This window comes from Phenylobacterium sp. FG114 (assembly GCF_057809855.1).
Genome location: NZ_JBMDKU010000006.1, coordinates 1 through 222012, shown reverse-complemented (window position 1 = coordinate 222012; position 222012 = coordinate 1). Strand labels below are relative to the sequence as shown.

Below are 222012 nucleotides of genomic sequence, written 5' to 3'. Positions count from 1 at the left end.
CGTCCGCTCCGGCGGGGCCATGAAGGCCTTCGTTCTCACCACCAGGAAGCAGTTGATCATCGCCGGCGGTGTGGCGGGCGGCGCGCTCTGGATGGGCGTCTGCACGGCCGCCATGCTGGTCAACCTGCTCTCGGCATCCGCCGCCGACCGCGAGATCGCGAAGCTTAAGGCCCAGTCCGAACGCTATGTCGCCGACCGCCAGGCGCGGCTCGACAGCGCCATGGCGCGTCTCAACGCCGCCTCCGGCTCGGGCCAGGACGCCGCCGCCTCGATCGAGAAGCGCCATGCCGCCCTGGCCCTGCTGCTCACCGACATGAAGGGCGCCCCCGGCGCCGCCGAGGCCCTGACGCCGGCGATCAACCGCGCGCTGGCCAAGCAGGACGCCAGTCCCGTCCGCCGCGTCGAGATGGTGCGGATCGGCCAGGAGCAACTGCTGGAAGCCGCCGACAGCTTTGCCAAGGGCCGCGCCGACCGCCTGCGGCTCGCGTTCCGCATGGCCGGCCTGTCGCCCTCCTCGTTCGCCCAGGGCACGGGCGCGCTGGGCGGACCGCTGATCGAATCCAAGGATCCTCGCGCCCTCGCGGCCGTGCTGGACGTGGACGACGACTTCGCCGTGCGCATCCAGCGCGCGGCCCGCGACCTGTCCGAGGCGCAGTCGCTGGCGAGCGCGGCCAGCGAGCTTCCCCTGGCCCGGCCCACGGCCAACAGCCAGCAGACCAGCGGCTTCGGCGTCCGCTTCGACCCGTTCACCCGTCGGCCCGCCTACCACTCGGGCCTCGACTTCAACGGCGGTCACGCGACGCCGATCTATTCGACCGGTCCCGGCGTCGTGTCGTTCGTGGGCCAGCGCTCGGGTTACGGCAACGTCGTCGAGATCGACCACGGCCGCGGGCTGAAGACGCGCTACGCGCACCTCTCGGGCTTCGCCGTGCAGCGCGGACAGCGCGTGGCGGTGGGGCAGAGGATCGCGGCGATGGGCTCCACGGGCCGCTCCACTGGGACCCACCTTCACTATGAGGTATGGGTGAACGGTCGGGCCCAGAACCCGGGCCGCTTCCTGAAGGCCGGGCAATATGTTCTCCAAGCCGCAGACTAAGCCCGCCGCGCCCGGCGAGACCGCGCCGGCGCGGAAGCTGGCCATGGCGTCGCTGGTGGCCGAGGGCGTGATCGTGCGCGGCGACCTTTCCACCGAGGACGATCTTCACCTGGACGGCGCCGTCGAGGGCGACCTGAAGGCCGGACGCCTGACCATCGGCGAGCGCGGCGCGGTGACCGGCACGATCCAGGCCGAGAGCGTCGACATCCGCGGCCGGGTGACCGGCACGATCTCCGCGCGTCAGGTGCGCCTGTGGGCCTCGGCCCACGTCGACGGCGACATCAGCCACGCCGAACTGTCGATCGAGGCCGGCGCCCATTTCGAGGGCCGCAGCCTGGTGTTCGCCGCGGCCGAACCCGAGGCCACCGACACCCCGGCCCTCAGCGTCGTCGCCGCGGAGTAGTCCCTACGTCCGCGTCGCGCCCACGCGCTGGGCCAGGGACGCGCCCATGAAGCGGTCCAGGTCGCCGTTCAGTACGCCGTCGGTGTCGGACGTCTCCACCTCGGTCCGCAGGTCCTTCACCATCTGGTACGGCTGCAGCACGTAGCTGCGGATCTGGTGGCCCCAACCGATGTCGGTCTTCTGCTCCTCGATCGCCGCCTGGGCGGCCTCGCGCTTCTCCAGCTCGGCCTCGTAGAGGCGGGCGCGCAGCTGCTTCCAGGCCTGGTCGCGGTTCTGGTGCTGCGAACGCTGGTTCTGGCAGGCCACCACGATGCCGGTGGGGATGTGGGTCAGGCGCACGGCGGAGTCGGTCTTGTTGACGTGCTGACCGCCCGCGCCCGACGCGCGGTAGGTGTCGGTGCGCACGTCGGCCGGGTTGATCTCGATCTCGATGGTGTCGTCCACCACGGGATAGACCCACACCGAAGCGAAGCTGGTGTGGCGCTTGGCGGCCGCGTCGAAGGGCGAGATGCGCACCAGCCGGTGCACGCCCGCCTCGGTCTTCAGCCAGCCGTAGGCGTTGGTCCCCTTGACCTGCAGGGTCACCGACTTGATGCCGGCCTGCTCCCCGGCGGTCTCTTCCAGGAAGTCCACCTCCATGCCGTGGGCGTGGGCCCAGCGCGTGTACATGCGCAGCAGCATGCCGGCCCAGTCGTTCGACTCCGTGCCGCCGGCCCCGGAGTTGATCTCCACGAAGGCGTCGTTGCCGTCGGCCTCGCCCGAGAGCAGCGCCTCGAGCTCGGCGCGGTCGGCGCGCTCCTTGATGGCGCGCAGCTGGGCGATGGCTTCGGCGAAGCTGTCCTCGTCGCCCTCCTCGTCCGCCATCTCGGCGTAGCCGACGGCGTCGGTCAGGTCGCGCTCCAGCGACTTCACCGCCTCGACCTGCGCCGCGAGGCGCGAGCGGTCGCGGCTGACGGCCTGGGCCTCGGCCGGCTTTTCCCAGAGGCTCGGGTCCTCGACCCGGGCGTTCAGTTCATCGAGTTTGCGGAGGGCGGGTTCCCAGTCAAAGACGCCTCCTGAGCAGTTCGATCGACTGCTCGATGTCGGCCTTGGCGGCCTCGACATCCGCTCTCATGGAGAGACTCCTAAAATTCCAGAGCGTGACAGCCGAAAGTGGTAGCCGGTTTCGGCGACTGTCACGCTCCAACGAAAAATCTGAGCCTGACAAAGTCCTGCTCGGGGTCGCGGGCTCTAGCGCGCGCCGCCCATCAGAACAAGTCGGACAGGTCGTCCTTCTTCTTCGGAGGCGGCGCGGCCTGGGGCGCCACGGCGGCGGCGGCGTTCGGCGCTCCGGTCACCTGCCCGTTGCCGAACACCTGGCTGTAGGGCTGCGGACCCGAGGGCGCGCCGGCCGCGCCCAGCGTCTGGGTGGAGACCGACGGTTCGGTGCCAGGCCGGAAGGCCTCCCGGATCCCGCGGATCATCGCGTACTTGGCGTTGGCCGGCGCCTTGAAGGGCTCGGCCGGCTTGTCCTTCAGGGCCTGGCCCATGAAGTCGACGAAGATCGGCACGGCGGCCACGCTGCCGGTCTCGTTGTTGCCCAGGCTGCGGTTGTCGTCGAAGCCGATGTAGACGCCCACCACGATGTGCGGCGAGAAGCCCATGAACCAGGCCGAGCGATAGTCGTTGGTCGTACCGGTCTTGCCGCCCAGCGGCTTGCCCAGCGACGAGGCCTGAGTGGCGGTGCCCCGCTGCACCACGCCCTCGAGCATCGAGGTGATCTGGTAGGCCGTGATGGGGTCCATCACCTGGTCGCCGGTGCGCGGGATCCGCGGGCTCTCGGCGTCGCCGAAGAAGCCCGCGTCGCAGCGATCGCACTGCCGGCGGTCGGCCCGCCAGATCACCTTGCCGTTGCGGTCCTCGACCAGCTCGATCAGGTGCGGCTGCACCAGCTTGCCGCCGTTGACGAAGGTCGAGTAGGCGGCGGCCATCTTGTAGGTGGTGGTCTCGCCGGCGCCGAGCGCCATGGCCAGCACCTTGTCCATCTTCTTGGTCACGCCCAGCCGCTCGGCCAGGCCGGCGATCTTGGTCATGCCGACGCTCTGCGCCAGGCGCACGGTCATGGTGTTGCGCGACAGCTCCAGGCCTTTGCGCAGCGTCAGCGCGCCGTAGTAATCGCGGCTGTAGTTCTCGGGGCTCCAGTCCTGGCCGCCGTAGCCCTTGAGCGTGATCGGCGCGTCCAGCACCGTCGAGGCCGGCGTGTAGCCGCTCTCCAGCGCCGCGGCGTAGACGATCGGCTTGAACGACGAGCCGGGCTGGCGCAGCGCCTGCGTGGCGCGGTTGAAGCTGGAGAGCGAGAACGAATAGCCGCCCACCATCGCCAGCACGCGGCCGGAATAGGGCTCCATGGCCACCAGGGCGCCGTTCACCTTGGGCACCTGCTTCAGGCGGAAGCCCCCGCCGTCCTTGACCGGCTCCACGAAAACCAGGTCGCCGGTGCCGATCCCCTTCCCGGCCCGCGCCCAGGCGACGTCCTGGCCGGCGATGGCGCCCGTCGCCCCGTCGATGGTCCGCACCTCCACCGAGCCGCCGCCGACGCTGGTGACCACGGCGCGCTTCCAGTCCTGGCGCTCGCGCGGCTTCACGGTCTTGCGGGCGACCGCCTCCCAACCGGTCAGGGTGGTGACGTGGCCGAAGGCGCCCCGCCAGCCGTGGCGGCGGTCATAGGTCTCCAGGCCGTTCATCAGGGCCAGCTTGGCTGCGCTCTGCAGCTGGGGATCCAGCGTCGTGCGCATGTAGTAGCCGCCGGCGTTCAGCCGCTCGTCGCCCAGCTCGTTCATGTTGAGGGCGATGCGGCGCACCTCCTCCACGAAATAGTCGGCGTCGCGGTACTGCGAGCGGCTCGGCGCGGCCTGGACGACCAGATCCTCGGCCATCGCCTTGTCCGCCTCGGCGCGGGTGACCCAGCCCAGGTCGGCCATCTGGTCGATGACCCAGTTGCGCCGGGCGATCGCCTGCGCCTTGCGGCGGATCGGGTGATAGTTGTCGGGTCCCTTCGGCAGGGCCGCCAGGTAGGCGCTCTCCGCCAGGGTCAGCTCGCTGAGCGACTTGCCGAAATAGTTGTAGGCGGCCGCGCCGACTCCATATGAGCGATAGCCCAGCCAGATCTCATTCATGTACAGCTCGAGGATCCGCTCCTTCGAGAGCGTCTGCTCGAGCTGCGAGGCGAGGATCGCCTCCTTCAGCTTGCGGCCGATCGTCTGGTCGCTGGTCAGCAGGATGTTCTTGGCCACCTGCTGGGTGATGGTCGACCCGCCTTCCAGCCGCCGGCCCTGGGCCAGGTTGATGACGTTCTTGACCATGGCGCGGCCGAAGCCGCCCACGTCGACGCCGCCGTGCTTGAAGAAGCCGTGGTCCTCGGCCGCCAGGAACGCCTGCGCCGTCTGGGTCGGGATCGCCTCGTACGGCACGAAGATCCGCCGCTCGCGCGAGAACTCGCCGATCAGGGTGCCGTCCCAGGCGTAGGCGCGCGTCGCGGTCGGCGGGTGATAGTCCACCAGGTCGCCGGCGTCGGGCATGTCATGGAACAGCCAGGCCGCGTAGACGCCCACGGCCACGGCCGCCATGGCGACGAAGCTGAGCATCGCGATGCCCACGATCGCCAGCCCGCGCGAAGGCGGCTTGCCCGGCGCGAAGGGCGGATTCAACTGAGACTGGCCGGGCGGGCGCTCCACCCGGGCTCGTCTAAACTGTGTTGAGCCGGGCGCCAACGCCCGCGCGCGGCGCGCCGCCGACCCGACCGTGCGTCGCACCGATCCGACCGCCGGTCGCCTCTTGGGCAAACGCCCGATGCGTCTGCGGCGCCTTTCGACAAGGTTGCCCAGTGGGGACAATGCGAGCGCACGATGCTGGCGCGCTGCAGGTCGCCAGCTCGCTCGAGTTCAGGAGTCGCGTATTGGCCATCCTCACAACCGGCAACAACAACAAGCCCGTCGATTTCCGCAGCGGCCTCTTTCCGGAACTGATGCATCGCACCTCCGAAGGCGACGCCCTGATCCGATATGTCGACAACGACACCACGAAGCCCTTCGAGATCAGGGGGTCGTCGCTACTGTCCAGCGGAGGCACGGTGACCGAGTTCCGCCATACCATGGAGTATATCTTCACCGGCGGCGGCGGCCGCATCGTCTATGACGACTTCTACAAGTTCACGGACTTCACCGCGCCGGCCGACCGCTTCCTCGCCGCCTATGCACAGAAGGATCCGGTGGCCCTGACGACCCTGGTCCTCTCAGGCGCTGATTCCCTGACCGGCACAGGGCTCGGCGACTACATCTGGGGTCTGGGCGGCGACGACCGGATCGAGGGCGGTTATGGCGACGACACCCTGGGGGGCGACGATGGCCGCGACTGGGTGCGCGGCGGCCAAGGCAACGACTTCATTCATGGCGGCCGCGAATTCGACGACCTGCACGGGAACGAGGGTAACGACACCGTCGGCGGCCGAGAGGACGACGACTGGGTCGTGGGCGGCAAGGATCAGGACCTGCTGAGCGGCGACGCCGGCGACGACATCGTCTACGGCAACCTCGGCGACGACACCTGCGACGGCGGCCAGGGCGCCGACATCGTGCGCGGCGGCCAAGGGAACGACTCGGTCTCGGGCGGCGACGGCGCCGACTTCGTCGCCGGCGACCTCGGGTCCGACACAATCTCGGGCGGGGTCGGGGCGGACATCTTCCACACCCATGCGGACGCCGGCCTCGATCGGGTCCTGGACTTCAACGCCGCCGAGGGCGACCGCGTGAACGTTCTGCCCGGGACACAGTACAGCCTGTCTCAACAGGGCGCTGACACGGTCATAGACATGGGCTTCGGCAACCAGATGATCCTGGTTGACGTCACCCTGGCCAGCTTGCCGAACGGTTGGATCTTCGGCGCCTGAGCGAGCTGTCGGGCCGTGGGTTGGCGGCCGCGCCTCAGCGCGAGGCCAGCTTCATCTGCTCGCCGAAGTGGGCGTCGATCGCCCGGGTGACGGCGCCCATCAGGCGGATTCGGGCGGCCGGATCCCGCAGGCGGGACTCGTCCTCGGGGTTGTTGACGAAGCCCATCTCGAGCAGCACGGCCGGCACGTCGGGAGCCAGCAGCACCATGAAGCCCGCATCCCGGTGGCTGCGGCGCAGCATGGGGGCCTTGCCCTCGATGTTCGAAACCAGGGTCTGGGCGAACACGGCAGAGCTGTTGCGGGTGGCCCGCTGGGTCAGGTCGAACAGGATGTCCCGCACGCCCTGGTCGCCGGCCAGGCTGGCCTTCATGAACCAGTCGTCGCGGCTGACGAACTGGGTCGCCCGCGAGGAGGCCTTGTCCGACAGCGTATAGACGCTGGCACCCTTCAGGTTGGTCTCGGGGGCCGAGTCGGAGTGCAGCGAGATGAACAGGTCGGCCCGGGCGCGCTGGGCCACGCGGACGCGATCCTGCAAGGGCACATAGACGTCGGTCGAGCGGGTCAGCACCACCTTGTAGCGGCCGGTCTTGCCCAGCTGGTCGGCCAGCGTCAGGGCGGCCGCCAGGTTCACGTCCTTCTCCACGCCCGCGACGCCAGAGGCGCCGATGTCGCGGCCGCCGTGGCCGGCGTCGATCACGATCACCTTCTTCAGCGGCATGGCCGGCGGCGGCGGCGCGGCCGCCTTCTTGACCGGCAGGAACTGGTTGCGGATCTGGGCGGGCGCGGAGGCATTGGCCGCCTTGGTCATGGCGACCGGGTTGGCGGCCACGTCGATCACATAGCGGTAGTTGGTCACGCCGTCGGCGGGCGGCAGCAGGAAGCGGCGCTTGAGGCTGGCGTCGCCCGCCAGGTCGAGCTGCAGGCGCGCGCCGCCCTGCGCCTGGTCGATCATCCAGGCGCGCACCACGCCCTTGCCCGCGCCCTGCTGGGTCTGGCCGGCGATAACATTGGGCAGCATGACCACCACGCGGCGGTCGGCCGAGCCGTCCGAGACGATCTTGGCGCTGGTGGCGCCGTCCAGTTCGATGACCAGGCGGGTCGCGACGGAATCACCGCCCATGCGGACCTTGATCAGGCCGGCGGTCTCGGTTGCGGCGTGGCCGACGGCGAACGCGGTCAGGCCCACGGCGACGGCCACGGACGCGGCGATCGCCCGCCCCTTCCCGCTTCCGATCGCCCTCTTGAGCCGCCCCAGCATGCTAAAGCCCCGAAAACACGGAGATTCGCGCAACGCGAACCGATCACCCATATAGGCGGCGGCGTCGTAGACAAAGCGTTAACGAGGTCTTGCCGCCGGGCACGATAGCGTGAGCGCGCGCTTTCCTTTTGATGTCCGGTGTTGCAATGTCGCGCCGCGCGACGTCGGAGCGCCCGATTTGGGCCCGAACGCCACGCGACAAAACCAAGCCGGCGTCGGCTTCGACCGTGTATTCGGTGGCGACGCACCCTCCGATCCGCCTCCTCCGGGATGCGCCTAGGAACACACCCGATGAGCTGCGCAGCTCGAGCCACATCTGGCCCCATGGCCCTCCGAAACGCCGTTCCCGGCGTGTCGGGGGTCTACGCGCGCGCTCGTCCCATAAGCAGGCAGCGCCCGGGCCACGTAGCCCCCGCGCGCCGCGGAGAGACTAATGCCCAAGACTATGTTGATCGACGCAGCCCACGCGGAAGAGACGCGTGTGGTGGTCGTCGACGGGAACCGCGTTGAAGAGTTCGATTTCGAGAGCCAGAACCGAAAGCAGCTTCGAGGAAACATCTATCTCGCCAAAGTGACGCGCGTTGAGCCGTCCCTGCAGGCGGCCTTCGTCGAATATGGCGGCAACCGCCATGGCTTCCTGGCCTTCAACGAAATCCACCCCGACTACTACCAGATCCCGGTCGCCGACCGCGAAGCGCTGCTGCGCGAGGAAGCCGAGGACCACGAGGACGACGAGCGTCCTGTCCGCGGCCGTCGCGGCAACGGCTCCGACGCCGAGGCCAACGGCGACGACGAGGACGACGCCGAGGCCCTGGGCTCGGACGATGAAGACGACGTGATGGAAGAAGAGCTGGCGCGCCGGAAGCGCCGGCTGATGCGCCGCTACAAGATCCAGGAAGTGATCCGTCGCCGGCAGATCATGCTGGTCCAGGTCGTCAAGGAAGAGCGCGGCAACAAGGGTGCGGCGCTCACCACCTACCTGTCGCTGGCCGGCCGCTACGGCGTGCTGATGCCCAATACAGCGCGCGGCGGCGGCATTTCGCGCAAGATCACCACGGCCACCGACCGCAAGCGCCTGAAGAGCGTCGTCTCCAGCCTGGAAGTGCCGCAGGGCATGGGGCTGATCGTGCGCACGGCCGGCGCCAAGCGCACCAAGGCCGAGATCAAGCGCGACTACGACTACCTGCTGCGCCTCTGGGAGAACATCCGCGAGAAGACGCTGCACTCGATCGCACCGGCGCTGATCTACGAGGAAGAAGACCTCGTGAAGCGCACGATCCGCGACCTCTACGACAAGGACATCGACGAGGTCTGGGTCGAGGGCGAGGCGTCCTACAAGGAAGCCCGCGACTTCATGCGCATGCTGATGCCGTCGCAGGCCAAGAAGGTGCAGGCCTACCGCGAGCCGATGCCGCTGTTCGTGAAGCACCGGGTCGAGGACCACCTCAGCCAGATCTACACGCCCGTGGTCCCGCTGCGTTCGGGCGGCTACCTGGTGATCAACCAGACCGAGGCGCTGGTCGCCATCGACGTGAACTCGGGCCGCTCAACGCGTGAGCGCAACATCGAGGCCACGGCGCTGAAGACCAACCTGGAGGCCGCCGAGGAGGCCTGCCGCCAGCTGCGCCTGCGCGACCTGGCCGGCCTGATCGTCATCGACTTCATCGACATGGATGAGTCGAAGAACAACCGCGCCGTCGAAAAGAAGCTGAAGGACGCGCTGAAGGACGACCGCGCCCGCGTCCAGATGGGCAAGATCAGCCCGTTCGGCCTGATGGAGATCAGCCGCCAGCGCCGCCGCACCGGCGTGCTGGAGGGAACGACCCACGTCTGCGAGCACTGCCAGGGCACCGGCCGGGTGCGCTCGGTGGAATCCTCGGCCCTGGCGTCGCTGCGCGCGCTGGAGATCGAAGCCCTCAAGGGCGGCGGCGAGGCCACCCTGCGCGTGCCGCGCGCCGTCGGCCTCTACATCCTCAACGAGAAGCGCGCCCACCTGGCGCGGCTGCATCAGGCGTTCGGCCTGTTCGTCACCATCGTCATCGAGGACGAGATGGCGCACGCCGATCACGTGATCGAGCGCACGTCGATGGAGACCAGCCCCGAGCACGCCCAGGCCCTGCCCGTGGCGACCGCGGCCTATGCGCCGAGCGCCGAGGAAGAAGACGACTTCGACGACGAGGCGTTCGAGGACGAGGAAGAGGAAGAAGACGAAGAGGCCCTCGAGCGCGAGGACACCGACGACGACGCGGCCCACGCCCGCAACCGCGGTGAGGATCGCGAGCGCGACGACGAGGAAGGCGGCCGCCGTGGCCGCGGACGCCGCCGCCGCCGGGGGCGTCGGGGCGAGGAGCGCGGCGACCGGCCCGAGCACACCGAAGCCCGCGGGGAGCCGCGCGGCGACCGCGAGCCGCGCCCGGCTCGCGCCGAGAGCGACGAGGATCGCGACGGCCGCCGCCGCCGTCGGGGCCGCCGCGGCGGACGCCGGATGCGCGACGACTTCCGTCCGCAGGATTCGTTCTCGTGGGTCCGCCCCTGGGTGCCTTACGGCGACGATCCGTTCGTCTGGTACGACCCGGCGGAAGACCTGAAGATCGCACCGCAGGCGCCGGCCGCCGAGGCCGCCGCTCCCGCGCCGCAGGTCGAGCAGCCGTCTGCGGCCCCCGCCACGGCCCGCGTCGCGCGTGACAACGGCAGCGACGACGACATCTGGGTCGAGCTGCCCGAGGTCGAGGAAAAGCCGAAGCGCGCCCGCCGGGCCCGTGGCCGCGGTCGGGGTCGCGACGCCGATGCGGCGGTCGAGGCCGCGCCGTCTCCGGCCGAGGCGCAGGTCGAGGTCCCGGCTCCGCCGCCCGAACCCGAGCCCGAGCCGGTCGTCGTCGAAGCCGAGGCCGAGGCTGCCCCCGCCAAGCCCAAGCGTTCGCGCAGCCGCAAGGCCGCCCCGGTCGCCGCCGAGGCCGTTGCGCCGGAACCGGTCGTGGAGGCCGCCGCTCCGGCTCCGGAACCGGCGCCCGCCGCCGAGCCCGAGCCCGAGCCCGTGATGGCCGCCCCCGCGCCAGCCCCGGCCGAGCCCGATCCGAATGAAATCTCGGGTCCGGCCGCGAAACCGCGCCGAGGCTGGTGGCGCCGCGGCTAGAGCGTGTTGGCGAAAGTGGAAGCCGGTTTCGCCCCGGAGCGCGCTCCAAATAAAACTGAGCGAGCCTGTTTATCGGGTTCAGATGGTCCCATCTGAACCCGACAGGCTCGCGGCCGTGACCATGTGACTGTCCGCGTCCCGCCAAAGCCTTTTCAAGTTTGGCGGGACCGGGCTAGCATCCCATCGGCTGGGGGCGTCGGACTACGAACAGAGTGTCGAGCATGATCTCCCCCTTCCGCTCGGTTTCCCGTCTTGCGCTGACGGCCGCCGCCACGGCGGGACTGGCGCTGAGCGCGGCGCCCGCCTCGGCGCAGTCGCTGATCCGCGACACCGAGATCGAGGAGATCCTGCTCAAGGACTCCGAGCCGATCCTCAAGGCCGCCGGCGTCGATCCCAAGAACGTCGAGATCGTCATCGTCGGCGACAAGGAGCTCAACGCCTTCGCCGGCCCGCGGATCATGGGCTTCAACACCGGCCTGATCCTCGAATCCGACGACCCCAACGAGCTCCAGGGCGTCATCGCCCACGAAGTCGGCCACCTGGCCGCCGGCCACAGCGCCCGCTCGGGCGACATGCAGGCGGCCGGCATGCGGCCGTTCCTGCTGACCATGGGCCTGGGCGTGCTGGCCGCCATCGCCGGCGCCCCCGAGGCCGCCGCGGGCCTGGCCGGCAGCGCCAGCTATTTCGGCGCCCTGGGAGCCATGGGCTACAGCCGCGAGCAGGAGAGCCGCGCCGACCAGGCCGGGGCCACCCTGCTGGACAAGGCCGGCCTGTCGGGCAAGGGCCTCGCCGACTTCTTCGACAACTTCCGCTACCAGGAGGTCTTCGACGAGGCGCGTCGCTACGCCTATTTCCGCAGCCATCCCATCTCGTCCGACCGGATCGAGAGCCTGCGCCGCAAGGTCGAGACCCAGCCCAACTACAACAAGAAGGACAGCCCCGAGGCGATGGCCGAGCACGCGGTCATGAAGGCCAAGCTGGACGGCTTCCTCAATCCGCAGGTGGCGATCGCCAAGTACGACGAGAAGGCTACCGACTATCCGTCGCGCTACGCCCGCGCGATCGCCTACTACCAGCTCAAGGAGCCGGACAAGGCGCTGAAGCTGATCGACGCCCTGCTCGCCGAACAGCCGGAGAATCCCTACCTCTGGGAGCTCAAGGGCCAGATCCTCTTCGAGTTCGGCCGCACCGAGGAAGCCGAGGCGCCGCAGCGCCGCTCGGTCGAGCTGAAGCCCCAGGCGCCGCTCCTGCGCGTCAACCTGGGCCAGACCCTCATCGCGCTGGACGACAAGAAGAAGGTGGCCGAGGGCGTCACCGAGCTGAAGAAGGCCCTCACCCAGGAAGAAGACAACGCCGTCGCCTGGCGCATCCTGGCCGAGGCCTACGACAAGCTGGGCGAGGACGGCCTCGCGCGCCTCGCCACCGCCGAATACAACTTCAACGTCGGCGACAAGCGCCAGGCCCGCGTTTTCGCCATGCGGGCCCGCGAGATGCTGACCCGCGGCACGCCCGAGTGGCGCCGCGCCACCGACATCGTCCTGGTGGCCGAACCCACCCGCGAAGACCTGCGCGACCTGGCCCGCGAGGGCTCGATCGCCGGCAATACGCGTTGAGCCGTCAGGCGCCTTCACCTATCCGGACCCGATGAAGCCGATCCTCCCCCTCGCCGCCCTTTTGACGGCCGCCCTGGCGCTCTCCGCCTGCAACAACAACAAGCCCGCCCAGGCCGACCCAGCGTTCGGCGCCAAGGTGCGCGCCTATCTGCTCGAGCATCCCGAGGTGATCGAGGAGGCCGTGGTCAAGCTGCGCCAGAAGCAGATGCTGGAACAGGCCAAGTCCCAGGCCGGCACGGTCCAGAAGTACCGCCAGCAGCTGGAGCGCGACCCCCGCGACCTGGTGATCAACCCGAAGGGCGAGTTCACCGTCGTCGAGTTCTTCGACTACCGCTGCGGCTACTGCAAGGTGGTTGCCCCCGAGGTGATGAAGCTCATCCAGGAGAACCCGGACGTCCGCTTCGTCTTCAAGGAATTCCCGATCTTCGGCGAGGTCTCGGACACCGCCGCCAGGATGGCCCTGACCCCGCAGGGCAAGGCCAAGGGCATGCAGCTCTACAAGGCCTGGATGGAGGACAAGGGCCTGGACGAGGCCGCCCTCGACCGCCACCTCGCCGAGGCGGGTCTCGACCCGGCCGCCGTGCGCAAGGCCGCCGCCGATCCGGCCATCGCGCAGCAGATCCACGACATCCGCCTGCTGGCCGGCGCCCTGGGGCTGCAGGGCACCCCCGCCTTCGTGGTCGGCGACTATGTGATCCCCGGCGCCGACATCGGCGCCGTCCGCGCGGCGCTCGCCAAGGTCAAGGCCGGCGAGATGAAGCGGCCTTCGGGCTACCCGACGTAAAGATCGAGCTCTGTTATGCTGCCGCCCTCAATCTTGACGGGGAGCGGCATGGTCGAGCGGGTGGTGGTGATCGGCGCGGGGATGGCGGGCCTGTGGGCGGCCATGGCGCTGGCGGGGCCGGACCGCGAGGTCACCGTGCTGGACCGCGATCCGCCGCCGCCGCCCGGCGGTCCCGACACGGCCTTCGACGATTGGCAGCGCCGCGGCGTGGGCCACCTGCGCCACAGCCACGCCTTCCTGGCCCGGCTGCGCACCCTGGTCCGTGACCGCCACCCGGCCCTGCTGCACGCCCTGCATGAGGCCGGCGTGCGCGAGCTGGGCTTCGAGGGCTCCCTGACCCCGAAGCACAAGGAAAAGTACGTCCCCGCCCCCATCGATCAGGACCTCGCCATCCTGACCAGCCGGCGCACCACGCTGGAGCTGGTGATGCGCCGCTACGCCGAGGGCCTGCCCGGGGTGACCATGCGTCCGCAGACGTTCGTCAAGGGCCTGAAGACCGTCCTGGGGTCGCCGCCGCGGGTGTCGGGCGTCGTGCTCGAGGACGGGAGCGAACTCTCCGCCGACATCGTCGTCGACGCCCAGGGCCGCACGTCCCAGTCGCCCGAATGGCTGGCCGACGTGGGCGTGGCCATTCCGGAGACCTCGGAGCCCTGCGGCGTCGTCTACTTCACCCGCCACTACCGCCTGCGTCCGGGCCAGGAGGAGCCGCCGCGCGGCGCCGGCGCCACCACCGGCGACCTGGGCTTCCTCAAGTTCGGCGTCTTCCCCGGCGACAACGGCTGCTTCTCCATCACCCTCTGCGCCCCCGAGGTGGAGGAGGAGATGCGCAAGGCCATCGTCTCGCCCGAGGTCTTCGACGCCATCTGCCGCCAGCTGCCGGGCCTGGTCCCCTGGGTCGACCCCGAGCGCGCCGAGCCGACCAGCCGGGTCTTCGGCATGGGCCAACTGGAGAGCCGCTGGCGCGAGCTGACCCCCGACGGCCGGCCCGCGGTGCTGAATTTCTTCCCGGTGGGCGACTGCGTGGTCCGCACCAATCCGCTCTACGGCCGGGGCTGCTCGTTCGCCGCCGTCAGCGCGCATCTCTTGCTGGACGCCCTGGAGGCCACGCCGGATCCGGCCGCCCGCCTCATCCTCTACCGGGCGGGCCTGGAGCGCGAGCTGCGCCCCTACTACGACGTGATGCGCAAGGCCGACCAGTCCGCCATCCGCCGCGCCCGGGCCGCCCTGCTGCCGCCGAAGAAGCCGTCCCTGAAGGGCAAGCTGGCCAAGAGCTTCCTCGAGGACGGCGTGGCCATCGCCATCCGCGAGGACGTGGAGCTGCTGCGCGCCTTCCTGCGCGGCTTCCACATGCTGGAACATCCGCAGGCCTGGCTGAAGCGACCGAAGAACCTAGCGAAGATCATGCGCGTCTGGGCGCGAGGCAAGGCGGCCAACGCCGACCTCTATCCCGTGCTGGGGGCGCCCGACCGCCACAGGATGCTGCAGGCCGTCGGCGTCTCGCCCACCGCCGACGAGGAGCGGGTCCGGACCGCCGCTTGACCGCCCTTGGGTAAAGGGCGTTGCGTGCCTCCCCAGCATCCGCGGGAGGATCCCATGTCCGAATACAAGCTGCTCATCAACGGCGCCCTGGTCGATGGCGACGCCACCCTCGACGTCGTCAATCCCGCGACCGAGGAGGTGGTGGCCACCTGCGCCCGGGCCTCCAAGGCCCAGCTCGACAAGGCGGTCGAAGCGGCCAACGCCGCCTTCCCCGCCTGGAGCGCCAAGCCGATCGACGAGCGCCGCGCCGTCCTGGTCGCCATCGCCGACGCCATCCAGGCCAACATCGGCGAACTGGCCCGCCTCCTGGTGCAGGAACAGGGCAAGCCGCTGCAGGACGCCATGGGCGAGGTGTTCGGCGCCCAGGCCTTCTTCCGCTACTTCTCCACCCTCGACCTGTCGCCCAAGGTGGTCGCCAACGACGACAAGAGCCGCATCGAGGTGCGCCGCAAGCCGCTGGGTGTCGTGGGCTGCATCGTCCCGTGGAACTTCCCGGTCATGCTGATGGCCTTCAAGGTCCCGGCCGCCCTCCTGGCCGGCAACACCGTGATCGTGAAGCCCGCGCCCACCACCCCGCTCACCGCCCTGAAGCTGGGCGAGTTGATCAAGGACATCGTGCCGCCGGGCGTCGTCAACATCATCGCCGACGCCAACGACCTGGGCGGCGAGCTGACCAAGCACCCTGGCGTGCGCAAGATCAGCTTCACCGGCTCCACCGAGACCGGCAAGAAGGTCATGTCTAGCGCCGCCGACGCGCTCAAGCGCATCTCGCTGGAGCTGGGCGGCAACGACGCCCTGATCGTCATGGACGACGTGGACGTGGCGGCGACCGCGCCCAAGGTGTTCGGCGCGGCCATGCAGAACGCTGGCCAGGTCTGCATCGCGGCCAAGCGGATCTACGTCCACGAGAGCATCTACGACCAGATGTGCGACGAGTTCGCGGCGCTGGCGAAGAACATGGTCGTCGGCGACGGCCTGGAGCAGGGCGTCCAGATGGGCCCGCTGCAGAACAAGCAGCAGTTCGACAAGGTCATGGGCTTCCTCGAGAGCGCCAAGAAGGATGGCAAGGTCATCGCCGGCGGCGGCCGCAAGGGCGACAAGGGCTACTTCATCGAGCCCACCGTGGTCCGCGACATCGCCGAGGGCGCCAAGCTGGTCGACGAGGAGCAGTTCGGCCCGGTCATGCCGGTCATCAAATACTCCGACCCCAAGGACGCCGTGCGCCGCGCCAACGCCTCGGAATACGGCCTGGGCGGCTCGATCTGGGCCAAGGACTCGGAAAAGGCCTGGGCCCTGGCCGAAAGCATGGAGTCCGGCTCGGTCTGGGTGAACAAGCACGCCGACCTCCAGCCCCACCTTCCCTTCGGCGGCGCCAAGTTCTCCGGCATCGGCTCGGAACTGGGTGAGGAAGGCCTGAAGGAATTCACCCAGGTCCAGGTCCTCAACATGGCCCGCTGAGGCGGACCTCCTTCTCCCCTTGCGGGAGACGGTGACAGCCGAAGGCTGACGGATGAGGGGTCGCTCGGCGCTGCCGATGCGGCCCTTTTTCCTTGCGTGGGCCGCCACTGTGCGACCCCTCATCTTGCTCTCCCGCGATATTTCCAGAAAGCTCGACGAGAGCCGCTTCCGCAACGTCGCGGCGCTGCGGGCTCAGGGGCTCGATCCGGTGGCCTGTCCCTATGACGAGGCGCGCGAGGCCGAGGCGGCGACGACGCTGCGCACCTGCGAGGCCGCGCTCGTTTGGGTCAATCCGGTGCAGGACGGTCGTGACCGCCGCGGCCTCGACGCCTCGCTGCGGCGAGGGCCCCCGCCAACCCGCCTGAGGTCCACCACGATGGAGTGTTCCATGACCGACCTTTCAACCGACCGCCGCACCCTGTTCGGGCTCGGCCTCGGCGCAGCCCTGCTCGCGGGCGCCGCAGCCGACGCCGCGGCCGCCGCGCCATCGAAGCCGCAGCCCAAGCCGCTCGGCTTCGATCCCGCGACCATTCCGGGCCTGTCGGAGAAGCTGCTCCGCAGCCACTACGACAACAACTACACCGGGGCCGTGAACCGGCTGGGCGCCATCTCGTCCGAATTCGCCGCGCTCGATCCGGCCTCCGCGCCCGGCTACCGGGTCAACGGCCTGAAGCGCGAGGAACTGATCGCGTGGAATTCCATGCTGCTGCACGAAGTCTATTTCGCCGGCCTCGGATCGCCCGAACGTCCGGGCGCGGCCCTGTCCCAGGCGCTGGAGCGGGACTTCGGCAGCCATGACCGGTGGGCCGCCGAGTTCGCGGCCATGGGCAAGGCGCTGGGCGGCGGCTCCGGTTGGGTCCTGCTGACCTGGAGCCCGCGCGACGGCCGGCTGGTCAATACCTGGGCCGCGGACCACACCATGACCCTGGCGGGCGGCACGCCCCTGCTCGCGCTCGACATGTACGAGCATGCCTACGCCATGGACTATGGGGCCAAGGCCGGCGCCTACGTCGACGCGTTCATGAAGGCGTTCACCTGGAAGGGCGCGAACGCGGCGTTCGCGAAGGCCTGAGCGACGACGCCCCGCAAACCAAGAAGCGCCGGCGGTGAACCGGGGCTTCCAGGTGCTGGGCCGCGAGCCGCGTCAGGCGGCCGCCAGGCTCCGGCGGCGGCGAAGCATGGCGCCCGCCGCGCCGAAGCCCACGATCATCAGGGCCCAGGCGCTCGGCTCCGGCACGCCGGGCAGCGGGTTGTTGATGCAGGCCGCGCAGAAGGCGTCCTTCGCCGCGACGTTATAGGTCAGGCCCGTGCCCGCGTCGTAGATGTCCGCGGTGAACCACCAGCCGCCGTCGTTGGAGAAGAAGTGGTTCCCTGTCCCCAGCGGCAGTTGCAGCTTGCCGTTCGACGGATCCACATTGAAGTCGAGACCCGCGAAGGTCAGGCCCGCCTCGTCGTGAAGGTAGAACTCGAGCGGCCCGCCGATGCCGTTGGCGGCGCCGTTCTTCTCCACCCAGTGCCCCGGCACATAGGCGTAGTCCAGAACCTTGACCTTCTTGGTCGTCGTCTGCGTCTCGTAGATCGGCTTCGACTGGTCGTAGACCGGCTTGTTGTAGTTATAGATCGGCTTCGATTGGTCGTAGATCGGCTTCGACTTGTCGTAGACAGGCTGTCCATTCTTGTCGAGGACCGGCTTGCCGTTCTTGTCCAGCTTCACCGCATAGCCCGAGATCTCGTAGCCTTTGATCTCATAGCCGCTGACCTGATAGCCGACCACGACTTGCTTGGTGGTGGTCTCGTCCTCGAAGTGGAAGCCCGAAACGACGTTCTGGCCCTCCACCCAGTCGCCGCAGCAACCGATCTTGTTCGTGAACGTGCCGAAGGGCGTCGCTTCGAAGGCGCCCGGATTCGACCGCCCGCCGTCGAAGAAGTTCTGGCCCGCCGCATTGACGACGTCGACCGTCGTGGCGCCGACGACGTTGTAGAGGAACGGCTCGTGCGGCCCACCGGTGTTGATGAACAGCGACTTCGGGTTGGTCAGGGACACCGAGACCTTCACGGTCGTGCCGTGATTGATGCCGTCCTCGATCGTCACCACGCCGTAGGGGGTGGCCGACGCGCCATTGGTCCCTTGGTACTCCAAGTTCGAGATCCACACCGTCGCGGCGGCCGACGTAGCGGAGGCCAGCCCGACTGCCGCAACGCCGGCGGCCAAAAACATGCGATACATTGTACTTCCCAGCCTATTCTTGAGTAACTTCTCTGCGGTAGGGGCGGCGCGATCGCAATCTGGCCGGAAGATAGTAGCGGATCGCCTCTCGGGATGTAGAAATCCATGCGTCCCTCAACTTGCAGACGGTGAAGTATTCTTAATTCGTGGCGAACTACTCAAAATGGGGCGCACGGATCACCTCAACTGCTTCAACACGCCGCAGGGTTTTGTGAACCTCGCACGGGGCGGCGAGATGTGCGTCCGTTTCTGACGCACCTCCATGTTTGACTGGCTCCATGTCCATCGAAGGCGACATGCGCGAGCGGCACGGCCGCGTCCTCAGGGAGTTGGCCGAGGCCGGGATGGCCATCGTGCGCCGGCTGAGCGCGGCTATGCTCGCCACCGACGACCTGCAGACCCAGGCGCAGGTCGGCCTCGCCTTCCACCGGGTCTCGCGCGCCGTGCGCCAGACCATCGCGCTGGAGCTCCGCCTGACGCAGGAGCCGCGCCGCGCAGAGCCCGCGCCACGGGCTCCGCGCACGGCGGAGGCCCCGCCTGCTCCCTCGCGCCCACCTCCCGAACGGAAGGGCTGGAGCGAGTATGAACGCGACGATTCCGACGAACCTGATGAGGCGCTGGACGCGCTGGACCTGCTGCTGGACGCCGACGAGCTCGACGTCGAGGCGGTGCGCGAGGCGGTGGAGGCCTCGATGGCTTCCATCCGCAGCGACTTCGCGGCCGACCCGCTGCTGGTGAAGGCGGGTCTCCTCGCCGCCGACGCGGCGCCCGGCGGGCCGCGTCCGCGCCTTCCGGCGGCCGGCCCGGTGGTTCAGGGCCGACGATCCGGGCTCCTGACCTCAGGCGCCTTCGCGAGCCCCGACCTCGAGATATTCTCCGGGTCCGCGAAGGATCTCACCGTCCGGCGCAGCTCCGGCTGATTGCTGCCGTCCCGGACCGCAGCCTCAGATCAATCCGCTGAGCGGCGACGATGGATCCGCATACATCCGCTTGCCCATCCGGCCGGCGAGGTACGCCTCGCGGCCGGCGATCACCGCATGCTTCATCGCCCGCGCCATCCGGATCGGATCCTTGGCCTCGGCGATGGCGGTGTTCGTCATCACGGCGTCGCAGCCGAGCTCCATGGAGACCACCGCATCCGAGGCCGTGCCCACGCCCGCGTCCACCAGGACGGGAACCTTGGTCTGCTCGATGATCAGTCCGAGGTTGAGGAAGTTCTGGATGCCCCGGCCCGAGCCGATCGGCGCCGCCGCCGGCATGATGGCCGCCGCCCCGGCGTCCTCCAGCTTGCGCGCATAGACCGGGTCGTCCGAGCAATAGACCATCACGTGGAAGCCGTCGGCGACCAGCAGCTTCAGCGCCCGCAGGGTCTCTTCCATGTCGGGGAGCAGGTGGGCGGTCTGCGACAGCACCTCCAGCTTCACCAGGTCCCAGCCGCCCGCCTCGCGCGCCAGCCGCAGCGTGCGCACGGCATCCTCGCCCGTGAAGCAACCCGCGGTGTTCGGCAGGTAGGTGAACCGGTCCGGTTTCACATAGTCGGCCAGCATCGGCTGGTTCGGATCCGACAGGTTCACCCGGCGCAGCGCCACGGTGACGATCTCCGCGCCCGCCGCCTCGGCCGCCGCGGCGTTCTGGGCGTAGTCCTTGTACTTTCCGGTGCCGACGATCAGGCGCGACGTGAACGTCCGGCCCGCGACCGACCACGTGTCCCCAGTGTGCGCAGATCCGTCCATCTCAGCCGCCTCCGACAAAAGCCACGATCTCGATCCGGTCGCCGTCGGCGATCGGGGTCTTCCCATAGGCCGACCGGGGCACGATCTCCAGGTTGCGCTCCACCGCCACCTTGCGCGTGTCGAGGCCAAGCGCCGCCACCAGCCCCGCCACGTCGGCGACGCTCTGAAAGGCGCGGGTTTCTCCGTTGATGGTCAGCTGCAAACCGGATGCTCCTGTCGGCGTGCTTGTGACCCGCCCCCGCGCCCGGTACAAGGTCCCGGAATCGACGGCGGAGCTCGATGCCGAAACCGATCTATGTGCTCAGCGGCCCGAACCTCAACCTCCTGGGGTCCCGCGAGCCCGAGATTTATGGCCATCAGACCCTGGAAGACATCCACCGCCTCTGTGAGGCGCGTGCGAAGTCCCTGGGCTATGAGGTCGTGTGCCGGCAATCGAACCACGAGGGCCAGCTCATCGACTGGATCCAGGAGGCTCGCGAAGCCGCCTGCGCCGTGGTGCTGAACCCGGCCGCCTATGGCCATACCTCCATCGCCATCTTCGATGCGCTGAAGACGCTTTCCATCCCGGTCGTGGAATGCCACCTCTCGAACCCCGCCGCGCGCGAGGCGTTCCGCAAGGAGACCTATGTGTCGCTCGCCGCGACCGGAGCGGTCACCGGCTTCGGCGCGAAGAGCTACGAACTGGCCGTCGAGGCCGCCGCGGGCCTGGCCCGCTAGAACAAGACGAAAGATAAGGGCCGTTTCCATGCCGACCTCTCCGAAGGCGCCCGCCGATCCGTTCGACGCACGCCTGGTGCGCAAGCTGGCGGACATCCTCACCGAGACCGGACTTTCCGAGATCGAGGTCGAGCAGGGCGCCCTGAAGATCCGCGTCGCCAAGACCCTCACCGCCGCGGCCGCGCCGGTCCACTATGCGCCGGCACCGGCCCCCGTGGCGGCGCCTGCGGTCGCCGCGCCGGCGGCCTCCGCCGCCCCGGTGGTCTCCACGCCGGCTCGCGCCAGCGGCGACGAGGTGAAGTCGCCCATGGTGGGCACCATCTACCTGCAGCCCAACCCCGGCTCGCCGGCCTTCGTGAAGGTGGGCGACACGGTCGAGGTCGGCCAGACCCTGTTCATCGTCGAGGCCATGAAGACCATGAACCCGATCCCCGCGCCCCGCGCCGGCCGGATCGTGGAGATCCTGGTCGACGACGCCCAGCCCGTGGAGTTCGGCGAACCCCTGGCCATCATCGAGTAGGGCCATGTTCGACAAGATCCTGATCGCCAACCGGGGCGAGATCGCGCTGCGCGTCCACCGGGCGTGCAAGGAGATGGGCATCTCCACCGTCGCCGTGCACTCGGAAGCCGACTCCAGCGCCATGTGGGTGCGGCTCGCCGACGAGAGCGTCTGCATCGGTCCGCCCCCGGCTGCGAAGAGCTACCTGCACATCCCCGCGATCATCGCGGCCTGCGAGATCACCGGCGCCCAGGCGGTCCACCCCGGCTACGGCTTCCTCTCCGAGAACGCCCGTTTCGCCGAGATCGTCACCGCGCACGGCTTCACCTTCATCGGCCCCAAGGCCGAGCACATCCGCATGATGGGCGACAAGATCACCGCCAAGCAGGCGGTGAAGGCCGCCGGCATCCCCGTGGTGCCCGGCTCGGACGGCGCGGTGACGACCGAGGAAGAGGCTATCGCGGCGGCCAAGGAGATCGGCTTCCCCGTCCTCATCAAGGCGGCGGCCGGCGGCGGCGGCCGGGGCATGAAGGTGGCCAAGACCGAGGACGATCTGATCGAGGCGGTCCAGACCGCCCGCTCGGAAGCCAAGGCGGCCTTCGGCGACGACGCGGTCTACATGGAGCGCTACCTCCAGACCCCGCGCCACATCGAGCTGCAGGTGATCGCCGACAGCTTCGGCAACGTCTGCCACCTGGGCGAGCGCGACTGCTCGCTGCAGCGCCGCCACCAGAAGGTGCTGGAGGAAGCCCCCTCGCCCGTCATCGACGCGGCCGCCCGCGCCAAGATCGGCAAGGTAGTGGTCGATGCCGTGAAGGCCATCGGCTATCTCGGCGTCGGCACCATCGAGTTCCTGTACGAGAACGGCGAGTTCTTCTTCATCGAGATGAACACGCGCCTGCAGGTGGAACATCCGGTCACCGAGGCCATCACCGGCATCGACCTGGTGCGCGAGCAGATCCGCATCGCCGCCGGCCTGCCGCTGTCGTTCAAGCAGTCGGACGTGGTGTTCGAAGGCCACGCCATCGAATGCCGCGTGAACGCCGAGAACCCGAAGACCTTTGCCCCCTCGCCGGGCCTGGTCACGGACTACCACGCGCCGGGCGGCCTGGGCGTGCGGATGGATAGCGCGCTCTACGCCGGCTATTCGATCCCGCCCTATTATGACAGCCTGATCGGCAAGCTGATCGTCCACGGCCGCGACCGCGACGAATGCATCGCGCGGCTCAACCGCTGCCTGGGCGAAATCGTGGTCGGCGGCATCGACACCAACATCCCGCTGTTCCAGGAGCTGCTCCACCAGGAGGACATCCTGAAGGGCGACTACAACATCCACTGGCTGGAGCGCTGGATGGCGAGCCAGGCGGCCTAGTCAGCCGGCGCTCTTCAGCCGGCTGGGCAACAGCTCGCCGCCGGTGCGCAGGATCGGATAGGCGGCCGCCTCCACCAGGTGGGAGTTGATCCGCTTGAGGTCGCGCAGCGCGTCGAGATGCAGTGAGCTGGTCTCGACGGTCCGCGCGTTCCCTGACCGCAGGCGGTCGAAGTGCGCGGCGACGCCCTCGGCCTCGATCTGGCGGAACGCCTCCTTCTCCGCGACCAGCGTCCGCGCCGTCGCCGGATCGCGGGTCAGGAACAGCGAGGCGGCCAGCCGGACGTTGACGATCAGTCGGTCGACCAGGCGCACCAGTTCCGCCTCGCCTTCGGGCGAGAACGAGACGCCCCGGCTCTGCCGCCGCTCGGCCACGCTGAGCAGGTCGCGTGAGATCAGGTCGCCGGCGTGCTCCAGGTTGACCGCGAACATCAGCACCTCGGTCTGCCGCTCCGCGTCCGCCGGCTGCTGGCGCTCGGCCGGGATCGCGAGCACGTAGCCCTTGATGGCGCTGTTCAACCCGTCCAGCACGTCGTCGAGCTGTTGGGTCGCCGTGATCGGCGCCCGCTTGTCGGTCTGCAACGCCTCGCGCAGGCCCTTCAGCATCCCCTCGATCGTGTCGGCCATTCGCAATGCCTCCCGCGTGGCGAGCGACAGCGCCACGGTCGGCGTCTCCCGCGCCTGTGGGTCCAGGTAGATGGGCGATCCGGGCCGGGCCTCGGCGGCCGGGCTGGGCAGCATGCGCTTGATGAGGTCGGCATACGGCCGCAGGAACGGCAGGAAGGCCATCGCCAGCACCAGGTTGAACAGGGTGTGGAAGTTGGCCAGCGCCCGCGCGTGATCCGGTCCCAGGCGCGCCACATGGGGCGCTGCGTAGCCGAACGCCGCCAGGACGACCGAGAGGCCCACCAGCCGGTTCAGGAAGTTGCCCAGTGGCAGCCGCCGGCTGGCCGGATCGGCGCCCGTCCCGCCCTCTAGGAGCGGATTGATCGCTGAGCCCAGGTTGGCGCCCAGGACCAGCGCCACGCCGGTATCGATCCCCACCACGCCCTTGGCCGCGAGCGACATGGCGAGCAGCACCGTGACGACGCTTGAATGCGCCGCCCAGGTCAGCAGCGCGGCGCCGGCGACGACCAGCGGCGTGTAGTGGCCCAGCTCGCTCAGCACCTCGCCCACGCCTGGCCGGCTCACCAGCGGCTCCAGCAGCGCCAGGAACTGGTGCAGCGACATCAGCACGAGACCCAGGCCGATCAGCACGCGCCCGAAGTCGTGCGGCCGGTCCTCCCAGCGCCGGAACAGGGTGACGCCCGCCAGAACCAGGATCGGCGCCAGGATCGCCACGTCGAACGACAGGGCCTGAACCACCAGCGACGAGCCGACGTTGGCGCCCAGCATCACCGCCAGCGCCGGCGCCAGTTCGACGAGGCCGCCGGTCGAGAAGGCGGTCAGCATCAGCGCCGTGGCGGTGCTGCTCTGCAGAGCCACGGTGACCGCGGCGCCCGCGGCGAAAGCGCGGATGCGATTGCGCAGGGCTCCGGCCAGGAAGTGGCGCAGCTTTGGCCCGAAGGTCCGCTGCACGCCGGTCTGCACCATATGCACGCCCCACAGCAGCAGGGCGGCGAAGCCGGCAAGTTCGAGGATGACGACGGTGGTGTCGATGGCGCGCCTCCGGACCGCAGATAAGGCGGCGTCCGGGCGCCGACATCAAGTGCGGAAGCGGATCACCACCCGCAGCCCGGGCGAGGCGTCCTCCAGGCGCAGTTCCGCGCCGTGGCGCTCGGCCGCCGCGGCGACGAGGCTGAGACCCAGGCCGAACCCTGCCGCTTCGCCCCGCGAGCCGCGATAGAACCGCTCCAGCACCCGCGACCGCTCCTCGGGGGCCACGCCCGGCCCGGTGTCGGCTACCACCACCTCGACACCTCCCGTCACCGCGCGACCTTCCAGCGATATCTTCCCACCCTCGGGTGTGAACTTGATCGCGTTGTCCAGCAGGTTGCTGACCATCTGGAACACCAAGTCCCGGTCACCTTGGATCTGCAGTCCGGCCGCGATCCGCGTGGTCAGATCCAGCCGGCGATCCTCGGCCGCCGGGCGATGCAGCTCCACGGCGTCCTCCAGCAGCAGCGACAGGTCCACCGGGCGGTCCGTCTCCTGCGGGCCGCTCTGAAGCCGCGCGATCCGCAGCAGGGCCTCGAACATCGCCTGCAGCCGCTCGGCCTCGCCCAGCGCGGCCGCCGTGCGCGCCCTCGCCTCTTCCCGATCGTCGCCAGCCTCGGACAGTTCCTCCAGCTCGGCCCGCAGGCGGGCGAGCGGCGTGCGCAGCTCATGGGCGATGTTGTCCGACACCCGGCTGATCGAGGCGACGAGCCCTTCGATCCGGGCCAGCATCTCGTTCAGCGTGGCTGAGAGCTGGTCGAAGTCGTCGCCGCTGCCATGGAGCGCGACCCGGCCCGAGAGATCACCGGCGATCACCGCGCGCGCCGCTCGGTTGATGCGGTCGAGACGCTGCGAGACGGCGTAGGTCATCACCAGGCCGCCGATCAGCCCCAGGGCCAGGCTCATGCCAGCGCCCCAGGACAGCGCTTCCATGATCAGGTCCTCGCGCTCGTCCAGGTCCTCGGTGTCCAGCCCCACCAGTAGCCGGTAGCCGCCCGGCAGCACGACGTCGCGGACCACGGCCTCGTGCTCCTCCTCCGCGCCCGTGGCGTAGGTGCCGAACTCGTAGCGCAGCCACTCGCGGCCGGGCACGTCCGGCCAGTCGACCAGGTTTGCGGTCACCACCGCTCCGCCTGGCGCGATCAGGACATGGTAGGGCAACCGACCGCGGGCGTTCTGGATGCGAGCCTCCAGTGCGCGGATCAGCGCGTCGCGCCCCTGGGTGCGGTAGGTGGCGACCAGCGCGTCGCTCTGCGCGTGGATGGTGTCCTCGACCTCCTGCAGCGGTCGCCAGACGCCACCGACATAGGTCACGGCCAGCATCAGGCCGATCGACCCGCAGAACAGCGCCATGTAGACCAGCGTGAGCCGGAGCGTGAGGCTCCGCAGGACCTTGGGCCAGATCATGTGCGCAGGCTGTAGCCCATGCCCCGGATGGTCTGGAGCAGCGGCGGGTCGAAGTCCTTGTCGATCTTGGCGCGCAGGCGGCTGACGTGCTGGTCGATGATGTTGGTCTGCGGATCGAAGTTGTAGTCCCAGACCGCCTCGAGCAGCATGCTGCGGCTCACCACGCGTCCCGCGTTGCGCAGCAGGTACTCCAGCAGCGCGAACTCCCGCGTCGTCAGGTCGATGGATTGCCCGCGGCGGGTGACGGTGCGGGTCAGGAGGTTCATCTGCAGGTCGGCCAGGCCGAGCTCGGTGGTCTCCTGCACCACGCCCTTGCGCCGGCTGAGCGCCTCCACGCGGGCCAGCAGCTCGGAGAAGGCGAAGGGCTTGGCCAGATAGTCGTCGCCACCGGCCCGCAGGCCCTTCACCCGGTTGTCGACGTCGCCGAGCGCCGAGAGGATCAGCACCGGCGTACTGTCTCCCGACGCCCGCATGGTCTGGAGGATCTTCAACCCGTCGACGTTGGGCAGCATCCGGTCGAGGACCACGACGTCGTAGGTCTCGGCCGCCACCTGGAAGAGCGCTTGGCGGCCATCGGCCACGTGGTCGACCAGCCAGCCTTCGCCCTTCAGGCCCTTGACCACATGACCCGCGACCCGTTCGTCGTCCTCCACGACCAGCACATGCATGCAGGGCTCCGTCAGTCGCCGATCAGCGGCGTGATCGCGCCGGTACGGATGTCGACGAGCACGTCGCGATCCTGGGCGCCGACCAGTTCCACCTCGTAGTAATGGCGACCGCCGCGGCGCTCCAGCCCGATCTCGGCGACCTTGCCCTTGGTGGCCTCCTCGACCATGGCGATGGTCTGGGTCAGGGTGCGCGGCGCAGTCTGGGCGGCCTTCAGGTGCTCGCCGACGATGGGCAGCCGCGCCTTGATGGGCTTGGACTGGCGCACGACCTTGCCCGTGTTGGCGTCGATCAGGACCTCCATCGGCTTGCCGTTCTTCACGAGGCTCACCTCGTAGACCATGTCGCCCAGGTCCATGTCGAACTCGGCGTCGTAGGCGCGGGCGGCCAACTCGCTTTCCGCCGTGGCGACCGCCTGGGCGAGGCTGACCTTGGGCCGGACCACCTGGGCCGCGGCGGGAGCCGAAACGGCGGCCACCGCGGCGGCGGCGAGGAAGAGCGTGCGAATGTTCATGTCAGTACTCCGTGTTCGTCCCCCGCAGCCCATCACCTGGGCCACCGAGATGGCCGGAGCGTTCGGCCAGCATTTGGATTTCGTCATGTTGCGTCCGGGCGCTGGCGACGATGCCGCACAGTCGCGCCATCACCGCCTCGGCCTGAAATTCCCTTGCGCGGTCGCCGACCGGGATGCGGGTCTCGGGCCGCGCCTGGGCCAGGATCGCGCGCGCCAGGTCCCCTGGGCTTCGGGGGTCCGCCAGCACGCCGTATCGCCCGCCCGCCAGCACCTCTGCGGCGTTGCCGGCGGTCCGCGACGCCACGACCGGTGCGCCACAGGCCAGGGCCTCGAGCAGGCTGTTCGAAGCGCCCTCCCAAAGCGAAGGCAGCACAAAGGCGCTGGCCCGGGCCATGAACGGGAACGGGTTCGCCACCTCGCCCTCGAAGCGGACGGCCTCGTCCACGCCCGCCGCGCGCGCCCGAGCCTCGAGCACGGCGCGGCGCTCGGGCGGCGCGGCGCCCAGCACGAGGAGACGCAGCGTCGGATCCGCGGCCCTGGCGATGCCGAGCGCATCGATCAAGGTCTCGTAGTTCTTCTGTGCGTGCAGGCGCCCGACGGCGACGAGGAACGGTCGCCCGTCGTCCAGCCACGGATGTCTCACGTCGTCCTCGGCCAGGGCCCTGATCCGGCTCAGATCCACCCCGTTGGGCAGCACGTCGACCCGGCGATCCCGCCGCGCCCTGCGGAAGGGGTCGAGCCCCGCGATCGCGCTCGATACCGCCACCACGCGCGTGGCGTCAGCCGCAACCAGACGCAGGCCCAGTTCGCGCATCCGCCGCCGCAGGGGTTCCCGGCCCCCATGGTCGAGGTCGTTGCTGATCCGGTAGATCCGGGGGATGTCGGGCAAGCCGCGCAGGGCAGCCCAGACGGCCAAGTGCGCGTGGTTGCCCATCGAGACGACCACCGAGGGCTGAAGCGCTTTCAGGCGGCGGTGCAGGGCCGGCGCGGCGCTCGCGAGCGAGAGCGCGCGCGGCCCGCGCTCGCGTCCGAGGAAGGTGACTGTCGGACCCCGCAGCTCCGCGGCGAGCGCCCCGCTTTCGAGGCAGATCACCTCGACCGCCGCGTTACGGCGCCCCAGCGCATTGGCGAGGCTGACGGTGTTGCGCGCGACGCCATCTCCGGCGAGTCCGGCGGCGAACAGCACGACAGGTGTTGAGGTTGGCATCGGCGCAGCTACCGGCGTGCGCCTGACGTCCGCTTCGCCGGAACATTTGCTTTTGCCCATGTTCGTTGCTGAGGTGGACGAAAGACCGAGGGGAGAGACGACCATGGGTGGACGTGGCGTGGACCGTCGCGGCGTGCTGGGCGCTGCGGGGATCGGCGGGCTCGCCGTGGCTGCTGCTGGAGGCGCTCCCGCCTCGGCCAAGCCCGGCGGATCCGGCGGCGCGGCGCGGCTGGCCACCCCGCCCGACGCCATCGTCGAGACGAGGCACGGCAAGGTGCGCGGCGCTGTCCGCGACGGCGTGCTCACCTTCAAGGGCGTCCCGTACGGCGCAGACACCGGCGCCGCGGCGCGCTTCCTGCCGCCCCAGCCGCCCAGGTCCTGGACCGGCGTGAAGGCCGCCCTCGCCTACGGCCCGTGCTGCCCGCAGGTGGTGCGCGCGGGCTGGCAGAGCCCCGAGACCGCCTTCATCTACGACTGGGACGACGGCTTCCCGGGCGAGGACTGCCTGCGGCTGAACATCTGGACGCCGGGGCTCTCCGGCAAGGCGCGGCCGGTGATGTTCTGGATTCACGGGGGCGGCTACGAGGCCGGCTCGTCACAGGAGCTGCCAGCCTACGACGGCGAGCGCCTCGCGCGGCGCGGCGACGTGGTCTTCGTCTCCGTCAATCACCGCCTGGGCCCGTTTGGCTTTCTCGACCTCTCCGAGCTGGGCGGCGAGCGCTACGGCCTTTCGGCCAACGCCGGGATGCTTGACCTGGTGGCGGCCCTCGAATGGGTGAAGGCCAATATCGCGGCGTTCGGCGGCGATCCGGGCAACGTCACGATCTTCGGGCAGTCCGGCGGCGGGGCGAAGGTCTCGAACCTCATGGCCATGCCGTCCGCCACGGGCCTGTTCCACAAGGCGATCGTCCAGAGCGGCTCCCTGCTGGACCTGGCGGACGTCACCCGCTCGCGCCGGCTCGCGCAGGAGGTCTTGAAGGCGCTCGGCGTGACCGACTTCGGCAAGCTCGCAGACGTCTCGGCCGCCGCCCTGGTCGACGCCGGCGTCGCGGCCGTGAAGGCCATGCCCAAGGGGCCCAAGGACCGGATCAATCTCGGCTGGCAGCCCACCAGCGACGGCAAGGCGATTCCCCCCTCCACCTGGAGCCCCGGCGCGCCCCAGATCTCAGCCGACGTGCCGATGATCATCGGCGCTACGCTCAACGAATATGCGCCCAGCCTCGGCAATCCCGCCGCGGAGGACATGAACGAGGCCGTCGCCAAGGGCATGGCTCTGGGGATCTCGGGCGCGCCCCCCGCGGCCTGGGACGCCTACCGCGCCGCGCATCCCAAGGCGAAGCCCGTGGAGATCGCCTCCATGCTCGTCTCGGCCCGCTTTGGCGCCCCGGCCTTCGTCCAGGCCCAGCGCAAGGCGGCGCTGGGACGTGGCAGGGCCTGGCTCTACCGCTTCGACTACAATTCCGGCGTCCTCGATGGCCGGGCGCGCGCCTTCCACTGTTCGGAGATGGCCTACGCCTTCGACAACATCGACCGCTGCCTGAACGCGACGACGGGATCGGCTGAGGCCCGCACCCTGTCAGCGAAGATGGCCGACGCTTGGCTGGCGTTCGCACGGACCGGGGACCCCAACCACAGGGGCCTGCCCGCGTGGCCGGCCGCGAGCGCGACCTCGGCCCCAACGATGCTGTTCGACGCCCGCTGCCGGGTGGCCGATAACCCCGATGCGGCCGCTCGCGCAGCGCTGGGCGTCTAGGCGGGAGCGGCCCGGCCGCGCTAGACGTCGGCCATGTCCGCGTTCGACGCCCGCGACCTTCTCGACTGCTACGCCCGCGGCGTGTTCCCGATGGCCGACGCGCGCGAGGACGCCCGCGTCTTTCTGATCGATCCCGAGCGGCGCGGCGTGATCCCGCTGGACCGCTTCCATGTCGCACGGCGGCTGGCGCGGACGGTGCGCAGCGACGCCTTCGACGTGCGTTTCGACACCGCCTTTCACCGAGTGATCCTGGAGTGCGCCGCCTCGGGCCCGGGCCGCATGGAGACCTGGATCAACCGCCCGATCGAGCAGCTCTACCTGCAGCTCCACGAGATCGGTCACGCCCATAGCGTGGAGTGCTGGCAGGACGGCGAGCTGGTGGGCGGCCTCTACGGTGTCTCTCTGCAGGGCGCGTTCTTCGGGGAGAGCATGTTCTCTCGCCGCCGCGACGCCTCGAAGGTTGCGCTGGTGCACCTCGTGGCCCGGTTGATCGCCGGCGGGTTCATCCTGCTGGACGCGCAGTTCATGACCGACCATCTCAGCCAGTTCGGCGCTGAGGAAATCAGCCGCAAGACCTATCACCAGCGCCTGACCAAGGCGCTGGACGTCGAGGCCGATTTCTACGTCGGCGGCGCCGGGGGCGGCGTCTCGGCGGGGGGCGAAGGCGCGGCCTTTGGGGCCGGCGCGACCGCCTTGGGCTCCGGCGTCGTCGCAGGCGCGGCCTTCGGCGCGGGTGGCAGTTCAAGCAGCTTCGGCTGCTCCGGCTCAGGAGCCTTGGCGGCTGGGGGACGCGCCGCGGCGGCCACGGTCGGGGCCGGCGCATTGGCCCTGCAACTGATCGCCCAGGCGTCGTAGGTGGCGTGCTCCACCGGGTTCAGGCCCGGCGAGGCGGCGAACATCCAGCCCTTGAACGCTTGCCTGGGCGGAGGCGTCGGGCGGCCCGGCTGGGGTCGCGGCTGGGAGTCGATGGTCAGATAGACGATAGCGTCGTCGATCGCTTCGTCTGGCGCCGAGCGTTCGCAGGCGCGGACGGTGAAGACCAGGCCCTTCCAGCGCACCGGTTGCCCGACGGCCGCCTCGAAGCGCAACGTCTCGGCGGTCACTTTGTCCAACGCCTGCAGGACGGCGACGTTGTAGCGGGTGCGCCGGATCGGCGCCGCCACGGGTTTTTCGGCCACCTGCTCCTTGGGCGCGGCGGCCGGGGCGACCTCCTCGGCCTTCAGGGGCGGCGCGGCCGTGGGCTGAGGCGCGGTGACCGCAGAGGGCGGCGCCTCCTCCGGCGGTCCGACCGTGGGCGCGGGCGGCGCCTCGGCGGGGGTCGGAGCGGGCGGCGCGGTGGGCTGAGCCGCGACGATGCCGGTCAGCGCCGCACCGAGCGCGACGCCGAAACCGACGCGATGCAGAAGGTGACTCGAGGTGCGGCGCGGGCCCACGGCTATTCCGGCTTCCAGGCCTCGTAGTCGCCGGTCGCGCGCTGGCGGTCGCCGCCGCGCGAAATCGCACCCTGGGGCCGGCGGGCGTGGATGGTGCCCGTGAGGTTGGGGAGATGTTCCTTCTCCCACGGCTTGACCTTGAACGGCTCGACCGTCGGCGGCTCATCGAAGGTGTAGCGTAGCCAGCCGTGCCAATCGGGGGTCACCTTCGAGGCGTCGGCGTAACCCTTGTAGATCACCCAGCGGCGCTTGCGGCCCTTGTCGTAGGCGTCGTGGTCGTCGCGCGCCTCATAATATTTGTTGCCCAACTCGTCCTGGCCGACGAAACGGCCGCGGCGGGCGACGGTGAAGTGGATGCCGGTCGTGGCGCCGTTCCACCAGGTGAAGATCGTCTTCAGGACGGACAAATCAGGGCTCTCGAGGCTCGAAATTCGGCCGGACTATAGGCGGGCGCCCCCGTAGCGTCCAGCGAAGGACGCCGATGCTTTCGCCAGCAATATGTTGGGGATGAACGGACCTGCACACCCAACATCTATTGCTCGCGGGCCTCGGCGCCGCCTACGCTTACCTGTCAGGGAGTCGAGCCGCATCATGACCGAAACGTCGCGCGCGGGTATCGAGGGGCGAATCCTGGAGCTGGCCGACCGGCTGGTCGAGGTCGAGGCTCCCGCCCACTTCACCAATGCCCGCGTCGAAGCCTGGATCGAATGGGCCGGGGGCCGCACCGATCTCGCCGCCGCCATCGTGCAATACGCCTATACGCTGGCGGGCAAGGCCCAGGCCCGGGGGCTGACCAAGGACCTGAAGAGCCGCACGAAGTTCCGCGAGGCGGTCACCGAGGCGATGATGCTGGGCGTTATCGCCCTGAAGCCGCCGGCGGAATCTCTCGAATCGCTCGAGCCCATCCCCGGCGCGCTCGACCGGCTCACCGCCGCGCATCGCGGCCGCGAGGCGGCTCAGGCCGCGGCGGCCCTGCTGGGTTGTCGGCTACAGGCGGTGATGGATTCGGTCATGCGCTGCGAAGGCGACCCCGAGGCCTGCGCGGACCCTGCCCGCAACACCAGCCTGGCCCGCGCCGCCGACGCGGCCCGGACGGCAGGGGCGTCGGACGCCATGATCCTGGAGGCAGTCGCCCTCGCCCGCGCCGGCGACGCCGAATGGCTTTGCGACACCCCGTCGCCCCCGCTCGCGGCGCCCGTGGTCGCGGCGACCAGCGGCGATCCGAGCCTGGTCCGCGCGGCCTGGACCACCGGCCGGATAATCGCGGCGCCGGACGAGGGGGCCGCGGCCGCAATCGCGGAATCCGCCGCCCTGCCCGCCGCGGGCGTGGAACTCATGGCCTTCTGGCGCGAAGACGCCTTCGACGAGGCCAGCTTTGCCGAAACCGTCCGCCTGGCGACCGTCGCCGTGGCGGCCGAGGCGGAAGGCCCTGTCCGGCTCGCGCTGGGCGGCCTGGGCGAATGGCTGGCGGCGCACGGCTTCGACTACGACAGCGAAGAAGCGCGCCAGGCCGCTCGCAACCTCTACCAGGCCGTGCGCGATGCAACCGCGGACCTCGATGTCGATGTGCGGCTGACCCTGCTGTCCGACCCCGACCTCGCGCTGCGGCTGGGCGTGCGCCTCGACGCCGCGCCCTGGGCCGGGCCGGTCACCGTGGCCGAGACCGCGGACGGGGAGACGGTGCGCGTGCTGTCGGAGGCCGCCGTCTTGGCGATCGCCGCCACGGGAGCGGACTTGGCGGTCGCCCGAGACGCGGTCCTCGGTCACCGCAGCCTGGCCGACGCGCCGGGCGTCAGCGCGGTGGCGCTGGCGGCGCGGGGCTTCACCAGCCTGGAGATCGCCGCCGCCGAGGCCGAGCTGCCGTTCGTGGGCGGATTGGCTCGCGCCTTCGCACCCTCGGTCGTGGGCGAAGGCTTCCTGCGCGACGTGCTGGGCGCCAGCCCCACACAGCTCGCCGACCCGAACCTCGATGTCCTGGCGCTCGCCGGCTTCACGGCCGACGCCGTGGCCGAGGCCGAGGCCCATGTGCTGGGGCGCGCGAGCCTGTCGAACGCCCCCTTCCTGACCGAGGACCAACGGCGCGTCCTTCGCGGCCCCGCCGATATCCCGGCCAGCGCCGAGGCCGCCATGCTGGCCGCCCTGGCGCCCGTCCTGGACGTTCCGCCCGTGCTGGGCGTGACCCTGCCGTGGGACAGCGCCATCGCCGACGTGGCGGCGCTGATAGAGGTCTGCGAGGTGGCCGTGCATGTCCGGCGCGCGGCCGGCCCCGCGCTGCTCGACCTGGCTATCCCACCCGTAGCCGAACTGCCGGCCCGCGCCGCGGCGCCGCCCGAAGCCGAGGAACGGATCGTCGAGCGCATCGTCGAACGCGAGCGCACGCGTCAGAAGCTGCCCGACCGGCGCAAGGGCTACATCCAGAAGGCCAGCGTCGGCGGCCACAAGGTCTATCTTCACACCGGCGAATACGACGATGGACAGCTGGGCGAGATCTTCATCGACATGCACAAGGAAGGCGCGGCCTTCCGCTCGCTGATGAACAACTTCGCCATCGCGATCTCGATCGGCCTGCAATACGGCGTGCCGCTGGACGAGTTCGTCGACGCCTTCGTCTTCACCCGCTTCGAACCCGCCGGCGAGGTCACGGGCAACGACACGGTGAAGTCCGCCACCTCGATCCTGGACTACATCTTCCGCGAGCTGGGGATCAGCTACCTGGGCCGCGACGAACTCGCCAGCGCCGACCCGGCCGGACTCAACGCCGACGGCCTGGGCCGCGGCAAGGCGGATGCCGCCGACGCCACAGGGGCGGAGGACCCCCAGCCGCAGCCGGCCTCCCGCTTCATTTCCCGTGGCTTCGCGCGCGGCGCGGCGCCCGACAACCTGGTCTTCCTGCCCTCGGCCAACCGCGGCGCGGGGCCGGCCGCGTTCGCCTCGGCCGAGGTTTGCGCGGCCTGCGGCGACATCGCCGTGGTGCGCAAGGGCCAGGCCCTGATCTGCGAGACCTGCGGGACCCGCGCGGGCCGTCTGCCCGAGGACCAGACGGGTTAGAACGTCGCACCTAACCCGTTCGAAGTTACCGCGATTTAAGTGGCGCCCCCCAGGCTATGCAGGCAGATGTGGCAGCGAGACTGCAAGGAACTGCCCCACTGATGTCGCGTATTTCCCACCTCCTGGTCGCCACGGCCGCCCTCCTCGCGATCGCCCCGATCGCCGGGCGCGCGATGGCCGGCGAGAAGGAGGTCCGTCGCCTGGACTCGTTCGGCGGCTCCTGCATGAAATGCGAACTTTCCGGGCGGAACATGTCGGGCGCCCGGATCATCGGGGCCAATTTCTCGGGCGCGATGCTCGTCGGCGCGAACCTGCGGGACGCCAAGTTTCATGCCTCGGTCTTCGCCGGCGCCGATCTGACCAAGGCCGATCTCTCCGACGCCTCGATGACGGGCGCCAACTTCTCCAGCGCCAACCTCACCAGCGCCAGGATGCGGTCGACCGAGGCGAACGGCGTCATGTTCGGCGCCGCCAACCTGACCCGCGCAGACCTCAGCGACACCGAGGCGACCGGGGCCAACTTCCGCAAGGCGATCCTGATCAACGCGGTGCTGCGGTCGGCCACCCTGCGCGGCGCCGTGTTCGATAGCGCCGACCTGTCCCGCGCCACGCTGACCGACATCGAAGCGCAGGGCGCGAACTTCAACCGCGCGCGCCTCTCCGGGGCCGTGCTGCGCTCGGCCGACCTGCAGGGCGCCAACCTGACCCGCGTGGAAGCGCACGGCGCGGTGTTGCAGGACGCCGACCTGACCGGCGCGGTGCTGGCCTACGGCACGTTCAGCGGCGCGTCCTTCCGTTCCGCCGACCTGACCAACGCCAATCTGATGGGGGCGAATTTCGATGGCGCGGACTTCCGCGACACCGATCTCACCCGGGCCTCGCTGCATGGGGCGGATCTGGCGAACGCGCGGGGCCTGACCCAGGACCAGCTCGACGAAGCGTGCGGCGACAGCCGGACCAAGACGCCGCGCGGCCTGCAGATCCGCGGCTGCAACGGCGTTCGGCTCATCATGCGGCCCGAGGTCCCCCGGCCGGCGATGCGGATGGTCCCGGCGATGCCGGCAGCGCCGGCCCCGCCGTTGCCGCCGGAACCGCGCTACTTCACCTCGGTCGCGCGCTAAGCGCCGCCAATCAGCCCGCCTTGATCGGCGGGGCCAGGCGAATATGCAGTTCTTTGAGCTGCTTGTCGGCGACTTCTGAGGGCGCATTCATCATCAGGTCCTGTCCCTGCTGGTTCAGCGGGAAGGCGATGACTTCGCGGATCGCGACCTGATTGGCCAGGAGCATGACGATCCGGTCGATGCCGGGGGCCAGGCCGCCGTGCGGCGGAGCGCCATGGCGGAACGCGTTCAGCATGCCGCCGAACTGTTCCTCCACCACCTCGGGGCCGTAGCCCGCGATCGCGAACGCCTTGAGCATGATCTCGGGCAGGTGGTTCCGGATCGCGCCCGAGCACAGTTCGTAGCCGTTGCAGACGATGTCGTACTGGTAGGCCAGGATATCCAGCGGATCCTTGGTTTCCAGCGCTTCCAGTTCGCCCTGCGGCATCGAGAACGGGTTGTGCGAGAAGTCGACGCGGTTCGTCTCCTCGTTCATCTCGAACATCGGGAAGTCGACGATCCAGACGAATTCGAAGCGGTTCTCGTCGACTAGCTTCAAGTCGGTCCCCACCTTGGTCCGCGCCGAGCCGGCGAACTTGTAGAAGACCTTGGGGTCGCCGGCGACGAAGAAGGCGGCATCACCCTGCCCCAGGCCGAGCTGGCCCATGACGGCGTCGGTCTTCTCCTGACCGAGGTTCTTGGCGATCGGGCCGCCCCAGCCGCCCTGGTCGTCGGACCAGAAGATGTAGCCCAGGCCGGGCTGACCCTCGCCCTGTGCCCAGCTGTTCATCCGGTCGCAGAACGCGCGGCTGCCGCCGGTCTTGGCCGGAATGGCCCACACCGCGTTCTTGGCGTCTTCCAGGATGCGGGCGAACAGGCCGAAGCCGCCGCCGCGGAAGTGGTCCGAGACGTCCTGCATCTGGATCGGGTTGCGCAGGTCGGGCTTGTCGGTGCCGTACTTGGCGATGCTCTCCCGGTAGGGAATGCGCGGGAAGGGGTACGGCGTCACCGGCTTGCCCTCGGCGAACTCCTCGAAAACGCCATGCATCACCGGCTCGATGGCCGCGAACACGTCCTCCTGGGTGACGAAGCTCATCTCGACGTCGAGCTGGTAGAATTCCAGGCTGCGATCGGCGCGCAGGTCCTCGTCGCGGAAGCAGGGCGCGATCTGGAAGTAGCGGTCGAAGCCCGAGACCATCAGCAGCTGCTTGAACTGCTGCGGAGCCTGCGGCAGCGCGTAGAACTGAGAGGGGTGCAGCCGCGACGGCACCAGGAAGTCGCGCGCGCCTTCAGGCGAGCTGGCGGTCAGGATCGGGGTCTGGAACTCCAGGAAGCCCTGGCCGATCATCCGGTTGCGGATCGACTGGATCACCTTCGAGCGCAGCACGATGTTCTTGTGCAGCGTCTCGCGGCGCAGGTCGAGGTGGCGGTTCTTGAGCCGGATCTCTTCCGGATAGTCGGGCTCGCCGAAGACCGGCAGCGGAAGCTCGTCGGCCTTCGAGAGAACCGCGACCTCCTTCACCTTCAGCTCGATCTCGCCGGTCGGCAGGTTCGGGTTCACGGTGTCGCCGGAGCGGGCGACGACTTCGCCGTCCACGCGGATCACGCTTTCGGCGCGCAAGTGCTCGACCACGTCGAAGCCGGGCGTGCCGGGGCTCAGCACCAGCTGGGTCAGGCCGTAGTGGTCGCGCAGGTCGATGAAGATCAGCCCGCCATGGTCGCGCTTGCGGTGGACCCAGCCCGAGAGGCGGGCGGTCTTGCCGGTGTCGGCGGCGCGAAGCGCGCCGCAGGTGTGGGTGCGGTAGGCGTGCATTTGTCTCGGGAAATCGGGTGTTTTACGAGGCGCGGAAGGGCGCATGTACCCCCGCGAATGTCAAGGCGCAGGGCGCTTGACTCGTGGACCGACGAGCCCTCCCATCCCGCCTTCTGTTCGGGGATTTCCAGTGAACAAAGCCCTCGGCGCCGCGCTCGCGGTGCTCGCCAGCGCTAGCCTCGCCGCCTGCGCCACCACCTCATCCAAGCCCGCGCCCGGGAAGGAATCGTCGTCCGGCTCGCACCAGGCCGCGGCGCCGCTGCCCAGGGGTCTGGATCCGGCGGCCAACACGGACCCGTTCCCCTCGACCTACCGCCCCCTGCCCGGCCGCAACCTGGCCCTGGTGGGCGCCACCGTGCTGACCGGGACGGGCGCCCGGGTCGACAACGGCACCGTGCTGATCCAGGACGGCCGGATCGCCGGCGTGGGCGCGGCCCTCGCGGTTCCCGCCGGTTACGAGACCCTGGATGCGCGCGGCAAGTGGGTGACGCCCGGCCTGATCGACACACACTCGCACCTGGGCGTCTATCCCTCACCCGAGGTCCAGGCCCACTCCGACGGCAACGAGGCGACCGATCCCAACACCGCCCAGGTTTGGGCCGAGCACTCGGTGTGGCCGCAGGATCCGGGCTTCAACCTGGCCCGCGCCGGCGGGGTGACCACGCTGCTGGTCCTGCCCGGCTCGGCCAACCTGTTCGGCGGCCGGGGCGTCACCCTGCGCAACGTGCCCGGGCGCACCGTGCAGGACATGAAGTTTCCCGGCGCGCCCTACACGCTGAAGATGGCCTGCGGCGAGAATCCGAAGCGGGTCTACGGCGGCAAGAGCCGCGCCCCGTCCACGCGGATGGGCAATGTCGCCGGCTACCGCGCCGCCTGGATCAACGCCGCCGACTACATGCGCAAGTGGGACGACTACCGCGCCAAGGTGGCCAAGGGCGACAAGGCCGACCCGCCCAAGCGCGACCTGCAGCTCGACACCCTGGTGGGCGTGCTGAAGGGCGAGATCCTGGTCGAGAACCACTGCTACCGGGCCGACGAGATGGCCCAGATGATCGATGTCTCGAAGGAGTTCGGCTACCGGATCACCGCCTTCCACCACACGGTCGAGGCCTACAAGATCGCCGACCTGCTGGCCAAGAACGACATCTGCGCCGCCACCTGGACCAACTGGTGGGGGTCCAAGCTCGAGATGAACGACTCCGTCGAGGCGAATGTCCCGCTGGTGGAGGCCGCCGGCGGCTGTGCGATCATCAAGTCCGACGACCCCGACCTCATCCAGCGGCTGAACCAGGAGGCCGCCGAAGCCATGGCCGCCGGCCGCGCGCTCGGCATGCAGATCACCGAGGCCCAGGCCATCCGCTGGATCACCGCCAACCCTGCCAAGGCGCTCGGCATCTCGGCGGAGGTCGGCACGCTCGAGCCCGGCAAGCGCGGCGACGTCACGCTTTGGGACGGCAATCCCTTCTCGATCTACACCCGGGCCCAGCGGGTCTGGATCGACGGCGGCCTCGCCTACGATCGCACCGATCCGCGCTTCCAGGCCAAGTCCGATTTCGAACTCGGCCAGGAGAGCCGCCGATGATCCGCCGCCTCGCCGTCCTGCTGGCCGCCACGGCCCTCACCGCCGCGACGGGCGCGAGCGCCGCCACCGTCGCCATCATCAACGCCCGCATCCTCAATCCGGGCGCCGCCCAGCCCGTCGAGGGCTCCATCGTGGTGCGCGACGGCAAGATCGTCGCGGCCGGACCCAATGCCGCCACGCCGACCGGCGCCCAGGTCGTCGACGCCAAGGGCGGCATCGTCACGCCTGGCTTCGTCGCCGTGAACAGCATGCTGGGCGCCATCGAAGTCTCGTCCGTGGGCGACGACGTCGACGTCAAGACGCCAGACCTGGGCGCGGCCTTCGACGTGCAGTACGCGCTGAACCCGGACTCCGTGGTGATCCCGGTCGCGCGCCTTGGCGGCATCACCAGCGCCGTGGTGACCCCCCGGGCCGAGGGCGGCCAGGGCGGCGCCGGCGAGCACGACGACAGCGGGGCCGAGGCCACTTCGGGCGCGCCGTCCTCCGAGAACGCCCACCACCTGTTCGCCGGCCAAGCCGCAGTCATCCAGCTCGCCAGCGGAACCGACATGCTGCTGAAACCGAAGGTGGCCATGGTCAGCCCGTTCGGCGACGCCGGCGCCAAGGTGGCCGGCGGCGCCCGCGGCGCCGAGTTCGTGCTGCTGAAGGAAGCCCTGGAAGACGTCCGCGCCTACCAGCGCAACCGCGCCGCCTATGAACGCGCCGGTTACCGCGACCTGTCGCTGTCGCGCGCCGACCTCGAGGCGCTGATCCCCGTGGTCAACGGCCAGATGCCGCTCGTCGCGGTCGCCAATCGCGCCTCTGACATCCGCGCGGTGCTGAAGCTGGCGAAGGATGAGAGGCTGAAGCTGATCCTGTCGGGGGCGGCGGAAGCCTGGCGGCTGGCCCCGGAAATCGCCGCGGCCGGCGTGCCGGTGATCCTGAACCCGGTCCTCGATCGCCCCACCAGCTTCGAGACCCTGGGCGCCACGCTGGAGAATGCCGCTCGCCTGGAAGCGGCGGGCGTTACCGTCGCCATCGAAGGCAACAGCGGCGCCCACCGCGCCCACGAGATGCGCTACAACGCCGGCATCGCGGTCGCCAACGGCATGACCAAGGGCGGCGCGCTTGCGGCCGTCACCCTGAATCCGGCGAAGATCTTCGGCGTGGCGAACCGCGTGGGCTCGCTGGAGCCCGGAAAGGACGCCGACCTGGTGATCTGGTCGGGCGACCCCTTCGAGCCACTGTCCAAGCCGCAGCTCATCCTGGTCCGTGGCGAGGCCCAGCCGCTTCGCTCGCGGCAGCTCGACCTGCGCGACCGCTACAAGGACCTGAACCGGCCTATGCCGCCGGGGTACTCTCACTGAGGTCGACCCTGCGCGCCTGGGCGGCGAGCAAACCCGCGCCCAGCCAGAGCCCGACGACCGGGCTCATCGCCATGCCCGTGAGCGGAACGGGGAATGGGCCGAAGAGCGGCATCAGCGCGGTGAGCACAGCGTAGGCCCCCAGCGCGCGGGGTCCGCCCTGCGTGCCCCTGGTCGGAAACAGTGCGAACGCAGCGACGGCGGCGAGCAGCGTCGCCCAAGCCGCCACGGCCGCCATCGGCGAGAGCTCCCAGGCCAGGCGCAGGATCTCCTCGACCTCGGGGACCGGGCCGAGCGGGTCCGGCCGCAGCCAGCTCGCGGCCATCGCGAGGCCGACCGCGACCATCGCGCTGGCCCGCACCGGCCGGGAAAGCTGCGACGCGCCCAGCAGCGCAAATAGCGCACCGCCGAAGGCCGTAGCCTGCGACGCATCGGGCTGGGCGACCAGCAGGACCAGGATCACGGCCGCGATCCACACCCGCGCCCGCCCCAGCGCTGGAACGGCCAGCGCGACGATGGCGGGCGGCAGAAGCACCTGAGCGGCGTTGACGTGCAAGGGACCCAAGTCCAACCAGCGATGCACACTGAGCTGACCCGCGCCGGCGAGGCTGGCGACCAGTCCCAGCGGCGCGGCGATCAGGAAGCCGAAGGTCGTCCTCGGGCCGGCGAACCGCAGGATCAGCGCGGCACACAGCGCGCCGACCACCCAACTCGCCGGATTGCGAACCCAGACGCCCATGGAGACACCGCTCGCCGCCGCTACGAAGCAGCCGACCGCCACCGCGGCAAGCGACAGGCCGACGAAGATCGTGACGGCGGATCGGGGCGTATGGGACAACGGCAACGGACCGGGCGGCCGACGAGGGTGATGCCGCAGAGACGGCCTCACCCTGCGGCGATGGGGCCTACTTCGACGGGTCGATCAGCGCCTGGTACGTCAGCGTCCGGGCCATGGTCCCCAGGTCGTCGCCGCCGGTACCCCCCAGGCGCTGGACCATTCCGACGAAGATCACGTCGTTGGTGGGATCGACCCAGAACCAGGTGCCGGCCGCCCCGCCCCAGCTCATGGCGCCGTCGCCTTCCAGCGTGCCGGCCTCGCGCGCGTCCTTGATCACCATGAAGTCGAGCCCAAAGCCGACAGCCTCGTTGAAGCGGCTCACGCCGTTGCCGTTCGAAGCGACGATGGCGTCCTTGGAGATCACATTGGTGCCCATCAGCTCGACCGAGGCGGGCGACAGGAGGCGCACGCCGTCCAGTTCGCCCTTGTTGGCGATCATCTGGGCGAAGCGGGCGTAGTCCATGGTGGTGCCGACGAGACCGCCGCCGCCCGACTCCATGGCGGGCTGGGTGAGATAGGTCGGCATCGGGTTGCCGAAGAGGTTGATCGCTTCCTCGATCTTGCGGGTCTCACGGTTGCCGACGTAGACCGCCGCCAGCCGGCTCGCCTTGTCGGCGGGCACGAAGAACGCGGTGTCGTTCATCTTCAGCGGCTTGAAGATCCGCTGGTCCATGAACTGGCCCAGCGTCTGGCCCGACAGGCGTTCGACGATCGCGCCCTGGATGTCGACCGACGACGAATAGCGCCATGAGCTGCCCGGCTGGAACACCAGCGGGATCTGCGCCGTGCGATCGATCATATCCTTTAGGCCGTTGGCGCCCAGCACACCCTTCTCGCGATAGAGCTTATCCACCGGATGCTCGTCCTGCAGGCCGTAGCCGAAGCCCGCCGTATGGCTCATGACTTCGCGCATGGTCGGCGGACGCTTCATGTCCTCCAGCACCATCGTGCCGTCCGGATTGACCGTTTTCACCACCCTCAGATTCTTGAACTCGGGGATGTAGCGGGTGACAGGGTCGTCGAGGCGCCACTTGCCCTCCTCGAAGAGGATCATCATGGCGACGCCGGTGATCGGCTTGGTCATCGAGTAGATGCGGAAGATCGTGTCTTCCTTCATCGGGGCGCCGGTCGCCAGGCTTTGCTTTCCGTAGGTCTTGAACGCCACGATCTTGCCGTGACGCGCGAGCAGCGTGGTCGCGCCGGCCACGCGGCCTTGGGCCACGACGCCGGCCATGTACGCGTCCAGCTTGGACAGGCGGGCGCTGTCGAAGCCCACCGACTCCGGGCTCGCGGCCTTCGTCAACGAATGGGCCTTGGTGGCTGCGGCGGGCTTCTTGGACGTCTGGGCGAGAGTCGCCGTGGCCGGCGTCAGCGCGATCGAAGCGGCCGTCAGCGCGAGCGCCAGCCGGCGGGTGGTGCGAAGCATAGTGGGTCCCCTTCCCGAACAGTTGTTGGGCTTGACCTTAGGGGGCGCGGTTTTCGGCGCAAGCTCGGGTGCGTTTCAGTCCGGCAATCCGCTAGCCTGCGGCCATGAAGCGACTCCTCATCGTATGGCATTCGCGGACCGGCGCGGCGCGGGCGATGGCCGAGGCTGCGGCTGAGGGAGCGCGCGGCGAGCCTGACATCGAGGTTCGGGTCCTGCCCGCCGACGCCGCGCAGGCGGAGGACCTGCTGGCCGCCGACAGCTACCTTTTCGCCTGCCCGGAGAACCTGGCTTCGATGTCCGGGGCGATGAAAGAGTTCTTCGACCGCAGCTACTACCCGGTGCTGGAGCGGCTGAACGGCCGCCCCTACGCCGCGCTGATCGCCGCCGGCAGCGATGGGACGGGCGCGGCCCGGCAGATGGCGCGGATCTGCACCGGCTGGCGCCTCAAGCCCATCGCGGAGCCGCTGATCATCGTGACCCACGCTCAGTCGCCTGAAGCGATCCTGGCGGAGAAGACCCTTCGGGAGAGCGACCGAAACGCATGCGCCGACCTCGGCGCCAGCCTGGCCGCGGGCCTCGCGATGGGTGTGTTCTAGGCTTTCGTCCCACAGTCGGACCGGTCGGACGACACGTTCCGGAGTTGGTCGCGCCGCCCCCGGCCTTCATCGCACCTGCGCATCCCGCCACGGCCAAGCCTCGTAGTTAACCTCCGCGGGGCGGAACGTCGGACCGCAGCGGATGTTTAGAGGCGTGGAGGCTGGGCCATGGAGATCGGGCGGCGCGAATTCCTGACGGCGGGCGGCGTGGCGCTGGCGGCAGGATCGGCCGCGCCGGCCGTCGCCCAACAACCCGCCGCGCCGACGCGCACGCCGTTCGCGGCCAACGACTGGGCTCGGGTGCGGGCTCAGTTCGGGCTCAAGTCCGATCGGGTCGACATGTCGGCCATGCTGATCGCGGCCCATCCCAGGCCGGTGCGCGAGGCGATCGCGCGGCACCGCGACGCCCTGGACGAAACGCCCATCGAATACCTGGAGCAGAACAACCGCCGCCTGCAGAACGCGGCGCGCGAGAGGGTCGGCCGCTATTTCGGCGCGCCGGCCGCCGACGTGGCGCTGACGGACTCCACCACCATGGGCGCGGGCCTGGTCTACAACGGGTTGAAGCTGCGCCCCGGTCAGGAGGTGCTGACCACCTCCAGCGACTACTACGTCACCCACGAGTCCCTGCGGCTGGCCTCGATGCGCAATGGCGCCACGGTGCGTCGGATCCGCCTGCCCGACCCGGCCAAGGCCGGCGCCGGCGGGCTGGCGCAGGCGGTGGTGCGCGAGATCAAGCCGAACACCCGGGTCGTCGCCCTGACCTGGGTGCTGTCGTCCACGGGGCTGAAGATGCCGATTCCCGAGATCGCCCATGAGATCGCGCGTCTCAACGCCAGCCGCGCGGAAGGCGATCGCATCCTGCTGGCAGTCGACGGCGTGCATGGCTTCGGCAACCAGGACATGGGCCTCGCTGACCTCGGCTGCGACCTGTTCTTCGCCGGCTGCCACAAGTGGATCTTCGGGCCGCGCGGGACCGGGGTGGTGATAGGCTCGAAGGCCGGCTGGGCGGCGATGGCCCCGACGATTCCGACCTTCCTGGCCAGCGACGCCTACTCCGACTGGATCAGCGGCACGCCGGCCACCGACTGCACGGGCGCCCGTCTGACTCCGGGCGGCTTCAAGGCGTTCGAACACGTCTGGGCGCTGTCCGACGCCTTTGTGCTGCATGACTGGGTCGGCCGCAGGCAGATCGCCGAGCGCACGGCCGAGTTGGCCGAACAGCTCAAGGCGGGTCTGGCCGCCGCGCCGAACGTGACCCTGGCCACGCCCCGGTCGCGTGACCTCTCCGCGGGCATCGTCTCGTTCGAGGTGGCCGGCATGAGTCCGCGGCAGACCGTGGAGAAACTGCGCGAGTGGAAGATCATCGGCTCGGTAGCGCCCTACGCTCGGCCGCTGGTCCGTCTGACGCCGTCGATCCGCAACACGCCCGAGGAGGTGGAATTCGCCCTGAAGGCGATCCGCGCCATGGCCTGACGGCGGGCCTCCATCGTGCTAGTCTCATCGCGGGGAATTCGCCGCGGTTGGGGAGGCCGAGCGGTCAATGTTGGGGATCCAGCTTACGGCGCTGAGCGTGCCGGAACTGAGGCGTCTGCTGGGCGTGGCGCGCGACCGGGGACAGGAAACGCTCGTCCGCCAACTCGAAGAGGAGCTCGCCGCACGGCAGGGCCGCCTCACGGGCCAGGCCCTGCCGATCGCGGCGGCGCCCCTGCGGGCCGAGCCGACCACGTCCCGGCATGGCGCGCGCCGCAGCCGGGCTCCCGCGATCGCGATCGCCGGCGGCGCGGCCTTTGTCGGCGCGGCCGTCGCTTGGGGCCTGAGCCTCGCGCCGCCGCAAGACGTCCGCCCGCAACCCCGGTCCGTCACCCTCGCCGCCGGGGAAGCTCCGACGCGAGTGGCCGTCGCCCTCACCGAGGTCCGCCTGCCGGAGGAAGCGGCGGACCAGCCGATCGCACAGCCCGCGGCGCCCGGGCCGGACGACCCGCCGCCAACCTCTTCGCACTCAGCGTCGTCCGCACACAATCCCTGCTATGACCTGCCCACCGCGCGCGAACGGCTGGTGTGCGGCTATCCCAGCCTGGCGATCGAGGACCGGCGGATGAAGGCCGCCCTCGCGCGGGTGCGGGCCAGCGAGACGGACCCGGCGGCGGTCGACGACGAGCAGGCCGAATGGATGGCCGCCAGCGCCGAGATCTCGGACCGCCTGGTCCTGGCGCAACGCTACGCGCGCCGGGTCGCCGAACTGGAAGCCCGATAGGTGCGGGCCGCCGGCCCGCCAAAGGCGAACCGCGGCTAGTTCTTCGTCAGGTGCTCGGCCAGCGCCTCGTAGGCCGGGAGCGACACGCGATCCAGCGGACCATTGCCGTTGGCGGCCGTCGGGTGCGAGGCGAAGCGCGCGATCACCATCTCGGCCCCGGGGGCGACGTAGCAGACCTGGCCGTGGATCCCTCTGGCGCTGTAGGCGCCGAAGCGATTGTGACTCACCCACCACTGGTTGCGATAGCTCCACCCGGGCAGGGTGACGTAGCCGGCCTTGGCGAAGTCCTCCCGGCGCGCGCCGCCCGCGATGTCGGCGACCACGGCTTCGGGTACGATCTGCTGTCCGTTGAACGTTCCACCGCGCCGCATCATCTCGCCGAACCGCGCCAGGTCGCGGGTCGTCACGTTCAGGGCCGCCCCGCACATGGCGAAGCCCGTGCTGTCGACCATGACATAGCCGTCCTCCTCGGCCCCTAGCTTCTGCCAGATGCGCTCGGAGATCAGTTCGGCGAACGGCTGGCCCGCCACCCGCTGGATGATCCAGCCGAGGACCTCGGTGTTGCAGGTCTTGTAAGCGAACGCCTCGCCGTGCTCGCCCTGCTTCTTCAAGGTCTTCAGGAAGTCGAAGATGTTCGTGGGCCCTGCGTAGCCCTTCGGCGGCGGCGAGAAGCCCGCGGCGACGCCATAGAAGCGGACCTCCGCATCGGGGTCGACATAGTCCTCGCGGTAGCGGACGCCGGTGGTCATATCCATCACCTGGCGCACGGACGCATCGCCAAAGGCAGTGCCCGCAAGCTCCGGGACGTAGGCGGTCACCCCTGCGCCGGGGTCGAGCGCGCCCTCGTGGGCCATCATCGCCGCCAGCAGGCCGGCGAACGACTTGGTCACCGACATCGCCAGATGGGGAACGTGCGGCTGCAGGGCGCCGCGATAGGTCTCGTAGACGATCCGCCCCTGGTGCAGCACCACCAAACCGTCGGTGAAGTTCTCGTCGATCGACTCTGCCCAGGTCATGGGGCGGCCGTCCTGCGTGGTGAAGGTCACGGCGTCGAGGTCGTCACGTAGGGCGTAAGGCAGCGGCGCGGCGGCGGACGGCCCCCGGCGCACGACCGCAGAGGGACCAAGCTCGCGCTCGTGGCTGAAGCTCCAGCGAATATTCGGGAAGCGCCAGCTTGTCGTGTCGGCCGAGCGCACCAGCTTGTCTGCCGGCGGCGGGAAGCCTTGCATCACGCCGAGCTGGGCGGGATCCGTCGAGGCGGCAGTAGGCGCAGGCTGTGCGGAGTCGGGCATCGCGCGGTCCTCGAAGCAAGATGGGCCGTCATCCCACCCCCTTCCCGACGGAACCGCAAGGTTTGACGCCCCCACCCTGGGGTGGAGGCGTCGGACTCACCTCTAGCGGTAGTAGCGGTAGCCATAGTCGCGGTGCTGGCGCCAGTGGCGGTCGCGGCGGTTGTCGCGGCGGTCCCACTGATCCGGTCGGCCGTCGCGATCGCGGTCGCGACCCCACTCGGCGCGGTCGGGGATGCCGTCACGGTCGCTGTCACGGAAGCGGGCGTCGCGGTAGCGATAGGCGTCGCGATAATCGCGATGGTCGCCGCGGTCGTAGCGATAGTCGTAGCCGCCGCGATCGTAGCCGTAGGGCTGGGCCATCGCCGCGCCGGCGCCCAGGGTAGCTGCGGCGAGGGTCAGGCCAAGGACGATCTTCCTCATGCGGGTCTCCTTCATGTTGCGGAGACTCTAGCGCGTCGCATCTGAACGGCGCCGGGGTCGGTCGTTCAGCGACCCGACAGGTAGATGAATTAGGCGTGGCGCGCGACCGGCGCGGCTTCCGCCGGCGACACTGCGCGGGCGACGGCGGCCAGCAGCTGTTCCCGGTGGATGGGCTTGGCGACGTGGTCGTCCATGCCGGCCTCCCGGCACTGGGCCACCTGTTCCGGGCGAACGTCGGCGGTCAGCGCCACGATCGGCACGGCGGCGGCAGCCCCGTCGAGGGCGCGGATCGCCCGGGTCGCGGCCAGTCCGTCCATCCCGGGCATGTGGACGTCCATGAGGATCACGTCGAAGCCTCCGGCGCGCGCAGCCTCGACCGCCTGGGCGCCGCTCTCGACCGCGGTCACCTCGCAACCGGCCAGCGTCAGAAGCGCCTGGCCCAACTCTCGGTTCATGGGGTGATCGTCGACCAGGAGCACCCGGGCGGCCGTCGGTGAGGCGGCTGCGGGGGCTTCCGCTCTGGCTTGCGGCGGGGCAGCCGATTCCGCGGCCAGGGCGATCCAGAAGCGGGCGCCGTGCCCCAGCGCGCTGTCGACGCCGATCTCACCGCCCATCTGCCGGACGAGCGCCCGGCTGATCGCCAAGCCCAGCCCAGTGCCGCCATAACTGCGGCTGATCGAGCTGTCCGCCTGGGAGAAGCGCTGGAACAGGCGCGCCTGCACCTCCGGGGCGATGCCGATCCCAGTGTCCTCGACCTCGAAGCGCAACAGCCCGTTAAGCGGGTCGATCTCGAGGCGCGCCGTGACCCCGCCCTTCGCGGTGAACTTCACGGCGTTGGCCAACAGGTTGAGCAGGACCTGGCGCAGGCGCCCCTCATCCAGGACGAACGCCGAATTCTCGTCGCCGTCGACCTGGACATCGAGCGTCAGGCCCTTCGCCTCGGCGGTGGGGGCCACGATCGCGGCGGCGTCCCGCAGGATGGCGGCGGGCGAGGTCGCGGCCAGGCTCAGCTCCAGCCGGCCCGCCTCGACCTTGGAGAAATCGAGCAGGTCGTTGACGAGATCGGCGAGCGAACGCCCCGCGCGACCCACAAGGTCGAGGCGTCGGCGGTTCTCGTCAGAAAGGCTGGGATCGTCGGCGACCAGCGAGGCGAAGCCAAGGATGCTGTTCAGCGGCGTGCGTATCTCGTGGCTCATCGTGGCCAGGAATTCGGACTTGGCCTGGCTGGCGGCGCGGGCTCGAACCTCGGCGGCGCGGGCCGCGGCGGTCTGGCGGAGGAGCAACGCCTGCAGCCGGGCCTGGCGACTGAGGGCCAGGGCGGCGGTCATGCAGACCGCATAGAGGATCAGATGGAAGAGCTGAGCGGTGCGCAGGGGCGCCATCGCCGCTTCGGGCTCGAGGCCCGTCCGGGCCAGAACAGTCGGGATGGCGACCACCAGAGAACCCAGCACCAGCATGGCGGCGGCGCGCGGCCCGCCTCGGAACACCGCCAGCAACGCCGGGGCGAACAAGAGGACCTGGAGCGGCGTATCGACGGTGAACACCGCAATCGACGTCGCCAGCACGACGGCGATGCTGGCGGCCGTTTCACCGGCCCTGGCCGGGAAGGCGCGGCGGTGGCGCGGGTCGAGGAGGATGAGGATCGTAGGCAGCACCAAGGCAACGCCCAGGGCGTTGGAGACCGTCCAGCCGAACCAGCCCTTCAGGCCCCAGCCTCCGGCGAGGCCCGCAAGGCCGCTCACGAACGGCGACGTCGCTGCGGTGAAGGCGCCGCTTACCAGCGCCAACCACAGCAGCCCGCGCATGCTGCGGATCCGGATCGGCACATGCAGCGCCCGGACCACGATCGCGGTCGCCAGCGCCTGCAGCGTGTCGAGCGCCGTCACCGCGAAGACGAACGGCGCGGCGTCGGGATTGAACTGGACCGCGAGGTGGATCACCGCGGACAGGGCCAGCAGGATCATCGCGCCCCGCCGCGAAAGGGTCAGCAGGCCGGCGATCAGCACCGCGTTCGGCGTCCAGATGACCGGCAGGTTGGAGGGGCCAGCGACGGCCAGACTGTAGGTCGTGGCCGCGGCGTAGACGGCCGCCAGCACGGCCAGCCGCCGTCCCTCACCGCGCCAAGGGCTATACCCCACGTCCTGCTCCCGTTTCGAGGCGGGCAGCCTAGATCCGAAAGGTCGGCATTCGGTTAAATCTGGGAAAAATCCTTCCGCAACGTCAGGTGGCGGCCGCGTCGTTTCTGCAGGGTGCGTAATCCGCCCGATTCCGTAGAATGGCGTTCGAGGAGGCGCCGCCCGGACGTGCGCCGGGGAGCTTTCGTGACCGATTTCCTGGTGCGGCGGATCGCGCGGCAGCCGCGCAGCCCGGCGATGCGGATCGCGCTGGGGCTGGGCCTGGCGGCGCTGGCGCTGGGGATCCGGCTCGGCCTGGCGCCGTGGATCGGCCTTGGTGCGCCCTTCGCGGCCTTCATCCTGGCGGTGCTGGTGGCGACGGTGTTCGGCGGCGTGACCGCCGGCGCGGCGAGCGTCGCGGCGTTGGCGGCCGGCGGCGTGTTCCTGCTCGAACCGCAGGCCGGCCAGATGGTGGCCACCCGCCGGTTGGTGCTGGGCGTGGGCTTCTTCCTGGCGAGCAGCGGCTTCGTGATCTGGGTCGTGACGCTGCTGCGCGCGGCGTTGGCCCGCGAGATGGCCGCGCGCGAGGGCGAGCGCCTGCTGAAGCTGGAGCTGCACCATCGGGTCAAGAACACCCTGGCCGTCGTCCAGTCACTGGCGGACCAGACCTTCCGCGGGGCGAGCGATACCGAGGCGGCGCGGCGCGACTTCGCGGCCCGGCTCTCGGCGCTGGCCGACGCGCACGACGTGCTGGTGGACGCCGGCTGGGGCGAGGTGACGCTGGAGGCGCTGGCCGGGCGGGCGCTGGCGCCGTTCCGGCCGAAGGCGCCCGGGCGGCTGCAGCTCGAGGGCGGCCCGGCGCTGCTCGCGCCCGAGGCGGCGGTGGCGGTGGCGCTATGCCTGCACGAACTGGCCACCAACGCCGCCAAGCACGGGGCGCTGTCGGGCAAGGACGGCGAGGTGCGGCTGAGCTGGCAGGTGGAGACCACGGGGCCACGGCGGCGGCTGACCATCGAGTGGCGCGAGACCGGCGGCCCGCCGCCGGCGCGCACGGAGCGCCGGGGCTTCGGTTCGCGGCTGCTGAGCCGGGCGCTGGCGGCGCAGCCCAACGCCGAGGCCAAGCTGAGCTTTCCCGCCGGCGGCGCCCGCTGGCGCGCGGCGTTCGACCTCTAGCCGGCAGCGACCAATTGTCCGGCCGGGGCGACGCCCGCCTCGGGCGGCGGCCGCCAGCCAATTTGCCGCACCGGCACGGTAACGCCTGCATTAACGATGCGACCCTAGAGCGGCGCCCTGGTTTTCTCGGGGGTCGTTCCAAGTGCGTAATTCTCAATTCGTGGCGCGCCGCAACCTGGCGCTGGCGGTGATGGCGAGCACGGCGCTGGTGGCGCCGTCGGCGGCCCTGGCGCAGAGCGTGGTGCTGGCCGGCGACTACCTGAAGATCGGCGTCAACGAGAAGGGCACGCTGGGCACCGGCGGCTCGACCCGGCCGGGCATCCTCTACGACGGCACGGGCACCGGCACGTTCAACCCTAACTACGACTACCTGACGCCGGGCACGCCGCAGGAGGCCTTCGTCCTGGTCGGCACGACCGGCGGCGGCGCATTCACGGCCACCAACAGCAACGCGGCCCTGGGCTCGGCCTCGATCAGCGGCGCGCTGACCAGCTACAACGGCGTCGCCTACAACGGCACGACCTTCGACCAACGCGTCGTGTGGACCGGCACCTACGGCTCGACTCTGGCCGTCACCCACGACTACCGCTTCAACACCAACGGCCAGCAGCTGCAGATCGACACCACGATCACGGCGCTGACCGACATCACCGGCCTGTCGTTCGTGCGCCTGACCGACCCCGACGCCGTGGCCGCCGCCGGCGACACCAGCGCGACCAACAACTTCCAGGGCTCGGGCAGCATTCCCGCCACCGACCTGATCTACGGCGAGGCGACGGTCTCGAAGTACGTGATCGGCCTCTACTCCACCGACGCCACGCCGCACCTCACCGCCGCCCCCGGCTTCACCGCCGCCCCGGCCGGCTACCTGGCCGGCACGTTCCTGGGCAACGGCGACTACACCCTGGGCATGGCCTTCAACATCGGCAGCCTGGCCAACGGCGCCTCGATCAACCTGAACTACAACTACATCTTCGGCACCGACATCGCCGCCGCCGTGGGCGCGGCGGGCGGCGGGTCCCCTGCCCCAGCCGCCGAGACGCCACCGCCCCCGACCAACATCGAGGCCGGCAAGACCTACTCCGCCGAAGACCTCACCAGCGGCAAGGTGAAGCCCGTCTTCGAGGGCGGCACCCTGACCATCGGCGCAACCGGCGAGGTGGCCACCGACATCACCGTCATGGCCGCCGGCGGCGGGATCGACACGGCCGGCCACGACCTGACCTTCGCCGGGACCGTCACCGGCGACGGCCGGCTCAGCAAGCTGGGCGAAGGCGTCCTCACCCTGAAGGGCGTCAACACCTTCCAAGGCGTCACCCTGGCCGGCGGCGTGCTGGCCATCGAGAACGAGACCAACCTCGGCGCCGCCAGCGCCCCCCTGGTGATCGCGGGCGGCACGCTGCGCGCCGACGCTCCCCTCACCCTGACCCGCAAGATCGACCTGGGCGGCGACACCATCCTGAGGCTGGACACGCAATCCAACAACGTTGTCCTGGGCGGCGAGATCGTCGGGGGCGGCGCGATCAGCAAGACGGGCTCGGGCACGCTGACGCTGTCGCAGCCCAGCACCCTGAAGCTGCTGGACATCAAGGGCGGCGACGTCGTCGCCGGCGCGCCAGGCTCGTTGGGCGCCAGCGGCGGCCAGATCGTGCTGAACGCCGAGACCGGCCTGATCCTCACCAGCAACATCGTGATCGACCAGGCGGTGACCATCGCCGGCGCCGACACCCGCTTCGACACCGGCGCCAACCAGGTGACCCTGATGGGGCCGGTGAGCGGCGACGCCTGCTTCACCAAGGTGGGCGCGGGCAAGCTCAACCTGCTGGGCGCGGGCGGCAACGCCATCGGCGCCTGCGTCAAGGAAGGCCAGCTCAGCTTCAACAGCGTCTTCGCGGGCGACGTCTTCGTGAGCCCGGGCGCCACGGTGGGCGGCAGCGGCCTGATCCAGGGCGCCGTCAAGGTCTCGGGCATTCTGTCGCCCGGCAACTCACCCGGCCGGCTGGTCGTCGCCGGCAGCCTGACGCAGGACGCCGGCTCCAGCCTCCTGATCGACATCGACGGACCGACGCCGGGCGTGGGCGCCGGCCACTACGACACCGTCGTCCTGACGGGCGCGGGCAGCGTGTTCACCGCCGCCGGTGCGATCGCGCCGATCACCCGCGGCATCACCGGCGACGCCACCAACAGCTACACGCCCCGGATCGGCGACGCCTTCGCCGTGGTAACCGCCGAGGGCGGCGTGACCGGGACGTTCTCCACCCTGACCCAGCCCGCCGACGGCATGCCGGCCAATGCGCGGTTCGAGGTGGTCTACCAGCCCAAGGCGATCGTGCTGGCGGTGACGCCGCAGCGCTATGCGGCGCTGAGCCTCGCCAACGGCAACGCCGAGGCGGTGGCCGGCGCGGCCGACACGCTGCGCGCGGGCGGCGCCAACAGCTTCACCGGCGGCCTGGTCGGCCTGAACGAGGCCCAGATCGCCGGCGTCTTCGAGCGCGCGGCGGGCGAGATCCACGCCGACACGGTCGATGCGGTGCTGACCTCCAACCGCGGCTTCCGCGCCGAGGTGGGCGAGCGCCTGGCCGCCCGCGAGGACGGCGTCTGGGCCCAGGCCTCGGCCGAGACCCGCAAGGTGGGCGCCGACGAGACCGCCGGCCGCTTCCGCACCGACCGCACCGGCGTGGTGGTGGGCGCCGACCGCTGGATCCGCCCGACGATCCGCGTCGGCGGCGCCCTCGCCTACGCCGAAACCGAGGTGAAGGCCGGCGTGCTCGGCCAGGGCCGCACCTTCAGCTACCAGGGCCTGGCCTACGCCGGCTGGCGTTCCGACAGGTGGTACGTCAACGGCGTCGTGGCCAAGGGCTCCGACGTCTACAAGGCCGTGCGCGGCGCCGCCTACGCCAAGCCGGAAGGCAGCTCGTTCGCCGCCGACCTGGAGGCCGGCCGCGGCTTCGACCTGGGCCCGGCCTCGCTGACCCTGGCCGCGGGCCTGGGCAAGGACCGCATCCGGCGCGACGCCGTGGTCGAGGCGGGCGACCCGGTGGGCGGGCTCAGCTTCGACAAGGCCGTGCACAACGCCCTGCAGGGCCGCGTGGGCGCCCGGATCGAGGGCGAGGCCGGCGTCGGCGGCGCCAAGGTGACGCCGTGGGCCCAGGCCTTCGTGCTGCGCGAACTGGACGCCGATCGCACCGAGCTCACCGCCCGCCTGCAGGGCGCCGCCTTCGAGGTGGCCGCCACCGCGCCGGGAAAGACCGCCGTGCGCCTGGGCCTGGGCTTCGACGCCGAGGTCAGCCAGCGCGCCCGGCTCAGCTTCGGCTACCGCTACGAGGGCAGCCGCGAGGCCCAGAGCCACGCGGGGATGATCACGGGTAGCTGGGCCTGGTAGGGCGCGTCAGCGCCATCATCAGGAACCACGAAAAACACGAAAGGCACGAAAAGGCAGGCGAAGGCGGCGCGGTCCGGGAGGGGCGGCGCGCGTTCGTGTCTTTCGTGGTTTGGAACAGCTGCGCTGCGCGCGGGCTCGGCCGTCAGGCGGAGTCCTGGAAGTCCGGATCGTCGGGCCCGGCGCGTGACGCGGGGGCCGCGCGCGGCGGGACATCCCAGGGCTCGGGATCCTTGCTCTCGTCCAGGATCTCCAGGACGCGGTCGATCAGCGTGTCCTCGGACACCTCCAGGAAATCGTCGTAGTCGGCGAGTTCGATGAGCAGCTCGGTGACCACGGCCTCGTCCCAATCGACGCCCTCGCGCTCGAAACGGAACCGGGACGCCGCGCAAACCTTGTCGATCCGCGCGCGCTGCGCGGCCCTCAGCGGCCGGACGTCCGGATAGAACGCAGCCGGCCCGGGCGACGTCGGCGCCGGGACCTCGCGCGGGGCCTCGCGTTCGCGGGTGAGCTTGGCCTTCAGGGCCACCGTCTGGCGCAGCGACCGGCTGACCCGCTGCCAGGTGCGGCCCAGGCCGTTGATCTCGTCGGCGTCTTCGGCCGCCAGCAGCTTGGCCTGGACATGCTTCGCCACCGCCAGCTCGAGCTCCATGGCCACGGCCAGCACCTCCTCCTCGCGGGAGATCGGGGCGATGTCATCCGACATGAGCCGGAGGGAAACATGGCTGTGCGTCAGATGCGGTCGTGCAGGGAGTGCGATGCCCTGCTTTTCTTGAGCCGGCCATCCATTTCCGGAGCGTCGGCGGCGCTCGCAGGACAATCGGCGCCGCCGGTTGGATGGCCGGCTCAAGGCCGGCCGTGACGAGCATCGAGTGGTGGGTTCAAGTCGGGGCGCGGAGTTAGGTGTGGATGCGCCCTCACAGCTTCTGATTGTCTGGATGTACAAGCTTGCCTAGGGTTACAGCGTTATCGAATCGTGACGCTGGGGGGGCTTAGCGAGTGGATCGGCGGGGATATGTCGTTACGCGCAATGACCACGCATTGTTCCCCCGGCAGACCCAGGAAGAGATAGAGCGTCGCGCTCGAGCCGTCGTCGAGCATATCGAGGCTGCACAGGGGATTCAGATCCCCGCGGTACGGTTCGCAATCCGTGCCGCGGCGCTGGGCCTTCAAACACCATCGGCCATCGTCTCGTCGATCTTTCGGGGCCAAGAGACGGCAACCGTCCGCATACTTGTCGTCGCCGGCAAGGTTGCGATGCCGGTGCTCCGCAAGGCTTTCGACGGCAACGAACTGCTGGTGGTTATCGAGGAGTCTCCCACGGCGCATGGAATCGAAATCCATCCTGGATTCTCACGGACCAGCTGCCGGATCGTCGCCCACCCCAACCGGTCAGCGCGCCTGATCGAGGACCTGATTATTGACGTGTCGGTCGGCACCTACTTCCGCGGCCGCGCACCGCTGGCCAACTTTATTGATTTGGGTGGCGGGCTCGCGGCGCTCTACGCGCGCAAGCTTCGCTTCGCACGACGGGCCGGGATGCTTCGCGGGCCGACGACCGCGAAGAACTCCGCGACCTATGTCATGTTCTCGATGCTTAGCCCTGCGGCCGATGGGGAACTCGCGGCACGCGCTCAGGACGCCTTCGCCACTTGGCAAGAGTTCACGGAGACGCTCACACCCCTCGCGCTGCCAATCGATGGCGAACCCCTCGTCATTGATGATCCCTCCGGCACCTTCCCCTTCGCACAGCTTCAAACCTTCGGCGCACAGCTCTCGATTCGCAGCGTGCGGACGCTGCTAAACGCGCTGTCACCCGGCTCCTACGTAATGGCCGTGCTGCGCTCCGCCTCCGCAGTGCGCAAATCACCCGAGCTTCGCGATCAGATACGGGGCATTTTCGGAGAGAGATCACGGATAAACAGTCTCAGAATCTACTCATATGACCAATACCTTCCGAACCTTCATACCCTCCGCGAACTGAGCAAGTCCGGCCACATCGTCTTGGTGCACTTCGTACTGAATAACACCTAACCTCATTTGGACGGGTCAACATGGCAGAGAGCTGGTGCGGCTACATAGACATGTTGTCTACGCGCGCGATCGCGCAGCGCAGTCCTCAAGAATTAAACACAACTCTCTCCAATTTTCATGCGGCTCTTGAAGCTGCATTCGAGCATTTTGAAACTGGAGAGTGTTGGGCCTTTAGCGATGGCGCATTTTTCCGTTGCGAATCCGAAACTGACTTTTTCGATTTCTATCGACGTGTGCGAAACGATCTGTTTCAGCAGCAGATTTTCTTCCGATGTTCCTTTCTAAGGGGTGAAATCGATGTCGTTGAAAGGCCGGAGGTGGTGCAGAAGAAGGCGTTGGCGTCCGGTCGAACGCGCCGCTTCTTCTCAATGACGTTCACCAAGGACGCCGCCGTCGCCTACAAGCGAGAAAGCGAGTTCAAAGGCATCGGGTGCACGATAGATCCCGGGATGAGCCACGCGGGGGCCAAGTCAAACTTGGCGACGACCTACTTCATTGCACAGCAAAATGGCTCTGTGCGCGCGGTCAAGTCAGTCGATGTGACTTTCGGCGCGCAGGAGCTCGGCCGGACCGTAAGTGGCGAGTCCCCGCCGGTCGGCGAGCGGAGACTCTTCGACGCAATAGTCGACGCTTGTCAGGTGTCGCTGTCGCTTTCAGAGCGCGTTGGAGCTTACTACTGCACGCCCCTCGTCACAGCGATCCGCTCCCTCGATCTGCGCCGAGTCGATTTCAACGAAGGCCGCTGGATCGACGCCCCCTACGTCTTCGAAGAGCTCATCGCCGGACCTGTACCCAAACAACTTCGCCACATGCCCGGCCTTCATTTTGTGCTGCTGAGTTGTTTCGACCGCCTCTATGCGCAGCGTGGAACGGTTCCGCCGGCCGTTGAACGGCAGGTACTTCTTCAGATGGCCAAATTCCCTCAGTGCTTCCGGCGGCTCGACGAAGTCCCCGACTATGTCATCTCACACGAAGCACGCAGCCGTCTGGTGAAGCTGCATGTCGAGATGGAGAAGGAGTTGGAGCGGACGCGGCGGGCGGAGGCCGTGGAGCGGCTGAAGCGAAAGAAGGATGCGACCCAGAAGGCAAAGGTGCAAAGCGAACAGAAGTCTCGCGTTGTGCCTGTTCGCGACACATAGTCGTCTCACGCTCAGAAGTGGGTCTTCCCGACGTCTGCGCTGGGTCTAAACCAGCGCTGCAGCGGCCGGATGCGCCGCCACAAATCCCCACCGAACGCGGAACAACGAACGCCGTTCCCTGGTTGCCCATGGTGAAGGCGTCGCGGGGTGCGGCGCGGGGCGGTCCGTTGCGGGCCGTTGGTGGAGGGAACGATCATGACCAAGCGTTGGATGGGCGCGCTGCTGGGCGGCGCGTGCGTGTTGGGGCTGGGCGGCGGTGTGGCCCAGGCCGAGGTGTTCGGCGGCGTGGACTTTCCGGGCGGGATAGGCTCGTTCGCCGACGCGGTGGTCTCGTATCAGCCGGGGCTGGAAGGGCTGTCGCCCTCGGCGGGCTTCCAGGGCGCGTTCAACGCGCTGGGGGCGCCGGATTATTCGGGCGCCAATTCGTGCGCGACGACGGCGGCCTGCGACTTCGTCTCGCTGGGCGTGGGCGGGGCGCTGGTGCTGCGGTTCACCGACAATGTGCTGACAGGATCGGGCAGCGCGGCCGACGACCTGTGGATCTTCGAAATCGGGCCCGACGTGGAGGACACGAACGTGGACGTCTCGACCGACGGCCTGACCTGGTTCTCGGTGGGCGCGGTGACGGGCAGCACGCGCGGGATCGACATCGACGCGTTCGGGTTCGGGACCAGCTCGGCCTTTTCGTTCGTGCGGCTGATCGACGTGGCGGACGAAGGCGCCACGAGCGGCGGATCGGTGGGCGCCGACATCGACGCGGTGGGGGCGATCTCCACGCGGGCGGTGACGCCGCCGGGCATCCCCGAGCCGGGGACCTGGGCGCTGATGATCCTGGGCTTCGGGATGGCGGGCGCTGGGGTTCGGGCGCGGCGGCGGGCGGCGGCTTAGCCGGCCACCGACCCGGGGGCGTCCGAGCCCCCTCCCCGCTAGGCCTCCGCCTTTTCCATCGCGGCCTTGGCAGCGGCCATCATCTTCTCGAAGGCGCCGGAGCGGATGAGTTCGCGGCGTTCTTCGAGGCCGCGGTGGAGTTCGACCAGGACTCGGGCGGCGGGCTCGTGGCCCTGAAGGGCGGCCCAGTAGGCGGCGACCTTGGGGTTGGCGGGAATCGGGTTGTCGACGCCGGTGGCTGGCAGGACGTTCTCGATCATGAACAGGGCCGGCGTGAGCGCGCAGTCGGCCATGGTGAGGCGGCCGCAGCAGGCGTAGCCGTCCGTGCCGACCATGCGGTCCAGCGCCTTGACGTTGCGGACCACCTGGCCGCCCAGCAGGTCGACGACGCCCTGGTCGCGATTGGTCGCCCGCGCCTGGGGTGAGAGCATGAACATGTTGTTCATGAGGTAGATGTCGCCGAGGCGCGCCAGGGTGCGGATGTGGGCGGTCTCGCGGGGGGTTTTCCCGAGCAGGCTGGGCTGGGGATAGACCTCCTCCAGGTACTCGGCGATCACCTCGGACTCGGGCATCAGGTCGCCGTCGATGTCGAGCACGGGGATGCGGCCGATCGGATTCCTCTGGCGGAAGGCCGGCATGCCGAAGTCGGCCGGGCGCTCCAGCTCGATGTCGGTGATCCCCTTGGCGTAGATCTGCATCCGCACGCGGGCCGAATAGGGGCTGAGATCGCCGGAGTAGAGCTTCATCATGTGGGGGCGCTTCCTTTGGTGTTTGGGCGAGGGAAGCACGGATTTGGGGTGGGCACGAGGGAGTGCGGCCGCAGCGCCCCCTCCACCGCCCACCGGGCCGCGCGCGGCCCGGCGCTTTCCTGATTCAGCCCACCCGCCAAGCGGGTGGGTGGGGTCCCCCTCCCCCGTGAACGGGTGAGGAGCTGGACGGCAGCCCCCTATTTCGGCCGGAAGCGCTTGGTGGCGGGGAAGCCCTTGGGGGCGAGCTTGCCGGCGCCGGCGCGGCGGCCCAGCCATTCGCGCCATTCGGGCCAGGCCCGCGTGCGGCCGCTGGGGTCGACGGTGGTCATGCCGTCGTCGGACTTGAAGGCCGAGGCGTCCTTGAGGCCGCCTTCGCGGTAGGACTGGAGCTTCACGCCCTTGCCGCGCGGCATCTCGGGCAGTTCGGCCACCGGGAAGACCAGCAGCTTGCCGTTGTCGCCGATGACGGCGAGCTGGTCGGCGTCTCCCAGAGCCAGGCAGACGGCGGCGCCCTCGCCCTTCTTTGAGGGATCGCCGGCGTTCAGCACCTGTTTCCCGGCGCGGCGGAAGGCGATGGCCTCCTCCTCGGGCAGGATGAAGCCGTAGCCCTGTTTCGAGGCCAGGACGCGCTTGGTCCCCGGCCTGTGCGGGAAGACGTCGATCAGGCCGACCTTGTCGTCGAGGTCGATCATCAGGCGCAGCGGCTCGCCGTGACCGCGGGCGCCGGGCAGGTTGTTGCAGGCGAGCGTGAAGAAGCGGCCGTCGCTGGCGAAGATCAGCAGCTTGTCGGTGGTCTCGGCGGGGACCAGGAACTGGAGCTTGTCGCCCTCCTTGAACTTGAGTTCGGAGGGGTCTTCCACGCGGCCCTTGGCGGCGCGGATCCAGCCGCGCTCGGAGAGGATGACGGTGATCGGCTCGCGCACGATCATGGCTTCCAGGGCCGCCTCGGTGTCAATCTGCGGCGCCTCGGCGAAGGTGGAGCGGCGGACGTTGAGGTCGGCGAGCTGGGCCTTGGTGTCGCGCAGGCCGGTGGCGACCAGCTTCCACTGGGCCTTGTCGCTGCCCAGCATGGCGACGATGCCGTCGCGCTCCTCGGCCAGCTCGGCGTGCTCGCGGCGGATCTCCATCTCCTCCAGCCGGGCCAGCTGGCGCAGGCGGGTGTTGAGGATGGCGTCGGCCTGGATCTCGCTGAGCGCGAAGGTCTCGATCAGCTTTTCCTTGGGCTTGTCCTCGTAGCGGACGATGCGGATCACCTCGTCGAGATTGAGGTAGGCGATCATCAGGCCGTCGAGGATGTGCAGCCGCGCCTCGATCTTGGCCAGGCGGTGGCGGGCGCGGCGGACCAGCACCTCGCGCCGGTGGGCCAGGAAGGCGTTCAGCGCCTGCTTCAGCCCCATCACGCCGGGGGTGCCGCGGGCGTCCAGGACGTTGAGGTTGACGCTGAAGCGGGTCTCGAGGTCGGAGAGCTTGAACAGGCTCTCCATCAGCACCTCGGGCTCGACGTTGCGGCTCTTGGGCTCGAGCACCACGCGGACGTCCTCGGCGGACTCGTCGCGCACGTCGCCCAGCAGCGGGGCCTTCTTGCCGTCGATCAGCTCGGCCAGGCCCTCGATCAGCTCGGCCTTCTTCACCTGGTAGGGGATCTGGGTGATGACGATCTGGTACATGCCCTTGCCCAGGTCCTCTTTCTCCCAGCGGGCGCGGACGCGGACGCCGCCACGACCGGTCTCGTAGGTCTGCAGCAGGCTGGACCGCGGCTCGACGATGACGCCGCCGGTGGGGAAGTCCGGGCCTTGGACGTGGGTCATCAGGGCCTCGGTGGAGGCCTCCGGGTCGTCCAGCAGCAGGAGGCAGGCGTCGATCAGCTCGCCGGCGTTGTGCGGCGGGATGGACGTGGCCATGCCGACGGCGATGCCGGTGGAGCCGTTGGCGAGCAGGTTGGGGAAGCCGGCGGGCAGGACCACGGGCTCGTCGTCGGAGCCGTCGTAGGTGGGCTTGAAGTCGACCGCGTCCTCGTCGATGCCGTCGAGCAGGAGCGTCGCCGCGACCGTGAGCTTGGCCTCGGTGTAGCGCATGGCCGCGGCGTTATCGCCGTCGATGTTGCCGAAGTTGCCCTGGCCGTCGACCTGCGGATAGCGCTGGGCGAACTCCTGGGCCATGCGGACCAGGGTGTCGTAGATCGACTGGTCGCCGTGCGGGTGGTAGCCGCCCATCACCTCGCCGACCACTTTGGCGCATTTGCGCGCGGCGCTGTCGGGGTTCAGGCGCATCTCGCGCATGGCGTAGAGCACGCGGCGCTGCACGGGCTTGAGGCCGTCACGCACGTCGGGCAGCGCGCGGTCGGTGATGACCGAGAGCGCGTAGGCGAGATAGCGGCGGGAGAGCGCTTCCGAGAGCGGCTCGTCGATGATGCGGTCGCCGTCGCCCGATCCGGGCGGGGTGGTGTGGACGGTCATCCGGGCTCTTTAGCAAGGCGCGGGATTCGCCGCGACCGCACGGGGCGCCGCAGTCCACAGGAAGTCTCGGCGGGAAGCTCGTCATGGCCGGGCCTGTCCCCGCCATGACGAGCCCGAGATCAGGCCGCGACCAGCGCCTGGCGACGGCGCAGGGCCGCGCCGGCGGCGCCGAAGCCCAGGATCATCAACGCCCAGGCCGAGGGTTCCGGCACGCCGGCCGGGACGCCCGGCGCGGGGCTGACGCTGAAGCCCGCGACGTCGAAGGACGCGCTGGTGTAGAGCGCCCGCGCCGCGGCGTCGTCGAGCACGTACTGGAAGCCGCCGTAGATGGCGAAGCCCGGCAGGTCGTCCTGCGAGAGGGCGCCCAGGGTGTGGTAGTCGGGCCCCGCCAGGTAGTCGAGACGGGGGGCCGGGCCGAACGTGCCGATGGTGTTGCCGCCGAACTCGACGCCGGCGCCGTTGCCGGCCGCCTGGTGCTTGAAGCCCTCGTAGACGCCGTCGTCATACTGGCTCTGCTCGCCGCTCTCGCCGCCGACGGCGAACGCGAACCCGCCGATGGTGATCAGGGCGCCGACGGGCGAGAACAGGCCTTCGCCGGTGACGTAGCTGTTGATGTCGCCGAGGAAGAGGTCGCCTGGCTGGGCCAGGTCGTCGTCCCGGCTGAAGACGGCCGTGAAGGTCTTGCCGCCCAGGTCCCCGCCGCCAAACAGCCCGGCGCCATCGAAGCCCGAGGCCACGGTGCCGGTGTAGGTATAGGTGACCACGGCGGCGGCCGCGGGCTGCGAAACGGCGAGCGCCGTCAGGGCGGCTGGCAGGGCCAGCCACAGGTTGAGTTTCATGACGTGTTGTCCTTGTCGTTGAAGGCCCGCTTGGTACGAGCGGGGCCTTGGGCGGACAATGCGCAAGACCGCAGGACCCCCCTGCGGTTTTGCGTGCGTCCGCGCTCAGAACGGCAGGGGCTGCAGGTCGGGCGGGGTCCAGGCGCGGCGGGCGGCGGGGCTGAACAGCAGGTCCCTAGACCAGTGGACCAGCAGCCAATCGGAGCGGCCCAGGGGCCCGGCCAACAGCTCGGCCAGGGCTTCGGACAGGCCGACGTGGGGCCGCGCCGCCAGATGCGCGCGGGCGGCGCGCAGCGAGGCCAGGGTGATGGTCGCGTGGTAGCCCGAGCTGTCGGTGTTCTCGACGCCGGTGGCCTCGTTGTAGGCGCGGATCAGGCCCGGCATCTGGGCCTCCGCCTCGACGCCCTCGCGGGTCAGCAGCCAGAAGGCGGCGGCGAAGTGGGCGGCGTGGGTCCACTCGGACTTGGGCAGGCTGCGGTCGGCGACGCCCAGCCCGATACGGGCGATGTCGGCGTCGGTGAGGTGGCGGTGGGGTGGCATGGAGAGCTCCTGGGACGGACGGGGCTCGGCGGGGCTGCGCGCAGCAAAAACCCCGCCGGAGCGGGGTTTGCGAGGCTTGCCGTAGGACCGGGTTCGTCAGGTCTCGGCACAGACGCGCGCAAACACCGCTGCTGGGCAGCGCTGTTGGCAATTGGCCTGATTGCGTTTGCGACCGGTCATGGCGCGAGCTTGTAGCAGAGCTCGTTTGCGGCGGAAACCATGCTGGTTGAGCAAGAGGAAAGGCCATTCGAGTGAGGATCCGTGCATGACGTTGCGGACCAAACTGGGCCTGGCCAGCGGCCTCGTGCTGGCGTGGCTGGGCGGCGGACTGATCCTGGCGGGCGTGACCCGACCCGGCATGGCCGCGGTGCTGTTCGCCGCGCCGGCCGTGGTCTTCGTCTACGCGGTGCGGGCGAACGGCTGGTGGCGCTCGCCGCCGACCCTGGCGCAGGGCGCGGCCGGCGTGGGCGTGCTGGCGAGCTGGGCGGCCGCGGGGTTCGTACTGCTGGTCACCTAGAGCCGGTCGGCCTCGCGCAGGCGGTCCAGCAGCCACAGGCGGGCGGGCGGCAGCGGGCGGTTCAGCGGCCCGAAGATGTAGGCCTCGAGGAAATGGGCGGTGAGCGCCAGCCCCGCGCCCACGTCGCCCGCGCCAAGGCCGGCCTGGGCGCCCAGCAGGAACGGCGGCAGCGCCAGCAGGCGATCCTTGTAGGGTTCGCCCGCCTCGCGGCTGACGGCGCGGCCGGTGCGCGGGCTGACATAGACCAGGTCGTCGACAGCGCCGGTGGCGGCGCACCTGGACAGGTCGAGGCCGAAGCCCAGATCCTGCAGGAGGCCCGCCTCAAAGCGGACGAAGACGGCGGGCCAGATGTCGGGGATCGCCAGCGCGGCGCTCAGCGCCTCGAAGGCCAGGTAGGCGCCGGGATGCGGCTCGCGCTCCGGCAGCGCGCCGGCGGCCACGGCGGCGGCGGCGGCCAAGCCGGCGAGCGCCAGCGGATCGTCGAACAGGGCGGCCGGCCCCTCCCCCACCGGCTCGAGCTGGGCCGATCCCAGCTGGTCGGACACGCGGGCGCGGTAGCGGACCAGGACCTGTGCGCCGGGCTGCAGGAAGGGCTTCATCTTGCGCGAGGCGCCGCCGGCCACATGGGCGGCATAGCGGCCGTGGCGCTGGGTGAGGAGCTCGACGATCGCCCCCGCCTCGCCGTGCGCGCGGGCCGCCAGCACGAAGGCATCGTCCTCGAATTCCATCAGGGCGCTGGAGAATTCGCGGCGCGTTCGATCATCGAGCGCCAAGACGGCTCGACCGGCAGGCCGAAGGTGTCACACAAGACCCGTTCGATGCCGTCCGCGTCCAGGGTCTCCTTGGTCGGCTCGCCGCCGATGGGCCGGGTGGTGAAGCGGTTGAAGAGCAGGCCGTAGCGGGCCTCGGGCGTCGTCCGCGCGGCCAGAAGGTTGGCGCGGAAGTGGCTGGTCGGATGGGTGGAGGTGAACCAGTTGGCCATCTCGTAGTCGCGCGGGACGCAGGGGACGAGGGAGACATCGTAGGCCGGGACCCACCCCACCTCGCGCCGCACTTCCAGGGCCACGCCGCCCTCAATCGGCAGCAGTCGGTAGGTATCGTGGTCGGTGGCCTGGACCTCGCTCTCCACGAAGCGCAAGGGGGCGGTCAACACGCAGCCGCCGAAGCCCACGTCCACCAACCAGTCCCGACCCTCGGCGCGAACCTTCAGCACGTGGTGCGTGCGCGGCTGAGCCGGGGCGCCGGGCGGAGAGTTCCAGCGGACGCGGGCCGCATACCCTTCGACCTCGAAGCCGAGGGTGGTGAGCACACGGGTGAAAAGGCTGTTGTGCTCGAAGCAGTAGCCGCCACGGCGGCCGTCGATGAGCTTGGCGTCGACGGCGGCGGGCGAGATGTCGACGCCCCGGTCCAGCAGGCAGTCGATAGCCTCGAAGGGGATGGCGGCGGGGTGCAAGGCGTGGAGCGCGCCCAGCGTCGCCAGGCTGGCGTCGCGTGGGCCAGCGTAGCCGATGCGGGCGAAATAGGCGTCGAGGTCGACCATACCGATGATGTATGGCGCGCCGCCGCCGGGGGGAAGACGGCGGCGTCGCGACCCGGCGCCAGGATCAGGCGGCAGTGGCCTGCTGCAGTTCGGGCCATTCGCGGAAAAGCGTGGCCAGGTCGAAGTACTCCCGCCAGACGGTGATCAGGCCGTCCCGCACTTCGAAGATGCCGATCACCGGGAGTTCAGCCCAACGGTCGGGGCCCAACTGGTGGCGGTCGAGCCGCTCGATCACCACCGTGCCGCCGTCGACGACCTGGCGCAGGATGACGAACCGGTTGCTGATCGTCGACGCGAAGAACGGCTCGAGGGTGGCGCGCACGCCCTCCGGGCCGCGGGCGGTCCCCATTGGCAGGTTGGTGTACTCGCAGTCGGGGGCGACCAGCTTGCAGCCGGTGTCGTAGTCGAGGGCTTCCATCGCCTTGAGGAAGGCGGTGACGACAGCGAGCGGGGTCTTTTCGGTCATGGCAAGCTCCTTGGGCTTGCGACCAATGACCGCGAAATGAGACCGCGCGCGATTACCTGCGAGGTCATGTGTCGGCCGCAAGCCCCCCGCGGGAGAGGCGAGGCGCCGACTCAGGCCTCGAAATCCAGCCCCACGTCGCCGTAGAACTCGCGCTTGTCGGCCCATTTCTCGTCGACGGTGACATGCAGGAAGAGGTGGACGGGGCGGTCCAGGAGCTCGGTGAGTTCCTCGCGGGCCTTCTGGCCGATCCACTTCAGGGTCTGGCCGCCCTTGCCCAGGATGATCGGGCGCTGGCTCTCGCGCTCGACATAGATGGTCTGCTCGATACGCACGCCGCCGTCCTTGCGCTCTTCGAACGCGGTGGTCTCGACGGCGGCCGAATAGGGCAGCTCCTCGTGGACGCGCAGGTAGAGCTTCTCGCGGGTGATCTCGGCGGCCAGCAGGCGGGCCGGCAGGTCGGCAGTCTGTTCTTCCGGATAGAGCCAGGGCCCCTCGGGCATGAGCGACGCCAGCCGCGCCTTCAGGTCGCCGACCCCCGAGCCGTCGGCGGCGGAGATCATGAACACCTCGGAATAGACGCCGGTCTCGAACAGGCGCTGCGACAGGCCCAACAGGGTCTCGCGCTTCATGCCGTCGATCTTGTTGAGCGCCAGGATCGCCTTCTTGCCCGAGGCCTTGAGCCCCTCGACGATGGACTCCACGTCGGCGGCGGCGCGGCGGTCGGCGGGCTTGCCCTCCTTGGTAGGGGCGGCGAGTTCGGCGACGCTGTCGACCAGGTGCACGATGGCGTCGGCGTCCTCGGCCCCGCCCCACGCGGCGCGGACCATGGCGCGGTCCAGCTTGCGGCGCGGCTGGAAGATCCCTGGGGTGTCGACCAGCACGATCTGCGTCTCGCCTTCGATGGCGACGCCGCGCACGGGGAAGCGCGTGGTCTGGACCTTCTGGGTCACGATCGAGACCTTCGCGCCGACCAGGCGGTTGGTGAGGGTCGACTTGCCCGCGTTGGGCGCGCCGATGATGGCCGCGAAGCCGGCATGTTGGGTCATTGGCTGGCCTCGGATTCCACGCCTTCGCGCTTGAGCAACATCACCTGGGCGGCGGCCTTCTCGGCGGCCTGGCGCGATCCGCCCTCGCCCCGTTCGGCCTCGAAGCCCTTCACGCGCACCTCGACCGTGAAGACCGGCGCGTGGGCCGGGCCTTCGCGACCCACGACCTCGTAGGCCGGCAATGGCAGGCCGAGGCCTTGCGCCCACTCCTGGAGCTGGGTCTTGGGGTCCTTGGCGCGCGGCGCGTCGAGGTGGGCGAATTCATCGGCCCAAAAGCGCTCGAAGAACGCCTTGGCCGTCTCCAGCCCGCCGTCGATGTAGAGCGCCGCGATCAGCGCCTCGCAGGCGTCGCCCAGCACGGCGTCGGACTTGCGGGCCCCCACCTTGGTGGCGCTGGCCGACAGGCGAAGCGCGGCCGGCAGGCCGGCGCGCTCGGCCGCGCGGGCACAGGCGTGATAGTTCACCAGGCTGGCGAGGCGGCGCGACATCTCCCCCTCCCGCGCGTCCGGGTCGAGGGCCATCAGGCGCTCGGCGGCGCAGAGATTGAGGACGCGGTCGCCAAGGAATTCCAGGCGCTCGTTGTGGCGGACCTCGCGCGCGCCGTCGCCCACGCTGGCGTGGGTCAGCGCCCGCTCGAGCAGATCGCGGTCGGCAAAGGTGTGGCCGATGCGGCGCTCGAGGTCTTCGACGGCCGCAACCCTAGCATTCATAGGGGGCAGGCGCTCACTTCAGGACCTTGAAGAACCGGCTGGGACGGGCGTCGAGCACCCAGGTCCAGGGCTTGAAGATCGAGGCTTCGGGCTTCCAGGACAACAGGATGATCTGGGCCTTGCCGACCAGGTTCTCGGCCGGGACGTAGCCCACGCCGCCGATCGCCGGGTTCACGCGGCTGTCGGACGAGTTGTCCCGGTTGTCGCCCATCATGAAGTAGTGGCCTTCGGGGACGATGAAGACGTCGGTGTTGTCGAGTTCGCCGTCCGTGCCGAAGTCCTGGGTGACGAAGCTCTTGCCCGTGGCCAGGCGCTCCTGGAAGCGCGCCACGTCGCGGACGTATCCCCCGCCCACGTCTTCGCGGACCGGCGACAGGGCCTGGCGCGGCACCAGCTTGTCGTTCAGGTACAGCAGGCCGGCCTTCATCTGGATGCGGTCGCCCGGCAGGCCGATCACGCGCTTGACGTAGTCGGTGCGATTGTCGCTCGGCAGCTTGAACACGACGATATCGCCGCGCTGGGCCGGCTGGGCCAGGATCCGGCCCTTGAACAGCGGCGGGCTGAACGGGATCGAGTGGTGCGAGTACCCGTAGCTAAACTTGGAGACGATGATGTAGTCGCCCTCGTAGAGGTTGGGCTCCATCGAGGCCGACGGGATCGTGAAGGGCTGGAAGAAGATCACCCGCAGGACCAGGGCGATCAGCAGCGCCCAGAAGATGGTCTTGAAGATCTCGACCAGCTCGTGCCACGCGCCGGACTTTTCAGGCGTCTTCACGCTCTGCACGTTCTCGCTCATTCGTAATCCCTGGGCGCTTCGGCGTCCCGAAGCTGGCGCCTGCGTATCCGCTCCCTAGCCCATGAGCAAGTTCCGCGCCCGTGAACAATGTGAGAGGCGGCGATCGGTCGCCGGGCCGGGGACATCGTCCATCCCCGGGGGAGAAGGGCGGATCGCGCCCAATCCGATGATCAAGGGCCAGTTGCGGGCAAATGGACCGGTGACAGCCCCGCTACGCGCCCTATGTAGGCCGCATGAACCGCGACGCCCTGCCCCCGCTGCACCTCCTGCTGGCCCTGGTGGTGGTGGCGGTGTGGGGCACCAATTTCGTGGTCATCAAGTGGGGGCTGGCCGAGTTCCCGCCCCTGACCTTCGCGGCGCTCCGCTTCACCTTCGCGGTGCTGCCGGCGATCTTCTTCCTGAAGCGGCCGAACGTGAGCTGGTGGAACCTGGCGGCCTATGGCGTGATGATCGGCGTGGGGCAGTTCGGCCTGCTCTACATCGCCATGACCAGCATGATCTCGCCCGGGCTGGCCAGCCTGGTGGTCCAGGTGCAGGCGTTCTTCACCATCGGCTTCGCCATGCTGATCGCGCGGGAGCGCCTGCGGGGCTATCAGCTGGGCGCCTTGGCGCTCGCCGCCTCGGGACTGGGCTGGCTGATGATCCACACCAACGCCGAAGTCACGCCGATGGGGTTGTTCCTGGTGGTGCTCGCGGCCCTCGGCTGGGCCGGCGGCAACACCGTGCAGCGGGCGGCCGGACCGGTGAACATGCTGGCCTATGTGGTCTGGGCGAGCCTGTTCTCGGCCCCGCCGCTGATGGCCCTGGCGCTGGTGATGGAAGGGCCGCAGGTCGCCGTCTCGATCCAGCACGCCGACCTGGGCGGCTGGCTGGCGGTGCTGTGGCAGTCCGTCGGAAATACGATCTTCGGCTACAGCGTCTGGGCCTGGCTGCTGGCTCGGCATCCCGCGGCCACGATCGCGCCGCTGTCGCTGCTGGTGCCGGTGTTCGGCATGGGCGCCTCGGCGATCCTGCTGCACGAGCCCCTGACCTCGTGGAAGCTGACCGCCGCCGTCCTGGTCCTGGGCGGCCTGGCCCTCAACACCCTGTGGCCGCGGATCGCCCAGCGCCGCGCCGCCGCCGCCTGAACCTTCGGAGCCTGCCGATGCCCAGCCGCGAGACCGTAGAGGCCTTCGTCAATCAGGTGGTGCACGGCGACCACGTGGAGGCGATCCGCGACTGGTACGCCGACGACGCCTCGATGCAGGAGAACCAGGACGCGCCGCGCGTGGGCCGCGAGGCGCTGATGGCCGGCGAGGCGCGGATGCTGGCGCGCCAGGCGGAGGTGAAGACCGAGCTGATAAGCCCCGTGCTGGTGGACGGAGACCGGGTGGCGATCCACTGGCGTTTCACCTTCACCTCGAAGACGGGCCACGTGAACAGCTTCGAGGAGATCGCCTGGCAGGAGTGGCGGGGCGACAAGGTCTGGCGCGAGACCTTCTTCTACGATCCCGCCCAGGTGCGGCGGCGCGCGGACTGAACCCGCCGCCGGGCGGTCGCGAGTCTGGTAAAGCCTGGGACGAGGCCATCCGCCGAGGCTGAGAATGGATACCGATCTCCTGGTGAAACTGGGCGTCGCCCTGGGCGCCGGCCTGCTGATCGGGGCCGAGCGCGAACGACGCAAGGTGGCCAAGCCCGACCTCGCCGCCGCCGGGATTCGGACGTTCACGGTCGCCGCGCTGGCCGGAGCGTTGAGCGCCCTGCTGGGCGGCGTGCTGATGCTGGCGGCCGCCACGGTCGTCGTCGGCGCGCTGATCGCCCTCGGCTACTGGCGGACCCGCAAGGACGGCGACCCTGGATTGACCACCGAGATCGCGCTCCTGGTGACGACGCTGATCGGCGCGCTGGCCATGAGCCAGCCGCAGCTGGCGGCCACCGTCGGCGTGGGCCTGGCGATCCTGCTCGCGGGCCGCAACCGCCTGCACCACTTCGTCTCGGACGTGCTGACCGAGGAGGAGCTGGAGGCGGCGCTGCTGCTGGCGGCCGCGACGCTGGTGGTGCTGCCGCTGTTGCCGGACCGAGGGGTCGGCCCCTTCGCGGCCGTGAACCCGCGGACGGTCTGGAAGCTGGTGATCCTAGTGATGGCGATCAGCGCGGTCGGCCACGTGGCGGTGCGGGCGCTGGGCGCCCGGTTCGGCCTGCCCATCGCCGGCCTGGCGTCGGGGTTCGTGTCCAGCACGGCCACCATCGGCGCCATGGGCGCGCGGGCCGCCAACGCGCCGGAGACCCTGGGGGCCGCCACCGCCGGCGCGGTGCTCTCCACCCTGGCGACGATCCTGCAGATGGCGGCGGTGCTGGCGGCCACGAGCCTGCCGGCGCTGGAAGCGATGACGCCCTCGCTGATCGCGGCGGGGGTCGCGGCGGCGGTCTATGGCGTGGCGTTCACCCTGATCGGCCTGCGGCATACGGCGGAAGGCGCGGCCGACCCCGGCAAGGCGGTCAGTGTCGCGGCGGCGCTGACGTTCGGCGCGATCCTGGCGACGGTCATGCTGGCCTCGGCGGCGCTGCGGGCCTGGTTCGGCGACGCAGGCGCGATCGCGGCGGCCGGCGTGGCGGGCCTGGCCGACGCCCATGCGGCCGCCATCTCGGTGGGGGCGCTCGTCGCCTCCGGCGCCATGGCCCCCGACAGCTCGGTGTTGCCGATCCTGGCCGGCCTGACGACCAATACGATCAGCAAGATCGTGTTCGCGAGCACCGCCGGAGGACGCAGGTTCGCGCTGCGGGTCACGCCCGGGCTCGTGCTGGTGGTCGCCGCCGCCTGGCTGGGCGCGCTCGCCGGGTGAGCCAGAGCTACTTGATCTTGATCGTGGCCGTTCCCTGCGGTCCGGTGACTTCGAAGCTGTCGCCCGACTTCTTCCCCGTGGGATATTCCACGCAGGACTCGTTGGGGTCGAAGTTGGACTTGGTGCAGAGCTTGGTCCCGTCGATGCGCCACTCGCCCGTCACCTGGCCGTCCATGGCGGTGAACTTGCCGTCGGGCGTGTAGGTGACGTCGATGTCCATCCCCTGCACCGTCAGGACGCTGCCCTTGCTGGTGAGCTCCTGCAGGGTGTCGGCGCAGGCCGGCGTGGCCAGAGCCAGGGCGGCGGCGGCGATCAGATAGCGGCGCATGTGGTTCCTCCCCGTAGGCGGGGAATCCTAGGCCTACTCCGGCAGGGCCTCAATGATCACGAAGGCCTGGGCGTAGGGGTGGTCGTCGGTGAGGGTGAGGTGGATGACCGCCTTCATGCCCGGCGGGGTCATCTCCTTCAGCCGCTCGGCGGCGCCCCCGGTCAGCGCCATGGTGGGCTGGCCCGAGCGCATGTTGATCACGCCCATGTCGCGCCAGAAGACGCCGCGACGCATGCCCGTGCCCAGCGCCTTGGCGCAGGCCTCCTTGGCGGCGAAACGCTTGGCGTAGCTGGCGGCGGCGTCGACCTTGCGGTCCGAACGGGTGCGCTCGAGTTCGGTGAAGACGCGTTGTTTGAAGCGGTCGCCGAAGCGGTCGAGGCTCTCCTGGATGCGCCGGATGTCAGAGAGGTCGGAGCCGAGGCCGAGAATCATGCCGCTTTCGTCGCCCCCAGCATTTCCATGGAAATGCTGGTCATCTTGCTAAGGTCTGAGCCAATTCCGAAGCGGAATTGGCTCGGGCTTCGTCCATCAGGGCGCGCATCCGCTGGATGGCCGGGCCCAGGCCGATGAAGATGGCCTCGCCGATCAGGAAATGGCCGATGTTGAGCTCCATCAGCTCCGGGATGGCGGCCACGGGCTTCACCGTCTCGTAGTCGATGCCGTGACCGGCGTGGACCTCCAGGCCCAGCTCGTGGGCCTTGGCTGCGGCGACCTTGAGGTTGCGGAGCAGGGCGTCGGCCTGCGGCTTGCGTTCGCGGACGGCCGCACAGTAGGCGCCTGTGTGGAGCTCGACGACCTGGGCGCCGACCGTCTTCGCGGCGACCATCTGGGCCTCGTCGGCGTCGACGAAGAGCGACACGCGGATGCCTGCCTGCACGAATCTCTGCACCACGGGCTTGATGGTGTTCTGGCCGCGGATCACGTCCAGCCCGCCCTCGGTGGTCACCTCTTCCCGGCGCTCGGGCACCAGACAGGCGGCGTGCGGGCGGTGGGCCAGCGCGATGGCCTCCATCTCCGGCGTCACGGCGCATTCGAAGTTGAGGGGCCGGCCACGGCGGCGGCAGATGGCGGCCAGCGCGTCGATGTCGGCGTCCGAGATGTGGCGGCGGTCCTCGCGCAGGTGGGCGGTGATGCCGTCCGCGCCGGCGGCGAGCGCCATCTCGGCGGCGCGCACCGGGTCGGGATAGCCTTCGCCACGGGCGTTCCGCACCGTGGCGACGTGGTCGATGTTGACGCCGAGACGCAGCCTGCTCATCCGCGAAGCCTCTTCGAGCCCGGCTCCTCCGCCGGGAGGGCGGCCAGCTCGGGCGGAATCTCGTCGGGGGCGTAGGACGGGACGTCGACCGTCGCCAGCGCCACCAGCGGCCAGCCCACGTCGGCGCGGCCGCCCGAGCGGTCGACGATGCACGCGCAGCAGACGACCGTGCCGCCAGCGGCCTCGATCGGCTCGACGGCCTCGCGGAACGATCCGCCGGTGGTGATCACGTCCTCGACCACCACGACCTTGGCGCCGGGGGCGATCTTGAACGCGCGGCGCAGCTTGAACTTGCCGTCTTCCCGCTCGACGTAGATCGACGGCACCCCCATGGCGCGAGCGACCTCATACCCAGGGATGATCGCGCCCACCGCGGGCGCCACGATCACGTCGGGCTTTCCGAACTGCGCCTCGATCTTGGCGGCCAGCGCCCGGCACAGCCGCTCGGTGCGCTCAGGATATTGAAAGACCAGGTTTTTCTGCAGGAACATGGGACTGTGCCGTCCGGACGCCAGGATGAAATGGCCCTCGCGCAGCGCGCCCGCGCCGCGGAATTCGTCCAGGACAGCTTCAGTGTTCATCGGCGTTCGCTTCTCGGCAACATGTCTGGTGCAGGATGCAGCCTGATACCTCGTGATGGTGCAGTCGCCAAACAAGGCTCCCTAGAAGCCCTATGGACGCAAGAAACACGGCCACGGAGCGGTTCATCGCCGCTTTCAGCTCCGACGCGTCGCCTTCCGACGAAGGCGCGGCCGAGGCGCCGAACGTGGCCGACGCGGCGGCTCGCGAGCGGCGGGTGTTCCCGGCCGATTTCCCCGAGGGCCTGAAGCCGCGCCTGCGCCTGTTCCTCAGCGTCGACCTGGTGGGCTCGACGCCCTACAAGCAGATGCGCCAGGTCTGGCGACCTGAAATCGTCAGCTTCTACAGGAACTTCGACTACATTCTTCAAACACAGTACCGCGAGTTCGCCGGCGGCCTGGACGATGGCCTGCCCGCGCCGGAGTTCTGGAAGAGCAACGGCGACGAACTGCTCTACGTCTGCGAACTGCACAGCCTGAGCCACGCCCACGCCCTGATGCACGTCTGGCTGGCGACCCTGAACGAGTACCGCGGCAGCCGGGACGAGGCCTCCAAGCACCTGGACGTGAAGTCGACCGCCTGGATCGGCCTCTTCCCCTCGCCCAACGCCGAGATCTTCTTCCGGCGCGGGACCTCGCACCACGAGGTCAACGACCCGATCCTGAACCAGGCCGACATCCGCGACGAGTTCTACGCCAACCCCGAGAACCCCTCGATCACCCGCGAGTTCGTCGGGCCGTCGATCGACACCGGCTTTCGCCTGACCTCCTGGGCCAGCCCGAACCGGATGATCGTCTCGGTGGACCTGGCCTTCCTCCTGACCGGCGCCTACACGCGCAAGATGGGGCCGCTGCGGCTGCACCTGTCGGGCAAGGACAAGCTGAAGGGCGTGATCGACAACCAGCCCTACCCCACGCTGTGGATCCCGGTGGGCCGGTCGCGGCTCGACGCCGAGGGGCGCCGCACGGGCGAGGTGTCGACCGACCGCTCCACAATCCGCTCGTATTGCGAAGCGATCATCGAGCAGAACTACAAGTCCATCACCCCGCTGTACCTGGCGGGCGCCAACCACGAGGACTACGACTGGGCGCCGCCCTATGTCCTCACCGACATCCTCCGCCAGTGGGAGGAAGAGCGCCGCTACCGCGAGGACGTCACCGGCATCGTCCTGATCGACGACTAGGGCCTAACCCTCGCCCTTCGTCCGCTCGACCTCTTCCACGCTGGGGTTGGCGCGCAGGGCGGCGGAGATGTGGGTCAGGTGGCGGGCGTCGTTGACGTCGACATCGATGTCCACGTCGAAGAAGTCGGACTGCCGGTGGTGCATCCGCAGGTTCACGATGTTGCCGCCAGCCTCGCCGATGAGCGTGCAGACCTGGCCCAGCACGCCGGGCGTGTTCTTGATGGTCGCGGTCAGGCGGGCGCGAGCGATGGCGTTGCGCTCGGCCTCGGGCGTCCACTGCAGGTCGCGCCAGAGCTCCTCGCGGTCCTCGTATTCGGCCAGCTTCTCGCAGTCGATGGTGTGGACCGTCACGCCGCGGCCGTCCGGCTCCAGAATGCCGACGATACGGTCGCCCGGCACCGGGGAGCAGCAGGCGCCGAAGTGCAACGTCACGCCGGGGGTCAGCCCGCCGCCGCGCACGTAGAGGCGCGCGGTCTTGCCGTCCTGGATATGGCGGCGCGCGGTGGCGGCCTCGCGCTCGGCGGCCTTCAGGCCGGGGAAGACGGACTCCAGGACCTGGGAGGGCGTGGCGCGGCCGCGGCCGACGGCGTCGAACAGGTCGTCCTCGCTCGCGACGGCGAAGCGGTCGAGCGCCGGGCGCAGGGAGACGTCCTTGCGGCTCTTGCCGGCCGAGTCGAAGGCCTGGTCCACCGTGGCCCGGCCCAGGCGCACGAACTCCTCGCGCTCGGTCTGGCGGATGTGGCGGCGGATCGCCGAGCGGGCGCGGCCCGTGACGGTGAGCGAGCGCCAATCCGGCGGCACCACCGGCTTGCCGCCGCGGATCACCTCGACCACGTCGCCGTTCGACAGCGTGGTGCGCAGCGGCTTCAGCTCGCCGTTGACCTTGGCGCCCACCGTGGTGTCGCCGATGTCGGTGTGCAGGGCGTAGGCGAAGTCCAGCGGCATGGCCCCGCGCGGCAGGCTGACCAGCTGGCCCTTGGGCGTGAAGACGAACACCTGGTCGAGGTACATCTCGAGCTTGGCATGCTCGACCAATTCCTCGGCGTCGCCGCCGTGCTCCAGGACCTGGACGAGGTGGCGCAGGTTGACCAGCGGATCGCGCCCGCCCGCCGCCTTCTGGGCTTCGGCGTCGAAGCCGTAGCTCTCGTTCTTGTAGCGCCAGTGGGCGGCGACCCCCTCCTCGGCCACGCGGTCCATGGCCTCGGTGCGGATCTGCATCTCGATGCGCATGCCCTTGTAGCCCACCACCGTGGTGTGGATGGACCGGTAGTTGTTGCGCTTGGGCGTCGAGATGAAGTCCTTGAACCGCTCGGGCACCGACGGCCAGGCCCGGTGGATGACGCCCAGGGCGCGGTAGCAGTCGTCCTCGGTGTCGACGATCACCCGGAAGGCGTAGATGTCGGACAGCTGGGAGAAGCCGATCGACTTGCGCTGCAGCTTCCGCCAGATCGAATAGGCGTGCTTCTCGCGGCCGAAGACGCGGGCCGGGATGCCCGCAGCCTCCAGGCGGGTGTTGATCTCGCGGCTGACGGCCTCGACCGCCCCACCCTGCTGCTCGCGCAGGATGGCCAGGCGGCGAAGGATGGCGTTGCGGCCCACCGGGTTCAGGTGGGCGAAGGCCAGTTCCTCCAGTTCCTCGCAGATGCGGTGCACGCCGATCGAGCGGGCCAGGGGTCCGTAGATGTCCAGGGTCTCGCGGGCGATCCGCTCGCGCTTGGCGGCCTGCTTGATGAAGTGCAGCGTCCGCATGTTGTGCAGGCGGTCGGCCAGCTTCACCAGGAGGACACGGACGTCCTTGGAGATCGCCAGGATGAACTTCCGCAGGTTCTCGGCCTGGCGCAGGTGTTCCTGCGAGAGCTCCAGCTTGGACAGCTTGGTGACGCCCTCGACCAGCTCGGCGATCTCGTCGCCGAACAGCTCGGCGATCTTCTCGCGGGTGGCGTCGGTGTCCTCGATGACGTCGTGCAGCAGGGCCGTGACGATCGTCTCGGTGTCGAGCCGGTAGTCGGTGAGGATGCCCGCCACCTCGATCGGGTGGGCGAAGTAGGGGTCGCCGGACGCCCGCTTCTGCGACCCGTGCTGGCGCATGGCGTAGACGTAGGCGCGGTTCAGCATCGCCTCGTCGGCCGACGGGTCGTACGAGCGGACCTTCTCGATCAGCTCGAACTGGCGAAGCATGCGCGGCCGCGTGGAGCCCATGACGACGGGCGCCTGCATGGGCGGCTCAGTGGTTGGAACAGGGGGAGGCGTGGCGGCGGGTTGAGGCGCCGCCTCTAGGAGTGGTTCTGCGCCTTCTGGGCTCAGTACCGCTCCTCCTGGCCGCCGTCGCGGTCGCTCTGCAGAGCGCGGACCAGCTCCAGCTCGCTCATCTGCATATGGGTCGGATCGGCCAGCAGGGCGAGGGTTTCAGCCTCTTCCTCGGCTTCCGAGCGCTCGTCGACGCGTTGCAGCGACGCGATCAGGTTCTCCCGCAGCTCCTCGGCGTCAACCACGTCGTCGGCGATTTCACGCAGCGCCACGACCGGGTTCTTGTCGTTGTCGCGGTCGACCATGATCGGAGCGCCCGCCGAAACGGCGCGGGCCCGATGGGCGGACAGCAGCACGAGGTTGAAGCGGTTCGGCACCTTTTGGATGCAGTCTTCGACGGTGACGCGGGCCATGGAGTCTCTCAGGGAGGGAGATAGAACCGAGCAAAATAGAGGTTCGGGCCGAATTGTGCAACGCCGCAAAGGCCGCAGGCGGCGAAGACGCCGGAGGTCCCGCCCCCTTACGCACCCAGCCCCAGCGCCTTCGCCCGCTCGGAGGCTTCCTCGGTGAAGGCTTCGCCCAGTTCCTCGTGTTCGTAGATCTGGCGGATCTCGAGGGTAACGTTCGTCTCGCTGCAGATGGCCGGCCAGCGCTGGGCCCATTCGAGAACCTCGGCCAGGGAATTGGCCTCGACGAGGGTGTAGCCGGCGATCAGTTCCTTGGTCTCGGCGAAGGGGCCGTCGATGACCAGCGGCTTGCCGTTGTTGAACTTCACCCGCGCCCCGCTGCGGGAAGGGTGCAGGCCGTCGCCGCCCAGGATCTTCAGATGGCGACCCATCTCCTCGTGGTAGTCCATCATGGCGGTGACGATCTCCGGCTTGGGCTCGCCGCCCGCCTCGGTGAAATCGTCGGCCTTGCGGATGATCATGAAGCGCATCGGTCTGTCCTCTCTCGGCCGCCGCGGCGGCTGCCCCTAAGCTCAAGACGCGGGCGCGGCGTCCGTCCCGACATTTGCGGTGGCCGCCAGTTCCGCGGCGGTCCGGCCGAGCGTGGGATGAACCCATCCGGGCGCGATCTCGGCCAGGGGGCCCATGACGAAGAGCCGCTCATGCGCGCGAGGGTGCGGCAGGGTCAGGACGGACGACTCGAGCACGGTCCGACCGTGGGCGATCAGGTCCAGGTCCAGAGACCTGGGGGCGTTGCGCACGGTCCGTTGGCGGCCGAGCGTCGCCTCGATGGACAGGAGGTCGGCCAGCACCGCCTCAGGCGGCGCGCTCGTCTCGACAAGGGCGACGCCGTTGCGGTACTCAGGCCCCATTGGGTCGGGCCAGGCGGCGGAACGCCACCAGGACGACCGCTTCAGGATTTTCAAGCCGACCGCCGGGAACCGCGCGAGCGCCGCCTCCAGCAACGCTTCGGACGAGCCGTAGCCGCCCGGAAGATTGCTGCCCAGGGCGACGACGACGGCTCCATTCAGGTCCCCAGGGCTGTTTGGGATATTCGAGCTGATGACCTTCTACCCCACGGACCGGCTGGCCCTGTTCATCGACGGCGCCAACCTCTACTCGGCCGCCAAGAACCTCGGCTTCGACATCGACTATCGGAAGCTGCTCGAGGAATTCAAGAAGCGCAGCGTGCTGGTGCGCGCCTACTATTACACCGCCCTGGTGGAGAACGAGGAGTACTCGCCGATCCGGCCGCTGGTCGATTGGCTGGACTACAACGGCTACCAGCTCGTGACGAAGTCGGCCCGCGAGTACACCGACGGCCAGGGGCGCAAGCGGTTCCGCGGCGACATGGACGTCGAGATCGCCGTCGACATGATGGAGATGGCCGAGCACGCCGACCACCTGGTGCTGTTCTCGGGCGACGGCGACTTCCGCAAGCTTGTCGAAGCCGTGCAGCGCAAGGGCAGCCGGGTGACGGTGGTGTCCACTATCAAGTCGCAGCCTCCGATGGTCAGCGACGACCTGCGCCGGCAGGCCGACAACTTCGTGGACCTGGCCGACCTGTCCGACCTGATCGGCCGGCCCTCGCGCCTGCCGAAGTTCCTCTCCGAGAGCCGCGCGCCGCACGTGGAACGCGATGCCGACATCTGAACTGGTCGCCGAACCGGCCGAGGCGCCGCGCGAGTGCCCGCTGTGTCCGCGGCTGGTGGCGTACCGGGAAGCCAACAAGATCTCGGTGCCCGGCGGCTTCAACGGCGCCGTGGCCTCGTTCGGCGACGAACAGGGGCAGCTTTGCGTGGTGGGGCTGGCGCCGGGCCGCATGGGGGCGAACCGGACCGGCCGGCCGTTCACCGGCGATGGCGCCGGCTGGATGCTGTACGAGACCCTGCTGAAGACCGGCTTCGCGCGCGGCACCTACGAGGCGCGGCCCGACGACGGGCTGGAGCTGGTGGACTGCATGATCACCAACGCTGTGCGCTGCGCCCCGCCCGGCAACAAGCCCGAGACGGTCGAGGAGGCCACATGCCGGCCGTTCCTGGCGTCGCGGCTGGCCGCCCTGCCCCGGCTGAAGGTGATCGTGACCCTGGGCGATGTATCACGACGCAATGTGCTGCGGGCGCTGGGGCTGAAGGCGTCGGCGGGGATCGCGGGCCACGGAACCGAGTTCCCGGCCGGGCCATACGTCGTGCTGAACAGCTATCACTGCTCGCGGCTCAACACGAACACGGGCCGGCTGACGGCGGAGATGTTCGAGGCGGTGTTTCAACGGGCCCGCGCGATCATCGACGACTGACGCGCTCGGAAGCTCGACGGTCGGAACGAGGCGCGCGCCCGCCAGTTCACCTCCCCTCACTGATTCAAAGGGAGGCCGACATGGCCGAAGGCAAACTCAAGGGAAAGACGATCGCCGTGCTCGCCACGGACGGGTTCGAGCAGGTGGAGCTCGAGCAGCCGGTCGCAGCGTTGCGAGCAGCCGGCGCGGAAGTGCACGTCGTCGCGCCGAAAGCCGGCGAAATCCAGGGCTTCAAGCATCACGACAAGGGCGACAAGACACGGGTGGACCGCACGCTGGCCGACGCGCAGCCCGAGAACTACGACGGGCTGGTCCTGCCGGGCGGGGTGATCAATCCGGACCAGTTGCGGCTCGAGAGCGCCGCCATCGACTTCATCCGGGCGTTCGTGCGGGCGGAGAAGCCGATCGCCGCCATCTGCCACGGTCCATGGACCCTGATCGACGCTGGCGGCGTGGACGGCCGGCGGATGACGTCCTGGCCGTCCCTGAAGACCGACCTGCGCAACGCCGGCGCCGAGTGGGTCGACCAGGAGGTGGTGGTGGACCAGGGTCTGGTCACCTCGCGCAAGCCCGACGACCTGCCCGCGTTCTGTGCGAAGATGGTCGAGGAGTTCGGCGAGGGCCGGCACGGCGGCGGTCGCGCGCAATCGACCGGCGCGGAGAGCCGTCCGCAGGCCTGAGGCAGCCCGAAACGCTGCCTCTGCGGAAGCTGGCGGATGCGCTAGGCTGCCGGAAAATTCCGGGAGAACGTCCATGGCCGACAGCGCCGCCGCCAGCACCGCCGTTCAGGACGAGGTGCTTTATGAGGTCAGCGAGCATATCGCCACGCTCACCCTGAACCGGCCCGACCGGATGAACACCATCTCCGGGCCGATGCTGAACCAACTGGCGCAGCTGATGCTGAAGGCCGACCGCGATCCGGAGGTGCGCTGCATCATCCTGACGGGCGTGGGCCGGGCGTTCTGCGCCGGGCTGGACCTGCGCGGGGCGACCAAGGGCTCGACCGGCCTGGAGGGCGCCTCGACCTCGACCAACATCGACCTGCGCGGCACGCCGCCGACGGTGATGTTCAACCTGGACACGCCTACGATTTGCGCGCTGAACGGCTCGGCCGCCGGCTACGGCATGGACACGGCGCTGGGCTGCGACATCCGGATCATGGCCGAAGGCGCGAAGCTGGCGGCAGCCTTCACCAAGCGCGGCATCGTACCGGAGAGCGGCGGCACTTGGTTCCTGCCGCGCCTGCTGGGCTGGTCGAAGGCGGCCGAGATCATCTTCACCGGGCGGACGCTGACGGCGGCGGAGTGCCTGACGCTGGGGCTGGCCTCGCAGGTCGTGCCGGACGCCGAGGTGGGCGCAGCGGCCCGAGCGCTGGCCAAGGAGATCGCCGCCAACGCGCCGCTGGCGGTGCAGGCCTCGAAGCGGATGATGCGCATGGGCCTGTCGGAAGGCTTCGACGAGCACGTGCACCACGTGTTCCTGCAGCTCATCCCCCTGCTGCGCACCGAGGACGCCATGGAGGGGATGAAGGCGTTCATGGAGAAGCGGGCGCCGGAGTTCAAAGGGCGCTGACTGCTGCCAAGGTTGGCAGGAGGCCGGGCATAGGGTCTCGCCATGGACCCTATCAAAGGCAGTTGCCTGTGCGGCGCCGTCCGCTTCGAGATCACCGGCAGGCCGCTGAGCCTCAGCTATTGCCACTGCTCGCGCTGCCGCAAGCAAGCGGGGCTGTTCGCCGCCGTGCTGATGGTGCGGCGGGAAGACTTCCGGCTGACGGCGGGCGCCGAGCCAATCCGCAACCATGAGCCCGAGGCGCCGTTCAAGCACGCGCGGGCGTTCTGCGGGTCGTGCGGGTCCCCGCTGGGCGAGCCGTCGGACGAGCATGAGGTGTTCCCGGTCGCCGCCTCGGCGCTGGACGACGATCCCGGCGTGCGGCCGGTGCTGCACCAGAACCTGGCGAGCAAACCGCACTGGCTGGCCATTCCCGACGATGGGGTGAAGCGGATGGACGGGACCTATGGCGGATAGCGGACGTCGGCTGTAGCGTCGCCGCTCGCTTCAGCTTCAGTGGATTCCCGCGTGCTCAAGACCTTCACCGCCGCCCTGCTGGCCACCGCCCTCGCCGCCCCCGCCCTCGCCGCGCCGAAGGCTCCGGCCGTGCCGCACGACCAGGCGCTGGAGATCCTGAAGAAGGGCATCAGCTACCGCACGGTGGCGGGCGGCGACCAGTTCCTGCCCTACGCCGAGTACCTCAAGGGCGTGCTGGTGGCCGGCGGATACCAGGCTTCCGAGATCACCATCGAGCCGATGGCGGGGACGGCGTTCCTGATCGCTCGCTATCCGGGGACCGACCCTAAGAAGAAGCCGATCGTCATCTCGGGCCACATGGACGTGGTCGAGGCCAAGCCCGAGGACTGGACGCGCGATCCATTCACGCCAGTGGTGGAGAACGGCTACGTCTTCGGCCGCGGCGCCGTGGACAACAAGTTCGACGTCTCGATGATGGTCGCCACCCTGGCCAACCTGCGCAAGAGCGGCTGGAAGCCGGGCCGCGACGTGGTGCTGGCGCTGTCGGGCGACGAAGAGACCACCATGAAGACCACCGCCGTGCTGGCCCAGCGGCTGAAGGGCGCAGAGCTGGTGCTGAACGTCGACGGCGGCGGCGGCGGCCTGACCGAGGACGGCAAGCCGATCAGCTTCGGCGTGCAGGGCGCCGAGAAGACCTATGCCGACTTCAACCTGACCGTCACCGATCCGGGCGGCCACTCCAGCCGGCCCACGCCCACCAACGCGATCTACCGGCTGGCCAAGGCGCTCGACAAGCTCGAGGCCTACGAATGGCCGACGATGAGCAACGAGATCACGCGCGCCTCGCTGGCCGCCGCCGGCGGCAACACGCCCGGCGCCGTGGGCCAGGCGCTGAAGGCCTTCGCCGCGAACCCCAGCGACGCGGCGGCGATCAAGACCATCCGCGACGACCCAGCCTGGAGTCCGGCGCTGCACACCACCTGCGTGGCGACCATGCTGAGCGGCGGCCATGCGCCGAACGCCTTGCCCCAGAAGGCGGTGGCGACGGTGAACTGCCGGATCTTCCCCGGCACCTCTTCGGCCAGCGTCAGGGACACCATCAGCGGCATCGTCGGCAAGGACGTGACGGTGACCCGCCTGGACGACGGCTCGATCGACAGCCCCGCCTCGCCCCTGCGCGACGACGTGATGAAGGCGGTGACCAAGGCCGTGCACGCCCGCTTCCCGGGCCTGCCCATCGTGCCCGCCCAGGCGTCGGGCGCCACCGACAGCATGTACTTCCGCGCCGCCGGCGTGCCGAGCTACGGCGTCTCGGGCCTGTTCATGAAGGACTCGGACGAGTTCAGCCACGGGCTGAACGAGCGCGCGCCGATCAGCGCCATCGACGGCGACCTGGCGCACTACGACTCGATCCTGCGCGACCTGGCGAAGTAGCGAGATGGCGTCCCGCACATTCGAACAGATCCGGTCGGCCTACGAGGACAACGACCAGGCCGCGACGCTCCTGGGCCCCTTGGGCCGGATGGACGACGACGACACGCTGCTGCATCTGGCGGCGTTTCGCGGCAACGAGGCCGACGTGCGGGACCTGGTGTCGCTCGGCGCCGCCGTGAACGCGCGCGGAGATTTCGGCATGACGGCGTTGCACCACGCAGCGGTCGGCGGCCACATCGCCGTCGCGGAGGCCCTGCTCGCGCTCGGCGCCGACCGCGCGCTGCCCGATGAGTTCGGCCGGACCGCAGCCAAGGTCGCCGCGCTGAGCTCGCACGCCGAGCTGGCGGCCCTGCTGCATCCGACCCGACGGCCGCACGCCAGGCGCTGACGGACGCGCGAATAGCCCCTTCACTTCCGTCGCGGCGCCGGGATCATCCTCCTCAGAAGAACATGTGATCTGGGAGGATCCGATGCACGACCTGATCATCCGCGGCGGGACCATCGTCGACGGGACGGGCGGCGAGGCGTTCACGGGCGACGTCGCGATCGACGGCGACCGGATCGTGGCGGTTGGCAAGGTCGACGGGTCGGCGCGGCGCGAGATCGACGCCAAGGGCCTGGTGGTGACGCCGGGCTGGGTGGACATCCACACGCACTACGATGGCCAGGCCACCTGGGACCCGGTGATGGCGCCCTCGTCCTGGCACGGGGTGACCACGGCGATCATGGGCAACTGCGGCGTCGGCTTCGCGCCGGTGCGGCCGGGACAGGAAGGCTTCCTCATCGAATTGATGGAGGGGGTCGAGGACATCCCGGGCTCGGCCCTGCACGAGGGCATCGACTGGAAGTGGGAGAGCTTCCCCGAATACCTCGACGCCCTGGAGGCCAAGCCGCGGGCCATCGACGTCGGCACGCACGTCCCGCATGCCTCGGTGCGGGCCTATGTGCTGGGCGACCGCTGCAACACCGACTACCAGCCGAACGCCAACGAGATCGCCCAGATGGCGGACATCGTGCGCGAGGGCGTCGAGGCCGGCGCCCTAGGCTTCTCGACCTCGCGCACCCTGCTGCACAAGGACCTGAAGGGCGTCCACATGCCCGGCACCTTCGCCGGCTCGGACGAAATGCTGGCCCTGGGGCTCTCGATGAAGGGCCTGCGCCACGGCGTGTTCGAGATGGTCTCGGACCACCTGGGAGACGACGACGAGTGGATGTGGGTTAAGGGCTTCGCGCAGGAGACCGGCCTGCCGGTGACCCTGGTGGCCACCTCGGCCGGCGCCTACGAAGGCGACAAGATGTACAACATCGCCGAGGAGAGCCGCCGCCACGGGATGGACATCCGCCCGCAGATCGCCGGACGCCCCACGGGCATCCTGCACGGCCTGACGTCCAGCTTCCACGTGTTCATGGCCAGCCCGACCTGGAAGGCGAAGCTGGCCGATGCGTCGCTGGAGGAGCGGCTGGCGCTGATGAAGACGCCGGAGATCCGCCAGGCGCTGCTCACCGAAGACAGCCCGCTGATCCGGGCAGCGATCGGCGACGGCGTGGCCGGCGACCTGGCGGTGGCGTTCGGCGGCAGCCTGCTATGGCGGGTCTTCCCGCTGGGCGAGAGGCCGAACTACGAGCCGGATCGCGAGGGTAGCGTGGCGGGCATGGCCGAGGCGGCGGGCGTGCCGCCACTGGCGATGATGTACGACCTGCTGCTGCGCGACGACGGCCGCGAGCTGTTCTACCAGCCGCTGGGCGGCTACGTGACGTACAACTTCGACTTCTTCCGCAAGAACATGCAGCACCCGAACGTGCTGTTCGGGCTTTCGGACGGCGGCGCGCACTGCGGGGTGATCGCCGACGCGGGGATGCCGACCTTCATCCTCAGCTACTGGGCGCGCGACCGGGTGAAGGGCGACCGTTTCCCGCTGGAGTTCCTGGTGCGCAAGCTGACCAGCGACACGGCCAGGGCCTATGGCCTGAACGACCGCGGACAGCTTAAGCCCGGCCTGCTGGCCGACCTGAACATCATCGACTTCGAGAAGCTGCAGCTGCACCGCCCCGAGGCGATCCACGACCTGCCCGCCGGAGGGCGCCGCCTGGTGCAGAAGGCCGAGGGCTATCGCTACACGGTGAAGTCCGGCCAGGTGACCTTCGAGAACGGCCAGCACACGGGCGCCCTGCCCGGCGGCCTCGTCCGCGGCGGCCGCGAGGCGGTGATCCTGCCCCTCGCCGCCGAGTAGGGGCGGCGGAGTAAGTAACTCTTCCCTCTCTTGATGGGAGGGACAGGCCGCGCCAGCGGCCAGGGTGAGGGAGTGGGGCTCAAGCTCCACGCCACACTCCGACCCTCATCTCCTCGCCCTGCTCGCCTCCGGCGAGCTGTCCCTCCCCATCAAGGGAGGGAAGGACGCCAGTACCTGTAGGTCCAGGCCGGTTCGAACCCCGCGCGCTCGTAGATGCGGCGGGCGGGGTTGGCTTCCTCCACCTGCAGGAAGACGCGGGTGACGCCCCTCGCCTGCATCTGGCGGCCGAGGGCGGCGAGAATGGCGCCGGCGTGGCCCTGCCCTCGGGCGGCGGGAGCGGTGCGCATGCCATGGATTCCCGCCCAGCCGTGTCCGAACGAGGCGACGCCGACCGCATCCGTGCCGCCCTCCCCGGCCGCGCCATAGACGGCGCCCGGCGAGCGAGTGAGCGCGGCGACGCGATGGGCGCCGTCCGCCGGATCGAAACCCTCGCCCAAGAAAACCGCGGCCCAGGCGTCATCGGGGCGGTCGAGGATGCGAGCCGGCCCTTGGCTGAAGGCGGCGAGGAGCGAGACGTCGCCGACCTTCATCACCGTCGGCTGCCGGGCGGTCAGGCCGTGGCGGGCCAAGGCCTCGCGCACGCCGTCAAACTCAGGGATGTCGGCGATCCGGAAGGCTGGCGGCAGGCCTCGCGCCCGATAAGCCTCCACGATCTCGTCGATGGCCGAGGCGTCTAGGTCGTGGCGCAGCGGCGCGGCGCTCTTGGCCCGGCCGATCGTTCCGGCGTCGAAGGGGGCAAGCCAGCCGCCGATCTCCAGCACCTCGGGCGGTGCGACGGCCTCGATCGTCGACCTCTCCAGGCTCTCGACGTCTTCGGGGGCCAACTCAGCCCTTCTCGCGCATGAGGCGGGCCTTGTCGCGCTGCCAGTCGCGCTCGGCGGTGGCTTCGCGCTTGTCCCGGACATTCTTGCCCTTGGCCAGCGCCAGCTCCAGCTTCGCCAGGCCCTTGTCCGACCAGTAGAGCTTGGTGGGGATCAGGGTGCGGCCGTCGCGCTGGACGGCGCCCAGCAGCTTTTCGATCTCGCGGCGCTTGAGCAGCAGTTTCCGGTGCCGACGTGGCTCGTGATTGAAGTGCGGGCCGGCCTGGGCGTAGGGCGGGATGTCGGCGTTGACGAGCACGATCTCGTCGCCTTCCACCGCAGCATAGCTCTCGGCGATGTTGGCCTTGCCGTTGCGCAGGCTCTTCACCTCGGACCCGGTCAGGGCGATGCCCGCCTCGAACGTCTGTTCCAGGAAGTAGTCGAATCGCGCGCGGCGGTTCTCGGCGATCACCTTGCCCGCCATGGTCAGAGGATCCCGGCCTCGCGCATCGCCGACAGAACCTCGGCGCGCGCCGCTTCCGAACAGGGGACCACCGGCAGGCGGCCCGCCTCGTCGCAGAGGCCGAGGTGGGAGAGCGCGAATTTCGTGGGCGAAGGGCTGGCGTCGGCGAACAGCGCCTTGTGCAGCCGGATCAGGCGATCCTGGGCATACAGCGCTTCCTGCCAGCGGCCGGCGAGCGCGTCGTTGTAGAAGGCCGACACCTGCTCGGGCGCGACGTTGCAGGTGACCGAGATGCAGCCGTGGCCGCCGTGGGCCATGTAGCCCAGGGCCGAATCGTCGTTCCCCGAGAGCATGACCCAGTCCTCGCCGCACTCCAGGCGCTGCAGGCTGGCGCGCGGCAGGTCGCCGGTGGCGTCCTTGATGCCCACGATGTTCGGCAGCTTGGCGAGGCGCGCGAGGGTGGCGTTGGAGATGTCGACGCTGGTGCGGGCCGGCACGTTGTAGACCAGGATCGGCAGCTGCACGGCGTCGTTGATCGCCTTGTAGTGGGCGTAGAGACCTTCCTGGCTGGGACGGTTATAGTAGGGCGTGACGACGAGGGCCGCGTCGCAGCCGATCGTCTTGGCGTGACGCACCAATTCGATCGCCTCGTCCGTAGAATTGGAGCCGGCCCCGGGAATCACGGGCACCCGGCCCTTCGCGGTGGCCACGCAGAGCTCCATCACCCTGCGGTGCTCCTCGTGGCTCAGCGTGGAGGCCTCACCGGTGGTGCCAACGGGAATCAGGCCGTGGACGCCGCCTTCGATCTGGCGCTCGACCAGGGCGACGAATGCGTCTTCGTCGACCGCGCCATTGCGGAAAGGCGTCACGAGCGCCGGCAGGACGCCGCGGAAGAGAGGTTCGGACATGTCGGATATGTAGGTGTGCAAAAGACCGTGAAGATGTCGCCTAGTGAGGCGACGTTCAGAATTGGCGGACAATATGTTGCCGTGGGCTTAGCCCGCAATGTCGATTCCGTGCATTCCCCAAGTCGGGGGGGAGACCTTTGGATATAAGAGTTCGTAACGCCCTTCTCGTCGGCTGCGCGGCGCTCGCCGCGACGGCGGTCGCCCACGCGCAAACGCTGGATCCCATCGGCGACCTGCTTGGCGGCGCCAAGGCCGAATTGCCGGCCGCCCCGCAGCCCTATGCGACGGTGCGCCAGACCGTGTCGCGCCCCCTCAGCGCCAGTGATGAGAGCGTGTTCGCCCAGGGGTTGGCCGCGGCGAAGCGAGGCGACATCTCCGGCGCCAAGAACGCGATCGCCAGCCTTTCGGATCCCGTCGCCCGCAAGCTCGTCACCTGGGCGATGGTCGACGTGAACTCCACCTCCCTCGGCTTCTACGACCTTGACGCGGCGCGCCGCGACCTCAACGACTTCCCTCGCGGCGCGCGGCGCCAGCAGGCCGCCGAGCGCGTCCTGGAGACCTCGGGCAAGACGCCCAGCGAAATCGTCGCCTGGTTCGGCGGCCAGGAACCGCAGAGCGCGCCGGGGGCCATGGCGCTGGCGTCGGCCTACCGCAGCCTGGGCCGCCAGGCCGAGGCCGCCGACCTGATCCGTCGCTGGTGGCGCGACAAGCCCTTCGAGGCGGACGTCCAGCGCACCATGCTCACCCGGTTCGGCGATGTCCTGACGCCGGACGACCATGTGCGGCGCGCCGACATCCTGCTGTACGGCGCCCAGGGGCCCGCCGCGCGCGACGTGGTGGCCCTGCTGCCGGCCGACAAGCAACCCGCGGCGCTGGCGCGCATCGCCCTGCGCGGCAATGTCGATTCGAGCTTCAACAGCCTGACGCCCGCGGACCAGGCGAGCCCCGGCGTGGCGTTCGAGCGCGCGAGCTATCTGCGCCGCAAGGGCCAGGACGCCTCGGCCGTCGCGGCCCTGTCGACCGGCGCCACCGACGGCGTCACCTCGGACGCGGCCGACCGCGTTTGGGACGAGCGCTACCGCCTCACTCTCTCGGCGATCCGCAGCGGCGACTGGCGCGGCGCCTATCGCGCGGCCGCGAACACGGGACTCAACAGCGGCGCGGACGCGACGGAGGCCGAGTTCTACGCCGGCTGGATCGCGCTCAACCACCTGAACGAGCCGGCGACGGCGGCCCGCCACTTCGCGGCCATCGAGCGTATCGGATCCTCGCCGATCACCCGGGCGCGCGCGTTTTACTGGATGGGCCGCGCGGCCGAGGCGCAGGGCGATCGCACGGCCGCCGAAAACTACTATTCGAGCGGCGCCGAGCACGTGACCACCTTCTACGGCCAACTCGCGGCCGAGAAGCTGGGGATGAAGCTGGTGCTGCCGGCCGATCCCGTTCCGACCGACGCCGACCGGGCGCGGTTCGAAGGCCGCGACGTCGTCCAGGCCATGCGGATGCTGGCCGACCAGAACCAGCGCGACCTGTTCAGGGTCTTCGCCCTGCATATCGACGACATCGTGCCGAGCCGCGTGGACGCGGCCCTGCTGATCGACGCCGTGCGCGGCTACGGCGACCAAGACACCTCGATGAAGGCGGCGCGGGGCGCGGCCCAGCGGGGCCTGATCCTGACCGAGCGGGCCTACCCCTATCGCACGCCGCCCTCGGTGGCCGGCGCGCCCGAACCCGCGCTGGTGCTGGGCATCACGCGCCAGGAGAGCGGCTTCGACCCGGCGGTTCGTTCGGGCGCCGACGCGCGCGGCATGATGCAGCTGCTGCCGTCGACGGCGGCCATCGTGGCGCGGCGGATGGGCGTGAGCTACTCGGCCTCGATGCTCTACGAGCCGGACTACAACATGCGTCTCGGCTCGAGCTACCTGGGCTCGATCGTGAACCAGTTCTCCGGGTCGTACATCATGGCCGCCGCGGGCTACAACGCCGGCCCCGGGCGTCCGGCGTCCTGGGTCAATCTGTGCGGCGACCCGCGCGGAGCCTCGACCGACCCGCTCGACTTCATCGAGTGCATCCCCTTCTCCGAGACGCGCAACTACGTGATGCGAGTCATGGAGAACATGCAGGTCTACCGGGCCAAGCTGAACGGCGGCGCCGCGCCGATCACGCTTTCCAGCGATCTGCGCCGCGGCGGCTACAGCTACGCGCCCCAGTCGGTGGTCGCGAGCACGCCGTGATCCTTAGCGCTCAGGCGGCGGCGGGCCTCGTTCGGAACCAGGCCGCCACGTAGAGGACGAACAGGACAAGGTCCGGACTCGCCACCACGGGCACGCTCAGCGGTATCCGCCCTTGGGCGTAGAGGATCCAGCACGCGCCGCCGAAGATCAGCTTCCCGGCGGCGCCGATCAGCATGAAAGGCCGGAAGCGAGCCGGGTCGCGACCGATGACCAGGTAGCCGACCTGCCACGCGATCGTGGACGCAAGGAAGCCGTAGTAGCTGTCCGGGTGCGTAAAGGGCTGGGTCTGGGCCGCGATCGCGTGCTCGAGAAAGAACATCGGGCCGATGATCAGCAGGCCCCAGACGCCCCCGATCGTGAACACCCACTTGGCAAACCGCATCCCGCCCTCCCCAGTCTATGGGCAGAGCTTAGGCGCGAGGCGGCGCGTCAGTCGATAACCAGCCCGTGCAACAGTCCGTCCAGCGTGACCTGCATCAGCTCCTCGGCGCCAACGAAGTCGAAGGTGGGCCGCACGATCAGCAGGGCGACGACGCCGTGGCAGGCCATCCACAGCGCCTGGGCGGCCGAGTCGGCGCCGCCCGTGCGCAAGCGACCGGCGGCGGCCACTTCGCGCACGACGCCGGCGAATGCCTCGTAGCAGTCGTGGCTGAGGTCGGACGTGCGTGCGGGCGTGTCGTCGGCCGACGCCACCTGCGGCGCGCAATAGACCAGCTGGTAGGCGTTGGGATGCTCGAGCCCCCAGCGCATGTAGGAGTCCAGCATCATGCGGGTGCGGACCACCGGGTCCAGCGGACGGGCCGCCAGCTCGGTATTGCGCTGGAGCAGCTGGCTCAGGGTGGCATCCACGATCTCGCGCAGGATGCAGGCCTTGTCCTGGAAGTGCATGTAGAGCGCCGTGGACGACACGCCCACCTCGTCGGCGATCTTGCGGATCGTCGCGCCCTCGTAGCCCTCGGCCACGAAGATGCGCTCGGCGGCGTCCAGGATCTCGGCGCGCCGGAGATGCCCGTCGCCCTTGGCCTTGCGCGCGGTCTTCCGCGTCGCGGTCGCCGTCGTACTCATACGTCTCCCCATACTCCCCGCCGCCAGCGGACCCCAAAATGGGTGGTGTGACAAGTGTTTGTCACCGGGCTGGACGCCGGCCCGCGTCTCCGCGTAAGGGGCGCCCATGAGCCCGCCGCAGATCGCCCCCACGGTGGCCGCCGAATCGGAGGTGATGCGCACCACCGGATGGGCGGACTACGCCCTGCTGGATTCGGGCGGCGGACGGAAGCTGGAACAATACGGACCCTACAAGGTCGTGCGGCCCGAGCCTCAGTGCCTATGGACGCCAAGGCTGCCGGCGAGCGCGTGGGAGGCCGCGGACGCCGTCTTCGACCCCAGCGACGAGGAGGACGCCGGACGCTGGCGGTTCAAGGGCAAGCCGGTGGAGAGTTGGCCGCTGGGCTGGGGCGACGTGAAGTTCCACGGGCGGTTCACGGCCTTCCGCCACCTGGCCTTCTTCCCGGAGCAGGCGGCGAACTGGGGTTGGCTGGATGCGAAGCTGCGCGGCGGGGGCGGAGAACAGCCGCGCGTGCTGAACCTGTTCGGCTACACCGGCGTGGCCAGCCTGGTGATGGCCGCGGCCGGCGCGGCGGTGACCCATGTGGACGCGTCGAAGAAGGCGGTGGCCTGGGCGCGTGAAAACGCCGAGCTGTCGGGCCTGTCGGACCGACCGATCCGCTGGATCGTCGAGGACGCCAAGAAGTACGTGGCGCGCGAGGTGCGCCGCGGCTCGAAGTACGAGGGCATCATCCTGGATCCGCCGAAGTACGGGCGCGGACCGGACGGACAGGTGTGGCGGCTGTTCGAGGATCTGCCTGAACTTGCGGCCCAATGTGCCGAACTTCTTTCGGAAAACGCGAAATTCTTGGTGCTGAACGCCTACGCCGAGCGCATCTCCGGCGCGGCCTTGGCCGGACTGCTGGCCGAGAAGCTCGACGGTCGCGGCGGGCGGATCGAATGGGGCGAGCTGGCGCTCATGGAACAGCGCGGCGACCGTGCCATCGGCATGAGCTTCTACGCCCGTTGGGCGTCCATGGGGTCGGCATGAGCGCGCGGACGATCAGCTCGCTGCAGAACCCCACGGTGAAGGCTGTCCGGGCGCTGCACATGCGCAAGGAACGCGACGAGACGGGGTTGTTCGTCGCCGAGGGGCTGAAGAACGTCATCGAGGGGATCGACACCGGCCACGCGCCGAAGATCCTGATGCACGGGCCCGACGCGGCCAGCCATCCGATGATGCAGAAGGCCGTGCAGGCGACCCTGGCGGCGCGCGGCGAGGTGATCGAGGTGACTCACGACATCCTGGCGAAGGTCTCGCGGCGCGAGAACCCGCAGGCGGTGGTGGGCGTGTTCCCGCAGGCGTTCGTGAGCCTCTCCGAGGTGAAGCCCGGCGTGGCGCAGTGCGTGGTGGCGCTGCACAGGGTGCGCGACCCTGGCAACCTGGGGACCATCGTGCGAACGGCCGACAGCGCCGGCTGCGGCGCTGTGGTGCTGGTAGGCGAGTGCTGCGACCCCTATTCGGTCGAGGCCGTCCGGGCGACCATGGGCTCCATCTTCGCCGTGCCGCTGGCCAAGGCGACCGAAGACGAGTTCGCGGCCTGGCGGGCGGGCTGGACCGGCTCGGTGGTGGGCACCCTGCTCTCGGCCACCGTCACACACAGCGAGGCCAGCTACACGAAGCCGGCGGTCGTGCTGATGGGCAACGAGCAGCAGGGCCTGACGCCGGACATGGCCGCCCTCTGCGACGTCAACGTGAAGATCCCCATGCGTGGTCGCGCCGACAGCCTGAACCTGTCGGTGGCGACGGGGATCATGATCTACGCCGCGACCGCCTGACGGTATGTCACAGAGCGTCCTCCTCCTCCGTCCTAGGGGCAGAGCAAAGGAGAACCTCCCCATGACGACCCGACTGAACGCCTTCGCCATCGCCCCCGAGGGCATCAAGAAGATGGCCGAGCTCGAAGACATCCTGCGCAATTCCGGACTGGAATACAGCCTGTACGAGCTGGTGAAGATGCGCGCCTCGCAGATCAACGGCTGCGCCTTCTGCCTGCACATGCACTCGAAGGACGCCCGCGCCGCCGGCGAGACCGAGGAGCGGCTTTACCTGCTGAACGCCTGGCGCGAATCCAGCCTTTACACCCCCCGTGAGCGGGCCGCGCTGGCCTGGACCGAAGCCCTGACCCTGGTGGCCAAGACCGCCGCGCCGGACGCCGACTACGACGGTCTGAAGAACTATTTCAGTGAGATCGAGATCGTGAATCTCACCCTGCTTATCGGACTGATCAACAGCTGGAACCGCCTGGCCGTGGGCCTGCGCAGCCAGCACCCCAAGACCTGGAGCGCCGAGAGGGCGGCGGCTTAGGGCCTATGTCCCCCTCGGCTTCGCCCGCGCGGTGGGCGCTGCCGAGGCGGGATCGTCGGGCCAGACGTGCTTGGGATAGCGGCCACGCATGTCGGAGCGCACGTCCTTCCACGAGCCCTTCCAGAAGCCCGGCAGGTCCTTCGTGGTCTGGATCGGGCGGTGGGCCGGAGAGAGCAGCGACAGCGTGAGCGGGACGCCCGCCACGGTCGGATGCTCGCCCAGGCCGAACACCTCCTGCACCCGTACGTCGACGCGTGGACCGGCCTCGGCGGCGTAGTCGATGGCGAAGCTGTTGCCGGTCGGCGCCGTCCAGCGTGCGGGCGCCTTGGCCTCCAGGCGGCGCTGCTGGTCCCACGGGATCAGGGTGCGCAGCGCGCCGTCGAGCACGTCCGGTTTCAGGGCGTTGAGCCCCCTTAGGCCGTGAAGCACCGGCGTGAGCCAGTCTTCCAACCGGTCCAGCAGCGCGGCGTCCGACAGGTCGGGCCAGGCTGCGTCGCGGGCATGGAGGAAGCCGGCGCGCTCGCGGAGGCTGGCGGCCGCCTCGCCCCAGGGCAGGATCTTCAGGCCCTCGCGGCGGACGCGGTCGGCGAGGGCGCGGGCGATCAGGGCCAGGTCGGGGTTCTCGTCGATCTCCTCGCGGATCGTCAGGCGGCCGAGGCGGGTCAGCCGCTTGGCGCGCAGGCGCCCGCCGCCGCTCTCGTCCAGGCGTTCCTCGACCTCGAACTGATCCTTGAAGGCCGCGAGCTCGGCCGGCTCCAGCGGCGCGGCGAGCAGGATGCGGTCGCGGCGGTCGCCGCCGCCCAGCTCGGCGATGGCCAGCCAGGGTTCGCGGGCAAGCGCGTCGGTGGGCTCCACGAAGGCGCCGCGGCCGGTGACAAGCTGGAACTCCCCCTGCCCGCCCCGCGCCTTGGCCACGCGCTCGGGATAGGCGAAGGCCAGCAGCAGGCCGTCGGAGAGCGGTTCGCCACGGCCAGGCTTGCCGGAGAGGGACGCCCAACGGTCGGCGAGCGCCTTGGCGTCGCGGGCGCGCGGGCTGCGGTCGCGTTCCAGGCCGTCCAGGCGGTGGCGCAGGTCGGCGTCGCGGCCGCCCAGTCCGCGCTCGGCGATCAGCGCCGCGATGCGCGCGGCGCGCGGCGCCTGGCCGGTCTCGGCCGCCTTCAGCACCATGTGGGCGAGGCGCGGCGCGAGCGGGAACTCGGCCAGGGCGCGGCCGTGGGCGGTGAGCACGCCCTCGGCGTCGAGCGCCTCCAGGCGGCGAAGCAGGGCCCGGGCCTCGGCGAAGGCGGCGGCGGGCGGCGGATCAAGGAAAGCCAGCTCGGCCGCGTCCTTCGCGCCCCAGCGGGCCAGGACCAGGGCCAGGCCAGACAGGTCCGCGTCGAGGATCTCGGGGTCGGCATAGGCCGGCAGGGCGCGGGTTTCGGCCTCGTCCCACAGGCGGTAGCAGGCGCCGGGCTCGGTACGGCCGGCGCGGCCTCGCCGCTGGTCGGCGGCGGCCCTGGAGACTCGGACGGTGGCCAGGCGCATCAGGCCGCTGGCGGGATCGAAGCGCGGCACGCGGGCCAGGCCGCAGTCGATCACGACCCGGACGCCCTGGATGGTCAGGCTGGTCTCGGCGATGGAGGTGGCCAGCACGACCTTTCGCTGGCCTTGAGGCGCGGGCTCGATGGCGCGGTCCTGGTCGCGCGGATCGAGGGCGCCGTAGAGCGGGGCGACCTCGACGTTGGGTCGCGCGCGCTCGGCCAGCCGCTCGGCAGTGCGCAGGATCTCGCCCTGTCCGGGCAGGAACACCAGTAGGCTGCCGGTCTCTTCCGCCAGCGCCCGTTCGACGGCGCGGACGGCTTGGTCCTCCAGCCGCAGGCGATCGTCGCGGCCGAGGTAGCGCGTCTCCACCGGGAACATCCGGCCCAGGCTCTCGACCACCGGGGCGTCATCGAGCAGGCGCGCGACCGCCGCGCCGTCCAAGGTGGCGGACATGACCAGGATGCGCAGGTCGTCGCGCAGCAGGCGTTGCGCGTCGCGGGCCAGGGCGAGGCCCAGATCGGCGTCGAGGCTGCGCTCGTGGAACTCGTCGAAGATCACGCAGGCCACGCCCGCCAGCTCGGGATCGGCCAGCACCATGCGGGTGAAGACGCCCTCGGTGATCACCTCGACACGGGTGGCGGCCGAGACGCGCGACTGCATGCGCACGCGGTAGCCCACCGTCTGGCCGACATGCTCTCCAAGCGTCTTGGCCATGCGCTCGGCCGCGGCGCGGGCGGCGAGCCTGCGGGGCTCCAGCACGATGATCTTGCCGTCCCCGCGCCAAGCCTCCCCCAGCAGCTCCAGGGGCACGACCGTGGTCTTGCCCGCGCCCGGCGGCGCCACCAGGACGGCGACGTTGCGCGCGGCGAGCGCGGCCTTCAGGTCAGGCAGGGCCTCGTGGATGGGCAGCATTCGCCCGGCTCTAGCCTGTTGTCAGGGCATGTGAAAACCGGTTCGGGGGTTGGCGCTTGACCACAGCCGCGCACCCGGCCACGGTCGCGCCAAATTTTACCCGGCGGCCGGGGGGCCGCTCTTCGGAGGAATTCCATACATGTGGCGTGTTAAGCCGCTCGACGCGATCCTGGCGACCGCGGAAAAGAAATCGCTGCACCGCTCTCTGGGGCCATTCCAGCTGACCATGCTGGGCATCGGGGCCATCATCGGCACCGGGATCTTCGTGTTGACCGCGGAAGCCGCACAGAAGGCCGGGCCGGGGATGATCCTGGCCTTCATCATCGCGGGCTTCGTCTGCGCCGTCGCGGCGCTGTGCTACGCCGAGATGGCGGCCATGGTGCCGGTCTCCGGCTCCGCCTACACCTACAGCTACGCCGTGATGGGCGAGCTGCTGGCCTGGATGGTGGGCTGGGCGCTGATCCTGGAATATGCGGTGGCGGCCGGCGCCGTCTCGGTGGGCTGGTCCGGCTATGTCGTCGGCCTGCTCGAGAACGCGCTCTCCATCGACATACCTGACCTCCTGGTGCGGGGGCCGTTCGACGGCGGGATGGTCAACCTCCCCGCCATGGCCATCGCCCTGGTGGTGACGGCGCTGCTGGTGATCGGCACGCGGGAGTCCGCCACGGTCAACGCCTTCCTGGTCGCCATCAAGGTGGCGGCGCTCCTCCTCTTCATCGTTCTGGCCGTCCCGGTCATCAAGATGGAGAACTTCGATCCCTTCATGCCGCTCGGCTTCGCCGGCGTCTCGGCGGCGGCGGCCTCGATCTTCTTCGCCTACGTCGGCTTCGACGCGGTTTCGACAGCGGCCGAGGAGACAAAGAACCCGCAGCGCAACATGCCCATCGGCCTGATCGGCTCGTTGGGCGTCTGCACCATCTTCTACATCCTGGTCGCCTCGGGCGTGATCGGCACGGTGGGGGCCCAGCCGATCCTGGGCGCCGACGGCGCCGGCCTGCGCCCGGGCAGCCCCGAGCTCAGCGCCGCCTGCGCCAGCCTGACCGAGAGCCAGGTGGTGTGCTCGAAGGAGGCTCTGGCCTGGACCCTGCGCTCCATCGGCTGGCCGCAGATCGGCAACCTGATCGGCCTCGCCGCCGGCCTGGCCCTGCCCTCGGTCATCCTGATGATGATGTTCGGTCAGACCCGCATCTTCTTCGTGATGAGCCGCGACGGCCTGCTGCCGCCGGTGCTCTCCAAAGTGCACCCGAAGTTCAAGACGCCGCACGTGATCACGATCATCACCGGCGTGTTCGTGGCCCTGTTCGCTGCCTTCTTCCCGGTGGGCATCCTGGCGGACATCTCGAACTCGGGAACGCTGTTCGCCTTCGCCATGGTGGCCATCGCCGTCTTGGTGCTGCGCCGCACGGACCCCAACCGCGCCCGGCCGTTCCGCACCCCGGCCGTGATGATCACGGCGCCCCTGGCGGCGGTCGGCTGCGTCTATCTGTTCGTGAGCCTGCCGCACGAAACCCAGCTGATGTTCGTCGGTTGGGCGGTCGTCGGGCTGATCGTCTACTTCCTCTACGGCTACCGGAAGAGCCACGTGGCCCACGGTTCGCCCGAGACGCACGAGCTGGACGCGGACGCCCCGCCGACGCCCGTGCCGCCCATGCCGGGCGCGGAATAGAAGCGACGGAAAGGCCCGGGATCGCTCCCGGGCCTTTTCTTATGGCGCGCGACCCCCGATCATAGGGGAGACATGAACGCCCCTGCCCCGCCCTTACCCATCCGCGCGATGATCGCGCCGGTGACCCCGCTTCAGCAGAACTGCACGATCGTGTGGTGCACGAAGAGCAACAAGGCCGCGATCATCGATCCGGGCGGCGAGGTCGGCAAGCTGATGGGCGCGCTCGAGGAGCACGGCCTCACGCTCGAGAAAATCTGGATCACCCACGGCCACCTGGACCACGCGGGCGGCACCGCGGCGATCAAGGAGCTGACCGGCGTGCCGATCGAGGGTCCGCATCCCGACGACCAGTTCTGGATCGACGACATCGGCGCCAGCGGCGCCAAGTGGGGCATGCCCGAAGCGCGCAGCTTCACCCCGGACCGCTGGCTGCACGACGGCGACCGAGTGTCGCTGGGCGAGACCGAATTCGAGGTCATCCACTGCCCCGGCCACACCCCGGGCCACGTGGTGTTCTTCCACCGCCAGGCGCGGTTCGCCCAGGTGGGCGACGTGCTGTTCCAGGGCTCCATCGGACGCACCGATTTTCCGAGGGGCAACTACAAGGACCTGATCGACGCGATCACGGGCAAGCTCTGGCCGCTGGGCGACGACGTGCGCTTCGTGCCGGGGCATGGGCCGATGTCGAGCTTCGGCCAGGAGCGCAAGACCAACCCGTTCGTGGCTGACGACGTCCTGGCCGATCCATGAGCCCCGCCGCCACCTTTGGGACATTCGGGTTTCAAGTGAGACATTTGCACGTTACCGCCGGCGACCAAGCTGGCGTCCATGGAGCTTGCGACTGACATGGCCGGGGCCGGCGCCCGAATCCTCATGGTCGACGACGATCCGGGCATCCGCGATGTGGTGTCCGATTTCCTCGGCAAGCATGGCTACAAGGTCGAGACGGCGGCCGACGCCACCGAGATGGAGCGCGTGCTGGAGCGCGGCCCCGTCGACCTGATCGTGCTGGACATCATGATGCCGGGCGAGGACGGCCTGGCCGTCTGCCGCCGCCTGACCACCACCGAGACCGCGCCGCCGATCATCATGCTGTCGGCCATGGGCGAGGACACCGACCGGATCGTGGGGCTGGAGCTGGGCGCCGACGACTACCTGGCCAAGCCGTGCAATCCGCGGGAGCTGCTGGCGCGCGTGCGCGCGGTGCTGCGCCGTTCGGAACAGCGGGCGGCGGGCGGCGCGCTGGGCGCGGGCTGCGAATTCGCCGGCTGGCGGCTGGACCTCGTGCGGCGCGAGCTGCGCTCGCCCGCCGGCGTGGTAGTGAACCTGAGCTCGGGCGAGTTCTCCCTCCTGCGCGCGTTCGTCGAGCGGCCGCAGCGCGTGTTGACCCGCGACCAGCTACTGGAGTTCGCCCGCGGTCCGGACAGCGACGCCTTCGACCGCGCGATCGACGTGCAGATCAGCCGTCTTCGGAGGAAGTTGGATGATGGCGGTGGGGGCCACGACCTGATCCGCACCATCCGCAACGAGGGCTATATGTTCACGGCCAAGGTGAAACGGGCGTGACGCCCCTCGGCAAGGTAGGACGGGCGTGAAGTCGTTCGGCCGGCCCACGGCGCCGCTGCTGGTCCAGCTGCTGACGCTGACCGGTCTCACGCTGGTGGCCGCCTGGGTGATGAGCACCCTGCTGCTCTTCCTGCTGCCGCCGCCGGCGCCGGACTTCTATCGCATCTCGGAGATCGAGCAGACCTTCCACGGCCAGGCCCCCGCTTTCACCGAGCGCAAACCCCTGGTCCTGTCCATGCGCGACGACCCGCCCAGCCCCGTGCTGGAGGGCAAGAACATCCCGGTCATCCGGGACAAGATCGCTGAAAACCTCGGCGTCGCCTCGTCCGAGGTCGTGATCGCCGGGGAGCGCGGACCGCTTTCGGACCGCCGGGTGGGCCGGATCATCCGCGACCGCGTGGCGCGGGCGGGCATGAGCGAGGAGGAGCACTTCCTGATCTCGCCCTTCCAGGTGGGCGTGCGCCGGGCGGATGGCCGCTGGCAGATGGTGCACCCCGAGGTGGGTTTCGGCCTGTCCGACTGGCAGCAGCGCGTGGCGATCTGGTTCGCCATGTCGGCCCTAGCCATGTCGCCGGTGGCGTGGATCTACGCGCGGCGGCTGTCGCGCCCGATCCAGGTGTTCGCCGACGCCGCCGAGCGGCTGGGCCGCGACCCGAAGGCGCCGCCCCTGGAGGTGAAGGGACCCGCCGAGGTGGCCACGGCCGCACGCGCCTTCAACGAGATGCAGCAGCGGTTGAGCCGCTATGTCGAGGACCGCACGGCCATGGTGGGCGCCATCGCCCACGACCTGCGCACGCCGCTGACCCGCCTGCGCTTCCGCATCGAGGCCCTGCCCGAGGACCAGAAGGCGAAGTACGCCTCCGACCTGGACCAGATGGAGGAGATGATCACGGCGACCCTGGCCTTCGTCCGCGACGCCACCAAACCCGGCGAGCGCACGCCGCTGGAGTTGTCCTCGCTGGTCGAGAGCCTGTGCGACGAGATGGCGGAGACGGGCGCCAACACCGAGGCCGAGGTCAGCGAGAAGGTGGTGCTGGAGGGCGACCCGATGGCGCTGCGCCGCCTGATCGCCAACCTGCTTGAGAACGCCGTGAAGTTCGGGGGCCAGGCGCGGGCGCGGGTATTCCAGCGCGACGGCCATGCCGTGGTCGAGATCGACGACGACGGGCCCGGCATCCCCGAGAAGGACGCCGAGAAGGTGTTCGAGCCGTTCTACCGCCGCGAGCCCTCGCGCAGCCGCCAGACCGGCGGGATCGGCCTGGGCCTGGCCGTTGTCCGTTCCATCGCTCGCGGCCACGGCGGCGACGTGAGCCTGATCAACCGCACGGGCGGCGGCCTGACGGCGCGGGTGCAACTTCCGCTGTAGCGGTTTGTCTGCTTTGCGGCGCGTGCAGGCGCAAGACGACACGAAAGTGAAATCCATCCGCAAAGCGGGTCTGGCCTAGTCACTGCGGGTTCATCCGGACCCGCGGATACTTGGGACGACATGAGCCTGAACCCGACCACCCGCCGTCGCCGTTTGGCTATTCCCCGCGCCGCCTGGATCACCTTGGCGGTCGTCGGCCTGATCGTGGCGGCGATCGTTGGCTGGAACCTGCGGCCCAAGCCCGACAAGGATCCCTATCGGTTCGGCGAGGTGGAGCGCGGCGACATCACCCGATCGGTCTCGGCCTCCGGCAGCCTGCAGGCCCTGGTCACCGTGGACGTCGGTTCGCAGATCTCCGGACAGGTGACCAAGGTGCTGGCCGACTTCAACGACGAAGTGAAGGCGGGACAGACGCTGGCGATCCTCGACCCGCAGACCTACCAGTCGCGCGTCGCCCAGGGGCAGGCCGACATCCAGGCGGGCCAGGCGGCGGTGCGCCAGGCGCAGGCCACGCTGGACAACGCCCAGGCCGACTACAATCGCAAGAAGACGCTGGTGGACCAGGGCTGGTACGCCGCCACGACGCTGGACCAGGCGACGGCGGCGCTGAAGACAGCGCGGGCCAACGTGGCCGCCGCGGCCGCGCGCGTGACCCAGAGCCGGGCCGCCCTGCGCAGCCAGCAGGTCGACCTGGGCCGCACGACCATCGTCTCGCCCATCGACGGCATCGTGGTCGACCGCAAGGTGGAGCCCGGCAACACGGTGGCCGCCAGCCTGCAGGCGCCGGTGCTGTTCACCATCGCCCAGGACCTGTCGAAGGTGGAGGTGAAGATCTCGGTGGACGAGGCCGACGTGGGCTCGCTGCGGGAGGGCCAGATGGTGCGCTTCACCGTCGACGCGTTCCCGGACGACACCTACGAGGGCGTCCTGACCCAGGTGCGCAAGCAGCCGACGACCGACCAGAACGTGGTCAGCTACACGGTGATCGCCGAGGCGGACAACCCGCGGCGCAAGCTGCTGCCCGGCATGACGGCCAACGCCGACATCATCATCGACACGCGCCGCGACGTCGTGAAGGTCCCCGTGCAGGCGCTGCGCTGGACGCCGCCCTCGGACGGCCGCAGCAGCGGCGCCCGCGGCGGCGGCAATGTGACGGCCGGGAGTCCGGGCCTCGGCGGCGGCGGCGGTCGCCAGGGCGGCGCGCGACAGGGCGGCGGCATGGCCGGGCGGCTGGTCGAGCAACTGGACCTCGACGCCCGCCAGCAGAAGGCCTGGGAGCCGATCCAGGCCGAGCTGCGCACCAAGATCCAGGCGGCCCGCGCCTCGGCGGCGGGCGAGCCGGGCGCGATGCGCGAGGCCATGGCCAAGCCGACCTCCGAGGCGCTGGCCAAGCTCGAACCCCTGCTGCGCCCCGACCAGAAGGCCAAGCTGACCGCCCTGCGCGCCACCCTGACCCAGGGCCGCGGCGGCGGGATGCGCGCCGGGACGGTCTACGTGTTGCGCGACAAGAAGCCCGTCCCGATCTCGGTGCGCGTGGGCGCCACGGATGGCTCGTACACCGAGATCGTCAGCCGCGAGCTGAAGCCCGGCGACCAGGTGATCGTCGGCGGCGGGCCTCGGCCCAAGGCCCAGCTCGGCAGCCCGATGGGCGGGCCGCCCGGCGCGGGCGGCGGCGTGCGGGTGCGGATGTAGGCCGGTGATCGACATCCGAGACCTGCGCAAGGTCTACATCATGGGCGACGAGGAGGTCGCCGCCCTGGCGGGGGTCAGCCTGCACATCGACCGCGGCGAGTACGTCGCGGTGATCGGGCCCTCCGGCTCGGGCAAGTCGACCCTGATGAACATCCTGGGCGGGCTGGATCGCCCGACGTCCGGGACCTATGGCTTCGAGGGCGAGGACGTGGCCGGGTTCAGCGACGACGAACTGGCCGACTTCCGGCGTCGCCGGATCGGGTTCGTCTTCCAGTCCTTCCAGCTGCTGCCCCGCCTGACGGCCCTGCAGAACGTCGAACTGCCGATGATCTACGCCGGCGTGGAGCCGAAGGCTCGCCGGGCGCGCGCGGCGGAACTGCTCGAACGCGTCGGCCTGGGATCGCGGATCGGACACCGCCCCACGCAGCTCTCGGGCGGCCAGCAGCAGCGCGTGGCGATCGCCCGCAGCCTCGCCAACCGGCCCGACCTCCTGCTGGCAGACGAACCCACCGGTGCGCTCGACACCCAGACCGGCGAGGACGTGCTGGCGCTGTTCGAGGAGCTGAACGCCGGCGGACTCACCCTGGCGATCGTCACGCACGACCCGGAAGTCGCCGACATGGCGCATCGCCGCGTGGCCTTCCGCGACGGCCTGATCGTTTCGGACGAACGGGGGCGCAGGTCGTGAAGTGGTTCGAACTGGTCCGGTTCGCTGTCGGCGCGATCGTCGCCCACCCGATGCGCAGCGTGCTGACCTCGCTGGGGGTGGTGATCGGCGTGGCGGCCGTGGTGATGATGACGTCCATCGGCATGGGCGCGCAGCAACGGGTGACGAGCGCCATCGCGGGCCTGGGCTCGAACCTGATCATCGTGACGCCCAACTTCCAGCGCGGCCCGGTGAACCAGGCGGCCGGCGGCGGCTTCTCGCTGCGCGACGGCGACGCGACGGCCATCGCCAAGCAGGTGGAGAACGTGGCCGCCGTCGCGCCGCTGGTGCGCGGCCAGGCCCAACTCGCCGCGGACGGCGCCAACTGGAACACCCAGATCCAAGGGGTCACGCCCGACTACCTGATCGCCCGCGACCTGAAGATCGCCTCTGGGCGCATGTTCGACGAGAGCGAGGCGCGCCAGGGCCGCAAGGTCCTGGTGGTGGGTCCCACCGTGGCGCGGCAGCTGTGGGGCGACGGCGACCCCATTGGCCGGCGCGTGCGTGTGCGGACCGTGCCCTTCGAGGTGATCGGGGTGCTAGAGTCCAAGGGCCAGGCAGGCTTCGGCCAGGACCAGGACGACGTGGTGCTGGGGCCACTGAGCGCCGTGCGCTCCCGCATCGCCGGTCGTCGCAGTCGCGGGGACAGCGTGCAGACCATCTATGTGAAGGCCGCCGACGAGGAGAGCCTGGACCGCGTCCAGGAAGACGTGACCAACCTGCTCCGCGACCAGCACAAGATCCGCCCGGGCGAGGACGACGATTTCCAGACCCAGAACATGGCCTCGATCCTCGAGGCCAGCCAGGCCGCGGTGGGCACGTTCACCGTGCTGCTGGCGGCGGTGGCGGGCGTGTCGCTCGTGGTGGGCGGCGTAGGCATCATGAACATCATGCTGGTCGCCGTCACCGAACGGACCCGCGAGATCGGCCTGCGGATGGCGCTCGGGGCCAAGCGCAGCCACGTGCTGATCCAGTTCGCGCTGGAGAGCGTCGCCCTGTCGCTGGTGGGCGGGCTGATCGGCCTGGCGATCGGGGTGCTAGGGGCCTTCGCGATCGCCAAGCTGGGCGACTGGCCCGCCGCCGTGCCCACCTGGGCGGGCCCGCTGGCGTTGGGATTCTCGGTCGTGGTCGGGCTGGTGTTCGGCGCCTATCCCTCATGGCGCGCGGCCCGTCTGGACCCCATCGAGGCGCTTCGCCGCGAATAAGTCTCAACGCTTAACGCAACCTTGGCCCTGCCTCGGGGGTTAGCCTCACCGCAAGCCCTACCCGAGGAGACCCACTCGATGCCCACCGTCGACACCGGCAAGCCCCGCGCCCGTCGTGGCTTTGCCGCCATGAACCCCGAACGCCGCCGCGAGATCGCCCGCAAGGGCGGAGCCAGCGTGCCGAGCGAGAAGCGCAGTTTCGCCAAGGACCGCGACCTGGCCGCCCAGGCCGGCCGTAAGGGTGGCGAAGCCTCGCGCGGCGGCGGCCGCACCCGCGGTCGCGAAAGCTAAGGTTTCCCCTCACCCCCCCGAGATCGGAAATCAACGGACGCCCTCACCGGCGTCCGTTTTCCGTTGCGCGCCACGCCGCCTCAGGCCCGGAGAAGCACCATCCCGAACGCGGGGTCTTCACTGACCCAGCGCTGCTCCAGCTTCCACCCCGCCTCGGCGGCCAGGGTCGAGATCCGTTCGATCGTGAACTTGTAGGAATTCTCGGTGTGGATCGTTTCGCCCTCGGCGAAGCGGAAGGTCTGGCCGGCGGCGTGGACCACCTGGTCCTTCAGGCTGACCAGGTGCATCTCCATCCGGCTTTCCGCTGCGTTCCAGACGGCGCGGTGGGCGAAGGCGGCGAGGTCGAAATCGCCGGCGAGCTCGCGGTTGATGCGTTTCAGCAGGTTCTTGTTGAAGGCCGCGGTGACGCCCTGTGCGTCGTCGTAGGCGGCCACGAGGGTTCGCTCGTCCTTCACGAGGTCGAGGCCGACGAGGAAGGCCGCGCCCTCGCCCAGCAGCCGGCGGGCGCCGACCAGGAAGGCGCGAGCCTCGTGCGGGGTGAAGTTGCCGATCGTGGAGCCGGGGAAGAAGCCCACGACCGGACGGCCGTCGGTCTCCTCGGGCAGCCGCAGGGCGTTGGTGAAATCGTCACGCAGCGGGGCGACGGTGAGGTTGGGATAGTCGGCCCGGATCGCCTTCGCCGCACCCTCCAGCGCCGAGGCGCTGATGTCGATGGGCGCGTAGACGGCGATCTGCGGAGCGGCGTCCAGCACGATGCGGGTCTTGGTGCTGGCGCCCGAGCCGAACTCGACCAGCGCGGCGCCGTCAGGGATGTGGCGCGAGATCTCGGCCGCCGCATCCTTCAGCAGGGCGACCTCGGTCCGCGTCGGATAGTATTCGGGCAGTTCGGTAATCGCCTCGAACAGCTCCGAGCCCTCGGCGTCGTAGAAGTGCTTGGGCGGCATCGACTTGTGCGGCTTCGACAGCCCGGCGATGACGTCGACCTCCAGGTCGGACGGCTCTCGCGCGCCCTCGCCCGCGCCGTCCAACGCCAGCCGCAGGCCCGAGAACATCCAGCGCTGGTGCGGATAGAAGAAGTTGCGGTAGCTGGGGCGCGCGTGGCCGGCCGGGGTGACGCAAGCGCCGCCGCGCAGGACGAACTGGCCCGACATGAACTTGCCGTTGTACTCGCCCACCGCGCCGGCGGCGGTCCGGAAGCCCGGATAAGGCAGATAGGCGCTGCGGGTCCATTCCCAGAGGTCGCCGAACATTTGGCGCAGGCCCTGGCCCTCTGGCGCCGTCTGGGCGGCCAGTCGGCCTGAGCTCACGAAATTCCCCTCCACCGGGACGGATGCGGCCGCGTGCTCCCACTCGGCTTCGGTCGGCAGTCGCGCCCCGGCCCATGAGACATAGGCTTCCGCCTCGTAGTAGCTCAGGTGGCTGACCGGCTGGGCGGGATCCAGCGGCCGCAGACCCGAAAGGCCCATGACCCGCCAGCCCTCTGGCGCTTCGCGCCAATAGACCGGGGCCTGCCAGCCCTCCTCGCGAACCAGCGCCCAGCCCTCGGAGAGCCAGAACTCAGGCCGCGCGTAACCGCCGTCAGCCATGAAGGCCAGCCACTCACCGTTGGTGACGAGGCGGTCGGCCAGGCGGAACGGCTCGAGCCAGACGCGGTGTCGTGGGCCCTCGTTGTCGAAGGCGAAGCCCTGGCCGTCGTGGCCGATCTCGACGAGACCGCCCGCGAAGCCGACGTAGCCCAGGGGCGCGGCCGGTTCGGGCGGCGCGGCACGCGGCGGGGCGAAAGCGGGCGACAGCGGCGATTGGGCGAACAGGTGCAGGATGTCCATCAGGATCAGCTCCTGATGCTGCTCCTCGTGCGCCAAGCCCAGGTTCAACAGGTCGGAGAGTTCTCCGGCTCCGTCGGCGAGCAAGGCGGCCATCCCCGCATCGACATGCGCGCGATAGGCCAGGACGTCGGCGATCGAGGGCCGGGTGACCAAGCCCCGGGCCGGCCGCGGCTGCCGCGGGCCGACCGCCTCATAGTAAGAGTTGAACAGATAGCCGAAGCGCGGATCGAAGACCCTGTAGTTCGCCAGGTGCGGCGTGAGCATGAAGGTCTCGAAGAACCAGGTGGTGTGCGCCAGGTGCCACTTCGTCGGGCTGGCGTCGGGCATCGACTGGGCGCCCATGTCCTCCGGCGTCAGCGAGCGGGTCAGGCCCTCCGACGCGCGCCGCACGGCGCGATAGCGGGCGAGGTCGTCAGCCGCGCTCGCCTGCGCTGCAGGCCGCACGCGGTCCTGTGGGCGGTCGGTGCTGCGCATGAAATTCCCCCTCGTCGGCCGCGAGCTTGGGCCGGACTGCCGCCAGCGAATGTGGGGACGAAACCGGAACACCACAATGGGCGCGTTGTATGCAGAAAGCACATCGACGCCCGCTTCAAACGCCGAGAGCTGTCGCCGGTTCCGAAAATCGCCCTATGTTGCCTGGAACCGTCCTCGGGAGGCGGCGTTCAACCCCTGCTGGTGGCAGGCGCATTGGTTCCGACTGCGGGGTGTCGGTGCGTATTTGATTGGGGATGGGATGGACTCCACCGCGAGTTGGCGCGACGAGGTCGTGGGCCTCATTCCCGCGCTGAGGGCGTTCGCCTGGTCGTTGAGTCACAACGGTTCGGACGCCGACGATCTCGTGCAGGACACGCTGATCAAGGCCTGGTCGAACCGAGACAAGTTCGAGCCCGGCACCAACCTACGCGCGTGGCTGTTCACGATCCTGCGCAACACCTACTACACGAGCGTCCTGCGTCGGCGTCGCGAGGTGCGCGACGAACTTGGCGAATACGCCAGCACCCTGACCTCCGCCCCTACCCAGGACTGGAGCGTGGCCATGCGCGCGCTGCAGGCCGCCCTGCAGCAGCTCCCCGACGAACACCGCGAGGCGCTTATCCTGGTCGGGGCGGCTGGCCTTTCCTACGAGGAAGCGGCCGAAATCTGCGGGTGCGCGCTGGGCACCATCAAGAGCCGGGTCAACCGGGCGCGGGCGCGGCTCCTGAAGATCATGGACGCCGACCACCCCACGGACGTCATGGCTCTGGAGACGATGGCGGTGATGGGTTCGGCTTAGGCGGTTCGAAAGCGTCGAGCTGATCCACGACCCACCGAATGTGTTCGGGGACCGGCCGCGACTCCAGCGCGCGGAACATCCCCGTCAGCGCCGTGGCGAGCACGGCGGCCTCGTCTTCCTGATCCGTCACGAGTATATCCCTGTTCCCTGAACAAGCTTAGCGCCGGAACGGCCGCGACGCACGTCCGTTGAGGTGCGATGGTGACACACGATCCCAAGGACCCGCCCGGCGGGCACGGCGAGGGCGAGCGGGAGCCCTGGGACCGCGAACGCTACGGCTCACGCGAGGACGAGGATCGCACCGACTACGGATCCGGCTGGGACCGTGAGACCCAGGAATACGGCGAGGGCCAGGACGACGAGCCCGGCGCTTCGGAAGAAGACTGATTTCCCCGCCCTGCCCGTCGTGGACCGGGCGCCCCGGCCCACGACGATGTCGGAGGGCTGACGCGGCTATTTCACGTCAACAGGATAGATCACGGGCAGGACGATGGCCGTGGGATGGGCCTCGTCCATGTAGATCGTGTTGACGGCCACCCGCGGCTTCAGCTTGCCGAGCGTCGGCGCCTCGCCCGTGTTCGGATTGACCTCAAAGCGAGGTGCGTTGGACGAGCTGATATGCAGCGCGATCCGGTGCCCCTTCTCGAAGGTAATGGCCGTGGGCCAGAGGTCGATGGTCAGCTTCTCGGGCGCACCGGGGGTCATCATCCGGATGTCCTCCGGCAGACGGCCGCCCCGGAACTTGGCTCGCACCGGCGCATCCAGCACCAAGGCCTCGTAGCCGTCCGGATAGACATCCACCAGCTTGGCGACGAAGTCGGTGTCGGGGCCGTCGGTGGCGGCGTAGAGCTCGACCTTCACCGGCCCGGCGATGGCCACGTCCTTGTCCAGCACTGGCGTCTGGAAGCGCAGATAGTCCTGGCGCTGGCCCACCTGGCGCTGGTCCTCCGGACCCCTTTCGAAGGTGAGGTTGGCGCCGCCGAAGGTCTTCACCGGGTCGGCCGGATCGAACCGGTAGCTCACCTTGCTGTCTTGGACCGCCGGCGGCTTGGTCGATAGGCCCTTGTCGGCCGCGGGGTAGTAGCGGACTTCGCGATAGGCCGGGGGCCAGTTGGCGGAGGTGAGCATCCGGTTCTTGGGCGAGTAGGCGTCCTTCTTCGCGCCGGCCATCATGAAGTACTGGACCGGCGGCTCGTCCATGATCCCGTTGTCCTGGCCCTTCAGCCAGTAGTCGAACCAGCGGATCTCCTGGTCGCCGCCAAGGGTCAGCCGGTCGCTGCCGGGATAGGCGAGATCGCCCGAGAGCTGGCCGTGGCCGAAGGGGCCCATCAGCAGCTTCTGGTTACCCCGCGCGCCCTTGGCGCCCTGGTTCTGCAGATACTCGAAGTTGTCGACCGTGCCGCCGTTGAAGATGTCGTACCAGCCGCCGACGTTGTAGATCGGGATCTCGATGTACTTGCGGTTCGTGGTCATCGCCACGCGGTTCCAGCTCACATCGTCCAGCGAGCGGGCGCGCGTCTTGTCCAAGGTGTCCTGCGGGACGCCCTGTTGGGTCAGCCAGCCGATGGTGTCCTTCTCCTTCAGCACCCCGCCGGGGTAGCTGTACGAGAGCCGGTCGGCCGGCGCGACCACGACATAGGCCGCCTTCAGGTGCGGCGGAGCGGCCAGCGCGGCCGAGTTGGCGGTGATGCCCAGGGCCGAGCCGCCGGTCATACCGACCTTGCCGTTGCTCCAGGGCTGGGTTCCCGCCCATTCCACCGCGTCGTAGCCGTCCTCGATGTCGTTCTCGAAGGCCTGGTAGAAGCCCTGCGAGCGGCCCTTCCCGCGCACGTCCTGGACCACAAAGACGTAGCCCGCGTCGGTGTAGCGCTTGGCCTGCTTGGCCAGGTTCTCGCGGTTCTTGACGCCTTTGGGATCCTTCTCCGGGTCGATCCGGCCGTCCTTGAGATAGGGCGTGCGGGCCAGCACCACCGGCCAGGGGCCGTTGCCCGCCGGCTTGTAGACGTTGGCCGCAAGCTTCACGCCGTCGCGCAGGACCATCGTCTCCTCGGCCGCGCCGGGCGGTAGGCCGGGCCACTTCTCGGCTTTCGCGGTCGCCGCAGGCTTCCTCTGCGCCAGGGCCGGCTCGACCGACCCGCCCGCCAGAATCAGCGCGGCCGTCGAGGCCAGCGCCAGCTTACGCCAGTGGTTCATGGAAACTCCCTGTCCCTCGCGGGTCTTCGCGCCCGCCATCCCGATTGTTCGAACCCATCTAAGCATGGCCGCGGACCGCCGTCCTTTCGGATGCGAAATCCAAGGGCTAAGACGCGCCATGGACCGCAGAGACGCCGAAGCCCTGGACGCCGACGATTCGCTGGCGCGATTCCGTGACGCCTTCGAACTGCCGCCGGGGATCATCTACCTGGACGGCAATTCCCTGGGCCCCCTGCCCCGCGCCGCCGTCGAGCGGACCGAGCACGCGGTGCGAAACGAGTGGGGCCAGGGGCTGATCACCAGCTGGAACGCGGCCGGCTGGATCGAAGCGCCTCAGCGGTTGGGCGGCAAGCTGGCGCGGCTGATCGGCGCCAAGGCGTCGGAGGTGATCGTGGCGGACTCGACCTCGGTGAACCTCTTCAAGCTGGCGGCCGGCGCGCTGACGCTGCAGCCCGGACGGCGGACCCTGGTGATCGAAAGCGGCAACTTCCCGACCGACGTCTATGTGCTGGAGGGCCTGTGCGCCATGACCGGCGCGACGCTGAAGGTCGTCCCGCCGGAAGAGGTCCTCGCCGCCATCGACGAGGACACCGCCGCCGTCGTCCTGACCCACGTGAACTACAAGACCGCCGCGCGCTGGGACATGGCCGGCGTCACCGCCGCGGCGCAGGCCAAGGGCGCCCTGATGCTCTGGGACCTGTGCCACACGGCCGGCGCGGTGGCCTGCGACCTGAACGGCGTGGGCGCGGACCTGGCCGTGGGCTGCACCTACAAGTACCTGAACGGCGGACCCGGCGCGCCGGCCTTCGTGTTCGTCGCCGAGCGTCACCAGGCGGCCATCCGCTCGCCGCTGTCGGGCTGGATGGGCCACGCCGCGCCCTTTGCCTTCGAGGACCGCTACCGGCCCGCCGCCGACATCCGCACCCTGCTGTGCGGCACGCCGCCGATCCTGGGGCTTTCCGCTCTGGAGGCCGGGCTGGACCTGCAGCTCGAGGCCGACGCGGCGCTCGTCGAGGCCAAGGGCCGGTCCCTGTGCCGGCTGTTCATCGAGCTGGTCGAGACGCGTTGCGCGGGCCATGGCCTGCGGCTCACGGGGCCGCGCGACATGGTCCAGCGCGGCCTGCACGTCTCGTTCGCCCACCCGGACGCTTATGCCGTCGTCCAGGCCCTGATCGCTCGGGGGGTGATCGGGGACTTCCGCGATCCGGACATCGCCCGCTTCGGCTTCTCGCCGCTCTACCTCAGCCACGCCGAGGTCTGGGACGCCGTGGAAATCCTGCGCCACGTGCTGGAGACACGCGCCCATGAGGCCGTCGAATACAGAACGCGTTCGGCCGTCACCTAGCGTCAGGTTTGTTGACAGACGGACGATCGGATAGACCGAAACCCGGACGGGCGGCAAAGCCCGCCCCGACGCTTCTCCGGAAGCGCCGGAATAATTAAAACGGATGCTTGAGCCGTCGTCGTCTAACGATGGATCAGGGGAGCGAACCGACCTCACATGACCGACGACCCCATCAAGACGCTGACCGACATCGCCACGGTTCACGGCCGCGAGCGTGGCGACAAGGTCGCGGTGCATTTCGAGGGTCGCGACCTGACCTATGCCGAGCTGGACCGGCGCTCGGACCAGGTGGCCGGACTGCTGCAGGCGGCGGGCGTGAAGCCGGGCGACCGGGTGGCGTGGCTGGGTCGTCCTTCCGAGGCCTGGTACGAGATCTTCTTCGGCGTGGCCAAGGCCCGGGCCTGTTTCGCGCCGATCAATTCGCGGCTGGCCGTTCCCGAGATCGCGTTCATCCTCAAGGACTCCAGCGCCAGCGTCTTCTTCGTCACCCCGGAGTTCTTCGATTGCGCGGCGACCGTGGCCGAGCACGCCGGACGGCCGGTGAAGGTGATCGCCGTCGGCGGCGAGCATCCGGTGTTCGAGAACTACGCGGCCCTGCGCGACGCCGCGCCGGCGCCGAAGCTGGAACGGCCGCAGTCCAGCGACGACGTGCTGCAGCTCTATACCTCGGGCACGACGGGCCTGCCCAAGGGCGTGCGGCTATCGAACGCCAACTACGAGGCGTTCCTCAAGCTGCGCCACCTAGTCGACGGGTTTTCGTACGCGGCTGACGACACGGTGCTGATCCTGATGCCCATGTTCCACGTGGCGGGCACCAACATCAGCTTCTCCGGCCTCGCGGCCGGCGGGCGGATCGTGCTGCAGGCCGACTTCGCGCCGGCCAATGTGCTGAAGGCCTTCGGCGAGGAGCGCGTGGCGCACGTCTTCCTGGCGCCGGTGATGATCAATGCGCTGCTGCAGACGCCGGGCGTCGAGGACGCCGACTTCTCCAGCCTGAAGACCGTTTCGTACGGCGCCTCGCCCATTTCGGAGGCGGTGCTGGCCAAGGCGACCGAGACCTTCGGCTGCGGCTTCATCCAGTTCTACGGCATGACCGAGACCACTGGGGCGGGCACGACCCTGGCGCCCCGCGAGCACGCGGGCGAGCTCCTACGGTCGTGCGGCCGACCCTGGACGACGCTGGAGACGCGGATCGCGGACGAACAAGGCAACGAGGTCCCGCAGGGCGAAATCGGCGAGATCGAGATCCGCGGGCCGATCGTCATGGCGGGCTACTGGAACCGCCCGGAGGCCACCGCCGAGACGATCCGGCCGGACGGCTGGCTGCGCACCGGCGACGCCGGCTTCATGGACAATGACGGCTTCTTCTTCGTCCACGACCGGGTGAAGGACATGATCGTGTCGGGGGGCGAGAACGTCTACCCGGCCGAGGTGGAGAACGCGATCCTGGGCTGCCCCGGCGTGGCGGACGCCGCCGTGATCGGCGTGCCCGACGACCGCTGGGGCGAGGCGGTGAAGGCCATCGTCGTTAGGGCGGCCGGCCAGGATCCCGACCCGGCGGCGATCATCGCCTATGCCCGGGAGCGGATCGCCGCCTACAAGGCGCCGAAGACGGTGGACTTCATCGACGCCCTGCCCCGCAATCCTTCCGGCAAGGTGCTGCGCCGCGAACTGCGCAAGCCCTACTGGGAAGGCCGCGACCGAAAGGTGGGCTAGGGCCCGGCGGCGACATCGGCCTCGCGATCCAGCGGCTCGGGCCGCGGGCGCGGGGCGAGCTTCAGGCGCGAGAGGCTGACCGCCGCGGCGAGCAGCGCCAGAACGGCGGCCGTCGCGAGCGCCGTCGTCGTCGCGTGCGTCCCCGCGATGTGAAAGAAGACCGCGGTCGTCACCGCCCCGCCCGTCTGCCCCAGGAGGCGCGCCGTCGCCAGCGCGCCGCCGGCCGCCCCGCTGCGGTGCATGGGGGCGGAGGTGACCATGGCCCGGTTGTTGGGCGCCTGGAAGAAGCCGAAGCCCAGGCCGCACAGCGCCATCCGCCAGGCGATGTCCAGGTTGGACGCGCCCGGCTGGATCAGCGAAAGCGCGAACAGGCCCGCGGCGAACACGGTCAGGCCGATCCCGCCCAGCGCGCCGGCCCGGTAGCGATCGGCCAGCCGGCCCGCGAGCGGCGCGGCCACGCCCACCGCCAGCGGCCAGGGCGTCATCAGGAAGCCGGTTTCGACCGCGCTGCGGCCCAGCACGGTCTGGAAGTAGAAGGGCAGGCCCACGAAGGCCATCATCTGGGCGGCGAACGAGACGATCGAGGTGGCGATCGACAGGCCGAAGATCGGGATCCGCAGCAGGTCGAACGGCACCAGCGGCGCCTCGCGGCCGAGCTCCCGGCGCACCAGGAAGGCGGCGGCGACGACGCCTACCCCCAGCTTCCAAACCCCGGCCGTCAGCCCCTCCCGCGCCAGGCTCTCGGCCCCGGTGATCAGGAAGCCGAAGGCCAGGGCGTTCAGGACCGCCGAAATCCAATCGAACGGCCGCGACGAGCCCACGGTGCGCGGCAGGGCGCGGGCGGCGATGAAGATGGCCACGAGGCCGATCGGCACGTTGATCGCGAACAGCCACTCCCAGGTGGCCCGCGCCAGGATCGCGGCGGCGACCGTGGGACCGACGGCGGCGGCCACCGAGATCACCAGGGCGTTCAGCCCGATGCCGCGGCCGAGCAGGCGCTTGGGATAGGTGAACCGCACCAGCGCCGAGTTGATGCTCATGATCCCGCCCGCGCCGAGGCCTTGCAACACGCGCGCGGCGGTGAGCTGCTCCAACGTCTGCGACAGGGCGCAGCCCAGCGAGCCGAGGGTGAAGACCGCCAAGCCCACCATATAGACCCGCCGGTAGCCTAGCCGGTCGCCCAGGGCCGCCAGCGGCAGGAGGGTGACGGTGATGGCGAGCTGATAGGCGTTGACGATCCAGATCGACGAGGCGGCGCTGGCGTTCAACTCGCGGGCGATGGTGGGCAGGGCCACGTTGGCGATGGCCCCGTCCAGCACCGACATCGTCATCGCCAGCCAGATCGCCGCCACCGACCAGTAGCGGCGCGGGATCGGCAGGCCATCGGGCGCGCCGATCGCATGGGCGTCGGTGTCGGGCACGGCGACCGCCGGGGGCTGTGGCATCAGTTGGACAACCCCTCAGCGGCCGTTTGGTGTCAGGCACTGGCCGCCGCGCTGGGCCGGGCTTTCACGCGTGCGAACCAATCGCCCACCTTGGCGTACTTCGGATCGAGCGGCTGGCCGACCACGATGCCGAAGTCGATGAAGGCGAACAGCAGGATGTCGGCCAGGCTGAACCGTCCGCCCGTGATCCACGGCCCCTTGAAGTTGGCCTCCAGCCAGGCGATCCCGTCCTGCGCCACCGCCTTCAGGCCGGGCGCGGCCTCGGGCAGGCACCGCATCCGGCTCTCGAACATCGGCAGGCCCTCGGCGAAGCGGAAGCCATTGGCCATCGGCTCGCAGACCTTGATGTCGACGCGGCGCGTCCACATGCGGGTCTGGGCGCGCTCCTCGGCGTTGGTTCCGATCAGCGGGGGATGCGGGGTGATCTCTTCCAGGTATTCGCAGATGGCGGTGATCTCGGTGATGGCCACGCCGCTTTCCAGCACGAGGGCCGGGGTCTGGCCCGCCGGATTCACGGCGAGGTAAGGGTCGCGCCGGTTCTCACCGCTGCGCAGGTCGACCTCGATGCGGTCGACGTCGATCCCCTTCTCGGCCAGGAACATCTTCACGACACGCGGGTTCGGCCCGATCGACGTATAAAGCTTCACAGTAGTCTTCCTCCCCTGATCTCACGAATGTGAGCAGCTTTAGCATGGCGGTTCGCCCGCGGGGTGGAATCACTCGCCTGAAAGGCGTATAAACCCCGGCCATGCAAGAGCGCAGTTTCCGTCAGGATCTGACGGGCTCGGATGAGAGCCTCGACGATCTCCTGTCGCGCCTGAAGGCTCAGCTTTCGCGGCCGAAGGCGTGGACCACTCGCAATCCGCCCTCGGATTTCGGTCACTTCGTCACCTCCCGCCGGCCGCTGGGCGGCTGTGGCGGCGCCGAGGCCCCGCTGCCCAAACCGGACCGCGGCCTGGCCGACTGCCACGCGCACTAGCGGGCGCCGACCAGCTTCCCGATCGTGAAGTTCGAGGCCAGGACGCATTGCGCCTGACCCTTGGGCGTTCCGACCGTGGCGGGCTGGCCGGGACCGGGCGCGAAGTACCATTCACCCTTGTCCGTCGTGATCTTCAGCGCTTTGGGGCTGGTGAACTGGCAGACGGGATAGACCGCGGTCCCCCACCCCGCGCCGTAGCGCAGCGAGCGGCATTCCATGTGGCCGAACTGGCGGGCGAAGGTGACGCCCTCATAGAACGTGGCCTTGGGCGTCGAAAGCTTCTGGGCCTCGAACTGCGCCTTGGTCAGGCTGGGGCACGGCGGCCCATCGACCACCGCCTCGCTGGCCAGGAACAGCGCCGCCTCGCGCTTGCCGAGATAGCTCTGAATGAGGAGCCAGCCCGGCAAGGCGACCGCGACGACGGCGGCCCCCGCGATGACGATCTTCTGGCCGTTGGTCAGCCTGCGCCTGCGCGCCATCCTCGAACGCTCCGGACCGGGTACGACTTACATATGTAAACCGCACCGCCGGCCGACGCCAGCCGAAGATCAGGCCGCGATCTTCTCGGGTGACGCCTTGGCCGTTTCGCCGACGCGGTTGGTGAAGCGCAGCACGCCGTCTTCCAGCTTGGCGTAGCGGAGGTTCATCAGGTCCTTGGCGTAGTTCTGGTCCAGCCGCCACGGCGCCTTGTTGCCCTGCTTGGGGAACTTGGCCATCGCCCGCTGGACATAGCCGGACGAGAAGTCGAGCCAAGGCTCGAAGGTCACGGTCGGGTCGGTGTTGACCGGCGTCGCCTGGCGCAGGCCGGTCTTCTTCATGTGGTTCAGCACGCGGCAGACGTATTCGCACGTCAGGTCGCACTTCAGCGTCCACGAGGCGTTGGTGTAGCCGAAGGCCGACGCCATGTTCGGCACGCCCTCGTACATCATGCCCTTGTACGACAGGGTCTGGGACGCATCGACCTTGCGGCCGTCGACCGTGACCTCGATGCCGTTCCAGACCTCCAGCACCAGGCCGGTGGCCGAGACGACGACGTCGGCCTCGAGTTCCTCGCCCGACTTCAGGCGGATGCCCGTGGGCGTGAAGGTGTCGATGTGGTCGGTGACCACCGACGCACGGCCGCTCTTGATCTGCTGGAACATGTCGGCGTCGGGCACGAGGCAGAGACGCTGATCCCAGGGATTGTAGGTCGGCGTGAAGTGCTTATCGACGTCGTAGTCGGGGCCGAGCTGTTCGCGGACCATCTTCAGGATGTTGGCCTTCACGGCGGCCGGCTTCTCGCGGGCCATCTTGAAGAAGTACATGCCGAACAGCACGTTGCGCCAACGGACGATGTCGTAGGCCAGCTTGCCCGGCAGCCACTTGCGCAGGCTGTTGGCCATCTTGTCCTCGGCCGGGCGGCTGACGACGTAGGTGGGCGAGCGCTGCAGCATGGTGACATGGGCGGCGGTCTTGGCCATCTCCGGCACCAGCGTCACCGCGGTGGCGCCCGAGCCGATCACCACGACCTTCTTGCCGGAATAGTCCAGGTCCTTGGGCCACTTCTGCGGATGAACCAGGCGGCCCTTGAAGCTCTCGACCCCCGGGAAGTCGGGCGTGTAGCCCCCCTCGTAGGAGTAGTAGCCCCCGCAGAGGAACAGGTAGTTGCAGGTGAAGGTGGTGACCTTCCCGGCGACCTCGGCCTCGACGGTCCAGGCGGCGGCCTCGGTCGACCAGCTCACGCGCTTGACCATGTGGTTGTAGCGGATGTGGCGGTCGATGCCGTTCTCGGCGGCGGTCTTGCGCACATAGCCGAGGATCGATGGGCCATCGGCGATGGCCTTGGCCTCGGTCCACGGCTTGAAGGCGTAACCCAGCGTGTACATGTCGCTGTCCGAGCGGATGCCGGGATAGCGGAACAGGTCCCAGGTGCCACCGATGGCGTCGCGGCCTTCGAGGATCACATAGCTGCGGTCCGGGCAGGCGGTCTTGAGGTGATAGCCCGCGCCGACGCCGGACAGGCCAGCCCCCACGATCACCACGTCGAAGTGCTCGGTCGTCATACCCAGAATCCGCCCCTTTAGGTTCGTTGGGGGCGAAGATAACTGATCGCTGATAACTTACCAGCGGGAATCTTGACGCGGCGTCAGGCCAGGGCGGCCAGGGCGTCGTGGTCGAGAATGTGATCGGCGGCGCTGCCGAGCATCTGCATGAACATGTCGTCGCCGCGCGGGGTCTGGATCACCACCATCGAGGCGAAGAAGGCCGTGAGGAACAGCTGGAAAGCTCCGACGCCGTAGTCGCGGCGCAGGTCGTCCATCGAATAGCCCGCGACGCCCAGGCGCGTCAGTTCGCGGTGATAGAGCCCCAGAAGCTCCACCTCGTGCACGCGGCGAACCTCGGGCGGGAGCGCGCCGGCCAGGAAGTAGGCCACATCGGTCGCGCCCACCGCGTAGGTGAACGACTGCCAGTCCAGCACGGTCACCGGATGGCCGCCGGCGGCGGTGCCGAACATCATGTTGTCGGGACGGAAGTCGTGGTGGGCGAGGGTGCGGGGCCCCTGCTCCCGTTCGCCCAGCCGGCTCCATCGGCTGGTCAGCGCCTCTCCGACCTCGATCCAGTGCGGCTGCAAGCGATCGGCGTAGCGGGCGCGGAAGCCCTGCCAGAGGCCGGAAACCAGTTCAGGGGTCACCGCGCTGGCCGGCGCGGCCTTCGCGCCCTGGACCCAGGGCAGTTCGTCCAGGCCCTCATCCCCCCAGAACGAGGCGTGCAGGCGCGCGGCCTCTTCCACCACCAGGCGGGCCTGGTCGAGGCTGACGCCCTTCAGCTGATCGCCCTGCTCCGCAGGGGCCAGGTCCTCCATCATCAGGACGAACTCGCCGCCGGTCGCGTCGGTGTCGGTGAACCAGCAGCGCGGCGTCCGGACCAGGGCGCGGGGCGCGAGCTGCTGATAGAAGCGCACCTCGCGCAGGTAGTTGCCCAGCATGACGCCAGTGCCGCGGCTGGTCTCGTCGGGGGACGGGAACTTGCCCACCAGCGAGGCCGGCGCGTCGTCATCCGATCGCTCGTAGGTCAGCTTGAAGCGGACGCTCTCGCCGATCTGGCCGGTGCCGACATTCTTCGCCTCGAACCCGGCCACCACGGCGTCGACGCCGGCGCCTTGCAGGACGGCGGTGAGCCAAGCGGCGTCGACGTCGCCCGGGCGTCTGATGTCGGGCTTGTCCATGGCGAGGCTCATGCCGGCATCTGGTGGACGTAGACTTCGTTCAGCGCGATGCGGTCGCCGTCGAGGACCACCAGGTCGAAGCCACGTAGGCGTCCGCCGGAGCCCCCTTCCCCGATGTCGCAGTACCATCGGCCGCAGAATCCGCCCGGGATCGGCCAGGTTTCGTCCGGCGTGTAGGTCATGGGCGGCGTGGCCGCGAACAGGCCGGTCAGATAGGCGCGCAGGGCGGCGTTGCCGCTGAGGCCGCCGGCCGTCTGTGGGTCCTTGTAGATGCAATCCTCGGCGTAGAATGCGCAGAGGCCGTCCACATCCTTGGCGGTCCAGGCGGCGAGCCAGCGGGCGTTGTAGTCGGCGATGTCCATCTAGCCCTCCAGGACGCGCGCGCGGTGCGCCTCGGTGAAGGTTTCGGGCGGCGCGACCTCCGGTCCCGCCATCACGGCGACGCCGTGAAGCTTCAGCGTGGGATCGGCCGCCCCGCGCCTATGATAGCTGTGGCGCCGCGCCTGGGCCTGCGGGCCGAACTCCATGTCGATGGCCGATTGCAGCTTTCCGGCGAAGCGTAGGCGGCGCATGCGCTCGGCCCGTTCCTCGGCGTAGGGGGCGAAGGCGGCGGGCGACCAGTCGTCGGAAGCCTTCAGGATGTCGCTGACGATGCGGACGTCGCGATAGGTGATCGATAGGCCCAGGCCGATGATCGGGTCGTTCCAGCCCGCCGCGTCACCCACCAGCACGGCGCCGGGCGCGAAGGGCTCGTCGGTCCAGGAATCGGCGTTGATGTAGCTCAGCAGCGGGCCGGCCGGCCTGGCGGCCACGATGTGGCGGTTCTCCGGGCTGCACCGCATGGCGAAGGCGTCGAGGAAGCGTCGCGGGCCCTCCTCGCCCTTGAACCGCCGCGCCTGGTCGAGCCCGTAGCCGCCGTAGAGGCGCACGCGGCCGCCGCCCTGCGGGAACGCCAGGAAGCCGAAGTCGCCTTCGGTGCCGATGGCCTGGAGGTCGTCGGCCCAGCCTTCCGCGCCCTCCACCAGCAGGCCCGCGAACCAGTGGTGCGGCTCGTCCTGGTGCAGGCGGATGCCGGCCGCCTCGCGCACCATCGACGTGCGGCCGTCGGCGCCGACCAGCAGGCGGGCGTTGGCCTCGCGAAGCTGGCCCTCGGCTTCAAAGGTCACCGAGGGCGCCCCGCCCAGGCTCAGCGACACCACCCGGACGCCGCGCAAGGTCTCGGCCCCCGCCGCGCGCGCCGCGTCGAACAGGGTCTGGCAATGCTTGGGGTGGCCGATGCAGAGCGGCCCCGGCACGCCCTCGCGGAAGAAGCCCAGCGGGAGCGCCTCGGCCTCGGCCTCGACGGGATCCTTGCCCTCGTCGAACGTGACGTGCCGCGTCAGGTGGTGGCCGCCCGCGCCCCTGAGCAGGTCGTAGAGTCCCAGCCGGCGCACCTCGTCCACGCCCCAGGGCGCGATCCACTCGCCGCGCACGCGGTCCTGGTAGGTCTCGGACTGTTCCAGCAACAGCACCGAGCGCCCCGCCTGCGCCATGACGACGGCCAAAGCCGAGCCGCCGATGCCGCCGCCCACGATGATGAGGTCGTAGCCCTGCACGCGTTTCACCCTGGAAGAGGCCGTCTGGCGCGGCCGTGGCTGAAACCGATCACGCCGAACGCGGCGTCATCCAAGTGAAATCAACGTCCCGGCTCAGGGCTGCTCGGCGCTCAGCGCCGCCCGCAGTTCGTCCAGCACCGACGTCCAGTCGCCGGGCGCGGGCTGCCGGAACAGCCGCGCGGTCGGGTACCAGGGACTATCCGAACGGCCCAGCATCCATCGCCAGTCGGGATCGCGGGCCTGGAGCAGGATCCAGGTCGGCTTGCCCACGGCGCCGGCCAGGTGTGCGACCGAGGTGTCCACGGAGATCACGCGTCCCAGGCCGCGGACGATGTCGGCGGTGTCCTGGAAATCGCGCGCGCCGGTGTCCTCGGGGTGCAGGCTGCGCGCCCCCGGCAGGGCCAGGAGCTGTTCGGCGACGTCGATGGGCAGCGAGCGGCTGACGTCGGCGCCGTGGGCGGGGTTGCCGCGCCACATGATCCCGATCCCCTCCCCGCCGATGCCTGACGGCAGGTACGGCGCGGCCGGTAGCGTCTCCAGCGACACGCCCAGCCGGTGCGGCAGAGAGCCGGCCATCGCCCAGGCGTCGTGCGGCGGAATGCTGACCTGGCCCTCGGCGACGATCAGGGTGGCCGGCAGGCTTTCGAACAGGCGCGCAAGCGGTGGGGCGACCAGCATCGAAACCCGCGCCCCGCGCCGGACCAGTTCGGGCACGAACCGGGCGAACATGATGTGGTCGCCGAAGCCCTGCTCGGGCCAGACGAGGATCGAACGGCCGTCCAACGGCTCGCCCGACCACTCCGGGAACGACAGCCGCGGCCGGGGCACCACCTGGCGTCCCGCCTCGAAGCGGAGGTCGTAGAGCGAGAACCCCTCCTCGAGCCGGCCGGCGGTCAGGAGGGCGATGCAGAGGTTGTGGCGGACGAGGGTGCGCGCGGGATCGAGCTCGAGGCAGCGGCGATAGCGCGCGATGGCCCCGTCCAGGTCCCCCTGCCGCTGCAGGGCCGTGGCCTCTTCGAAGATCTCCCGGATCATCGGGGCCTCAGGAAGAATGGCGGTGACGCAGGGATTCGAACCCTGGATACGCTTTCACGTATGACGATTTAGCAAACCGTTGCCTTCAGCCACTCGGCCACGTCACCGGATCGCGGACGACGCAGCGCCCGCGGGAGGGCGGTTCTTAGCGGACGATGGGCGCTCTGCCTAGCGGGTCGCGCACGGTTTGCGCGGATGAGGACATGGCATCCTCACGAGGCAGGTCGGAACGGCTCCGCGGCCAGGCGCCCCGCCTGGCCTGCGGCGATGTTCAGGAGATCAGCCCTGCGCCAGCCATTGGCGGGCCTGGCGCTGGGCCTCGGCCACGTCTTCCGACGCCATCTCTTCCGAGATCTCCTTGCGGTAGACCTTGGCTTCGATCGAGCCGCGCATCGCGGCCAGATTGAACAGCATGTGCGCCGAGACGTAGTCGAGCGGGGCGCCGCCCTGGCCCGTGGAATACAGCAGGCCCATACGGAACAACTCGTCGCCCGTCGCGTCCGGAGTCGGCAGCGGCAGGGCGTCGGACTTCATGTCGATGCTCGCCAGCATGGTTTCTATCCTCGTCGGACCGGCCGCCTCGCTTTTCGAGACTTCAACCGGCCTACGAGGAGAGAAAACCAAGGTCTGGCTGAACACATGGTTAAGGGCGCCGTTGTCGAATCGTCAGGAAAGGCCCCTGAGACATTCCACCGCACCGGTTCGCCGAACACGTTCGCGCCGCTCGGCGCACGCCCTACGGCACAGCCGCTTCCCGCGCGCGTGCGTTAGGGGGTAGATGATCGGCCGCCGTGGCGACGGCCGCGTTCAGGGAGAGTTCAGCCAGTCCCGGCGATAATGCGCGCAAGATGAAGCGTCTCGTCCTCATTTTGGCGGCGGCGGCCAGCTTGGCCGGCTCCATGCCGCTGGCGGCGTCCGCGTTCGCGCGGGACGGCGACCAGGGCCGTGGGCGCGCCGAGCGGTCGGAAGCCCGCGGGCGGGGCGGCGATCGTGGCCCGGAGCGCGGACCGCCGCGCGGCTACGAGCGACGCGGCGAACCGAGGGGCGAAGGACGCGGCGTCCGCGGCTGGGAGCGCGTGGAACCGCCCCGCTACACGGACGAGCGGCACCGGCGCCCCGAGCCCCGCCCGCGCTACGACGACGGCCCCCCGCGCTCCAGCTATGTGGGCCAGCCGCGGCCCGACTACATGGAAGGCCCCCGGCCCAACTACATGCGCGGACCGCGGCCGAACTACATGCGGCCCGCGCCAGGAACCACGCGCCGGGGCTTCGTGCCCGATAGCTACCGTGGCGACGTGGTCGAGAACTACCAGCGCTATCGGCTGCGCCCGCCGCCCCACGGCTATGCGTGGGTGCGGATGGGCAACGGCTTCGCGCTGGTCGAGATGGGCAGCGGCCGGATCTTCGACCGGGTGGACTGACGGCCTCCCCCCGCAAGCGGGGGAAGCCGCTACCCCTCCAGCTTCGCCTTCAGCAGTTGGTTGATGACGCCAGGGTTGGCCTTGCCCCCCGTCGCCTTCATCACCTGGCCCACGAACCAGCCGATGGCCTGGGGCTTTTCCTTCACCTGGGCGGCCTGGCCGGGGTTGGCGGCGATCAGGTCGTCGATGATCTTTTCCAGCGCGCCGGTGTCGCTGACCTGCTTCAGGCCCTGCTTTTCGACGATTTCGCCCGCCGCGCCCTCGCCGGCCCACATCCGCTCGAAGACGTCCTTGGCGATCTTGGAGGAGATCACGCCCTCCTCGATCAGTTGGACCAGCTCGGCGATCGCGGCCGGCTTGATCGGAGAGTCCGCGATGTCGATCCCGCCGGCCGACAGCTTGGCGGCGAGGTCGTTGGTCACCCAGTTTGAGACCAGCTTGCTGTCCCGGCCTTTGGCGGCCGCCTCGTAGAAGTCGGCGCGGGCCTGTTCCGTGATCAGGACGCCGGCGTCGTAAGCCGACAGGCCGTATTGCGACTGCAACCGAGCTTTTTTGGCGTCGGGCAGTTCGGGAAGCTCGGCCTCAAGCCGCTTGATCCAGGCGGGGTCAAGCGTGAGCGGCAGCAGGTCGGGATCGGGGAAGTAGCGGTAGTCGTGCGCCTCTTCCTTCGAGCGCATCGAGCGGGTCTCGCCCTTCACCGTGTCGAACAGGCGGGTCTCCTGATCGATCTTGCCGCCGTCCTCGAGGATCTCGATCTGGCGGCGCGCCTCGTATTCGATGGCCTGCTGGATGAAGCGGAACGAGTTGACGTTCTTGATCTCGCAGCGCGTGCCCAGGTGGCTGAAGTCGCCGGTCTCGCGGTACTTCTCGTAGGCGCCAGGACGGCAGACCGAGACGTTCACGTCGGCCCGCAGGTTACCCTTCTCCATGTCCCCATCGCAGGTGCCTAGGTACACGAGGATGGTCCGCAGCTTCTTCACATAGGCGGCCGCCTCTTCCGAGGTGCGCATATCAGGTCGCGACACGATCTCCATGAGCGCCGTGCCGGCGCGGTTCAGGTCGACGTAGGTGGCGTTCGGGTCCTGGTCGTGCAGGCTCTTGCCGGCGTCCTGCTCCAGGTGCAGCCGCTCGATGCGCACGGTGAACGTGGAGCCGTCGTCGCGCTCGACGATGACCTCGCCCTCGCCCACGATCGGGTCCTTGAACTGGCTGATCTGATACCCCTGCGGCAGGTCGGGGTAGAAATAGTTCTTCCGGTCGAACCGCGACCATTCGTTGATCTTCGCCTTGAGACCCAGGCCGGTCTTGATGGCCTGCTCCACACAGCGGCGGTTGATGACGGGCAGCATGCCGGGCATGGCCGCGTCCACCAGGCTCACCTGGGCGTTGGGTCCCGCGCCGAATCCCACGGCCGCGCCCGAAAACAGCTTGGCGTTCGACGCCACCTGGGCGTGGACCTCGAGGCCGAGAACCATTTCCCACGGGCCGGTGCGGCCCTGGATCTGCTTGGTGTTGGTCGTGTCGTTCATGCCGCGGTACTAGCGCTACGCGCGCGCGACGGGAAGCGCGCGCAGATGCCCCCTTGCGCAAATGCCCGGAAATAGACTCAAAGTTCGGCGCGTCTTAACGGCGCTAAGACCGGGGAAAAGGAACACCCAATGAAGACTCTCGCCCTCGCCGCCGCGCTCGCCGTGGCCGCGGTCGCCGCGCCGGCCCTCGCGCAAGACCATGCCGATCACGCCGCCGCCGCTGCCGCCGCGCCGGCCGCCGGTAAGCTCTCGGTGGAAACCACGCCGATCGGCGACATCGTCAAGAACGACAAGGCCAAGGCCGCGCTCGAGAAGGCGCTGCCGCAGATCCCGCAGTTCTACGACCAGATCGCCACCATGACCCTCAGCCAGGTCGCCCCGATGAGCCAAGGCGCCATCGACGACGCGAAACTGAAGGAAATCCAGGCCGAGTTCGACAAGCTGTAAAAGCTGGCGGCCCTTCTCCCCTTGCGGGAGAAGGTGTCAGCCACAGGCTGACGGATGAGGGGTCGCACGGCAGCGCCGTCGCGGCCCCTCTTCGCTTCGGGAATCAGGGAAACCCCTCATCCGACCCGCTTAGCGGGCCCCCCTCTCCCGCAGGGGGAGAAGGTCACTTCAAATCACCACCACTTCGCGGGCTTGGCCCGGAAATCGGCGGCCTTCTCGATGGCCGAGCCGAGGGAGAACAACGTCCCCTCGTCCAGGTTGCGGCCGATGAGCTGCAGGCCCAGCGGCAGCCCGCTCGCGTCCACGCCGGCCGGCACGCTCATGCCCGGCAGGCCGGCGAGGTTCACCGTCACCGTGAAGATGTCGTTCAGGTACATCGCCACGGGGTCGTCGGACTTCTCGCCCAGAGCGAAGGCCGCCGAGGGCGCGGTGGGCGTCAGCAGCGCGTCGACCTTCTGCCAGGCCTGGTCGAAGTCGTCGGCGATGCGGCGGCGCACCTTCAGGGCTTTCAGGTAGTAGGCGTCGTAGTAGCCCGCCGAGAGCACATAGGTGCCGATCAGAATGCGGCGCTTCACCTCGGCCCCAAAGCCCTCGGCCCGGGTCTTCTCGTAGGTCTCGGTGAGGTTCGAACCGTCGACGCGCAGGCCGTAGCGCATGCCGTCGTAGCGGGCGAGGTTCGAGGACGCCTCGGCCGGCGCGATGATGTAGTAGGCCGGCAGGGCGTACTTGGTGTGCGGCAGGCTGACCTCGACGATCTCGCAGCCGGCCTCCTTCAACCAGGCGATACCCTGTTCCCAGAGCTTCTCGATCTCGGGCGGCATGCCGTCGACCCGATATTCCTTGGGAATGCCAACCCGCAGGCCCTTCACGGACTTGCCGCAGAAGCTCGGAAAATCAGGCACTTCGGCGTCGATGCTGGTGGAGTCCTTGGGGTCGTGGCCCGACATGGACTTCAGCAGGATGGCCGTGTCCTCGACCGTGCGGGCCATCGGGCCGGCCTGGTCCAGCGACGAGGCGAAGGCGACGATGCCCCAGCGCGAGCAGCGCCCGTAGGTGGGCTTGATGCCGACCGTGCCGGTGAAGGCGGCGGGCTGGCGGATCGAGCCGCCGGTGTCGGTGGCCGTGGCGCCCAGGCAGAGCTCGGCGGCGACCGCCGAGGCCGAGCCGCCCGACGACCCCCCGGGGGTGAGGTTGGCGTTTCCGCCCTGGCTGCGCCACGGGTTCACGGCCGGTCCCCAGGCCGACGTTTCGTTGGACGAGCCCATGGCGAACTCGTCCATGTTGAGCTTGCCCAGCATGACCGCGCCGTCGCGCCACAGGTTGGACGTGACCGTGCTCTCGTAAGTCGGCTTGAAATTCCGCAGGATCATCGAACCCGCGGTCGAGGCGACGCCCTCGGTGCAGAACAGGTCCTTGATACCGAGCGGAGCGCCGTCGAGAGGGCCCGCTTCGCCCTTGGCGCGACGGGCGTCCGACGCCTTGGCCATCTCGATGGCCTGGTCCGGCGTGTTGACGACGAACGCGTTCAGGGCGCTGGCAGCCTCGATGGCGCCGAGGTGGGCCTGGGTTATCTCCTCCGAGGAGAAGCTCTTGTTCGCCAGCCCGTCGAGGGCGGCCTTCAGGGTGAGCCCGGTGAGGTCGGACATGACTATTCCACCACCTTCGGCACGATGAAGAAGCCCTTGGCGGTCTTCGGCGCGTTGCTCAGCACCTTGTCGGGGTCGCCACCTTCGGTGACCACGTCCTCGCGCATCGGCAGCGTCATGGCCACCGACGTGGTCATGGGCTCGACGCCGTCGGTGTCGACCTCATTGAGCTGTTCGATCCAGCTCATGATGCCGCTCAGCTCCTTGGCGAGCGGCTCCAGCTTCTCTTCTGGCTCGGCGATGCGCGCGAGCCTCGCGACCTTGCGCACGGTCGCGGCGTCGATGGCCATGAGGGCCTCCATGAATATAGAGGCCGTGGGTTAGCCGCGGCGGGGGCGCCTTTGCAAGCAATCCCCGCCGCAAGCACGCATTCAGGCCGCCCGGTGGGCCGCTTCCGCGCCCTGCCCCGTGGCCAGCCAGTAGGCGCAATCGGGACCCAGCTCGGCCAGCGCGCGCGCCTCGTAGGCGGCGGAGTCGGCGGGCGTGAGCACGTCGCGCCAGCGGCCGTTGACGCCCTTGTTGATGAAGCTCCGGGCGCCGCCGTCGAAGATCGCACCGCCCAGCGGCGCCACGTTCTGGGCGTTGGCCTTCATGTACTCGAACGAGCAGTGCTCGAGGATTGTCGGCCAGCGATCCTCCGGGATGTCGCAGCCCAGGAACTCGGCGATGGCGCGCATCTCGGCCTCCGGGTCGGCCTTCAGGGCGTTGAAGTGCACCAGCCGCACGTTGGGCAGGTCGCGCGCCGCCCACCAGGTGGCGATGTTCTCCCAGTAGGACCAGAACGGCTGCCCATCGTTTTCCAGCCAGTTCAGGAAATAGCGACGGATGTCGGGGTCCGGACGGGCGATCGGCGGGCCCACACGGCCGGGCGTCTCGTTCAGCAGCTCGTACCAGAGCTCGTTGCCCTGGGCGTGGTGGTTGTAGAGGCTCCAGAGCACGTCGCGGCCGTCCCGGGCCACGTAGAGGTACTTGGCCCGCGGCGAAAAGGTCAGGGCGTCCAGCGGCAGATGGGTCTTGATCACGCGCCGGTGGGTCTGGGCCTCGAGCTGGTCGAGCGTGTCCGGCGGCATCACCCGCAGGTCCAGCCAAGGCGACAGCATGTTGATCGGGACGTCCGGCGCGCCCGCGAAGACCAGCTGGCCGACGATCTGCTGGGTCCAGGTGGTGCCCGACTTCGCATAGGTCGCGACGATCACGTCATCGTCGCGGAAGGCGAAACGATCCCAGATGGTGGAATCCATGTGGTGGTTGTGCAGCTCACGGGTCTTGGTCGGCCAGGGCGGGTTCGCCACGGGTGTGCTCCTTCGTCGTCTGGGAGCGCTGATATCCGGCGGCGACCGAGCGTCACAATGCGCGACTTCGCCGAGCGGCTGTGCGGATTCGCCGATAGGCCCTGCCGCATCCGCGATTGTGCTAGGAGGCGACCATGGCCGTCGTCGATCTGCTCGAACTCCCCGCGCTCCTCCCCCGCTACGCCGCGGTGGTGGGCCTCGACCTGGGCGAGAAGACCATCGGGGTGGCGGTCTCGGACGCCATGCGCTCGATCGCCAGCCCGCTCAGCCTGATCCGCAAGACCAAGTTCACGGATGACGCCGAGGCGCTGTTCAAGCTGATGGCGAGCCGCGAGGCCCAGGCGATCGTCATCGGCCTGCCGGTGAACATGGACGGGACCGAGGGGCCGCGCGCCCAGTCGTGCCGCGCCTTCGCCCGCAATGTGCTCCGTCTGCGCGACCTGCCCATCGCTTTCTGGGACGAGCGGATGAGCTCGATGGCCGTGAACCGCATGCTGATCGACGAGGCCGACACGACGCGGGCGCGCCGCGCTGAGGTGGTCGACAAGGCGGCCGCCGCCTGGATCCTGCAGGGCGCGCTCGACCGATTGCGGAACGCCGCGCCCTAGTTCCTCCTGCTCGTCATCCCCGGGCTTGACCCGGGGACCCATCCTGAGCGGACGGTTGGATGGCCGACTCGAGCCCGGCCATGACGATCATGCCCCCCTCAGAGCCCGCCGGCGAACAGGTCGGGCTTGCCGATCTGGACGCCCTTCGAGCGAAGGATCCCGTAGGCCGTGGAGAGGTGGAAGTAGAAGTTGGTGGTGGCGAAGCTGGATAGCCACTGGCCGGCCGGAAGGGTCGGCTCGATCTGGCCCAGGTTGAAGGTGATCGGCGCCGTGTCGCGGCCCTCGAACTGCTCGGCCTTGAGGCCGGCCAGCCAGGCCTTGGCCTCGGCGATGGCGGCCTTGTAACCGGCCAGGTCCAGGTCGTCGGTCACGCCTTCCGGCACGGGCAGGCCGGCGGCGCGCGCCGGCCACTGTTGGGCGAAGTTGATGACCACCATCGCCTGGAAGCTCAGCGGGTTCATATCGTCGATCAGCCGCCACTTCAGCATGTCGGCCTCGGACACGCCCTTGGACTTCGCGAACTCCGCGCCCTTGGTCAGCAGGTGGTCGAGCGTGCCGAGCCCCTTGGAATAGAGATCGACGAAGGTGAACAGGCAGACGTTGGACATCGGTTTCCCCCGGTTATGAGCTTGGCTGGATGTAGGGACCGGTTGCGACGGTTCGCAACGTGCGGGCGGCAGGAAACTGGGGATCAGCCGTTGCGCTCGCTTCCCTTGGGCCGTCGGCTCGCCTAAGGGGACGCTTTAATGAGCGCTGCGCCCCCCGGTCTGAACGAGGTCCTGCAACGGACCTTCTCGTTCCCCAAACGCCACTTCCTGTCCGCCACGGACCTCAACGAGGTCGAGGTCGCGAGTCTCCTCGACCTCGCCGACGGGTTCGTGAGCCTGAACCGCCAGACCTCGAAGAAGCTGGACCTGCTCAAGGGCAGGACCCTGATGAACCTCTTCTTCGAGAATTCGACGCGGACCCAGAGCTCGTTCGAGCTGGCCGGCAAGCGGTTGGGCGCCGACGTGGTCAACATGAGCCCCCGTTCCTCCTCGATCTCGAAGGGCGAGACCCTGATCGACACGGCGGTGACGCTGAACGCCATGCAGCCCGACCTGCTGGTGGTGCGGCACGCCTCGTCGGGGGCCGCGAGCCTGCTGTCGCAAAAGGTGGGCTGTTCGGTGGTCAACGCCGGGGATGGTCAGCACGAGCACCCGACCCAGGCGCTGCTGGACGCGCTCTCCATGCGCCGCGCCTTCGGCTACATCTCGGGGCTGAAGGTGGCGATCTGCGGCGACGTGCTGCACAGCCGGGTCGCCCGCTCCAACATCGCCATGCTGCAGATGCTGGGCGCCAACGTGCGCCTCGTAGGGCCGCCGACGTTGATCCCGCCAGCCGCCGACCGCTGGAACGTCGAGGTCTTCCACGACATGCGCAAGGGCATCGAAGGCTGCGACGTGGTGATGATGCTGCGCTTGCAGCTCGAACGGATGGACGGGGTGATGGCGCCGTCCCAGCGCGAGTACTTCCGCTTTTACGGGCTGGACCGCGAAAAGCTGGCCCACGCCTCAGACCACGTCCGGGTGATGCATCCCGGCCCCATGAACCGCGGCGTCGAGATCGACTCCGAAGTGGCCGACGACCTTTCGGTCAGCCTGATCCAGGACCAGGTGGAGATGGGCGTGGCCGCGCGCATGGCCGTCCTGACCTCCCTGGCCGCGCGCCTGGAGAACAGCCGGTGAGCCGTCCCCTCGCCTTCACCAACGCCCGGCTGGTCGATCCGGCCAGCGGCTATGACGGCCCGGGCAGCGTCATCGTCACCGAAGGCGTGATCGCCGACGTCGCCCAGGCCCCGACGCTGGGCGGGCTCTCGCCCGACGTCGAGGTGATCGACGCCGGCGGCGCCTTGCTGATCCCCGGCCTGATCGACATCCGGGTGAAGACCGGCGAGCCCGGCGCGGAACCCAAGGAGACGCTGAAGTCCGCCGCCCAGGCCGCCGCTGCCGGTGGCGTGACGACCATGGTGGTCCAGCCCGACACCCATCCGGTGATGGACGAGCCGGCCGTCGTCGACTTCATCCTGCGCCGCGCCCGCGACATCGAGTTGGTGAACGTCTATCCGGCCGGCGCCGCCACCAAGGGCGCCCAGGGCCAGCGCATGGCCGAGATCGGCCTGATGCACGAGGCGGGCTGCCTGTATGTCACCGACGCCGACCGGCCGATCGTCGACTCCAAGGTGTTCCAACGGGTGCTGATGTACGCCAAGGCGTTCGACACGCCCGTGGCGCACCGCCCGGCCGACCCCTGGCTCTCGGCTGGCGCGGCGGCGACGTCGGGCGAGTTCGCCGCGCGGATGGGCCTGCCCAGCGCGCCGGCCATCGCCGAGAAGATCATGCTGGAGCGCGACCTGGCGCTGGCCGAGCTGACCGGCGCGAAGCTGATCGTCGATCAGGTCACGACGGCGGCGGCGCTGGAGAGCCTGAAGCGGGCCAAGGACCGGGGGCTGGCGGTGACGGCCACGACCTCGATCAACCACCTGTCGTTCAACGAGATCGACATCGGCGACTACCGCACCTTCTGCAAGCTGGACCCGCCGCTGCGCTCGGAACAGGACCGCCAGGCGGTGATCGAGGCGGTGGCCTCCGGCCTGATCGAGGTGGTGGTCTCGGCCCACGCCCCCGCCCCGGCCGAGGACAAGCGCCTGCCCTATGACGAGGCGACGCCCGGCGCGGTGGGCCTGCAGACCCTGCTGGCCGCCCTGCTGGCCTTCCACCACGACGGGCAGATCCCGCTGATCGACCTGATCCGCACAGTGACCTCCGCCCCGGCGAAGCTGCTTGGTCTATCGGCCGGGCGGATCGCCAAGGGCGCGCCCGCCGACCTCGTCCTGTGCGACCTGAACGCGCCGGTGGTGATCGACGCCGACAAGCTGGTGTCGAAGTCCAAGAACTCGCCGTTCGACGGCCGCAGGCTGCAGGGCAAGGTCCTGCGCACCGTCGTGGACGGCCGGACCGTCTATTCCGCCTAGACCGCGCGTCTAGAACTCGTCCCAGGTCTGCACCGCTTCGGCCAGGCGCTGCTGGATGGCCGGAGCGCCGACGGCCGGTCGGCGCGGCGCGGCCGGCGTGGGGGCCACCAGGCGCGCGGGCTGCGCGCCCACCTGGAAGCGGCCCACCAGGCGCGAAAGCGAACCGGCTTCCTGCTTGAGTTGGGCGGCGGCGGCCGTGGCCTCTTCCACCATCGCGGCGTTCTGCTGGGTGACCTGATCCATCTGGTTCACCGCGGTGTTCACCTGGTGCAGGCCGGTCGACTGCTCCTGCGACGACAGCGAGATTTCGGCGACCAGCCCGGCGATTTCGACCACGCGCTCGACGATCGCGCCGAGGGCCTGGCCGGTCTCGTCCACCAGGCCAACGCCGCGTTCCACCTGCTGCGACGACGCCGCGATCAGGGTCTTGATCTCCTTCGCCGCTTCGGCCGAGCGCTGGGCCAAGGCTCGCACCTCCGACGCCACCACCGCGAAGCCCTTGCCGGCCTCCCCGGCCCGCGCCGCCTCGACGCCCGCGTTCAGCGCCAGCAGATTCGTCTGGAACGCGATCTCGTCGATCACGCCCAGGATCTGGCCCACCTTGTCCGAGCTCTGCTGGATGTCGCGGATCGCCGCCACAGTCTCGCGCACCACCGCGCCGGAGTGCTCGGCCTGGGTGCGGGCGCCGGAGGCCACGCGGGACGCCTCCCCCGCGCCTTCGGCGCTGCGGCGCACGGTGGCGGTGATCTGGTCGAGCGCGGCGGCTGTCTGCTCGAGCGCGGCGGCCTGCTGCTCGGTGCGCCGCGACAGGTCGTCGGAGGCGGTCGAGATCTCGTCGCAGCCGCTGCGCATGGCGTTGGCCCCGTCCAGCACGCCGGCCAGCGCCTCACGGAGCGTGGACACCGCGCTGTTGAAGTCGTCGCGGACGCGGGCGTAGGCGCCGTCAAGGTCCTGGCTGATGCTGACGGTGAGGTCGCCTCCCGAGAGGCGCTTCAGGGCCACGCCCACGTGGCGCACCACCTTGTCCTGTTCCTGGCCGACGGCGGCGGCGCGTTCCGCCTCGCCGCGCGCCCGCTCCTGCTCGGCGGCAGTGATATCAGTGGCGAACTTCACGACACGGATAGGCTTGCCGGCGGCGTCGAGGACCGGGTTGTACGACGCCTGGATCCAGACCTCGCGGCCGCCCTTGCCGAGGCGGCGGAACTTCGCGGCCACGAACTCGCCCCGGTTCAGCGCGGCCCAGAAGTCGCGATATGCCGGGGCGCCCGCTTCGGCCGGGTCGACGAACATCCGGTGATGCCGGCCGGCGACCTCGCCCGCGCTGTAGCCCAGGGTGTCGAGGAAGTTCCGGTTGGCGCGCACGATCGTGCCGTCGAGCTCGAACTCGATCACCGCCTGCGAACGCTCGATCGCAGCGACCATCCCCTCCAGGTTGCGCACGTACCCGGCGTTGAACTTCGCCGTCGACGACTTCAGAAACCCCATTCCCGCGCTCCGCCAGGCCACCGTCCGGGCCAGGCGCGCCGGACGTCATCACAACCTGACCGGCAGTTTGCGCGGGATGGCTAACGAGGAACTAAAGGCTGCGGAGGAAGCCTGTGGACAATGCGCCGCAGGCCCCTGTCGCTCTCCGGAACGCCCCTGAGGTCATATTCGGACCGGCGAAGATGTCGCAGCCGGCCCGCCGTCGCCGATCAGAACTCGCTCCACTCCGGGGCGCCGCCCACCGCGGTTCGTAGCTGACGCTGCAGGGCCGCCGCATCGTTGCGGGGCCGCTCTTGGCGCGAGGGACGGGTCGGGGCCTGGGACCCCACCTCGAACCGCGCCACCAGTTGGCCAAGCTCCAGCGCCTCGCGCTTCAGGCTGGCGGCGGCGGCCGTGGCCTCCTCCACCATGGCGGCGTTCTGCTGGGTGACCTGGTCCATCTGGTTCACCGCGGTGTTCACCTGGCCGAGGCCGGTGGACTGCTCCTGCGCCGACCGGGCGATCTCCGACACCAGGCCGTCGATGCTGGCCACGCGCTCGACGATGGCGGTCAGCGCCTGGCCCGTATCGGTGACGAGCTTCACGCCGCGGTCCACCTGCGCGCCCGAGGCCGAGATCAGGGTCTTGATCTCCTTGGCCGCCTCGGCCGAGCGCTGGGCCAAGGCCCGCACCTCCGACGCCACCACCGCGAAGCCCTTGCCGGCCTCCCCGGCCCGCGCCGCCTCGACGCCCGCGTTCAGCGCCAGCAGATTCGTCTGGAACGCGATCTCGTCGATCACGCCGATGATGTTCGAGATCTTGGCCGAACTCTGCTGGATGTCGTGGATGGCGCCCACCGCCTCGCGGACGACCTCGCCCGAGCGCTCGGCCTCGGCGCGCGCGTCCGACGCCACCTCGGACGCCTCCTTGGCGCTCCCGGCGCTGCGGGTCACCGTCGCAGTGATCTCGTCGAGGGCCGCGGCCGTCTCTTCCAGGTTGGCGGCCTGCTGCTCCGTGCGGCGCGAAAGGTCGTCGGACGCGGTGGAGATCTCGTCGGCCCCGCTGCGGATGGCGCCGGTCGTCTGCAGCACCGCGCCCATCGCCGAGCGTAGGTTGCCGGCGGTGCCGTTGAAATCGTCGCGGATGCGGGCGTAGGCGCCGCGGAATTCCGCCTCGATGCTGGTGGTCAGGTCTCCGCCCGCCAGGCGCTTCAGCCCGTTCGCCAGTTCCGAGACCACTTCGGCCTGTTCCTTCTCGGTGGCCGCGCGCTCGGCGTCGTTGCGGGCTCGCTCATGTTCGGTCTCGGTGATGTCGGTGGCGAACTTCACCACCCTCACCGCCTTGCCGTTCTCGTCCAGGATCGGATTGTAGGAGGCCTGGATCCAGACCTCGCGCCCGCCCTTGCCGATCCGGCGGAACTTCGCGGCGACGAATTCGCCCCGGTTCAGGGTCTGCCAGAATTCGCGGTAGGCCGGACCGCTCGCCTCCTGGGGATCGACGAACATCGAATGGCGGCGCCCGACCACATCGGCCTCGGTGTAGCCGAGGGTGTCCAGGAAATTGCGGTTGGCGCGGACGATCGTCCCGTCCAGCTCGAACTCGATCACCGCCTGCGACCTCTGGATGGCCGCGACCATGCCTTCCAGATCGCGCACATAGGCCGCATCGACCTTCTTGGCGCGCGCAGCGCCGCCGAACAGTTTCATCCGACAGATCCCCTAGATCGCTGTGCGCATCGTCACGACTGAACGACCGCGTTATGCGAACGAGGGTTTCCCCTCAGAACCCTAACGATCTCTGAATTTAGGATTCTAAACCTACCCATTTCGCGGACTCTTCTTCACTCAAAAGTATTATGGGGAAAGTGGCGTCAAAAACTGACACTTCGAACAAAATCACGACTTAGATATACTACAATTCTCGGTTATCAGGGCCGCCGCACACGCGCTATGCGCGACTGATTGTCGCGATCACGGCGTGGGTGGAAGCGTTCGATACTTGCGGCTTGAAGCCACCTCCCGGGCCGCGTGTGAGATCAGGCGATCACCCGGCCAGACTTGTTCTACGATTGTTCCGCTTGTAGGCTTCGGCGCTGACGGACCGGGCTGACCGCGCTAGGACAGGCGCCTGAGAGGGAGCGTTCATGGCCGAGATTCTGAGCCCGATGCTGATCGGCGGCGCGCTGGTCGGCGGCTATTTGCTGGGGTCGATCCCGTTCGGCGTGATCGCCACCCGGCTGGGCGGCGCGGGCGACGTGCGCTCGATCGGCTCGGGCAACATCGGGGCGACCAACGTTCTTCGCACCGGGCGCAAGGACCTAGCCTTCATCACCCTGCTCGGTGACGGCGGCAAAGGCGCCCTGGCCGTGCTGCTGGCCTGGCTTGCGACGCGGGACGGTACGGTCGAGCAGCAGGCGGTGCTGACCTCGCTGGCCGCCGGGGCGGCGTTCCTGGGCCACCTGTTCCCGGTCTGGCTAGGCTTCAGGGGCGGCAAGGGCGTGGCGACGTTCTTCGGGACGATGCTGGCGGCGGCCTGGCCCGTGGGCCTGGCGGCGGCGGCCACCTGGCTGATCGTGGCCTTCCTGTCCCGCATCTCGTCGCTGGCGGCGCTGGTGGCCGTGGCGCTGGCGCCCGTGGTTGCGCTGCTGCTGGGCCGGCCCACCGCGATCGCCCTTCTAGCGCTGTTCATGGCCCTGCTCGTCCTCGTTCGTCACGCTGAGAACGTGCGCCGCCTGCTCAAGGGCCAGGAGCCGAGGATCGGCGCCAAGAAGGCCGCGGAGACCGCCGAGGGGTGATCCGCGAACTCACCGAAGCCCAAAGGCGCGACTGGCTTCGGCTGGCGCGGACCGAGAACGTGGGCGCCGTCACCTTCGACCAACTGATCAGCCGGTTCGGCGATGCGGGCGACGCGCTGGCCGCCCTGCCCGACCTGGCCCGCCGCGGCGGCCGCGCCGCGGGCGTCCGGATCCCCAGCGTGGCCGAAGCCGACCGCGAGCTCGAGGACGGAGCCGCCCTCGGCGCCCGGCTGATCTGCTCCTGCGAGCCGGACTTCCCACAGGCGCTGGCCGCCCTGGACCCGCCGCCGCCACTGATCTGGACCCGTGGCGACGCCGCGATGCTGAACCGCCAGACCGTGGCGATCGTCGGCGCGCGGGTCGCCTCCGCCGCCGGGCAGCGTTTCGCCCGCGGCCTCGCCGCCGACCTGGGCCAGTCCCGACATGTGATCGTCTCGGGCCTCGCCCGCGGCATCGACGCCGCCGCCCATGAGGGTTCGCTGCCGACCGGCACGGTGGCGGTCCTGGGCGGCGGGATCGACGATATCTATCCGCCCGAACACCGCGACCTGTACGCCCGCATCGTCGAGCAGGGCTGCGTCGTCTCCGAGAATGAGCCGGGCCGCACGGCCGTGGCCCGCGACTTCCCGCGCCGCAACCGCATCATCGCCGGCCTGTCGCGCGCCGTCGTGGTGGTGGAGGCCGAGTTCCGCTCGGGGTCGCTGATCACCGCCCGGCTGGCCAACGAGCAGGGCCGCGAAGTGCTGGCGGTTCCCGGCTCGCCACTGGATCCCCGAGCCAAGGGGACCAACGACCTGATCCGCCAGGGCGCCGCGATCTGCGAGGGCGCCGAGGACGTGCTCCGCGCGCTGGAGGGTCTCCGAGGCCTGCGCGAGCCCGACCCGCCGGCCTGGCGACCCGCGCCCGGAGAGGCGGACGACGCCCTGCGCGAACGGCTGGCCGACCTGCTGTCGCCGACGCCCGTCTCGCGCGACGAACTCGTGCGCGCCGCCCGCGCCCCCGCCCCCGCCGTCTTCGCCGCCCTGATGGAGCTGGCGCTGGCCGGACGGGCCGAATTGCAGGCGGGCGGAATGGTCGCAAAAGGATTAGCCCCTTAAGGGGCTGGCTGGACCGCGCGCATCCAGGGCGTTGACACGCCGCCGGGACCGCCCCCACCTTCCGCGCTCTTTTGGATCAGACACACCTTATATGAAGCTCGTCATCGTCGAGAGCCCCGCCAAGGCCAAGACCATCAACAAGTACCTTGGCTCCGACTTCAAGGTGCTCGCCTCCTACGGCCACGTCCGCGACCTCCCCGCGAAGGACGGTTCGGTGCGCCCGGACGAGGACTTCGACATGTCGTGGGAAGTCGACGGCAAGGCGGCCAAGCGCCTCTCCGAGATCGCCGACGCCGCGAAGAGCGCCGACCGCCTGTTCCTGGCCACCGACCCGGATCGCGAGGGCGAAGCCATCTCGTGGCACGTGATGGAGGTGCTCAACAAGAAGCGCGGCCTGAAGGACGTGCCGGTCCAGCGCGTCGTGTTCAACGCCATCACCAAGAGCGCCGTCACCGATGCGATGGCCAATCCGCGCGACCTCGACATGGAGCTGGTCGAGGCCTACCTGGCACGCCGCGCGCTGGACTACCTGGTGGGCTTCACGCTCTCGCCGGTGCTTTGGCGCAAGCTGCCGGGCGCCAAGTCCGCCGGCCGGGTGCAGTCGGTGGCCCTCCGCATCGTCGTCGACCGCGAGCTCGAGATCGAGCGGTTCAAGACCCAGGAATACTGGACCGTCGAGGCCGAGGTCTCGGCCAACAGCGATCCGTTCACCGCCCGTCTGGTGAAGCACGAGGGCAAGCGGCTCACCAAGTTCGACCTGGCCAATGAGGCCAGCGCCTTCGCCGCCCGCGACGCGGTGAAGGCCGGAACGTTCAAGGTCTCGGCCCTGGAGCGCAAGCCCGGCCGCCGATCGCCGCCCCCGCCCTTCACCACCTCCAGCCTGCAGCAGGAGGCCGCCCGCAAGCTCGGCTTCAACGCCCAGCGCACCATGCAGACGGCGCAGAAGCTGTACGAAGGCATCGACATTGGCGGCGAGACCGTCGGCCTCATCACCTACATGCGGACCGATGGCGTGCAGACCGCGCCGGAAGCGCTGGACGAGGCGCGCGGGGTGATCGGCGGCCTGTACGGCAAGGAATATGTGCCGGAGAAGCCGCGCTTCTATTCCACCAAGGCCAAGAACGCCCAGGAGGCCCACGAGGCCATCCGCCCGACCAGCCTGGCCCGCAATCCCGGCAAGCTGCGCCTGGAGGGCGACCTCGGCCGGCTGTACGAGCTGATCTGGAAGCGGATGATCGCATCGCAGATGGAGAGCGCCCGCATCGAGCGCACGACCATCGACCTCGAATCCTCCGACGGGCAGACCGGCCTGCGCGCCACCGGCCAGGTGGTGACCTTCCCCGGCTATCTCGCCGTCTATGAAGAGGGCCAGGACGATCCCGAGGACGAAGAAGGCGGCCGCCTGCCCCAGGTGAACGAGGGCGCCGAGGCCAAGGTGCGCTCGGCCAAGGCCGACCAGCACTTCACCGAGCCGCCGCCGCGCTATTCCGAAGCCAGCCTGGTGAAGAAGATGGAGGAGCTCGGCATCGGTCGACCCTCGACCTACGCCTCGATCCTGACCGTGCTGCGCGACCGCGCCTATGTCCGGATGGAAAAGCAGCGCTTCGTGCCCGAGGACAAGGGCCGGCTGCTGATCGGCTTCCTGGAAGAATACTTCGCCCGCTACGTGGAATACGACTTCACGGCCGGGCTGGAGGAGCGCCTCGACCTGGTGTCGGCCGGCGACCTCGACTGGAAGATCCTGCTCCGCGAGTTCTGGAACGACTTCAACGCCAAGATCGGCGAGACCGCAGAACTGCGGATGAGCGACGTGTTGACGGCGCTCGACAAGACGCTGGGCCCGCATCTGTTCCCCGACAAGCCGGACGGCAGCGATCCGCGCGCCTGCCCAGTCTGCAACACCGGCCGCATGGGCCTGAAGAGCAGCAAGTACGGGCCCTTCCTGGGCTGCTCGAACTACCCCGAGTGCCGCCATACCCGGCCGCTGACCGTGGCCGAGGAGGGCGAGGACGGCCCGACCGGCGACCGCGAGCTGGGCATCGACCCGGTGACCGGCGAAACCGTGTTCCTGAAGACCGGCCGCTTCGGCGTCTATGTCCAGCTGGGCGAAGGCGAGAAGCCCAAGCGGTCCAGCCTGCCCAAGGGCTGGAGCGCGCCGGACATGGACTTGGAGAAGGGCCTGCGGCTGCTACGCCTGCCGCGCGAGGTGGGCAAGCACCCCGAGGACGGCAAGCCGATTCTGGCCGGGATCGGCCGCTTCGGCCCCTTCGTGCTGCACGAGGGCACCTACGCCAACCTGCCGAACGCCGACGAGGTGTTCGACGTGGGCCTGAACCGCGCCGTGGACCTGATCGCCACCAAGCGGGCGGGCCGCCGAGGCGGGGCCGAGGCCGCGGCGCTGAAGGAGCTGGGCGCCCACCCGGCCGACGGCCAGCCGATCCGCGTGCTCTCGGGCCGCTACGGTCCCTACATCAAGCACGGCTCGACCAACGCCAACGTGCCCCGCGGCGCCGACCCGCTGTCGGTGACGCTGGAACAGGCGGTGGCCCTGATCGCCGAGCGCGAAGCCAAGGGCGGCGGCAAGAAGGCCAAGAAGCCCGCCCGCGCCGCCAAGAAGGCTGACGGCGAGGCCAAGACGACGAAGAAGGCCCCAGCGAAGAAGAAGACGGCGGCGAAGAAGCCGGCCGCGAAGAAGGCCGCGGCGCCCGCCGCTGACATCACCGACGACGAGACGCCGCTCTAGGGCGGCGCTAGGGTCCAGACATGCCCATCGCGCACCTCAACGGCCTGGACTTCCATTTCGAGCGTGAGGGCGAAGGTCCGCCGCTGTTGTTCATCTCGGGCACCGGCGGCGACCTGCGGGTGCAGCCGAACGTCTTCGCCTCGCCATTGGCGAACGCCTTCGACCTCCTGGCCTACGACCAGCGCGGGCTGGGGCGGACCGACAAGCCGGACGTCCCCTATTCCATGGCGCAGTACGCCGACGATGCGGCGGCGCTGCTGGACCACGTCGGCTGGGGTGATGCCCTGGTGATCGGGGTCTCGTTCGGCGGGATGGTGGCGCAGGAACTGGCGTTGCGGCATCGGGCGCGGGTGAAGCGGCTAGTGCTGGCCTGCACCTCGCCGGGCGGCGAAGGCGGGGCGTCGTACCCCTTCCACGAGATCGAGCACCTAAAGGGTGAGGAACGCGCCCGCTTCCTGCTGCCGGTAAGCGACACGCGGCGCGACGCCGCCTGGGCCGCCGCGCACCCGGACGAGTACGCCAAGCTGATCGAGATGAGCGCCGCCGACCCGTTCGCGGGCGAACCCGGCCGCGCCGAGGGCGCCCACCGCCAGCTCGAGGCCCGCGCCGCGCACGACACCTGGGACCGGCTGCCGCAGATCGCGTGCCCTACCCTGATCGCGGCCGGCCGCTACGACGGCATAGCCCTGCCTGCGACGCAGGAAAAGATGGCCGGCCGCATCCCCGGCGCCGAGCTGCGCTGGTTCGAGGGCGGCCACCTGTTCATGCTGCAGGATCGCACGGCCTACCGCGAGATCGTCGCCTTCCTGAACGGCTAGTCCGCCGCCAGCTCCAGGATCTCGACGATGTCCTGCGGCCCCCGGATCGGCCGCGGGCTGTTGCGCACGCCGTTGTCGTGCATCGTGTGCTCGGCGATGGCCTGGAACTGGTCGCGGCCGATCCCGACGCTCTTGAGGTCGTCCGGCAGGCCCAACCCGTCCACCAGGCTGCGCACCGCGTCCGATGCGGCCCCTTGGAACCCCAGCAACTCGCTGATCCGCGCCTGCGACGCGATCGACGCTTCGGCGGTCCAGGCGAGAACCGCCGGCAGGATCACGCACGAGGTGACGCCGTGCGGCACACCGTAGCTGCCGCCCAGGGTGTGGCCGAGGGCGTGGCTCGGCCCCATGCCACGGCCGGACCCTACGCCGCTGATCGCCAGCCACATGCCGAACTGGCATTCCAGCCGCGCGTCGAGGTCGGCCGCGTCGCCTGCACTGGCGATCAGGCCCCGGGCCAGTCGCCGCAGCCCGTCCGCGGCCAGGGCGTCGGCGTAGGGCGCGCGCACCGGATGGCAGAGCTGCTCGACCGCGTGGTCTACCGCCTTCATACCCGTGGAGCCCCAGAGCTCCGGCGGGGTCGAGAGCGTCATGGCCGGGTCCAGCACCACCGCGCGGGGCGCCAGCATCGGGTGCATGTAGCCCTCCTTCACCCGGCGCGCGGCGTCGCTGACCCCGGCGAAGGGCGTGAACTCCGCCGCCGAGAGCGTCGTCGGCACAGCGACGAAGCGGACGCCAGGCGCGATCTTCATCACGTCCACGCGGTCGGGACCCCGGCCGGCGCGGTAGGGATCGAGCTGTTCCGGCCGGTCGAGCCCCGCCCAGAGGCAGAGCTGCATCACCTTGGTGGCGTCGATCACCGAGCCGCCGCCCAGCGCCACGATGAGGTCGGCGTTCGTACGCCGCGCCTCGGCCGCCCCGCCGATCACGCCTTCGCGCGGCGAATGCGCGCCGATGTCCGAAAAGACGCCCACGCAACGGTCGCCCAGCGCCGCCGCGAAATCCTTGGCCAGGCCGTCCGCCAGCGAGCCGGTGGTGGTGAGCAGGATCCGGCCCGCGCCCCAGCCCCTGGCCAGCTCGGCCACCGTCTCGACGGCCGGTCGGCCGTAGACGACCTGATCCTGCCTTGGAAAGCTGTGGGCGCCGGCGAGCATCTTCGGTTCCTCCGTTCCGCGGCCAAAGGTGCTAAGCACGGCCAATGGCGAAACCGAAGATGCCGAAGTCCGCCCGCTTTGCCAAAGGCGTGCCCGACCGTGAGACCCTGCTGAAGTTCATCCGCGAGAGCGGCGAGACCGACAAGGGCGCGATCGCCCGCGCCTTTGGCCTGAAGGGCGAGGATCGCCGGGCGCTCAGGGCCATGCTCCAGGCCATGGAATCCGACGGCACGCTGGGCAAGCGCGGCCGCAAGGGCTTTGCGGAGGCCGGCGCCCTGCCCGAGGTGGGCGTGGCCGACGTCGCTGAACGCAGCCCCGATGGAGAGCTCCTGGTGCGGCTGGTGCGGGGCGAGGACGCCCCTTTGGTCCCGCTTGCGCCAGGCGGGGACGCCAGGGGCGGCGCGCCGGGCATGGGCGACCGGTTGCTCGTACGCTTCGTGAAGCTGGAGAACGGCGACACGGAGGCCCGGCTGATCAAGCGCCTGGGCCAGAGCGCGCACCGCATCCTGGGCGTGGTGCGCAAGGCGCGGCGCGAGATTCGCGTCGAGCCGGTCGACCGCAAGTCGAAGGACACCCTGCTGCTGCCCGAAGGCGAGGACGTGCGCGACGGTGACCTCGTCATCGCCCAGATCGAGGGCCACGGCCCCCGCTACGGCCCCAAGCGCGGCAAGCTCTTGGAAGTCGTCGGCCGCGAGGACGAACCGCGCGCCTATTCGATCATCGCCATCCACGCCCACGGCATCCCGACTGGCTTCTCGGAGGGGGCCGAGGCCGAGGCCGAGGCCGCGCAGGAGCCGACGCTGAGCGGCCGCGAGGACCTGCGCGAGATCCCGCTGATCACCATCGACCCGGCAGACGCGCGCGACCACGACGACGCGGTCTACGCCCACCCCGACGATGACGAGAAGAATCCGGGCGGCTGGGTCTGCTGGGTCGCCATCGCGGACGTGGCCGCCTACGTCCGGCCCGGGTCGGAGCTGGACCGCATCGCCCGTGACAAGGGCAACAGCGTCTATTTCCCCGACCGCGTCGAGCCAATGCTGCCCGAGCGGCTGTCGAACGGCCTCTGCAGCCTGCGCGAAGCCGAGAACCGCGCCACCATGGCCGTGCGGATGGTCTTCGGCGCCGACGGCCGCAAGCGCAGCCACAGGTTCGTCCGCGGCCTGATGCGTTCCGCCGCCAAGCTCAGCTACGAACAGGCTCAGGCCGCGATCGACGGCGATCCCGACGACAAGACCGGCCCGTTGCTGGAGTCGGTGCTGAAGCCGCTGTGGGCCGCCTATGCGGTGATGAAGAAGGGGCGCGACGCCCGCTCGCCCCTGGCCATCGAGAGCCTGGAGCGGAAGATCAGCATCAACCGCGAGGGCGAGATCGCCCAGATCACGCCGCGCGCCAGCCTGGAGGCGCACAAGCTGATCGAGGAGTTCATGATCCAGGCCAACGTCTCGGCCGCCGAGACCCTGGAGCAGAAGAAGACCCCGCTGGTCTACCGCATCCACGACCAGCCAAGCCCGGAGAAGATCCAGGCGCTGGTCGACTTCCTGGGCACGCTGGGCCTGCCCTGGACCAAGGGCGAGGCGCCGCGCACCGAGCGGTTCAACCGCCTGCTGGAGGAGACCCGCGAGGGCCCGCACGCCGATATCGTCAACGAAGTGGTGCTGCGCACCCAGATGCAGGCGGTCTATTCCACGGAGAACATCGGCCACTACGGCCTGAACCTGGCGAAATACGCCCACTTCACGTCCCCCATCCGCCGCTATGCCGACCTGATCGTCCACCGCGCGCTGGTGACCGCGCTGAAGCTGGGAAGCGACGGGCTGTCCGACTGGGACGTCTCGAAGATGAAGGACACCGCCGAGGTCATCACCCACGCCGAGCGCCGGGCCATGGCCGCCGAGCGCGACGCCACCGACCGCTATGTGGCCGCCTTCCTGGCCGACCGGGTCGGCGCCGAGTTCGTGGGCCGGATCACCGGGGTCACCCGCTTCGGCCTGTTCGTACGGCTGGCCGAGACCGGGGCGGACGGCCTGGTGCCGATCTCGAGCCTGGGCGGCGAATTCTTCGTCCACGACGACCGGACTCATTCGCTGGTCGGCGAGCGCAGCGGCGCGCGCTGGCCATTGGGTATGACGGTGGAGGTGCGGCTGCAGGAGGCCACGCCCATCACCGGCGGCCTGGTGTTCCAGATGCTGAGCGAGCCCGCCGCGCCCGACCCGACTGCCCCTCGCCCGCGCCTCGGCATGCGCGCCCGCGGCGACCGCCGGCCCGGCGGCCCGCCCAAGCCGAAGAGCGGCCGGCCACCCGGCATCCGCACCGGCCGCAAGAAGAAGATGGGCGGCAAGCGGCGGTAGGTTCCGCAAGGGCGCCCTTCCCTCGCCGGTCCGCGCGGCCATACAGTTGTTTCATGAGCGAAGCAGCGCCGCCGAAATCCGAGGATGGAGTCTCCAAGCCGGAGGGGCCGGCGCGCATCCCCGGCCAGCGCGCCGTACGGCCCAAGAACGCCGCCACGGTGATGATCATTCGCCGCGATGGCCCTAAGCCGCGCGTCCTGATGGGCAAGCGGCACGGCGGTCACAGCTTCATGCCCGACCGCTGGGTATTCCCCGGCGGCCGCATCGACCGCGCGGACTATCGGGCCCCCTTCGCCACGGACTTGCGCCCCGAGGTGGGCGGCCTCTTCGATCGTCACCTGCCAGCCGGGCGCGGCCGGGCGCTGGCGCTGGCGGCCGTGCGTGAGACCTGGGAGGAAGCGGGCCTGCTGCTGGCCAAGCCCGGCCAGGCGCGCGCCCGGGGCCCCTGGAGCACCTTCGCCGCCCAGGGCGTGCTGGCCGACCTGGAGGCCATGGATGTGATCGCCCGCGCCATCACGCCGCCGGCGGTGGGCAAGCGCTTCGACACCTGGTTCCTGACGGCCGACGCAGAGCGCCTGACCAGCCTGGAGCGACAGCCCGACTGCGGCGAGTTGGAGGAGATCGACTGGGTCGCCTTCGACGACGCCATGGGCCTGCCGCTGCCCACCGTCACCCGGATGATGATCAAGGAAGCGGTCGAGCGGATGAAGGACCCCAGCCGCCCCAAGCCCTTCCTTCGCTACAAGGACCGCGGCATGCGGCCGTCGAGCCTGTAGTTCACCAATCCTCGCGCCCGTTGACGTGCATCACGGGCAGCGCCTCCCACGACATGTCCTCGAACAGCCGCGCGTTCACGGCGACCCTCGGGTTCTCGAAGTCGACCTTGCCGTCCGCGAAGCTCGGCATCTCCGAGTGCGTCCCCATCCCGCATACCGGGCAATAGTGGTGCTTCACCAGGTAGTCGCCCCACTGATAGGTCCAGACGCGGCTGGGCGCGGTGGCGAGCTTGAACTGCGCCGGCTTGTAGTAGGCGACGAGCCCGCCGCGCCGGATGCAAAACGAGCAGTTGCACGCCGTGAGCTCGGCCGGCATCTCGCTGACCTCGAATTGGATCGCGCCACAATGGCAGCGGCCTTTGACAGACATGGGACGGACTCCGAGGTTGCGCGGACGCCACCCTGGAACGCCCGTCCCGCCACCGCGGTGTCAGCAACAGACCTAAGCGGTTGACTTACGCGCGCGGATTCGTATTTTCCGCGCCTCCTGAACACCCGCCGGCGGTGCGACCCCGTTTGGCCCCGCCAACTTCTTACGTCTAGGATTCGAGCCATGGCGAAGCCCGCCTCCATCAAGATCCGCCTGAACTCGACGGCCGACACCGGCTACTTCTACGTGGCCAAGAAGAACGCCCGCACCAAGACCGAGAAGATGGTGCTGAAGAAGTACGACCCGGTCGTGCGCAAGCACGTCGAGTTCAAGGAAGGCAAGATCAAGTAGGCCGACAGGCTCACCGATCTCGCATGAAGACGCCCGGCCTCACCGCCGGGCGTTTTTCGTTCCGGCGAGGGCAGCCACGAAGCCCAGCACCGTCAGTCCGAACATGATCCCGATGATCAGGGTCAGCCGCTGCTCGCGTGGATCGTTCGCCGCCGCGGTGGTCATCACGTCGTGGTAGTGGCCGAAGAACGACATCCAGAACATGGCGCAGGCGAAGCCCCAGCCGGCGGTCAACCAATCCACCCGCCCTCGCCGCAGCGTCAGGACCCCGCCCACGACCAGCAGCGTGGCGGCCAGATAGTCCACCACCCAGAACGGCCACCACTGCCAGTCGCCCCAGTTGCGGACCGCCTCCAGCACCGCCAGCGACAGGCCGAACACGATGGCCAGCCAAGCCGAGAGCTTCAACACGATCGCCTCCCCCAGGTTTCCCGCAGCATGGCGGTGAGCTTGGCCGTGGCGCAAGATTGACGTCGCGCCCGCCGGGGCCGATCATCTTGACGACCGCCCGCGCCTCGCGGGGTCGCCGTGGGGACGCCCCGCGGTAAATCAGCCGATCCGCCTTCGGGTGGGGACGCCGATTTACCGCGGGGCGCTTCTCTTTGGAGGAGCCGCCGCCATGGCCCCTGCCCCACTCGGCATGACACCCGAACAGCTCGCGACCTACGAGGCCGAAGGCGTCGTGCGCCTTCCGGGCGCCGTCCCGGCCGCCGACGTCGACACCCTCGCCGAGGTGGTCTGGCGACGCTTGCGCACCGGCCACGGCATCGTCCGCGACAAGCCCGAGACCTGGATCGTTCCGCACCCGGCTCAGCTCGCGGCCAAGACCCACGAACTGGCCGGGATGGCCAGCCCGACCGTGCGGGCGGTGCTCGACCAACTTCTCGGCGTCGATGGCTGGACGCCGCCCGAGCGCTGGGGGCTGCCGCTCGTCACCCTGCCCGGCTTCGCCCAGCGCCGGGACGTGCCCCACAAGGGTTGGCACCTGGACGTCCCGGCGACCGCCGAGCCGCCCAGCGTGGCGCGGGTGTTCGTGCTGCTCGGGCAGCTGGCGGCCGGTGGCGGGGGAACCGGCTACATCGCGGGTTCGCACCGTGTGCTCCAGGCTCTCGCCCGGGACGCCGGCCGCCCCGTGAAATCCGGCGACGCGCGCGCCTTGCTGGCGATGCGGGAGCCCTGGTTCGCGGCGTTGTTTTCGAAGCCGCAAGGCGAGGATCGGGAGGCGCGCTTCGTACGTGAGCCCGGCGTGGCGACGGGGGTCCCGGTCAGGGTGGGCGAAATGACCGGCGAGCCCGGGGACGTCTACATCATGCACCCGCTCATCCTGCACGCGGTCATGCCGAACGCCGGGCGCGGGCCGCGGCTGATGCTGACGGAATGGGTGTACGGCCGCTAGGCCGCCCGGGCGATGACCCGGTTCCGGCCGCGGGACTTGGCCTCGTAGACGGCCTCGTCGGCGCGCTTGAGCAGCGCGGTCGGACTGTCGTCGGCGCCGGTGCTGGAGGCGACGCCGATGGAGATGGTGACGGCCAGAAGTTCCTCGCCGCCCATGACGCGGAACGGGGCGCCGGCGGCATGCAGGCGGATGCGCTCGGCGATGCGGCGGGCGTCTTCCAGGTCGGTGTCGGGCATGACGACGACGAATTCCTCGCCGCCGTGGCGCACCGGCAGGTCGATCGCGCGGACGTTGGAGGCCAGGCGCACCGCGAACTCCGAGAGCACTTCATCGCCGACATCGTGGCCGAAGCTGTCGTTGACCTTCTTGAAGTGGTCGATGTCGATGACCAGCAGCGAGACCGGCTCGCCGCCCTGGTTCGCGCGGCGCATCAGCGCCTCGAGCTGGCCGGCCATGTAGCGGCGGTTGTGCAGGCCCGTGAGCTGGTCGGTGACCGCGAGCTCCAGCGAGTGGTCCAGGTTGGAGCGTAGATAGTCGGTGTAGCGTTTGCGGCGGATCTGGGTGCGCACCCGCGCCGCCAGTTCGCCCGGATCGATGGGACGGGCGAGGATGTCGTTGACGCCGATCTCCAGCGCCTTGACCGCCTTCTGGCGCTCGTCGAAGTCGGCGATGGCCAGGATCGGCAGGCTGCGCGTGGCCTCGTCCGAGCGGAGCTGGGCGGCGAAGCGCAGGCCGTCGAAGGCTTTGGCGTTCGCATTGACGATCACCAGGTCGACGGGGCCGCGGGCGGTCAGCACCGCCTTGTAGGCCTCGGTCTCGACTACCGGACGGTGCTCGATGGCCAGTTCGGCGGCGACCCGCTCGGCCTGGCGCTGGTTGTCGTCGACGATGAGGATGCGGCCGCCCGACCCGCCCAGGCGCGAGGCGGCGCCGGCGATCACGCCCATGCGGCGGCCCGAGGCCTCCCGGGCGCGCAGCTCGTCGATCACGGCCTTCAGGCGCGTCAGGCTGCGCACGCGGGCGAACAGCATCACGTCGTCGATGGGCTTGGTCAGGAAGTCGTCGGCGCCGGCTTCCAGCCCCGCCACGCGGTCGGCGCGGCCGTCGAGGGCGGTGACCAGCACCACCGGAACGTGGCGCGTCTCGGGGTCGTCCTTCAGCCGGCGGCAGACCTGGAAACCGTCCATGCCAGGCATCATCACGTCGAGGAGGATGATGTCAGGCTGTTCGGAGGCGGCGATCGCCAGGGCCGTCGGGCCGTCGCTGGCCGTCAGGACGTCGTAGTACTCGGCCGAAAGCTTGGCCTCGAGCAGGCGCACGTTGGATTCGATGTCGTCGACGACCAGGATACGCGCGGTCATGGCTAGTTCAGCAGGCGCTTGATGGTGTCGAGGAAGTGCGAGACCGAGATCGGCTTGGAGATATAGGCCTCGCAGCCGCCCTCACGGATCCGTTCCTCGTCGCCCTTCATGGCGAAGGCGGTGACCGCGACCACGGGGATGTGGGCCAGATCGTCGTCTTCCTTCAGCCACTTGGTGACCTCGAGGCCCGAGATCTCCGGCAGTTGGATGTCCATCAGGATCAGGTCGGGCTTATGCTCGCGCGCAAGCGACAGCGCCGCGAGACCTTCGCGGGTCTCGAGGGTTTCGTAGCCCTGGGCTTCGAGCAGATCATGAAAGAGCTTCATGTTCAGCTCGTTATCCTCGACGATGAGGACCTTCTTGGCCATTCGGGACCCGACGCTTTCGGAGGCGCGGCCGGATTTCGGCCCTCCCCATCCATCCGGAGCTTATGGGTCCGGATATACTTAAACTTCGTTATCCGCGCTGGAACCCCCTTGGCCGAAGCTCCGCAGATCGTCGCACCGCCACTGGCCGCCTTGGGGCTCTCCATCGAACGGCCGCTGGTCCTTGTGGACGTGGACGAGGTGCTGGGCCTGTTCATGCAGGGGTTCGGCGACTTCCTGGCGGGGCATGGCCTCGAGATGCGAATCGACCGGTTCGCCCTGTTCCAGAACATCTACCGCCCCGGCGAGGCCGAGCATTATCCCCTCGAGGACGGCAAGAAGCTGTTCGACGCCTTCTTCGCCACGCGCTGCCACGAGATCGAGCCGGCGCCCGGCGGGGTCGAGGCGCTCAAGCGACTTTCGAAGTCGGCGGAGATTCTGATTCTCTCCAACGCCCCGGCCGAGGCCGAGCGCCTGCGGACCGAGTGGCTGCGCAAGCACGGCCTGCCCCATCCGCTGATCCTGAACTCTGGGCCGAAGGGTCCCATCGCCGCGGGCCTGGTCGCCCAGACCCCGCGGAAGACCGCCTTCGTCGACGACCTGCTGCCGAACCTGGACTCGGTCCAGGACCACTGCCCGGCCACCGCCACCTTCCAGCATGTCGCCGACCTGCGCCTGCGTCCGCTGGCCCCGATGTCAGACCGCCACCCTCGCATCGACGATTGGTCCGACCTCGCCGAGGCCATCGAGGCGGCGGTGCGGGATTAGCCCTTCGCCGCCAGCTTGCTGACCGTGGCCTCGTGGTCGGCCTTGGTGATGCGGTAGAGCGAGATCGCCAGGATCGCGCCGCCGTACAGCATCGCCAGGACCACGATGTACGACAGCCCCAGGCGGTCGATCACCTCGGGCGCCACATGGCCCGGCTTGGCGTCGTTCGGGAAGGCCACCAGCGCCAGGATCGCGCTGGAGATGAAGATGCCCACGCCCGAGACCACCTTGGCCACGAAGGCGCTGACCGAGAAGAACAGCCCCTCGGACCGGCGGCCGGTGCGCAGCTCCGAGTCCTCGACCACGTCGGCCATCATCGAGGAGATCAGGATCGAGGTGATGATCGTCGCGCCCGTCGACAGCGCGCCGGCCACGAACAGCACCGGCACCAGCGCCGCGTCGCCGTTCTCGGGGAACACGCCCAGCAGCCGCAGCAGGATCGGCCCGGCGGCCAGGACCAGCGACAGGGCCTTCATCACCCGGGCCGCGTCGCGCTTGCCCAGGAATTTCGACACCGGCGGGGCAAACACCAGCGCCAGGATCGCCGAGACGAAGTTGGCGGCCGCCAGGATCGCGATCTGGCTGGAGGAAAGCTCCCACAGATAGGTGCCCATGTAGAGCACCAGCGACAGGACCAGGCCCTGGGCCATGGAGTTGAACAGGCCGGCCACGATCAGCATCAGGAAGGAGCTGTGGGACACTGTGGCGGCCATCTCCCGGAAGATCTGCGACAGCGACACCTTGCGCACCGGCGGCACGCGCAGTTGCGGGATGTGGCGGTGGGTGCCGGCCGCCGAGACCAGGATCGCCACCAGCATGATGGCCGCCGCGCACAGGGCGTAGGCGTGGTAGCCGTCGCGGTTGAGCTGGCCCACGGGGTTCTCGGCGGAGGGGCGCAGGAACACCTGCAGCGCCAGGATCGTCATCCCCACCCCGCCGAACCAGCCGAAGAACTGGCGGAAGGCGAAGACGCGGGTGCGCTCGTGATAGTCCTGGGTCAGCTCGGGCGCGAGCGCCGACGAGGGGATCTCGTACATGGTGATGAAGCTGCGGATGATGATCGCCACCACGACGAGGTAACCAAACAGCAGCGGCGGCGAGAGGTCCGGCGGGTTCCAGAGCAGGATGTAGGACAGGGCCACCGGCACGGCGGCGGCGTACATGAACGGGTGCCGACGGCCCCAGCGCGAGCGCCAGTTGTCCGATACCTGACCCATGATCGGGTCGAGGATCGAATCGAACATCAGCGCCACGAGGATCGCCGTGCCGACCGTGGCCGCCGGCAGGCCGACCACCTGGTTGTAGAAGATCAGTAGCAGGGACGAGAACCCCTGGTCCTTCACCCCGAACGCCACCGTGCCGACGCCGTAGAACAGCTTGGTCGACATCCCGAGCTTCGCTGGCCTGACGGCGTCCGCGCTCTTGACCGGGGCGGCGTCAGCGGAGGGGGCGGCCTCGGTCATCGTCACTCCCTGCGCCGATCTGTAGGCCGGCGACGCCTGAAACAACTTATCGTACGTTGTAAATTTCAACAAGAATGCGGCGACCTTGCGAGGAAGTCCCCCATAGTCTTACGCCGGGGGCCGCGCGGGAAGTGAGCGCGCGGAACACATCGGGTATGCAGGGGCGATGATCCGCATCGGCGTGGACTTCGGCGGCACCAAGATCGAGGCGGCGGCGCTCGACGCCGACGGCCGATTCCAGGCGCGGGTGCGCGGCCCCACGCCGCCGGACTATGAGGACCGGTTGTCGGCGACCGCCGAGATCGTAGCCGAGACCGAACGGCAGGCTGGCGTGTCGGTCACCCGCGTCGGTGTGGGCGGCCCGGGATCGCCATCGCCGGTCACCGGCCTGATGCGCAACTCCAACTCGACGGTGCTGAACGACAAGCCGTTCCCCGCGGACCTCCAGCGGGTGCTGCGGCGCGACGTCCGCTACGCCAACGACGCCAACTGCCTCGCCTTGTCCGAGGCCCGCGACGGCGCGGCGGCGGGGGAAGGCGTGGTCTTCGCGGTGATCGTCGGCACCGGCTGCGGCGGCGGGATCGCGGTGGACGGCCGGCTGGTCGAGGGCCGCAACCTGATCGCTGGCGAATGGGGCCACACGCCCCTGCCCTGGCCGAAGCCCGAGGAGTCGCCGGGCCTCCAGTGTTGGTGCGGGCGGACCAATTGTCTGGAGCTGTGGCTCAGCGGCACCGGATTCGCCCGCGACGCAGGCCGCCACGCCGAGGAGGTGGTCGCCCGCCCCGACGCCGCCGGGATCGGGGCGCTTGACCGCTATATCGACCGCCTGGGCCGCGCTCTGGCCGTCGTCGCCGACATCCTTGATCCGGACGTCATCGTCCTGGGCGGCGGGATCTCGAACCTGGGCGTGCTGTACGAGCGCCTCCCCGCCGCCATCGCCCCGCACGTGTTCTCCGACGTCTTCGAGACGCCCGTCCGCAGGGCGCTGCACGGGGACAGTTCCGGCGTGCGCGGGGCGGCCTGGCTGTGGCCACTCGAATGAAGGCCTTCTGCCGCGACTGCTTCTGGCAGGGTGACGAGGCCGCCCGGCGCTGTCCCGAGTGCGGCTCGCCGCGCGTCATCGCCCACCCTGAGTTGGGCGCCCTGTCCATCGCCCACATGGACTGCGACGCCTTCTACGCCAGCGTGGAAAAGCGCGACCGTCCAGAACTGCGCGACGTGCCCGTGATCGTCGGCGGCGGAAAGCGGGGCGTGGTCACCACCTGCTGCTACATCGCGCGCATCAAGGGTGTCCGCTCGGCCATGCCGATGTTCAAGGCGCTGAAGGCCTGCCCCGAAGCGGTGGTGATCAAGCCGGATTTCATAAAGTACCGCACGGAGTCCAAGCGCATCCTGGGCATGGCCGCCGAACTGACGCCACTGATGCAGAACCTCAGCCTCGACGAAGCCTGGATGGACCTGTCCGGCACCGAACGCCTGCACGGCGCGCCGCCCGCGGTCACGCTCGCCCGGCTGCAGGCGCGGATCGAGGCTGAGACGGGCCTGACCGTCTCCATCGGCCTGGCGCTGAACAAGTTCCTGGCCAAGGTCGCCTCCGACCTCGACAAGCCTCGCGGCTTCTCGGTGATCGGCCACGAGGCGCAGGCCTTCCTGGCGCCGAAGCCGGTGAGGATCCTGCCCGGCGTCGGGCCCGCGATGTTGGCCAGCCTGGAGAAGGCCGGCTACCGCACCGTAGGTGACCTGGCCCGCGCCGACATCAAGGTGCTGGCCGACCGCTGGGGCGCCTATGGCCTGCGCCTGCACGACCTCAGCCACGGTCGAGACCAACGGGCGGTGAACCCCAACGAGGCGCGCAAGGGCATCAGTTGCGAGACCACCTTCAACGAGGACCTCACCCGGATCGCCGACCTGGAGGACAAGCTGGCCCCGCTGGCCGAGCGGGTCGCCCGCCAGGCGCGGCAGGGCGGCGTCGCCGGCCGGGTCGTCACGCTGAAGCTGCGCACCACCGACTTCAGGATCGTGACACGGCGCCGCACCCTGCCCGTAGCCACCCAGACCGCCCGCACCCTGTTCAAGGTCGGCCGCGAGCTGTTGGCCAAGGAGGCTGGCGGCCGGCCTTGGCGGCTGATCGGCATCGGGATCGCCGACCTGATCGACGCCGAGAGCGCCAGCGACGACTTCTTCGCCGGCGACGAGCGCAAGGCGCTCTCCACCGAGAGGTCGCTGGACGCGATCCGCGAGAAGTTCGGGGCGGGCGCGGTGACCTCGGGCCGCATCCTACGCGCCCGTTCGGCCGCCGAGGACGACTGAGCTTCACTTCACAAGGCGGTGATTCTTGGGAGAGGCGGCCAGGCTGCGGCGTTCGACCACAGCGGCGCTGCGGATTTCGTAATCACTGTGGGCGCAAGGTGGTCACAGTGAATTCAACCCTTCCAAAGTGCGATATCTTCCATATCTAATCAGGTTGGCAGCCGGCGTTTGGCGGCCGACCCTTGGAGAACGGACAGATGAGCGAGCGGAAGGAAGGTGGCGCTGACACCGGCGTTCGCTCGGCGGTGATCACGCAGACCAAGCCGAAGACGCAGAAGCCGTCGATGTACCGCGTTCTGTTGCTTAACGACGACTACACTCCGATGGAATTCGTCGTCTACGTACTGGAACAATTCTTCAATAAGTCGCGCGAAGACGCGACTCGCATAATGCTCCATGTCCATCAGCACGGCGTGGGCGTTTGCGGGGTCTACACATACGAAGTGGCGGAAACAAAAGTGGCCCAGGTCGTTGATACGGCGCGGCGGCACCAACACCCGCTGCAGTGCACCATGGAGAAGGACTAAGGCGCTTGCCTTCATTTTCTCGCCAACTCGAAGAATCCCTGCATCGCGCCGTGGCGTACGCCAACCAGCGCAAGCATGAATACGCCACCCTGGAGCACCTGCTCCTCAGCCTGATCGACGACGAGGACGCCGCCGGCGTGATGCGCGCCTGCGACGTGGAACTCGGCGCGCTGCGCACCACGCTCACGAACTACGTGGACAATGAGCTGCGCTCGCTGGTCGTCGACGACGGTGAGGACGCCAAGCCCACGGCCGGCTTCCAGCGCGTGATCCAGCGCGCGGTCATCCACGTCCAGTCCTCGGGCCGCGAGGAGGTCACCGGCGCCAATGTGCTGGTCGCCATCTTCTCGGAGCGCGAGAGCCACGCCGCCTACTTCCTGCAGGAGCAGGACATGACGCGGTACGACGCGGTGAACTACATCGCCCACGGCATCGCCAAGAAGGCCGGCGCCTCTGAAGCCAAACCCGTCAAGGGCGCGGAAGACGAGGACAAGCCCCAGGTGAAGACCGGCGGCGAGGCCCTCGAGGCCTACTGCGTCAACCTCAACGAGAAAGCCAAGCAGGGTAAGGTGGACCCGCTCATCGGCCGCATGGCCGAGGTCGAGCGCTGCATCCAGATCCTGTGCCGGCGGACCAAGAACAACCCCCTGCTCGTCGGCGACCCCGGCGTCGGCAAGACCGCAATCGCGGAAGGCCTGGCGCGCAAGATCGTCAACAAGCAGGTCCCCGAGGTCTTGGCGAACTCGACCATCTTCTCGCTCGACATGGGCGCGCTGCTGGCTGGCACCCGCTACCGCGGCGACTTCGAAGAGCGCGTGAAGCAGGTGGTCAAGGAACTCGAGAACCACCCGGACGCGGTGCTGTTCATCGACGAGATCCACACCGTGATCGGCGCCGGCGCCACCTCCGGCGGGGCCATGGACGCATCGAACCTGCTGAAGCCGGCCCTGGCCTCGGGCACGCTCCGCTGCATGGGCTCCACCACCTACAAGGAGTTCCGCCAGCACTTCGAGAAGGACCGGGCCCTCGTCCGTCGCTTCCAGAAGATCGACGTGAACGAGCCCACGATCGACGACACGATCAAGATCCTGAAGGGCCTGAAGGTCTACTACGAGGAGTTCCACAAGCTCCGCTACACCAACGACGCCATCAAGGCGGCGGTGGAGCTGTCGGCCAAGTACATCACCGACCGGAAGCTGCCGGACAAGGCCATCGACATCATCGACGAGGCCGGCGCCTCGCAGATGCTGCTGCCCGAGGGCAAGCGGAAGAAGACCATCGGGCTGAAGGAGGTCGAGGCCGTCGTCGCCAAGATCGCCCGCATCCCGCCGAAGTCGGTCTCCAAGTCCGACACCGAAGCGCTGAAGCAGCTCGAGGGTGACCTGAAGCGCGCGGTCTACGGCCAGGACCTGGCCATCGAGCAACTGTCCGCGGCCATGAAGATGGCCCGGGCCGGCCTGCGCGACGCCAACAAGCCGATCGGCAGCTACCTCTTCTCGGGCCCCACCGGCACCGGCAAGACCGAGACCGCCCGCCAGCTGGCCTCGACCCTGGGCATCGAGCTCCTGCGCTTCGACATGTCGGAGTACATGGAACGCCACACGGTCAGCCGCCTGATCGGCGCGCCTCCCGGCTACGTCGGCTTCGACCAGGGCGGCCTGCTGACCGACGCCGTCGACCAGCATCCGCACTCGGTGGTCCTGCTGGACGAGATCGAGAAGGCGCACCCTGACGTCTTCAACATCCTGCTCCAGGTCATGGACCACGGGCAGCTGACGGACTCGAACGGCAAGAAGATCGACTTCCGGAACGTGGTCCTGATCATGACCACCAACGCCGGCGCCTCCGACGCGCAGAAGAACTCAATCGGCTTCGGCCGCGGCAAGGCGGACGACGAGGTGGAAGAGGCCCTGAAGCGCCTGTTCACCCCGGAATTCCGCAACCGCCTGGACGCCATCGTCCAGTTCAAGCCGCTGACGCCCGAGATCATCCGCCAGGTGGTGCAGAAGTTCGTCATGCAGCTGGAAGCCCAGCTGGCGGACCGCCACGTCACCATCGAGACCTCGGACGAGGCCGCCGACTGGCTGGCCAAGAACGGTTTCGACGAGCTCTACGGCGCCCGGCCGCTGGCCCGGGTCATCCAGGAGAACATCAAGAAGCCGCTCGCCGACGAGATCCTCTTCGGACGCCTCGCCAAGGGCGGTCACGTCAAGGTGGTGCTCAAGGACGCCAAGCTGGCCTTCGAGATCGAGGGCGACGAGCGCGAGCCCGGCGCCCCGGTGGTCGAGAGCCCGGCGGACGAGCCGGAAGCGGTGGACTGATCCACGGCCTCAGGTCTGGAACCGCGAAGGCCCGGGAGCGATCCCGGGCCTTTTGCTTTCGGGCGCGGCGGCTGTACGCCGCTTCCGGAGCTCTCGTTTCAGGTTCCCCGGGTCTGTTCGGGCCTGTGCTAGACTTCAAGCGACGCCGTCGCTGATCTGGACTGGGAACGATGCTGCGCCTCGCGCCTTTCGATCCCGATCCCCATGGGACGGACAAGCTTAGGCATCCGTTCCGCGATGTCGGGGCGGGCGCCGGCTTGAGGCTCTGGTTTGGTTCATCTCCCGTCTCCGAGGGACCCCCGAATGAGCGCAAGCGATCAAGCGCCGAACGGAGCCGCCAGGGAGGGTGCGGCGCCTGAGCCAGCGGCCTCAGGTCTCGCCTTTCCCGCGTTCCTGCCCGGCGGTGGCGAGATGGGCGCGATGATGCGTCGACACGACTGGTCGAGGTCACCGCTCGGCGCGCCGGAGACCTGGTCGCAATCGCTCCTGTCGGTCACCCGCCTCCTGTTGAACTCCAAGTTCCCGATGTTCGTGGCCTGGGGTGGCGAGTTGGGCTTCCTCTACAATGACGCCTACGCCGAAATCCTCGGAGCCAAGCATCCGGCCGCCCTGGGCCGGCCTTTCCGGGAGATCTGGGCGGAGATCTGGCCCGACATCTCCCCGCTGATCGACGCGGCCCTCTCCGGCCAGGCGACCTATCGGGAAAACCTTCCCCTCGTCATGAACCGGAAGGGGTTCGACGAGCAGACCTGGTTCACCTTCAGCTACTCCCCCGTCCACGAGGACGATGGCCGGGTCGTCGGGATGTTCTGCGCCGTGGCCGAGACCACCGGCCAGGTCCTCGCCGAGCGGCGGCTGCGGGAGCTCAACGAAAACCTGGGGGAGCAGGTCGCCCTCCGCGTCGCCGAACGCGACCAGCTCTGGAACCTGTCGCAGGACATGCTGGCAAGGGCCGATTACGACGGGATGATGTCCGCCGTGAGTCCCGCCTGGGAGGATCTGCTGGGCTGGACCGAGCCCGAACTGCTGAGCCGCGGCTACGCGACCTTCATGCACCCGGACGACGCCGGCGCCACGCTGGCGGCGCTCGAGCGCATGGGGCAGACCGCCCTGCCCACCCGCTTCGAGAATAGGATCGCCACGCGCGAGGGTGGCTGGAAGAACATCGAATGGACCGTGGCCCCGGAACGCGATGGAAAGAACTTCATCGCGGTGGGACGGGACGTGAGCACCGCGCGCCAACGCGAGGCGGAGTTGGCCGCCGCTCAGGAAGCGCTGCGCCAAAGCCAGAAAATGGAGGCCATGGGCCAGCTCACCGGCGGCGTGGCCCATGACTTCAACAACCTGCTGACCCCGATCGTCGGCGCCCTCGACATGCTCCAGCGCCGCGGTGTGGGCGGGGCGCGTGATCAGCGCTTGATCGCGGGCGCAGCCCAGTCGGCCGAGCGCGCGCGGGTGCTGGTGCAACGCCTCCTGGCCTTTGCCCGGCGGCAGCCACTCAGCCCCGTTCCGGTCAATGTCGCGAAGCTGGTGCGGAACATGGCCGACCTGGTCACCAGCACCATCGGCCCGCAGATCCGGGTGACTGTCGACACCGGCCATGATCTCCCTTGGGCCAGCGCCGACGCCAACCAGCTCGAAATGGCGATCCTCAATCTCGCCGTGAACGCGCGCGACGCCATGCCGAACGGCGGCGACCTAACCATCAGCGCGGTGGCGGCGACCAACCGTGACTCGACCGCCGCGGGGCTGCGTCCGGGCGCCTACGTCCGCCTCACCGTGGCGGACACCGGCGTTGGGATGGACGCCGCGACCCTCGCGCGCGCGGCCGAGCCCTTCTTCTCCACGAAGGGAGTGGGGCGCGGGACGGGCCTTGGGCTGAGCATGGTCCACGGCTTGGTCTCGCAGCTCGGAGGCGCCCTCACCATCTCCAGCGAGCCCGGTCGCGGCGCCGCCGTCGAGCTATGGCTGCCGCAGACCGCCGCGGTCGGGCCGGCGCCTGACTTCCTGCCGACGGTAGTCGAGACCCAAGGCGGAAGCCGCACGGTGCTGCTCATCGACGACGAGGAGATCGTTCGCCTGAGCACGGCCGACATGCTGAACGACCTCGGCTACCGGGTCGTCGAAGCCGGCTCCGCGCCCGAGGCTTTGCGCTTGATGGCCGAGGGTATCGACGTCGACTTGGTGGTCACCGATCACCTGATGGCAGGCATGACAGGCGCCGAACTCGCGTACGCCCTCAAGCGATCGCACCCCGAGCTGCCCGTGCTGGTCGTCTCCGGCTACGCCGAGGAAGGGGGGATCTCCGCGGACCTGCCCCGCCTCACGAAGCCGTTCCGCCAGGATGAACTGGCGGCAAGCCTGGTCGCCCTGGTGGGCGGACGGGCAGATTGATGTAAGCGGCCGGGCAAGCTGCATGCGGGTTGGCCGGCGTGCAGGCCGGCGCGTGCTAGGCGATCATCGCCGAGATCCGCTCGGCCAACCCCTTCAGCTCGTCCATGTCCGCCATGCCCTCGGCGTGACGGCCCAGCGGCACGCCCTCCCAGCGGGGGATGATGTGGACGTGGAGGTGATAGACGGTCTGCCCAGCCGGGGCGCCGTTGAATTGGCTGATCTGGAGGCCGTCGGGATTGAGCGCTGCGCGCACCGCCCGGGCCACCCGCTGCACGCCCAGCATCAGCGGCCCGATGATCTCGGGCGCCTCCTCCAGGAAATTGCGGGCCGTGGAGTGCTTCGGGATCACCAGGACGTGGCCCTTGGCCTGCGGGAACACGTCCATGAACGCCATCACGTGGTCGTCCTCGAACACCCGTACCGACGGCGCCTCGCCCCGCAGTATCTTGGCGAAGATGTTGTCCGCGTCGTAGGTCCCGTCCAAGCTCATGCGCCGCGCTCCTCAATGCGCGGCAAGGCCTACCAAATCGCCTCGGGGTGGGGAATGTCACAAGCGAACAAGCCGTCGACGATGACCGCGCGCCAGGAGAAGTGGTTCGCCTCGATCCTGGAGAGCATGGAGCGCGAGACCGGCAAGACCCTAGACGAGTGGGTGGCGATCGCCCGGACCTGTCCCGAGACCAAGCCCGGCGCGCGCAAGGCCTGGTTCAAGGCGCAGCACGGCATCGGCACGAACCGCGCCAGCGTCATCCTGGGCCAAGCCTTCCCCGAGACCGCCCACTGGGCCGAGCCCGACAACCTGCGCGACACGCTGTGGTCCGACGCGGACGCGCGGAAGATCCTGGATGCCATTGAGGCGGCGGTGGCGCAGTTCCCGGGCCTGGTGTCGGCCCAGCGCAAGGGCTTCACCGCCTTCTCCAAGGAATTCCAGTTCGCCTCGGCCCGGCCGGTGAAGGGCGGCGTGGTCCGGCTTGGCCTTGCCGTCGAACCCTCGACCGACCCCCGCCTGGAGTCGCCGAGGAACGAAGGCTGGAGCGAGCGGCTGAAGGCGGTGCTGGTCCTCTCCTCCCCCGCCGACGTCGACGGCCCCGTGAAGGCGCTGCTGAAGCTGGCTTGGGAGCGGAGCTAAGTCCCGGCGCGGAACGGCGAAAACTCCTCCTCGAGCCACTCCATTTCCTGTTCCACCCCGGCGCGCTCCTGCTCCAGGAAGCGCTCGACGGCGCGGCGCAGGGCGGGGTCGGTGATGTAGTGGGCGGAATAGACCGCCTTTGGCAGGTAGCCGCGGGCGATCTTGTGCTGGCCCTGGGCCCCCGCCTCGACCCGAGGCAGGCCGTGTTCGATCGCCCACTGGATGGCCTGGTAGTAGCAGAGCTCGAAGTGGAGGAACGGAACCTCCTCCACGCAACCCCAGTGGCGCCCGTAGAGGCAATCGCCGCCGATCAGGTTCAACGCCCCGGCGATCCAGCGGCCGCCCTTCCGCGCCATGACCAGTAGCACCCGCTCGGCCATCCGCTCGCCGAGCAGCGAGAAGAAGGCGCGTGTCAGATAGGGCCGCCCCCACTTGCGCGAGCCGGTGTCCATGTAGAAGCGGAAGAAGGCGTCCCAATGGTCCTCGGTGAGGTCGCCGCCCGTCAGGCAGACGATCTCGGCTTCGGCCTGCGCATCCCGACGCTCGCGGCGGATGGTCTTGCGACGCCCAGAGGACAAGGCGCCCAGGAAGTCGTCGAAGTCGCGGTAGCCTCGGTTCTCCCAGTGGTACTGCTGACCTTCCCGCCGCCCCAGCCCCTGCTCCCCCGCCCAGCGCCACTCGGCCTCGGTGAGGAAGTTGAGGTTCAGGCCGGACGCGCCGTAGCGCTCGCACAGCGTCAGCCCGCCGCCGAGCAGGAAGCGCCAGGCCTCCTCCTGGTCGACGTCGGGCCGGGCCAGCAGCCGCGCCCCGGTCGCAGGCGTGAACGGCGCCGCCGACAGCAGCTTCGGATAGTACTGCCCCCCGGCCCGCTCGTAGGCGTCGGCCCACGCGTGGTCGAAGATGTATTCGCCCTGGCTGTGGCTCTTCAGGTAGAGCGGCATCACCGCGGCGACGCGGCCGTCCTCGTCCTCGACCGAGAGGTGCTGCGGCCCCCAACCGGTGCGCTCCACGGCGCAGTTGGTCTCCTCCAGTGCATCCAGGAAGTCGAAGCGGATGAACGGATTGGCGTCGTAGGCAGGATTGTCGGCGCAGGCGTCCCAGGCCTCGCGGCCGATCTCGGAGATACGGCGGGAAACCTTCACCGCCGGCGTCAGCTTCACGCGGCAAAGCCTTCGAAGATCAGGTTGTCGCAACCGTCCTTGATCGCGTCCCACTGCGCCGGCTCGCGCACGGTCCAGGCCACCACCGGCATCCCCTTGGCGCGGTACTCGGCGGCCTTGGGGCTGGGCAGCATGTCGAGGCCAAGGGCCAGGAAGTGAGGCCGGGCGATCTCGACATGCTCCAGGGCGGCGAACGACCGGCGCTGGTCATCGGCCATGTGGGGCGCCTTATCGTAGGAGTAGCTGTCGAGGCCCCGCAGCACGCCCGGATAGCGGTCGGCGAACCAGGCGTGGGAGTACGGGTTGAAGCCGATGATGCAGATCGGCCCGTTGTGGTCGGCGATCACTTCGTGCACGCGCTGCTCGAGCGGCCCCACATCGCCGTAGGGCGTCTTCAATTCGATGTGAACCATGGCCCGGTGGCCAATCAACGCCAGCGTCTCCAGCAGCGTCGGGATCGGCTCGTCGGACCCCTTGAGACGCAGCTCGCCCAGCTCTGCTGCACTGCGATCGCGAAGCCGGCCTTCAACGCCGGTCATGCGCGCCAGCTTGTCGTCGTGGAAGACCATCGCCTCGCCGTCCGCGGAGAGCTGGACGTCCAGTTCGATGCCGTAGCCGGCGGCGCACGCGGCCTGGAAGGCGCCCAGCGAGTTCTCGGGCGGTCCGCCGATCGCCCACAGCCCGCGGTGGGCGATCGGCGGGTGGAAGAGGAGGTCCCAGGCCTGGCCGAAGGCGCCCTTGCCCGCGACGTCCTTCACCGGACTTGCACCACAGCGTCGACCTCGACCGCGAAGTTCATCGGCAGGCGGTAGACGCCGACCGCCGAGCGTGCGTGGCGCCCGGCGTCGCCCAGCGCCTCGACCATCAGGTCGGAGCAGCCGTTGACCACCTTGGGGATGTCGAAGAATTCCGGCCCGGCCTGGACGAAACCGCCCAGCTTCACGACGCGGACCACCCGGTCGAGGTCGCCGTCACAGGCAGCCTTCATCTGGGCCAGCAGGTTGATCCCGCAGATGCGGGCCGCGCGCACGGCGGTATCGAAATCGACGTCCTCGCCCACCACGCCGCGGATCCCGCCCGAGGCGTCGACCGATACCTGGCCTGAAATGTGGACCAGGTCGCCGACCCTGACGAACGGCACGTAGTTGGCCACGGGCGCGTTGGGCTTGGGCAGCTCGATCCCGAGGCCGGCGAGACGATTTTCGACTTGCGACATGGCGCCACGTCTAGCCCCGACACGCGCAAAGAAAAAGGGCCAGCCCTCGCGGACCGGCCCAAACGCTTACTTGGGAGAACAGGCGCTCTGAACGGGGGAGATCGGAGCGCGGGTACGCTTACTCAGGGACAGGAAAGCCCGGGCGCGGACCCGGGCTTTCGAACTTCCGTACTCGTGGAAGCTTAGCGGACGGCCTGGAACTTCTCGACGGTCGCGGTCACGCGCTCGTTGATCGGCTTCATCGATTCCTTGACCGACGAGGAGACGGTCTCGGACATCTTGGCGAACTCGGCCATGTAGGTTTCCAGAGCGGACTTGGCGAAGGCGGTCTGCAGTTCGACCACTTCCTGCACGCTCTTGGCGCCGGCGAGCGACTTGGCGGCGCTCACCTGCGTATCGAAGACGGCCTTGGAGAAGGCCATCGCCTGGGCGCCCAGGGCTTCCGCGCCCTTGGCCGAAGCCGTCGCCGAAGCGACCATGGCTTCCAGGTTCTTCTTCGAATGGGCGTTCAGCTCGTTCATCGCGGCCAGGCTCTTCTCGACGCCGTCCTTGAAGGCGACGTTGGTGGCGGCGGTGAATTGCTCGACGGTGGACTTCGCGGCTTCGGCGGCGGCCATGGGAGGCTCCTGCGAAAAGAGGGACGGGGAACGGCGGCGTGGGGCGCACAGGCCCCTGGATCACACCCTCTTCTCTCATGTTGCAGTGCAGCAGTCAAACACTTTTTGTGCAGTGCAACATGACGAGCGCCGTCGTGCGGAAGCTGCGCCTTCAGAGCCCATTCATCTGGCGCCGCGACAATTGCGCCCGTTCAATCCTTGTTTACTCTCCTGCAAGGGTAAGGGACGCATGGTACGAACTTCCCCGGGCGGCGCTGTTGCCGTCTCAACGCTTTGATTCGACGGACGAAGCATGATCCAGCACGCCCGCCGCCTGTTGCTTACGATCGGTCTGGCTGCGGCCACGGCCCTCGGCGCGGCGACCACGCCCGCCATGGCGCAGGTCCCGTACTTCCAGCTCATCCCCCAGAACTCGTCTAAATACGCGGCGATCGTCGTCGACGCGAAGACGGGCGAGGTGCTGTACGCCAAACGCGCCGACGCGCCGCGGTATCCCGCCTCGATCACAAAGGTGATGACGCTGTACCTGGCGTTCGAGGCGCTGGCGTCGGGCAAGATCCAGCTGGACGATCCGGTCGTGTTCTCGCCGCGCGCCGCGGCCCAGGCGCCGACGAAGCTGGGCGTGCGCGCCGGCGATTCGATCACCGTCGAACAGGCCATGCAGGGCATGGTCACCCGCTCCGCCAACGACGCCGCCGTGGCCATGGCCGAGAAGCTGGGCGGCACCGAGCAGCGCTTCGCCGCGCTGATGACGCTTCGGGCCCAGGAACTCGGGATGGTGAACACCAACTTCGCCAACCCGCACGGCCTGCCCGACAGCCGAAACATTTCGACCGCCCGCGACCTGGCGATCCTGTCGCGTGCGGTGATGCGCGACTACCCGCAGTACTACCGCCTGTTCTCTACGAAGAACTTCCAGTTCCGGGGCCAGAGCATCCGCAACCACAACGGCCTGCTCTACACCATGGACGGTGTGGACGGCCTGAAGACCGGCTTCACCAACGCCTCGGGCTTCAACCTGGCGGTCTCGGCCGTGCGGGACGGGCGTCGCCTGATCGCCGTCGTCATGGGCGGCCCGACGGTCGCCACCCGCAACAAAGTGGCCGAGGGCCTTCTGCTGACCGGCTTCGACGTGCTGAACCGCCGCGCCCATGGCGAGCAGATCACCGTGGCGCAGAACTTCTTCGAGCCGCCGCAGCTGGCCGAGGCGACGCAGCCTTCCATGCAGCAGGGCGACACCGAGGCCGGTCTCGGGGTGGCGCTGGTGTCCTCGACGCCGCCGTCGCGCGCCTCGAGGATCCAGATCGTCGAGCCCAAGAACGTTCCGAAGCTGAGCGGCAAGGGCAAGTCCCAGGCTGCCGGCCGCTGGACCGTTCAGGTGGGCACCTTCTCCAATCGAGCCGACGCCCGCGAGCAGATCGCCCTGGTCGAGAAGAAGTTCGGCAAGCAGTTCGACGACGCCCGCGGCGTGGCCGAGAAGGACGGCGGCAAGTACCGCGCCCGTTTCTCCGGCATGTCGGAAGGCGACGCCAAGAACGCCTGCAAGACCCTCAAGGCCAAGAAGCAGCCCTGCCTGGTGATGGCGCCAGGCCGAGGCTGATCTGCCTCTTCATGCGTGTCCAAAGGCCCCGGTTCGCCGGGGCCTTTTTCGTTCAGCGCCCCAGCAGTCGATCCCGCGCGGCGTTGAGCTGGGCGGCCAGGCCCGCCGTTCCGCCCTTGTCAGGGTGCACCGCGCGCATCAAGCGGGTGTAGGCGGCCTGGATCTCGGCGCGGCTGGCCTCGGCGCCCACGCCCAGGATCCGGCGCGCTTCGGTGTCGCTCATGCGTGCTGTCGGCGGCGGCGCAGCAACGGCCGCGGCAGTCTTGCGGGACGAGGCCGCCAGCCACAGCCCGACGACCACCAGCACGATCGCGGAACCCCAAGAGCCGCGCACGCCGACGAACACGGCGGCCGTGAAGGCGGCCAGCGCCATGGCCGCGGTCAGGATGCGCCATTCGCGGCGCTTGAGGATCGGGGTCTTGCCGCCGGTCAGCCAGAGGTAGCCCGCGAGCAGCACGCCGCCCAGGGCGAGGTAGAGCATCGGCCTATTCTGCGGCCATTCGCTCGCTTTCGTCCAATCCGTTGAAGCCGAGCGCCACCATCACCGCCCGCAGTTCCTGGCGCGCGGCCACGTGCTGCAGCCCCATGGCGACGGGGCGGATGGCGGGCGACAGGTCCGCAACCGTCAGGCCGAACGGGAACAGCTCGCGATAGATCACCCGGTCGCGCAGGCCGGGTCCCACCCGGAAGCCAACCTTCTTGGCCAGGGCCGTCACGCGCTCGTCGAGGCGGCGGCGATTGCGGGCCTCGGTGGGCGCCAGGCGGTTGCGGAGCACCACCCAGTCGATCTGCTTGCGCTCGCGGGTCGCGCGCTCCTTCCGGCAGGCCCACACCGTCTCGGCGTAGAGGCTGTGGCGCTTGAGGTCCAGAGTGACGGGATCGACCACGCCCAGCATGTCGAAGTCGACGAAGCTGTCGTTCATCGGCGTGACGATAAGGTCGGCCTTCACGTGGGCCGCCCGCATGATGGCGGTGTCCGCGCCGGGGGTGTCGATCAGGACGAAGTCCGCCTGCCCCGCCACCTCCGCGAAGGCCTCCTCGAAGCGCGCGAGCTGTTCGGCGTCCGGCGCCTTGGCCAGGGCGTCGCCCGCCGAGCTGATCGGATGCTCGATCGGCATGGGCGCGTCAGCCGCGTTGGCCGCCAGCCAAGCCCGCCGGTTGGCGAAGAAGTGGCCCAGGGTCTGCTGGCGCAAGTCGAGGTCGAGGACGGCGACCTTGGCGCCTGCGTGCAGCAGTGCGGTGACGATATGGATGGCGAGCGTGGACTTGCCGGCCCCGCCCTTCTCGTTGCCGACCACGATGACGCTGGCCTGGCTCATGATCTTTCAGCTCCCCATCGGCCGCAGAGGCCGACTCATCAACCTGCACAGGTGAGCGCGGCGGACGCCGCAGCGTCAACGCGCGTATGGTCGCCGTCTGTGGATGGACTTGCGTCCAGCCCCCGACCATAAGCCGCGCCCATGTCAGATCTTCGTATCGTCCGGACCATCGCCGATCTCCGCGCCCAGGTGTCCGCCTGGCGGCGCGAGGGCCTGCGCGTGGGTTTCGTGCCAACGATGGGGGCGCTGCACGAGGGCCACCTTTCGCTGGTGCGGCTGGCCGGGACCAAGGCTGACCGCGTCGTCGCCAGCATTTTCGTGAACCCCACCCAGTTCGGACCCAACGAGGACTTCGACGCCTATCCGCGCGACGAAGCCCGCGACGCCGAGCTGCTGGCCGGCGCGGGCTGCCGCCTGCTGTTCGCGCCGACGGTGGCGGAGATGTATCCGCCCGGCGCGGCCACCACCGTCACCGTGGCGGGGGTCTCCGAACCCTTGGACGGCTTGGCGCGCCCGGGCCACTTCGCCGGCGTCGCCACGGTGGTGACGAAGCTCCTGAACCAATGCGCGCCGGATGTCGCCGTGTTCGGCGAGAAGGACTTCCAGCAGCTGGCGGTGATCCGCCGTCTGGTCCGGGACCTGGATATCCCTGTCGAGATCGTGGGCGGCCCGACCGCGCGTGCGGACGACGGCCTCGCCCTGTCGTCCCGCAACGCCTACCTGACCGAGGCCGAACGGCCGGTCGCGGCGCGCCTCAACGCCGTCTTGCGCGAGGTCTTGGCCAAGGTGCGGGCGGGCGAGCCGGTCGCCCCGGCCGAGCAGGCCGCCGTGAGCGCGCTGCTTGCTGCGGGCTTTCGCAAGGTGGACTACGTCGAGGCTCGCGTTCCCGACAGCCTGGAGCGTCTCGGACCCGGGCCGGCGACAGGCCCGCTCCGCGTGCTCGGCGCGGCGCACATCGGCCGCACCCGCCTGATCGACAATCTCGGCGACTGAGCCCCTACCAGGCGCCGACTTCGCGAAGCTGGCGCGCCAGCTCGTCGGGCACGTCGCCGAAGGCCTCGGCGTCCAGGTCACCCGGAGCATCCTTGGGATCGAGATAGCGCCACCCCTGGAACGCGCGCCGCGGCGTGGGGGCGACGCGGACCACGTCCTCGTCCAGCGTGATCTCGCAGCGGGCGGTCACGCCCTCGCCCACCGTATTGATGGCCAACAGGCGCTGGCGGCACAGGATCACGCCCTTGAACACGCGGTAGATCGAGCCGCCGTCCAACATCTCAGCCTGGCGCTTCGGCGTCATCCGCGTTCGCAGGATCCAGGGTTCGTTGGGCTGGTAATGCGTCTTCCGCCAGTCGAGCAGGTCCTCGATGGTCTCGGCGCCGACCACCAGCTTGATCATGTGCAGGGCCATGGCGCTGGATTACGGCTGTGACCCGCACTTGGGAAGTGCGGCTACTCCGCCCAACGCGCCTTGCGCCGCTCGAGGAAGGCGCGGACGCCCTCCTGCCCTTCGTCGCTGACCCGCGCCGCAGCGATGCGATGCGCCGTCAGTTCCAGCAGATCGCGGTCGATGACCCGGCCGGCCACATCATCGACGAGCCGCTTGGAGCCCTCCACGGCGCCCGGCGCACAGGCGATCATCTCGCTGGCGATCCGATGCGCGGCGACCTGAAGAGCCGTGGCGTCCGCGACCGTTTCGGTGACGAGACCCACCTTCTCGGCATAGGCGGTGTCAAAGATGCGCGCCGTGGCGAACAGCGCCCGCGCCGTGCGCGGCCCGACGGCCTCGATGACGTAGGGGCTGATGGTGGCGGCGATGAGCCCCAACTTCACCTCGGAGAAGCTGAACTTCGCGTCGCTCGTGGCGATGGCCATGTCGCAGGCGGCCGCCAGGCCCGCACCGCCGCCGAACGCCCCGCCCTGGACCAGCGCCACGGTCAGCGCCGGCAGGTCGCGCAGCGCCTTCAGCATCTTCGCCAGTTCCATGGCGTCGGCGCGATTGTCGGCCTCGGTGCGATCCACGGCTGCCCGCATCCAGTCGAGGTCGGCCCCCGCCGAGAACGTTCCGCCCGCGCCGCGCACGAAAACCACCCGCACGCCCTCCGCGCCCGCCAGGGTGTCGAAGGCCTCGGCCAGGGCCGAGATCAGCCCCTCGTCGAAGGCATTCTTCTTCGCGGGCCGGTTCATGGTGACCGTCACGGCGCCGGCACGGGTGGCCGAGATGTGGACGAGCTCGGTCGTGGCGCTGACGTCGGGAAACTCCACCAGGGGATGGGCGATCTCATTGGTCATGCGCGAACTCCTCGGACGGCGGGGAGCGCAGCCATAGCCCTCGCCGTCCCGGGACGCTACCCTCCCGCCGTCGTGGGCCCTCTACCGGAAATTCCCGTCGATTCGGCGCTCGCGCGGCTGTTCCGCCACCCGCGCGCGCGGGAGGAGACCATCTGGTTCTCGCTGCCCGGCGGGTCGAAGCTGTTCGGCCAGGGCGACCCGTCGGACCAGCTGTACGTCGTGCGCACGGGCCGGCTCGGCGCCTTCCGCCGCGAGGAGGGCCAGGAGTCGCATTTCCTGGGCGTGATCCGCCCCGGCGAGCCGGCGGGCGAAATGGCGCTGATCGCGGGCATCCCGCACTCGGCCGACGTCTATGCGCTGCGCGATTCGGAGATCTTCGCGGTGCCCAAGGACGCCTTCTTCGAAGCCTGCGACGCGGACGGAGCCGTGATGACCGAGCTGGCCCGGCTCATGATCCTGCGGAGCCGCCAGACGGCGCGGCGCGGACCCGTCGGCGAACCCTCGGTGTTCGGCTTCGTGCCCATCGGCCGGCCGGGTGTGATCCGGCCGATGGTGGAGCGGCTGGAGCGCGAAATCGCCGCCTTGGGCTACGCCGTCACCACCGTGGGCGCCGAGGCGGCGTCCGCGCCAACCGAATGGTTCTCGGAGGTCGAGCGAGTCCACGACTTCGTCCTCTATGTCGCCGAACGCGACGAGGCCTCATGGGCGCCGTTCGTGCCGCGCCAGGTCGACAGGCTGTTCCGCGTGGGCCGCGGCGACCGGGCGGCCGAGCCGGAAGGCGCCCTGGCCGGCTCCAGCACGCTGCAGGACCAGGGCCTGGTCGACCTGATCCTGATGCAGCCGGTGGACACCCAGCGACCGCATGGGTCGGAAGCCTGGCTCGACGCGACCAGCGCGGCGCGCATCTTCCATGTCCGGCGGGGGTCGGCGCCGGACTTCCAGCGACTGGCGCGCGTGCTCACCGGACAGTCCGTTGGCCTGGTGCTGTCGGGCGGCGGCGCGCGGGCTTATGCCCACGTCGGCGCGATCAAGGCGCTCCGGGAGCGCAACGTGCCCATCGACTTCGTGGGCGGCTCGTCGATGGGCGCGATCGTCGGCGCGGGCCTGGCCATGGGCTGGACCGAGCAGGAGATGGACGCCCGGCTGCACGAGGCGTTCGTCGATTCCAGCCCGCTCGACGACATCGCCCTGCCCCTGCTGGCCATGACCCACGGGGTCAAGGTGAGCGACCGTCTGGCGCAGCACTTCGGTGAGACTCAGATCGCCGACCTGTGGCTGCCGTTCTTCTGCCTGTCGTCCAACCTCACCACCGGCGCATACCAGCTCCATCGCCGCGGCCTGCTTCGCCAGGCGCTCCGGGCCTCCATCGCCCTTCCCGGGGTGATGCCGCCCGCCACCGATGGCCCCAACGTGCTGGTGGACGGCGCGGTGATGAAGAACTTCCCCGCCGACATCATGCGCGCCGCTCACCTCGGCCCGATCGTCGGCATCGACGTGACCACGGCGCGCAGCATCACCGCCAAGGACGTGGCGCGACCGTCCTCGGTCTGGCGCTGGATTCGCTCGGGGCAATGGCGGCTGGGTCCGCCGATCGTCTCGCTGCTCATGCGGACGGCCACCGTGTCGACCGGACGCGACCTGGCCGCCGCGCGAGAGGTCACCGACGTGCTGATCCAGCCCGACGTCTCGAAGATCGAAATCCGCGACTGGAGGGCCTACGACGACGCGGTCGAAGCGGGCTACCGCGCCACCCTCGCGGCCCTGGACAAGACCACGCGGCCGATTCCCGAACTCCGCCGCCGGGCCTCGCTGCGCGAACAGGCGGCGGCCGGCGCCGTCATGACGCCTTTCATGGCCTCGACCACGGCTGCGGCGGAATGAAACGTTGGCAGATCCGCAAAACGCACCCCATATTCGACTTGTGTTCAACAGCTGAAAGGAGGTGACCCAGTGTCTCATAGTGAAAGCCGCACTGCGGTAGCCGTGACCTGGACCTCCGTGAACGAGGTCCGCGCCTAGCCTTCGGGCTAGCGGTCGCGCACCGCTGAGCGGTCCGACTATGGAAAGGCCGCCCCATCGCTGGGGCGGCCTTTCGCTTTTCCGGAATCAGGCGGCGTCCGCCTCGCGGCCGGCGAGGACGCCGGCAAGCGCTTCGATCAATTCACCTGGCCGGAAGGGCTTCGCGACGAAGGCGTCCATGCCAGCCGCACGGCAGGCCGCGGCGTCGTCCTTCATGGCGTTCGCAGTCAGGGCGATGATCGGGGTCCGGCCGGCGGGGCCAGGCAGCGCGCGGATCCGACGGGTGGCCTCGAGCCCATCCATCACCGGCATGTGCATGTCCATCAGGATGGCGTCGAACGCTCTGCGTCCTACAGCCTCGACCGCCTCGGCGCCGTTGGCGGCGCGCTCCGCGCCGATCCCGATCTGGCGCAGGATCTCGATGGCCAGCATGGCATTGATGTCGTTGTCCTCGGCCAGCAGGACGTAGGCGTCCCACGCCCGATCGGGCTCAGCTTCGAGGGGCGAAGCCTCCGCGCCCCCCCGGAGTTCGGCGCTCTTCGCCAGGGTCAGCTCAAACCAGAAGATCGCTCCGCCGCCAGGCGCGTCGTCCACCCCGATGCGGCCGTCCATCAGCTCGACGAGCTGGCGCGAGATCGCGAGACCCAGGCCGGTGCCGCCAAACTTGCGGGTCGTCGAGCTGTCGGCCTGCTGGAAGGTCTGGAACAGCTTGGGCTTCTGCTCGTCGGTGACGCCGATCCCGGTGTCCCGCACTTCGACACGCAGCCGTACTTCGTCGCCCGCCGGCTCACCCCGGACGTCCAGCGCCACTTCGCCGTGCTCGGTGAACTTAACGCCGTTCGCCATCAGGTTCAGCAGCACCTGACGCAGACGAGTGGGATCGCCCCGCAGCGGCGCGTCCGCCGCCTCGCCGACCGTGCACGTCAGCCTCAGACCCTTTTCTTCCGCCTGCGGCCTAAGCAGCGCGGTCACGTCCTCGGCGACCGTTCGGAGCGAGAAGTCGATGGCCTCAACCTCGACCTTGCCGGCTTCGAGCTTCGAGATGTCCAGGATGTCGTCGATGATCCGCAGCAGGGCATCCGCCGAGGTGCTGACCGTCTCGGCGAACCGGCGCTGCTCGGCCGTGAGGTCAGTGCGCAGCAGGAGTTCGCTCATGCCGATGATGCCGTTCATTGGCGTGCGGATTTCGTGGCTCATGCTGGCCAGGAACTGCGACTTGGCGCGGCTGGCGGCCTCGGCGCGGAACTCGGCCTCCTCCGACTTCTGCAACGCCGCCTGCAGCCCACGAACCGCCGTGTTGCTCTTGGTGCGATCCTGCGCCGCCGCCCCGATCAGGCGTTGGGTGGCCACGACGATCAGCAGACAGGCCAGCGCGAAGGATGCGACGCTGAAGGCCAGGCCGAGGCCGGATGCGAGGTCGAGGGCCGGCCAGGCGGCGGCGACGACACCGACGGCGGCGGGCGCAGCTGTGGCCGCCCACACGCGGCGCGACATCCAGCCGACAGCGCCGGCCGTGGCCGCCAGGGTCGCGCACGTCATCGCAAGGTAGGCGTAGGCGGCCGGACCGCCGATCGTCCAGACCGCCGCCACGACTGGCGCCACCCAGAGGCCGGACCGCACGACCTGGCAGGCGGCGAGACGATTGAGCCCCCGGTTCTTGGAGATCGCGTCGGCGCCCGGCAGCCAGCGCCGGTAGAGAGCTTGCAGACCCTGGTCGAGGCCGAAGGAGACCATCGCCCACGCCGCGGCCAAGCCCGGCAATCCGAAGGCGGCCAGCGTCGCGGCGCTCAACAGGTTGAAGATGAGCGAGAGCTGCCACGGCTGGCTCAGACCCACCAGCGTGGTCCGGTACGCCGCCGGTTCCGGGGCCAGGGCGGGGGTCTGTTGGATCTCCGCAGACAAGATCTCGGCGGTCCTTCGAAGGTTGGGCGGGTCTGCCACCTTTGCCTTAGAGAATTAACCGACGGTCGCACGCCGGCGTTATGCGGCGCCTTGCGCCTGGGGCAGTTCGTCGCAGTGGGGGGTGTGCAAACGGCGCCGATACGATATGGATGATGTCACAGGAGACCGATCCGGCCATGAGCCTGACCTTGTCCATCGCTGCGCTGACCACCGCCGCCCTCGCGGCCGCGGCCATTCGCGCCGTCGCCATGATGAAGACCTCGAAGATTATGACCCGCCAGGCGGGGCGACGGCGCACGTCCTAGAGACGTCGCCACGATCTTAAGAGGATCGACCGCCCCGCGCCCCAGGCCGCGGGGCGTTTTCATATGCGGCCGTCCCCAAGCCAGAAGGACCCCGCAATGACCGCCCTCCTCATTTCCATCATCGCCTCCATGCCGACGACTGCCCGGTCCAGCGCGAGACGGAGGGCCGGTCATGTCGCCGGCTGAGTCTTCGCCGCCGGAGGCGCTGCAGGTCTTCGTGTTCGCCGCCCCTCACCCCCGCGCCGCGCTGACCGCCATCGAGGACGCCCTGGCGCGAACCGCCGGCGAGCTGGCGGGCCTACGGTTGAAGCCCGTCGGGCGGATCGTGGAGGCCACCCTCACCCTCCGAGGCCTGAGCGTCGACGCGGCGCAAGCCGCGGCCGACCGTTTGGCCGGCCAGGTTGGCGTACAGGCGCTGCGCCTCGAACACCTGCGCGGCCGTCGCACATGAGTGGGGAGAAACGGAGCGCTTCCGAGCGCCGGTGGCTGTTTGTCGTCGAGATGGCGGCCGGCGGCGACACCCTATTGCGCGCGCTGTCGCCCTTCCCCGTCCAGGGCGCCGAGGTCATGCGGCTCGATCTCCAGACCGATGGCGGCCTGGCCCGGCTGGAAATCGAGACCGACGGCCTCGCCGCCCCTCGCGCAGAGCACCTGCGCGCGCGCCTCCAGGCGCTGGCCGGGGTCAGGTCGGTGGCGTGCGGGTGGCGTTGATGCGCCGCCATTACCTGCCAGGTCATGGACGGCGGTCGGGCGGCCGCTAAGGTCGACGCATGAGCAGCACCTCGAAGCCCGTCGGCGAGCATATCCGCGACTGGCGCACCCGCAGGCGGATGAGCCAGCTCGACCTCGCGCTGGAGGCGGAAATCTCCACGCGCCACCTGAGCTTCATGGAGACCGGCCGCGCGCAGCCCAGCCGCGAGATGGTGCTCCACCTGTCCGACCAGCTCGAGATTCCGCTGCGCGAGCGGAACGTGATCCTGGTGGCGGCGGGCTTCGCGCCGGTCTTCCCGGAACGCAGCCTGGAAGCCCCCGAGTTGGCCTCGGCCCGGCGCGCGGTGGAGGTGATCCTGAAGGCGCACGAGCCCTACCCCGCCCTGGTCGTCGATCTGCGCTGGAACCTGGTGGCGGCGAACGCGGCGATCGCGCCGCTGCTGGTGGGCGTCGACCCCGAGCTGTTGCAGCCGCCGCTGAATGTGATGCGGGTTTCGCTGCACCCGAACGGGCTGGCCCCGCGCATCGCCAACCTGGGCGAATGGCACGCCCATGCGGTCGAGCGTCTGCGCCGGCAGGCCGAACTGACCGCCGATCCCGGCCTGCTCAGCCTCATCGAGGAGATCCGCGGTTATCCGAAACCGCCCGCCCCTGATCGTCGGCCCGAGGATTTCGGTAATGTGGTGATCCCGTTCCAGCTCATGGTCGGCGACACGATGCTGTCGCTGTTCGGCACGACGACGGTGTTCGGCACGCCGGTGGACATCACGCTTTCGGAACTGACGCTGGAGACCTTCTTCCCCGCCGACGCCGATACGGCCGAGGCGCTACGGATGGCGCACGAGGCGCGCCAGGCGGCCTAGAGCGCGTCGCAGGCCGGCGGGGGAAGCACCACCACCGGCTCCTGCTTGAACCTTGTCCTGTAAGCCGTGCGCACGGCCTCGACCTGGGTCGGACCGGCGCCCGAGGCTGGCAGGACGAGCAGGACCACCTTGTCGGCCTCGCGGATCAGACGGTTCTCGGAGCCCTTCCACTTGCCGCCGCCGTTGACGATGGTCACGCCGTCGGGGAAGCGCGGCGTCACCTCCTGGTCCACGAAGCGGCGCAGGTCGCGCTCGTCGAGCTTGGCCGGCGCCTTGGCGCTCAGGAACAGCTGCGCCGTGCGCAGCGGCGTCTGGCCGGCGGGACAGGCCTGGGGCCGCGGCGCGCTCATGCAGCCCGCCAAGCCCAGCGCCACAACCAGGATCGCCGCCCCCGCCCGCATCATCCGCCGATCAGCTCCCGTCCGATGAGGAAGCGTCGGATTTCGTTGGTGCCGGCGCCTATGTCGTACAGCTTGGCGTCGCGCAGGAGGCGCTCGACCGGGAATTCCTTGGTGTATCCGGCGCCGCCCAGGGCCTGAATGGCCTCCAGCGCCACTTTCACGGCGTTCTCGCTCGCCATCAGGATCGCCCCAGCCGCATCGAACCGCGTCGTCTGGCCCGCGTCGCAGGCCTTGGCCACGGCGTAGACATACGCCCTGGCCGAGTTCAGCGCGACATACATGTCGGCGATCTTGCCCTGCATGAGCTGGAAAGACCCGATCGGCTTGCCGAACTGCTTGCGCTCGCGCACGTAGGGCAGCGTCACGTCCAGGCAGGCCTGCATGATCCCCAGGGGGCCAGCAGCGAGCACGGTGCGCTCGTAGTCGAGTCCGCTCATCAGGACCCCGGCGCCGCCGTTCTCCGGGCCCATGACGTTCTCTTCCGGGATCTCGCAGTCCTCGAACACCAACTCGGCGGTGTCGGAGCCGCGCATGCCCATCTTGTCGAGCTTGGGCGACACGCTGAAGCCCTTGAAGCCCTTCTCGACGATGAAGGTGGTGATGCCGCGCGAGCCCTCCTCGGGGCTCGTCTTGGCGTAGACCACCAGGGTGTCGGCGTGAGGCGCGTTGGTGATCCAGAACTTCGTGCCGTTCAGGACGTAGCGGTCGCCGCGCTTCTCGGCCTTCAGGCGCATCGAGACCACGTCCGACCCGCTCCCCGCCTCGCTCATGGCCAGCGACCCCACGTGCTCGCCGCTGATCAGCTTCGGCAGGTAGCGCTGCTTCTGCTCGGGCGTGCCCCAGCGACGCAGTTGGTTCACGCAGAGGTTCGAGTGGGCGCCGTAGCTCAGGCCCACGGACGCCGAGGCGCGGGAGACCTCCTCCATCGCCACCACGTGTTCGAGATAGCCCAGGCCCAGGCCGCCGAACTCTTCCTCGACGGTGATGCCGTGCAGGCCCAGCTCGCCCATCTGGGGCCACAGCGCGCGCGGAAAGGCATTGTTGGCGTCGATCTCGGCGGCCAGCGGCGCGATGCGGTCGGCGGCGAAGCGGGCGGTGACGTCGCGGATGGCGTCGGCGGCTTCGCCGAGGCCGAATTCCATGTTGGGGCCGTGGTTCGGGATCATGCGCGGGTGGTTAGCACGCGCGGCGCGGGGTGCGAACTAGTCGCTCTCGACCTCGCGGCCCAGCCGCTGCAACAGGCGGAAGACCGCCACCACAACGAAGCCCACCCCGGCCAGACCCGCCGGCCAGGCCACCATCAGAGGCGTGACGAACCCGCCTGTGGGCCTCGCACTGAGCCCCCAGAAGATCCCAAAGCCGAAGAACGCCAGGCCCAGGAGCGCCAGCAGCAGATCCCAGACCACCGAAATCTCCTTGGGCGGAGGCGGCGGTCGTCGGCGGGCCGGAATGAACTCGTATGGCTGCGTCTCGGCCAAGGTCTCCGACGCGTCAGGATCGACGGCGTCCGCGGGGGCCTTCGGGATATCCAGCCCGGCGTCGCCAAGCGGCTCCGCCTCCGGCTCGAAGGCTGGAGCTTCCGCCGTGAACGCCTCGGGTTCCAGGTCGGGCCGGGGTTCAATCTCCGGCTCGGGGTGCGTCGTGATGGGCGGCGCGAAATCGGCTTGGGGCCTGACATCGGCCGGCAGGGCGTCGACGTCGGCCCCAGCCGGCGCGAGTTCGAAATCCTCGGCGGACTCCGGCCCCGGCTCCGAGACCGCCTCGGACTCCACGACCTCGGGCGCAGGCTCCGGCTCGGGCGGCGGCTCCTCGCCCGGATCGGGGAAGATCGTCTCCAGGCGCGCCGTCACCGCCTCGGCCGCCGCGGTCATGGCGGGGACGGGCTCGGGCGTGGGTTCGGCTGGCGCACTCGCTGCCGGGAACACCTCTTCCAGCGCGGCCTCGCGGCGCAGGCTGACGTGGCGGCCCTCGAACGAGGTTTCCAGCTCGACGGGCCGGCGCAGCGGCACGAGGTCGAGCGCGTCCAGATCGATGACCGGGCGGATGACCGGGGACGGCGCGGGCGCGAAATCGTCGCCGGCCGGCGTGAGGAACAAGGCCTTCTCGGCCGCGCGTCGGCGGACCAGGGCGTCGACGACGATCCGCTCGCCCTCGAAATCGGCCTTGCGCCACAGCTCCATCGCGCAGGCGGCCTGGACCATCGCCCCGGCGTTGATCCGCTTCAGGACCTGGCTGCGCCGGAAATTGTCGATGCCGATGTTGAAGGCGAAGCTGCACAGCGCGTCGAACTGGTTCTGGCTGAGCGGCGCGTAGACGTTCTCGTTCACCGCGTGCTGCACGCTGATCAGGTCATAGACCAGCAGAGCCTCGGCGTCGGATTCAGAGACCTCCGCCCCTTCGCGCGCCGTCAGCGTATGGCCATAGCCGATCGTCCAGCGCCCGTCGGGCAGCTGGGCGGCGTGTCGGCGGTAGCCTTCGAACCGCTTGAGCAGTTCGATGGCCGCCCGGGAAACGCGGTGGCGCGAGAGCATGGCTCCCAATCGTCCCAAATCGGCACAGGCGGCGAGCGCCTGATGAGATCAGGCGCAAGCCTGACGCCACTTACAACAGGATAAGGCTCGCCAATCCCAGAAAAGACAGGAAACCCATGAGGTCCGTGACGAAAGTTACGAACACGGACGAGGACACGGCCGGATCGCGGCCAAAGCGCTCCAGCGTCAACGGCGCCAGCACCCCCGCCAGGGCCGCCACGAAGATGTTGATGATCAGGGCGAGCGCGATGGTCACGCTCAGCCGGAGATCCTGGAAGAACACATAGGTGGCGATCGACATGATCAGGCCCACGACCGCGCCGTTGGCGAGGCCCACGGTCATCTCGCGGCCCACGATCCGCAGCGAGTTGGCCGCATTCAGTTCGCGGTTGGCCAGCGCGCGGACGGCTACCGCCAGGGCCTGGGTGCCGGCATTGCCGCCCACGGAGGCTACGATCGGCATGAGGATGGCCAGGGTCACCAGCTTGGCGATCTCGCCCTGGAAGACGTTGATGGCCTGGACCGCCACCGCCTCGGTCGCCAGGTTCAGCACCAGCCAGGGCAGGCGCGAACGCACGATGTCCCAGACGCCGGCGTCGCGGCCGGCGTCGGTCACGCCGGCGAGAGCCAGGATATCCTCCTCGCCCTCTTCCTGGATGACGCCCACGATGTCGTCGACGGTGATCTGGCCCACCAGCCGCCCGGCCGCGTCGACCACCGGCGCCGAGATCAGGTGGTACTTGTCGAAGATGTAGGCGACCTCTTCCTGGTCGAGGTCGACGGTGATCTCGGTCACCGGCTCCATGATCTGGGCCAGCGGCGTCTGGCGGCCCACCCGCAGCAGATGGCTTACCGGGACGGCGCCGACGGGCTTGTAGGCCGGATCGACCACATAGATGTCGAAGAACAGTTCGGGCAGTTCGTCCGATTCCCGCCGGAAGTGGTCGATGGCCTGGCCCACGGTCCAGAACTGCGGCGCGGCCACCACCTCGCGCTGCATCAGGCGGCCGGCGGATTCGTCGGCGTAGCTCAGCGTCGTTTCGATCGCCGCCCGCTCCAGTTCGGGCATGGCGGCCATGACCTCGGCCCGCTTGTCGTCCTCCAGGTCGTCGACGACGTCGGCGGCGTCGTCCGATTCCATCTCGCCGATGGCCTTGGCCAGGGTGGCGGACGGGACGTGCTCCAGCACCTCCTCGCGGATCTCGCTGTCCAGCTCAGACAGGATCTCGGCCAAGGTCTCGGGATCGAGGTGCGGAATCAGCTCCTCGCGCGCGTCGGCCGAGAGGAAACCCATCAGGTCGGCCACGTCGGCCGGGTGCAGGGCGGAGAGCAGTTCGCGCAGGCGTTCCGTGTCGCCGCGGTCCAGCGCGTCGGCCACGTCGGACACGAATTCCGGGTTCAGCGCGTAGTCGTCTTCGAGGGCGAGGTCTTCGAGGTCTTCCTCAACGTCCACAGGCTCGATGAGGTCGTCCGTTTCGCGGCTCATGCGGACCTCCCCGGCTATTTGTGGACGGCTTTGCTCGTTCCTCGGTTAAGGCCCTGATTCACTGGTGCGGTCGAGAAGACTCGAACTTCCACGGGTTGCCCCACAGCGACCTCAACGCTGCGCGTCTACCAATTCCGCCACGACCGCTCGTGGTGAGGCGCGGCAGGTAGCAAACCCCGCCCGCCTTGTGAAGTGCGTTAAAAGAGCAGGCTTTAGGCGTTGCCCGCCATGTAGTCGTAGACGTTGGCCTCGCGGGTCACGGTGATCGCGATGCGTTCGTCGTTGATCTGGATTTCACCGCGGGCCACCGGGTGGTTGTTCGCCAGGATCCAAACCTCTTCGTTCACGGTCGTATCCAGCGGAATGACGGCGCCGCGGCCCATGCGCAGCAGTTGCGCCATGGGCAGGGTGGCGCGACCGAGCACCACCTGGATTTCCACATTGACCGCCTTGACCTGGCTCACGAAGGAAGACCTCGACTGAACGCTGGGCTTTGCGCGACGCAGGCCCGACCCCCACATTGGCCGCAACATGCTTGATCACGCGTTAAACTTGCCGGGCGAAGCGCTGTTCGGTCGCACCGACGGCGCGGCTGCGGGCTGGGCGGTTTCGCGCAAGCCGGTGAGCTATCCCGAGGCGGTCGCCGCCATGGAGGCCCGCGCCGCCGCCATCGCCGAAGGCCGCGCCGGCGAACTGGTCTGGCTGCTGGAACATCCGCCGCTCTACACGGCGGGCGTCTCGGCCAAGCCGGCCGACCTGATCGACCCTGACCGATTCCCCGTATTCGAGAGCGGCCGCGGCGGCCAGTTCACCTATCACGGGCCCGGCCAGCGGGTGGCCTACGTCATGCTGGACCTGACGAAGCGGGGCCGTGACGTGCGCGCCTTCGTGGCGGCGCTGGAGGCCTGGGTGATCGGCGCGCTCGATACGTTCAACGTGAAGGGCGAGATTCGCGACGGCCGCGTAGGCGTCTGGGTCGAGCGCCGCCAGCCGGGCGCGCCGGTCCGCGAGGACAAGATCGCCGCGATCGGCGTGAAACTGCGCAAGTGGGTGTCGTTCCACGGCATCTCGCTGAACGTGGAGCCCGACCTCTCGCACTTCGGCGGCATCGTCCCCTGCGGCGTCACCGAGCACGGCGTCACCAGCCTGGTGGACCTGGGCCTGCCGGTGACGATGGACGAAGCCGACGACGCGCTGAAGGCGAGCTTCCGGCGCGTGTTCGGCCCCATCGAGGAAACGCCGGCTCCGATCTAGACCGGCGCCAGGACCACGGGATTGAGGCCGTAACGGTTGGCCCCCTGCTCGCCCGGCATGGCGGCAAGCTCGACGAAGGCCCAGACGAGGACGAGGAAGAACGGGAAATCCAGGAAGCTCTCCGGGTGCGGCCAGACCGCCACCACCGAGGCCAGGATCAGCGCCGCCCACCAGCCTGAGCGACCCCGGTCGTGCAGCCGCTTCGACAGTACGCAGGCGCCGGCGAAGAACAGCGCCGGATAGACCACCCAGCCGGTGATCCAGTGCAGGGTCGCGCCGACCAGGGCCTCGTAGACGGCCGCCATGGCCACCAGCACCGCCGCCGCGATCAGCGACGGCAGCCGAGGCGCGCGGCCCTGAGCCGAGAAGAAGAGCTCCGTGAAGCCCATCGAATCCCCCGAGCGATCAGCCCTAGGCGAACTCTACCAGAACCTCATCGGCCGCGACGCTGTCGCCGGACTTCACGTTGACGGCCTTGATGGTTCCGTCGCGCTCCGCCCGCAGGATGTTCTGCATCTTCATCGCCTCGAGCACGGCCACGATCTCGCCGGTCTTCACGTCCTGACCGGCGGTCACGTCGACCGAGACCACCAGGCCCGGCATCGGCGACAGCACCATCTTGGAGGTGTCGGCCGCCTTCTTGGGCGGCAGCTTCTCGTGCAGCTCGGCCGACCGCGGCGTCAGCACCAGGACGTGCTGCTGCGCGGCCCGGTGCCGGATCACAAAGCCTTCAGCCGCGGGCTTCACCGCCACCGTGAAGGGCGCACCGTTGAAGACGCCGCGGAAGACCGGCTGGCCCGGCCGCCATTCCACGCCTTCCAGCCGCAACGTCTTGCCGCCGCTTTCGATGGAAAGCCCGCCTTCCGCAGACACGACCGTCATGGCCTGCTGCTTGTGACCCGCCACCACGATCCAGTCGCGGCGCACCAGGTCGGGCGCGGCCCTCGCCAGCAGCGTCCCGTGCATCGCCAGCGCGGCGGCGCTCATCAGGTCGCGCTGCTCGTCGGTAGGCGGCAGCCCGTGGAAACCTTCGGAGAACTCGTCCTTGATGTAGCTGGTCGAGAGCTTGCCCGACCGGAACCGGGGCTGATCCATCACGGCGGCCAGGAACGGGATGTTCTGGCCCAGGCCCTCGATGTGGAAATCCTCCAGGGCCCGGCCCATGGCGTCGATGGCCGCCTCGCGCGTCTTCCCCCAGGTCGACAGCTTGGAGATCATCGGGTCGTAGAACATCGAGATTTCGTCGCCCTCCCGCACGCCCGCGTCGTTGCGAACGAAGCCGGCGGGCGTGTCGCCCTCCTGCGGCGGCGAATAGCGCACCAGCCGGCCGATCGAAGGCAGGAAGCCGCGATAGGGATCCTCGGCGTAGATCCGGCTCTCCATGGCCCAACCGTTGATCTTCAGGTCCTTCTGGGCGAACGGCAGCTTCTCGCCATAGGCCGAACGGATCATCTGCTCGACCAGGTCGACGCCGGTGATCATCTCGGTGACGGGATGCTCCACTTGCAGGCGGGTGTTCATCTCCAGGAAGAAGAAGCTCTTGTCCTGGCCGGCCACGAACTCGACCGTGCCGGCGCTGTCGTATTGCACGGCCTTGGCCAGAGCGACGGCCTGGTCGCCCATGGCCTTGCGCGTCTTCTCGTCCAGCAGCGGGCTGGGGGCCTCCTCGATGACCTTCTGGTTGCGGCGCTGGATCGAGCATTCGCGCTCGAAGAGGTGGACGACGTTGCCGTGCTTGTCGCCCAGCACCTGGATCTCGACGTGGCGCGGGCTCTCGATGAACTTCTCGATGAAGATCCGGTCGTCGCCGAAGCTGGCCTTTGCCTCGGCCCGCACCGCCGGGAACCCCTCTTCCACGTCCTTGCGGTTCCAGGCGACGCGGATGCCCTTCCCGCCCCCGCCGGCAGACGCCTTGATCATCACCGGATAGCCGATTTCCTCGGAGATCTTCACGGCGTGGGCGGTGTCGTCGATCTCGCCCACGTGGCCGGGCACGACCGAGACGTTGGCCTTGGCCGCGAACTTCTTCGATTCGATCTTGTCGCCCATCGCCTCGATGGCGTGCGGATTGGGACCGATGAAGACGATGCCTTCCTTGGCCAGGCGCCGGGCGAAGCCGGCGTTCTCCGACAGGAAGCCGAAGCCCGGATGGACCGCCTCGGCGCCGGTGGCGCGCACGGCGTCGACGATCTTGTCTGCCACGAGATAGCTCTCTGCGGCCGGCGCGCCGCCGATGAAGACCGACTCGTCGGCCATCTCCACAGCCATCGAATCAGCGTCGGCCTCGGAGTAGACGACCACCGTCTTGATACCCATGCGGCGGCAGGTCTTGATGATCCGGACGGCGATCTCGCCCCGGTTGGCGATCAGGATTTTCGAGAACATCCGAACCCTTAAGCGATGGATCCAACGGCGGTCTTTCGCCGAGGAGGCGGGGACCTTAGATTGACGTCCATGAGCACGCCAGAAGTCTCCCCCTCCGGTTTCTCTCTCTCGCCGCCTAACGCTGAGGAACGCAAGCGACTGGAGGCCGACCTCACGCGCGAGGAGGCCGAAGTGCTGCTGCACCACGGCACCGAGGCCCCGTTCTGCGGCGGCCTGCTCGACCAGAAGGACGACGGCGTCTACTGCTGCCGCCTCTGCGGCCTGCCGCTGTTCCAGCACAAGACCAAGTTCGAGAGCGGCACGGGCTGGCCCTCGTTCTGGGCGCCGGTGGACGAGGCCCATGTGCAGGCGGTGCGCGACACCTCCTACGGCATGGTCCGAATCGAGACGACCTGCGCCCGCTGCGGCAGCCATCAGGGCCACGTCTTCCCGGACGGCCCGCCGCCCACGCGGCTGCGCTACTGCATCAACTCGGTCTCGCTCACCTTCGTGAAGGGCGGCGGCAAGCTTCCCGACCCGCTGGGCCGCGGCGACAACGAACACGCCGCGGGCGTCTACGCCTGAGCGAGGGCCCGCCGCGCCATTCCGTCTGGACGTCCGGTCTCTGGGCCTTCCTGGCGGCGATCGTGATGCTGGGCTGGGTGGCGTGGCAGAACCGCGCCGAGGACACCCGGCCCGACCGCGCCTTCAGCACCCTCGACAGCGGCTCCGGGGCCGAGCGCGAGGCGGCCGGGCGACTGCTGCAGGAGGGCTATGCCGTCCTGCGCTCTTCGGCCTTCCGCGAGAACCTGGAAGCGCTGCAGGATCGCTACCCGATCATCTACGCGCGACGCTCGGCGCAGGCGTTGGACCCCAGGGCCGTCGCCGGGATTATTGCTCTAGAACCTCCAGGATCCCGGTTCGCGCCCGCCCAGGCGATGATCGTCGACGACAACGGCGCCGCGCTCGGGGCGGCCGGCGAAGGCGGGACGACCGGCCGCTATTCCGATCTGCTCATCACCCGCGGCGTCCTGCGTGCGTTCCAGTCGGGCGATCCGGTCACCCGCTCGTGCGCGATCAACGTCGCCGCGCACGAATACGCCCACACGATCTCACTGACGCCGATGGGCTATCGGGTCGCCTTCACCGACACGGGCGAAAGCGAAGCGCGCATCCCCGACCGCCGCCATCCGGGCACGCCCGTGGCCAGCTACCTGATCGGCTCGGTCGCGCAGTGCACGTGGCTGGAACGGCAGGGCCGGATCGACCGCGCGGACCTTCCGGCCTGCGTCGAAACCTTCGGCGTCGCCGCCTTCAATTGGAAGCGCTGCGGCCAGTTCGCTGGCGGCGAGCCCCTGGCGCCCCGGCCCGGTCTCGCGCCGGCGGTCCCGGCTCTCTAGAGCCGCGCCTCGGCCAGTTCGAGCACGGCGTAGGACCGTGAAGGGTCGTGCCCGTCCGCCAACTCCCATGCCGCCGCCAGGCCGGCGTGGGCATGGATCCAGCGCAGCAGGCGCTCAGGCTCCAGGCCCGCAAGCCCGGCGATCGACGCCCGCGCCTGGTCGAACCGTCCGGGCGCCATCACGCGCGCGAGATCGGGATTGCGCAGGATATTGGCGTAGTCGTAGGCGCGCTCGCCGCGAAAGCCCCAGGGGTCGATCGCAAGCCAGCCCGCCACGCCGAAGTCGAGGACGTTTGAGTGGTGGATGTCGCCATGCAGCAGAACCTCATCGCGGGGAGTCGCAAGCAGGGCCTCCGCGACGCGGCGTGGCGTCTGGAGGCGAGCCTCGCCGCTTTCGAGCAGCGCCTTGAACAGCGTACTCAAGGGCGGAGCCGCGGGCGGATCCGGCCGCGGGACATGCAGCGCCTTCACGGCCGTGCAGAGGATGGCTGTCGCGTCGTCGTCGTCCAGTTCATCGAGGCTCCGGCCGCCCTCCGCCCGGACCATCAGCAGCGCTTCGTTCGCGTGGACTAGGACCGGGGCGGCGCCCTGCCCGCTCCACCACGCCATGACGGCCGAGCCGCGGCGTTCGTCTGGGGAGGCGGCCAGCTTCAGCATCGCCGCACGGCCCGCCTGGCGCACCGCCAGCAGGCGGCTGTCGGCATAGGGGGTGCGGAAGGGCTCGCCGTCCGGCTCCAGCCCCCACCGTTCGATCCAGGGCTGGAAGTCGGACAGCATGACGCCTCCCAGCCTAATGGAGCCGGGAGGCGTCTGTCGCTTGGAAGCGGACTAGTTGCGCTTCTGGGCCGGCGGGGTCGCGTTGCCGTCCGTCACGTCCTTGACCGCGTCGCTCGAGGCCATGCGGGCTTCCTGGACACTGTCGCCGTAGCCACGGCCGGCGCTGGTGAAGTAGCTCCCCGCGGTGACGCGCAGGTTGTTCTGCACGTGCTTCACGCCCGAGATGTCCTCGACCACGCGCTCGGCGCGGTGCTTGGCCTCGCGGCTGTCGACCGAGCCGGACAGGGTCACCTCACCTGCCGATACCGAGACGTTGATCTCGGTGGCGTCGAGCCAGGCGTCGTCGGTCAGGCGCTGATGCGCCTCGTCGCTGATCCGGTCGTCCGAGCGTTGGTAGCCCTTGGGGCCACGGCCGCGCGCGCCACGGAACGCATCGTAGCGCTGCCGGTCCTCGGCGTAACCGCGGTCGTAGCTCCCCTCGCCCGCCACATCGGCGAACCAGTTGGAGATCCGGCGGCCCGTCCGGCGGAAGAACTCCCCCGCTTCGCGGGCGCGGTCCTCGAAGCCTTCGTCCCGGTCCCGGGCGTCGCCGTAGCGGCTGCTCTCATCCTCCCGGCCGCCGTCGCCGTAGCCACGCTCCGCATAGTCGTAGCCGCCGGTCCCGCCACTGACCGGCCGGCGCATCTCGCGCGCCCAGCGCTGGTCGGCTTCATAGCTGCCGAAACGGCGGCCTTCGTTGTCGTAGGGGCGTTGGCTGGCGCCGTACTCGCCGCCGTAGGAACGCGAGCGGCCCTCGTCGCCGTAGTAGCGGCCGCCGCGCGTGTAGTCCTGGGTCCGGAAGCGCGGGTTCGCCCGGTAGCCGGTGTCGTAGTCGCCCCGGCGCATGGCCGGCGAGACGCCGCCGTAGTTCTCGTTCTGCCAGCCCGTGTCGGTCCGATCGCCATAGCTGCCGCCACGTTGCGGCCGGTTGTAGGCGACGCCGCTCTCGCGCTCGCCGAACACGCGCTCGTCGCGATCGAACGAGCGGTCCTCGCGCCCGGCGTATCGATCACCTTCGTCGTTCAGGCCGAACACGTCGTAGCGGTCGTCGTAACGCCGCTGCAGCTCGCGATCGCGCCAATCCCGTTCGTCATTCCACCGACCGGCCATGATGGTTCTCCTTCGCTCTCTGCGGGCGATCCCGCCTTGGCGTGGGGAACGGAGGGGCGGCGGCAGGGTTCCGGCTGAGGCGCGGGAGATTCAGATCATCGCCAGCAGGGTCATCGCCGCGGCGATCGCGGCGGCCCACAGCGCGAGCGATACCGCCAGGGCGATCGTCAGCGAGACGCCGAGGGGCCATCGGGTGGGCTCCGCGCGCCGCGCGGGCCGCAGCCGCACCTGGTCACGGTCGGGGGCCGTGGGTAGCAGTCCAGTCGGCGCAACCTTACGGTACATGAGCCCACCCCTGGCCGCCCGAACCAGATGCCTCGGGGGGACATCCACGGCTGACGGCGCGAGGTTAGAGGTACGCGCTGCGGTTGAGCTTCGGAATCAGGTGAAACCCCAGGCGACGCCTCTGGTCGCGCCGACCGACGTTCGCTCACTTCTCCGCGAGCGGCGCCCAGGCCCGCACCGTCAGCCCGCGCGGCCGCTCCTCAAGCGTAAGCGAACCACCGAGCTGGGTCATACGCGCCAGCATGCCGCTCAGGCCCACGCCCAAGGGTTCCGCCGGGCCCGGGTGGCCGCCGCGACGCCGGAGGCCGACGCCATCGTCCTCGACCTCCAGTACGATCATCGAAGGCTCGCGGCGCAGGCGAACCTCCGCCGTGCGCGCTTCGGCGTGGCGATAGACGTTCATCAGGGCCTCCTGCGCCACGCGGAACAACGCCAGCTCCATGGCCCGCGGCAACGGCGCCCCGACATGCTCGACCTCGACGACGACATTCAGACCCGTGCGTTGGCCGAAGCCGGCGCCGAAGTCCGCGAGCGCCTTGGCCAAGCCGCTGTCGACCAGGCCCGGCGGGTGGAGCAGGAACGAGAACGTGCGGATTTCCGAGAGAGCCGCCGAGATCGAGCGCCGCACGTCGGCGGCGATCCGGCGGGTCTCGCCCTTGAGCTCGGTCCGCCGCTCCAGGGCGCTCAGCCCGAGTTGGGCGGCGACCAGCAGCTGGGACGTGGAATCGTGAAGCTCGCGCCCGACCCGCCGCCGCTCGTTCTGCTCCGCCTGCGCGACCGCCAGCACCGGACTGAGGCCAGCGGCGCCCTGCCCCCGGCTGGGCGCCCGCACGGCCTCGGTGAACGACAGCAGCACGCCCTCGCGCGTCGGGCGCGCCTCCACGTCGAGCCGCGTCACCCGATCGCCCCGGACCCGGGCGACGCGCGTACGCACGACCTGCTCCGCCTGGACGGCGGCCGCGACGGCGTGGGCGATGCGCTCGGCCGACCGACGCGGAAACACCTGCCCCAGCTCGCGGCCTTCGAGGTCGACTGGGTGCGCCCCCAGTTGGCCGGCAAGCCGGTCCGTGACGCCGAGAATCCGCGGTGCCGGCTCGCCCGTCGACACAAGCGCCATCGGCATCGGCAGCGTCCAGAAGACGCGCCGATAGTCGGTGGAGCCGACAGCCCCCGGCTTCGTCCGGGCCAGCATTCGAGCCTCGCATCGGGTCGTCGATCGGCCTGTGACAAGACCGACGCCCACGCCCTGTTCCCATCAAAAAAGGTACAGCCTTGGAGGGAATTCGTACACGATATTCCCGCATAAAGTGTCGGACGCCTCCCGAGTCTGCGGGCCCGGGACAAGGGTTTCGCCTGATGGGCGTCCGGGTAGCGTCGGCACGTACTCCTGTCATCGAGCCCTGGCTTGGAGACGGGAACATGTTGCGGATCATGATCGCGGATGATCATGAAATTGTGCGGAAGGGCGTGCGTGACCTGATCGAGAGTCATGTGGGCTGGGAGGTGTGCGGCGAGGCCGCCGACGGGCAGCGCGCCCTGGAGATCGCCCTCAACCAGACACCCGACATCGCGATCCTCGACGTCTCTCTGCCGATCCTGAACGGCGTGGCGCTGACCCGGCGGCTACGCCACGAGCGCCCCGGCATCCGGGTGCTGCTCTTCACCATGCATGACGACGACGAGACGGTGGGCAGTGGGCTGGCGGCCGGCGCGCGGGGTTACCTGCTGAAGACCGACAGCGAGCTGGACCTGGAGGCCGCCATATCGGCCCTGGGCGCCAATCGGCCGTTCTTCTCGGCCTCGGTGTCAGACCTCCTGCTGGAAACGGTCGTGCACGGGCGCACGCCCGGCCGGCTCGAAAGCTTCAGCATGCGCGAGCTGGAGGTCGCCCAGCTGATCGCCGAGGGCAACTCCAACAAGAAGATCGCCCGCCTGCTCGGGATCAGCATCAAGACCGTGGAGAGCCACCGCGCGGCCGCCATGCGCAAGGCCGGCGTGCATAGCGGGCCTGAGTTCGTGCGCTTCGCCGTGAAGCACAACCTCATCCAGGTCTAAGGGCGCGCAGCGGCGGCGCTCAGGGTTTAACCCGATGACCCGACGGCCGCCGGCGGCGCACATTCCCTTCGGGCGCGGCTGCGAACCCAACGCCACGACGGAATGCACCCCTGGTACGGCGCTGACCCGCGTGTGCAGCCGCGTCCACCCCAGCTTCAGAGCGGGATGTTGTCGTGCTTCTTCCAGGGGTTCGTCAGCGTCTTCCCCTTGAGGTTCTTCAGCGCGTTTACGATCCGCTTCCGGGTCGAGTGGGGCATGATCACGTCGTCGATATAGCCGCGTGAGGCGGCCACGAACGGGTTCGCGAAGCGGGCTTTGTACTCGGCCTCGCGAGCCGCGATGGCCTCGGGATCGCCGATCTCGCTGCGGAAGATGATCTCCACCGCGCCCTTCGAGCCCATCACCGCGATCTCGGCGGTCGGCCAGGCGTAGTTGATGTCGCCACGGATGTGCTTGGAGCTCATCACGTCGTAGGCGCCGCCATAGGCCTTGCGGGTGATCAGGGTGATCTTGGGCACCGTGGCCTCGGCGTAGGCGAACAGCAGCTTGGCGCCGTGGCGGATCAGGCCGCCCTGCTCCTGCTTGGTGCCCGGCATGAAGCCCGGCACGTCCACGAAGGTGATGATGGGGATCTCGAAGGCGTCGCAGAAGCGCACGAACCGGGCGCCCTTGCGCGAGCTGTCGATGTCCAGCACGCCGGCCAGGGTCTGCGGCTGGTTGGCGACGATGCCGACCGGCTGGCCATCCATGCGGGCGAAGCCGACAACGATGTTCTTGGCGAAGTCGGGGCTAATCTCGAAGAAGTCGGCCTCGTCCACGACCTTCAGGATCAACTCCTTCATGTCGTAGGGTTTGTTCGGGTTGGCGGGGACGAGGGTGTCGAGCGACGGCTCGAGACGGTCCTTTTGATCGTAACTCTGGCGGACCGGCGGCTTCTCGCGGTTGTTGAGCGGGAGGAAGTCGATCAGGCGGCGCACCTGGGTCAGCGCTTCCAGGTCGTTCTCGAACGCCCCGTCGGCCACGCCGGACTTCAGCGCGTGAACGCGGTAGCCGCCCAGGTCCTCGTGGCTGACGTCCTCGTGGGTGACCGTCTTCACTACGTCGGGGCCGGTCACGTACATGTAGGACGTGTCCTTCACCATGAAGATGAAGTCGGTGATGGCCGGCGAATAGACGTCGCCGCCGGCGCAGGGGCCCATGATCACGCTGATCTGCGGGATGACCCCCGACGCCAGGGTATTCTCCAGGAAAATGTCGGCATAGCCGCCCAGGGCCGCGACGCCCTCCTGGATGCGCGCGCCGCCGGCGTCGAACAGGCCGATCACCGGCGCGCCCACCTTCATGGCCTGGCGCTGAACCTTCAGGATCTTCTCGGCGTGGGCGCTGGAGAGCGAGCCGCCGAAGACCGTGAAATCCTTGGAGAACACGAAGACGACGCGGCCGTTGATCCGGCCCCAGCCGGTGACGACGCCGTCGCCGGGGATGCGCTGCTTGTCCATGCCGAACTCGCTGACGCGGTGCTCGACGAACATGTCGAACTCCTCGAACGAGCCCTCGTCCAGCAGCAGGTCGATCCGTTCGCGGGCGGTGAGCTTGCCCTTGGCGTGCTGGTTGGCGATCCGCTTCTCGCCGCCGCCCAGACGGGCCTCGCCGCGACGCTTCTCGAGTTCTTCCAGGATCTGCTTCACGCCGGCGGCCTCAGGTTCGCGAAAAGCGAAGGCGTAGAGGCGTGCGCAGGGCGATGCAAGCTGCCGCCGGGGGAGGTTCCCCTACGCGGCCATCATGAGGGCGTCGCGGGCTTTGGCCACCAGTTCCAGCGACCGCAGCCGCTTCTCCTGGTCGAAGATCTGCGCCGTGACGATGATCTCGTCGGGCTTGTGCCGCGCGATGAACGCTTCCAGGCCCGCGCGGACTGTCTCCGGACCGCCCACCACCGCCTTGGAGAGAGGCGAGCCCGCCGCGACGGTCGCCGCCAGGCGGCCCTCGGTATCGTCGATCGGGGGCGGCAGGGGCCCCGGCATGCCGCGATGAAGGTTCACGAACGCCTGCTGCAGCGAGGTGAACAGGAAGCGCGCCTCCTCATCGGTCTCGCCGGCCACCACGTTCAGGCCCAGCATCAGATAGGGCTTGGAGCGATACTCGGAGGGGGTGAACTCGCGGCGATAGATCTCGGCCGCCTCATCCATCATCTGCGGCGCGAAGTGCGAGGCGAACGCGAACGGCAAGCCTAGGACCGCGGCGAACTGGGCCCCAAACAGGCTGGAGCCCAGCATCCACACCGGCACGTTAGAGCCAGAGCCAGGCACCGCGCGGATCGCCTGCCCGGGCTGCGGTTCCTTCAGGAAGGCCAGCAGCTCGAGCACGTCCTGCGGGAACTGGTCGACGCCGCCGGTGAGGTTGCGGCGGAGTGCGCGCGCGGTGAGCTGGTCGGTGCCGGGGGCGCGCCCGACGCCCAGGTCGATGCGGCCGGGATAAAGCGCCTCCAGCGTCCCGAACTGCTCGGCGATGATCAAGGGCGCGTGGTTGGGGAGCATGACGCCGCCGGAACCGAGGCGGATCGTGGATGTGCCGTCGCCGACGAAGGCCAGCGCCACCGCGGTCGCCGCGCTGGCGATGCCGGTCATGTTGTGGTGCTCGGCCAGCCAATAGCGCTGGAAGCCGAACCGCTCGGCGGCCTGGGCCAGGCCCCGGCTGGCGCGAAGCGACTGGCCCGGGCTGCCGCCCTGTACGATGGGTGAGAGGTCGAGGACGGATAGCGGAACCATCCGGCCAATGTAGGCGCCCCGTGGGGGTTTCCCAGCCCCCTCTCCTCGCTCGTCATCCACGGGCGTGACCGGGGGATGACGAGCAAGGGTGGAAGGGCCTGCTACCCTCCCCCCGAACGGAGATTCCCATGCTCGTCGTCACCGGATCGGTCACCGCGCGGCCCGACACCTTTGAAACCCTGCTGGAGGCCGCCTTGGCCCATACCCACCGCTCGCGCACCGAGCCGGGCTGCGTCAGCCACGCGGCGCACGTCGACTGCGAGAACCCGCTGCGCCTGTTTTTCTACGAGGAGTGGGCCGATCGCGCGGCGCTGGACCTCCACTTCGCCCAGCCGGGCTCGCTCGACTTCATGAAGACCGTACGCGAGCTGGCGGCCAGCAGCACGCCCGTGAAAATCCTGCCGATCGTCGAGCGCCCCTAGGCTGCGAGGCTTCGGAACCAGCGGTCCAGCATGGCGGCCTCGCCACGCAGGCGATGGGTGCGCTCGGCCGCCTCCTCGTCGATCCCCCACTTCTCTTCCTGGAAGGCCTCGTCCAGGCGCGACAGGTCGTAGGCTTCTTCGCCGGCGAACCAGCCGCGCAGCAGGCCGATCGACAGCACGGCCGAGCCGAAGAGCGCCACGCCGAACGCCAGGCCCGCCAGGCGGAAATCGTCGAGGCCGAGCGCGATCTCGCGCACCCTGGCGAGGGTTTCAGCGGGCTGTTCCCGGTGGACGATGCCGGCGCAGCGTTCGAAACGCAGCCCCTCGTCGGCCAGCGCCCGTTCCAGCACCGGCCCCCAATGCGCGTCCTGCCGCGCCACCAGGGCCGCCGGCTCATCGGCGAAGTAGCAGACCAGGTCAGAGCCCGCATACTGCGCCGCCTGGTCGGCCACGCCCTCGCGCGCGCCCGGAATGGTCTCGATGGCGGTGTTGGCGAGCCGGGTGGCGTGCATGGTCGCCATCTCGATCACGTCGGTCTGGGCCATCCATTCCTCGGCGATCTGATCGGCCACCGCGCGGGCCGGCAGCACCATGAGCTGGGCCTTGGGCGTACGCAGGTTGCGGCCGTCGAGCTGGACCTGCCAGCCGCCGTCGACCTCGACGACGCTTACGGTCTTGTAGAACCGCCGCGGCTTCTCGGCCGGCTCATGGAATCCCTTGCGCAGGTCCAAAACTCACCTCTCCCGACGGATCGCATCGATGCGGGCGTGGAATGGGGATGAAACGCGCCGACCGCAAGGGAGGACCATCGCGGCTGGTCACGCCCGGCCGCTGCGGCGCTACACGGGCACGGCGTCGAAGGCGATGGTCATGCGGCGCTCGTCCGTCGTGAAGGGCACGGTCCCGTGCCACATATATGAGGGGAACAGCACCAGCCGCCCCGGCTTCGGACGCACGAAATGTTCGGCCGGCAGCTCCGGCTGCGTCTGGAATGGCGGCTGACCGAAGCGGATCCAGCCCTGCTTCTCGGCGCTGTCCAGCGCACTCTCGGGCGTCTCGACGTAGAAGGCCGAGGAAAGCCAGCCGAGGGGATGGAAGTGGTCCTTGTGGAAGCCGCCGCGCTTCAATCGAACGGACCAGGCTCCCTCGATCCGATAGTCACCGGTCCGCCGCGACCGCACCGGGTCCGTCCCCTGGCCCATCGCCGCGATGTGCTGGCGGATCGGCGCATCGATGGCCTTGAAGAACGCCTTGATCGCCGGGTCGTCCGAGCCGGTCAGGCGATGCATCGTCTGGCTGCCATGTCGCAGCGACTGGGCCGCCGGATGCTGGTCGTAGAGGTGGATCGCGTTCAGCGCCGCGGCGAGGTCGGCGAGGTACGCGTCAAGGCTGGACCAGCCCGCGGGCGCCTCGAGGTCGTAGACCCCGACCATGGCGTCGTAGTCGTACAGTTCCTTGTACAGAGGGTCTCCGACAGCGCGGGCGGCCGTGGCGGCCCAGCCCCACAACGACTGGTTCTCCGGCGCGAACGACAGACCCTTTCGCGCCTTCTCCAACGCCAGGTCCGGCTTGCCGGCGGCCAGGTGCACGATGGCGACCTGGTTCAGCACGCCGGGCGACTCCGGCAGCCGCGCCTCGGCGCCCAGCACCCAACGTTCGGCTTCGTCGAGCCGGCCGCGCTCCAGGGCGGCCTGGCCGGCCGCCAGCGCCAGGGCCACGTCGTCGGGCAGACGCGCAGCCGCGGCCGCCAGCAGTTCGGCCGCCTTGTCCGCCTCGCCCGCGGCCTCGAACAGCTTGGCCTTGGCCAGGAGCAGCGGCGCGGGGGCGCCGCCGGAATGGGCGCAGCGGTCCAGCACCTCCTGCGCGCCCGCGAGGTCGCCCCGCCGCATCCAGACGAGGTCGGCATACTCGACGGCGGTCTCCACATGCTGGGACGCACGCTTCAGCGCTTCGCGATAGGCCTGCTCGGCGCCGTCCGGGTCGCCGGCCGCCATCTTGGCGCGCGCCATCACGCCCCAGCTCAGCGCGCCGTCCAGGCCCAGTTGGAACGCCCGGCCCATCGCCTCCGCCGCCTCGCGGCCGTGCCCCATGTCGCCGAGGGTGGCCGCCATGTTGTGCCAAGCGACCCCGCTGTTCGGGAACCGCTTGGTGGCGCGGTCGTCGAACACCAGCGCCTCCTCGCGGCGCCCGGCCGCCTTGAGCGCCGTCGAATGCATGGCCAGCGCCCGGTGGCTGGGGTCGCGATGGTCGGCGAGCGGCGTGGTGACGGCCAGCGCCTCGTCGATCCGGCCCTGATCCAGCAAGGCCTTGGCGTGATCCAGTGGGTCGGTGTTCAACGGCGCCTCTTGAACGGTTCGGGGTCGGCCTCGTGCTCGTCGAAGCCGAAGCGTTCGAAGCCGGCCTTCAGCTCAGGGCTGATCGGGGCTTCGAGCATGAGGGTCCCGCGCGACGGGTGCGGCAGCACCAGCCGCCGCGCGTGCAACTGCAGCTTCAGCCCTTCGGACAGCTCGGCCGAGGCCTCGCTGTTGTACTTGGGATCGCCCAGGATCGGATGGCCCATGGCCAGCATGTGGGCGCGCAGTTGGTGCGTGCGGCCGGTGTGGGGCCAGAGCGCCATCCAGGCGGCGCGCGGGCCGGCGCGGGCGATGGTCACGAACTCGGTCTCGGCCGTCTCGGCGCGCTCGTCCTTGGGATCGGCCGGGACCATCATCTCGCGGTCGCCGACGCCGCGCTTGGCCAGCGGCAGGTCCAGCACGCCGTCGCCGGGTTTGGGAAAGCCCGCGACGATGGCCCAGTAGATCTTCTGCGCCTTGCGCTTGGCGAAGGCGCCGGCAAGCCGCGCGGCGGCCGCGGGGGTCTTGCCCAGCACCAGGACCCCCGAGGTGTCGCGGTCCAGCCGGTGGACCAGGCGTGGCCGCTCCAGCCCCTCGCCCCAGGCCGACAGCAGGCGGTCGACATGCTTGAGGGTCTTCGTCCCGCCCTGGACCGCCAGGCCCGACGGCTTGTTCAGCGCCAGGACCTCCTCGTCCTCGTAAATCACGAGGCTCTTGGCGTAGGCGACGTCGCGAGGTGGGAGCTTGCCCTTCTCCTCGGCCGGCGGCGCGTCCGGCAGGGGCGGCACCCGCACCTGCGAGCCGGCCGACAGCCGCGTGTCGGGCTTGGCCCGCGCGCCATCCACCCGGATCTGCCCCGAGCGGGTCAGCTTCTGGATCTGGATATGGTTGAGATGGGGCCAGCGACGCTTGAACCACCGGTCCAGGCGCACGCCCTCCTCCCCCTTGTCCACGTAGAGGGTGCGGACCTCCCTCACGCCAGCAGTCTCCGCATGAGCAGAAGGCCCGCGAAGAGCGCCGTGATCGACAAGGCCACCGAACCCAGGCCGTAGGCGGCGGCCGACGCCCACTCGCGGCGCTCGATCATCAGCGCGACTTCCAGGGAGTAGGACGAGAAGGTGGTGAACCCGCCCAGCACGCCCACGCCCAGCAACAGCCGCCACTTCTCCTGATCGGCGCCGCCGCGCATGGCCAGCACGCCGGCCAGCACGCCCATCAGGAAGCCGCCGATCACGTTCGCGCCCAGCGTTCCATAGGGCCAGCCCGGCCCTAGCGCCCGCATGGCGCCGACGCCGAGCAGGTAGCGCGCCACCGCGCCCGTCGCGCCGCCCGCGGCCACCAGGAAGAGAGTCTGCATCACGACGGCCTTATGCGACGGCAAGACATTATTTGCCAACGTCGCCGATGGTGGGCCGATGTCGCGACCCCTCGTCGGCATGACCGTGTCGAAGATCACCGCAGCGGACGCCGCCGTGGTGCTCGAACGGCTGTCCGGCTCGGACCGGGTGGAGCGGGGCGCGGTGTTCATCATCAGCGTCGAGGCGATCCGCGAGCGTTCGGGCGACCGTTGGCCGAAAAAGCGTGACGACGTCTGGGGTTACCTGGGCCGCAAGCTCAACGAATACCTGTCGTACCAGGACGTCCACCACCGCATCGGCGAGACCGACGTGCTCGTCGCCATGACCACCGAGGATGGCGTCGCGGCCCAGGCCGTGGGCATGCGCGTGCTCGAGGACGTGCTGGAATTCTTCCTGGGCTCGGTCGACCGCATGGACGTCCGCATCCGCACCGTCAGCAAGATCGAAGGCGACGAGCTGACGGTGGCCGACCTGGACCCCGCCGAGATCGCCGTGGCCCTGGAGACCCAGGAGGCCCAATCCTACCGCCGGCAGGTCAGCGCCGAGCGCGAGCGCGAGCGGAGCCCGATCTCGTTCGTGGCCTCCAACGGCCAGCGACTGCAGGTGGACTTCGCGCTCGAGCACATCGTCAGCCTCAGCCACAAGGTCACCGCGGTTCTGCGCATCGAGCCGACCGTCACCTTCGCGGCCACCGGCGAGATCATTCCGACGCGCCGGTTCGGCCGGCTTTCGGATGAGGACATCCTGGCCATCGACCGGGCGACCCTGTCATTCGGCGCGCTGTTCATGCCGTCGGACGCCCGCAGCCAGCCGCCGGTGATCATCCCCGCCTCGTTCCGAACGATGGGCGGGCGCAAGGGCCGCCAGCTCCTGCTCACGGTCGAGGGCGTAGCGCCCGAGCGGGTGCGTCAGGGCGTCATGCTGGAGTTCGTGGACATCGACCGTGGCACGCCCACAGGCCGGATGGTCGAGGTGGTCAGCCTGGTCGGCCGCGTCACCCGCGGCGTGCTGGCGCGGCTACAGCCCGGCCGCGACGCCCTGGATCCGGTGCAAGGGACGCGGTTCAACGGGCTGACGCTCGACTTCGCCGACGTGACCCTGCCGGCCGACCGTCTCGACCCCCTCATGCGGGTGATGGCCCACCAGATGCGCGGCAAGGCGCCTGCCCTGATCGCCCAGGGTCTGTCCGGGTTCGGGCACATGGATCTCGCGGATGCCGCCGGCTTCACCCATGCCAGCATGCGCGCCGCGCCGCTCACCCAGAACAGCGCGCTCGACGTGGCCTAGAGCCTGTTTGATTAGAGCGCGCTTTGGGTGCGAAATCGGCATCCTTTCGCCCAACGCGCTCTAGCTAGATCCGCTCGCCGAGGCTCTTGCGCAGGGCGCGGGCGTCATAGGCGTCGCGGCCGATCGGCCGCTGTCCGCGCCCCATCACCACTTCGATCGTGGTCGCCAGCGAGGGGCCGCCGCCCAGGTTGAAGGTGGTGCCCACCCCCACACTGACGCCGCTGCGATAGCCGAAATCGCCGCCTCCGACGCCGACGCCGACCCGCGGGCCCCGGTCCGGACGCCCTTCGGTGAAGCGGTCGGCCACCTGGAACCAGTCGTATCCGTCCCTGATCGCGAGGTCGGCGGCGCGGACCAGGGCGTAGTCCATCACCTGCTGCGGCGGCGCGCCTGGCCCGCCGCGGAAGGTCACGCGATAGCGGCCGGGCTCGATCCTGTATTCGGAATAGCCCACGCCGTTCGGCTGCGCCGACGGCTGGTAAAGCGTGGGTGTTGTGGCGCAGGCGGCCAGCGACAGAGCGGCGACGGCGATGATCAGGCGCTTCATGGCGAACGGTCCAACTCGGAAAGACGTGTCCCTTCCGATGCTTGTACGCCGAAACGGACGACTTGGCGGCGCCGTTCCGCTCAGCCGAGCCCCAGATCGCGGATCAGGCCGGCCATGTCGGCAGGCGGCGGCGCCTCCAGGCGCTTCGTCCCGCCCGCCGGATGCGGAAAGCTCAGCGCCGTGGCGTGCAGCATCAGCCGCGGCACGGCGTGGCCGCCGATCACCAGGGCGCCGCCGTAGCGGGGGTCGCCCGCGATGGGCCGGCCGATGTGGGCCAGGTGGACTCGGAGCTGGTGCATGCGGCCGGTCTCGGGATCCAGTTCCAGCAGCGCCGCCCCCGAGGCCTCGGCGAGCGTCCGGTAGCGCGACACCGCCCGCTCGGCGTCGGGATGGTCCGGCGGGCACGGCCGCATGTAGGCCTCTCGCCCCTGCTCGTCGCGGCGCAGCGCCTGGTCAATCCGCCCGCCCCTCGGCTCGGGCGCGCCGGGCGTGACGATGGCCAGGTAGGTCTTGGAAAACTTCCGCGCCATCAGGGCCTTTCCCAGGAAACCTGCGGCAGGCTTGGTCTTGGCCGTCAGGATCACGCCGGAAGTGTCGCGGTCCAGCCGATGGATGAGACGCGGCCGCGCCTTCCCGGGCCTGGCGAAGGCCCACAAGAGTTCATCCAGGGTATGGACCTGTCCCCGCCCGCCCTGGCTGGACAGGCCCGAGGGCTTGTTCAACGCCAGGATCTCGGCGTCCTCGTACATCACCAGCCGGCGCACGAACTCGGTCTCGTCGCGCGAGAGTTGGATGGGCTTGAGGTCCTTCACACGGACCGTTTAGCGGAGCACCCCCCGCTTCGTCATCGTCGATGCGTACCAGGTGAAGAACATGCAGATCGCCACGATCACGCACGGCATGACCGGGCTCATCAGCGCCGCCGCGCCGGGCGCCAGCAGGTTGTAGGCCAGCGCACCGGCCGCCCCGAGCGTCGAGAGCGCGAAGGCGTGGAACGCCCAGCGGCTGCGCGCCACGAACAGGATCGAGCCAACCACCGAGCCCCAGACGCCGATCGCCCACACGGCGTGCATCCACACCGGATAGGTCGCCATGTAGGCGATCTGAGCCTCGGTCATGCCCATCTGGCGATAGTAGGCGTCGCCCTGCAGGTGGCTCATCGTGTAGTCGTAGCCGCCGAACCCGTTCCAGAGCAGCGCGATCAGGGTCACAAGCCAGAAGTGCCAGGGTGTTGCCGGCCGCCCGGCGTCGATAGCTTCGGTCATTTCAGCGTCCCTCCCGTGGACTTGGGAGGGAGCCTAGGCTCGGATTTCTGGGATAACAATGGTTGGGCTAAACGCCGCCGCGCTCGCGCCGCAGCGCCGCCCAGCGGTCGAGCCGCTCCTTGATCCGCGCCTCGGAACCCTCGCCGCGCGGCTGGTAGAACTGCCGCCGCTCCATCCCTTCCGGGAAGTAGTTCTGGCCCGAGAAGCCTTCGGGCGCGTCGTGGTCGTAGGCGTAACCCTTGCCGTAGCCCAGGTCCTTCATGAGCTTGGTCGGCGCGTTGCGGATATGAGCCGGCGGCATCAGGGAGCCGGTCTCCTTGGCCGCCTTCATCGCGCCCTTGAACGCCATGTAGACGGCGTTGGACTTGGGCGCCGCGGCCATGTGGACGACGAGCTGGGCCAGGGCGATCTCACCTTCCGGGCTGCCCAGGAAGTCGTAGGTGTCCTTGGCCGCGTTCGCGAGCACCAGGGACATGGGATCCGCCTCGCCGATGTCCTCGGCCGCCGCGCGGATCAGCCTGCGGGCGATGAACAGCGGGTCCTCGCCCCCGGTCAGCATCCGCGCCAGCCAGTAGAGCGCCGCGTCGGGGTCGGAACCGCGGATCGATTTATGGAGGGCCGAGATGAGGTTGTAGTGCTCCTCGCGATCCTTGTCGTAGGCGGGGCTGCGTTTCTGGAGGATCTGGCCCAGCCCCTTGGTGTCGAGCGGCGTGGCCGTGCCGATATTGAAGAGGGTCTCGGCCAGGGTCAGCAGGTAGCGTCCGTCGCCGTCGGCCATGGCGAGCAGGGCCGCTCGGGCTTCCGGGTCCAGCGGCAGCTTGCGCTGTTCGTGCTCCTCGGCCTTCTCGAGCAGCGTCTCCAGCGCCTCGTCGTCCAGCCGCTTCAGCACATAGACTTGGCTCCGCGACAGCAGCGCCCCGTTCAGCTCGAACGACGGGTTCTCGGTGGTGGCGCCCACCAGGGTGACGATCCCCTCCTCCACGAAGGGCAGGAAGCCGTCCTGCTGAGCGCGGTTGAAGCGGTGGATCTCGTCGACGAACAGCAGGGTCGCCTGGCCGGCCAGCCGGCGCGCACGCGCCTGTTCGAACGCCTTCTTCAGGTCGGCCACGCCCGAGAACACCGCCGAGAGCTGCTGGAACTCGTAGCCCGCCTCCTTCGCCAACAGACGGGCGATTGTCGTCTTGCCCGTGCCCGGCGGTCCCCACAGGATCATCGACGACAGCCGCTTGGCCTCGGCCATCCGCCGGATCGGCCCCTCGGGGCCCAGCAGATGGTCCTGGCCCACCACCTCGTCCAGCTTCTGCGGCCGCAAGCGGTCCGCCAGCGGCGAGGGTTGCTGCGGCGTCAGACCCGCGGCTTCGAAGAGGTCGGCCATGGCCGAGGGTCTAGCAAATCGTCGGATGCGGCGCCGAAGAAAGTCGACGCAGTTCGCCTCAGCCCGAGAAGGTCGCCGTCACCGTACGGCCGTCGCGTTCGATGGTGATCCGCCAGGTCCGGACCTGGGCCGAGGCCGCGGCCGCCAGGTCGCGGACGGCAAGGATCTTCACCCCGTTCACCTCGCGCACGATGTCGCCGCGCCGCAGCCCGACGCCCCGGGCCGCGCCGGCATCGATGGCGGTGACGATCACGCCCGCGCCGGTGAGCGCGTCCAGACCCATCTCGTCGGCCACCGCCGGCGACAGGTTCGCCACCGTCGCCCCGTCGAACGGGTTGCGGCCGGAGATCCGGCGCTCGTCGCGCGGCGGCGTCGCGGGCGCCGGCTCGGCGCGCAGCATCAGGGTCTGGTCCGCCCCGCCCGCGGCGCGGCGCACCACCAGCGCGATGTTCTCGCCCGGCCGATGGTTGCGGATCGTGTAGCCCAGGGCGGCGGCGTCATCGACCGAGCGTCCATCGGCTTGCAGCACCACATCGCCCTGGCGAAGACCCGCCCGCGCGGCCGGGCCGCCCGGGTAGATGTCGGCCACCAGCGCGCCTTCCGGCCGCGGCAGGCCCAGGCTGCGGGCCATCTCCGCCGTGACAGTCTGGGTGCGGGCGCCCAGCCAGGGGCGCACCACCGCGCGGCCGCCGCCCACCGCCGTCTCCACCACCCGGCGCACGACCGCGGCGGGAATCGCGAAGCCCACGCCCGAAGAGGTGCCGGAGCGCGACAGGATGAAGCTGTTCACGCCGATCAGGTCGCCGTCCATGTCGATCAGGGCGCCGCCCGAGTTGCCCGGATTGATCGCCGCGTCGGTCTGGATATAGGCCGAGCCGCCCTCCCCGCTGGGATCGGTGATGCGGTTCAGCGCCGAGACGATGCCGTTGGTCACGGTCTGGCCGACGCCGAAGGGGTCGCCAATCGCGAGCACCAGGTCGCCGACCTGGGTGTCCGTGCTTTCGTCCATCGCCAGCACCGGCAGGCGTTCGCCGCCCGGCGGATCGATCTTGAGCACGGCGAGGTCGGTCCGCGGATCGGCCAGCAGCACCTTGGCGGCGAACTCACGCCGGTCGTTGAGGGCGACGGTGATCTCCTGGGCGCCCTCGATCACGTGGTTGTTGGTCACGACGATGCCGTCGGCGCGCACCACCACCCCCGAACCCAGAGACTGGGCCACCCGGGCCTGGGGCACGCCCAGTCCGAACATCTGCCAGAATGGATCCACCTGCTGACGGACGACACGCTTGGCCGAGATGTTCACCACGGCCGGCGCGGCGCGGCGCACGACGGGCGCGAAGGAGGCCTTCATCGCCGCGGCATTGGCCGGGACGGCGCGTGTGGTCGGCTCGGCGAAGGCGACGGGCTGGGCGAGCACCTGGCCGGCGGCCAGGGCGAGGGTGATGGCAGGGATCAGGACGCGAGGCGCGCGCATGGGGTCTCCGAATACGAACGGCGGAACGCTACGCAGGTTTCCGGCGCAATAATGGCGAAGTCTGACGCCTATTCGGCCGGGGAAGCCACCGGAGTCGGCTGGCGGGCCGTCGCCAGGGCCAGCAGGAACGCCAGGCCCATGAGCGCCGCCGCCAGATAAATCGCCAAGCCCGGGACGTGGAACCCCTGGTGGCGGATGGACCAGGCGAAGACCTCGCCGAAGATCAGCGGGCCGAAGATCGCCGCCAAGCCCTGCAGGCTCTGGTTGGCGCCCTGCAGCTGGCCCTGCTGGTGAGGCGCGACGCGACGGGTCATCAAACCCTGCAGGCCCGGCATCAGGAAGCCGATGAAGGCGAACACCGGCACCGCCGACAGATAGAGCAGGCCCGTCGGCGCCCAGGCGTACCAGGAGAAGCCCGCAACGCCGGCCAGCGCGCCCAGCAGCACCGCGTTCCGCTCGCCGATCCGCCTCACCACGGGCCCGATCAGGAACATCTGCACGATCACCCCCGCGACGCCGGTGGCGATGAAGGTGGTGCCCAGCACCCCGGTGGACCAGCCGTAGCGGTATCCCGCGTACAGCACGAAGATCGAGGGCAGCACCATGTGCGCCAGTTGGAACAGGAAGCCCACGCCGGCCAGCGGCAGCAGGCCGGAATGCGACTGCAGCAGGCGCAGCGACCCCAGCGGATTCGCCTTCTTCCAGTCGAAGGTCGCGGCGCGCTTCTCGGGCGGTAGGCTCTCGGGCAGGACGAAGAGGCCGTAGAGGAAGTTCAGCAGGGTGATCCCGGCCGCCGCCAGGAACGGCAGGCGCAGGTCGACCTCGCCCAGCCAACCGCCGAAGGCCGGCCCGAAAATGAAGCCGAAGCTGAAGGCCGAGCTCATCCAGCCGAACACCTTGGCGCGCTCCTGCGGCGGCGTGACGTCGGCGAGATAGGCGTTGGCGGTCGAGAAGCTGGCGGCGGTCATCCCGTTCAGCACGCGGCCCAGGAACAGCCACCACAGGCTGGGCGCGAAAGCCATGAACAGGAAATCGACGCCCAGGCCGAACAGCGAGATCAGCAGCACCGGCCGGCGGCCCCAGCGGTCGGCCATGAGGCCGAGCACCGGGCCGATCACGAACTGCATCACGCCCCAGGTGGTGGAGAACACCATGTTCCACTCGGACGCCGCCGCAGTGTCGCCGCCGGTGAACTGCTTGATGAGGTTCGGTAGGATCGGGATCATGATCCCGAACGACAGGGAGTTCATCAGGGCCAGTGCGAAGATGAAACGGAAGCTGGCCTGCCGGCCCGCGCGCGCGGTCGTCTTCTCGCCGGTCATGATCTTTCCCCTCGAACGCGCAATCTGAAACAAAACAGGAACCGGCGCAACGCCGTTAGGTCACGCGCTGGCCCATCGCGCGTATCTGGGCCTGCCAGAACTCGGCCAGCCGCGCCAGCAGCGCGGGGTCGGGGAAGCCGTGCCGCGCCGCGCTCTCGGCGGGCACCTGGTGGAAGCCACGGTGCTCGACGCTGACCCGGGTTTCCTCGCCGACCGCCTCGAACCTGACCTCGACCTCGGTGTGAAGTTCCGGCGGGAAGCTCGCCTGCCGCCAGGAGAAGACGAGCCGGGACGGCGGCTCCCAGGCCACGACCTCGCCGATCTCGAACACCTTCCCGTTGGCCAAGGTTTCGATCAGCCGGCCGTCCTCGAACGCCAGGACGCCCGGCGCCCGCGGCGTCGTCTGGAACAGGCCGCTGGGCCGCCACCAGGCGCCGATCTCCCCGGTGAAGACGGCGAACGCCCGCTCGGGCGTCGCCTTCACGCGCAGGGCGACATAGACCTTTGACGTCATGCGCCCTTCTCGATGTGGGCCTTGAACGCCAGGAGCTGGGCGCTCCACAGCCGTTCGCTCTCTTCCAGCCAGCGCAGCAGATGGACCATGGGCTCGGGCCTCAGGGCGTAGATGCGGACGCGCGCGTCGAACTCGGGGTGACTCTCCTCCACCAGGCCGCTGGCGCGCAGGGTGCGCAGGTGGCGGCTCATGGCCGGCGCCGACACCTCCAGTTCGCGCGCCAGCTCGCCGGCCGCCCGCGGCCCGCGCGCCAGCAGGTCCACCGCCCGCCGCCGGACAGGATCGGCCAGGGCGGCCAGGGTCTGGTCGAGGGCGGCGTTCAAATCCAGCCCGTGATCTTCAGGCCGCTGGCGGCCTCCGCCTCCTCGCGGCTGACCGCCTGGACGGTCTGGGCGACGGTCCAGATGTGGCCCTCGGGGTCGCGGCAGCGATAGGTTCGGTCGCCGTAGAACTGGGTCGCCGGCTCCATCAGGATCTCGAACCCCGCCTTGCGCGCCCGCTCGCAGTGGGCGTCGACGTCGGTGTGGATCTGGATGTGCACAGTCTGGGTGTTCTTCCCGCCGATCGAGGCCGGGCTCTTGTGATCGTCGGTCCACTCGTTGCCGACCATGACCACGGCGTCGCCGAAGCGCATCTCGGAGTGGGCGACGTTGCCCTGCTCGTCCTCGATCAGCATCGACAGCTCGAAGCCGAACGCGGCCTCCAGGAACTTCAGGGCCGCCTTCGGGTCGCGGTAGCAAACCGCCGACATCAGCGGCGCGCGCCAGTCCGCCATTCAGGCCTCCTCGAGCGTGTTGCGGATCTTCAGGCCGGTGGCGGACTCCATCTCGCTGACCGGCGTCTCGCGCACGAGCTGGGCGAAGTTCCAGACGTGGCCCTCCGGATCGAGGGCGCGATAGACGCGCGACCCGTAGAATTGGTCCTCGGGCTCGGCCACGATCCGGGCGCCGGCGGCTCGCGCCCGCTCGCAGTGGGCGTCCAGGCCGTCAGGCATGTGGATGCGCACGAACTGCGTGTTGATCCCGTCCAGAGAGGCGGGGCTGCGCATCCGCGCCTCGCCCACCAGCTTGGGGTCCTGCCACTCGCCACCCACCTGAATCGCGCCGCCCAGGAACGCCATCTCGGCGTGGGCGACATTGCCTTCGGCGTCGGTGACGAGGCTGGTGGTTTCGAAGCCGAAGGCCTGTTCCATCCACTTCAGTGCGGCCAGCGGATCTTTGTAGAAAACGGCTGGAACGACGGCGGGTGCGTCCATGACGATCTCCTTTCGTTGATCGACAATATTTAACACATATCGCAATTATTTCGTCAAGGCGCCAGTGCCGGCGCTATGTCGCCGAGCTTGCCGTCGCCGGCCTCGGCCTGAACGCCCAGCAACCGCGCCAGCAGGGGATAGACGCTGACGTTGTCGAACGGCGGCAGGGTCACGCCACGCCGGAACGCCGGACCGTTGGCGATGAACAGGGCGGCCATCTCCGCACTGAAGGGATCGAAGCCATGGTTGCCGAGCTCCGGCTTCTTGGCCTTGTCGTCGCGGGTGGTGAGGGTCCACCCGGTGTCGGGCAGGCAGAAATAGGCCGCAACGCGCAGATTGCGGCCGTAGTGGAAGCGTTCGGGAATGTCGGCCTTCGCCCCGCATTGCAGATGCGCGTGCGCCTTCAACAGGGCCGACGCCACCTCACTTTCGTGCCCCGGCTGCGGATAGAGGGTCATGAAGGCGCCGCCCGACAGCGACCGATAGGCGCCCTTCGGCAGCAGGTCGTCCATGTAGAGCTTCCGCGCGTCCGAGAGCGCGGCCATGCCGTGGTCGGCCACGATCACGAGGTTGGCGACGAGGCCCCTCGCCCTCAGCCCCGCGACCAGGTGGCCGAGCTGTTCGTCCACCTCGGCGACGGCCGCGTTCGTTTCGGGCGCGTCGGGACCGTGGTCGTGGCCGGCCGTGTCCACGGTGTCGAAATAGAGGGTCAGGAAAGCGGGCCGGCTCGCCGGCGGCCGATTCAACCGCGCCAACAGGTCGTCGACCCGCCTCGTGTTCGGCGTGTCCATGTCGAACACGACGTAGTCGTGCGGCCGCACGCCTTGGATCGCCGCTTCCGCCCCCGGCCAGAAGATCGGCGCCGTCGCCAGCCCCGCCTTCTCGGCCGTCACCCAGATCGGCGTGGCCTCGTCCCACCAGAAGCCATCCTGCACGGCCTCGCGATTGGCCATCCTGAAGGTCGCGCCCGGCCGCCGCGGATCCTCGAAGGTGTTCTCGACAATGCCGTTGCGGTCGGGCCGCAGTCCGGTGACCAGGGCGTAGTGGTTGGGGAAGGTCTTGGAGGGGAACGACGGCCGCATGGCGGCGCGGGCGCCCTCCGCCGCGAGCGCCGACAGCACGGGCGTCATGCCGCGGTCCAGGTAGTCGGCGCGGAAGCCATCGATCGACACCAGGATGACGGGGATGCGCGCCTGGGCCGATTGCGCACACGCGTGCTGGATCGCGCAGGCGCTGAGCAGGAGGGCGAGCACGAAGACGATCGGGCGAGTCATGCCGCGAGCCTATCCGCGCCTCGCGACAGCCGCGCAACGCCGGGCGCATCCCCATCATGCGGCTGCCGCCAGCTCGTGCAGCGGCACATGGCCCCTCAGCGCGGCGCTGGTCGCCGGCTCACCCTGCTCCAGGGCCACCGCGACGCGCACGGCCGGGTCGTCGTGCAGCCGGGCCTTCAGCGCCGCGATCTTCGGGTAGGCGTCGGGGTCGATCGCTTGATGAAAGTCGGCCCAGCGCGCCACGCCCACGAACACCGCATCGGCTAGCGTCGGCCGCTCGCCGAAGAGGTAGGGGCCGTCGCCGATCATCGCCTCCAGCTTCGCGTGCCGTCCGTTGACCAGGCGATGGCCCAGACGCCGCCACGCGTCTCGCTCCTCGGGGGTCGCGTCCGGAGCCTCCATCGCCAACCAGTACGGGCTGAACGCGGAGGTGAAGCCCGTATTCAGGAAGGCCACGTACTGGTGCAGCAGGTCGGCCTCACGCGTCCCGGGCGTGAAGCTGATGCGGCGCTCCGAGTCGCGCGCTTCCAGCCATAAGCCGATAGCCATCGTCTCGGTCAGCGCCTCGCCCGGGCCGGTGACGAGGACCGGCGCCTCCCCCCGGCCGTTGAGGCGCAGGAATCCTTCGGTGCGGATGTCCTTCGTGAGATCCACGCGGGTCAGGCGATAGGGCTGGCCCAGCCATTCCAGCGCCGCGACGAGGCCCGTGGCGCTGCCGAGCGGATGGCCGTAGATGAGCAGAGGTTCCATGGTTCAGCACTCCGGGCTGTTGAACGGAACACCCAAGTAGCCACATGGAATTCTGCGGCCAAGAACGCATAAATTTCTGAGCTGGTCAGAAAAACAGGACCATTGGAGAGGAAGGCGATGCAGGATCGCATCTCGGAATGCCCGATCGAAGGGGCGATGATCTTGCTGAGCGGCCGATGGCGGGCGCTGATCCTCTACTATCTCGCGCAGGGTCCTATGCGCTTCAACGCCCTGCGCCGCGCCAACGCCGGCATCTCGCAACAGATGCTGACCCATGAGCTGCGCGCCCTGGAAGAGGCCGGTGTGATCGTGCGGACCGCCTACCCGGAAGTTCCCCCGCGCGTCGAATATGCGTTGAGCGAGGCCGGCGCGCGCCTGATGCCCGTGATCGGCGCGCTGAGCGCGTGGTGGCAGGAGACGCAGGCACGGCGCGCCGCCGCCTAATGCGCATAAGAAAAACCCCGGAAGCATGGGCTTCCGGGGCTCTTCAGATCTTGTTGTGACGAGGACTATTCGTCGCCGCCGCCGAAGCCGGCCTCGGCCGTCGGGCCCGAGTCCTTGCCCTTCTCGGCCGGATCGCGGTCCACGAACTCGATCACCGCCATCGCGGCGTTGTCGCCGTGACGGAAGCCGGCCTTCAGGACGCGGATGTAGCCGCCATTGCGGTTGGCGTAGCGCGGCCCCAGCACCGAGAACAGCTTGCCGACCTGTTCGACATCGCGAACCTGGCTGATCGCCTGGCGGCGGGCGTGCAGGTCGCCGCGCTTGCCGAGCGTCACCAGCTTCTCGACGAAGGGGCGGAGCTCCTTGGCCTTCGGCAGGGTGGTCACGATCTGCTCGTGCTTGATCAGGCTGGCCGACATGTTCGCGAACATGGCGGTGCGGTGGGCGGACGTACGGCCCAGTTTGCGGTGGGCTTTACCGTGGCGCATTTCATATCTCCTGGGTCATCCGACCCGCTGGACGCTTCCGATCGTCTGGAGGCGTCTCACCTGACCAAGTCCCAGCCTGCTCCCGCCTGGGTCAATACGAAGCGCCGGGGCCCTCCACCGCGGTCGCGGCTTCGTCAGGCCCTGGCCGCGGAGAGCGGCCCGGAGTCGGCGCGGAAGCTTGATTACATCTGGTCTTCGAACTTCTTCGCGAGCTCTTCGATGTTCTCGGGCGGCCAGTTCGGCACGTCCATTCCGAGGTGGAGACCCATCCCGGCCAGAACTTCCTTGATCTCGTTCAGCGACTTGCGGCCGAAGTTCGGAGTGCGGAGCATCTCCGCCTCGGTCTTCTGGATCAGGTCGCCGATGTAGACGATGTTGTCGTTCTTCAGGCAGTTGGCCGAGCGGACCGAGAGCTCGAGCTCGTCGACCTTCTTCAGCAGCGCCGGGTTGAACGGCAGTTCCGGCTTGGCTTCGCCTTCGACCTTCTTCTTCGGCTCTTCGAAGGTGATGAAGATCTGCAGCTGGTCCTGGAGAATGCGGGCGGCGTAGGCCACCGCGTCAACGGGGCTGATCGCGCCGTTGGTTTCCACTTCCATGATCAGCTTGTCGTAGTCGAGCGACTGGCCCTGGCGGGTCGGCTCGACGCGATAGGCCACCCGCTTCACCGGCGAATAGAGGGCGTCGACGGCGATCAGGCCGATCGGGGCGTCCTCGGGACGGTTCAGGTCGGCGGCGACATAGCCCTTGCCGGTCTGGACCGTGAACTCCATGCGCACGTTGGCGCCGTCGTCCAGGGTGCAGAGCACGTGGTCGGGGTTCAGGATCTCGATGTCCGACGGCGCTTCGATCTGGCCGGCGGTCACGGGGCCCGGGCCGGTGGCGCGGAGCGTCATGCGCTTCGGACCCTCGGCGTGCATGCGCAGAGCCAGTTGCTTGATGTTCAGGACGATGTCGACGACGTCCTCACGCACGCCTTCCAGCGAGGAGAACTCGTGGACCACGCCGTCGATCTGCACCGCGGTCACCGCCGCGCCCTGCAGGGAGGAGAGAAGCACGCGCCGCAGGCTGTTGCCCAGGGTCACGCCGAACCCGCGCTCGAGGGGCTCGGCCACCAGACGCGCCTTGCGGCTGGCGTCGGCGCCGGTCTCGATTTGCGGCTTCTCGGGACGGATTAGTTCATTCCAGTTTCGTTCGATCACGTGTGTCCCTCGAAAACGCAGGATCGCCGGCCGTAAATTCACGGCCGGCGTCAGGGAATTGTAGCTCTAACGACTAGACGCGCCGGCGCTTGGGCGGGCGGCAGCCGTTGTGCGGAATGGGCGTCACATCCCGGATAGTGGTGATCGTCATACCCACCGCCTGCAGGGCGCGCAGAGCCGATTCACGACCCGAGCCAGGGCCCGAGACGTTGACTTCCAGCGTGCGCACGCCGTGTTCGGCGGCCTTACGGCCGGCGTCCTCGGCCGCCATCTGCGCGGCGTAGGGCGTCGACTTACGCGAACCCTTGAAGCCCATCAGGCCGGCGCTGGACCAGGAGATCGTGTTCCCCTGCGCGTCGGTGATGGTCACCATGGTGTTGTTGAAGGAGGCGTTCACGTGGGCGACGCCCGACGTGATGTTCTTGCGCTCGCGGCGTTTGACGCGCGCCGGTTCCTTGGCCATCGACTAGCTCTCTTACTTCTTCTTGCCGGCGATCGGCTTGGCCGGGCCCTTGCGGGTGCGGGCGTTGGTGTGCGTGCGCTGGCCGCGGACCGGCAGGCCCTTGCGATGACGCAGGCCGCGATAGCAGGCCAGGTCCATGAGGCGCTTGATGTTCACCGCGGTTTCGCGGCGCAGGTCGCCTTCGACCAGATAGTCGCGGTCGATCGTCTCGCGAATCTGCAGGACTTCCTGGTCGGTCAGCTGATTGACGCGCCGAGCGTCCTCAATGCCGACCTTGCTGACGATCTCACGGGCTTTCGCCTCGCCGATGCCATGGATGTACTGCAGCGCGATCACGACGCGCTTGTTCGTAGGAATGTTGACGCCAGCGATACGGGCCACGTGAGGTAATCTCCTGATCACGCAAGAAAAGCGCAAACGGCGCCCCGGCCCCCAGTTGCCATAGGCATAGGCCGGCGCGTCCTTCGCGCTCTTTCGCGGAAGCGCTTCGTTATATGGATCGGGGTATCGCCGTCAATGGCGGAAACGTCCAAATGTGAACGAAATACTGCGCGCGCAAGGGGTCGACCTTACCCGCGTCCGTTCCATTGGGGGCCGGCTGCGTCCGGCGCGGCTTGAAGGAAAGCACGGGAGCGGCTTTCGCGCAACGCCACGGGGCGGCGGCCGGGGCTGGGACCGCCTCCTGCTCAGGGCTGCGGCGCCATGCGGCTCAACGCCGCTCCCGCCGCCTCCAACACCGGCGCCCAGGCCCCGCGCTCCGGCTGACGAAAGAGGCGCGCCGAGCCATACCAGGGCATGGTTTCGCCCTGGGCCATGTAGCGCCACTCGGCGATATGCGGCACGAGCGTCAGGCACGGCGTCCCCAGGGCCCCGGCGAGGTGGACGACCGCCGTCTGCACCGAGACCACGGCGTCGAGGCCGCGGACCAGACCGGCTAGGTCCTCGAAATCCAAGATTTCGGCCGGATCGAACACCTGGAGATCCCCAGCCTCAGCGGCCGCCACGTCGGCGCGCACGTCCCCGTACTGCAGGCTGACATAGACGTTCTCCCTGGGCAGCGCGGCGAGGAGATCGGCAAGGGGAACCGAGCGCTGGCTCAGCCGGGTGTGCTTCGTCCCGCCTCGCCACGAGAGCCCCACCCGCAGGCCGCCCTGCGGACGCGGCCGGAGCCGTTCGCCCCACCGGGCGGCCACCGCCGGCGACGGTCGCAGATAGGGCGCGCCGTCGAAGTCCTCCAGGCGGTTGCGGAACAGCCGCCCCAGGCTGCCGGCGGGCAGGACGATGTCGTGGGGCTCGACGGCGCCGACATCGTGCGCCGCTCGGAATGCGATCGCCGGCATCGACGCCCTGAACAAGCGGACCAGACGCGCCTCGCAGAGGCAGGTGACGCGTCCCGCCAGCCTCGCGAGGTCCGGCAGCATGCTGGCGAACATGATCTCGTCGCCGATCCCCTGCTCGCCCACGACCAGGACGCTGCGTCCCCGCAGCTCATCCAGGGTCACGTCGAGCCGGAAGCGGGGCGCCAGCGCCCGCGCCGCGGCGCCTGCGGCGTCGGTCAGGAACGGCGCGTCGCGCCAGCGCGCCTCGTGGTCGCGCCAGCCGCCTTGGAATTCCCCCGCCTTCAGGCGGATCAGCGAGCGGCGGTGATACGCCAGGTGGTTGGCAGGCCGCAGCGCCGCGGCCTGGTCGAGCACCGTGAAGGCTTCATCCAGCCGGCCGGACGACGCCAGGGCGAGGCCCAGCCGGCAGAGATGCTCATAGGGGTCGTCACCCGCCTGCATGGCCAGCCGGCTGGCGGCGATCGACTCATCGAAGCGATCCAAGGCGAACAGGGCGGCGGCCCGCACGCCGAGGGCCGTCGCGTTTGGTCCCGCGGCCAGCGCAGCGTCGGCGACGGCCAGCGCCTCCTCGTGCCGCTCGAGCGCATTCAGCAGCACGCCCAGGTTCCGCTGCGCCGCCGCGTTTCCGGGATCCTGCGCCAGCAGCCGCCGGTAGATCTCCTCCGCCGCCGCGTGCTGCTTCAGGGCCATCAGCGCCGCGCCCAGGTTGGTCAGCGCGCCCTTGTGGCCGGGATCCAGTCCCAGGACGCGCCGCAGCGTCTCCACCGCCTGGGCGTGGCGGCCGCGGCGGAGCTCGGCTACCGCGAGGTCGTTCTGGGTCTCGGAATCGTTCGGCGCGAGGACGGCGGCGGCCCGCAGTTGCGTCTCCGCGCCTTCCAGGTCGCCGGCTTCAGCGAGGGTCATGCCCCACCGCTGCCGCAGCGCCAGCTCGAAGGCGGGAGGCGCTGGATCGGTCTTGCGATGCAGGTCGATGAGGCGCTCGGCGTCCGCGAAGCGCCCGCCCAGGATCGCGGCCCGCAGATCGTCGAGCCAGGCCGGTGGTGCGTCTTGGCCGCTCACGGCGCCGACGCCCCGGTTCAGGCGCGGGCGTCGAGCGCGCCGTCGATGCCGGCGGCCACGGCGTCGATCGCGCCCATGCCGTCGACTTCCACCAGCTTCCCCTGCTCCTGGTAGTACGGCAGCAGCGGCGCGGTTTGGGCGTTGTAGGCGTTCAGGCGCACCACGAAGCTCTCGGGATTGTCGTCCGGGCGGCCCGACTCGGCGAAGCGGCCGGCGATCCGTTGCTTCAGCGCCTCGTCGTCGACCTTCAGGCGAAGGACCAGGTCGATCTGGCTGCCGCGGCCCTTGAGCATCTTGTCCAGGGCTCCGGCCTGGGGAAGCGTGCGCGGAAAGCCGTCGAAGATGGCGCCGCCGGCGGCCTCGGCTTCCGGCAGGCGGCTCTCGATCAGCTCGATGACGATCTCGTCCGAGACGAGCTCGCCGCGCTGCATGATGCCTTCGACGCGCTTGCCCAGGTCGGAACCCGAGGCGATCGCGGCGCGCAGCATGTCGCCGGTCGACAGCTGGACCATGTTGCGGGTCTCGACCAGGCGCTTGGCCTGGGTCCCCTTCCCCGCCGCCGGCGGCCCGAACAGAATCAGGTTCATAGCGATCCCCTCACCCGGCGCTCTTGATGGCGCCGTACCGCAACGTCACCCAAGGCAGGCCGCCCCTAGCGGCGGCCGCCCCGCAGCTTCGACTTCTTGATCAGACCTTCGTACTGGTGCGCCAGCAGGTGCGACTGGATCTGGGCGACGGTGTCCATGGTGACGCTGACCACGATGAGCAGCGACGTGCCGCCCATGTAGAATTGCGTGCCCGTGAACCGCATCAGGCCTTCCGGCACCAGGCAGACTAGGGTGATGTACGCCGCGCCGATCACGGTCAGGCGGGTCAGCACGAAGTCGAGGTACTCGGCCGTCCGCTTGCCCGGACGGATGCCCGGCAGGAAGCCGCCGTACTTGCGCAGGTTCTCCGCCGTGTCCTCGGGGTTGAAGACGACCGACGTGTAGAAGAAGCAGAAGAAGATGATCAGGGCGCCGTAGAGCACCATGAACAGGGGCTGGCCGTGCTGGAGCTGGCCCACCGCGAGCGGCAGCCACTGCAGCCACTCCGGCAGGTTCGCCGTGGCCGCGAAGCCCATGACGGTCGCCGGCAGCAACAGCAGCGACGAGGCGAAGATCGGGGGGATAACGCCCGAGGTGTTGATCTTCAGCGGCAGGAACGAGGTGTCGCCGCCGAACATGCGGTTTCCGACCTGGCGCTTCGGATACTGCACCAGAAGGCGGCGCTGCGAGCGTTCCATGAAGACGATGGCCACCGTGATCGCCACCACCAGGATGACCATCAGGAAGAGCGTGCCGGTGTTCATCGAGCCGGTGCGGGTGAGCTCCAGCGCCTGGAACAGGTACTGCGGCAGGACCGCCACGATGCCGGCGAAGATCAGCAGCGAGATGCCGTTGCCGACGCCGCGGCTGGTGATCTGCTCGCCCAGCCACATCAGGAACATCGTGCCGCCCGTGAGGGTGACGACCGTGGAGACGATGAAGAAGATGCCGGGATGCTCGACCAGGCCAGGGCTCTGCGACAGCCCCGCGGCGATGCCGAAGGACTGGAACACCGCGAGCACCACGGTCAGGTAACGGGTGTACTGGTTGAGCGTCTTGCGCCCCGCCTCGCCGCCTTCCTTCCGCAGCTTCTCCCACGGCGGGTACACCGTGCCGAGCAGCTGAACGATGATCGAGGCCGAGATGTACGGCATCACGTTCAGGGCGAAGATCGCCATCCGTTCGACGGCGCCGCCCGAGAACATGTTGAACATGCCCAGGATGCCCTGGGCCTGGCCCGAGAAAGCCTGCTGGAACGCCACCGGGTCGATGCCGGGGATCGGAATGTAGGTGCCCAGGCGATAGACGATCAGCGCCCAGAGCGTGAACCAGATGCGCTTGTGAAGCTCCGTGGCCTTGCGGAAGGCGTCGAAGTTCAGATTGGCGGCGAGCTGTTCTGCGGCCGAAGCCATTCAGCAAATCCCCTGACTCGTATTCCTGCTGAGATAGGACGCGCCGACCCCGATAGCGAGGCCGGCGTCGTAGCAGGACGCCTTAGGCTTCTTCAGCCTTGGCTTCGACCTTGGTCGTGGTCAGCGAGCCGCCGGCCTTTTCGACGGCCGCGCGGGCCGAGGCGGTGGCGGAATAGACGGTCAGGTTGAGCTTGGACTTCAGCTCGCCCTCGCCCAGCAGCTTCACGCCGTCCTTTTCACGACGGATCACGCCCGCCTTCAGCAGGGCGGCGGCGTCGATGGCGGCCTTCGCGTCGAGCTTGCCGGCGGCGATCGCTTGCTCGATGCGCCACAGGTTGACCTCGGCGAAGTCCTTCCGGTTGCGCGAGTTGAAGCCGCGCTTCGGCATGCGCATGTGCAGCGGCATCTGGCCGCCTTCGAAACCGAAGACCGACACGCCCGAGCGCGCCTTCTGGCCCTTCACACCGCGACCGGCGGTCTTGCCCTTGCCCGAGCCCGGGCCGCGGCCGACGCGCATGCGGCCCTTGGTGGAGCCTTCCTGCGGGGCGAGTTCGTTCAGCTTGGTCATGTGCCTCTCCTTGGAGATCTGTCGCCGGGACGAAGGCCCCGACTCGGCTGTGAAAAACGGGTCGGCTTAGAAACGCCGACGGGCGAGGCTCGCGCCTCGCCCTTCAGTCCGTGCCTATGGCACGAATGATTTGGCTATTCCACCACTTCGACGAGGTGATGGACCTTGGCGATCATGCCACGGACCGAGGGGGTGTCCTCGAGCGTGGAGACGCGGCCCACCTTGTTCAGGCCCAGGCCCGCGAGGGTCGCGCGCTGGTCCTTGGTCCGGCGGATCGGGCTGCCGGTCTGGCGAACGGTCACTTGGGCCATGAGCTTAACCTTCCGCGTCCGCGGCGGCCGCAACCGCCGAGGCGCCGTCAGCGCGGCGGCCGATCACGTCCGAGACCTTCTTACCGCGCTTGGCCGCCACTTGGCGGGGCGAGGATTGGGCCTTCAGCGCTTCGAACGTCGCGCGCACCATGTTGTAGGGGTTGGACGAGCCGACCGACTTGCCGACCACGTCCTGAACACCCAGGGTTTCCAGAACCGCGCGCATCGGACCGCCGGCGATGACGCCGGTGCCGGGAGGCGCCGCGCGGACCATCACCTTGCCAGCGCCCCAACGGCCGTTGCCGTCGTGGTGCAGCGTGCGGCTTTCGCGCAGCGGGACGCGGATCATCGACTTCTTGGCTTCTTCGGTCGCCTTGCGGATGGCTTCCGGCACTTCACGCGCCTTGCCATGACCGAAGCCCACGCGGCCCTTCTGGTCGCCCACCACCATCAGGGCGGCGAACGAGAAGCGGCGACCACCCTTCACGGTGGCGGCGACGCGGTTGATGTGCACCAGCTTTTCGACGATTTCGCTGTCGCGTTCTTCTTCGGGGTTCCGATTGCGACGATCGCCGCGCTGTTCGTCTCTGCGAGCCATGATCGTTTCCTTAGAAGTTCAGGCCGGCTTCGCGCGCGGCGTCAGCCAGGGCCTTGACCCGACCGTGGTAGATGTAGCCACCCCGATCGAAGACGACGTCCTTGACGCCCTTTTCGATGGCGCGCTGGGCGACCAGGGCGCCGACGCGGGCGGCGGCGTCCTTATCGGACCCCTTGGCCTTCTTGCCCTCGCCTTCCAGCGTGGAAGCGGCCGCGAGCGTCACGCCGTTCTCATCATCGATGACCTGGGCGTAGATGTTCTTGGCGGAGCGGAAGACCGAAAGGCGCGGGCGGCCGTTCGCCACCGTCCGGAGACGGGTGCGGACGCGCTGGGCGCGACGCTTCGTGGATTCGCGGGAGGAAATAGCCATGGCTTACTTCTTCTTGCCTTCCTTGCGCCGGACCGTCTCGCCTTGATAGCGCACGCCCTTGCCCTTGTAGGGCTCCGGCGGACGGATGCGGCGGATCCGGGCGGCGGTTTCACCAACCGCCTGCTTGTCGATGCCCGAGATCTTGATCTCGGTCTGCTTCGGCACGGCGAACGAGATGCCCGCCGGCGGCGGGATGTCGACGTCGTGGCTGAAGCCGAGCTGCATGGAGAGCGCCTGGCCCTTCATCGCGGCGCGGTAGCCGACGCCGACCAGCTCGAGGGTCTGCTCATAGCCCTGGGTCACGCCCACGACCATGTTGTTGACCAGCGTGCGCGAGAGGCCCCACATCGCTTGCGCGCGGGTGCTTTCCTGGCGCTTGGAGAGCGTGAGTTCCCCGCCCTCCTGCTTGACCTCGATCTCTTCGGCGACCGTCCAGGCGAGCTGACCCTTGGGGCCCTTCACCGTGACCGTCTGGCCGTCGATGGTGACGGTGACGCCGCTCGGGACGGCGACAGCCTTCTTTCCGATACGAGACATCTTAGTAGACCCGGCAGAGCACTTCGCCGCCCACGTTGGCCTCGCGGGCCGCGGTGTCCGACATGACGCCCTTCGGCGTCGACAGGATCGAGATCCCGAGGCCGTTCTTCACGGGCTTCAGGTCCTTGATCGACGAATAGACGCGACGGCCGGGCTTCGAGACGCGGCTGATCTCGACGATGACGGGCGCGCCGTCAAAGTACTTCAGCTCGATCTCGAACTCGGGGAAGGCGCCGGGCTTTTCCACCAGGTGGTAGCCGCGGATGTAGCCTTCATCGAGCAGCACATCGAGGAGGCGCGCGCGCATCTTCGAGGCCGGGGTCGACAGCTTGTTGCGGCCGCGCGAGGCGGCGTTCTTGATGCGGGCGATCAGATCGCCGATGGGGTCGTTGACCATTGGATGCCCCTTACCAGCTCGACTTGACGAGGCCCGGGATCAGCCCGGCGGACCCGAGGTCACGCAGGGAAATCCGGCTCATCTTCAGCTTGCGATAGTACGCACGCGGGCGACCGGTGACTTCGCAGCGGTTGCGAATCCGGGTCTTGGACGAGTTGCGCGGCAGCTCCGCCAGCTTGAGGCGAGCTTCGAAGCGCTCCTCCAGCGGCAGGCTCTCGTTGTTGGCGATCGCCTTCAGCGCGTCGCGCTTGGCGGCGTGCTGCTTCACGAGTTGCTTGACCCGTTCGTTGCGATTGACAGCGCTTTTCTTGGCCATGTCTCTGTTCCCTTCCCGCCGTTACGCTTGCACGAACGGGAACTGGAATTCCCGGAGAAGCTCGCGAGCTTCGTCGTCGGTCTTCGCAGTCGTGGTGACGATGATGTCCATGCCCCAGATCTGGTCGATCTGGTCGTAGTTGATCTCCGGGAACACGATGTGCTCCTTCAGACCCATGGCGTAGTTGCCGCGGCCGTCGAACGACGTGGGCTTCAGGCCCCGGAAGTCCTTCACGCGCGGCAGGGCGATCGTGATCAGACGGTCGAGGAACTCGTACATCTGATCCTTGCGCAGGGTGACCTTGCAGCCAACCGTCATGCCTTCGCGCAGCTTGAAGCCGGCGATCGACGTACGGGCCTTGGTGGCCACCGGCTTCTGACCGGCGATCTTCGCCAGGTCAGCGATCGCCGAGTTGATCTTCTTGGAGTCGGCGACAGCTTCGCCCACGCCCATGTTGATCACGATCTTCTCGATCTTCGGGATCTGCATCTCGTTGGTGTAGCCGAACTTTTCCTTCAGCTTCCCACGGATGCGCGAGCGGTACTCGGTCTTGAGCCGCGGTTCGTAAGCTTGATCAGCCATTGATCACCTCGCCGGTCGTCTTGGCGATACGGACCTTCTTGTCGCCCTCGATCTTGAAACCGACGCGGGTCGGCTTGCCCTTCGAGTCCACGACGGCCACGTTCGACAGATGGATCGACGCTTCCTTGTGCTTGATCCCGCCCTGGGGATCCAACTGGGACGGACGGGTGTGGCGCTGGACCATGTTCAGGCCCTGGACCACGACGCGTTGCTCCTGCGGGAGCACCTTCAGGACCGAGCCCTGACGGCCCTTGTCCTTACCGGCGAGGACCATGACCTGGTCCCCCTTCTTGATCTTCGCAGCCATCACAGCACCTCGGGGGCGAGCGAGATGATCTTCATGTGGTTCTTGGCGCGCAGTTCACGGGGAACCGGGCCAAAGATCCGCGTGCCGATCGGCTCGGAGCTCTTGTTGACGATCACGGCCGCGTTCTTGTCGAAGCGGATCACCGAGCCGTCCTTGCGCTTGATGGCCTGGCTGGTCCGAACGACGATGGCTTGCAGCACATCGCCCTTCTTCACGCGGCCGCGCGGGATCGCTTCCTTCACGGAAACGACGATCTTGTCACCGACGCTGGCGTAACGGCGCTTCGCGCCGCCCAGCACCTTGATGCACATGACCCGGCGGGCGCCGGAATTGTCGGCGACGTCCAGGTTAGTTTGCATCTGGATCATGGGTTCAGATCCTTAGGCTTCTTGGGCCGCGCCGCCCTTAGGCAGCACTTCCCAGGTTTTGGTCTTCGACTTGGGCGCGCATTCGATGATGCGGGCGATCTCGCCGGACTTGTAGGCATTGGCCTCGTCATGGGCGTGGTACTTCTTCGACCGACGGACGGTCTTCTTAAGCACCGGGTGCAGGAAGGTCCGTTCGACCTTCACGACCACCGTCTTGTCGCCCTTGTCGGAGACGACCACGCCTTCGAGAATTCGTTTCGGCATCTGTCGGTTCTCCTCAGGCCTGGGCCTGCTTGCCGCGCAGGACCGTCTTGATGCGCGCGATATCCTTGCGCACCTGGTCCACGCGGTGGGTCTTCTCGATCTGGCCGGTCGCCTTCTGGAAGCGCAGGTTGAACTGCTCCTTCTTCAGGGAGACGAGCTGGTCGGCCAGCTGGTCGGGGGTGAGGCCCCGGATTTCGTCGATCTTCATCAGGCGTGCTCCACCGGCGCGTCGATGCGGGTGACGATGCGGGTCTTCACCGGAAGCTTCGCCGCGCCGAGGCGCAGGGCTTCACGGGCCACATCGTCCGGCACGCCGTCGATTTCGAACATGATCCGGCCGGGGTGAACCCGGGCGGCCCAGAACTCCACGGCGCCCTTGCCCTTACCCATCCGGACTTCGGCCGGCTTACCGGTGACCGGCACGTCCGGGTAGATACGGATCCAGACGCGGCCTTGACGCTTCATCTGGCGGGTGATCGCGCGGCGGGCCGCTTCGATCTGACGCGCCGTGATGCGCTCGGGCTCGACCGACTTCAGGCCGTAGGAGCCGAAGTTCAGCGTGAAGCCGCCCTTCGCCAGGCCGTGGATGCGGCCCTTGAACTGCTTGCGGTACTTGGTTCTCTTCGGAGACAGCATCTCTTCAGGTCCTTAGGCGTTCGCCGGTTCGCGGCGATCGCGGCGCGGGCCGCGGTCCGGACGATCGCCGCGCTCGCGGCCACCGCCCTCACCAGCCGGGCCGCTCTCGCTGGCCAGGCGCTTGTCGAGGGCCATCGGGTCGTGGTCCAGGACCTCGCCCTTGAAGACCCACACCTTCACGCCGATGATGCCGTAGGTGGTCTTGGCTTCGGTGAAGCCGTAGTCCACGTCGGCGCGCAGCGTGTGCAGCGGCACGCGACCTTCGCGGTACCACTCCATACGGGCGATTTCGGCGCCGCCGAGGCGGCCCGAGACGTTGATGCGGACGCCCTTGGCGCCGAGGCGCATGGCCGACTGCATCGAACGCTTCATCGCGCGGCGGAAGGCGACGCGGCGCTCGAGCTGCTGGGCGATGTTCTCGGCCACCAGCTGGGCATCGGTCTCCGGCTTGCGGATCTCGACGATGTTCAGGTGAACTTCGCCGTCCGTCATGGAGGCGATGTCCTTGCGCAGCTTGTCGATGTCCGCGCCCTTCTTGCCGATGATCACGCCAGGGCGCGCGGCATAGATGGTGATGCGGCACTTCTTGTGCGGGCGCTCGATGATGATGCGCGACACGCCGGCCTGATACAGGCGCTTCTTCAGCGCGCGGCGGACCTTGATGTCCTCGTGCAGCAGGCGGCCGTACTCGGCGCCGTCGGCGAACCAGCGGCTGTCCCAGGTGCGGTTGATGCCGAGGCGAAGCCCGACCGGATTGATCTTCTGACCCATTAGGCGGCCTCACCCACTTCGCGGACCACGATCGTGATCTCGCTGAACGGCTTCTCGACACGCGACGCACGACCGCGGGCGCGGGCATGGAAGCGCTTCATCACGAGGTTCTTGCCCACGTAGGCCTCGGCGACGACCAGCGAGTCGATGTCGAGGTTGTGGTTGTTCTCGGCGTTGGAGATCGCCGAGTAGAGCGCCTTGCGGACGTCATTGGCGATCCGGCGCGAGCTGAATTCCAGCTCGTTCAGGGCGCGCTGAACCTTGAGGCCCCGGATGGACTGGGCCACGAGGTTGAGCTTGCGGGGGCTGATGCGGATGGTCCGCACCTTGGCCACCGCTTCGGCGTCCGTGTAACGGCGAGCCTTGGCTTGCTTGCTCATCTTACTTCCTCTTGGCCTTCTTGTCGGCCGCGTGACCGGGGAAGAAGCGGGTGGGCGCGAACTCGCCCAGCTTCATACCGACCATGTCTTCCGAGATGAGCACCGGGACGTGCTTGTGGCCGTTGTGCACGCCGAACGTCAGGCCCACGAACTGGGGCATGATCGTCGAGCGGCGCGACCAGGTCTTGATCACGTCCTTGCGGCCCGACGCCTGCAGCGCCTCGGCCTTCTTCAGCAGGTACCCGTCGACGAACGGGCCTTTCCAAACGGAACGGGTCATGGCTTAGCGAGCCTTCCGAGCGTGACGCGAGCGGATGATGAACTTGTCCGTCGCCTTGTTCTTACGGGTCTTCCGGCCCTTCGTGGGCTTGCCCCACGGGGTGACCGGGTGACGGCCGCCCGAGGTGCGGCCTTCACCGCCGCCGTGCGGGTGGTCGATCGGGTTCATGGCGACGCCGCGGACGTGCGGGCGACGGCCCTTGTGACGAGCCCGACCGGCCTTGCCGAGGTTCTCGTTCATGTGGTCGGGGTTCGAGACCGCGCCCACCGTGGCCATGCAGCTGTCCATCACCATGCGCAGCTCGCCCGAGTTCAGGCGGATCTGCGCATAGCCGGCGTCACGACCGACCAGCTGGGCGTAGGCCCCGGCCGAACGGGCGATCTGGCCGCCCTTCAGGGGCTTCAGCTCGACGTTGTGGATGATCGTGCCGATCGGCATGCCGCGCAGCGGCATGGCGTTGCCCGGCTTCACGTCAGCCTTTTCCGAGGCGACGACTTGGTCGCCGACCTTCAGGCGTTGCGGCGCCAGGATGTAGGCCAGCTCGCCGTCGGCGTACTTCACCAGGGCGATGAAGGCCGAGCGGTTCGGGTCGTATTCCAGGCGCTCGACGGTCGCGGGGACGTCGAACTTGCGACGCTTGAAGTCCACGATGCGGTACAGGCGCTTGGCGCCGCCGCCGCGGAAGCGGACCGCAACGCGGCCGTTGCCGCCGCGACCGCCCGACTTCGTCAGGCCTTCGACCAGCGACTTTTCCGGACGGCCCTTGTGGAGCTCGGACTTGTCGACCAGGACCAGCTGACGGCGGCCGGGCGAGGTCGGGTTGAATTGCTTCAGAGCCATCGACTTAGAGCCCCGTAGTGATGTCGATCGACTGGCCTTCGGCCAGCGTCACGATCGCTTTCTTGACGTCCGAGCGCTTGCCCATGATGCCGCGGAACCGCTTGGTCTTACCCTTCACGTTGATCGTATTGACCTTCGTGACGTTGACCTTGAACAGCGCCTCGACCGCAGCGGCGATCTCGTCCTTGGAAGCGTCGCCGGCCACGCGGAAGACGACCTTGTTCTGCTCCGAGAGCAGCGTGGCCTTTTCCGTGATGATCGGAGACAGGATGGTGTCGTAGTGACGAACGGTGGGCTCTACGGCCATCACGCGGCCTCCTTAGGCTGGAAGCGCGCCTGGATCGCTTCGACCGCGTCCTTGGTCAGGACCAGGGTGCGGCGACGCAGCACGTCATAGACGTTCAGGCCGGCGTTCGGCAGCACATCCACGTTCGGGATGTTGCGGGCGGCCAGGCCGAAGTTCTTGTCCACCTCGGCGCCGGCGATCACGAGGGCATGGGTCACGCCGATCTTGCCCAACTGGTCGCGCAGGGCGGCCGTCTTGGCGTCCTTCAGCGAGACCGTGTCCAGCACGATCAGCGAGCCGTCCTTGGCCTTCGAGGACAGCGCATGGCGCAGGGCCAGGGCGCGGACCTTCTTGGGCAGGTCGAAGGCATGGCTGCGGACCACGGGACCGTGGGCCTTGGCGCCGCCGACGAACTGGGCCGCACGGCGCGAACCGTGACGGGCGCCGCCGGTGCCCTTCTGCTTGTACATCTTCTTCGAGGTGCGGGAGACCTCGTTGCGGACCTGGATCTTGTGGTTGCCCGAGCGGCGCTTGGCCAGCTGCCAGGTAACGACGCGTTGCAGGATGTCGCCGCGGATCTCTTCGATGCCGAAGATATCGTCGGCCAGCTCGATCGAGCCGCCCTTCCCGCCGTCCAGCTTGATGACGTCGAGTTTCATTACGCTTGATCCCCAGCTTCGGTCGCCGCGGCCTCTTCGGCCGGGGCTTCGGTCACCGCGGGTTCCTCGGCCTTGGCCGCTTGGCCAGCGCCCTTGAAGGCGCCCGGCTTCGGCGCGTCGGCCGGCAGGGCCGACTTCACCGCGTCGCGGATCTTCACGAACGAGCCGTCCGAGCCCGGGACGGCGCCCTTGACCAGGATCAGGCCGCGCTCGGCGTCGACGCGCCAGACGGTCAGGTTGAGGGTGGTGACGGTTTCCTGGCCGAGATGGCCGGCCATCTTCTTGCCCGGGAAGGTACGGCCCGGATCCTGGCGGTTACCCGTCGAACCGTGCGAGCGGTGCGAGACGGACACGCCGTGGGTGGCGCGCAGGCCCCCGAAGTTCCAGCGCTTCATGGCGCCGGCGAAGCCCTTACCCACCGTGGTGCCGGTGATGTCGATCTTCTGGCCGGGCACGTAGTGGTCGGCGGTGATTTCCGCGCCCACGTCGATGAGGCTGTCTTCAGAGACCTTGAACTCGACCAGCTTGTGCTTCGGCTCGACCTCGCCCTTGGCGAAGTGGCCGCGCAGAGCCTTCGTGGTGTTCTTCGGCTTCTTGGAGCCCGCACCGAGCTGGAGGGCCACGTAGCCGTCCTTGTCCTTGGTGCGATGGGCGACGACCTGGCAGCCTTCAAGGCTGAGGACCGTCACGGGCACGTGGGCGCCGGCTTCGTCGAAGAAGCGAGCCATACCCATTTTCTTGGCGATTACGCCGGTTCGCATCGGATCAATCCCCTTAGAGCTTGATCTCGACGTCCACGCCGGCGGACAGGTCGAGCTTCATCAGCGCGTCCACGGTCTGCGGGGTGGGGTCGACGATATCGAGCACGCGCTTGTGCGTGCGGATTTCGAACTGCTCGCGCGACTTCTTGTCGATGTGCGGCGAACGGTTGACGGTGAACTTCTCGATGCGCGTCGGCAGCGGGATCGGCCCGCGCACGGCGGCTCCGGTCCTCTTGGCCGTGTTCACGATCTCGCGGGTGGAATGGTCCAGCACGCGGTGATCGAAGGCTTTGAGCCTGATGCGAATGTTTTGAGCCATATCGCTCTTACGTTTCCCTACAGACGGCGGGCGCCCGCGTGATCTCGACCATTTCAAAGACCAGCCCGAACCCTCGAGGTGAGAGCCCGTACGCGAAAGTCCGCACAAACGATTTAGGCCCGCGCGAACCCGCGAGGGCCTACTCCCGAAACGCTTAGTGAAAGCACTGTCTCGAGCCGTTCCGCGGTCCGCGTCTGCGCTTCAAATCTCTTCGAAGCACACAGCCGGTCCAACAGGAGGCGCGGTAATACCTATGCGACTCGTCCCCGTCAAGGGGCGCGGAGGTGCTGTTTCGCCTTCGATCCCTAAAGCAGCGCCCGCTGCAGGCGCGGGGGCAGCCCCTCGTCGGCCGCATCGGCGGCGTCGGTCAGCATCATGGTCAGCATGCGATAGGCGGTGACCGACCCAGGCTTCCAGTTGGGGACGATCAGCAGGTCACTCACCTTGATGAAGTCGTTGATGTACACCTCGCGCGCGCGGCTGTCGGCGAGGGTCCGCACCTTGCCGTCGGGCTCCACGTAGAACAGCCGCCCGGGCCACTCGCCCACCAGGTAGTTGTCGCCGTCGGCGCGGGCCAGGCCGTCGGCTTGGCCGAGGCCCCTCGCCTTCACCGTCACCGCGCGCGTGCGGTAGTCGATCGAGAGCAACAGGCCCTCCATGGTCGTGACCAGCAGCCGGTCGGGCTCGGGCAGCAGGCCGTTGACCGATTTCAGCAGCGGGTGCGCCGACCAGACCGTCATCGCCCCGCTCGCCAGGGCGAAGATGCGGCCCGTCCCGGAGTCGGCCACCAACACAGTACCATCGGGCGCCACGCCCACGTCGTTCAGGAAGGTCGCGCCCGGCGCGGGATAGCGGGCCGTGATCCGGCCCGTGGCGGTGTCGATCTCCACCAGCCGGTCGATGTCCGAGACGTAGAGCTTTCCGCCCGAGACGATGGCGCCCTTGGGAGCGTCCAGTCCCCTCACCCACTCCCGTTCCAGCATCTTGCCGCCGGTCGAGATGCGGCTGATGAAGCCGTTGCCGTCCTTGACCTCGCCCTCGCCGGCCACATTGGCCACGTAGAGCGTCCGGCCGTCCGCGGCGAGCGCGACGCTCTCGGGATCGGAGAGGCCGGTGAGCCGCCACAACGGCTCCCGCGTCTCCTCCGCGTTCGTCGTCTTGGCTGGCGCCCCGCAGCCGGCGGTCAGGAAGAGGAGCGCGAGGACCAGGCCGCGCATCCGATCAGTTGCCGACGCGCACCGAGCCGGAGCCCATGACCGTCTTCGAGACCTCGCCCCGAACCTCCGCGGCGTGCACATCGCCCGACCCTGCGATGCGGGCCTTCAGGCTGTCGGCCGCGCCGGCGAAGTCGACGTCGCCCGACCCGGCGATCGAGACCTTCATGGCCGTCGCGCGGCCGCCGCCGATGTCGACGTCGCCCGAGCCGGCGACGGAGATCTCGATCGGGCCCGAAGCCGACTTCACATGCGCCGAACCCGAGCCCGCGATGCTGATGTCCAGGCCGCTCTTCACATCGGCAGTCGCCACGTCGCCCGAGCCCGCGACCCGGACCTTGAGCGAGCCCGCCGAGCCCATGCGCGTATCCCCGGAGCCGGCCTGGCTGACCTTCGCTTCGCCCTCGACGTTCGCGACGGTCCAGTCGCCGCACCCCGAGTTGCCCAGGTCCAGGGCGCCGGAACGGCCCACCGAGCCGAACACGGCTCCGCCGGCCTCAACCTGCACCTCCCGGGGCGTGCGGATCACCACCTGCGGCATCTCGGCGTAGGAGAAGCGGCCCACGCCGCGCACCTCGACCGAGGCGCGCTCGCCCGAGCCATTGCAGCTGCGGATCTTCCGGTCGAGGTCGCCGTCGACGATCGTCCGCCCAGCCAGGCTGCGCACGCTGAGCGGCAGCTTGGCGTTAGGCGCGATGACCTCGACCTTGATGTCGGAGCGGTTCTCCGGGACGACCGTGACGCGGGCGACCGCGTCCTTGATCTCCACGGAGGGGGCGGCCTGGACGGCGCCGGTGGTCATGGCCGCGACGGCGGCCAGAAGGATCGTTTGAAGACGCATCGTCCTCTCTCCCAAAGTCGAAAGCGTTGAGCCGGAAGCTAGAGGGGTGCGCCGGTCAGGGCAGCTTAAATGTCGGTCATGACACGGTTGTCATGCGGGCAAGCAAAAGGGCCG

227 protein-coding genes, 2 tRNA genes and 1 pseudogene (1 of these 230 only partly in view) are annotated in these 222012 nt (G+C 69.3%); 91 read left to right on the top strand and 139 right to left on the bottom strand.

The genetic code is table 11. The features are described from left to right. A protein-coding gene (locus ACODSY_RS12455) for a M23 family metallopeptidase (protein ID WP_488952064.1) crosses the window boundary here: on the top strand, nt 1-1096 show its 3' portion. Its footprint begins 62 nt before the window's first position; the window shows 1096 of its 1158 coding nt (coding positions 63-1158); its start codon lies beyond the left edge, outside the window; its stop codon occupies nt 1094-1096. After that, nucleotides 1074-1499, top strand: coding sequence for a bactofilin family protein (locus ACODSY_RS12450; RefSeq protein WP_488952063.1), 426 nt, complete (start codon nt 1074-1076; stop codon nt 1497-1499). Before ACODSY_RS12455 ends, ACODSY_RS12450 begins: the two co-directional genes overlap by 23 nt. Nucleotides 1500-1502: 3 nt before the next feature. Here ACODSY_RS12450 and prfB read toward each other — a convergent pair. Both prfB and ACODSY_RS12440 read right to left on the bottom strand, forming a co-directional pair. Further along, a protein-coding gene (prfB, locus tag ACODSY_RS12445; RefSeq protein ID WP_488952062.1) for a peptide chain release factor 2 occupies nt 1503-2613 on the bottom strand; the annotation gives its coding sequence in 2 pieces (ribosomal slippage) (nt 1503-2543 and nt 2545-2613; 1110 coding nt in all). 133 nt (nt 2614-2746) lie between these two features. Beyond that, entirely contained in the window at nt 2747-5122 is a 2376-nt protein-coding gene (locus ACODSY_RS12440) for a penicillin-binding protein 1A (protein ID WP_488952197.1), read from the bottom strand. Nucleotides 5123-5433: 311 nt separating this feature from the next. Between ACODSY_RS12440 and ACODSY_RS12435 the strand changes: the two genes are divergently transcribed. Continuing rightward, the gene (locus tag ACODSY_RS12435) at nt 5434-6423 is read left to right on the top strand and encodes a calcium-binding protein (protein WP_488952061.1); all 990 of its coding nucleotides are present in this window, start codon (nt 5434-5436) and stop codon (nt 6421-6423) included. A 34-nt stretch (nt 6424-6457) separates the two neighbouring features. Here ACODSY_RS12435 and ACODSY_RS12430 read toward each other — a convergent pair whose 3' ends face one another. Beyond that, nucleotides 6458-7621, bottom strand: coding sequence for an N-acetylmuramoyl-L-alanine amidase family protein (locus tag ACODSY_RS12430; RefSeq protein ID WP_488952060.1), 1164 nt, complete (start codon nt 7619-7621; stop codon nt 6458-6460). Nucleotides 7622-8114: 493 nt separating this feature from the next. Here ACODSY_RS12430 and ACODSY_RS12425 point away from each other — a divergent pair, with 493 nt between their 5' ends. The 6 genes from ACODSY_RS12425 (at nt 8115) to ACODSY_RS12400 (ending at nt 17280) form a co-directional block, all read left to right on the top strand. Further along, a complete protein-coding gene (locus ACODSY_RS12425) occupies nt 8115-10814 on the top strand; it encodes an Rne/Rng family ribonuclease (protein ID WP_488952059.1) in 2700 nt (899 codons plus the stop codon). A 221-nt stretch (nt 10815-11035) separates the two neighbouring features. After that, nucleotides 11036-12427, top strand: a complete 1392-nt coding sequence (locus tag ACODSY_RS12420) for a M48 family metalloprotease (protein WP_488952058.1) — start codon at nt 11036-11038, stop codon at nt 12425-12427. Nucleotides 12428-12458: 31 nt separating this feature from the next. Continuing rightward, nucleotides 12459-13211 (top strand): DsbA family protein, encoded by a 753-nt coding sequence (locus ACODSY_RS12415; protein ID WP_488952057.1) that lies wholly within the window; start codon nt 12459-12461, stop codon nt 13209-13211. Between the two features lie 15 nt (nt 13212-13226). Next, nucleotides 13227-14750: an NAD(P)/FAD-dependent oxidoreductase gene (locus ACODSY_RS12410; RefSeq protein WP_488952056.1), complete on the top strand. Its 1524-nt coding sequence runs from the start codon at nt 13227-13229 to the stop codon at nt 14748-14750. 54 nt (nt 14751-14804) lie between these two features. Continuing rightward, complete coding sequence (locus tag ACODSY_RS12405; RefSeq protein ID WP_488952055.1) at nt 14805-16208, top strand: aldehyde dehydrogenase family protein; 1404 nt, start codon at nt 14805-14807, stop codon at nt 16206-16208. Nucleotides 16209-16317: 109 nt separating this feature from the next. Continuing rightward, entirely contained in the window at nt 16318-17280 is a 963-nt protein-coding gene (locus ACODSY_RS12400) for a superoxide dismutase (protein ID WP_488952054.1), read from the top strand. A 72-nt stretch (nt 17281-17352) separates the two neighbouring features. On the opposite strand, the gene ACODSY_RS12395 is transcribed toward ACODSY_RS12400, so the two are convergent. Continuing rightward, nucleotides 17353-18435 carry a PEPxxWA-CTERM sorting domain-containing protein gene (locus tag ACODSY_RS12395; protein WP_488952053.1) on the bottom strand — a complete coding sequence of 361 codons (1083 nt, stop codon included), beginning with the start codon at nt 18433-18435 and terminating at the stop codon, nt 17353-17355. Nucleotides 18436-18713: 278 nt separating this feature from the next. On the opposite strand from ACODSY_RS12395, the gene ACODSY_RS12390 reads away from it, so the two are divergent. Next, nucleotides 18714-19355 carry a hypothetical protein gene (locus ACODSY_RS12390; protein WP_488952052.1) on the top strand — a complete coding sequence of 214 codons (642 nt, stop codon included), beginning with the start codon at nt 18714-18716 and terminating at the stop codon, nt 19353-19355. A gap of 24 nt (nt 19356-19379) precedes the next feature. Here the strand turns inward: ACODSY_RS12390 and ACODSY_RS12385 are convergent, their stop codons facing one another. Both ACODSY_RS12385 and thiS read right to left on the bottom strand, forming a co-directional pair. Next, a complete protein-coding gene (locus tag ACODSY_RS12385; protein WP_488952051.1) occupies nt 19380-20168 on the bottom strand; it encodes a thiazole synthase in 789 nt (262 codons plus the stop codon). A gap of 1 nt (nt 20169) precedes the next feature. Then, nucleotides 20170-20370 carry a sulfur carrier protein ThiS gene (gene thiS, locus ACODSY_RS12380; protein WP_488952050.1) on the bottom strand — a complete coding sequence of 67 codons (201 nt, stop codon included), beginning with the start codon at nt 20368-20370 and terminating at the stop codon, nt 20170-20172. Nucleotides 20371-20447: 77 nt separating this feature from the next. Here thiS and aroQ point away from each other — a divergent pair, with 77 nt between their 5' ends. From aroQ to accC, 3 genes are read left to right on the top strand one after another with little or no spacing between them, the layout of a single operon-like run. After that, entirely contained in the window at nt 20448-20885 is a 438-nt protein-coding gene (aroQ, locus tag ACODSY_RS12375; RefSeq protein WP_488952049.1) for a type II 3-dehydroquinate dehydratase, read from the top strand. 28 nt (nt 20886-20913) lie between these two features. After that, nucleotides 20914-21405, top strand: a complete 492-nt coding sequence (gene accB, locus ACODSY_RS12370) for an acetyl-CoA carboxylase biotin carboxyl carrier protein (RefSeq protein ID WP_488952048.1) — start codon at nt 20914-20916, stop codon at nt 21403-21405. A gap of 4 nt (nt 21406-21409) precedes the next feature. Further along, the gene (accC, locus tag ACODSY_RS12365; protein WP_488952047.1) at nt 21410-22756 is read left to right on the top strand and encodes an acetyl-CoA carboxylase biotin carboxylase subunit; all 1347 of its coding nucleotides are present in this window, start codon (nt 21410-21412) and stop codon (nt 22754-22756) included. Here accC and ACODSY_RS12360 read toward each other — a convergent pair whose 3' ends face one another. From ACODSY_RS12360 to ACODSY_RS12340, 5 genes are all read right to left on the bottom strand, one after another. Beyond that, complete coding sequence (locus tag ACODSY_RS12360; protein WP_488952196.1) at nt 22757-24394, bottom strand: Na/Pi cotransporter family protein; 1638 nt, start codon at nt 24392-24394, stop codon at nt 22757-22759. 63 nt (nt 24395-24457) lie between these two features. Further along, nucleotides 24458-25816: a sensor histidine kinase gene (locus tag ACODSY_RS12355; protein WP_488952046.1), complete on the bottom strand. Its 1359-nt coding sequence runs from the start codon at nt 25814-25816 to the stop codon at nt 24458-24460. After that, entirely contained in the window at nt 25813-26484 is a 672-nt protein-coding gene (locus ACODSY_RS12350; RefSeq protein ID WP_488952045.1) for a response regulator transcription factor, read from the bottom strand. The genes ACODSY_RS12355 and ACODSY_RS12350 overlap by 4 nt, the downstream gene beginning before the upstream one ends. 11 nt (nt 26485-26495) lie before the next feature. Further along, a complete protein-coding gene (locus ACODSY_RS12345; RefSeq protein WP_488952044.1) occupies nt 26496-26996 on the bottom strand; it encodes a PepSY domain-containing protein in 501 nt (166 codons plus the stop codon). Between the two features lies 1 nt (nt 26997). Continuing rightward, nucleotides 26998-28182 (bottom strand): glycosyltransferase, encoded by a 1185-nt coding sequence (locus ACODSY_RS12340; RefSeq protein ID WP_488952043.1) that lies wholly within the window; start codon nt 28180-28182, stop codon nt 26998-27000. Between the two features lie 124 nt (nt 28183-28306). On the opposite strand from ACODSY_RS12340, the gene ACODSY_RS12335 reads away from it, so the two are divergent. Beyond that, nucleotides 28307-29956, top strand: a complete 1650-nt coding sequence (locus ACODSY_RS12335; RefSeq protein WP_488952042.1) for a carboxylesterase/lipase family protein — start codon at nt 28307-28309, stop codon at nt 29954-29956. A gap of 33 nt (nt 29957-29989) precedes the next feature. Continuing rightward, nucleotides 29990-30622, top strand: a pseudogene (gene aat / locus ACODSY_RS12330) (leucyl/phenylalanyl-tRNA--protein transferase); the annotation flags it as partial. On the opposite strand, the gene ACODSY_RS12325 reads toward aat, so the two are convergent. Together ACODSY_RS12325 and ACODSY_RS12320 are read right to left on the bottom strand one after the other, a co-directional pair. Continuing rightward, complete coding sequence (locus tag ACODSY_RS12325) at nt 30577-31059, bottom strand: DUF2155 domain-containing protein (RefSeq protein ID WP_488952195.1); 483 nt, start codon at nt 31057-31059, stop codon at nt 30577-30579. The pseudogene aat and the gene ACODSY_RS12325 overlap by 46 nt on opposite strands. 332 nt (nt 31060-31391) lie before the next feature. Further along, a complete protein-coding gene (locus ACODSY_RS12320; RefSeq protein WP_488952041.1) occupies nt 31392-31796 on the bottom strand; it encodes an NADH:ubiquinone oxidoreductase subunit NDUFA12 in 405 nt (134 codons plus the stop codon). A gap of 184 nt (nt 31797-31980) precedes the next feature. Here ACODSY_RS12320 and ACODSY_RS12315 point away from each other — a divergent pair, with 184 nt between their 5' ends. Further along, nucleotides 31981-34437 (top strand): TSCPD domain-containing protein, encoded by a 2457-nt coding sequence (locus ACODSY_RS12315; RefSeq protein WP_488952040.1) that lies wholly within the window; start codon nt 31981-31983, stop codon nt 34435-34437. A gap of 101 nt (nt 34438-34538) precedes the next feature. Further along, complete coding sequence (locus ACODSY_RS12310; protein WP_488952039.1) at nt 34539-35558, top strand: pentapeptide repeat-containing protein; 1020 nt, start codon at nt 34539-34541, stop codon at nt 35556-35558. A 10-nt stretch (nt 35559-35568) separates the two neighbouring features. Here the strand turns inward: ACODSY_RS12310 and aspS are convergent, their stop codons facing one another. Continuing rightward, nucleotides 35569-37350 carry an aspartate--tRNA ligase gene (aspS, locus tag ACODSY_RS12305; protein ID WP_488952038.1) on the bottom strand — a complete coding sequence of 594 codons (1782 nt, stop codon included), beginning with the start codon at nt 37348-37350 and terminating at the stop codon, nt 35569-35571. Nucleotides 37351-37480: 130 nt separating this feature from the next. On the opposite strand from aspS, the gene ACODSY_RS12300 reads away from it, so the two are divergent. Both ACODSY_RS12300 and ACODSY_RS12295 read left to right on the top strand, forming a co-directional pair. Beyond that, on the top strand, nt 37481-38932 hold the full coding sequence (locus ACODSY_RS12300; RefSeq protein WP_488952037.1) for an amidohydrolase: 1452 nt from the start codon (nt 37481-37483) through the stop codon (nt 38930-38932). Then, nucleotides 38929-40278, top strand: coding sequence for an amidohydrolase family protein (locus ACODSY_RS12295; protein WP_488952036.1), 1350 nt, complete (start codon nt 38929-38931; stop codon nt 40276-40278). The genes ACODSY_RS12300 and ACODSY_RS12295 overlap by 4 nt, the downstream gene beginning before the upstream one ends. Here ACODSY_RS12295 and ACODSY_RS12290 read toward each other — a convergent pair. After that, on the bottom strand, nt 40253-41113 hold the full coding sequence (locus ACODSY_RS12290; protein ID WP_488952035.1) for a hypothetical protein: 861 nt from the start codon (nt 41111-41113) through the stop codon (nt 40253-40255). The genes ACODSY_RS12295 and ACODSY_RS12290 overlap by 26 nt on opposite strands. A 67-nt stretch (nt 41114-41180) precedes the next feature. Continuing rightward, entirely contained in the window at nt 41181-42539 is a 1359-nt protein-coding gene (locus tag ACODSY_RS12285) for a serine hydrolase domain-containing protein (protein WP_488952034.1), read from the bottom strand. A 104-nt stretch (nt 42540-42643) separates the two neighbouring features. On the opposite strand from ACODSY_RS12285, the gene ACODSY_RS12280 reads away from it, so the two are divergent. The 3 genes from ACODSY_RS12280 to ACODSY_RS12270 all read left to right on the top strand — a co-directional run bounded on the left by ACODSY_RS12280 (nt 42644) and on the right by ACODSY_RS12270 (nt 45392). Beyond that, nucleotides 42644-43135 carry a flavodoxin family protein gene (locus ACODSY_RS12280; protein ID WP_488952033.1) on the top strand — a complete coding sequence of 164 codons (492 nt, stop codon included), beginning with the start codon at nt 42644-42646 and terminating at the stop codon, nt 43133-43135. A gap of 168 nt (nt 43136-43303) precedes the next feature. After that, nucleotides 43304-44611: an aminotransferase class V-fold PLP-dependent enzyme gene (locus tag ACODSY_RS12275; RefSeq protein WP_488952032.1), complete on the top strand. Its 1308-nt coding sequence runs from the start codon at nt 43304-43306 to the stop codon at nt 44609-44611. A 67-nt stretch (nt 44612-44678) separates the two neighbouring features. Continuing rightward, nucleotides 44679-45392 carry a lysozyme inhibitor LprI family protein gene (locus tag ACODSY_RS12270; RefSeq protein WP_488952031.1) on the top strand — a complete coding sequence of 238 codons (714 nt, stop codon included), beginning with the start codon at nt 44679-44681 and terminating at the stop codon, nt 45390-45392. 35 nt (nt 45393-45427) lie between these two features. On the opposite strand, the gene ACODSY_RS12265 is transcribed toward ACODSY_RS12270, so the two are convergent. From ACODSY_RS12265 to ACODSY_RS12255, 3 genes are all read right to left on the bottom strand, one after another. After that, on the bottom strand, nt 45428-46684 hold the full coding sequence (locus ACODSY_RS12265; RefSeq protein ID WP_488952030.1) for a serine hydrolase domain-containing protein: 1257 nt from the start codon (nt 46682-46684) through the stop codon (nt 45428-45430). A 102-nt stretch (nt 46685-46786) separates the two neighbouring features. Further along, nucleotides 46787-47104 carry a hypothetical protein gene (locus tag ACODSY_RS12260; protein WP_488952029.1) on the bottom strand — a complete coding sequence of 106 codons (318 nt, stop codon included), beginning with the start codon at nt 47102-47104 and terminating at the stop codon, nt 46787-46789. Between the two features lie 89 nt (nt 47105-47193). Further along, nucleotides 47194-49242, bottom strand: a complete 2049-nt coding sequence (locus ACODSY_RS12255) for a hybrid sensor histidine kinase/response regulator (protein WP_488952028.1) — start codon at nt 49240-49242, stop codon at nt 47194-47196. Nucleotides 49243-49425: 183 nt separating this feature from the next. Between ACODSY_RS12255 and ACODSY_RS12250 the strand changes: the two genes are divergently transcribed. Next, nucleotides 49426-50391 (top strand): sensor histidine kinase, encoded by a 966-nt coding sequence (locus ACODSY_RS12250; RefSeq protein ID WP_488952027.1) that lies wholly within the window; start codon nt 49426-49428, stop codon nt 50389-50391. Nucleotides 50392-50533: 142 nt separating this feature from the next. Continuing rightward, nucleotides 50534-53773 (top strand): autotransporter family protein, encoded by a 3240-nt coding sequence (locus tag ACODSY_RS12245; RefSeq protein ID WP_488952026.1) that lies wholly within the window; start codon nt 50534-50536, stop codon nt 53771-53773. A gap of 142 nt (nt 53774-53915) precedes the next feature. Here ACODSY_RS12245 and ACODSY_RS12240 read toward each other — a convergent pair whose 3' ends face one another. Then, a complete protein-coding gene (locus tag ACODSY_RS12240; RefSeq protein WP_488952025.1) occupies nt 53916-54476 on the bottom strand; it encodes a hypothetical protein in 561 nt (186 codons plus the stop codon). A gap of 335 nt (nt 54477-54811) precedes the next feature. On the opposite strand from ACODSY_RS12240, the gene ACODSY_RS12235 reads away from it, so the two are divergent. From ACODSY_RS12235 to ACODSY_RS12225, 3 genes are all read left to right on the top strand, one after another. Beyond that, entirely contained in the window at nt 54812-55804 is a 993-nt protein-coding gene (locus tag ACODSY_RS12235) for a hypothetical protein (protein WP_488952024.1), read from the top strand. Nucleotides 55805-55824: 20 nt separating this feature from the next. After that, complete coding sequence (locus ACODSY_RS12230) at nt 55825-56943, top strand: hypothetical protein (RefSeq protein WP_488952023.1); 1119 nt, start codon at nt 55825-55827, stop codon at nt 56941-56943. A gap of 195 nt (nt 56944-57138) precedes the next feature. Beyond that, nucleotides 57139-57831, top strand: coding sequence for a PEPxxWA-CTERM sorting domain-containing protein (locus ACODSY_RS12225; RefSeq protein ID WP_488952022.1), 693 nt, complete (start codon nt 57139-57141; stop codon nt 57829-57831). Between the two features lie 38 nt (nt 57832-57869). Here the strand turns inward: ACODSY_RS12225 and ACODSY_RS12220 are convergent, their stop codons facing one another. The 4 genes from ACODSY_RS12220 to ACODSY_RS12205 form a co-directional block, all read right to left on the bottom strand. Continuing rightward, nucleotides 57870-58580, bottom strand: coding sequence for a glutathione S-transferase family protein (locus ACODSY_RS12220; RefSeq protein WP_488952021.1), 711 nt, complete (start codon nt 58578-58580; stop codon nt 57870-57872). Nucleotides 58581-58777: 197 nt separating this feature from the next. Further along, nucleotides 58778-61036, bottom strand: coding sequence for a DNA topoisomerase IV subunit A (gene parC / locus ACODSY_RS12215; protein ID WP_488952020.1), 2259 nt, complete (start codon nt 61034-61036; stop codon nt 58778-58780). Nucleotides 61037-61155: 119 nt separating this feature from the next. Next, nucleotides 61156-61875 (bottom strand): PEPxxWA-CTERM sorting domain-containing protein, encoded by a 720-nt coding sequence (locus tag ACODSY_RS12210; RefSeq protein WP_488952019.1) that lies wholly within the window; start codon nt 61873-61875, stop codon nt 61156-61158. Nucleotides 61876-61980: 105 nt separating this feature from the next. Continuing rightward, nucleotides 61981-62415: a hypothetical protein gene (locus tag ACODSY_RS12205; RefSeq protein WP_488952018.1), complete on the bottom strand. Its 435-nt coding sequence runs from the start codon at nt 62413-62415 to the stop codon at nt 61981-61983. Between the two features lie 265 nt (nt 62416-62680). On the opposite strand from ACODSY_RS12205, the gene ACODSY_RS12200 reads away from it, so the two are divergent. Next, nucleotides 62681-62932, top strand: coding sequence for a hypothetical protein (locus ACODSY_RS12200; RefSeq protein ID WP_488952017.1), 252 nt, complete (start codon nt 62681-62683; stop codon nt 62930-62932). Here ACODSY_RS12200 and recO read toward each other — a convergent pair. The 6 genes from recO to lepB form a co-directional block, all read right to left on the bottom strand. Next, nucleotides 62929-63660, bottom strand: a complete 732-nt coding sequence (gene recO / locus ACODSY_RS12195) for a DNA repair protein RecO (protein ID WP_488952016.1) — start codon at nt 63658-63660, stop codon at nt 62929-62931. The two genes, ACODSY_RS12200 and recO, sit on opposite strands and share 4 nt — an antisense overlap. Next, nucleotides 63660-64472 (bottom strand): arylamine N-acetyltransferase family protein, encoded by an 813-nt coding sequence (locus ACODSY_RS12190; RefSeq protein WP_488952015.1) that lies wholly within the window; start codon nt 64470-64472, stop codon nt 63660-63662. Before ACODSY_RS12190 ends, recO begins: the two co-directional genes overlap by 1 nt. 64 nt (nt 64473-64536) lie before the next feature. Next, complete coding sequence (locus ACODSY_RS12185; protein ID WP_488952014.1) at nt 64537-64938, bottom strand: limonene-1,2-epoxide hydrolase family protein; 402 nt, start codon at nt 64936-64938, stop codon at nt 64537-64539. Nucleotides 64939-65048: 110 nt separating this feature from the next. Further along, nucleotides 65049-65984, bottom strand: a complete 936-nt coding sequence (gene era / locus ACODSY_RS12180; RefSeq protein ID WP_488952013.1) for a GTPase Era — start codon at nt 65982-65984, stop codon at nt 65049-65051. Further along, nucleotides 65981-66694, bottom strand: coding sequence for a ribonuclease III (gene rnc, locus ACODSY_RS12175; RefSeq protein WP_488952012.1), 714 nt, complete (start codon nt 66692-66694; stop codon nt 65981-65983). Before rnc ends, era begins: the two co-directional genes overlap by 4 nt. A 13-nt stretch (nt 66695-66707) precedes the next feature. Next, nucleotides 66708-67490, bottom strand: a complete 783-nt coding sequence (gene lepB, locus ACODSY_RS12170; protein WP_488952011.1) for a signal peptidase I — start codon at nt 67488-67490, stop codon at nt 66708-66710. A gap of 233 nt (nt 67491-67723) precedes the next feature. Between lepB and ACODSY_RS12165 the strand changes: the two genes are divergently transcribed. From ACODSY_RS12165 to ACODSY_RS12155, 3 genes are all read left to right on the top strand, one after another. Next, complete coding sequence (locus ACODSY_RS12165) at nt 67724-68617, top strand: EamA family transporter (RefSeq protein WP_488952010.1); 894 nt, start codon at nt 67724-67726, stop codon at nt 68615-68617. Nucleotides 68618-68634: 17 nt separating this feature from the next. After that, nucleotides 68635-69009 carry a nuclear transport factor 2 family protein gene (locus ACODSY_RS12160; RefSeq protein WP_488952009.1) on the top strand — a complete coding sequence of 125 codons (375 nt, stop codon included), beginning with the start codon at nt 68635-68637 and terminating at the stop codon, nt 69007-69009. A gap of 64 nt (nt 69010-69073) precedes the next feature. Continuing rightward, nucleotides 69074-70312 (top strand): MgtC/SapB family protein, encoded by a 1239-nt coding sequence (locus ACODSY_RS12155; protein ID WP_488952008.1) that lies wholly within the window; start codon nt 69074-69076, stop codon nt 70310-70312. Nucleotides 70313-70319: 7 nt separating this feature from the next. Here ACODSY_RS12155 and ACODSY_RS12150 read toward each other — a convergent pair whose 3' ends face one another. The 4 genes from ACODSY_RS12150 to pyrE are packed head-to-tail and all read right to left on the bottom strand — an operon-like array spanning nt 70320 to nt 72476. Continuing rightward, nucleotides 70320-70640 carry a hypothetical protein gene (locus ACODSY_RS12150; protein ID WP_488952007.1) on the bottom strand — a complete coding sequence of 107 codons (321 nt, stop codon included), beginning with the start codon at nt 70638-70640 and terminating at the stop codon, nt 70320-70322. A 33-nt stretch (nt 70641-70673) separates the two neighbouring features. Continuing rightward, nucleotides 70674-71072: a holo-ACP synthase gene (acpS, locus tag ACODSY_RS12145; protein ID WP_293395586.1), complete on the bottom strand. Its 399-nt coding sequence runs from the start codon at nt 71070-71072 to the stop codon at nt 70674-70676. 40 nt (nt 71073-71112) lie between these two features. Continuing rightward, the gene (locus ACODSY_RS12140; RefSeq protein WP_488952006.1) at nt 71113-71895 is read right to left on the bottom strand and encodes a pyridoxine 5'-phosphate synthase; all 783 of its coding nucleotides are present in this window, start codon (nt 71893-71895) and stop codon (nt 71113-71115) included. After that, a complete protein-coding gene (gene pyrE / locus ACODSY_RS12135) occupies nt 71892-72476 on the bottom strand; it encodes an orotate phosphoribosyltransferase (protein ID WP_488952005.1) in 585 nt (194 codons plus the stop codon). The genes ACODSY_RS12140 and pyrE overlap by 4 nt, the downstream gene beginning before the upstream one ends. Nucleotides 72477-72568: 92 nt before the next feature. Here pyrE and ACODSY_RS12130 point away from each other — a divergent pair, with 92 nt between their 5' ends. After that, complete coding sequence (locus ACODSY_RS12130; protein ID WP_488952004.1) at nt 72569-73657, top strand: hypothetical protein; 1089 nt, start codon at nt 72569-72571, stop codon at nt 73655-73657. A gap of 3 nt (nt 73658-73660) precedes the next feature. On the opposite strand, the gene ACODSY_RS12125 is transcribed toward ACODSY_RS12130, so the two are convergent. The 4 genes from ACODSY_RS12125 to folK form a co-directional block, all read right to left on the bottom strand. Next, entirely contained in the window at nt 73661-75874 is a 2214-nt protein-coding gene (locus ACODSY_RS12125; RefSeq protein ID WP_488952003.1) for a RelA/SpoT family protein, read from the bottom strand. A gap of 83 nt (nt 75875-75957) precedes the next feature. Next, nucleotides 75958-76317: a DNA-directed RNA polymerase subunit omega gene (gene rpoZ, locus ACODSY_RS12120; RefSeq protein WP_488952002.1), complete on the bottom strand. Its 360-nt coding sequence runs from the start codon at nt 76315-76317 to the stop codon at nt 75958-75960. A gap of 107 nt (nt 76318-76424) precedes the next feature. After that, nucleotides 76425-76841 carry a YciI family protein gene (locus ACODSY_RS12115; RefSeq protein WP_488952001.1) on the bottom strand — a complete coding sequence of 139 codons (417 nt, stop codon included), beginning with the start codon at nt 76839-76841 and terminating at the stop codon, nt 76425-76427. Nucleotides 76842-76883: 42 nt separating this feature from the next. Beyond that, nucleotides 76884-77357: a 2-amino-4-hydroxy-6-hydroxymethyldihydropteridine diphosphokinase gene (gene folK, locus ACODSY_RS12110; RefSeq protein WP_488952194.1), complete on the bottom strand. Its 474-nt coding sequence runs from the start codon at nt 77355-77357 to the stop codon at nt 76884-76886. Nucleotides 77358-77412: 55 nt separating this feature from the next. Here folK and ACODSY_RS12105 point away from each other — a divergent pair, with 55 nt between their 5' ends. The 8 genes from ACODSY_RS12105 to ACODSY_RS12070 all read left to right on the top strand — a co-directional run bounded on the left by ACODSY_RS12105 (nt 77413) and on the right by ACODSY_RS12070 (nt 84336). Then, nucleotides 77413-78003, top strand: a complete 591-nt coding sequence (locus ACODSY_RS12105; RefSeq protein WP_488952000.1) for a LabA-like NYN domain-containing protein — start codon at nt 77413-77415, stop codon at nt 78001-78003. Beyond that, complete coding sequence (locus tag ACODSY_RS12100) at nt 77990-78646, top strand: uracil-DNA glycosylase (protein WP_488951999.1); 657 nt, start codon at nt 77990-77992, stop codon at nt 78644-78646. Before ACODSY_RS12105 ends, ACODSY_RS12100 begins: the two co-directional genes overlap by 14 nt. An 80-nt stretch (nt 78647-78726) precedes the next feature. Next, nucleotides 78727-79326, top strand: coding sequence for a type 1 glutamine amidotransferase domain-containing protein (locus ACODSY_RS12095; RefSeq protein WP_488951998.1), 600 nt, complete (start codon nt 78727-78729; stop codon nt 79324-79326). Nucleotides 79327-79399: 73 nt separating this feature from the next. Continuing rightward, nucleotides 79400-80218, top strand: coding sequence for an enoyl-CoA hydratase/isomerase family protein (locus ACODSY_RS12090; RefSeq protein ID WP_488951997.1), 819 nt, complete (start codon nt 79400-79402; stop codon nt 80216-80218). A gap of 42 nt (nt 80219-80260) precedes the next feature. Further along, nucleotides 80261-80671: a GFA family protein gene (locus ACODSY_RS12085; RefSeq protein WP_488951996.1), complete on the top strand. Its 411-nt coding sequence runs from the start codon at nt 80261-80263 to the stop codon at nt 80669-80671. 51 nt (nt 80672-80722) lie between these two features. Then, entirely contained in the window at nt 80723-82105 is a 1383-nt protein-coding gene (locus tag ACODSY_RS12080; protein WP_488951995.1) for a M20/M25/M40 family metallo-hydrolase, read from the top strand. Between the two features lie 4 nt (nt 82106-82109). Beyond that, the gene (locus tag ACODSY_RS12075) at nt 82110-82493 is read left to right on the top strand and encodes an ankyrin repeat domain-containing protein (RefSeq protein WP_488951994.1); all 384 of its coding nucleotides are present in this window, start codon (nt 82110-82112) and stop codon (nt 82491-82493) included. A gap of 82 nt (nt 82494-82575) precedes the next feature. After that, entirely contained in the window at nt 82576-84336 is a 1761-nt protein-coding gene (locus tag ACODSY_RS12070) for an N-acyl-D-amino-acid deacylase family protein (RefSeq protein WP_488951993.1), read from the top strand. A gap of 149 nt (nt 84337-84485) precedes the next feature. Here the strand turns inward: ACODSY_RS12070 and ACODSY_RS12065 are convergent, their stop codons facing one another. The 3 genes from ACODSY_RS12065 to dapA are packed head-to-tail and all read right to left on the bottom strand — an operon-like array spanning nt 84486 to nt 86567. Continuing rightward, complete coding sequence (locus ACODSY_RS12065) at nt 84486-85220, bottom strand: GNAT family N-acetyltransferase (RefSeq protein WP_488951992.1); 735 nt, start codon at nt 85218-85220, stop codon at nt 84486-84488. 1 nt (nt 85221) lies between these two features. After that, a complete protein-coding gene (gene smpB, locus ACODSY_RS12060) occupies nt 85222-85680 on the bottom strand; it encodes an SsrA-binding protein SmpB (RefSeq protein WP_488951991.1) in 459 nt (152 codons plus the stop codon). Between the two features lie 2 nt (nt 85681-85682). Beyond that, complete coding sequence (gene dapA, locus ACODSY_RS12055; RefSeq protein WP_488951990.1) at nt 85683-86567, bottom strand: 4-hydroxy-tetrahydrodipicolinate synthase; 885 nt, start codon at nt 86565-86567, stop codon at nt 85683-85685. 137 nt (nt 86568-86704) lie between these two features. Between dapA and ACODSY_RS12050 the strand changes: the two genes are divergently transcribed. Then, the gene (locus ACODSY_RS12050) at nt 86705-88801 is read left to right on the top strand and encodes a lytic transglycosylase domain-containing protein (protein WP_488951989.1); all 2097 of its coding nucleotides are present in this window, start codon (nt 86705-86707) and stop codon (nt 88799-88801) included. Between the two features lie 10 nt (nt 88802-88811). Here ACODSY_RS12050 and ACODSY_RS12045 read toward each other — a convergent pair whose 3' ends face one another. After that, nucleotides 88812-89183 carry a hypothetical protein gene (locus ACODSY_RS12045; protein ID WP_488951988.1) on the bottom strand — a complete coding sequence of 124 codons (372 nt, stop codon included), beginning with the start codon at nt 89181-89183 and terminating at the stop codon, nt 88812-88814. Between the two features lie 47 nt (nt 89184-89230). Continuing rightward, the gene (locus ACODSY_RS12040; RefSeq protein ID WP_488951987.1) at nt 89231-89866 is read right to left on the bottom strand and encodes a TetR/AcrR family transcriptional regulator; all 636 of its coding nucleotides are present in this window, start codon (nt 89864-89866) and stop codon (nt 89231-89233) included. A gap of 121 nt (nt 89867-89987) precedes the next feature. Here ACODSY_RS12040 and ACODSY_RS12035 point away from each other — a divergent pair, with 121 nt between their 5' ends. The 3 genes from ACODSY_RS12035 to ACODSY_RS12025 all read left to right on the top strand — a co-directional run bounded on the left by ACODSY_RS12035 (nt 89988) and on the right by ACODSY_RS12025 (nt 92213). Next, complete coding sequence (locus ACODSY_RS12035; protein WP_488952193.1) at nt 89988-90896, top strand: class I SAM-dependent methyltransferase; 909 nt, start codon at nt 89988-89990, stop codon at nt 90894-90896. Next, entirely contained in the window at nt 90893-91684 is a 792-nt protein-coding gene (locus ACODSY_RS12030) for a TrmH family RNA methyltransferase (protein WP_488951986.1), read from the top strand. Before ACODSY_RS12035 ends, ACODSY_RS12030 begins: the two co-directional genes overlap by 4 nt. A gap of 61 nt (nt 91685-91745) precedes the next feature. Further along, complete coding sequence (locus tag ACODSY_RS12025) at nt 91746-92213, top strand: carboxymuconolactone decarboxylase family protein (protein ID WP_488951985.1); 468 nt, start codon at nt 91746-91748, stop codon at nt 92211-92213. Between the two features lie 3 nt (nt 92214-92216). Here ACODSY_RS12025 and hrpB read toward each other — a convergent pair whose 3' ends face one another. After that, complete coding sequence (hrpB, locus tag ACODSY_RS12020; RefSeq protein ID WP_488951984.1) at nt 92217-94646, bottom strand: ATP-dependent helicase HrpB; 2430 nt, start codon at nt 94644-94646, stop codon at nt 92217-92219. A gap of 139 nt (nt 94647-94785) precedes the next feature. Here hrpB and ACODSY_RS12015 point away from each other — a divergent pair, with 139 nt between their 5' ends. The 8 genes from ACODSY_RS12015 (at nt 94786) to ACODSY_RS11980 (ending at nt 103138) form a co-directional block, all read left to right on the top strand. Next, entirely contained in the window at nt 94786-96312 is a 1527-nt protein-coding gene (locus ACODSY_RS12015) for an amino acid permease (RefSeq protein WP_488951983.1), read from the top strand. 72 nt (nt 96313-96384) lie between these two features. Further along, entirely contained in the window at nt 96385-97062 is a 678-nt protein-coding gene (locus ACODSY_RS12010) for an MBL fold metallo-hydrolase (protein WP_488951982.1), read from the top strand. A 78-nt stretch (nt 97063-97140) separates the two neighbouring features. After that, nucleotides 97141-97878 carry a response regulator gene (locus ACODSY_RS12005; protein WP_488951981.1) on the top strand — a complete coding sequence of 246 codons (738 nt, stop codon included), beginning with the start codon at nt 97141-97143 and terminating at the stop codon, nt 97876-97878. Nucleotides 97879-97903: 25 nt separating this feature from the next. Continuing rightward, entirely contained in the window at nt 97904-99244 is a 1341-nt protein-coding gene (locus ACODSY_RS12000; RefSeq protein WP_488951980.1) for a sensor histidine kinase, read from the top strand. Between the two features lie 120 nt (nt 99245-99364). Then, nucleotides 99365-100936, top strand: a complete 1572-nt coding sequence (locus ACODSY_RS11995; protein WP_488951979.1) for an efflux RND transporter periplasmic adaptor subunit — start codon at nt 99365-99367, stop codon at nt 100934-100936. 4 nt (nt 100937-100940) lie between these two features. Continuing rightward, nucleotides 100941-101624, top strand: coding sequence for an ABC transporter ATP-binding protein (locus ACODSY_RS11990; protein ID WP_488951978.1), 684 nt, complete (start codon nt 100941-100943; stop codon nt 101622-101624). Then, on the top strand, nt 101621-102847 hold the full coding sequence (locus ACODSY_RS11985) for an ABC transporter permease (RefSeq protein WP_488951977.1): 1227 nt from the start codon (nt 101621-101623) through the stop codon (nt 102845-102847). Before ACODSY_RS11990 ends, ACODSY_RS11985 begins: the two co-directional genes overlap by 4 nt. A gap of 78 nt (nt 102848-102925) precedes the next feature. Further along, complete coding sequence (locus tag ACODSY_RS11980) at nt 102926-103138, top strand: con-10 family general stress protein (RefSeq protein ID WP_068876748.1); 213 nt, start codon at nt 102926-102928, stop codon at nt 103136-103138. An 80-nt stretch (nt 103139-103218) separates the two neighbouring features. Here ACODSY_RS11980 and egtB read toward each other — a convergent pair whose 3' ends face one another. Continuing rightward, nucleotides 103219-105438, bottom strand: a complete 2220-nt coding sequence (egtB, locus tag ACODSY_RS11975) for an ergothioneine biosynthesis protein EgtB (protein WP_488951976.1) — start codon at nt 105436-105438, stop codon at nt 103219-103221. 259 nt (nt 105439-105697) lie between these two features. Here egtB and ACODSY_RS11970 point away from each other — a divergent pair, with 259 nt between their 5' ends. Continuing rightward, on the top strand, nt 105698-106237 hold the full coding sequence (locus tag ACODSY_RS11970) for a sigma-70 family RNA polymerase sigma factor (protein WP_488951975.1): 540 nt from the start codon (nt 105698-105700) through the stop codon (nt 106235-106237). Between the two features lie 198 nt (nt 106238-106435). Then, nucleotides 106436-106624 (top strand): hypothetical protein, encoded by a 189-nt coding sequence (locus ACODSY_RS11965; RefSeq protein ID WP_488951974.1) that lies wholly within the window; start codon nt 106436-106438, stop codon nt 106622-106624. 66 nt (nt 106625-106690) lie between these two features. On the opposite strand, the gene ACODSY_RS11960 is transcribed toward ACODSY_RS11965, so the two are convergent. Continuing rightward, nucleotides 106691-108430 carry a CocE/NonD family hydrolase gene (locus tag ACODSY_RS11960; RefSeq protein ID WP_488951973.1) on the bottom strand — a complete coding sequence of 580 codons (1740 nt, stop codon included), beginning with the start codon at nt 108428-108430 and terminating at the stop codon, nt 106691-106693. Between the two features lie 118 nt (nt 108431-108548). On the opposite strand from ACODSY_RS11960, the gene kynU reads away from it, so the two are divergent. After that, nucleotides 108549-109775 (top strand): kynureninase, encoded by a 1227-nt coding sequence (gene kynU, locus ACODSY_RS11955; RefSeq protein ID WP_488951972.1) that lies wholly within the window; start codon nt 108549-108551, stop codon nt 109773-109775. Nucleotides 109776-109931: 156 nt separating this feature from the next. After that, nucleotides 109932-111491, top strand: a complete 1560-nt coding sequence (locus ACODSY_RS11950) for a long-chain-fatty-acid--CoA ligase (protein ID WP_488951971.1) — start codon at nt 109932-109934, stop codon at nt 111489-111491. On the opposite strand, the gene ACODSY_RS11945 is transcribed toward ACODSY_RS11950, so the two are convergent. After that, nucleotides 111488-112936: an MFS transporter gene (locus tag ACODSY_RS11945; protein ID WP_488951970.1), complete on the bottom strand. Its 1449-nt coding sequence runs from the start codon at nt 112934-112936 to the stop codon at nt 111488-111490. The genes ACODSY_RS11950 and ACODSY_RS11945 overlap by 4 nt on opposite strands. A gap of 32 nt (nt 112937-112968) precedes the next feature. After that, complete coding sequence (locus tag ACODSY_RS11940; RefSeq protein WP_488951969.1) at nt 112969-113583, bottom strand: glutathione S-transferase family protein; 615 nt, start codon at nt 113581-113583, stop codon at nt 112969-112971. Between the two features lie 101 nt (nt 113584-113684). Between ACODSY_RS11940 and ACODSY_RS11935 the strand changes: the two genes are divergently transcribed. Then, nucleotides 113685-113915 (top strand): hypothetical protein, encoded by a 231-nt coding sequence (locus tag ACODSY_RS11935; RefSeq protein WP_488951968.1) that lies wholly within the window; start codon nt 113685-113687, stop codon nt 113913-113915. On the opposite strand, the gene ACODSY_RS11930 is transcribed toward ACODSY_RS11935, so the two are convergent. The 8 genes from ACODSY_RS11930 to ACODSY_RS11895 form a co-directional block, all read right to left on the bottom strand. Then, nucleotides 113912-114394 carry a hypothetical protein gene (locus ACODSY_RS11930; RefSeq protein ID WP_488951967.1) on the bottom strand — a complete coding sequence of 161 codons (483 nt, stop codon included), beginning with the start codon at nt 114392-114394 and terminating at the stop codon, nt 113912-113914. The genes ACODSY_RS11935 and ACODSY_RS11930 overlap by 4 nt on opposite strands. A gap of 69 nt (nt 114395-114463) precedes the next feature. Next, nucleotides 114464-115957 carry a flavin-containing monooxygenase gene (locus ACODSY_RS11925; protein WP_488951966.1) on the bottom strand — a complete coding sequence of 498 codons (1494 nt, stop codon included), beginning with the start codon at nt 115955-115957 and terminating at the stop codon, nt 114464-114466. An 83-nt stretch (nt 115958-116040) separates the two neighbouring features. Continuing rightward, entirely contained in the window at nt 116041-117132 is a 1092-nt protein-coding gene (locus ACODSY_RS11920; RefSeq protein ID WP_488951965.1) for a phosphotransferase, read from the bottom strand. Then, nucleotides 117129-117482, bottom strand: a complete 354-nt coding sequence (locus tag ACODSY_RS11915; protein ID WP_488951964.1) for a nuclear transport factor 2 family protein — start codon at nt 117480-117482, stop codon at nt 117129-117131. Before ACODSY_RS11915 ends, ACODSY_RS11920 begins: the two co-directional genes overlap by 4 nt. Further along, complete coding sequence (locus ACODSY_RS11910; RefSeq protein WP_488951963.1) at nt 117483-118724, bottom strand: FAD-dependent oxidoreductase; 1242 nt, start codon at nt 118722-118724, stop codon at nt 117483-117485. Nucleotides 118725-118808: 84 nt separating this feature from the next. Continuing rightward, nucleotides 118809-119750: a hypothetical protein gene (locus ACODSY_RS11905; protein WP_488951962.1), complete on the bottom strand. Its 942-nt coding sequence runs from the start codon at nt 119748-119750 to the stop codon at nt 118809-118811. Between the two features lie 17 nt (nt 119751-119767). Next, a tRNA-Ser gene (locus ACODSY_RS11900) sits at nt 119768-119857 on the bottom strand. A 172-nt stretch (nt 119858-120029) separates the two neighbouring features. Then, complete coding sequence (locus ACODSY_RS11895) at nt 120030-120302, bottom strand: sel1 repeat family protein (protein WP_488951961.1); 273 nt, start codon at nt 120300-120302, stop codon at nt 120030-120032. A 296-nt stretch (nt 120303-120598) separates the two neighbouring features. On the opposite strand from ACODSY_RS11895, the gene ACODSY_RS11890 reads away from it, so the two are divergent. Then, nucleotides 120599-121171 (top strand): RcnB family protein, encoded by a 573-nt coding sequence (locus ACODSY_RS11890; protein WP_488951960.1) that lies wholly within the window; start codon nt 120599-120601, stop codon nt 121169-121171. Nucleotides 121172-121200: 29 nt separating this feature from the next. Here the strand turns inward: ACODSY_RS11890 and gatB are convergent, their stop codons facing one another. Continuing rightward, nucleotides 121201-122700, bottom strand: a complete 1500-nt coding sequence (gene gatB, locus ACODSY_RS11885) for an Asp-tRNA(Asn)/Glu-tRNA(Gln) amidotransferase subunit GatB (RefSeq protein ID WP_488951959.1) — start codon at nt 122698-122700, stop codon at nt 121201-121203. A 129-nt stretch (nt 122701-122829) separates the two neighbouring features. Here gatB and ACODSY_RS11880 point away from each other — a divergent pair, with 129 nt between their 5' ends. Then, nucleotides 122830-123147, top strand: a complete 318-nt coding sequence (locus ACODSY_RS11880) for a hypothetical protein (RefSeq protein ID WP_488951958.1) — start codon at nt 122830-122832, stop codon at nt 123145-123147. A gap of 173 nt (nt 123148-123320) precedes the next feature. Here ACODSY_RS11880 and gatA read toward each other — a convergent pair whose 3' ends face one another. The 3 genes from gatA to ACODSY_RS11865 all read right to left on the bottom strand — a co-directional run bounded on the left by gatA (nt 123321) and on the right by ACODSY_RS11865 (nt 126085). Next, nucleotides 123321-124793, bottom strand: coding sequence for an Asp-tRNA(Asn)/Glu-tRNA(Gln) amidotransferase subunit GatA (gatA, locus tag ACODSY_RS11875; protein ID WP_488951957.1), 1473 nt, complete (start codon nt 124791-124793; stop codon nt 123321-123323). A 2-nt stretch (nt 124794-124795) separates the two neighbouring features. Continuing rightward, entirely contained in the window at nt 124796-125083 is a 288-nt protein-coding gene (gatC, locus tag ACODSY_RS11870; protein ID WP_488951956.1) for an Asp-tRNA(Asn)/Glu-tRNA(Gln) amidotransferase subunit GatC, read from the bottom strand. A gap of 81 nt (nt 125084-125164) precedes the next feature. Further along, a complete protein-coding gene (locus ACODSY_RS11865) occupies nt 125165-126085 on the bottom strand; it encodes a sulfotransferase domain-containing protein (protein ID WP_488951955.1) in 921 nt (306 codons plus the stop codon). 134 nt (nt 126086-126219) lie between these two features. Here ACODSY_RS11865 and ruvX point away from each other — a divergent pair, with 134 nt between their 5' ends. Beyond that, entirely contained in the window at nt 126220-126693 is a 474-nt protein-coding gene (gene ruvX, locus ACODSY_RS11860; protein ID WP_488951954.1) for a Holliday junction resolvase RuvX, read from the top strand. Between the two features lie 98 nt (nt 126694-126791). Here the strand turns inward: ruvX and ACODSY_RS11855 are convergent, their stop codons facing one another. Next, nucleotides 126792-127301 (bottom strand): DUF1993 domain-containing protein, encoded by a 510-nt coding sequence (locus ACODSY_RS11855; protein ID WP_488951953.1) that lies wholly within the window; start codon nt 127299-127301, stop codon nt 126792-126794. A gap of 138 nt (nt 127302-127439) precedes the next feature. On the opposite strand from ACODSY_RS11855, the gene ACODSY_RS11850 reads away from it, so the two are divergent. Continuing rightward, a complete protein-coding gene (locus ACODSY_RS11850) occupies nt 127440-128420 on the top strand; it encodes an aspartate carbamoyltransferase catalytic subunit (protein WP_488951952.1) in 981 nt (326 codons plus the stop codon). Then, nucleotides 128417-129706, top strand: coding sequence for a dihydroorotase (gene pyrC, locus ACODSY_RS11845; RefSeq protein WP_488951951.1), 1290 nt, complete (start codon nt 128417-128419; stop codon nt 129704-129706). Before ACODSY_RS11850 ends, pyrC begins: the two co-directional genes overlap by 4 nt. A 9-nt stretch (nt 129707-129715) precedes the next feature. Here the strand turns inward: pyrC and ACODSY_RS11840 are convergent, their stop codons facing one another. Next, nucleotides 129716-131191 (bottom strand): methyl-accepting chemotaxis protein, encoded by a 1476-nt coding sequence (locus ACODSY_RS11840; protein WP_488951950.1) that lies wholly within the window; start codon nt 131189-131191, stop codon nt 129716-129718. Nucleotides 131192-131400: 209 nt separating this feature from the next. Continuing rightward, nucleotides 131401-132876, bottom strand: coding sequence for a methyl-accepting chemotaxis protein (locus tag ACODSY_RS11835; RefSeq protein WP_488951949.1), 1476 nt, complete (start codon nt 132874-132876; stop codon nt 131401-131403). A 437-nt stretch (nt 132877-133313) separates the two neighbouring features. Here ACODSY_RS11835 and plsY point away from each other — a divergent pair, with 437 nt between their 5' ends. The 4 genes from plsY (at nt 133314) to ACODSY_RS11815 (ending at nt 138622) form a co-directional block, all read left to right on the top strand. Next, a complete protein-coding gene (gene plsY / locus ACODSY_RS11830) occupies nt 133314-133964 on the top strand; it encodes a glycerol-3-phosphate 1-O-acyltransferase PlsY (RefSeq protein ID WP_488951948.1) in 651 nt (216 codons plus the stop codon). After that, nucleotides 133961-135061 carry a DNA-processing protein DprA gene (gene dprA, locus ACODSY_RS11825; RefSeq protein ID WP_488951947.1) on the top strand — a complete coding sequence of 367 codons (1101 nt, stop codon included), beginning with the start codon at nt 133961-133963 and terminating at the stop codon, nt 135059-135061. The genes plsY and dprA overlap by 4 nt, the downstream gene beginning before the upstream one ends. Before the next feature lie 91 nt (nt 135062-135152). Further along, entirely contained in the window at nt 135153-137804 is a 2652-nt protein-coding gene (gene topA, locus ACODSY_RS11820; RefSeq protein ID WP_488951946.1) for a type I DNA topoisomerase, read from the top strand. Between the two features lie 20 nt (nt 137805-137824). After that, the gene (locus ACODSY_RS11815) at nt 137825-138622 is read left to right on the top strand and encodes an alpha/beta fold hydrolase (protein ID WP_488951945.1); all 798 of its coding nucleotides are present in this window, start codon (nt 137825-137827) and stop codon (nt 138620-138622) included. On the opposite strand, the gene ACODSY_RS11810 is transcribed toward ACODSY_RS11815, so the two are convergent. Beyond that, entirely contained in the window at nt 138619-139776 is a 1158-nt protein-coding gene (locus ACODSY_RS11810) for an iron-containing alcohol dehydrogenase (protein ID WP_488951944.1), read from the bottom strand. The two genes, ACODSY_RS11815 and ACODSY_RS11810, sit on opposite strands and share 4 nt — an antisense overlap. 44 nt (nt 139777-139820) lie before the next feature. On the opposite strand from ACODSY_RS11810, the gene rnr reads away from it, so the two are divergent. Both rnr and ACODSY_RS11800 read left to right on the top strand, forming a co-directional pair. Then, on the top strand, nt 139821-142127 hold the full coding sequence (rnr, locus tag ACODSY_RS11805) for a ribonuclease R (protein ID WP_488951943.1): 2307 nt from the start codon (nt 139821-139823) through the stop codon (nt 142125-142127). Between the two features lie 53 nt (nt 142128-142180). Continuing rightward, on the top strand, nt 142181-142903 hold the full coding sequence (locus ACODSY_RS11800) for an NUDIX hydrolase (protein ID WP_488951942.1): 723 nt from the start codon (nt 142181-142183) through the stop codon (nt 142901-142903). Between the two features lies 1 nt (nt 142904). Here ACODSY_RS11800 and ACODSY_RS11795 read toward each other — a convergent pair whose 3' ends face one another. Continuing rightward, the gene (locus ACODSY_RS11795) at nt 142905-143273 is read right to left on the bottom strand and encodes a GFA family protein (RefSeq protein WP_488951941.1); all 369 of its coding nucleotides are present in this window, start codon (nt 143271-143273) and stop codon (nt 142905-142907) included. 183 nt (nt 143274-143456) lie between these two features. Here ACODSY_RS11795 and rpmG point away from each other — a divergent pair, with 183 nt between their 5' ends. Further along, a complete protein-coding gene (gene rpmG, locus ACODSY_RS11790; protein ID WP_296598177.1) occupies nt 143457-143624 on the top strand; it encodes a 50S ribosomal protein L33 in 168 nt (55 codons plus the stop codon). A 39-nt stretch (nt 143625-143663) separates the two neighbouring features. Here the strand turns inward: rpmG and ACODSY_RS11785 are convergent, their stop codons facing one another. Continuing rightward, a complete protein-coding gene (locus tag ACODSY_RS11785; RefSeq protein WP_488951940.1) occupies nt 143664-144035 on the bottom strand; it encodes a hypothetical protein in 372 nt (123 codons plus the stop codon). Nucleotides 144036-144243: 208 nt separating this feature from the next. Here ACODSY_RS11785 and ACODSY_RS11780 point away from each other — a divergent pair, with 208 nt between their 5' ends. Further along, nucleotides 144244-145020 (top strand): phytanoyl-CoA dioxygenase family protein, encoded by a 777-nt coding sequence (locus ACODSY_RS11780; protein ID WP_488951939.1) that lies wholly within the window; start codon nt 144244-144246, stop codon nt 145018-145020. Here the strand turns inward: ACODSY_RS11780 and ACODSY_RS11775 are convergent. Continuing rightward, nucleotides 145017-146381 (bottom strand): PleD family two-component system response regulator, encoded by a 1365-nt coding sequence (locus ACODSY_RS11775; RefSeq protein ID WP_488951938.1) that lies wholly within the window; start codon nt 146379-146381, stop codon nt 145017-145019. The genes ACODSY_RS11780 and ACODSY_RS11775 overlap by 4 nt on opposite strands. Nucleotides 146382-146383: 2 nt before the next feature. After that, on the bottom strand, nt 146384-146749 hold the full coding sequence (divK, locus tag ACODSY_RS11770) for a cell-cycle response regulator DivK (protein ID WP_296599222.1): 366 nt from the start codon (nt 146747-146749) through the stop codon (nt 146384-146386). 108 nt (nt 146750-146857) lie between these two features. On the opposite strand from divK, the gene ACODSY_RS11765 reads away from it, so the two are divergent. Beyond that, nucleotides 146858-147514: a hypothetical protein gene (locus tag ACODSY_RS11765; protein ID WP_488951937.1), complete on the top strand. Its 657-nt coding sequence runs from the start codon at nt 146858-146860 to the stop codon at nt 147512-147514. On the opposite strand, the gene ACODSY_RS11760 is transcribed toward ACODSY_RS11765, so the two are convergent. Next, nucleotides 147511-148977: an MFS transporter gene (locus ACODSY_RS11760; RefSeq protein ID WP_488951936.1), complete on the bottom strand. Its 1467-nt coding sequence runs from the start codon at nt 148975-148977 to the stop codon at nt 147511-147513. The two genes, ACODSY_RS11765 and ACODSY_RS11760, sit on opposite strands and share 4 nt — an antisense overlap. Before the next feature lie 166 nt (nt 148978-149143). Between ACODSY_RS11760 and ACODSY_RS11755 the strand changes: the two genes are divergently transcribed. The 5 genes from ACODSY_RS11755 (at nt 149144) to ACODSY_RS11735 (ending at nt 156529) form a co-directional block, all read left to right on the top strand. Next, a complete protein-coding gene (locus ACODSY_RS11755; RefSeq protein ID WP_488951935.1) occupies nt 149144-150019 on the top strand; it encodes an ROK family protein in 876 nt (291 codons plus the stop codon). Then, the gene (locus tag ACODSY_RS11750) at nt 150016-151287 is read left to right on the top strand and encodes a DNA polymerase IV (RefSeq protein WP_488951934.1); all 1272 of its coding nucleotides are present in this window, start codon (nt 150016-150018) and stop codon (nt 151285-151287) included. The genes ACODSY_RS11755 and ACODSY_RS11750 overlap by 4 nt, the downstream gene beginning before the upstream one ends. Nucleotides 151288-151484: 197 nt before the next feature. Then, nucleotides 151485-151814 carry an ATP-dependent Clp protease adapter ClpS gene (gene clpS, locus ACODSY_RS11745; protein WP_068877522.1) on the top strand — a complete coding sequence of 110 codons (330 nt, stop codon included), beginning with the start codon at nt 151485-151487 and terminating at the stop codon, nt 151812-151814. Nucleotides 151815-151819: 5 nt separating this feature from the next. After that, the gene (gene clpA / locus ACODSY_RS11740; RefSeq protein ID WP_488951933.1) at nt 151820-154135 is read left to right on the top strand and encodes an ATP-dependent Clp protease ATP-binding subunit ClpA; all 2316 of its coding nucleotides are present in this window, start codon (nt 151820-151822) and stop codon (nt 154133-154135) included. A 420-nt stretch (nt 154136-154555) separates the two neighbouring features. Continuing rightward, nucleotides 154556-156529: an ATP-binding protein gene (locus ACODSY_RS11735; RefSeq protein WP_488951932.1), complete on the top strand. Its 1974-nt coding sequence runs from the start codon at nt 154556-154558 to the stop codon at nt 156527-156529. 55 nt (nt 156530-156584) lie between these two features. On the opposite strand, the gene ACODSY_RS11730 is transcribed toward ACODSY_RS11735, so the two are convergent. Further along, nucleotides 156585-157019: an HIT family protein gene (locus tag ACODSY_RS11730; protein ID WP_488951931.1), complete on the bottom strand. Its 435-nt coding sequence runs from the start codon at nt 157017-157019 to the stop codon at nt 156585-156587. Nucleotides 157020-157100: 81 nt separating this feature from the next. Between ACODSY_RS11730 and ACODSY_RS11725 the strand changes: the two genes are divergently transcribed. Then, nucleotides 157101-157658, top strand: a complete 558-nt coding sequence (locus ACODSY_RS11725) for a DUF4287 domain-containing protein (RefSeq protein ID WP_488951930.1) — start codon at nt 157101-157103, stop codon at nt 157656-157658. Here the strand turns inward: ACODSY_RS11725 and ACODSY_RS11720 are convergent. The 4 genes from ACODSY_RS11720 to ACODSY_RS11705 form a co-directional block, all read right to left on the bottom strand. Continuing rightward, nucleotides 157655-158818, bottom strand: coding sequence for a GNAT family N-acetyltransferase (locus ACODSY_RS11720; protein WP_488951929.1), 1164 nt, complete (start codon nt 158816-158818; stop codon nt 157655-157657). The genes ACODSY_RS11725 and ACODSY_RS11720 overlap by 4 nt on opposite strands. Next, nucleotides 158815-159576, bottom strand: a complete 762-nt coding sequence (locus ACODSY_RS11715; protein WP_488951928.1) for a glycerophosphodiester phosphodiesterase — start codon at nt 159574-159576, stop codon at nt 158815-158817. The genes ACODSY_RS11720 and ACODSY_RS11715 overlap by 4 nt, the downstream gene beginning before the upstream one ends. Further along, nucleotides 159573-160034, bottom strand: a complete 462-nt coding sequence (locus tag ACODSY_RS11710) for a RidA family protein (RefSeq protein WP_488951927.1) — start codon at nt 160032-160034, stop codon at nt 159573-159575. Before ACODSY_RS11710 ends, ACODSY_RS11715 begins: the two co-directional genes overlap by 4 nt. A gap of 182 nt (nt 160035-160216) precedes the next feature. Beyond that, nucleotides 160217-160651, bottom strand: coding sequence for a phasin family protein (locus ACODSY_RS11705; protein ID WP_488951926.1), 435 nt, complete (start codon nt 160649-160651; stop codon nt 160217-160219). Nucleotides 160652-160943: 292 nt separating this feature from the next. Between ACODSY_RS11705 and ACODSY_RS11700 the strand changes: the two genes are divergently transcribed. Beyond that, nucleotides 160944-162251, top strand: coding sequence for a D-alanyl-D-alanine carboxypeptidase (locus ACODSY_RS11700; RefSeq protein ID WP_488951925.1), 1308 nt, complete (start codon nt 160944-160946; stop codon nt 162249-162251). 52 nt (nt 162252-162303) lie between these two features. Here ACODSY_RS11700 and ACODSY_RS11695 read toward each other — a convergent pair whose 3' ends face one another. After that, nucleotides 162304-162732 carry a DnaJ domain-containing protein gene (locus ACODSY_RS11695; RefSeq protein ID WP_488951924.1) on the bottom strand — a complete coding sequence of 143 codons (429 nt, stop codon included), beginning with the start codon at nt 162730-162732 and terminating at the stop codon, nt 162304-162306. Nucleotides 162733-162736: 4 nt separating this feature from the next. Continuing rightward, the gene (locus tag ACODSY_RS11690) at nt 162737-163570 is read right to left on the bottom strand and encodes a division plane positioning ATPase MipZ (protein ID WP_488951923.1); all 834 of its coding nucleotides are present in this window, start codon (nt 163568-163570) and stop codon (nt 162737-162739) included. Between the two features lie 141 nt (nt 163571-163711). Between ACODSY_RS11690 and panC the strand changes: the two genes are divergently transcribed. After that, nucleotides 163712-164563 carry a pantoate--beta-alanine ligase gene (gene panC, locus ACODSY_RS11685; RefSeq protein ID WP_488951922.1) on the top strand — a complete coding sequence of 284 codons (852 nt, stop codon included), beginning with the start codon at nt 163712-163714 and terminating at the stop codon, nt 164561-164563. A gap of 4 nt (nt 164564-164567) precedes the next feature. Here panC and ACODSY_RS11680 read toward each other — a convergent pair whose 3' ends face one another. Both ACODSY_RS11680 and ACODSY_RS11675 read right to left on the bottom strand, forming a co-directional pair. After that, nucleotides 164568-164978, bottom strand: a complete 411-nt coding sequence (locus ACODSY_RS11680; RefSeq protein WP_488951921.1) for a DUF1489 family protein — start codon at nt 164976-164978, stop codon at nt 164568-164570. A gap of 41 nt (nt 164979-165019) precedes the next feature. Next, the gene (locus ACODSY_RS11675) at nt 165020-165859 is read right to left on the bottom strand and encodes an enoyl-CoA hydratase-related protein (RefSeq protein WP_488951920.1); all 840 of its coding nucleotides are present in this window, start codon (nt 165857-165859) and stop codon (nt 165020-165022) included. Nucleotides 165860-165931: 72 nt separating this feature from the next. Between ACODSY_RS11675 and ACODSY_RS11670 the strand changes: the two genes are divergently transcribed. Further along, nucleotides 165932-167740 carry a patatin-like phospholipase family protein gene (locus ACODSY_RS11670; RefSeq protein WP_488951919.1) on the top strand — a complete coding sequence of 603 codons (1809 nt, stop codon included), beginning with the start codon at nt 165932-165934 and terminating at the stop codon, nt 167738-167740. A gap of 225 nt (nt 167741-167965) precedes the next feature. Here the strand turns inward: ACODSY_RS11670 and ACODSY_RS11665 are convergent, their stop codons facing one another. After that, nucleotides 167966-169780: an ATP-binding protein gene (locus ACODSY_RS11665; protein ID WP_488951918.1), complete on the bottom strand. Its 1815-nt coding sequence runs from the start codon at nt 169778-169780 to the stop codon at nt 167966-167968. A 152-nt stretch (nt 169781-169932) separates the two neighbouring features. On the opposite strand from ACODSY_RS11665, the gene ACODSY_RS11660 reads away from it, so the two are divergent. The 4 genes from ACODSY_RS11660 (at nt 169933) to ACODSY_RS11645 (ending at nt 171659) form a co-directional block, all read left to right on the top strand. Continuing rightward, nucleotides 169933-170085: a hypothetical protein gene (locus ACODSY_RS11660; protein ID WP_488951917.1), complete on the top strand. Its 153-nt coding sequence runs from the start codon at nt 169933-169935 to the stop codon at nt 170083-170085. Nucleotides 170086-170257: 172 nt separating this feature from the next. Beyond that, a complete protein-coding gene (locus ACODSY_RS11655) occupies nt 170258-170536 on the top strand; it encodes a hypothetical protein (RefSeq protein ID WP_488951916.1) in 279 nt (92 codons plus the stop codon). Then, entirely contained in the window at nt 170533-170796 is a 264-nt protein-coding gene (locus tag ACODSY_RS11650; protein ID WP_488951915.1) for a hypothetical protein, read from the top strand. The genes ACODSY_RS11655 and ACODSY_RS11650 overlap by 4 nt, the downstream gene beginning before the upstream one ends. Before the next feature lie 59 nt (nt 170797-170855). Further along, complete coding sequence (locus tag ACODSY_RS11645; protein WP_488951914.1) at nt 170856-171659, top strand: helix-turn-helix domain-containing protein; 804 nt, start codon at nt 170856-170858, stop codon at nt 171657-171659. On the opposite strand, the gene ACODSY_RS11640 is transcribed toward ACODSY_RS11645, so the two are convergent. From ACODSY_RS11640 to ACODSY_RS11615, 6 genes are all read right to left on the bottom strand, one after another. Further along, on the bottom strand, nt 171656-172063 hold the full coding sequence (locus ACODSY_RS11640) for a DUF3574 domain-containing protein (RefSeq protein WP_488951913.1): 408 nt from the start codon (nt 172061-172063) through the stop codon (nt 171656-171658). The genes ACODSY_RS11645 and ACODSY_RS11640 overlap by 4 nt on opposite strands. Then, entirely contained in the window at nt 172060-173226 is a 1167-nt protein-coding gene (locus ACODSY_RS11635) for an isovaleryl-CoA dehydrogenase (protein ID WP_488951912.1), read from the bottom strand. Before ACODSY_RS11635 ends, ACODSY_RS11640 begins: the two co-directional genes overlap by 4 nt. Before the next feature lie 36 nt (nt 173227-173262). Further along, entirely contained in the window at nt 173263-174591 is a 1329-nt protein-coding gene (locus ACODSY_RS11630; RefSeq protein WP_488951911.1) for a lysozyme, read from the bottom strand. 70 nt (nt 174592-174661) lie between these two features. Continuing rightward, a complete protein-coding gene (mgtE, locus tag ACODSY_RS11625) occupies nt 174662-176077 on the bottom strand; it encodes a magnesium transporter (protein ID WP_488951910.1) in 1416 nt (471 codons plus the stop codon). 62 nt (nt 176078-176139) lie between these two features. After that, nucleotides 176140-176224, bottom strand: a tRNA-Leu gene (locus ACODSY_RS11620). 65 nt (nt 176225-176289) lie between these two features. Continuing rightward, entirely contained in the window at nt 176290-176541 is a 252-nt protein-coding gene (locus tag ACODSY_RS11615; RefSeq protein WP_068878880.1) for a FliM/FliN family flagellar motor switch protein, read from the bottom strand. 67 nt (nt 176542-176608) lie between these two features. Between ACODSY_RS11615 and lipB the strand changes: the two genes are divergently transcribed. Further along, nucleotides 176609-177331 (top strand): lipoyl(octanoyl) transferase LipB, encoded by a 723-nt coding sequence (lipB, locus tag ACODSY_RS11610; protein ID WP_488951909.1) that lies wholly within the window; start codon nt 176609-176611, stop codon nt 177329-177331. On the opposite strand, the gene ACODSY_RS11605 is transcribed toward lipB, so the two are convergent. Both ACODSY_RS11605 and ACODSY_RS11600 read right to left on the bottom strand, forming a co-directional pair. After that, complete coding sequence (locus ACODSY_RS11605) at nt 177328-177720, bottom strand: DUF805 domain-containing protein (protein ID WP_488951908.1); 393 nt, start codon at nt 177718-177720, stop codon at nt 177328-177330. The two genes, lipB and ACODSY_RS11605, sit on opposite strands and share 4 nt — an antisense overlap. Before the next feature lie 22 nt (nt 177721-177742). Further along, entirely contained in the window at nt 177743-179716 is a 1974-nt protein-coding gene (locus ACODSY_RS11600) for an acetyl-CoA carboxylase biotin carboxylase subunit (RefSeq protein ID WP_488951907.1), read from the bottom strand. Nucleotides 179717-179785: 69 nt separating this feature from the next. On the opposite strand from ACODSY_RS11600, the gene msrB reads away from it, so the two are divergent. Both msrB and ACODSY_RS11590 read left to right on the top strand, forming a co-directional pair. Further along, on the top strand, nt 179786-180280 hold the full coding sequence (gene msrB, locus ACODSY_RS11595; RefSeq protein ID WP_488951906.1) for a peptide-methionine (R)-S-oxide reductase MsrB: 495 nt from the start codon (nt 179786-179788) through the stop codon (nt 180278-180280). A gap of 62 nt (nt 180281-180342) precedes the next feature. Next, complete coding sequence (locus ACODSY_RS11590; RefSeq protein ID WP_488951905.1) at nt 180343-181095, top strand: hypothetical protein; 753 nt, start codon at nt 180343-180345, stop codon at nt 181093-181095. On the opposite strand, the gene ACODSY_RS11585 is transcribed toward ACODSY_RS11590, so the two are convergent. From ACODSY_RS11585 to ACODSY_RS11570, 4 genes are all read right to left on the bottom strand, one after another. After that, nucleotides 181092-181871 (bottom strand): aminoglycoside phosphotransferase family protein, encoded by a 780-nt coding sequence (locus ACODSY_RS11585; protein WP_488951904.1) that lies wholly within the window; start codon nt 181869-181871, stop codon nt 181092-181094. The genes ACODSY_RS11590 and ACODSY_RS11585 overlap by 4 nt on opposite strands. Before the next feature lie 51 nt (nt 181872-181922). After that, complete coding sequence (locus tag ACODSY_RS11580; protein WP_488951903.1) at nt 181923-183020, bottom strand: BON domain-containing protein; 1098 nt, start codon at nt 183018-183020, stop codon at nt 181923-181925. Nucleotides 183021-183110: 90 nt separating this feature from the next. Then, nucleotides 183111-183305, bottom strand: coding sequence for a hypothetical protein (locus tag ACODSY_RS11575; protein WP_488951902.1), 195 nt, complete (start codon nt 183303-183305; stop codon nt 183111-183113). Nucleotides 183306-183450: 145 nt separating this feature from the next. Then, on the bottom strand, nt 183451-184497 hold the full coding sequence (locus tag ACODSY_RS11570) for a sensor histidine kinase (RefSeq protein ID WP_488951901.1): 1047 nt from the start codon (nt 184495-184497) through the stop codon (nt 183451-183453). 227 nt (nt 184498-184724) lie between these two features. Here ACODSY_RS11570 and ACODSY_RS11565 point away from each other — a divergent pair, with 227 nt between their 5' ends. Further along, nucleotides 184725-185360 carry a response regulator gene (locus tag ACODSY_RS11565; protein ID WP_488951900.1) on the top strand — a complete coding sequence of 212 codons (636 nt, stop codon included), beginning with the start codon at nt 184725-184727 and terminating at the stop codon, nt 185358-185360. A 155-nt stretch (nt 185361-185515) separates the two neighbouring features. Here the strand turns inward: ACODSY_RS11565 and ACODSY_RS11560 are convergent, their stop codons facing one another. Together ACODSY_RS11560 and ACODSY_RS11555 are read right to left on the bottom strand one after the other, a co-directional pair. Continuing rightward, the gene (locus ACODSY_RS11560; protein ID WP_488951899.1) at nt 185516-187048 is read right to left on the bottom strand and encodes an acyl-CoA carboxylase subunit beta; all 1533 of its coding nucleotides are present in this window, start codon (nt 187046-187048) and stop codon (nt 185516-185518) included. Between the two features lie 81 nt (nt 187049-187129). Next, nucleotides 187130-188125: an LLM class flavin-dependent oxidoreductase gene (locus tag ACODSY_RS11555; RefSeq protein ID WP_488951898.1), complete on the bottom strand. Its 996-nt coding sequence runs from the start codon at nt 188123-188125 to the stop codon at nt 187130-187132. Between the two features lie 128 nt (nt 188126-188253). Between ACODSY_RS11555 and ACODSY_RS11550 the strand changes: the two genes are divergently transcribed. Further along, nucleotides 188254-188547, top strand: a complete 294-nt coding sequence (locus ACODSY_RS11550) for a putative quinol monooxygenase (protein WP_488951897.1) — start codon at nt 188254-188256, stop codon at nt 188545-188547. On the opposite strand, the gene ACODSY_RS11545 is transcribed toward ACODSY_RS11550, so the two are convergent. The 4 genes from ACODSY_RS11545 to crcB form a co-directional block, all read right to left on the bottom strand. After that, nucleotides 188544-189278, bottom strand: coding sequence for an ATP12 family chaperone protein (locus ACODSY_RS11545; protein WP_488951896.1), 735 nt, complete (start codon nt 189276-189278; stop codon nt 188544-188546). The genes ACODSY_RS11550 and ACODSY_RS11545 overlap by 4 nt on opposite strands. Before the next feature lie 108 nt (nt 189279-189386). Continuing rightward, on the bottom strand, nt 189387-190883 hold the full coding sequence (locus ACODSY_RS11540; RefSeq protein ID WP_488951895.1) for a putative 2OG-Fe(II) oxygenase: 1497 nt from the start codon (nt 190881-190883) through the stop codon (nt 189387-189389). Next, nucleotides 190880-191857: an RluA family pseudouridine synthase gene (locus ACODSY_RS11535; protein WP_488951894.1), complete on the bottom strand. Its 978-nt coding sequence runs from the start codon at nt 191855-191857 to the stop codon at nt 190880-190882. The genes ACODSY_RS11540 and ACODSY_RS11535 overlap by 4 nt, the downstream gene beginning before the upstream one ends. Further along, nucleotides 191854-192237 carry a fluoride efflux transporter CrcB gene (gene crcB, locus ACODSY_RS11530; protein WP_488951893.1) on the bottom strand — a complete coding sequence of 128 codons (384 nt, stop codon included), beginning with the start codon at nt 192235-192237 and terminating at the stop codon, nt 191854-191856. The genes ACODSY_RS11535 and crcB overlap by 4 nt, the downstream gene beginning before the upstream one ends. 58 nt (nt 192238-192295) lie before the next feature. On the opposite strand from crcB, the gene ACODSY_RS11525 reads away from it, so the two are divergent. Further along, nucleotides 192296-193525 (top strand): hypothetical protein, encoded by a 1230-nt coding sequence (locus ACODSY_RS11525; RefSeq protein WP_488951892.1) that lies wholly within the window; start codon nt 192296-192298, stop codon nt 193523-193525. Nucleotides 193526-193589: 64 nt separating this feature from the next. Here the strand turns inward: ACODSY_RS11525 and ACODSY_RS11520 are convergent, their stop codons facing one another. From ACODSY_RS11520 to ACODSY_RS11465, 12 genes are all read right to left on the bottom strand, one after another. Further along, nucleotides 193590-194072: a CC0125/CC1285 family lipoprotein gene (locus ACODSY_RS11520; protein ID WP_488951891.1), complete on the bottom strand. Its 483-nt coding sequence runs from the start codon at nt 194070-194072 to the stop codon at nt 193590-193592. An 80-nt stretch (nt 194073-194152) separates the two neighbouring features. Continuing rightward, a complete protein-coding gene (locus ACODSY_RS11515) occupies nt 194153-194884 on the bottom strand; it encodes an RluA family pseudouridine synthase (RefSeq protein WP_488951890.1) in 732 nt (243 codons plus the stop codon). Between the two features lie 9 nt (nt 194885-194893). Then, on the bottom strand, nt 194894-195337 hold the full coding sequence (locus tag ACODSY_RS11510; protein WP_488951889.1) for a hypothetical protein: 444 nt from the start codon (nt 195335-195337) through the stop codon (nt 194894-194896). A gap of 67 nt (nt 195338-195404) precedes the next feature. Continuing rightward, nucleotides 195405-196712, bottom strand: coding sequence for a replication-associated recombination protein A (locus ACODSY_RS11505; RefSeq protein WP_488951888.1), 1308 nt, complete (start codon nt 196710-196712; stop codon nt 195405-195407). A gap of 58 nt (nt 196713-196770) precedes the next feature. Further along, nucleotides 196771-198186 carry a Do family serine endopeptidase gene (locus tag ACODSY_RS11500; protein WP_488951887.1) on the bottom strand — a complete coding sequence of 472 codons (1416 nt, stop codon included), beginning with the start codon at nt 198184-198186 and terminating at the stop codon, nt 196771-196773. 68 nt (nt 198187-198254) lie between these two features. Then, nucleotides 198255-199508: a TCR/Tet family MFS transporter gene (locus tag ACODSY_RS11495; RefSeq protein ID WP_488951886.1), complete on the bottom strand. Its 1254-nt coding sequence runs from the start codon at nt 199506-199508 to the stop codon at nt 198255-198257. 55 nt (nt 199509-199563) lie between these two features. Continuing rightward, a complete protein-coding gene (locus tag ACODSY_RS11490) occupies nt 199564-200022 on the bottom strand; it encodes an SRPBCC domain-containing protein (protein WP_488951885.1) in 459 nt (152 codons plus the stop codon). Beyond that, on the bottom strand, nt 200019-200345 hold the full coding sequence (locus ACODSY_RS11485) for an ArsR/SmtB family transcription factor (protein ID WP_488951884.1): 327 nt from the start codon (nt 200343-200345) through the stop codon (nt 200019-200021). The genes ACODSY_RS11490 and ACODSY_RS11485 overlap by 4 nt, the downstream gene beginning before the upstream one ends. Then, nucleotides 200342-200797: a VOC family protein gene (locus ACODSY_RS11480; RefSeq protein ID WP_488951883.1), complete on the bottom strand. Its 456-nt coding sequence runs from the start codon at nt 200795-200797 to the stop codon at nt 200342-200344. The genes ACODSY_RS11485 and ACODSY_RS11480 overlap by 4 nt, the downstream gene beginning before the upstream one ends. Beyond that, nucleotides 200798-201277 carry a VOC family protein gene (locus ACODSY_RS11475; protein ID WP_488951882.1) on the bottom strand — a complete coding sequence of 160 codons (480 nt, stop codon included), beginning with the start codon at nt 201275-201277 and terminating at the stop codon, nt 200798-200800. Nucleotides 201278-201330: 53 nt separating this feature from the next. Continuing rightward, nucleotides 201331-202551, bottom strand: a complete 1221-nt coding sequence (locus tag ACODSY_RS11470) for an alkaline phosphatase family protein (protein ID WP_488951881.1) — start codon at nt 202549-202551, stop codon at nt 201331-201333. 54 nt (nt 202552-202605) lie between these two features. Beyond that, nucleotides 202606-203301 (bottom strand): glutathione S-transferase family protein, encoded by a 696-nt coding sequence (locus tag ACODSY_RS11465; RefSeq protein ID WP_488951880.1) that lies wholly within the window; start codon nt 203299-203301, stop codon nt 202606-202608. Nucleotides 203302-203418: 117 nt separating this feature from the next. On the opposite strand from ACODSY_RS11465, the gene ACODSY_RS11460 reads away from it, so the two are divergent. Continuing rightward, nucleotides 203419-203745, top strand: coding sequence for a winged helix-turn-helix transcriptional regulator (locus ACODSY_RS11460; protein WP_488951879.1), 327 nt, complete (start codon nt 203419-203421; stop codon nt 203743-203745). A 65-nt stretch (nt 203746-203810) separates the two neighbouring features. On the opposite strand, the gene rplQ is transcribed toward ACODSY_RS11460, so the two are convergent. The 30 genes from rplQ to ACODSY_RS11310 form a co-directional block, all read right to left on the bottom strand. Then, a complete protein-coding gene (rplQ, locus tag ACODSY_RS11455; RefSeq protein ID WP_488951878.1) occupies nt 203811-204233 on the bottom strand; it encodes a 50S ribosomal protein L17 in 423 nt (140 codons plus the stop codon). 182 nt (nt 204234-204415) lie between these two features. Beyond that, the gene (locus ACODSY_RS11450; RefSeq protein WP_488951877.1) at nt 204416-205432 is read right to left on the bottom strand and encodes a DNA-directed RNA polymerase subunit alpha; all 1017 of its coding nucleotides are present in this window, start codon (nt 205430-205432) and stop codon (nt 204416-204418) included. 73 nt (nt 205433-205505) lie between these two features. Further along, nucleotides 205506-205895: a 30S ribosomal protein S11 gene (gene rpsK / locus ACODSY_RS11445; RefSeq protein ID WP_012521811.1), complete on the bottom strand. Its 390-nt coding sequence runs from the start codon at nt 205893-205895 to the stop codon at nt 205506-205508. Nucleotides 205896-205907: 12 nt separating this feature from the next. Then, nucleotides 205908-206276, bottom strand: coding sequence for a 30S ribosomal protein S13 (rpsM, locus tag ACODSY_RS11440; protein WP_296598250.1), 369 nt, complete (start codon nt 206274-206276; stop codon nt 205908-205910). A 305-nt stretch (nt 206277-206581) separates the two neighbouring features. Next, on the bottom strand, nt 206582-208294 hold the full coding sequence (locus tag ACODSY_RS11435; protein WP_488951876.1) for a tetratricopeptide repeat protein: 1713 nt from the start codon (nt 208292-208294) through the stop codon (nt 206582-206584). A 17-nt stretch (nt 208295-208311) separates the two neighbouring features. After that, on the bottom strand, nt 208312-208881 hold the full coding sequence (locus ACODSY_RS11430; RefSeq protein ID WP_488951875.1) for an adenylate kinase: 570 nt from the start codon (nt 208879-208881) through the stop codon (nt 208312-208314). Between the two features lie 65 nt (nt 208882-208946). Then, complete coding sequence (secY, locus tag ACODSY_RS11425) at nt 208947-210293, bottom strand: preprotein translocase subunit SecY (protein ID WP_488951874.1); 1347 nt, start codon at nt 210291-210293, stop codon at nt 208947-208949. A gap of 82 nt (nt 210294-210375) precedes the next feature. Continuing rightward, a complete protein-coding gene (gene rplO, locus ACODSY_RS11420; protein ID WP_488951873.1) occupies nt 210376-210861 on the bottom strand; it encodes a 50S ribosomal protein L15 in 486 nt (161 codons plus the stop codon). Nucleotides 210862-210995: 134 nt separating this feature from the next. Further along, nucleotides 210996-211172, bottom strand: a complete 177-nt coding sequence (gene rpmD / locus ACODSY_RS11415) for a 50S ribosomal protein L30 (protein ID WP_488951872.1) — start codon at nt 211170-211172, stop codon at nt 210996-210998. Between the two features lie 4 nt (nt 211173-211176). Continuing rightward, nucleotides 211177-211770 carry a 30S ribosomal protein S5 gene (rpsE, locus tag ACODSY_RS11410; protein WP_488951871.1) on the bottom strand — a complete coding sequence of 198 codons (594 nt, stop codon included), beginning with the start codon at nt 211768-211770 and terminating at the stop codon, nt 211177-211179. A gap of 10 nt (nt 211771-211780) precedes the next feature. Then, nucleotides 211781-212140: a 50S ribosomal protein L18 gene (rplR, locus tag ACODSY_RS11405; RefSeq protein ID WP_488951870.1), complete on the bottom strand. Its 360-nt coding sequence runs from the start codon at nt 212138-212140 to the stop codon at nt 211781-211783. Nucleotides 212141-212143: 3 nt separating this feature from the next. After that, the gene (gene rplF, locus ACODSY_RS11400) at nt 212144-212677 is read right to left on the bottom strand and encodes a 50S ribosomal protein L6 (protein ID WP_488951869.1); all 534 of its coding nucleotides are present in this window, start codon (nt 212675-212677) and stop codon (nt 212144-212146) included. A 1-nt stretch (nt 212678) separates the two neighbouring features. After that, nucleotides 212679-213074 (bottom strand): 30S ribosomal protein S8, encoded by a 396-nt coding sequence (gene rpsH, locus ACODSY_RS11395; RefSeq protein ID WP_488951868.1) that lies wholly within the window; start codon nt 213072-213074, stop codon nt 212679-212681. Nucleotides 213075-213084: 10 nt separating this feature from the next. Further along, nucleotides 213085-213390 (bottom strand): 30S ribosomal protein S14, encoded by a 306-nt coding sequence (gene rpsN / locus ACODSY_RS11390; protein WP_488951867.1) that lies wholly within the window; start codon nt 213388-213390, stop codon nt 213085-213087. Between the two features lie 21 nt (nt 213391-213411). Further along, entirely contained in the window at nt 213412-213972 is a 561-nt protein-coding gene (rplE, locus tag ACODSY_RS11385; RefSeq protein ID WP_488951866.1) for a 50S ribosomal protein L5, read from the bottom strand. Continuing rightward, a complete protein-coding gene (gene rplX / locus ACODSY_RS11380; protein WP_488951865.1) occupies nt 213965-214279 on the bottom strand; it encodes a 50S ribosomal protein L24 in 315 nt (104 codons plus the stop codon). The genes rplE and rplX overlap by 8 nt, the downstream gene beginning before the upstream one ends. Beyond that, on the bottom strand, nt 214279-214647 hold the full coding sequence (gene rplN / locus ACODSY_RS11375; RefSeq protein WP_068876697.1) for a 50S ribosomal protein L14: 369 nt from the start codon (nt 214645-214647) through the stop codon (nt 214279-214281). The genes rplX and rplN overlap by 1 nt, the downstream gene beginning before the upstream one ends. A 12-nt stretch (nt 214648-214659) precedes the next feature. After that, the gene (rpsQ, locus tag ACODSY_RS11370) at nt 214660-214911 is read right to left on the bottom strand and encodes a 30S ribosomal protein S17 (protein WP_488951864.1); all 252 of its coding nucleotides are present in this window, start codon (nt 214909-214911) and stop codon (nt 214660-214662) included. 13 nt (nt 214912-214924) lie between these two features. Next, a complete protein-coding gene (gene rpmC, locus ACODSY_RS11365) occupies nt 214925-215119 on the bottom strand; it encodes a 50S ribosomal protein L29 (RefSeq protein ID WP_488951863.1) in 195 nt (64 codons plus the stop codon). Then, the gene (rplP, locus tag ACODSY_RS11360) at nt 215119-215547 is read right to left on the bottom strand and encodes a 50S ribosomal protein L16 (RefSeq protein WP_488951862.1); all 429 of its coding nucleotides are present in this window, start codon (nt 215545-215547) and stop codon (nt 215119-215121) included. The genes rpmC and rplP overlap by 1 nt, the downstream gene beginning before the upstream one ends. Before the next feature lie 12 nt (nt 215548-215559). After that, a complete protein-coding gene (gene rpsC, locus ACODSY_RS11355) occupies nt 215560-216318 on the bottom strand; it encodes a 30S ribosomal protein S3 (protein WP_488951861.1) in 759 nt (252 codons plus the stop codon). Continuing rightward, nucleotides 216318-216698 (bottom strand): 50S ribosomal protein L22, encoded by a 381-nt coding sequence (gene rplV / locus ACODSY_RS11350; protein WP_488951860.1) that lies wholly within the window; start codon nt 216696-216698, stop codon nt 216318-216320. Before rplV ends, rpsC begins: the two co-directional genes overlap by 1 nt. 1 nt (nt 216699) lies before the next feature. Continuing rightward, nucleotides 216700-216978, bottom strand: a complete 279-nt coding sequence (gene rpsS, locus ACODSY_RS11345) for a 30S ribosomal protein S19 (RefSeq protein WP_488951859.1) — start codon at nt 216976-216978, stop codon at nt 216700-216702. Between the two features lie 3 nt (nt 216979-216981). After that, the gene (gene rplB / locus ACODSY_RS11340; protein ID WP_488951858.1) at nt 216982-217818 is read right to left on the bottom strand and encodes a 50S ribosomal protein L2; all 837 of its coding nucleotides are present in this window, start codon (nt 217816-217818) and stop codon (nt 216982-216984) included. A 4-nt stretch (nt 217819-217822) separates the two neighbouring features. Then, nucleotides 217823-218125 (bottom strand): 50S ribosomal protein L23, encoded by a 303-nt coding sequence (locus tag ACODSY_RS11335; protein ID WP_068876689.1) that lies wholly within the window; start codon nt 218123-218125, stop codon nt 217823-217825. Then, nucleotides 218125-218763, bottom strand: coding sequence for a 50S ribosomal protein L4 (rplD, locus tag ACODSY_RS11330; RefSeq protein ID WP_488951857.1), 639 nt, complete (start codon nt 218761-218763; stop codon nt 218125-218127). Before rplD ends, ACODSY_RS11335 begins: the two co-directional genes overlap by 1 nt. Further along, complete coding sequence (rplC, locus tag ACODSY_RS11325; protein WP_488951856.1) at nt 218763-219524, bottom strand: 50S ribosomal protein L3; 762 nt, start codon at nt 219522-219524, stop codon at nt 218763-218765. The genes rplD and rplC overlap by 1 nt, the downstream gene beginning before the upstream one ends. Nucleotides 219525-219537: 13 nt before the next feature. Continuing rightward, nucleotides 219538-219843, bottom strand: coding sequence for a 30S ribosomal protein S10 (gene rpsJ / locus ACODSY_RS11320; protein ID WP_068876686.1), 306 nt, complete (start codon nt 219841-219843; stop codon nt 219538-219540). A gap of 305 nt (nt 219844-220148) precedes the next feature. Next, entirely contained in the window at nt 220149-221060 is a 912-nt protein-coding gene (locus ACODSY_RS11315; RefSeq protein ID WP_488951855.1) for an SMP-30/gluconolactonase/LRE family protein, read from the bottom strand. Between the two features lie 4 nt (nt 221061-221064). After that, nucleotides 221065-221898 carry a GIN domain-containing protein gene (locus tag ACODSY_RS11310; RefSeq protein ID WP_488951854.1) on the bottom strand — a complete coding sequence of 278 codons (834 nt, stop codon included), beginning with the start codon at nt 221896-221898 and terminating at the stop codon, nt 221065-221067. Between the last annotated feature and the right edge of the window lie 114 nt (nt 221899-222012).

Coding starts and splice junctions, on each gene's coding strand:
- ACODSY_RS11810 (WP_488951944.1), bottom strand. CDS start 139,776: ATGCTCGCCGGCGCCCACAGCTTTCCAAGGCAGGATCAGGTCGTCTAC.
- ACODSY_RS11555 (WP_488951898.1), bottom strand. CDS start 188,125: ATGGTTCCGCTATCCGTCCTCGACCTCTCACCCATCGTACAGGGCGGC.
- ACODSY_RS11655 (WP_488951916.1), top strand. CDS start 170,258: ATGTCGCCGGCTGAGTCTTCGCCGCCGGAGGCGCTGCAGGTCTTCGTG.
- ACODSY_RS11635 (WP_488951912.1), bottom strand. CDS start 173,226: ATGATCCCGAACCACGGCCCCAACATGGAATTCGGCCTCGGCGAAGCC.
- ACODSY_RS11605 (WP_488951908.1), bottom strand. CDS start 177,720: ATGGGCTTCACGGAGCTCTTCTTCTCGGCTCAGGGCCGCGCGCCTCGG.
- ACODSY_RS12230 (WP_488952023.1), top strand. CDS start 55,825: ATGGCAGAGAGCTGGTGCGGCTACATAGACATGTTGTCTACGCGCGCG.
- ACODSY_RS11710 (WP_488951927.1), bottom strand. CDS start 160,034: ATGTCGCAAGTCGAAAATCGTCTCGCCGGCCTCGGGATCGAGCTGCCC.
- ACODSY_RS11510 (WP_488951889.1), bottom strand. CDS start 195,337: ATGACCGAAGCTATCGACGCCGGGCGGCCGGCAACACCCTGGCACTTC.
- ACODSY_RS11925 (WP_488951966.1), bottom strand. CDS start 115,957: ATGACGACCGAGCACTTCGACGTGGTGATCGTGGGGGCTGGCCTGTCC.
- mgtE (WP_488951910.1), bottom strand. CDS start 176,077: ATGAGCCGCGAAACGGACGACCTCATCGAGCCTGTGGACGTTGAGGAA.
- ACODSY_RS12030 (WP_488951986.1), top strand. CDS start 90,893: ATGAGCGCGCGGACGATCAGCTCGCTGCAGAACCCCACGGTGAAGGCT.
- accC (WP_488952047.1), top strand. CDS start 21,410: ATGTTCGACAAGATCCTGATCGCCAACCGGGGCGAGATCGCGCTGCGC.
- ACODSY_RS11850 (WP_488951952.1), top strand. CDS start 127,440: ATGAGCGCTGCGCCCCCCGGTCTGAACGAGGTCCTGCAACGGACCTTC.
- ACODSY_RS12315 (WP_488952040.1), top strand. CDS start 31,981: ATGACCGAAACGTCGCGCGCGGGTATCGAGGGGCGAATCCTGGAGCTG.
- ACODSY_RS12415 (WP_488952057.1), top strand. CDS start 12,459: ATGAAGCCGATCCTCCCCCTCGCCGCCCTTTTGACGGCCGCCCTGGCG.
- rnr (WP_488951943.1), top strand. CDS start 139,821: ATGGCGAAACCGAAGATGCCGAAGTCCGCCCGCTTTGCCAAAGGCGTG.
- rpsJ (WP_068876686.1), bottom strand. CDS start 219,843: ATGGCTCAAAACATTCGCATCAGGCTCAAAGCCTTCGATCACCGCGTG.
- ACODSY_RS12165 (WP_488952010.1), top strand. CDS start 67,724: ATGAACCGCGACGCCCTGCCCCCGCTGCACCTCCTGCTGGCCCTGGTG.
- lipB (WP_488951909.1), top strand. CDS start 176,609: ATGCTTGATCACGCGTTAAACTTGCCGGGCGAAGCGCTGTTCGGTCGC.
- ACODSY_RS11980 (WP_068876748.1), top strand. CDS start 102,926: ATGCCCACCGTCGACACCGGCAAGCCCCGCGCCCGTCGTGGCTTTGCC.
- ACODSY_RS11890 (WP_488951960.1), top strand. CDS start 120,599: ATGAAGCGTCTCGTCCTCATTTTGGCGGCGGCGGCCAGCTTGGCCGGC.
- ACODSY_RS11880 (WP_488951958.1), top strand. CDS start 122,830: ATGAAGACTCTCGCCCTCGCCGCCGCGCTCGCCGTGGCCGCGGTCGCC.
- ACODSY_RS12405 (WP_488952055.1), top strand. CDS start 14,805: ATGTCCGAATACAAGCTGCTCATCAACGGCGCCCTGGTCGATGGCGAC.
- rpmD (WP_488951872.1), bottom strand. CDS start 211,172: ATGGCCCAAGTGACCGTTCGCCAGACCGGCAGCCCGATCCGCCGGACC.
- ACODSY_RS12160 (WP_488952009.1), top strand. CDS start 68,635: ATGCCCAGCCGCGAGACCGTAGAGGCCTTCGTCAATCAGGTGGTGCAC.
- rpsC (WP_488951861.1), bottom strand. CDS start 216,318: ATGGGTCAGAAGATCAATCCGGTCGGGCTTCGCCTCGGCATCAACCGC.
- ACODSY_RS11505 (WP_488951888.1), bottom strand. CDS start 196,712: ATGGCCGACCTCTTCGAAGCCGCGGGTCTGACGCCGCAGCAACCCTCG.
- dapA (WP_488951990.1), bottom strand. CDS start 86,567: ATGTCCGAACCTCTCTTCCGCGGCGTCCTGCCGGCGCTCGTGACGCCT.
- ACODSY_RS12270 (WP_488952031.1), top strand. CDS start 44,679: ATGTTGGGGATCCAGCTTACGGCGCTGAGCGTGCCGGAACTGAGGCGT.
- egtB (WP_488951976.1), bottom strand. CDS start 105,438: ATGCGCAGCACCGACCGCCCACAGGACCGCGTGCGGCCTGCAGCGCAG.
- rplP (WP_488951862.1), bottom strand. CDS start 215,547: ATGCTGTCTCCGAAGAGAACCAAGTACCGCAAGCAGTTCAAGGGCCGC.
- ACODSY_RS12275 (WP_488952032.1), top strand. CDS start 43,304: ATGGAGATCGGGCGGCGCGAATTCCTGACGGCGGGCGGCGTGGCGCTG.
- divK (WP_296599222.1), bottom strand. CDS start 146,749: ATGGCCAAGAAGGTCCTCATCGTCGAGGATAACGAGCTGAACATGAAG.
- ACODSY_RS11945 (WP_488951970.1), bottom strand. CDS start 112,936: ATGCCACAGCCCCCGGCGGTCGCCGTGCCCGACACCGACGCCCATGCG.
- rpoZ (WP_488952002.1), bottom strand. CDS start 76,317: ATGGCCCGCGTCACCGTCGAAGACTGCATCCAAAAGGTGCCGAACCGC.
- rplB (WP_488951858.1), bottom strand. CDS start 217,818: ATGGCTCTGAAGCAATTCAACCCGACCTCGCCCGGCCGCCGTCAGCTG.
- ACODSY_RS12355 (WP_488952046.1), bottom strand. CDS start 25,816: ATGATCTGGCCCAAGGTCCTGCGGAGCCTCACGCTCCGGCTCACGCTG.
- aspS (WP_488952038.1), bottom strand. CDS start 37,350: ATGCACGCCTACCGCACCCACACCTGCGGCGCGCTTCGCGCCGCCGAC.
- ACODSY_RS12210 (WP_488952019.1), bottom strand. CDS start 61,875: ATGAAACTCAACCTGTGGCTGGCCCTGCCAGCCGCCCTGACGGCGCTC.
- ACODSY_RS11950 (WP_488951971.1), top strand. CDS start 109,932: ATGACCGACGACCCCATCAAGACGCTGACCGACATCGCCACGGTTCAC.
- aroQ (WP_488952049.1), top strand. CDS start 20,448: ATGCCGAAACCGATCTATGTGCTCAGCGGCCCGAACCTCAACCTCCTG.
- ACODSY_RS11690 (WP_488951923.1), bottom strand. CDS start 163,570: ATGAGCCAGGCCAGCGTCATCGTGGTCGGCAACGAGAAGGGCGGGGCC.
- accB (WP_488952048.1), top strand. CDS start 20,914: ATGCCGACCTCTCCGAAGGCGCCCGCCGATCCGTTCGACGCACGCCTG.
- ACODSY_RS12125 (WP_488952003.1), bottom strand. CDS start 75,874: ATGCAGGCGCCCGTCGTCATGGGCTCCACGCGGCCGCGCATGCTTCGC.
- ACODSY_RS12045 (WP_488951988.1), bottom strand. CDS start 89,183: ATGCGGTTTGCCAAGTGGGTGTTCACGATCGGGGGCGTCTGGGGCCTG.
- panC (WP_488951922.1), top strand. CDS start 163,712: ATGTCAGATCTTCGTATCGTCCGGACCATCGCCGATCTCCGCGCCCAG.
- ACODSY_RS11930 (WP_488951967.1), bottom strand. CDS start 114,394: ATGGCGCGCAGGCGCAGGCTGACCAACGGCCAGAAGATCGTCATCGCG.
- ACODSY_RS12130 (WP_488952004.1), top strand. CDS start 72,569: ATGGACGCAAGAAACACGGCCACGGAGCGGTTCATCGCCGCTTTCAGC.
- rplQ (WP_488951878.1), bottom strand. CDS start 204,233: ATGCGCCACGGTAAAGCCCACCGCAAACTGGGCCGTACGTCCGCCCAC.
- parC (WP_488952020.1), bottom strand. CDS start 61,036: ATGACCGTCCACACCACCCCGCCCGGATCGGGCGACGGCGACCGCATC.
- ACODSY_RS12225 (WP_488952022.1), top strand. CDS start 57,139: ATGACCAAGCGTTGGATGGGCGCGCTGCTGGGCGGCGCGTGCGTGTTG.
- ACODSY_RS12205 (WP_488952018.1), bottom strand. CDS start 62,415: ATGCCACCCCACCGCCACCTCACCGACGCCGACATCGCCCGTATCGGG.
- ACODSY_RS11430 (WP_488951875.1), bottom strand. CDS start 208,881: ATGAACCTGATTCTGTTCGGGCCGCCGGCGGCGGGGAAGGGGACCCAG.
- ACODSY_RS11520 (WP_488951891.1), bottom strand. CDS start 194,072: ATGAAGCGCCTGATCATCGCCGTCGCCGCTCTGTCGCTGGCCGCCTGC.
- era (WP_488952013.1), bottom strand. CDS start 65,984: ATGACCCAACATGCCGGCTTCGCGGCCATCATCGGCGCGCCCAACGCG.
- ACODSY_RS11815 (WP_488951945.1), top strand. CDS start 137,825: ATGCCCATCGCGCACCTCAACGGCCTGGACTTCCATTTCGAGCGTGAG.
- ACODSY_RS11335 (WP_068876689.1), bottom strand. CDS start 218,125: ATGGCCGTAGAGCCCACCGTTCGTCACTACGACACCATCCTGTCTCCG.
- gatC (WP_488951956.1), bottom strand. CDS start 125,083: ATGGCCATCGACGCCGCGACCGTGCGCAAGGTCGCGAGGCTCGCGCGC.
- ACODSY_RS11905 (WP_488951962.1), bottom strand. CDS start 119,750: ATGATCCGGGAGATCTTCGAAGAGGCCACGGCCCTGCAGCGGCAGGGG.
- ACODSY_RS12115 (WP_488952001.1), bottom strand. CDS start 76,841: ATGCGCTTCATGATCATCCGCAAGGCCGACGATTTCACCGAGGCGGGC.
- ACODSY_RS12185 (WP_488952014.1), bottom strand. CDS start 64,938: ATGACCGAAAAGACCCCGCTCGCTGTCGTCACCGCCTTCCTCAAGGCG.
- ACODSY_RS12345 (WP_488952044.1), bottom strand. CDS start 26,996: ATGAACATTCGCACGCTCTTCCTCGCCGCCGCCGCGGTGGCCGCCGTT.
- ACODSY_RS11735 (WP_488951932.1), top strand. CDS start 154,556: ATGATGCGTCGACACGACTGGTCGAGGTCACCGCTCGGCGCGCCGGAG.
- clpS (WP_068877522.1), top strand. CDS start 151,485: ATGAGCGAGCGGAAGGAAGGTGGCGCTGACACCGGCGTTCGCTCGGCG.
- ACODSY_RS12025 (WP_488951985.1), top strand. CDS start 91,746: ATGACGACCCGACTGAACGCCTTCGCCATCGCCCCCGAGGGCATCAAG.
- ACODSY_RS12220 (WP_488952021.1), bottom strand. CDS start 58,580: ATGATGAAGCTCTACTCCGGCGATCTCAGCCCCTATTCGGCCCGCGTG.
- recO (WP_488952016.1), bottom strand. CDS start 63,660: ATGGAATTCGAGGACGATGCCTTCGTGCTGGCGGCCCGCGCGCACGGC.
- ACODSY_RS11755 (WP_488951935.1), top strand. CDS start 149,144: ATGATCCGCATCGGCGTGGACTTCGGCGGCACCAAGATCGAGGCGGCG.
- rplE (WP_488951866.1), bottom strand. CDS start 213,972: ATGGCTGATCAAGCTTACGAACCGCGGCTCAAGACCGAGTACCGCTCG.
- ACODSY_RS11915 (WP_488951964.1), bottom strand. CDS start 117,482: ATGGACATCGCCGACTACAACGCCCGCTGGCTCGCCGCCTGGACCGCC.
- ACODSY_RS12005 (WP_488951981.1), top strand. CDS start 97,141: ATGGAGCTTGCGACTGACATGGCCGGGGCCGGCGCCCGAATCCTCATG.
- ACODSY_RS11775 (WP_488951938.1), bottom strand. CDS start 146,381: ATGACCGCGCGTATCCTGGTCGTCGACGACATCGAATCCAACGTGCGC.
- ACODSY_RS11855 (WP_488951953.1), bottom strand. CDS start 127,301: ATGTCCAACGTCTGCCTGTTCACCTTCGTCGATCTCTATTCCAAGGGG.
- rpsE (WP_488951871.1), bottom strand. CDS start 211,770: ATGGCTCGCAGAGACGAACAGCGCGGCGATCGTCGCAATCGGAACCCC.
- plsY (WP_488951948.1), top strand. CDS start 133,314: ATGGCCGAGATTCTGAGCCCGATGCTGATCGGCGGCGCGCTGGTCGGC.
- ruvX (WP_488951954.1), top strand. CDS start 126,220: ATGGCCGTCGTCGATCTGCTCGAACTCCCCGCGCTCCTCCCCCGCTAC.
- ACODSY_RS12240 (WP_488952025.1), bottom strand. CDS start 54,476: ATGTCGGATGACATCGCCCCGATCTCCCGCGAGGAGGAGGTGCTGGCC.
- gatA (WP_488951957.1), bottom strand. CDS start 124,793: ATGTCCGACCTCACCGGGCTCACCCTGAAGGCCGCCCTCGACGGGCTG.
- rplV (WP_488951860.1), bottom strand. CDS start 216,698: ATGAGCAAGCAAGCCAAGGCTCGCCGTTACACGGACGCCGAAGCGGTG.
- ACODSY_RS12335 (WP_488952042.1), top strand. CDS start 28,307: ATGGGTGGACGTGGCGTGGACCGTCGCGGCGTGCTGGGCGCTGCGGGG.
- rpmG (WP_296598177.1), top strand. CDS start 143,457: ATGGCGAAGCCCGCCTCCATCAAGATCCGCCTGAACTCGACGGCCGAC.
- crcB (WP_488951893.1), bottom strand. CDS start 192,237: ATGCAGACTCTCTTCCTGGTGGCCGCGGGCGGCGCGACGGGCGCGGTG.
- ACODSY_RS12200 (WP_488952017.1), top strand. CDS start 62,681: ATGACGTTGCGGACCAAACTGGGCCTGGCCAGCGGCCTCGTGCTGGCG.
- ACODSY_RS12010 (WP_488951982.1), top strand. CDS start 96,385: ATGAACGCCCCTGCCCCGCCCTTACCCATCCGCGCGATGATCGCGCCG.
- topA (WP_488951946.1), top strand. CDS start 135,153: ATGAAGCTCGTCATCGTCGAGAGCCCCGCCAAGGCCAAGACCATCAAC.
- ACODSY_RS12070 (WP_488951993.1), top strand. CDS start 82,576: ATGCACGACCTGATCATCCGCGGCGGGACCATCGTCGACGGGACGGGC.
- ACODSY_RS11490 (WP_488951885.1), bottom strand. CDS start 200,022: ATGACGTCAAAGGTCTATGTCGCCCTGCGCGTGAAGGCGACGCCCGAG.
- ACODSY_RS11630 (WP_488951911.1), bottom strand. CDS start 174,591: ATGCTCTCGCGCCACCGCGTTTCCCGGGCGGCCATCGAACTGCTCAAG.
- ACODSY_RS11995 (WP_488951979.1), top strand. CDS start 99,365: ATGAGCCTGAACCCGACCACCCGCCGTCGCCGTTTGGCTATTCCCCGC.
- ACODSY_RS11575 (WP_488951902.1), bottom strand. CDS start 183,305: ATGTACCGTAAGGTTGCGCCGACTGGACTGCTACCCACGGCCCCCGAC.
- ACODSY_RS11965 (WP_488951974.1), top strand. CDS start 106,436: ATGGTGACACACGATCCCAAGGACCCGCCCGGCGGGCACGGCGAGGGC.
- ACODSY_RS11895 (WP_488951961.1), bottom strand. CDS start 120,302: ATGCTGGCGAGCATCGACATGAAGTCCGACGCCCTGCCGCTGCCGACT.
- ACODSY_RS12450 (WP_488952063.1), top strand. CDS start 1,074: ATGTTCTCCAAGCCGCAGACTAAGCCCGCCGCGCCCGGCGAGACCGCG.
- ACODSY_RS11460 (WP_488951879.1), top strand. CDS start 203,419: ATGCAGGATCGCATCTCGGAATGCCCGATCGAAGGGGCGATGATCTTG.
- ACODSY_RS11695 (WP_488951924.1), bottom strand. CDS start 162,732: ATGCTCTACCTCGCCCTGGGCGGCGTGCTGCTCGCGGGCTACCTCTGG.
- rpsH (WP_488951868.1), bottom strand. CDS start 213,074: ATGGTCAACGACCCCATCGGCGATCTGATCGCCCGCATCAAGAACGCC.
- ACODSY_RS12285 (WP_488952034.1), bottom strand. CDS start 42,539: ATGCTTCGCACCACCCGCCGGCTGGCGCTCGCGCTGACGGCCGCTTCG.
- ACODSY_RS11970 (WP_488951975.1), top strand. CDS start 105,698: ATGGACTCCACCGCGAGTTGGCGCGACGAGGTCGTGGGCCTCATTCCC.
- ACODSY_RS12350 (WP_488952045.1), bottom strand. CDS start 26,484: ATGCATGTGCTGGTCGTGGAGGACGACGAACGGGTCGCGGGTCATGTG.
- ACODSY_RS11840 (WP_488951950.1), bottom strand. CDS start 131,191: ATGGGGTTTCTGAAGTCGTCGACGGCGAAGTTCAACGCCGGGTACGTG.
- ACODSY_RS12385 (WP_488952051.1), bottom strand. CDS start 20,168: ATGGACGGATCTGCGCACACTGGGGACACGTGGTCGGTCGCGGGCCGG.
- ACODSY_RS12095 (WP_488951998.1), top strand. CDS start 78,727: ATGGCCGAAGGCAAACTCAAGGGAAAGACGATCGCCGTGCTCGCCACG.
- ACODSY_RS12075 (WP_488951994.1), top strand. CDS start 82,110: ATGGCGTCCCGCACATTCGAACAGATCCGGTCGGCCTACGAGGACAAC.
- ACODSY_RS11600 (WP_488951907.1), bottom strand. CDS start 179,716: ATGTTCTCGAAAATCCTGATCGCCAACCGGGGCGAGATCGCCGTCCGG.
- ACODSY_RS12440 (WP_488952197.1), bottom strand. CDS start 5,122: ATGCTCAGCTTCGTCGCCATGGCGGCCGTGGCCGTGGGCGTCTACGCG.
- rnc (WP_488952012.1), bottom strand. CDS start 66,694: ATGAATGCTAGGGTTGCGGCCGTCGAAGACCTCGAGCGCCGCATCGGC.
- ACODSY_RS12090 (WP_488951997.1), top strand. CDS start 79,400: ATGGCCGACAGCGCCGCCGCCAGCACCGCCGTTCAGGACGAGGTGCTT.
- smpB (WP_488951991.1), bottom strand. CDS start 85,680: ATGGCGGGCAAGGTGATCGCCGAGAACCGCCGCGCGCGATTCGACTAC.
- ACODSY_RS11935 (WP_488951968.1), top strand. CDS start 113,685: ATGCAAGAGCGCAGTTTCCGTCAGGATCTGACGGGCTCGGATGAGAGC.
- ACODSY_RS12420 (WP_488952058.1), top strand. CDS start 11,036: ATGATCTCCCCCTTCCGCTCGGTTTCCCGTCTTGCGCTGACGGCCGCC.
- ACODSY_RS12395 (WP_488952053.1), bottom strand. CDS start 18,435: ATGTATCGCATGTTTTTGGCCGCCGGCGTTGCGGCAGTCGGGCTGGCC.
- ACODSY_RS11960 (WP_488951973.1), bottom strand. CDS start 108,430: ATGAACCACTGGCGTAAGCTGGCGCTGGCCTCGACGGCCGCGCTGATT.
- ACODSY_RS11565 (WP_488951900.1), top strand. CDS start 184,725: ATGTTGCGGATCATGATCGCGGATGATCATGAAATTGTGCGGAAGGGC.
- ACODSY_RS12140 (WP_488952006.1), bottom strand. CDS start 71,895: ATGAGCAGGCTGCGTCTCGGCGTCAACATCGACCACGTCGCCACGGTG.
- rpsS (WP_488951859.1), bottom strand. CDS start 216,978: ATGACCCGTTCCGTTTGGAAAGGCCCGTTCGTCGACGGGTACCTGCTG.
- ACODSY_RS12040 (WP_488951987.1), bottom strand. CDS start 89,866: ATGAGTACGACGGCGACCGCGACGCGGAAGACCGCGCGCAAGGCCAAG.
- gatB (WP_488951959.1), bottom strand. CDS start 122,700: ATGAACGACACGACCAACACCAAGCAGATCCAGGGCCGCACCGGCCCG.
- ACODSY_RS11800 (WP_488951942.1), top strand. CDS start 142,181: ATGAGCGAAGCAGCGCCGCCGAAATCCGAGGATGGAGTCTCCAAGCCG.
- ACODSY_RS11585 (WP_488951904.1), bottom strand. CDS start 181,871: ATGCTGTCCGACTTCCAGCCCTGGATCGAACGGTGGGGGCTGGAGCCG.
- ACODSY_RS12100 (WP_488951999.1), top strand. CDS start 77,990: ATGCCGACATCTGAACTGGTCGCCGAACCGGCCGAGGCGCCGCGCGAG.
- rplC (WP_488951856.1), bottom strand. CDS start 219,524: ATGCGAACCGGCGTAATCGCCAAGAAAATGGGTATGGCTCGCTTCTTC.
- rplR (WP_488951870.1), bottom strand. CDS start 212,140: ATGGCTATTTCCTCCCGCGAATCCACGAAGCGTCGCGCCCAGCGCGTC.
- ACODSY_RS11705 (WP_488951926.1), bottom strand. CDS start 160,651: ATGGCCGCCGCCGAAGCCGCGAAGTCCACCGTCGAGCAATTCACCGCC.
- ACODSY_RS11480 (WP_488951883.1), bottom strand. CDS start 200,797: ATGGCGGACTGGCGCGCGCCGCTGATGTCGGCGGTTTGCTACCGCGAC.
- ACODSY_RS11315 (WP_488951855.1), bottom strand. CDS start 221,060: ATGCGCGGCCTGGTCCTCGCGCTCCTCTTCCTGACCGCCGGCTGCGGG.
- ACODSY_RS11675 (WP_488951920.1), bottom strand. CDS start 165,859: ATGACCAATGAGATCGCCCATCCCCTGGTGGAGTTTCCCGACGTCAGC.
- ACODSY_RS11580 (WP_488951903.1), bottom strand. CDS start 183,020: ATGGCCGGTCGGTGGAATGACGAACGGGATTGGCGCGATCGCGAGCTG.
- lepB (WP_488952011.1), bottom strand. CDS start 67,490: ATGAGCGAGAACGTGCAGAGCGTGAAGACGCCTGAAAAGTCCGGCGCG.
- ACODSY_RS11660 (WP_488951917.1), top strand. CDS start 169,933: ATGTCACAGGAGACCGATCCGGCCATGAGCCTGACCTTGTCCATCGCT.
- rpmC (WP_488951863.1), bottom strand. CDS start 215,119: ATGAAGATCGACGAAATCCGGGGCCTCACCCCCGACCAGCTGGCCGAC.
- ACODSY_RS11570 (WP_488951901.1), bottom strand. CDS start 184,497: ATGCTGGCCCGGACGAAGCCGGGGGCTGTCGGCTCCACCGACTATCGG.
- ACODSY_RS12260 (WP_488952029.1), bottom strand. CDS start 47,104: ATGAGGAAGATCGTCCTTGGCCTGACCCTCGCCGCAGCTACCCTGGGC.
- rplF (WP_488951869.1), bottom strand. CDS start 212,677: ATGTCTCGTATCGGAAAGAAGGCTGTCGCCGTCCCGAGCGGCGTCACC.
- ACODSY_RS12310 (WP_488952039.1), top strand. CDS start 34,539: ATGTCGCGTATTTCCCACCTCCTGGTCGCCACGGCCGCCCTCCTCGCG.
- ACODSY_RS12105 (WP_488952000.1), top strand. CDS start 77,413: ATGACCTTCTACCCCACGGACCGGCTGGCCCTGTTCATCGACGGCGCC.
- ACODSY_RS11645 (WP_488951914.1), top strand. CDS start 170,856: ATGAGCAGCACCTCGAAGCCCGTCGGCGAGCATATCCGCGACTGGCGC.
- ACODSY_RS12410 (WP_488952056.1), top strand. CDS start 13,227: ATGCTGCCGCCCTCAATCTTGACGGGGAGCGGCATGGTCGAGCGGGTG.
- ACODSY_RS11920 (WP_488951965.1), bottom strand. CDS start 117,132: ATGAGCCTCGCCATGGACAAGCCCGACATCAGACGCCCGGGCGACGTC.
- ACODSY_RS11465 (WP_488951880.1), bottom strand. CDS start 203,301: ATGGAACCTCTGCTCATCTACGGCCATCCGCTCGGCAGCGCCACGGGC.
- ACODSY_RS11700 (WP_488951925.1), top strand. CDS start 160,944: ATGATCCAGCACGCCCGCCGCCTGTTGCTTACGATCGGTCTGGCTGCG.
- ACODSY_RS11680 (WP_488951921.1), bottom strand. CDS start 164,978: ATGGCCCTGCACATGATCAAGCTGGTGGTCGGCGCCGAGACCATCGAG.
- rpsN (WP_488951867.1), bottom strand. CDS start 213,390: ATGGCCAAGAAAAGCGCTGTCAATCGCAACGAACGGGTCAAGCAACTC.
- ACODSY_RS11760 (WP_488951936.1), bottom strand. CDS start 148,977: ATGACCGAGGCCGCCCCCTCCGCTGACGCCGCCCCGGTCAAGAGCGCG.
- rpsK (WP_012521811.1), bottom strand. CDS start 205,895: ATGGCCAAGGAACCGGCGCGCGTCAAACGCCGCGAGCGCAAGAACATC.
- ACODSY_RS11500 (WP_488951887.1), bottom strand. CDS start 198,186: ATGCGCGCGCCTCGCGTCCTGATCCCTGCCATCACCCTCGCCCTGGCC.
- rplX (WP_488951865.1), bottom strand. CDS start 214,279: ATGGCTGCGAAGATCAAGAAGGGGGACCAGGTCATGGTCCTCGCCGGT.
- ACODSY_RS12150 (WP_488952007.1), bottom strand. CDS start 70,640: ATGCGCCGCTATCTGATCGCCGCCGCCGCCCTGGCTCTGGCCACGCCG.
- ACODSY_RS11310 (WP_488951854.1), bottom strand. CDS start 221,898: ATGCGTCTTCAAACGATCCTTCTGGCCGCCGTCGCGGCCATGACCACC.
- ACODSY_RS11475 (WP_488951882.1), bottom strand. CDS start 201,277: ATGGACGCACCCGCCGTCGTTCCAGCCGTTTTCTACAAAGATCCGCTG.
- secY (WP_488951874.1), bottom strand. CDS start 210,293: ATGGCTTCGGCCGCAGAACAGCTCGCCGCCAATCTGAACTTCGACGCC.
- ACODSY_RS11525 (WP_488951892.1), top strand. CDS start 192,296: ATGTCGCGACCCCTCGTCGGCATGACCGTGTCGAAGATCACCGCAGCG.
- ACODSY_RS12155 (WP_488952008.1), top strand. CDS start 69,074: ATGGATACCGATCTCCTGGTGAAACTGGGCGTCGCCCTGGGCGCCGGC.
- ACODSY_RS11470 (WP_488951881.1), bottom strand. CDS start 202,551: ATGACTCGCCCGATCGTCTTCGTGCTCGCCCTCCTGCTCAGCGCCTGC.
- msrB (WP_488951906.1), top strand. CDS start 179,786: ATGAGCACGCCAGAAGTCTCCCCCTCCGGTTTCTCTCTCTCGCCGCCT.
- ACODSY_RS11795 (WP_488951941.1), bottom strand. CDS start 143,273: ATGTCTGTCAAAGGCCGCTGCCATTGTGGCGCGATCCAATTCGAGGTC.
- ACODSY_RS12425 (WP_488952059.1), top strand. CDS start 8,115: ATGCCCAAGACTATGTTGATCGACGCAGCCCACGCGGAAGAGACGCGT.
- acpS (WP_293395586.1), bottom strand. CDS start 71,072: ATGATTCTCGGCCTCGGCTCCGACCTCTCTGACATCCGGCGCATCCAG.
- rplD (WP_488951857.1), bottom strand. CDS start 218,763: ATGAAACTCGACGTCATCAAGCTGGACGGCGGGAAGGGCGGCTCGATC.
- ACODSY_RS11835 (WP_488951949.1), bottom strand. CDS start 132,876: ATGAAACTGTTCGGCGGCGCTGCGCGCGCCAAGAAGGTCGATGCGGCC.
- rpsQ (WP_488951864.1), bottom strand. CDS start 214,911: ATGCCGAAACGAATTCTCGAAGGCGTGGTCGTCTCCGACAAGGGCGAC.
- ACODSY_RS11730 (WP_488951931.1), bottom strand. CDS start 157,019: ATGAGCTTGGACGGGACCTACGACGCGGACAACATCTTCGCCAAGATA.
- ACODSY_RS12295 (WP_488952036.1), top strand. CDS start 38,929: ATGATCCGCCGCCTCGCCGTCCTGCTGGCCGCCACGGCCCTCACCGCC.
- hrpB (WP_488951984.1), bottom strand. CDS start 94,646: ATGCTGCCCATCCACGAGGCCCTGCCTGACCTGAAGGCCGCGCTCGCC.
- ACODSY_RS11495 (WP_488951886.1), bottom strand. CDS start 199,508: ATGACCGGCGAGAAGACGACCGCGCGCGCGGGCCGGCAGGCCAGCTTC.
- ACODSY_RS11640 (WP_488951913.1), bottom strand. CDS start 172,063: ATGATGCGGGCGGGGGCGGCGATCCTGGTTGTGGCGCTGGGCTTGGCG.
- ACODSY_RS11780 (WP_488951939.1), top strand. CDS start 144,244: ATGGCCCCTGCCCCACTCGGCATGACACCCGAACAGCTCGCGACCTAC.
- ACODSY_RS12085 (WP_488951996.1), top strand. CDS start 80,261: ATGGACCCTATCAAAGGCAGTTGCCTGTGCGGCGCCGTCCGCTTCGAG.
- pyrE (WP_488952005.1), bottom strand. CDS start 72,476: ATGAACACTGAAGCTGTCCTGGACGAATTCCGCGGCGCGGGCGCGCTG.
- ACODSY_RS12190 (WP_488952015.1), bottom strand. CDS start 64,472: ATGGTCGACCTCGACGCCTATTTCGCCCGCATCGGCTACGCTGGCCCA.
- ACODSY_RS11750 (WP_488951934.1), top strand. CDS start 150,016: ATGAAGGCCTTCTGCCGCGACTGCTTCTGGCAGGGTGACGAGGCCGCC.
- ACODSY_RS12015 (WP_488951983.1), top strand. CDS start 94,786: ATGTGGCGTGTTAAGCCGCTCGACGCGATCCTGGCGACCGCGGAAAAG.
- rplN (WP_068876697.1), bottom strand. CDS start 214,647: ATGATCCAGATGCAAACTAACCTGGACGTCGCCGACAATTCCGGCGCC.
- ACODSY_RS12390 (WP_488952052.1), top strand. CDS start 18,714: ATGTCCATCGAAGGCGACATGCGCGAGCGGCACGGCCGCGTCCTCAGG.
- ACODSY_RS12265 (WP_488952030.1), bottom strand. CDS start 46,684: ATGCCCGACTCCGCACAGCCTGCGCCTACTGCCGCCTCGACGGATCCC.
- ACODSY_RS11550 (WP_488951897.1), top strand. CDS start 188,254: ATGCTCGTCGTCACCGGATCGGTCACCGCGCGGCCCGACACCTTTGAA.
- ACODSY_RS11650 (WP_488951915.1), top strand. CDS start 170,533: ATGAGTGGGGAGAAACGGAGCGCTTCCGAGCGCCGGTGGCTGTTTGTC.
- kynU (WP_488951972.1), top strand. CDS start 108,549: ATGGACCGCAGAGACGCCGAAGCCCTGGACGCCGACGATTCGCTGGCG.
- ACODSY_RS12280 (WP_488952033.1), top strand. CDS start 42,644: ATGAAGCGACTCCTCATCGTATGGCATTCGCGGACCGGCGCGGCGCGG.
- ACODSY_RS11725 (WP_488951930.1), top strand. CDS start 157,101: ATGACCGCGCGCCAGGAGAAGTGGTTCGCCTCGATCCTGGAGAGCATG.
- rplO (WP_488951873.1), bottom strand. CDS start 210,861: ATGACCAAGCTGAACGAACTCGCCCCGCAGGAAGGCTCCACCAAGGGC.